Raw genomic sequence first — 230,686 nt, 5'->3', positions numbered from 1 at the left:
GGCGACCGTGCTCTTCCTGTTGATCGTCATCGTATCCGTTCTCCAGTTCCAGTTGCTACGCATCCGGAGGAATTCATGAGCCTGACCAAAAGACTTGAGAACGTCGTCCTGACCCTGCTGACATTTTCGGCAGCACTGGTATGGATTTTCCCGCTTTACTGGGGGTTCGTGACGTCGTTGCGCTCGGACGAGAATGTTGCGGGCAACACGTCGCTACTGCCTGATGAGTTCCAGCTTGGTGCCTATGTGAATGCCATCTTCAATACGCGGCTGTTGACCTGGTACGTGAATTCCATTGGCACTGCCGCGATCGTCACGGTCTCTGTGCTCATCATTTCGATGTTATGCGCCTATGCGCTATCGCAGATCCGCTTTCCGGGACGGCGACTGCTCTATGGCATCGTGCTCGCGAGTTTCATGGTGCCCGCGCAGACGCTTGTCGTGACACAGTTCATCCTGATGAAGAACCTCAACCTCATCAATACCTGGGCGGGCATCATCCTGCCGCAGCTGATCACGCCAATCGTCATCATCGTCTACAAGCAGTTCTTCGACAGCGTGCCCAAGGAGATGCGGGAGGCGGTGGTTCTGGATGGTGGCGGCGAATACACGATCCTGTTCAAGGTGTTTCTGCCGCTGAACTGGGGCATTACGACCGCCATGGCGATCGTGACCTTCATTACGGTGTGGAATGCCTTCTTCTGGCCTTTCCTCGTCATCACGTCCGAAAACATGATGACGATCCCCGTCGGCATCACGCAGGTCAACGACACCTTCGGCATCGTTTATGCACGCCTGATGGCGATTGCCATGCTGGCGGCGCTGCCGGTCATCGTCGCCTACATCATCTTCCAGCGACGCGTGACGGAAGCCATCATGATTTCGTCCGGCGTGAAAGGGTGAGGGCGGCGAAAGATGCCGGCGCCAGTCAGATGACGTGGGCGTTGTGCAGGGCAGTCAGCACCTCGTTCTTGAGGGTGGCGAGTTGCGGCGACCTTCTGTCGCGCGGGCGCGGCTCGTCCACTTCTATCCGCTGCTGGATACGGCCGTCATGGGCACCCATCATGTAAATGCGGTCACCGAGATAAAGCGCCTCGTCAATATCGTGGGTGACGAGCAGGAAGGAAATGCCGCGCTGTTCGACGAGTTTCAGAACTAGGTCCTGCAATCTCATCCGCGTGAAAGCATCGACCGCGCTGAAGGGTTCGTCGAGCAGCAAGATGCGCGGCCGGGTATAGAGCGCTCTTGCTATGGCGACACGCTGCGCCATGCCGCCTGAAAGGGCTTTCGGTAACGCGCTGCCATGGCCGCTCAAGCCCACATCGTTGATCAGTCCTTCTACCCGCTCGACATCATATTTCTTGCCGGCCGCATAACCGATGTTTTCGGCAACTGTCAGCCACGGCATCAGGCGGGGTTCCTGAAAGACAAAGGCGATGGGCGGTGAGTCCGATGCCTGAACTTCCTTTGCCTGCTGAACCTTCACAGCGCCTGAGAAATGCCGATCGAGGCCGGCGGCGATGCGCAGCAAGGTGCTTTTCCCACACCCACTTGGTCCGAGAAGAACCGCCGCTTCACCATCGCCGAGCGTCAGGTGAATATCCTGAAGGACAACCGTGTCTCCGAAGGCTTTTTCGCGAACATCGACATTGAGCAAACTCATCGCAGGCGCCCTCCTTGCTGAAGGGGATAAGTGTCGCGCCATCTGAGGCAACGTTCCTCGACTATCTTGAAGAGGCTGTCGGAAATCTTGCCGAGGACGGCAAGGCAGATAATCGCTATCATCACCAGATCGGGTCGGGAGAGTTCGCGCCCATCGGAAAGCATGTAGCCGATGCCCTCGGAGGCCGCCAGAAGTTCCGCTGCGACAACGCTCAGCCAGGCCAGCGACAGGCCGTAACGCAAGCCCGTGAACAGATGCGGCAAGGAGGCGGGAATGAAAATCCGCCAAACCAGCACTGGCAGCGGCTGGCGATACATCTCGCCCACTTCCACCAACTTGCGGTCGACATTCCTGATGCCGGAGAAGAGGTTGAGATAAACAGGGAAAAACGCGCTTTTGGCGATCAGTACGATTTTCGAGGTTTCGCCAATGCCGAACCAGATCATCAGCAGCGGCACCCAGGCGAGGCTCGGAACCGCGCGTAGCGCCTGAAACGTCGGTTCAATATAACGCTCGGCGGCAACGACCAGCCCGACCAGCGAACCGACGACGATTGCAAGAAGGGAGCCAATGACGAAGCCGACGAAGACACGTGCGGTACTGGCTGCGACATTCGTCCACAAAGGACCCTCGGCGAGCCTTAGAAACGTGTCGTAAAGCTCGGAGGGCGGCGGCAGCACATAGGGGCTTACCCAGCCCACGCGCACAAAGAATTCCAGCAGCAACAATGAGCCGACCGGCACGATCGCGCCGCGCAGGTCGAACCGTCCCAGGAAATTCCCCACTATTTGCACGAACGGCAGTCGGGCAGGGAGTTGTTTCGTAGTCTGCTTCACGCGCTGAAATTCGCGCGGATGAGAATTCATGCTCCCAGCGCCTTTTTCGCCGGTGCCGGATCGATCAGCGACGAAAGGACGCTGTCGACATTGACGCCAGGACGCAGCACATCGTCGCCAAGCAACGGGGTCACGATACGGATCGAGTTCAGCAGTTCCTCGCCCGGAACTGGATCCTTCCAGTCGCGCTTTTCGATCGTCAGCTTGGTGATCTGGGGATCGTTTCCGGTGACCTTCGTGACGAAATCGATGAATTCGCCGTTGTTTTCACGGATCCATCTTTGTGTCTCGACCCAGACACCGAGGAGGCGTTCGACCGCTTTCGGGTATTTCGCCAGAAACTCCTCGGAAACGCTGAAGACGCTGCCGTCGCGCCAGCTACGCTCATCGAAAATCGCCCTGTCACCGGCAAGTTCTGCCTGGGATGTGTGTGGATCGATGCCGACCCATGCATCAACCTGTCCCTGCTGAAGCGCGTTGAATCCTTCCGGATGCTGCAGGTTCACGACCTTGAGGTCATCGATCGAAAGCTTGTTTTGGGCAAGGGCGCGCAGGAGGGTGAAATAGGGCGCGGTACCCTTGGTGACCGCAATGGTTTTGCCCTTGAGATCGGCGACGGTCTTGACCGGCGAATCCGGGCGAACCTGTATGATGGAAGAACCACCCCAGCTTGCCACATAGATCACCTTCAGCGGCACACCATTGGCGCGGGCCAGAAACGCGGAAAGTGCTGCCGAACCGGCAAAATCCGTCGAGCCGACCTTCAGGAATTCGAGCGAATTGTTGCTTCCGCGGGATTGTACCCAGGTGATCTTGGTGCCGACATCCTTGAACGCTTCCTCAAGCCAGCCCTTGTTCTTTATCAGCAGCGTGTGTGAGGAGTAAAATCCCCAATCCAGCTTCAGCTCAGCAGGAAACTCCTGTGAGCTCTGGGCCTGCGCGCTGCCCGTGGCAAAGGGTGCTGCGAGAGCCCCGGCAATGCTGAGTTTCAGGATCTGGCGGCGAGAATGTTTAGCCTTCATAATAGTGTACCTAATTTATGTAATTTGTGTATTTAAAGGGTATGGGCAGGCGTTTATGACGTCAATCCAGCCTTCTGGAACCTCATCCCAAACTTCAGGGCGGGCGTGGAAAATCTCCCTACCGCTGGCCGGATCGGCGCGACGGCGCGTTATTCAGGGAAAAAACGATTGGCCGGACGTTGCAAACCGAGATGATCGCGCAATGTCGGTCCCTCATAGTCCTTTCGGAACAGGCCGCGCCTTTGCAGTTCGGGCACAAGCAGGGTCGTGAAATCGTCAAGTCCGGCAGGCAGGAACGGGAAGGTGACGTTGAAGCCATCCGACCCCTCTTCGTATAGCCATTGTTCCATCTCGTCGGCGATGGTTTTTGCCGTGCCGACAAATGCGAGACCCCCATAGCCACCCAGCCGCTGCGCCAGCTGGCGCACCGTCAGCCCCTCGCTCCTTGCAAGTTCGATCACCCTCTCGCGGCTGGATTTGCTTGCATTGGTTTCGGGAATGTCAGGCAAGGGGCCATCGGGATCGAAACTCGAAGCATCGTGGCCGAGCGCAATCGAAAGCGAGGCTATCGCGCTTTCATAATGGACGAGGCTGTCGAGCCTGGCGCGTTTGGCCTTGGCTTCTTCCACGCTATCGCCGACCAGAACGAAAGCGCCCGGCAGGATGACAATGCCGTCGCGGGAACGGCCTGCCGCAACGGTTCTGTCCTTGACGTCCCTGTAGAACGCTTTTCCCGCCGCAAGCGTGGGTGTTGCCGCAAAAACGACCTCGGCAGTTTCGGCTGCAAGCTGGCGCCCCGGCTCTGAAGCCCCGGCCTGAACGATGACGGGCCAGCCCTGCACCGGACGCGCTATATTGAGCGGACCGCGCACGGAAAATTCCGGTCCCTTGTGATTAAGCACATGCATTTTTTCAGGGTCGAAGAACAACCCGCTATCGACATCCCGGAGAAAGGCATCATCGGAAAAGGAATCCCACAGCCCGGTAACGACGTCGTAAAATTCCCGCGCTCTTCCATAACGCTCCGTGTGGTCAGGCTGTTCGTCCCGGCCGAAATTAAGCGCCGCATCCGGATTTGCTGTGGTGACGATGTTCCAGCCGGCGCGACCATTGCTGAGGTGATCGAGTGAGGCGAAACGCCGCGCTACGTGGTAGGGCTCATCGAATGTTGTGGAGGCGGTGGCAACCAGCCCGATGCGGGAGGTGACGGCGGCGAGCGCCGAAAGCAGGGTGAAGGGTTCGAAAGACGTGACGGTATGGCTGCGGCGCAGTGCTTCCGTCGGCATGTTAAGCACCGCCAGATGATCGGCCATGAAAAATGCATCGAATTTCGCGGCTTCAAGCTGTTGCGCAAATCGCGCCAGATGGCCGAAATTGAAGTTCGCGTCCGGGAAGGATCCGGGATAACGCCACGCACCCGTGTGAAGACTGACGGGCCGCATGAAGGCGCCGAGATGCAGTTTGCGATCGTTTGCCATTGGGCTTCACTCTTTCGTTGAAGTTTTGACCCGAGCGTTTTCTCTGTCGGCCGCCAAGGATCGAAGACCGGCTCGGTCCTCATCGCGACGATAGCCTTGCTGGCGGCTCGGTGCGGCAAAGACTATTGCGATTATGATTTCCAAACAGAAAGATTTTTCCTGAAATCATTCATTTCGCAAGATCGCTTTGCCTGCAACGGGTTTGCCTCATCGTGTTGACGTAATATCCGGCAAGCAATGTGCTTCACGTTGTGATCGCCAAGCAAATTTCGACGTATTTCGCGCAATGATTCAAATGAGAAAATGTCGTAAATTCAAAATATTGGTCTATATAGCTAATGTATTGGATGATTTCGAAATCGTAGTTCGAGATCGAAAACGTCGTTTGGAGATCCGGCGTGGTTGGGACACCCCCAAACCGCGCCGGACTGATCCGTGCTCAAACGTCCGCCATCAAACTGCCAGCAGCTTTTCGTTGCCGATGCGGGTTGTCTCGATGGCACCCTCCGTTTCGATGCGCTTGCCGGTGGCCGGATCGAAAAAGTGGAGGTGGGCCGGGGGCAGTTCGAAGTGGATGCGCTGGCCGGGTTTGACCAACAGATCTTCGCCTATGGCTGCGGAGAAAGTTTCGCCGGCGATTTCCGCATGTACGATGCGGCCCGAGCCCAGCTCTTCTACAAAGTCCACGGTTGCGGGCACGCCCGCACCCTCGATGCTGACCAGGCATTGTTCAGGGCGAATGCCGACTGTCACGTCGCGCCCGCGCAGCTCCAGCGCGGTCTCGGGGAAGAGTTTCACCGGCTGGCCGCCCAGCATGACGGATGGAGATTCGACCTCCACCCGCGTGTTGAACAGGTTCATCGCCGGTGAGCCGATGAAGGAGGCTACGAAGGTGCTGGCGGGGCGGTGATAGATATCGAGCGGATGACCGACCTGCTCCACATTGCCCTTGTTCATCACCACCAGCCGGTCGGCCAGCGTCATGGCTTCCACCTGATCATGGGTGACGAAGACGGAGGTGGCCGATAGGCGCTGGTGCAGTTTGCGGATTTCGGCGCGCATCGTCACACGCAGCTTTGCATCGAGGTTGGACAGCGGTTCATCGAACAGGAATACCTGCGGTTCGCGGATGATTGCGCGGGCCATGGCCACGCGCTGGCGCTGGCCACCGGAAAGGGCGGCGGGCTTGCGTTCGAGATAGTCGGAAAGGCCAACGATCTTGGCCGTTTCCTCGATGCGGCGAAGACGTTCAGCCTTGGGAACGCCTGCGACCTTCAGCGCATAACCGATATTGCCTGATACCGTCATATGCGGATAAAGTGCGTAGTTCTGGAACACCATGGCGCAACCGCGCTCGCGCGGCTCCAGCGTGTTGACGACGCGCCCGCCAATGGCGATTTCACCTGACGTGATATCCTCCAGCCCAGCGATCATTCGCAGAAGTGTGGACTTGCCGCAGCCCGAGGGGCCGAGGATGACGACGAATTCGCCGGTTTCGAAAGTGAGATCCACGCCGTGCAGGGTCGGGGTCTTGCCATAGGATTTGCGGACCTGCCGAATATCGATCTGAGCCATGATATTAAGAACCTTGTTGTTGAGAGCCACGCGTCGCGTCGTCACTTGTCGGATGACACTAGACCGCGCACGAACCAGCGTTGCAGGAACGCCACGACGAGAAGCGGCGGCATGATGATGATGAGGGAACCGGCAAGCGTGACGTTCCAGTCCGGCGTGCCGTCCTCCGAAGGCAAAAGGGCACGCAACGACATCATCACCGTCTTGTAGGAGGGGTCGGTGACCATCAGCAGCGGCCACAGATACTGGTTCCACGAGGAGACGAAGAGAATGGTGGTTAGGGCCAGCATGTTGGTGCGCGAGAGCGGCAGCAGCACGTCGAAAAAGAAACGCACGGGGCCGGAGCCATCCATGCGCGCCGCCTCCGCAAGTTCATCAGGTAGGGTCATGAAAAACTGCCGGTAGAGAAAGGTGCCGGTGGCCGTGGCGACAAGCGGCAGCGACAGGCCCGCATAGGAATTGAGCAGGTTCCATTCGATGTTGACTTCGACACCGCTCACCAGCGCTATAAGGTAACGGAACGGCTGGAACACATCCGCTGCCACGGCATAGGTCGGAACGGCGCGAATTTCGAGCGGCAGCATCAGCGTGATGAAGACGGACCAGAAAAACAGGTGTTTCAGCGGCGAGCGGAAAAACACGATGGCGAAGGCGGTCAGAGCGGAAAGGGCTACCTTGCCCGCTGTGACGAGCGAGGCCATCACCAGGCTGTTGAACATGGCGTTGCCCAGATTGGCGCGGTTCCAGGCGGTGCTGAGATTTTTGAAAAGCTCGCCCTGCGGCATGAAGCTGAAGGGCGTGTGGTTCACCTGCTGCACCGTCTGGCTGGCGCCTGCCAATACCACGATGAAGGGGCCGATAAGAAGCAGAAGTCCCGCGACCATGACCACGTAGGTAAAGGCGTCGGCATAGGGCGTGCGCTGTATCATCTCTCAGGCCTCACTTGTAATGGACGCGCCGCTCGATGAAGCGGAACTGGATGAAGGTGAAGACCATGATGAGGCCGATGAGGACGATGGTTTGTGCCGAGGCGCCGGAATAGTTCAGCCCTTCGAAGGCCTCGGTGACGATGCGGTAAACCATCACATCGGTGGCGCGATTGGGGCCGCCCGCCGTCAGCGAATGCACGATGCCGAACGTGTCCTGGCCGACGAAACCCTCGGTCATCATCGTCACCATCAGGAAGAACAGCGTGGGTGCGAGCAACGGCACCTGAATGTCTATGGCGCGGCGGATCGGGCCGGAGCCATCCATCGCCGCAGCTTCCGTCAGCGAACGGGGCACGGATTGCAGGCCGGCAAACAGGAAGATGAAGGTGTAGCCCGCCCATTTCCAGATAAAGATGGCGATGACGAGCGCCAGTGCATGTTCGCCGTATTTCGCCGGGTTCCAGATATCTGGCCAGGCGGCGTTGAGTGAAGCGGCCAACCCGCGTTCCGGCGACAGGATGAAGCGGAAGGCCATGCCTGCGGCGGGACCTGCGATGGCGAAGGGCAGGATATACAGAACCCGGAAAAATCCGGAGCCGGGAAGCTGGCGGTCGACGGAGAGCGCCAGGGTGAGGCCGATGAGGATGGCGACGAAGGGGCCGACGGTCGCGAAGATCAGGCTGACGGTAACGGAATGCCAGTAGAATGGATCAGAGAAGACTTCCTGGAAATTGGCGAAACCAACGAATTCTGCCGCGCCGCCGAAGGGCGGCTGGAGGGTGAAGGCCCAGTTGATCACCGCCGCCACGGGCCAGTAGAAGAACAGGAGGATCAGTGCCAGCTGCGGCAATGCGAACAGCAGCGGCAACCATGTGCTTTTGAAAACGGCGCGCTTTTCCATGAAATATCCGAAACAGAAAATGGCATTAAGGGTTTGCCCGCGCGGAGACGGGCAAACCCAGGCGAAAAGGACCGCTTAGTTCAGCTTGGCGCCGGCATAGGTCTTTTCGAAGCGGCGCAGGCCGGCATTCGAGCGCTCGACAGCCTTGTCGAGTTCGGTCTGAATATCGGCGTTCTGCATGAAGATGGCTTCGAGCGAGGTCGAGACTTCCTTGCGGATCTGCGTGAAGCCGCCGAGGCGGATGCCGCGGGTATATTCGGAAGGCGGCGTAAACGTGAGGCTTTCGATTGCCTTTTCACGGCCCTTGTAGGGCGCCTTGTCGTAGAAGCCGTTGGCCTTCATGGCGTCGAAGCCGGTCTTGGTGACCGGGATGTAGCCGGTAACGGTCGACCACCACTCAACCATATCAGGCTGCGCGATGAAGTTTAGGAATGCGGCCGCACCCTTGTATTCAGCTTCCGGACGACCAGCCATGACCCAGAGCGAAGCGCCGCCAACCAGCGAGTTGTGGCGCTCGGTGCCCTTCCAGATCGGCAGCATGGCGACGTCCCACTTCACGCCCTCAGGCATGGTCTTGCCGACGGTGCCATGGCCGGCAATCGAGGACATGAACATCTGGCAGGTCTGCGAGGTGAAAGCGGGCAGGATATCCATGCCGAGCTGCTTGGTCTTGACGACGAACAGCTTCTCGTCCTGCATCTTCTTGAAGAATTTGACCTGATCAACGAACTTCGTCTTGTTGATCGTCAGTTCGGCGTCGAGGCCCTGATAACCGTTGCCCTTGGTGGCGATTGGCTGGTTGTGGATGGCAGAGAACTGTTCCATCAGCATCCAGGTGTCGAAATTAAAGGCCAGCGGGCATTCGAAACCGGCCGTCTTGAGCTTCCGGGCGGCTTCTTCAACCTGTTCCCATGTGTCGGGCTTGAAGGTGATGCCGGCATTTTCGAAAGCGGTGACATTGTAATAGAAGACCGCAGTGGAGGAGTTGTAGGGGAAGGAGTTCAGCTCGCCGTCAGCCGTTGCATAATAATTGGCAATGCCGGGGAAATAGTTGTTCCAGTCGATCTTGTAGCCGTTGTCGGCCATCAGCTTCTTGGCGGGAACGAAAGCCTTGGACAACATCATGTCCAGCGTGCCGGCATCGTAGATCTGGGTAATGGCGGGCTGCTTCTTGGCGCGGTAGGCGGCAATGGTGTTCTGCAGCGTGGCGTCGTAGTCGTTCTGCGACGTGCAGACGATTTCGAATTCAGCCTGGGAGTCGTTGAACTTCTTGCAGGTTTCCTGAACGCGGTCGCCGAGATCGCCGGAAAGGCCGTGCCAGAATTCGAATTTGGTCTTTTCTGCGTGGGCAGCCGTGGCGCCGAAGGCGGCGGCAATGGCAACGCCTGCCACGAAAGAGGTCAGAGCGGAAGATTTCATAAGTTGAGCCCCGTTGATGGAGTAATGGCATGACCGGCGAGGACGTCACGTCCCCAACACGAAGCCACGGGCTCTGCTAGCAGCCGTCTTTGACGGATCGCTTACACTTTGTTGAACGTTTTGTGATGAGTGAAGGTACAGGCACGCATAGGCGTCCAGGGAAAATCAGATAAACGGGTTTTATCTGATTTTCCGTTGTTTTTCAGTTCTTTACTTGAAATGTCTTTCTTCGCTACTTGTCGCTGAATGATCTGTTAGCATCAACCCCGACGTGCCGCCTCGATGGTGGCGACGTCGATTTTCTTCATATCCATCATTGCCGCGAAGGCACGTTTGGCCTCGGCGCCACCGGCGGACATTGCTTCCATCAGCACCCGCGGGGTGATCTGCCAGGAGATGCCCCATTGGTCCTTGCACCAGCCGCAGGCACTTTCTTCTCCGCCGTTACCGACGATGGCATTCCAGTATCGGTCCGTCTCTTCCTGATCTTCAGTCGAAATCTGGAACGAGAAAGCCTCGGTGTGCTTGAATGTCGGGCCACCGTTGAGGCCGATACAGGAGACGCCTGCCACCGTGAATTCCACCATCAGCACGTCCCCCTCCTTGCCGGAGGGGTAATCGCCCGGCGCCCGATAGACGGAATTGACGGTGCTGTCGGGAAAGGTCTCGGCATAAAATCTGGCTGCGGCCTCGGCATCCCTATCGTACCAGATGCAGATCATGTTCTTCTTCACGGCGTGTTCCTCCCAAAAGAAAGCCCCATTCGGTAAACAATGTCGCCATGCGCCGATCGTTCCGAAAGGAGGCGGGAAGGTGCAATTATGCAAAGGAATAAAGGTTGTGCGTCATGACGGTGCCGGCGCGATGATCAAACACGACGCGCATGGATATTTAAATCCAGCGCCTCACCCTTCGGCGATAGGCATCATATGCCGGGCCCAGCCGCGCCCGTTCTGAAGAATAAATATGAAACAATGTCTCTTTGTAACGTGAAGCGCGTGCTTGACCTAATATGCAGATTTTTGCGGCAGGAAGACGCGTATTGCCCAAATTTCGCCCGTACCATCAACTCGCGTGATCAACGTCAAGATTATCCTTAAATATTATTTAATAATGCAATCATATTGTTGGCGAACGATTTTCAGTAGAAACTGTCCAGCTGCCATCGGAGGATCGCGCGTGAGTTTTCTTGATCGTGGTGCCAATGCTTTCGCGGTTCTTGCCGCGCTCTCCAAATCTCAAGCCATCATCGAATTTGATATGGCCGGAAAGATTCTCGCCGCCAACGAGAATTTCTGTCGTGCGCTCGGTTACGAGCTGGCGGAAATAGTCGGCAGACATCACAGCTTGTTCGTTGAACCTGAAGTCGTGTCATCGCAGGACTACAAGGCCTTCTGGTCAAAGCTTTCGGCCGGCCAGTTCGATCAGCGGCAGTACAAGCGCATTGGCAAGGGTGGCAGGGAAGTCTGGATCGAGGCCTCCTATAATCCGGTGTATCGTCGCGGCAAGCCGGTCAAAGTGGTCAAGATCGCCACTGATATTACCGAGCGCAAGCTGAAGGCGGCGGAAGATGCGGGCAAGATCGACGCCCTGTCGCGGGCGCAGGCCATCATCGAGTTCTCTCCGAACGGCGAGGTCCTGACGGCCAACGAGAATTTTCTGGCGGCGCTCGGCTATTCGCTCGCCGAGGTGCAGGGAAGGCATCATTCGATGTTCTGCGAACCCGCCTACACACAGTCCCCGCAATATGCGCAATTCTGGAAAAGGCTTGCCGGCGGCGATCTGGTGGCGGATGAATTCATGCGGCTTGGCAAGGGCGGTCGCAAGGTTTTCATTCAGGCCTCCTATAATCCGATCTTCGATTTGTCCGGCAAGGTGTTCAAAGTCGTCAAATTTGCCACCGACGTGACCGGACGTGTTGAAAATGTCGAAAAGCTCGCGCAGTCCCTGACCAATCTGGCTGACGGTGATCTTTCGCAGAGCATCGACAAACCCTTTATCCCCTCGCTTGAAAGATTGCGGTCCGACTTCAACGCAGCCTCGATAAAGCTCAAGAAGGCCATGACGCTGGTCTCTGAAAATGCCGGCGCCATTTCTTCGGGGTCGAATGAAATAAGGTCCGCGGCCGACGATCTCGCCAGACGTACGGAACAGCAGGCCGCCTCTATCGAGGAGACGGCTGCAGCCCTCGAGGAAATCACCACCACCGTCAATGATTCAAGCCGCCGTGCGGAAGAGGCTGGAAAAATCGTCGGCCGTGCCCGCGACCACGCCGAACATTCAGGTCAGGTTGTGCGCGATGCGATCAGTGCCATGGACCAGATCGAAAAATCGTCGCGTGAGATTTCGAATATTATCGGCGTTATCGACGAGATTGCCTTTCAGACCAATCTGCTTGCGCTGAATGCAGGCGTGGAAGCTGCCCGCGCAGGCGAAGCAGGCAAGGGTTTTGCCGTGGTCGCGCAGGAAGTTCGCGAACTTGCGCAACGCTCGGCGACTGCCGCAAAGGAAATCAAGAGCCTGATCAACGCGTCTGGCACGCAGGTTGAAAACGGCGTTGGCCTTGTTACCAAAGCGGGCTCTGCCTTGCAGGAAATCGCGGAACAGGTGCGCGACATCAACACCAATGTCGTAGCGATCGTCGATGCCGCGCGCGAACAGTCGACCGCGCTCGCCGAGATAAATCAGGCAGTCAACACCGTTGACCAGGGAACGCAGCAGAATGCCGCGATGGTTGAGGAGCAGACGGCTGCCAGCCACAGCCTTGCACGGGAAGCGGCAGCGTTGTTTGAGCTTCTAGGGCAATTCCGGTTCGATGACGCATCGCACTCGACATCGTCGTCGCGGAGCGGCTTCGAGCAGCAGGCTACCTTTGCCACTCCGCGTCGCCCGGCATCCCGCCCGCTTGCGGTGCGCGGTTCCGCTGCAGTCGCCGTCGAACATGAGGATTGGCAGGACTTCTAAGCACACAAGATGGCCTTGCCGACGCGGAAATGCGACCTTTATTCTGGACGCATGGAAGCCTCGGCAAGGCCCAAACCGAAGCTTCCATTGAAGAAGAGCCCTAGGTCTGGGCATATCTTGCAGAATGCCTGATAATCGGCGTATCGGGCGTGGGATTTGCGGGGAGTTTTGCTTGGCGGTGATATCGACACGCTGCGTGAGTCTTGCTCTGTGGTTGCTGGCGCTTGCCAGTGGCACGACCGGGGCCGAGGAGAAGGTCGATGGCAAAGTCTCCTGCGCCTACACCCATGATGTCGCGCCGGAATTGTGCATCCGTGTCGAAAGCTACAATAACGACCTGTGTCACGCCATCGAGGTTCTGGCCGGGCGCCACGCCGTTCCGCCGGATTATTTCGCCCGGCTCATCTGGCGGGAAAGCCTGTTCCGGGCCAATGCGGTCAGCCCGAAGGGCGCGGAAGGCATAGCACAGTTCATGCCTGGAACCGCAAAGCTGCGTGGTCTCAAAGACAGCTTCAACATAATCGCCGCACTCGAGGCCTCTTCCCGGTATCTGTCCGAGTTGAATAAGCAGTTTGGCAATTTCGGTCTCGCCGCCGCAGCTTATAATGCGGGCGAGGCGGGATTGCGGAATTTTATCGCGACCGGTCGGCTGCCGACGGAAACCCGGGATTATGTGTTTGCGATAACGGGATATCCGGTTGAGAAATGGAAGGACAACCCGCCGGAAAAGGCGGCCCCGGCATTGGATGAGACCCGCTCTTTCATCGATGCCTGTCTGCGTCTGGCCGATACGCGAACGATGAACGATCCTGTCCTCATCTCGTCGGCCGACTGGGCGCCCTGGGGCGTGCAGCTTGCCGCGCATTATAATCCGGCGGTGGCGAACCGGCTTTTTACCCGCGCCATTGGCCAACTATCCGGGCCGCTTAATGCCGAGCGGGCTTTGATCGTGCGGCAGCGAGGCGGCAATTTCGGTTCGCGCCCGCGTTATGCCGCCCGCATCGGCCGCGATACACGCGCCCAGGCCAACGAGCTTTGCGGCGAAATCCGCCAGGCCGGCATTCCCTGCACCGTGTTCCGCAACAGATGAGAACACCTGTATGACCCTGTCGATCATAACAAGTTGATCAGCATCTGGGTCGCACCTCCTTTCAGAGCAAAATTATCGAGCCTAGATTGCAACGCTGACGACGGAACGTGTCGGCTGATGGTATTCTGTGAGGGAAGAAAACTGAAAATGAGATGGCTTGAAGCGGGATGTCTGGTCGGCGTGCTGGCCGCCATTTCTGGGTGCGCCACGACCGGGCAGACGGACGCATCGCAAACGGTGGCGAGCCTCGTGGGCCAGCCCCTGGATGCGGCTATCGCCAGACTCGGCCGTCCTAACAAGGTGATCATCGAAAAGGGCGCGACGGAATCCTATTGGCTGAAGGTGGACGTTGAGACCTATGCCGGCCTCTCCAACAAGCGGGAAATCCGCACCTTGAACGGGCAGGTGCGGATATCGGAAACGGAAGGCATGAAGATCAAGGAGCATCGCCGCGACTGCATCATCAAGATCACCGCGGATCCCGCTTCCACCATCAAGACCAGCGAAATCATCGGCAATCCGGCCAATTGCGAGAACATTATCAATCGCCCAAACACCTGAGGCGGTCGCATTCGAGACTGTTGCATCGCTTCGAACGACCGAACCACCGTAAGAGGTGGATTGTGGGCGATCTCCTAATATGCGACCATCCGTGCCGGAGGATGCGTGCATGGTATCGACGCTGTCGCATATACGAGAGATCGAACGTGTCGGCATGGGCGCGGTCAGCCCCCGTGATACGCCGGTCATCCAGTCCTGGCTGCGCTGCCTCAATGACTACAAGCTCGACCCAACGATTGCGCAGGAAGCCTATATCGTGCCCGAGCTGAAGCTTCGGGAGCATCGCGAGCAGGCCGAGGAGCTCATCCGTATCGGCCGCTCCGGTCTCGAAGCCCTGTTCAACCAGATTGCCGAGCAGAATTACGTCCTGCTGCTGTCGGATGCGCGCGGCGTTACCGTCGATTTCATGGGCGACCCGACCTTCGACAACCAGTTGCGGAGGGCGGGGCTTTACCTTGGCTCGGAATGGTCGGAAAACCGGGCCGGCACCTGCGCTGTTGGCGCCTGCCTCGTTTCCGGCGAGCCGGTGATCATCCATCAGGATGACCATTTCGATACCAGCCATATCGGGCTGACCTGCACTGCGGCGCCCGTCTTCGATACGCTCGGCGATCTCACCGCCGTGCTCGACATTTCCCAGCTGCGCTCGCCGACGGCCAAGGCCAGCCAGCAACTGGCGCTGCATCTCGTTGCCTCCACCGCGCGGCGCATCGAGCTTGCCAATCTCATGACCCGCACCCGCAATGACTGGGTGTTGCGTCTTGCACGTTCACCTGAGTTTCTTGACGTCGATCCCGATGCGGCGATCGCCCTTGATGGCAGCGGACGTATCACCGGCATGACCCATGGTGGCTTCGGGGCGCTGGCGCGCTCCATGAACATGCACGGCCTTGCCACCCGCGATTTTCTCGGCCAGCCGATTTCCTCGGTCTTCGATATCGATGTGGACGACCTGCCGCGCTTTATGCGCGGGCGGCCGAATGGCGAGCGGCTTTTGCGCGCCCGCAACGGTCTGGTGCTTTTTGCCAGCGCGATCGCGCCCGCCGTCAGCATTCGCGCTCCTGTCACGCCAGAGCCACGCTTGCCGCGAGCGCTGAGGGACATGAGCAACGGCGATCCCGCGATGGAAAAGGTGCAGGCGCGGGCAGCAAAGCTTGCCGCCCGCGATATTCCCATCCTCATTCAGGGTGAGACGGGCAGCGGCAAGGAATATCTGGCACGGGCGATCCATGACAGCTGCAACAGCGACGGCAATTTCGTCGCCGTCAATTGTGCGGCGATCCCGGAGCATCTGATCGAATCCGAATTGTTCGGTTACACACCCGGTGCCTTCACCGGCGCCAGCCAGAAGGGCAAGCGCGGTCTCATCGAGGAGGCAAGTGGCGGCACTTTGTTCCTGGATGAGATTGGCGACATGCCGCTTTCTCTTCAAAGCCGCCTGCTGCGCGTGCTTTCGGAAAACGAGGTGCAGCCGGTTGGCGCATTGAAAGCCAAGCCGGTGCGTCTGAGAGTACTGTCCGCATCGCACCGCGATCTTGCCGAGCTGGTGAAGGAAGGCCGTTTCCGGCAGGACCTCTATTATCGCCTGAACGCCGCAACGGTGACGCTGCCGGCGCTGCGGGAGCGCGAGGATCTCGGCTGGCTGATCGATCAGTTTCTCCGCCGCATCGAGAAGGAAAACGGCGAGACCTACAGGATCGATAAGGCGGCACGGGCAATTCTGCTTGACCATGACTGGCCAGGCAATCTGCGCGAACTCTTCAATGCACTGCGGGTTGCAGCCGCGCTTTCCGATGGCGGCAAGATCGATCCGGGTTGCCTGCCTGAACACCTCTTTGCCGAAGTCGCGACCGATGATGCTTTGCGCGATGACGACGATCTGCGCCGGGCGCTGAAGGACTGCGGCAACAACGTCTCGGCGCTGGCGCGAAGCCTCGGCGTCAACCGCTCCACCATTCACCGCCGTCTCAAACGCCTGAATTGACTGCGGCCGAACCGGTGCGACCATTGCAACACCTGTTGCACGGAACCTGTTGCATTCTGCCGGCGAGCCTCAGAGCTGAATTTGTAACCAATTGAAAATACGTCAAGATATGGCGCAAGCCAATCTGGCATGCCGCTTGCTGATCCTTCTGTGCAAGAACTACAGGAGGAAATGCAATGAAAGCACTGCGCTTTCACGCCGCCAAGGACCTACGCATCGAGGATGTGGATATGCCGCCCGAGCCCGGTCCGGGTGAGGTGCTCGTCGAAAACAAGTTCTGCGGCATCTGCGGCACGGACCTGCACGAATATGCCTATGGCCCGATCTTCGTGCCGAAGGAGCCGCATCCTTTCACCGGCGCGCACGGGCCGCAAATTCTCGGTCATGAATTCGGCGGTGTCGTCAAGGCCGTAGGCGAGGGCGTTAGCCATGTAAAGCCCGGCGACCGGGTATCGATCCAGCCGCTCATCATGCCGCGCCATGGCGACTATTATGCTGATCGCGGTCTTTATCACCTGAGTAAAAATCTCGCTCTCGCCGGTCTGTCCTGGCATTCCGGCGGCATGGCGCAGGCCGCTCTTCTCAACGACTATAACGTACAGCCGATACCCGATGCGCTTTCCGATCAGGAAGCGGCCCTCATCGAGCCGACGGCAGTCGCGGTTTATGCCTGCGACCGTGGCGGTGTCACGGCCGGCAGCAGCGTGCTTGTGACCGGTGCCGGGCCGATCGGCATTCTCGTCGCCATGGCGGCCAGGGCGGCCGGTGCCTCGCAGATATTTCTTTCCGATCTCAACGACACGCGTCTGGCGCTGGCGCGGGCGGCGCTTGGCGAGGTGCGCACGATCAATCCCAAGACGGAAAAGGTGGGCGATGTCATCCGTGCCGAGACCGAAGGCAATGTTGGCTGCGATGTTGCCATCGAATGCGTCGGCAATGAATATGCGCTGAAGAACTGCGCCGATGCCGTGCGCAAGCAGGGCGTTGTGGTGCAGACCGGCCTCCACCCCGGCGAAAACCCGCTGAACTGGTTCGACGTGACTTTCAAGGACATCGATATCCGCGGCTCCTGGGCCTATCCGACTCACTACTGGCCGCGTGTTGCCCGGCTGATTGCCAGCGGCCAGATCCCGGCGAGCCGGATCGTTACCAAAAACGTTTCACTCAGCGAGGCGGTCACGGAAGGGTTCGACCAGCTGCTCGACCCGGCCGGCAAGCATCTGAAGATCCTGATCGACCTGTCGCGATAGGCCGATTTGAAGTGCGGGGCGGTTGAGGAGCCGTCCCGTTTCCACATTGAGCAGGAGGAGGAATACATGCTCGACAAGACCCCCACCACCCGCCTTCAGGCGCTTCTCGATACGTTCGGGGCAGCACTCGAAGCTGGCCGCATCGATGATGCCGTTAATCTGTTTGCCGAGGATTGCTACTGGCGCGACCTCGTTGCCTTTACCTGGAACATCAAGACCGTTGAAGGTCGCGATCAGGTGCGCGACATGCTGCAGGCGCAGCTTTCGACGGCCAGACCCACAAACTGGCGCATCGCTACCGGCGAGGAGGCAACGGAGGCGGATGGTGTGCTTGAAAGCTGGATCACCTTCGAGACGGCGACAGGGCGCGGCTACGGCCTCGTGCGCTTCAGGAACGGGCAGATATGGACGCTGCTGACGGCGCTTTCCGAACTGAAGGGCCATGAGGAAAAATCGGGCTTCACCCGCCCGCTCGGCGCAAGGCACGGCCAGAACCTTGGTGCCAAAACCTGGATGGAGGAGCGCGAGGAGGAAGCGCGCACGCTCGGTTATGACAAGCAGCCCTATACCGTCATCATCGGCGGTGGGCAGGGCGGCATCGCGCTCGGTGCCCGGTTGCGCCAGCTCGGCGTGCCGACGATCATACTCGAAAAGAACGAGCGGCCGGGTGATAGCTGGCGCAAGCGCTACAAGTCGCTCTGCCTGCATGACCCGGTCTGGTACGACCATCTGCCTTACATCGATTTTCCGAAGAACTGGCCGGTCTTTGCTCCCAAGGACAAGATCGGCGACTGGCTCGAATTCTACACGAAGGTGATGGAACTGAACTACTGGACCCGCTCCACTGCCAAATCCGCCAAGTGGGACGAGGCGGCGAAGGAATGGTCGATCGTCGTCGATCGCGATGGCGAGGAAGTCGTGCTCCGGCCAAAGCAACTGGTCTTTGCCACCGGCATGTCGGGCAAGGCCAATATTCCGGATTTCAAGGGGCGCGAGCGCTTCAACGGCGATCAGCACCATTCCTCGCAGCATCCGGGGCCGGATGGGTACAAGGGCAAGAAGGTCGCAGTGATCGGTTCCAACAATTCGGCCCATGATATCTGCGCCGCACTCCACGAAGCGGGTGTCGATGTGACCATGATCCAGCGCTCGACGACCCATATCGTCAAATCCGATACGCTGATGGATATAGGGCTCGGTGCGCTCTATTCCGAACAGGCGTTGGCGAATGGGGTGACGACGGCGAAGGCCGATCTCATCTTCGCGTCGCTGCCCTACCGGATCATGCATGAGTTCCAGATCCCGCTTTACGACAAGATGCGGGAGCGCGACGCCGATTTTTACGCCGCACTGGAAAAAGCCGGGTTCCAGCTAGACTGGGGTGCGGATGGCTCGGGCCTCTTCATGAAGTACCTGCGGCGCGGCTCCGGTTATTATATTGATATCGGCGCCTCGCAGCTGATCATCGATGGCAAGGTGAAGCTTGCCGCCGGTCAGGTGGACGAGATCACCGAAAATTCGATCAAGCTCGCTGACGGCAAGGAGATCCCTGCTGACGTCATTGTCTATGCGACGGGATATGGTTCGATGAATGGCTGGGTCGCTGATCTCATCGATCAGGAAACGGCAGACAGGGTCGGCAAGGTCTGGGGTCTCGGTTCGGATACGCCGAAAGACCCGGGGCCGTGGGAAGGCGAGCAGCGCAACATGTGGAAGCCGACGCAGCAGGAGGCGCTTTGGTTCCACGGCGGCAACCTGCACCAGTCGCGGCATTATTCGCAATATCTCGCGTTGCAGTTGAAAGCGCGCATGGAGGGGCTTCCTACACCTGTCTATGCATTGCAACCGGTTCACCACACACGCTGACCACGGGTATTTCGATCGATAACGGTAATGCAGAAAGGGGGCGGAACATTCCGCCCCCTTTCTGAATCCGATGCAGGCAATGCCCCCGGTTTCTGTGGATCACGGCAACCGCTGTTGTTAGTGTGAGCCTCTGCGCATATGTTGGAAAACTCAATATCGATTTCCGGCCAAAGCGGACAGAAGAACAATGACCTCCCAGTTGGATTTTTTCGCTTCCGCGACGGCGCGGCTTCCTCAGGCTGAGCGCGGGCGAAAAGCGGGTGGTCGTGAAACGACGCTGAAATCGGTTCCTGATGATGAGGCCTTGGTCGGATATCTCGAATCCACAGGCAATTACCGCGTCCTGCGCAAGTTGCAGCCGCGCGCGATATGCGAGCAGCCGCGACCGGGGTTTCCACGTCAGGGCGTGATCCTCGACACCGAGACCACGGGCCTCAACCACCGAACTGACGAGATCATCGAAATCGGCGTCATTACCTTCACATTCGACGATCAGGGCACGATCGGCGATGTCACCGGGGTCTATGGCGGTCTGCGACAGCCGGGCACTTCCATTCCGGAAGAAATCACGCGCCTGACGGGTATCACCGATGAAATGGTTGCCGGACAGACGATAGACATCGACCGGCTGACCTCCCTGGTTGAAGGTGCTGATCTGATCATTGCCCACAATGCCGGCTTCGATCGTCCGTTTTGCGAGGCCTTCTCGCCGATCTTCCGCAATAAGGCCTGGGCCTGCTCCGTCTCTGAGGTTGACTGGAGTGGTCGGGGTTTTGAGGGCAGCAAGCTCGCCTACCTCATCGGGCAATCCGGCTATTTCCATGACGGCCACCGAGCAGTCGACGATTGTTTCGCTCTGCTGGAGGTGCTGGAACAGGTACGCGCCGCCCAAAGCGGGACGCCCTTCATGGAACTCCATGAAGCCAGCCAGCACTCCCGGGTTCGCATTTACGCGGAGAACAGCCCGTTCGACATGAAGGATCATCTGAAAAAGCGGGGCTATCGCTGGTCTGATGGTTCCGATGGCCGGCCGAAATCCTGGTGGGTGGAACTGGCGGAGGAAAAGCTCGAAGAAGAGCTGCATTTCCTCCGAACCGAAATTTACCGCTGGGACGCCGATCCCACGGTCAAGTATCTGACGGCATTCGACCGGTTCAAAGCCGGCTAGAAAGAAACCGCGACGGCCATACCGTCAAGTTTGCACAGCTCTGCGTTTTTTTTGATGTTTGTCGATTTTCTTGCTCAAAATTTGAGCGAGTAGGCGCGAGCTTTTTCGCGGCATTTTGATTTTAAAACAATATCTGTTCTGGCACGGGCCTTGCTTTCAGTCTTGTATGCAAGATTTACATACCAAGCAGGACCGTCAGATAAACATCGAAGAAGCCATCGTTTCCGGCATTCTTTCGGCGCGCATCCGGCCGGGCACGCGGCTCAGCGAAAATCAGCTGGCTGGACTCTTCTCCGTTTCACGTACGCGGGTACGGGAGGCGATGATGCGGCTGGAAACACGTGGCATCGTCCATGTCAGCGCGCGGCGAGGGTGGTTCGTCGTCGAGCCCTCCGCCGAGGAGGCGATGACCATCTATGAGGCGCGGCGGATTATCGAATCCGGATTGCTTCGCAGCATGCGGATGCTGTCGGAGGAGGGGCGCAAGGTCCTCGTCGCACATCTTGAGGAAGAGAAAGTCGCAATAGCCGCAGGTGACCGCCAGCGCCTTACCTGCCTCATGGGCGATTTTCATATCCGCATCGCCGAGCTTTGCGGCAATGCCGTGCTCATCGAGCTGCTACGCGATCTGACCGCCCGGACAATTCTGATCTCCATGCTCTACCAGTCGGAGTTTCATGCCCTCCAGTCCCATGAGGGGCATTGCCGTATCTTCGACGCGATGGCTGCGGGCGATTTCGTGAGAGCGGCGGAGCTTTCCATCGAGCATCTGGACGAGGTGGAAACCGGCCTCGACCTCACTCGACGCCCCGATCCTCTCGCCGGCCTTCGCCGGTCGCTCGCCCTACCGGAAATGAATGGCGGCGATCCGGATAAAATTCACATGCAACACAATCAACACAAGGAGAATGACATATGATCTTCAGACGGACCCTCATCGCTGCCGCCGCCATGGCTGCCGCCTTTGGTCTTTCCGCGCCCGCCAAGGCGGATGCCCTTGCCGACATCACCGCACGCGGCACGCTGCGTGTGGCCGTACCGCAGGATTTCCCGCCCTTCGGCAGCGTTGCTGCTGATATGACCCCGCAGGGCTATGACATCGACATGGCCAAGATGATCGCCGACAAGCTGGGCGTGAAGGTGGAACTCGTCCCGGTCACCAGTGCCAACCGTGTTCCCTATCTCCAGACCAACAAGGTCGATCTCGTTATCTCCAGCCTCGGCAAGAATGCAGATCGTGAAAAAGTTATTGATTTCTCTGATGCTTACGCGCCTTTCTTCAACGGCGTTTTCGGCCCGGCCGACGTCGCGATCTCCAAGGCCGAAGACCTTAAGGGCAAGACCATCGCCGTCACGCGCGGTGCCGTCGAGGATCTGGAACTGACGAAGGTCGCGCCTTCGGACGCCACCATCAAGCGTTACGAGGACAATAACGGCACCATCTCTGCCTTCCTTTCGGGCCAGGTGGAAGTTGTCGCGACAGGCAACGTGGTTGCAGCCGCCATCCTCGCCAAGAACCCCCCGAAGCGTCCGGAATTGAAGTTCCTCATCAAGAACTCTCCCTGCTACATCGGCCTCAACAAGAACGAGCCGGCCTTACTGGAAAAGGTCAACGCCACCGTAGCTGCAGCCAAGGCCGACGGCTCGCTGAATGCGATCGCCACCAAGTGGCTTGGCCAGGATCTGCCGAAAGACCTTTGATCATCGTTTGCCATGGTCATCCCGGATCCGCCGGGATGACGCCTTTCTCCACCGGCGCAAGGGGACTGTTTCTTGAGCTATCAATTTGATTTCCTGTGGCTTGGCGAATATTGGCCACAAATTGCCAAAGGCATCGCCATTACCAGCCAACTCACGCTGGTCGGCGGCGTGGTCGGCGTTTCACTTGGCATCGCCTGCGCCTGGGCCCGGGCGCTCGGACCTTCATGGTTGAAGCCCATCGTCGGCACCTATGTGGAGCTCATCCGCAATACGCCTTTTCTGATCCAGTTGTTTTTCATCTTCTTTGGCCTGCCTTCACTTGGTTTCAAGCTTACAGAGCTGACCGCGGCAAATCTGGCGATGATCGTCAATCTGGGCGCCTATAGTTGCGAGATCATCCGCGCCGGTATTCAGGCGACGCCGAAGGGCCAGTTCGAGGCGGGCGCGAGCCTTGCCATGACGCGCTTCGAAACGTTTCGCCATGTGGTGCTCACACCCTCGCTGCAACGCATCTGGCCGGCGCTTTCTTCGCAAGTGGTGATCGTCATGCTCGGCTCGGCCGTCGTTTCGCAGATTGCGGTGGAAGACCTGACCTTTGCGGCGAACTTCATCCAGTCGCGCACGTTCCGCGCCTTCGAAGCCTACATCCTGTCAACTGTCATCTACCTGCTGCTCGCCATCCTGTTGCGGCAGGGCATGCTGGCGCTCGGCAGCTTTCTTTTCCCGAGGAGGGCGGCACGATGACTGAATTCACCTTTTGGGACATTCTGCGCAACCTGCTGCTCTCCACCCGCTGGACGCTGTTGCTATCGCTCGTTTCCTTCATCGGCGGGGGTATGGTGGGCATCGTGCTTTTGTGGTTGCGCATCAGTCCGCGCCGGGCTTTGAACCGTGCTGCCCGCATCTATATCGAAGTCTTTCAGGGCACCCCGCTGCTTATGCAGCTTTTCATCGCTTTTTTCGGCCTAGGTCTCCTCGGGGTTGATGTTCCGGCCTGGCTTGCGGCTGGCGTGGCGCTTATCCTCTGGACCGCTGCCTTCCTTGCGGAAATCTGGCGCGGCTGCGTTGAGGCGATTGCGAAGGGCCAGTGGGAGGCGTCCGCCAGCCTTGCCATGGGCCGCCTGCAACAGATGCGTTACGTCATCCTGCCGCAGGCGCTGAAGATTGCCATTCCGCCAACGGTCGGTTTTTCCGTGCAGGTCGTCAAGGGCACAGCACTCACCTCCATCATCGGTTTCGTTGAACTGTCCAAGGCCGGCACGATCGTCACCAATGCCACCTTCCAGCCCTTCACCGTCTATGGGCTGGTTGCTCTCATCTATTTCGCCCTCTGCTGGCCGCTGTCGAAATCCAGCCAGTTCCTAGAAAGGAAGCTCAATGTCGCTCATCGAAATCACTGAAGTCCACAAGAGCTTTGGCGACAATGAGGTGCTGAAGGGCATAAATCTGGATGTCGAACCCGGCGAGGTGATCGCCATCATCGGCAAAAGCGGCTCTGGAAAATCGACGCTGCTTCGCTGCATCAACGGACTGGAGACGATCAGCGCCGGCTCGATCCAGGTGGCAGGTGCGCAGTTGCTGGACGATGAGCTGCATCTGAAGGCATTGCGGCTGAAGGTCGGCATGATCTTCCAGCAATTCAACCTCTTTCCGCATCTGACGGCCGGCGGCAATGTCATGCTTTCGCAGATGGTGGTGAAAAAGGTCACCAAGCCGGAGGCCGAGGTGACGGCGCGCAGGATGCTGGAGCGTGTCGGGCTGGCGCACAAGTTCGATGCCTATCCGGATGAACTGTCCGGCGGCCAGCAGCAGCGCGTGGCGATTGCCCGCGCCCTTGCCATGCAGCCTATCGCCCTTCTCTGTGACGAGATTACCTCGGCGCTCGACCCTGAACTCGTGTCTGAGGTGCTGGCCGTCGTGCGCGAACTGGCAAAGGAAGGCATGACGCTGCTGATGGTGACGCATGAAATGAAGTTTGCCCGCGACGTCTGCTCGCGCGTTGTTTTTATGCATCAGGGCCGCGTGCACGAGATCGGCCCGCCGGAAGATGTTTTTGCCAATCCCCAGACGCCGGAACTCAAGCAGTTCCTTGGCATGATCTAAGCACAGTACCGACGCACGCGACCGGAGCGGTGCGTGCGTCGGCAGTAGCCTTTGTGTTGTGTTTGCCGGGAAAATGTCCGCTATTCCAGTGGTGTCAGCCAGTTCGTTCCGATGGCGCTCTTTTCCCGATTTCATGTTCCCCTGTCGGTCGCTCGGATCGCATACAATTTCCGCATCAAATCGAAAACAATCGATGGAAATTTGAGCAGACCGATGGCGGGACTGGTGGACACATCGAAATTCCCGTTTTATATCAATGGCAAAGCCGATTGGCACGGCTCCTGCATGACAAAGACGTCGCAGGAGAGTGTTCATGAGCAAAGCCGCAGCAATCGACATCGCTTCCGTTTCCAAGATTTATGGCAACACCACCGCGGTGCATGCCATAAGCCTCAAGATACCGGCAGGAAGTTACTGCTGCCTGCTTGGTCCTTCGGGCTGCGGCAAGACCTCGACACTGCGAATGATCGCCGGCCACGAAAGCATTTCAAGCGGCGATGTCAGGCTTGGTAATGTGGTCGTCACCGATCTGCCGCCCGCCAAACGCGGCACGGCAATGATGTTCCAGTCCTATGCGCTGTTTCCGCATCTTGATCTCGTCGACAACGTTGCCTTCAGCCTCAAAATGAAGGGGGTGGACAAGGAAGCGCGCCGCGCCAAGGCGCTGGAGATGCTGCGGCTGATGCAGCTCGAACCCTATGCCACCCGGCGCCCGGCCCAGCTTTCCGGCGGGCAGCAGCAGCGTGTGGCGTTGGCTCGCGCGCTTATCACCGACCCCGAGGCGTTGCTGCTAGATGAGCCGCTTTCAGCACTCGATCCTTTCCTCAAGATCCGTATGCGGGCCGAGCTGAAGAAGCTGCAAACCGCGCTCGGCATCACCTTTGTTCACGTCACACACAGTCAGGAAGAGGCAATGGCGCTGGCCGACGTCATCGTCGTCATGAATGATGGCCGCATCGAGCAGGCAGCGACGCCGCGCGAGCTGTTTGAGCGCCCGGCCACCGCTTTCGTCGCCCGCTTCATGGGCGATCACAATGTCATTTCCGGCCGGTTCAAGGAAAAGAACGGCGATCTCGTCACGCTGGAGGTTGCGGGCGGCGGCGCCTTCACGGCAGGCGGCGTTGCCCCGGATGACGGCGCGGTCGATATCGCCGTTCGTACCGACCGTGTGCGCGTCGGCGAGGCGGATCGACCCGGTTTCGGTTTTACCGGCATCGTCTCGAATGTCGAGTATCGCGGTGCAAGCGTGAAGATCGCCGTGACCGGCGCGGGCATTGAGGATTTCAACGCCATCCTCAGCGACGTCGCCTTCTTCGAAAAGCCGGTAAAGACCGGCGACGCCATACCGCTTTCATGGAATGCGGCCGATGCCATCGTGCTCGGCCGGGTAGAGAAGTGACCCCAAAAATAACCAGAGGAGAACTTTGAAATGACCGACAACTCCAACAGCAACAAGGGCCTGTCCCGCCGTGGCCTTCTAAAGGCAGGTGCCGCCGCAACAGGCGCGGCCATCGGCTCCGGCCTTGTCACCGGTTTCCCGACCATATGGGCGCAGAACCCGATCACGATCCGCCAGTTCGGCACGGGTGTTTCGAACCTCAATGCGATTGCCGAAAAGTGCAAGGCTGATCTCGGTATCACACTGGAGATGACGGCGACGGATTCGGATGCGGCCGCGCAGCGCGCCGTGACCCAGCCGAACTCCTACGATATCGCCGATATCGAATACTGGATCCTGAAGAAGGTCTACCCGGCGGGTGTCATTCAGCCGATGGAAATCAAGAAGCTGAAATATTACGACAAGATCGTTCCGCTGTTTAAAAACGGCAAGCTGACGCCCGATAGCGTCGTGGCCCAGGGTACCGCCCCGCACACGGTCGGTTTCGTCGAAAAGCCCGGCGACAAGAAGTTTGCGAAAAGCGAAACCGATTATTTCACCATGGTTCCGACCATCTACAATGCCGATACGCTCGGCATTCGCCCCGATCTCGTCGGCCGCGATATCACCAGCTGGGCCGATATCATGGACCCCAAGTTCAAGGGCAAGGCCTCTATCCTCAACATCCCCTCCATCGGCATCATGGATGCGGCGATGATCATGGAAGCCATGGGCAACATCAAATATGCCGACAAGGGCAACATGACGAAGGAGGAGATCGACAAGACCATCGACTTCCTCATCAAGGCCAAGAAGGACGGCCAGTTCCGCGCTTTCTGGAAGAGCTTCGATGAAAGCGTCAACCTCATGGCGTCGGGTGAAGTCGTGATCCAGTCCATGTGGTCGCCCGCCGTCGCCGCCGTTCGCTCCAAGGGCATCGCCTGCAAATACCAGCCGCTCAAGGAAGGCTATCGCTCATGGGGCGGCGGCCTTGGCCTTGCCAAGCACCTCTCCGGTGCCAAGCTGGATGCGGCCTATGAGTATATCAACTGGTACACCTCCGGCTGGGTCGGCGCCTACCTCAACCGTCAGGGCTATTACTCCGCCGCCATGGATACGGCCAAGGAACATATGTCGGCCGACGAGTGGGGTTACTGGGTCGAAGGCAAGCCCGCGCAGGGCGATATCATCGCGCCTGATGGCAAGGTCATGGAAAAGGCCGGAGCAGTGCGCGACGGCGGTTCGTTCCAGGAGCGAATGGGCAAGGTCGCCTGCTGGAACTCCGTCATGGACGAGGACCGCTACATGGTTCGTCGCTGGAACGAGTTCATCGCGGCTTGATCTTCTCACCTTTCGCAGACATGAGGCCGCGCCGACGCGGCCTCTCTTTCACAGGCAGCCAGCAGGAGAAAAGCCTTGGTGACAGTCAGATCCATCGGCGTGAGCGAAAAAAAGGACAAGCCGTCCCGCAGCTTCGCCCTGCCGCAGAAGCTTGTGTCCTATATTCAGGCCACACCGCTTTTCCTGATCCTCGGCTTTTTCCTGCTTTTACCGATCGTCATGATCGCCGTCGTCAGTTTCTGGGATTATGATTTTGCCCAGATGTATCCGGGTTTCGTGACCTTCAACTATACCGAGACGCTTGGTTCCTGGGTCACGTGGCAAACATATATCAACACGCTGAAATTCGCCGCCATCGTCTGGGCGATCACGCTGTTCTGCGGTTTCTGGGTCGCTTATTTCCTCGCTTTTCATATCCGCACTACCACCATGCAGATGGTTCTGTTCCTCGTCTGCACCGTGCCTTTCCTGACGTCGAACATCATCCGCATGATTTCCTGGATTCCCGTTCTCGGGCGCAACGGGCTGGTCAACAGCGCGCTGGTCAGCGCCGGCATCGTACCTGCGCCAATCGAATGGCTGCTCTATTCGGATTTTGCCGTGGTGCTGGCCATGGTGCATCTTTATACGCTTTTCATGGTCACACCCATCTTCAACACGCTGATGCGCATCGACAAATCGCTGATCGAAGCGGCGCGCGATGCCGGGGCGACTGGCTGGCAGACCCTCTGGAACGTTATCATTCCGCTTGCCAAACCCGGCATGGCGATCGGCAGCATCTTTGTCGTGACGCTTGTCATGGCCGATTTCTCCACGGTTCAGGTGATGTCCGGTGGGCAGAGCGCGTCGGTGGCACTGATGATGAAGAACCAGATGTCGCTGCTGCAATATCCCGCGGCGGCCGCAAATGCCGTCATCCTGCTCATCCTCGTTCTTCTGATGGTCGCGGGCATCCTGCGCATCGTCGATATCCGCAAGGAGCTGTGACCCATGCATTCGGAAAAACGCGGCCGTGAATTCTATGTCCTCGCCTTCTTTTTTCTGCTCTTCGTGCTGTTCCTCTACGGCCCGCTGTCGGCGATCCTCATCCTTGCCTTTCAGGGGCCGAATGGCGGACTGACCTTTCCACTCAACGGCGTTTCGCTGCACTGGTTCGGAAATCTTTTCGAACAGCAGGCGGTCGGCGATTTTGGCGGCTCGTTCCGCCGTTCCTTCGGGCTTGGCGTCATGGTCATGGTCGTCACGGTGCTCGTCTCGCTTCTGGCGGGTCTCGCTTTCCGGCGCAAATTCATCGGCGCGACGCCGCTATTCTATCTTTCCGTCGCAAGCCTCGTGGTGCCATCGATCATCATATCACTCGGTATCGGCGTTCTTTTCCAACAGCTTGGGCTGGAACCTTCATGGTATACATCAGCATTTGGCGCGCACCTGACCTGGACGCTGCCATTCGGCGTGCTCATCATGCTGGCGGTTTTCAACCGTTTTTCTCCATCCTATGAAGAAGCCGCCCGCGATCTCGGGGCATCCGCCTGGCAGACGTTTGCCCATGTGGTGCTGCCGATGATTGCACCGAGCCTGATCGGCGTCGGCCTGTTCGGCTTTACGCTTTCCTATGACGAATTTGCCCGTACGCTGATGACGTCAGGCACCTACAACACCCTGCCGCTGGAAATCTACGGCATGACCACCAACGTCACGACGCCGGTGCTTTACGCGCTCGGAGCCGTCACGACCCTTTTCTCCTTCCTGGTTATTGCGGCCACGCTTGGCCTGATCGTCACTCTGAACCGTCGCCATTCGCGTTGATGAAAAAACAGAACATGCGCATCCTCGTCATTAATCCGAATACGACGCAATCCATGACAGCGACGATCGCCGACGCGGCGACGCGGGCGGCCAGCTGCGATACGGAAATCCTGGCAGTGACCTCTTCCATGGGGCCTGTCTCCATCGAAGGATATTACGATGAGGTTTTCGCGGTACCCGGCCTGCTGCTCGAGCTTGCCAAGGCGCCGACGCTTGGTGCCAGGGCAGCCGTCATCGCCTGTTTCGACGACACCGGGCTCGATGCGGCCCGCGCGCTCGCCGACATACCCGTAATTGGGATTTGCGAAGCGGCGGTTTCAGCCACGGCATTCATCGCGCAGAGGTTTACGATCGTTACGACGATGGAGCGTTCGCGGCTGCCGCTCGAACATCTCGTTCACCGTTATGGCATGTCTGCCCGCTGCAATGTGCGTGCCGCCGATATTCCCGTCCTGTCGCTGGAAGATCCGGCATCAAATGCCAGGGAGAGGCTGCGGGAGGAGATTTCACTGGCCCTGCGTCAAGATCGCGCCGAAGCGATCGTGCTTGGCTGCGCCGGTATGGCGGATCTGACCGCCGAGCTGCGCAGCGAATTCGGCGTGCCTGTTATCGATGGCGTCGCTGCGGCGGTGAAACAGGCGGAATCGCTGGTATCGATGGGGCTTTCGACCGCCAAGCGCGGCGCCTATGCCACGCCACTCGCCAAGCCCTATCGCGGATTGCTTGAAGCGTTCGGGCCGGACAGGCTTGCCGGGGTATCTGTGGATAGTTGAAACAGCCGTTCCAATGTGTTCGGACGGTGCCGCGGTCTGCCGTAAAGTGCACGCGAATATTTCCCAGAAATCGGCGACGGATTTTGCGCGGGTCTGCGTTAAAGTGGCAAGGTGCGGGACATCCTCACTGAAGCCGCCGTCATTCCGCATGGATTTCGCCCGTGTCCGACAGGACAGTACGGAGACAAACCCCGATACATGGTAAGCGATCCGGATGCAGATTTGGTGACGGATGTCGCTGCGGGAGATGTCCGCGCGATGCAGGCTCTGGTGACGGCCAAACTGCCGAGGATCATGGCGCTTGCCACGCGTATGCTGGGTGATCCGGCAGAGGCGGAAGACATCGCGCAGGAGACCTTCCTGCGCATATGGAAACATGCAGGCACGTGGCGGCAGGGGCGTGCGAAATTCGACACATGGATCCACCGGGTGGCGCTGAACCTCTGTTACGACCGGTTGCGAAAGCGCCGGGAAATATCGGTTGCTGAGCCGCCCGAACAGATTGACGGCAGTGTGCTGCCCGATGCCGCCCTGCCATATGATGGTGACGAGAGCGGTGCCGTGGCGCGCGCCTTGCAGGCCATACCCGCGCGACAAAGGGAGGCGATCGTTCTGGTCTATTATCAGGAGATGTCGAACCGCGAGGCGGCTGATGTCATGCATGTCAGTGTGGACGCACTGGAAAGCCTTCTGGCGCGTGGCCGCCGGGCACTCCATGCGATTTTGAATGAGGGCGACCAATGAACGGGGCGAAGAAGACGCTCATGGATAACAAGGTTTTTTCCGATCTTGTGGCGGCCTATGGTGCCGATCCACAACGCTGGCCGGAAGACCGGCGGCCGGAGGCCATGGCTTATGCGGAGACGGCAGACGGCAGGCGCCTGATTGCGCAGGCGGCGCCTCTCGATTTTACGCTGTCGGCATATCGTCTTCGCGACCCTTCGGCCATGCTCAACGCGAAGATCATGGCGCAGGCAAAGGCGCAGACCACCAGACGCAGATGGATCGTCCGGTACGGGCTGGGTGCGGGCATGATCGGCATCAGCCTTGCGGGTGCGCTGACGGGAGCGGTTGCCGTCATCAACCTCACGCCACCGCCCGCCCTGACATTGGGCGATACGTTGACCGCGTTCGGAAACCTGCAAACCGAAAACGAAATGACCGAGGAGACGAAATGAGCGATCAGAATTTCCGCTGGATAGTCGTTGTCCTTCTCGTCGCGAATACATTTTTTGTCTGCGCGCTTGCCGGTGCAGGGTTCGTTTATCTGCGGAACGACCCGGCCGCTGCCGCTGCCCGCATGCCGCTTGCGGGCGAACAATTGCCAAAGACCGAAAGGGAGGCCTTCCGGCGCAGCCTTAGCGATGCACGCAGGACCATGCGGGAAACCTCCGCCGAGGCGCGCCAGGCGCGTATCGAGGCGGCGTCCCTGATGGGGGCAGAAACGCTTGACCCGGAGGCATTGTCCGCAGCGCTCGAGCGTGCCCGCAAGGCGGAATATGAGGTCCGCGCCGCAACCGAGATGCAGGCCGTGGAGTTCGCCCGCACATTGTCGCTAGAGGCGCGGCGCCGGCTGGCGGAAGGCTTGCTCGCCCGTGAGGCGCCGAAACCGGCCACGAAATAATCACATTTCAACAGCGACGGATTTTGGCCCTGGCGCCCGTTGAATGGTCGATAACGAAACGGAGTTCGTATCGGCCATGTCAAATTCCAGGGAATTGGATGCAGCACTCTGTCTGTGGCGTTTCGGCCTCGGCGCGCGTGAAGGCGATATCCAGGCGATCAAAGACGACCCGCGCGATCTGTTGCGGCTGGAAATTACCGAACGCGCCACACCAATTCCTGTCGGCGCACAGCTTCATTCCAGCGCCGATCTTCTGATATCGCTGATGGCGTATAACAAGGAGATCAAGGCCGAGCGTGAAAAACCTGCTGTCCTTGCCGTCGCGGCCACCACCGGCGCCGCGGGTGCGACCGCAGGAGCCATGAGCCCACCATCGCCGGCAATGGCAACTGCCGCAAACGCTATGGACAATGCGGGCATGGTGCCGCCTGCCAGTGCTTCACAGGACAAGAAGCCGGACGCAACGGCCACCAAGCGCCCCTATTTTCCCCAGCAGATACTGCTTGCGGAGGCGGACGCCCGCTTCAACGGCACGATACGCCAGCCGCCGATCGGTTTTGGCGAGCGGTTGGCAATGTTCTGGGCCAATCACTTCGCGGTTGCCACCGGCAAGGGCGGTGATGTGCACATTCTCGCCGGCGCTTTCGAGCGTGAGGCGATCCGTCCGCATGTCTTTGGCAATTTCGAGGATATGCTGGTCGCAGTCGAGACCCATCCCGCCATGCTGTATTTTCTCGACAATCAGCAATCGATCGGACCGAATTCGCAGGCCAACAGGAATGGCAAGCGCGGACTCAACGAAAACCTCGCGCGCGAAATCATGGAACTGCATACGCTCGGGGTGGATGGCGGCTATAGTCAGGCCGACGTTACAGCACTTGCCCGCATCATCACCGGCTGGAGCGTCTATCGCGACGAGAAGCGTCCGGGCCCGCTTGGCCGATTTTCCTTTAACGCCAACAACCATGAACCCGGCGACCATGCCGTGATGGGCATCACCTATGGTGAAGCGGGGGTAGAGCAGGGGCGGCGGGCGCTGCGAGATCTCGCGCATCATCCAGCGACGGCCAGCCATCTCGCTTACAAGCTGGTACGGCATTTCGTTAGCGACCATCCACCACCGGAACTGGTGGCGAAACTTGCTGCCGCCTACACCAAGAGCCACGGCGATCTTTCCGCCACCTATATGGCGCTTATCGAGGCTGAACAGTCTTGGAGCCCGGCGCTGACCAAGCTCAGACCCCCGTTAGATTTCGTGACGACCGTCATCAGGGCGAGTGGAATAGTGCCAAAACCCGAGCAGGTAATTTCAGTGCTCAACGCATTGGGTCAGCCGCTGTGGAACCCCTCCGGCCCGAACGGTTTTGCCGATGTCACCGATAGCTGGGGTTCTTCCGAGGGGCTGGCGACGCGTATCGATGCCGCCAGTCTGTTCGCCCATCAGGTTGCGGGTTCAACCGATCCGCGCGACTTCGTCGCAGACCGGCTGGGGCCGCTTTTGTCCGAGGAGACGAAAAAGGCCGTGCAGCGGGCTGAGAGCAAACCGCAGGGACTGACGATTGCTTTCCTTTCCCCCGAATTCCAGAGGCGTTGACCATGCTGTGTGAACATCTTTCCCCAACCCGCCGCGCTCTTCTTGGCACAGGCGGCGCTCTTTTTGCCTGGGCCTTCATGCCGCGTTTTGCTTTTGCTGCCGGCGGGCGCGACCCACGTTTCGTCACCATCATCCTGCGCGGCGCGCTCGACGGGCTGACCGCCGTGCCGCCCGTCGGCGACCCCGACTATGAGGCGCTAAGGCAACAGATCGCCATGCGCACTGAAGGCGACAATCCAGCCCTCGCGCTGGATGGTTTCTTTGCGCTCCATCCATCCCTTCGCAATTTCCAGCGGCTGTACCGGAAGGGCGAGGCAGCGGTGGTCCACGCCAGCGCAACCGGTTATCGTGACCGTTCGCATTTTGATGGCCAGGATGTGCTGGAATCTGGTTTTCCGACCCCCGGCCATGTCGAGACGGGTTGGCTGAACCGTCTGCTCGAACAGCTGCCGGCGGGTGAAACCATCAATCCAGCTGCGGCCGGGCAGCGGGTGAGCGGCCTTGCCATTGGCGCCAGCGCTCCGCTTGTCATTCGCGGCAAGGCACCGATATTGGGATGGGCGCCATCCGTTCTCAAGCCCGCCGATGGCGATCTCGCCCCGCGCCTTGCCGATCTCTACGGCCAGACGGACCCGATGCTGGCGGCATTGCTTGCCGAGGGCATCGAAACCGGCAGGATCGCCTCCGGCGTCGATATCAAGGCGCGAGGTGGTCCGGGTGATCCTGTTGGCATGGAGCAGATGGCGCGGGGTGCAGCACGGCTGATTGCGCACCCGGAAGGGCCGCGCGTTGCGGCGCTGGCCTTCGAGGGTTGGGACACCCATGCCCATGAGGTCGAGCGTCTTTCAAAATTGTTGAGCGGGCTGGACAATGCGCTTGCCGCCTTCGAGCAGGAGCTGGGGCCGGTCTGGAAGGATACGGCCATATTGGTCGCGACGGAATTTGGCCGTACCGCCCGTATCAACGGTACGGAAGGAACTGACCACGGAACGGCAACAACGGCCTTTCTCGCCGGCGGCAGCATCCGTGGCGGGCGTGTCATCGCCGATTGGCCCGGCCTCAAGCTCGCGCAGTTGCGGGATGGGCGGGACCTTGCGCCCACGACGGATATTCGCGCGATCATCAAGGGCCTCGCGGTCGATCATCTCGGCGCAAGCGCTGTCATGCTCGACAAGGCGGTCTTTCCCGGTTCGGAGGCCATCCGGCCCATGAAGGGACTGATCGTCTGAGGCTCGAAAAGGCGTGAAAACAAATATATGGAGCGCGTCCAACGACCCCGGCCATTCCGGATGCGCTCCCGCCTCTTCATATCCCTGTCATAATAGTGTCTGATATCGATATCGTTTTTGATACGGACATTGTGTAGACGAACAGCCGTTGCACGCTCAGGGAGCTTTTTCGTGAAGTCGTCAACGCAAACCATCCGCACTGAAGCGGCCACCCCTCGAAGCGGCACGCCCGGCGAAGTTTTTACGGCGTTCCTGAAGCTCGGGGTCACCTCCTTCGGCGGTCCCATCGCCCATCTCGGCTATTTTCGCGATGAGCTGGTTGTGCGGCGCAAATGGATCGACGAGGCGGGTTATGCCGATCTCGTGGCGCTCTGCCAGTTCTTGCCGGGGCCGGCCTCCAGCCAGGTCGGTTTTGCACTTGGGTTGCTGCGGGCAGGGCCGCTCGGTGCGCTGGCGGCCTGGACGGCCTTCACCCTGCCGTCCGCCATTCTTCTCTTGCTATTCGCCATGGTTGCGGCGTCCATAGAAGGACCTGTCGGCAACGGCCTGTTGCATGGCCTCAAGATCGTTGCGGTCGCCGTGGTGGCGCAGGCTGTCTGGGGCATGGCAAAGAGCCTTGCCCCAGATAGACAGCGTGCCAGCATCGCGCTCGTCGGCATCATCTGCGTCGTGTTTGTCGCGGGGGCTTTTGGCCAGATTCTGGCGCTTGCCGTGGGCGCCATTGCGGGGCTTGTCTTCTGTCGCACTGATACCGTGCAGGAGGCTACTCATCTCGCATTCCGGGTGCCGAAAAGTGTCGGATACATTGCGCTTGCCACTTTCGCGCTCCTGCTGGCCTTCCTGCCGGTCTTCGTGGCGATGGCCGGCTCGCAAGGCCTCTCATTGTTCGATGCGTTCTATCGTGCCGGCGCCCTTGTCTTTGGTGGCGGCCATGTGGTGCTGCCGTTGCTCCAATCGGCAGTGGTTTCCACGGGCTGGGTGACGGAAGATGCGTTTATCGCCGGTTACGGTGCAACCCAGGCCGTTCCCGGCCCGCTGTTCACCTTCGCGGCCTACCTCGGCGCTGTGGTGGGGCCGCACCCGAACGGTATTGCGGGAGCAGGCATTGCGCTTGTCGCGATTTTTTTGCCGGGCATGCTACTGCTCGTCGGTGCGCTGCCCTTCTGGGAGGGCTTTCGCAAGCACCTTCTGGCGCAGGCTGCCATGCGCGGCGCAAATGCCGCCGTCGTTGGCATTCTCGGGGCCGCGCTTTATGATCCGGTGTGGACAAGCGCCATATTCATGCCGAAGGATTTTGCGCTTGCGCTGACGGGTTTCATCCTGTTGACGGTGTGGAAGACGCCGCCATGGATCGTGGTGGTCATCTGCGCGATTGGTGGCGTTCTGCTCGCCCTGTCATAGGCCGTCTTGCGCAGGACCGATATTGGTAAACATCCAGTCCGAGAAGGCCTGCATGGCTGGTGTCGGCGGCTTTGATTGCAGCCTCGTCAGCCAGTAGCTGCCAAGCGATATGGTGACGGGGAAGGGCTGCACGATAGCCCCGGATGCCAGATGCCGCGAGAACATCGATGGCGGGGCGAGCGCCACGCCGAGCCCTTGCAATGCGGCCTCCATCATGCCGAGCGAGGTATCGAAAACGATGCCGGCATTCACATGCGCCACCGGTGTTACGCCAGCCGCTGCAAACCACGTGGCCCATTCGTCAGACCTGTAGCTGCGCAACAGCGTGGCGTCCGCGAGATCAGCGGGGGATTTCAGTGTCTCCGCCAGTTTCGGCGTACAGAGAGGCGAAAGGGGCGCCTCGAAAAGCCGGAATGCATCCGTGCCATGCCAGGAGCCCTGGCCGAATCGAATGGCGAAATCGAGGCCTTCGGCGGCCATGTCCACGCGGTTGTTGTTGGTGGAAACGCGCACGTCGATGAACGGGTGCCGCTTTTGAAATTCCCTCAGCCGCGGCAGCAGCCAGCCCACGGCAAAGGTTCCCACGACGCCCAGAAACAGCAGTTCGCGCACCTGACCGGCTTCGATCCTGTCGAGCGTGATCGCCATCTGGTCGAAAGAGCTGGTGACCGTCGGTAGCAGGGCTTCGCCTTCCGCGGTGATTTTCAGGCCTCTTGGAAGCCGTTGAAAAAGGGAAACCCCCAGTCGTTTTTCGAGGCCCTTCACCTGTTGGCTCACAGCCGCCTGCGTCACGCAGAGTTCTATGGCCGCGCGGGTGAAACTGAGGTGCCGCGCTGATGCCTCAAATGCCCTCAAGCCGTTCAGTGGAAGAAATTGCCGAACCATTCAAGACCTAGATTTTGTTATGCCTCGTCCGAGATATCATGATTTGTTCGTGCAATGTAGGGCGGTTAAACGTCTTTCGCTGGGGACGGCGCAGGCGCCGAAAATCCACTTGAGGTTTTGGAGAACGCGAAAGATGAAACTTAATCGCAGACATATTGCATTGGCCACATTGATCTCGACGAGCCTGTTCACGCAGACTTTTGCCGCTGATGATGCCAGGCTGAAAGCGATAACAGATGCAGCGATCAAGCCGGTGATGGAGAAGAACGGTATTCCGGGTCTGGCCGTTGGTATCAGTGTCGATGGCGAAAATCACGTCTTCACCTACGGTGTCATGTCCAAAACTACGGGCCAGCCGGTTACCCCGCATACGCTTTTCGAGCTGGGTTCCATCAGCAAGACATTCACGGTCACGCTCAGTACCTATGCGGAGACGCAGGGCAAACTGTCACTATCAGGCAAGGTCGAAGACTATCTTCCCTCCATGAAGGGCAAGCCGTTTGGCGATGTCACGCTGATGCATCTTGGCACTCACACCGCCGGCGGCTTTCCGTTGCAGGTGCCGGACAATGTCAAGACGGAGCCGCAGCTTTTGGCCTATCTCAAGGCCTGGATGCCTGCATACAAGGCGGGAACGCACAGAACCTACGCCAATCCCAGCATCGGAATGCTCGGATACGTCACCGCAAAGGCAATTGGCCAAAGCTATGACAGCGCTATGCAGGACGTACTGTTTCCGGCGCTTGGATTGAAGAGCACCTTCACCGTGGTGCCCAAGGCAAAGATGGCCGATTATGCGCAGGGTTATAAGAGAACCGGCGAACCGGCCCGCATGACGCCAGCCATTCTCTCATCGGAGGCTTACGGGGTCAGATCGACGGCGACCGACATGATCCGTTTCGTCAATGCGAATATGGGGCTGGAAAAGCTGGACGGAAAACTCCAGCAGGCGATCGCCAACACTCATACGGGATATTTCAGCGTCGGCGCGATGACGCAGGATATGATTTGGGAGCAATATGCCCACCCGGCCGCGCTGAAAACACTGATCGAAACGAACTCCGGCGCCTTGCTCAAGACGGTGCCGGTATCGGAAATTTCGCCGCCGATGAAGCCGCGTGGCGATGTCTTCATCAACAAGACCGGCTCCACCAACGGTTTCGGCGCCTATGTGGCGTTCATACCGGAGCAAAAACTCGGTATCGTCATTCTGGCCAATAAAAACTATCCCAATGAGGATCGTGTTGCCGTGGCTTACGAGATTTTGAACGGACTCAAAAGCTCCGAATGATGTCAATGCTGGCGTAAACGCGTACAGGACAAGGGTGGCATTTCGGTCGTAATTCATTTGCTCGCCGGCATTGTCATCCTTGCCTTGAAAGCATGCATTTATGTCCCTGAAAATCGGCGTATGCCCATATTTTGAGCGCTTGTAATCAAGGCTCAAAAATGGGCTTGACGTCTGCCGAAATTTCTCACCAAATGAACCAATGTTCGATTGGTTCACGCAAATGGTGCGGCTTGGCGACAAACCCTAACGACAATTCAAACTACGCTCTGGCAAAGCTGCGCGAGTACATTCAGACAAAGAATCTCGCGAATGACGGCCGTCTGCCGACGGAGCGGGCATTTGCCGAGACCTTCAATGTCGGCCGCCGGTCAATCCGCCGTGCTCTGGAGGTTTTGGAGGCCGAGGGTCTTATCTGGCGTCGCCAGGGGGCCGGAACCTTTGTGGGTGAAAAGCCGGACGATTGGTCCACCCAGGTGACCGAAATGGTCGCCAGCACCGATATCATGGAAATCATGGAAGTCCGCCTGCGCATCGAACCGCAACTGGCGCAGCTTGCAGCCATGCGCGCCAAGCCCGCCGAGTTGGAGCGCATGCGCGCGCTCGTCAAGAAGACCGGCGAAAGCACGGATGCCGATGCCAAGGAATTGTGGGACGGCTCGCTCCACCGCCAGATAGCCCAGAGTGCTGGCAACAAGCTGTTCCTGTCGATCTTCGATGTCGTGAACCGTATTCGCCAGGACGATGCCTGGCAGTCGATACGCGAACTCGCCCGGCGCAGTGGCACGAATGGCAAGGCGTCTTTCGAACAGCATGTCGCCATCGTCGATGCCATTGCCGATCGCGATCCGGCGCGTGCCGGAGAGGCGATGCGCCAGCACCTTCTCATGCATCAGGAACGATTGATCCGCGCCACTTCGCTCGGGTTTCAGGAGGAGAGCGCTGCGGAAGACCGTGCGGCGAAGAGCATCAACGAAGCCGACAATCCGCTTACCCCGGCCTCATAGGCCGCGGACGTAAACCCGCCGGTCCTTCGGGGCCGGCCAATGATAAAAGTCAAAGAAAACCAGACCAGAGGATCGAACATGAAGAAAATCTACACACTGACTGCGGCGCTATTGGCAAGCGCGTTTCTGACCGCACCAGCCATGGCTTCCGAATTGCGCATCGGCCTCAACGATGACGCGGACGTGCTTGATCCCGCGCAATCGCGCACCTTCGTCGGCCGTATCGTCTACACCTCCATGTGCGACAAGCTGGTGGATATCTCGCAGGACATGAAGATCGTTCCCCAGCTTGCCACCGAATGGGCCTGGTCCGAGGGTGGCAAGGTGCTGACGATGAAAATTCGCGACGGCGTGAAGTTCCACGACGGCGAGACGCTGGATGCGGCCGCCGTCGTTGCCACCATCGAGCGCAACATGACCCTTCCGGAATCCCGCCGTAAGAGCGAGTTGTCCTCGGTTGAAAAGGTTGAGGCCACCGGGCCGCTGGAAGTCAAGTTCACGTTGAAGACGCCCGATGTCACGCTGCTTGCCCAGCTTTCAGATCGCGCGGGCATGATCGTCGCGCCGAAGGCCGCCAAGGAACTGGGCGCGAATTTCGGCTCCAAGCCGGTTTGCGCCGGACCGTTCAAATTCGTCGAGCGCATCCAGCAGGACCGTATCGTCCTCGAAAAATTCGCGGATTATTGGGACAAGGACAAGATCAAGGTCGACAAGATCGTCTACCTGCCAATTCCCGATACCACTGTGAAGCTTGCAAACCTCCGCTCTGGCGATCTCGACATTGCCGAACGTATCTCGGCGTCCGATGCGGAATCCGTCAAGAATGACCCCAAATTGACATATGCGGACGTGATCGGTCCGGGCTACATGGCCATGTATGTCAACATCAACAACGGCGCGCGCGCTGACAATCCGCTCGGCAAGGACAAGCGCCTGCGTCAGGCCTTCTCTTACGCGATTGACCGCGAAGCGATCGGCCAGATCGTGTTTGAGGGTACGTCCAAGGCCGGCAATCAGTCATTCCCGCCGACAAGCCCATGGTTCAACCAGAACCTGCCGGTGCCGCCACGCGATATCGACAAGGCCAAGCAGCTGATGAAGGAGGCTGGCTACGAGAAGCTCGATATCGAACTTCAGCACGCCAACAACACCACGCAGACGCAGATGATGCAGGTGATCCAGTCCATGGTGGCGGAGGCTGGCTTCAACGTTACGCTGAAGGCCACCGAATTTGCGACGCTTCTTTCCGAACAGACCGCCGGCAACTATCAGCTCAGCCGTTCCGACTGGTCTGGTCGTATCGATCCCGATGGCAATCTTCACCAGTTCGTCACCTGCAAGGGCGGCATCAACGATGTGAAATATTGTAATCCTGAAGTCGACAAGCTGCTGAACGAAGCACGCGCCTCGACTGAAGATGCGGTCCGCAAGGAGAAATACGATGCGGCAAGCGTCATCCTAAACGACGACATGCCGATCATCTATCTCGGCCATCAGCCCTATGCCTATGCCATCTCCAAGAAGGTCAAGGGCTGGGAGCCTTCGCCTGATGGCATGATCCGCCTTCTCGGCGTCAGCAAGGACTAAGCGCTTCAAATCCGCCGCACGGCTTGCCGTGCGGCCCTCCAGAACGTGCACGAACGGGGGCAATGCCATGCCTGTCTATATCGGCAAGCGACTGCTGGTCGCGATCCCGACGCTTTTGATCATCTCCATCTTCGTCTTCTCGCTGCAGAAACTGTTGCCGGGTGATCCGGTTCTCGCCATGGCGGGTGAGGAGCGTGATCCGGCGACGATTGAATTCCTGCGGGAGAAGTATCGCCTGAACGACCCGGTACCGCTCCAGTACATCAACTGGCTGGGCGGCGTGGTGACCGGCGATTTCGGTATTTCGCTGAGGACCAACCAGCCGGTGCTGGAACTGATCGGCCAGAAGCTGCCGGTCACCATTCAGCTGGCTGTGATGGCGATGTTCTTTGCGATGGTCATCGGTATTCCGATCGGCATTCTGGCCGCCGTCAAGAAAAACACATGGATCGACTACACCGCCAATATCGTGGCGCTTTCCGGCCTGTCGATCCCGAATTTCTGGCTCGGTATCATGCTGATCCTGCTGGTTTCAGTGAAGCTCGGCTGGCTGCCGGCATCCGGATATGAATCGATATTCGTCGACCCCGTTCGCTCCATCGAGACGATGATCATGCCCGCCTTCGTGCTCGGCAATGCGCTTGCGGCAACGTTGATGCGCCACACGCGTTCGGCAATGGTTGCGGTTTTGAGTTCAGACTATATCCGCACCGCCCGGGCCAAGGGGCTTTCGCCGCGCGAGATCATCCTGTCTCACAGTTTTCGCAACGCGCTTCTGCCCGTCATCACGCTGTTGGCACTGCTTTTCGGTGAGTTGCTGGCCGGTGCGGTTCTGACGGAGCAGATATTCACCATTCCCGGCTTCGGCAAGATGACCGTCGATGCGGTCTTCACCCGCGATTACGCCGTCGTCCAGGGCATCGTGCTCTGCACCGCGGTCGGCTTCATCCTCATGAACCTGCTGGCGGACATTGCCTATGTCCTGCTTAACCCTCGCCTCAGGGCGACGATCTGAGGCCTGATATCATGACCGCTCTCGATCAAAACCTGTCCGTACCGGTGCCGCGGCAGGAAAGCCGCGCCTGGAAGAAAATGAAGCGCAACAAATCGGCGCTCGCCGGTCTGATTATCGTGCTTTTCTTCACGGTACTTGCCGTTGCAGCACCGATCCTGCCGATTGCTGACCCTATTGCGACCAGCTGGTCGGCCATCCGCAAGGCGCCGTCCGCCGCCCACTGGCTTGGCACCGACGATCTTGGCCGTGATATCCTTTCGCGCATGATTTATGGCGCGCGCGCCTCGCTGATGGCGGGTGTTGTCTCCGTCATGATTGCGGTGGTCATCGGCGTGCCCTTCGGGTTGATCGCCGGTTATTTCGGTGGCTGGGTGGATATGGTCATCTCGCGCATCACCGAAGCGCTGCTGGCTATGCCGTTCCTCATCATGGCTATTGCCCTTGCGGCCTTCCTTGGCCCGAGCCTTACCAATGCGATGATCGCCATCGGGCTTTCCGCCATGCCGATTTTCGTTCGGTTGACCCGTGGTCAGGTGCTGGCGGTCAAGATGGAAGATTATGTCGAGGGGGCAAGGTCGATTGGCCTCAACCACTTCGACATCATGACACGATACATCCTGCCAAATGTCTTTGCTCCCATCATCGTGCAGGCAACCTTGACGGTTGCGACGGCCATCATTGCGGAAGCGAGCCTTTCCTTCCTCGGCCTTGGCCAGCAGGCACCGGCGCCGTCGTGGGGTTCCATGCTGAACACCGCTAAGAACTTTCTGAGCCAAGCGCCGTGGATGACGATGTGGCCCGGGATTGCAATTTTCCTCGTCGTCATAGGCTTCAATCTCCTGGGCGATGGCCTGCGTGATGCGCTCGATCCGCGCGAAGCATGATTTCTCATAAGGAACTGACTGAATGACCGAATTTACCACACGCCCCGAGATCCTTGGCACATTCGGCGTCGTCACCTCGACGCACTGGATCGCATCGGCCGTGGGCATGGCAATCCTCGAAAAGGGAGGTAACGCCTTCGACGCAGCGGTTGCCGCCGGCTTCGTGCTGCAGATCGTCGAACCGCATCTCTGTGGCCCCGGCGGCGACATGCCTGCCGTCTTTTATTCAAAGAAGAAGGACAAGGTCGAAGTCATCTGCGCGCAGGGGCCTGCTCCGAGTGGCGCTACCATCGAGCACTATACCTCGGAGGGGCTTAAGCTGATCCCCGGCGATGGTCTGCTTGCAACCGTCATTCCCGGAGCCTTCGATGGCTGGATGTTGATGCTGCGCGACTACGGCACGATGAGCGTGCGCGAGGTGCTGGAACCAGCCATCTATTATGCCGAATACGGACATCCGACTCTGCCGCGCGTTTCCGCCACCATCAAGGGGCTGGCGGAATTCTTCGAGAAGGAATGGCCGACATCCTACGAGACCTGGCTGCCGGGTGGTGCCGCACCCGAGCCGCACGCCCTTTTCAGGAATCCTGTACTTGCGGAAACCTACAAGCGGATCGTCACTGAATCCGAAGCGCGTTCGGGTCGCGAAAACCAGATTGAAGCCGCACGCGACGCTTTCTATCGGGGTTTCGTAGCGGAAGCCATCGACACTTACGTCAAGACCGCTGAAGTCATGGATGCAAGCGGCACCAAGCACAAGGGCGTGCTGACGGCGCAGGATATGGCGGACTGGAGCGCGACCATCGAAGCGCCGCAGACGCTTGATTATCATGACTGGACGATTGCAAAGACGCCTGCCTGGGGGCAGGGACCGGTTTTGTTGCAGTCGCTCGCCCTGTTGAAAGGCTTCGATCTTGCGGCCATGGACCCGTCCGGCCCCGATTTCATCCACACCATCGTTGAGGCCATGAAGCTCGCCTTTGCCGACCGTGAGGTCTATTACGGCGATCCTGATTTCGGCCAGATTCCGACGGAATATCTTCTCTCTGAAGGCTACAATGCCGGGCGTCGTAAACTGATCGGCACAGAGGCATCGCTCGATCTGCGTCCCGGCATCGTGCCGGGTTACGAGAAGCAGGTGGACGCCACCATGGCCATGCTCGCCGAAATGAGCGGCAAGGGCACCGTCTACGAGCCCACCATGTCGCATCTTACCGAAAAACGCGGCGATACCGTGCATATCGATGTCATAGACCGCTGGGGCAACATGGTCTCAACCACGCCCTCCGGCGGCTGGCTGCAATCATCGCCAATCGTTCCGGGATTGGGCTTTGCGCTTAATTCCCGCGCCCAGATGTTCTGGTTGAAGGAAGGCCTGCCGACCTCGCTCGCACCTGGAAAACGCCCGCGCACCACGTTGACACCCTCGCTCGCGCTGCATCAGGGACGCCCTTCCATGGTGTTCGGTACTCCGGGCGGCGATCAGCAGGATCAGTGGCAGCTGCCCTTCTTCCTGCGTTATGCGCATCACGGCAAGAACCTGCAGGCGGCCATCGACATGCCGCTGTTCCATACCTCGCATTTTCCGGGCTCGTTTTATCCGCGCACCAGTTCGCCGGGCGAGATCATGGTGGAAAGCACCGTGGGTGATATGACGCTGCAGGAGCTTCGCCGCCGCGGACACAAGGTCACCGTTGCCGATGCGTGGTCGGTGGGGCGCCTGACTGCCGCAAAGCGGGATGCCGATGGCCTGCTGCGGGCCGCCGCAACCCCGCGACTGATGCAGGCCTATGCTGTGGGACGATGACATCATGAATACGACACCTGTTCTCTCCGTTAGAAACCTGACCACTTCTTTTCTCGTCGATGATGCTTGGAAGAGCGTCGTCCGTAACGTCTCCTTCGATGTCGCTCCGGGCGAAACCGTCGCGATTGTCGGTGAGTCCGGTTCGGGAAAGTCCGTCACCTCGCTGTCCATCATGCGCCTGCTTAGCCCCGCTTTCAGCCGGATTGAGGGTGAAGTTTTCTTGAACGGGCGCAATCTTCTGGCGCTTTCCGAGAAGGAAATGCGGGGCGTGCGGGGCAACGACGTCTCGATGATATTTCAAGAGCCTATGACGTCGCTCAATCCCATCTTCACGATCGGCCGCCAGATTTCCGAGGTCCTCATCCGGCACAAGGGCTTTTCGAAGCAGCAGGCAAGGGCGGAGACTGTCCGGCTTCTCGAAAAGGTTCGTATTCCCAACGCGGCCGGTCGCTTTGACGAGTATCCGCATCAGTTTTCCGGTGGCATGCGCCAGCGCGTGATGATCGCAATGGCGCTCGCTTCCCGGCCGAAACTGCTGATCGCCGATGAACCGACGACCGCGCTCGACGTCACCATTCAGGGCCAGATTCTCGATCTGATCAAACTGCTTCAGGAAGAGGAGGGCATGTCGGTCCTCTTCATTACTCATGATATGGGCGTCGTGGCGGAGATCGCCGACCGCACCATTGTGATGTTCCGGGGCGATGAGGTCGAGACCGGACCAACCGGGGATATATTCCAGCGCGGCAAGCATCCCTATACGCGGGCGTTGCTTTCGGCGGTGCCGAAGCTCGGCTCGATGCGCGACCGGCAGTGGCCGACGCGCTTTCCGGTGCTCGACATGAAAACCGGCCTGTCGACCGAGCCGGTAGAAGTGGCCGAAACGGTTGCGAGCGGACAGACACCTGTCCTGTCGGTCAAGAACCTCGTGACGCGGTTTCCCATCCGCTCCGGCCTTTTGGCCCGGCAGACGGGTGCGGTTCACGCGGTCGAAAACGTCTCCTTCGATCTGTTTCAGGGGGAGACGCTTGCACTGGTCGGCGAGTCCGGTTGCGGAAAGTCGACGACCGGCCGCTCGATCATGCGTCTTGTCGAACCGACGGCCGGCGAGGTTTCGCTCGATGGTTACGATGTGATGCGGCTCGATACCGTCGGCCTGCGCAATATGCGTAAGTCCGTACAGATGATCTTTCAGGATCCGTTCTCGTCGCTCAATCCGCGCATGACGGTGGGTACGGCGATTTCCGAACCCTTCATCAAGCACAAACTGGGCACCACGAAGCAGGCGAAGGAAAAGACTGCCGATCTCCTCGAAAAGGTTGGTCTAACCGCCGACATGGCGAGCCGCTATCCTCACGAATTTTCCGGCGGCCAGCGCCAGCGCATCGCGATTGCCCGTGCGCTTGCCCTCGATCCGAAGGTCATTGTTGCCGACGAAAGCGTGTCGGCTCTCGATGTTTCGATCAAGGCGCAGGTCTGCAACCTGCTCCTCGACCTGCAACAGAGCCTCAATCTCGCCTTCCTCTTCATCTCCCACGATATGGCGGTGGTGGAGCGTGTCAGCCATCGCGTCGCGGTGATGTATCTCGGTGAGATTGTGGAGATCGGTCCGCGCGCTGCTGTTTTCGACAATCCGCAACATGCCTACACGAAGAAACTCATGGCGGCAGTGCCGGTACCCGATCCGGCGCGACGCGGAATAAAGCGCGGCATATCCAACGATGAACTGAAAAGCCCGATACGGCCGATGGGATTTCAAACGCCGACGCGAAACTATAAAACCGTTTCCCCGGGCCATCTGGTTCAGGTTGTTTAAGGCAATTCTGGCATTCCGGGTTGAAAAACCGTGAAGTTTCGCACCGCTATCCGCTATTCTGAGCGGAATATTTTTTACAGCCTTGCTCAACGCGCGTCGTCAAAAGTGGTTCCCATATGAATCGAAAATAAAACGTTCGATTCAATGCGCCGCATATTCTAGTTTGCGCGCGAATGAGGTGCATGCCGGGAATTTACAACTGTGATTAGTTTTTCGCCTTTTGCTCAGCGAAGCCTGTTTATGCTCGCTGTGGGTGTTGCAATATTGACCGGAATGGTCGCCACTTCGCTGTGGCTGGTGCAGGTGAACAACCGGTACTCGCAAGAAACAGCCGAGTTGCGCCGTGTGCGGGCTGCCATTCTCGATATCCTGACGTCGATGCAGGACATTGAAACGGGGCAGAGGGGTTATCTGCTGACCAACAACATCGAGTATCTGAGCCCATATCAGGAGGCCTTGAGCCTGTTGCCGCAGAGGCAGTCCAGACTTCTCGAAGTGCTGAAGGACCAGAAGCAATACGAGCAGGATCTGACGGATCTCGGTAATGCCGTCGCCAACAAGCTGGCTGAAACCCAGGAAACCATCGATCTGCAAAAGGCAGGACGCATCACCGAGGCAGTCGAAGTCGTCCGTGAGAATGACGGCAAACGGTTCATGAACGAAATCAGGGCGATCTTGTCGAAGCTGCAATCGCAGACCGACGATCGGCTCCGCATCATCGTCGGAGACCAACTTGGCGCCGCCAATACATTGCAATGGGTAACGCTCGGCGGCACGCTGGCGATCCTGCTTGTTGTCGGCGGTTCAATCTTTCTGGTTTTCACATATATCCGTGCGTTGAACCGGTCTCGGGAAGATGTTGACGAGTTAAATCGCCATCTGGAGGAGCGGGTTGAGGAAAGAACCCGTGATCTTCGCAGCGCCAATCAGGAAATTCAGCGCTTCGCCTATATCGTCACGCATGATTTGCGTGCGCCGCTCGTCAATATCATGGGGTTCCTCTCCGAATTCGATACGTCCCTGAAGCCGGTCACCGCATATGTGCTCGCAGACGGCAAAATGCCTTCCGACGACGTGGTTCGGGATGCCAGACTGGCTGTCGAGGAAGATCTTCCCGAGGCGATCAGTTTCATCCGCTCTTCGACACGCAAGATGGACCAGCTGATCAATGCGATCTTGAAGATATCGCGCGATGGTCAGCGAAAGCTGCAGCCGGAAAAAGTCGACATAGAGACATTACTGTCATCGCTCTCCGAGACGGTTCGTCACCAGATCAATGCCAATGGCGGCGAGATCAGTGTCGAGACATCAAAGCTGACAGTCGTGACGGATCGTATCTCTATCGACCAAATCCTTGGCAATCTTTTCGACAATGCGGTGAAATACCAGATGCCGGGACGACCGCTGCGATTGACTGCCCGTGCTTATCCGTCCGGGCGGGGTGCCATCAGCATCGAAGTCAGCGACAACGGGCGCGGCATTGGCGAGCATGATCTGGAGCGGGTGTTCGAACTCTTTCGCCGCGCCGGTGATCAGGATCAGCCGGGGGAAGGCATCGGCCTTGCCCATGTTCGGTCGCTAATAAGAAGTTTAGGAGGAGACATTAAGGTGAGTTCCGAACTTGGCAAAGGCAGTACATTTACATTGCTGTTGCCGAGCGATCTCAGAAAAGTGACGAAAGAAGGCGAAAAATGAAGGCAACCGGTCAAGAGGTAACGATCATTATGATCGAGGATGACGAAGGTCATGCTCGGCTGATCGAGAAGAACGTACGTCGCGCAGGTGTGAATAACGAGATCATGCCCTTTACGCTCGGTGCAAAGGCACTCGACTACATCCTCGGTGAAAACCGCGATGGCGTTGTCAGCAAAGATCGATATCTTCTCGTTTTGCTCGATCTTAACCTCCCTGATATGTCGGGTATCCGAATTCTCGAGGAGATCAAGAGTAACGAATATACGCGCCGTTTGCCGGTGGTCGTTTTGACGACGACGGATGACGAAACCGAGATTCAGAAATGTTATGACCTTGGTGCAAATGTCTATATAACCAAGCCGGTCGACTACGAAGGCTTTGCGAGTGCGATAAAGAACCTCGGCCTGTTCTTCTCCGTAATTCAAGTACCTTGAAGGCATGATGGCATTGCGCGTTTTGTATGTTGATGATGATCCGGCTCTGGCGCGGCTTTCCAGCCGGATCCTCGGTCGTCACGGAATGGAGGTGGTCCATGCCGCATCCGTGGCGTCCGGGCTCAAGATGTTTCAAGACGAGCAGTTCGATATCGTCGTTCTGGACCATTACTTCCAGACATCGACGGGAATGGAGTTCCTTGCCGCGATTCAGTCCTTGCCGGGGCGGGTTCCCGTTCTTTATGTAACGGGATCGAACGAAGCCCAGATCGCGATCGACGCCCTCAAGGCGGGTGCCGCCGACTACGTCATAAAGAATGTCGGTGACGACTTTTTCCCGCTGTTGCTTACGGCTATCGATCAGTCGCTGGAAAACCATCGTCTGCGTCAGACGAAGGAGGAATCCGACCGGTTGCTGGTGAAGGCCAAGGAACATGCGGAAATGATGGTGAAGGAGATGAACCATCGGGTCGCCAACAGCCTCTCGCTGGTATCCGCCATGATTCGCCTGCAGATAAACACCATCAAGTCTGAGGAAGCCGAAGTCGCCTTGCTGGAAACCCAAAGCAGGATTTCGGCGATCGCCGGCGTTCACCGCAGCCTTTACAATACCGACAATATAGGTCTGGTATCGCTCAATTCGTACCTGACGTCGATCATCGATGGGTTGTTTCAGGCGGTTCCCGGATCTTCGTCCATTACCGTCGAAACATCGCTTTGTGACATCAGCCTCAAGGCAGACCATGCCGTAGCTCTGGGTGTCATCATCACCGAGCTGCTGACCAACGCGCTGAAATACGCTTATCCAGATCAATCCGGCACGGTTCGCGTCGGACTTTCGGAAGAAAATCGGCAATTTGTTCTCGTTGTCGAAGACGATGGTGTCGGTTCAAAGCCCGACGCATCTCCGCGTGGTACTGGCCTCGGAACAAAGCTGATTATGGCAATGGCTCAGAACATTGGTGCTCGTGTCGAGCAAACGCATACGCACCCGGAACAGGCCAAGGGAACGCGTTACACGATGACTTGGAGCGAGACGTAAACGCCGATAGCTTCGGTTTTTAAATATAATTCTAATTTAGTGATTTAATATAACTGGCGCCGCGCTTGGGCAGCTGGAACGTAAGCTTGCCTGGGAGTTGACAGGCATGCAACAGCTCAAGGCCCGGCGTCTGTATATACCGGGATGGTTAGGAAGCCGTCTGATGCGAATTGGCTTCAGGCACCTGTTCTGACGATGCCGTCAAAACCATCATCGTGCACGGGCACGCTTGGCAAGAAGAGCGGATGTCGCAGAAATGCGATCAGACTGTTCCTTTGCAAGACGTGCTTCCCGCAGCCGCAAGGTCTTGGCGTCGCGGGATTGCGTGATCGAATCAAGCTCGTCGAGCGCTTTGTCCTTTGCGAAGAACGGCGTCTGGATGTTGCTGAAGGCAACCTCGGCCTTCTGGCGCGAGATACTGTATTTTTCTGTCATGGGTGTTCCGGTGGTAAGGCTCGGCATGCGAGCGGAAAACAAAAGGCCAGGCAATTTGCCTGGCCTTGATTGGTTCGGGGTGCTTCCGGCAGTGCCAGTACATCCGTGGTCAAAGGGAAGCAAAACCCGTTAGGCAGCCTGCAGATTGCAGGCCGACATTTTGCCGGACTTGTTGTCGCGTTCCAGGTCGAAGCCGATCTTCTGGCCTTCGACGAGTTCGCGCATACCAGCCCGCTCAACGGCGGAGATATGAACGAAGGCATCTGTGCCGCCGTTGTCAGGCTGAATGAAGCCGAAGCCTTTAGTGGAATTAAACCATTTAACTGTGCCAGTGGTCATGATGAACCCTTTCATAGCGATAGAGGACCCACAGCACTAAAAAGCGCTGCGAACATTGATAGCGATTTTGAAAGGAAAGGTTCGTTCAGAACGCGGTGCCAATCGCGCAACAAGCAAAGCTAAGCAAGCAAATTCGATGGTTCGTTATAGCGTGCTTGCACGGTTGCGTCAACTATTAGTTTTTCTAATTTTTGCGTCTCGACAAAAAGTTGTGCTTGGCCATCCCTTTTACTCGCTCTGCATTGTTTTTAGCGGGAAGGTCTTCACGCAGTATCGTCGTGCAGGCGGATCCCGCACAGACGTTTTGCCAGACTCTTTTATTGGGGCTCATGCCGCAGTTCAAGGTCTCCCGCTTCTGACACGAGACGTAGGCCGATATCGATCCTGTTTCCCAACCGTGACATTGATCGCTCCTGAACAGGAAAGCTGACAGATACGGTATCGAGACAATGGTATGTTGTAGGCCCCCGCAAATAGCTGCAAGGGCCATGCGACATCAGATGAGGTCGCGTTTGTAGCGCTCATCCCACTTCCGGGTTTTGACGAGGCTGCCATTTTCGAGTGCCGAAAGTTCTCCTGTCAGGTAGAAATTTTCTCTGTCGGAGCGCATCTCGGTGCGGCTCTCGATCTTGATGCGCCACCTATCCCGGCCAATTTCATATGTCTGGGTGAGGACGTATTTCGCGGAGAGGGGATCTCCGTCGCGAATGGTCAATTCACGCCGCAGACTATGGCTGAGTTCGGTGTCGATGTCGTCAAACCGCAACACGCCCTCGCCGAACAAGCCGCCCACGCCTTCCGTGACATAGGTGTTGATACCCGTCTCATGGTCCTGTTCGGTCCAGCGGCGGACCGTGCCGGGATCGACCTGCGTCATGGGTGTCGATGGGCCGTGGGCAGGGGCCTCGAAACGCACAGGCTTGTCGTCACCGGTGGCACGCACGGGCAGGTCAAGCGCGCTTTCTGCAACGGAAACGCTGATCGTCGCATCGTAAGGCGATGTCCATACCATCGGCCAGTAGGCCGTGGCGATGGCGAGTTGCAGCCGGTGCCCTTTGGCAAAACGATAACCGCAATCATTGAGCTTGATTGCGACATCGTAAAATTTGCCGGGTTCCAATGCTTCCGGATTTTCGTGGCTATCGCGGTGGGTCAGGTTGAAAACCTGATAACTGACACGTGTGACACGGCCATCCGGCAGGACGTCGTTGAGGCGCAGTGAAATCTGCGCGACAGGGCAATCTGCGGCAATACGCAGACGCGCTACCGGCGCACCGAGAATATCGAAATCCTCTTCCATCAAGGCGGTTTCGAAAACGAGCGCGCCACCGTTGTCGAGCCGCTGATCGGTTGGATGTTCGCCGGGGCATCCGGTCGCCATCCATTCCCCGCCCGCCTTGCCGTGGCTTTGCGGCGAACGAATGCTGAGAATTGCCGGTTCGCTTGCCGTATCGCGCAGTTCCTTCGCTGCACCGGGGTAAAGTGAGCGGGTTGCAATTTCAGGCGAAGGCCATGTTGCTTCGCCCACCCAGCGGCCTTGCGTCGTCGTGCGCGTACCGGTCGGTTCGATCGTGTCGCTGACGAAGGCGCGCAGCATCGGCTCGTCCATGACGCCGGTTTCCTTGCCTTTCAGCCAATGGTCCCACCAGCGCGTTGCTTCCTGCAGGAAGCCAATTGCGGGACCGGGAACACCATCTTGGGGGTAGATATGGCCCCACGGACCGATGATGCCGCGACGCGGGACCTGAAGGTTCTCCAGAAGCCGCGGGACGGCATTGGTATAGCTGTCTGCCCATGCGCCGATGGCAAGGACCGGGCATTGAATGGCGCTCCAGTCTTCGCAGACCGAGCCGTGTTTCCAGTAATCGTCGTAACGTTGGTGTTCCAGCCAGAGTGCGGGAAAGAAGGGGAGCTTCTCCAGGCGCTCGATCCAGCTGTCGCGCCACGTGTCACCGACGATCTCCGGATCGAGCGGACGGCTCTGATAAGCAAGCATGATGGTGCCCCACCACAGATTGTCGTTCAGCAGCAGGCCGCCCATGTAGTGAATGTCGTCGGTATAACGGTTGTCGGTCGAATAAGCGGTGATGACGGCTTTCAGTGCCGGCGGACGGCGGGCGGCCACCTGCAGGCCGTTGAAGCCGCCCCAGCTCTTGCCCATCATGCCGACATTGCCGCTGCACCACGGCTGGCGGGAAATCCAGTCGATCACCTCGAGTGCATCGTCCTGTTCCTGCTTCAGATATTCGTCTGCCATGTGGCCATCGGATTCGCCGGTGCCGCGCATGTCCACGCGAATTGCGGCATATCCCTGGCTGGCAAAATAGCCGTGCATCGGCTCGTCGCGCCCGCGGGTTCCGTCTCGCTTGCGATAGGGAATATACTCGAGAATGGCGGGAACCGGCGATTGTTCCGCGCCCTCCGGCAGCCAAAGGCGAGCACCAAGGCGTACGCCATCGCTCATGGGAATCCAGATATGTTCTTCAACACGTATTGTCATTTGGGGTATTCCAGTCGGGTCATTTGAAGCGGGCATCGCTTTGCCGGGAGACAACAATGAAAGAATGCGAGGCGACACCCATCAAAGAGTGAACCGCCCCGCAGATCATGCGGCGGGGAGGCCACGTTTTGCCAGCACGCCATCCAGCCAGTCGCGCCGCAGTTCGGGGACCGAGGTGATGAGCTGTTCGGTATAGGGTTGGTTAGGAGGTGCAAAAACCTCCTTGGTCGTGCCGGTTTCGACAATGCGGCCATGCTGCATCACCATCGTCCTGTTGGCGAGCCGGCGAACGACGCCGAGGTCATGGGTGATGAACAGATAGGAGACGCCCAGTTCATCCTGCAACGAGCGCAACAGTCTGAGAATTTCTTCCGCCACGAGAGGATCAAGTGCCGATGTCACCTCGTCGCAGATGATAAGATCGGGTCTTGCGGCAAGTGCGCGTGCGATACACACGCGCTGCTTCTGCCCCCCGGAAAGCGCTTTTGGCAGGCGCTCTGCAAACTCCCGGGGCAGACCGATCAGGTCCAGCAACCGGTTCACCTCGGAGGCGCGCTCATCTTCATTCATTCCGAAATAGAACGACATGGGACGGCCGATGATCTCGCCGACGGTGTGGCGTGGATTGAGCGCCACATCCGGAAGCTGGTAAACGAGCTGGATACGGCGAAGATCTTCGCGCGAACGCCTGGAGTACTTGTCCGCAAGCCGGTGTCCAGCAAGCGAAACGACACCGGAAGATTGCGGCGGCAACCCGGCGATAACCCTGGCCAAAGTGGATTTTCCCGAACCGGATTCACCCACGACTGCCAGTGTTTCGCCCTTTCGGATTTCGCAGTGAACGTTGTCCAGCACCTTCTTGCGACCGTAGTAGGCGGTGACGTCACGCGCTTCGAGCAGGATTTCACCACCCCTGTTCTGGACGGATTCGCCGGACATGCTGGCTTGGCGTTCGGAAACAAGACGGAGCGTATAGTCTTCCTGCGGGTGCTCGAGGATATCCTCGGCAGAACCTGCTTCTACCTTTTTGCCATGGCGCAAGACCATGATGCTGTCAGCAATTTGCGCGACGACAGCAAGGTCATGCGTGATGTAGAGGGCGGCGGTATTGTAGCGCTGGATGAGGCTGCGGAGCAGGGCCAGAACCTCTATCTGCGTGGTGACATCGAGTGCCGTTGTGGGTTCGTCCAGCACGAGTATGTCAGGGCGGCATGACATCGCCATGGCCACCATCGCGCGCTGTAACTGCCCACCGGAGACCTGATGCGGGTAACGGTCGCCGAAATGCTGATAATCGGGAAGTTGCAGCGCTTGCAGCAGTTCCAGCATCCAGGCTTCGGCTTCCCGCCGGTTCATGACGCCGTGGTAAAGCGGCCCCTCGATAATCTGTTCGCCAATCTTCATGGCAGGGTTGAACGCCGCAGCTGCACTTTGCGCCACATAGGCGATGCGCGCACCGCGCGCCGCCTCACGACCGGCGCGATCCACCGTCATCAGCGAAACGCCATTCACGACGATTTCTCCACCAACGATTCGGCAACCGTTTCGGCCATATCCCATGGCGGCAAGCCCGATGGTGGATTTACCGGCGCCGGATTCACCGATCAGCCCTTTGACCTCACCGCGCTTGAGATCCAGATCGATACCATCAACCAGAATTGCTCCATTCGGTGCGGCAACTTTCAGGCCGCGAATTTTCAGGACCTCATTGTTACTCATCGGTCTGCTCCCTGAATTGCGCTGCGGCCAGCCAGCAGCCAGTCCACGACGAGATTGACGCCGATGGTGAGAACGGCGATGGCAGCGGCCGGATAAAGCGGTGCGTAGAGGCCGTAAAGAATGGCCTGCTGGTTGTCCTTCACCATGCCGCCCCAGTCTGCGAAAGGCGGCTGAACGCCAAGCCCGAGAAAGGACAGACCGGCCACGAACAGAAAGGTGAAGCAGAAACGCAGGCCGAATTCCGCAATGAGCGGCGGCAGGGCATTGGGCAGTATCTCCCTGAACACTAGCCAGATCAGGCCTTCTCCGCGCAGGCGCGCGGTCTCGGCATATTCCAGCACATTCACGCCCTGGGCGACAATGCGCGCCAGACGGAAGACGCGGGTGGAATCCAGAAGCGCAATGGTCACTATCAGCACGGGGATGGACGAGCCTAGCGCCTGCAGCACGACAAGAGCCGAGATCAGCACTGGAATACACATGACAGTGTCGACGATGCGCGAAAGAACCATATCGAGCCAGCCGCCAAAGATGGCCGCGATGAAACCAAGCGTGATGCCGATTGTGAAGGAGAGCAGGGACGCCGCCAGCGAAACGCCGATGGAGATTTGCGCACCGGCCAAAAGGCGCGACAGCATATCGCGTCCGTTCTGATCAAGGCCAAACCAGTGCATTGCCGAAGGCGGATCGAAAGGCGAACCGACGATCTCCTCCTGCCCGAAAGGCGCGATATGCGGACCGGCTGCGAACAGGACGATGTTGACCGAAATGATGAAAAGACCGACCCATGCGGTTGGGGTGATGGTGCGGAGCATTTTCATCGCGGATGCCTCAGGCGCGGGTTAAGCGCAATTGCCGACACATCGGCAATGATGTTTAGAATGACGTAGGTTGCGCCGAAAACGAGGGCTGCTGCCTGTACCAGTGGAAGGTCCCGCTTCGAAACGGCATCGACCATGAAACGGCCAAGGCCGTTATAGTTGAACACGGCCTCTACCAGCACCACACCGGTGATGAGATAGGCGATGTTGAACGATACGACGTTGACGATCGGGGCCGCGGCGTTGGGAAGCGCGTGGCGAAGAACCACGCGTTTGGTCCGCAATCCCTTGAGATAGGCTGTTTCGACATAGGCCTGATCCATCACCGCAAGAACGGCGGTGCGGGTCATGCGCAGCATCTGCGCCACAGTAACCAGAACCAGCGTCAGAGCAGGAAGCGTGGTGGCTTTCAGCCAATCCGCAAAGCCCATACCCGGATAAGTGTCGGCAAGGCTCGGCAAAAGATTGTACTGCACGGACACGAAAAGGATCAGCAACAGGCCCAGAAAATATTCCGGAAGGGAGACAAAGCCCAGCGCAACGATGTTGACAGCCCGATCGAACAGGCTGCCGCGCCAGATGGCACTGAACAGACCCAGAAGTACGGCAACCGGAACGGACACGACGGCGGCATACAGCGCCAGCGCCATGGTGTTCCAGAACCGCGGCCATAGGAGAGCTGCGACAGGCTGGTGGTTTGCCAGCGAATTTCCAAGGTCGCCGGTTACGAAACCGCCGAGCCAGGAAAGATAACGTTGCAGAAGGGGCTGCTCCAGACCGAGATCGGCGCGCAGCACGGCGAGAGATTCAGGCGTCGCATTCTGTCCGAGTATTGCCGACGCCACATCTCCGGGAAGAAGCTGAGTGCCGGCGAAAATAAGCGCCGACACCAGCAGAAGCGTCAAAATACCCAAAGCAATGCGCTTCAGGATAAGCTTAGTCATTATGCGTCCAACCAGACCTTTTCAGCGAGACGGGCACCCATGAAGTTGAACATCGGATGCGTGGTCACGCCCTTCAGTTTCTTGGATGTCGCATCCAGATAATCTCCGAACATCGGGATCATGGCGCCGCCCTCATTGGAGATGAGCGCCTGAAGCTCGGCATAGATTTCCTTGCGCTTCGCATCATCGAGAAGTGCACGCGCCTCGATGAGTTTCCTGTCGAAGTTTTCGTTCTTCCAGTGCGTATCATTTTGCGCCGAGGTGGACTGGTAAGCGATGGTCAGCATCTGGTCTGCTGTCGGGCGTCCGCCCCAGTATGACATGCAGAATGGAGCTTTCATCCAGACGTTGTCCCAGTAGCCATCGGCGGGTTCGCGCTTGATAGAAACATCGATGCCGCCCTTGGCCGCACTCGTGCGGAAAATCGCCGCTGCATCCACAGCGCCGGAGAAGGCGGCGTCGGAAGCGGAAATCTCTACCTTGAGCGTATCGAGGCCAGCCTGCTTCAGATAAAACTTCGCCTTCTCGGGGTCGTAGGGACGCTGCGCCAGATCCGCGGCATAAAAGCGGTCAGAACTCGGGATCGGATGATCGTTCCCGATGCGGCCGTAGCCACGCAGCGCGGTTTTCAAAAGCTGCTCGCGGTCGATGGCGTGCTTGATGGCAAGGCGGATATTGTTGTCCTTGTATGGCGCCTGCGTGCAATCCATCAGGAACGTGAAGTGCTGGCCGCCAGCCGATTGGACGATGTTGAGGTTGGGGTTACGGCGCAGCAGGTCTACTGTCTTGAAGTCGAGTTGGTTGATCGCATGGACCTGACCCGACATCATGGCATTGGTGCGTGCGGCGATATCGTTGATGACGATGACTTCCACGGCGTCAACGTGAGCGGCATTCGGCTTCCAGTAATTCGGATTACGGGTAAAGCGCGAACGAACGCCCGGATCGTAGCTTTCGAACACGAATGGCCCGGTGCCGACAGGTTTGCTGAAATCCGTCCAGCCTTCAGGCACAACGAGGAAATGGTAGTCGGACAGGATGTAAGGAAGGTCGGCATTGCCGCTTTCGAGGACGATCTTGACCTCGGTGTCGGAGAGCTTGTCGACGCTCTTGAGCGCAGACGCGACCGAGCGTGCCGCAGAGGTGGTTTCGCCACGGTGCAGGTTGATGGAGTAGATGACGTCTTCCACCGTCAGGGTCTTGCCGTTGTGGAAGGTGACACCCTGACGCAGCTTGAAGACCCACTCCACGGCGCCGGGCTGCGCTTCCCAGCTTTCGAACAATTCAGGCACAGCGTGATTGCTGGCATCGATCTCGACAAGGCCGTTCATGATCATGAAGGCCTGATTGACCGGCACCCAGTCTTTCAGGATGCGGGGATCGAGGTTATCCGTGGTGCTGCCGCCGCCGATACCCAATTTCAAAACGCCACCCTTCTTCGGTGTGTCCGCGCCTTGCGCACTGGCGTCTGTGATGAAACCGGCAGAAAGCGCCGCGAGGCTGGCCGCGCCGGCAAGAAAATGCCGCCGGTCGAGCGAGAAGGAAAAGGGGGAGGATGTCATGTTTGGGTTCCCTGTTTTTTATCGGGGCCGGACGAGGCGCGGCTGGCAGTGGCGTATCGTACTCGACGGTTCGGCACTAGATACCGATGCGCGCAGGGGGGTATGATTTTTGCGCATGGGGTCATGAAATCTGAGCGCATCCGGTTATCTGCGAAGCGGAGTAAAGGGATGCGCCGGAGCGGGTCCGGTGTAGCAGGCGCTCGCCGGGCGGGCGTGTTTATGGAGTGGTTACAAATGGGGCTAGCGGATCTTGTCGGCCTTGCAGGAGCGTTTTTTTATCTCTTCGCCTATGCCCTGTTGCAGCTACGACTTCTGACGATAGAAGACTGGCGCTACACTCTCTTAAATGTTCTGGGTGGCGTGTTTCTGATCTACTCGCTGATATGGAATTTCAACCTCGGCTCGCTGATTTCACAGGTCGCCTGGCTGCTGTTCACCATCATCGGCTACGCGCGGTTTCTCCTGGACCGGCGCCGCAAGACACCTCCTGCGCAGGCATGACGGCTTTCAACGCGCGGTTTTATGGTTGTCTGCAATCAGCCAATCGGAAACCTCGCGCACAATTTTACGCTGGTGGCGATCTGCCGGTCGCATCAGGTAAAATTTGCCTTCCGAGCGCATGGCATGGGAATGCACAGGAACGAGCGCTCCGCTATCCAGTTGGTCGCGGATGAGCCAGGTCCACCCAAGCGTTGCACCAAGCCCCTGCGATGCCGCCGCGACGCAGAGGCCATAGTCTCCGAGTTTCCACTGGATTGCATCCTGTGGCGGCAACAGGTGTGACGAGCGCCACCAGTCGCTCCAATCCTGCCATTCCCGCATCGAATCTTCGATGGAGATCAAAACCGGTGCCCTCTGCTCCATAAGATTGGTCATGCCGCGGGCAGAAACGGGGACGACCTCCTCCTGGCCGAGTTCCGATAGCCAGACGCCAATCGGTCTTTCCTTGCGATAGAAAATAGCCAGGTCGAATTCATCCAGACGCAGATGTGCCACATCGTCAGTTACCCGCACCCGCAATTCGATGCCGGGAATATCGCGTTTCAGTTTCTGCAGGCGAGGCATGAACCATTGATCCGCAATCCCGCGAGAGCAGGCGATGGTGATTTGGCTGGCGCCGGTCCACGAGCGGACGCCGTCCGTGACACTTGCGATATCGAGGATCAGCCGCGATATATCGATCGAGTAGTTTTCGCCGATGGTCGTCAGTCGCACGCCTGTCGGCACGCGCTCGAAAAGCTTGGAGCCAATGAACGCTTCCAGCTTGCCAATCTGCCGGCTGACGGCGCTCTGCGTCAGGCCCAGCTCGTTGCCCGCGCGGGAGAAGCTGCCCAAACGGGACGCTGCCTCAAAAACAACAAGCGCCTCCAGCGGCGGCAATCTAAAAGACGGTTGCATTCAGGTTCCCAAAAACAGAGTTTGCGATCCGATACACCGCCGCCGCAAACTCTTCAATTTTTTTGGGATTCCATGCTGCGCTCAGGCTTTGCCACTAGCGCCTGTCTGTTAGCCTAGACTAGGGCTGACGGTCCGGCATTATCAGCCAGAACAACTGCACGAGGTCGCGCCAGGTTCGAGCCAGATCCTCGGCCGTCGATGTCAGCTCCCTGTAAATATAGATGCCCGCAAGCGCGAGAAAGGTTGCAAGCGTTAGAACGGCCAACAGCACCCAAGGCCAGATGAGGCGTTTGCTCTTTGGCTTTGGTTCGGGCTTTGTGTCCAGATTGGGGTTCAATCACCGTCTCCTCATTCGCTTGAGGACTATGACGAAAACCGCGGGACTGCAACCGGAGGGGATACATCGAGCCCCTTCAAACCACTGGCACATAAAAGAATAACAGGTCTGCATTGACTGGGGCGGGGCAGTGAGCCGCGCCGCTTTGACGCCGCTTAACCCTTTCGCAGTGATCGAAACGCGAAGCCGGCATCTGCCACAATTGTGGAGTTTTTGCCACGAAAACATCAAGATTCATTCAGCCACAGTTCACCGGCAAGGGCGCTAAATCCCTCCATCCCGGAAGGAGGGAGATGAAATGCGTAAGATGATTTTAAGCGCTGGAATAATTCTCGGTGCCCTGTTCGGCAGTGGCGCGAACGCTATGCCTGTCGGTCAACCGGCCGCACCCCTGGCATCCAACGTTCAAAGTGTGGACTATGCTTGCGGACGCGGCTTTCATCTATCGCCGCGCGGATATTGCCGGCCCAATGGACCGCCGAGATATGAGCGCGGCTGGGACAGACGTGATCGCTGGGAAGCCCGCAGGGAGTGGCGTGAACGTCAGGCCCGCAGAGAATGGCGCGAGCGCAGAGATTGGCGCGAACATCGCGAATGGCGAGACCGTCGCGACTATCGATGGTAATGAAAACAGGCCCTCTCCGAACCGGGAGGGCCTTTTCCGTCTGGGTGCGTCTTGAGTTTTTAGCGACGATCTTCAACGCATAGATTGATCGGTTTGCGCCAATTGCCGTCATCAGTCATTTGGGCCGAACTCTTCCCAAATGATCCAAGGTTTTGACGCGTTTGCCGGGGGTGCCACAGAACTGGTCGGTGGAAGTTCGACCTTTACTATCTTCCATCATAATGGGTGCAATGAACCAAGAATGTTCGGCCATCCCATAGCCCGTTATTCTAGTTTCCCGGTGCTGCGGCTGATCCTGCAAGAATGCCGCCATCGATGTTCAGTTCGGCCCCAGTCATATAAGTTGCCTCGTCAGATGCGAGCAGGACTGCGAGCGCGGCTACCTCCTCGGCCCTGCCAAAGCGTTGCATGGGCGTTTCTTTGACCAGCGCGGCTTCACGATCTTTGCGATCCGGGCCATTTCCCAACATCGGCTCCCACATCGGTGTCATCACGGCCGCAGGGTGAATTGAGTTGCACCGGATGTTCAGGCCCTGACCGGCGCAGTATAGGGCCACGCTCTTGGTGTGGTTGCGGACGGCGGCCTTGGATGAGGCGTAGGCCGCTGCCATTGGAATTCCGACAAGCCCTGAGCGTGAGGAAATGTTGATAATCGACCCCGCACCATTTGCTCGCATGGCGCGGATTGCATAACGGCAGCCCAGAAAAGTGCCATCCAGGTTGACCGCATGGACCTTGTGCCAATCAGCAAGTTGGGTATTTTCTGGATCATGGGCTGGCGGGGCCCCTTCGAACGGTCCTTCAAAGCCTGTTATTCCCGCATTGTTGACGACGACGTCCATCTTGGGAAATTGACTGGCAATTTTCGCCCAGTCTGCCTCGCATGCGACGTCGAGACGGACAAACCTCCCGCCGATTGAGCCTGCGGTCAACAAGCCGCCATCCACGTCTATATCGGTAACGATGACCTGTGCCCCCTCGTCAGCAAACGCTTGGGCGATAGCCGCACCAATTCCGCGTACCGCGCCGGTCACGAGTGCGGTCTTTCCAGAAAGTCTGGACATGAATGTTCCTTTGATGCAAATGCTGAGCTAGCCAACGCGTCGTTTTAAAAAGACTGCGCTGTCATCGACGTAAGTCCGGATTATCGGCGATCTTTGTCCATGGTCATAAACTCCTCATCAGCATCCTTTATTTACCCACCACTGTCTTATTGGTCAAGAAATGCACCGTATTAGTCCGCCGATGGCTTCAATGGACGAACTCCACCGGCGCGCATAAGCCCGCTGGCATCTGTCATGCGCAGATACTCCAGTCAGGTTTCGACAAACAGCTTTTCGATCGCAAAATCGATGAAGGCGCGCAGCCGCGGCGCCATGAAGCGGGCTGATGGCCAGACAATTGAAAACTGGCCTGGTGCGGCGAGATGTTCGTTCAGGACCGTCTCGAGCAGGCCATCCCTGATGGCGTCCGTCGCCAGAAATTCAGGCATGTAAGCGAGCCCCATCCCGTCAATCGCCGCCGCCCTTATCGCCTCCATATTACCGCAGGTGAGGGCGATACGCATGCTCGACAGGGGGTTGTCGCCGTTTTCCAGCAGCCATTCCTGAAACCTGCCGGAGGTCGGAAAGCGGAAGCGCAATGCTTCATGTTCTGGCAATTGGCTGGGGTGCCGGGGCGTGCCCATTCGTTGAAAATAGTCCGGCGACGCGCATAAAATGAAGCGGAATGGACCAAGACGCCGCGCTATCAGGCTGGAATCATCAAGCTCGCCACTGCGGATTGCAGCATCGAAGCCGCCCTCGATCAGATCGACGCGCCTGTCGTTAAAGTCGAGTTCCAGATCGATATCGGGATAACGCCGGCGAAATTCAGGCACGATCGGCAGCAGAAAGCGGTATCCGATTGTCGGAAGCGTCACGCGCAGACTGCCGCGGGGCAGGGCCAGATTGTCCGTTACTGCTTCATGTGCGTCGCGCAGATCGGTCAGGATGGACCGATACCGCTCAAACAGGATTGCCCCTTCATTGGTCAGGGAGACCTGCCGGGTGGTGCGATTGAACAGCCGTACGCCCAGAGATGCCTCCAGTCGGGCAACGCTTTTTCCGACAGCAGAAGCTGACAGCCCCAGGCTCTTCCCGGCCTTGGCAAAATTCAGCCTTTCGGCAACCCGGACGAAGGCATCGATCTCGCTCAACTTATCCATTGTCACTGATTAGAGAATTTTAATCCGCAATGAAAGGCCCGTGAGGCCGATTGTCGAATTCATGTCGTCTGATGAGGATGGATGCCGATACGCGACCTTGGTGTCGCGATGCCATTTCACGATTGGAGTTCGCATGAACGACGCCCCTCATAGATCCTCAGCCAGCCGGAATTCGGTATTGGTGGCGGTGTGTCTTGCCGCCTTGACCCTTCCTTTGAACTTCTCTGCCGGTGCGGTTGCCACACCGGCTATCGGGCAGGACCTCGGGGGATCGCCTGCATCCCTCACCTGGATCACCAATGCCTTCATGCTGGCTTTCGGAAGTCTTCTGATGGCGGCAGGCGCGCTGGCAGATCGATATGGCAGAAGGCGGGTGTTCTTGATCGGCCTTGCGCTGTTTACCGGCTTCTCCTTTGCGCTTGGATTTGCGCCTTCGGTGTGGATCATCGATCTGCTACGTGCCGGTCAAGGCGTGGGCGCCGCCGCGGCCCTGGCCGGAGGTACGGCCGCACTTGCGCAGGAATTCGACGGCCACGCTAGGACGCGTGCCTTTGGGTTGCTTGGAACGACCTTCGGCGTCGGTCTTGCATCTGGTCCGCTGCTGACGGGATTGATGATCGAAACGGTCGGATGGCGGGCAATATTCCTTGCCGGCGGCCTGATCGGCCTCCTTGCCCTGATCCTCGGCCCGCCACGGATGCGTGAAACGAGGGATCCCAATGCGGCGGAACTCGACTGGCTGGGCGCTGCAAGCTTTACCCTCACACTCACCCTCTTCACCGTTGCGATGATCGAACTGCCTGTTCTCGGGTCTAACGGTCTCATCGCTTTCAGCACAGGATTTGCGTTTTCGCTTGCAGCCTTCGTCTTGATCGAAATGCGGGCGGCGCGACCGATGCTGGACTTATCGCTGTTCCGTTATCCGCGGTTCGTGGGGGTGCAGCTATTGCCAATCGCCACCTGCGCCTGTTTCGTTGTTCTTCTTGTTATCATTCCGTTGCGCCTCATCGGTATCGAGCAACAAGGAGCAATCGGGGCGGGGTTCATCATGTTGGGACTGTCGGCTCCGATGCTGGTGGTGCCTATAGTCGCGACGATGTTGGCGCGTCATGTTTCCCCGGGCATGCTCTGCGGCATCGGCCTGCTGATCGCCGCCTCTGGCCTCGTCTGGCTTGCCGGCTTCACCGCAGAGGATGGAGCCATGATCGTTCTGCCCATGCTCGTCATCGGGGTGGGCGCCGGCCTGCCATGGGGCCTGATGGATGGCTTGTCCGTTGGCGTCGTGCCGGTGGAGCGTGCGGGAATGGCGACCGGCATATTCAGTACCGTGCGGGTCGCCGGTGAGGGCATCGCGCTTGCAGTCGTCAGCGCCGCCCTGTCGGCATTGACCTCGGCATCCCTCGGACGGCTGGCGCCTTTGTCTACGCCCCTCTTGAATCAGACAGGTCAGCGTCTGGCAGTGGGCGACCTGGCGGGTGCAGCGGCAATATCGTCCCACATCGGGGACGACCTGTTGCGGGATGCCTATCAGACTGCGTTTTCGACACTTTGCTGGTGGCTTGCCGCGGTGACGACGCTATGCGCCATCGCAGTCCTTTTCCTGCTGCCCAATAGTGCTGCGGTCGCCGACAAGGTGACGGCTCCGTAGATTATCGGGAACGAACACGGTGTTCCCGATTGGGCGTGGATGAGGGGAGGCCAGTGATGCGGCCGAAGAACATTTGCGGGCATATCCTTTGATATGCTCCGCCGGCCCGCCTTCCGGGCGATCTCCTACTCATGTGCCGTTGTTCAATGAACTAGACTACGGGAGCAGGCAAGATCGCCTCTTTCACAGCCAGCTCTGCCATGGCGAGGGCGGCATCGCGGGTTTTGGCGGCGGCAATAAACCGGCCATTGTGGCAGAAACTCGCGCCTTCAATGCCACAAACGGCTTCCAGATCGCCATTTGTAAGGCCCGCCCATGCCGCAGGCAGGTCTGCCCGCAGTTCAAAGCCTACATCTGCGCGACGGATACCGGTGAGACACCAGTCCTTGTCACGCGGGTGAACGACAAACAGCAGATTGTCTGCGCCCGCCTTCACAATGGCGGGCCGAAACGGCATGCCCATCGGCAATTCCAGAATATGACCTTCACCGGCATCGACGATAGCCTGCATTACAAGCGCCTCGGCGCGCAGTTTCGCAGCGCTTTTGGCTATTTTCGCCTCGACGAAGCTGCGGGCAATGACGAGCGCCGCGTGGAAACTGCGATCATCTGCTTCGGGGTCGGTCTCGTCAAAAACAGGTTTCAGAGTTTCCAGCAGGACAGGTAGCGTCAGCGCAACCAGCGGCCCGGCGACGGAGGGGCTGACCGCACCATTGTCGACCAGATCGACCGGCAGCACAAAGCTACCATCGAAAGAGGTATGGACGGTTTCGACATGTTCATAGGGGATGCCGAAGGCGGCAAGATAGTCCCGGCCGAAATGCTTCCAGATCAGTCCGAATGAACTATATGGCTGACCGTCATCCCTCAGCGGCGCGCCGCGCTGATGGTGATCGAATATCCTGCTTGTCGCGTCATAGGCGCCGCCGACATCGTAGATGATGCGGTCCACGCCGGGGGTGATCCATTCCGGCGCCCGGCTGCGGACGATGCGGGCCTGCGGGAAAAGTCGGGTCAGGATGACGCTGGACAGCAGTTCGTCGGCATGGAAGCCACCGGAATGGGTGACGAGAAAATCCGGGATCATGTCAGGATAAGCCTTGTTGCTTGCGGGAGGTCCGCCTGGAATTGAGGCACCTGATACCCTTTGCCCGACGCCATCTCAACCCGTCATTCGCCGCTTCTGTATCATATTGCCGGTGTGGGACTGGCTCCACTCGTAGCGGAAGGTAACGCCGCTCCCCTTATCGCCTTCTTGCACTACGTTTGTTTCCGTGTTTCGTATGTACTGGAAAACCCATACGTATTGCAGTCGGGGAGGAGCGGCATTTGCCTCTTCGTCAGGCGGCATCCAGAGAGAGGGTCAGGTCGGCGACCAGATCGTCGGGATGTTCGATGCCGATTGACAGCCGGATCGTGGAATCAAGCACACCAATGCGCTGGCGGATATCGGCCGGAACACCCGAATGCGTCATCGTTGCAGGATGGGAGGCGAGAGATTCCGTACCGCCAAGGCTGACCGCGAGTTTGAATATCGTGAGAGCGTTGAGGAATTTGAAAGACGCTGCCTGCCCGCCCGCAATGTCAAACGAGAAGGTCGATCCCGCACCGGTGCATTGATCTGCAAACACCTTGCCAACCGGGGACGCCGGATCGTGAAACGGCAGATAATGGATTTTCTCGACCTTGGGATGCGCCTTCAGGAACTCGGCCACCACCTTGGCATTGCTGTTTGCCCGCTCCATGCGGATTTGTAGCGTCTCAAGCGAGCGCCCGAGCATCCAGCACGAATGCGGGTCGAGCTGGGTGCCGATCGCTCCGCGTAATGCCTTCACCTGCTTCATGACATCCTTGCGACCGAGCGCTGCTCCGGCAATGAGGTCGGAGTGCCCGCCAACGTATTTTGTCAGTGAATAGAGCGAGATATCGGCACCGTGCTCGATAGGCCGCTGGAACACCGGACCGAGGAGTGTGTTGTCGCACGCGATGATTGGCCTGTGCCCCTGCTTCTGGCCGATCACGTCTGCAACGCGGCTGATCATGGGGATATCGACAATACTGTTTGTCGGGTTGGCGGGGGTCTCGATGAGGATGACGGACACCCTGCCTTTCGCCATCGCAGCCTCTGCGGCGGATATCACCGAGGCCTCGCTGACACCATCGGCGAAACCCACCGCCGAAACGCCGAAATTGTGGAAGGTCTTTGCCAGCAGCGTCTCAGTGCCGCCGTACAAAGGCTGGGAATGGAGTACGGTGTCGCCAGGCCGGACGAAGGCGAAAAGCGTCGTCGAAATGGCGGACATGCCGGACGAGAAGAGCGCACAACTCTCGGTGCGTTCGTAAACGGCAAGGCGGTCCTCGACGATCTCGCTATTGGGATGGTTGAAACGCGAATAGACGAGGCCTGCACCTCTGCCTGCGGGCGGCTCCTTGCGGCCGGAGACATAGTCGAAGAAGTCGCGACCGTCTTCCGCCGACTTGAAGACGAAGGTTGAGGTCAGAAACACAGGCGGCTTCACCGCTCCTTCCGACAATTCCGGATCGTAGCCGTAATTGAGCATCTGGGTTTCAGGATGGAGAGCGTGGTTGCCGATATGGGTTTTAGACGGATGCGGTGCGGTCATTTGCGGAAGGTCCTCCTCAACAGACGTTGAACTGTCCGCAGCTTACATCCAATCAAGCCAAAATACCTTGCATTCTGAAGCGTGGATATGTCTGATGAAGCAATATATTGCGGAGAATTGTGCTTTATGTCGCAAAAAATTGCAGATCCAATCGACCGGCGGATAGTCAAGGAGCTGTCTGCCGACGCAAGGATCACCAACAACGAACTTGCCGAGCGAGTCGGCTTGTCGGCATCTGCATGTCTGCGGAGGCTGCGACGGCTGGAAGAGACGGGGGTGATCAAAGGTTATTCCGCGATCGTCGATCCGGCAATCGAGGGATGGACGATGACCGCGCTTGCATCCATCCGCCTCAGTCGCCAGCACGATGACGAAATCCAGATGTTCGAGGCGGCCGTTCTGGACTGGGACGAGGTTCTGGAATGTCACCTCGTCACGGGTTCGAGGGACTACATGCTCAAGGTCATGTGCGGTGGGCTCGAGGACTACGAGCGCTTCATCAAGGAGAAGATCGCGAAGCTGAAATGCGTCGACACCATCGAGACCAGCTTTGTCATGAACACCATCAAGGCGCGGCGCATCTAAGCTTTGCTTGAGGCTTCGCGCCCGGTGTGTTCAAGCTCCGAGAACCGGAGCTTGAACCGTTTGGGGGTGCGATCGAACGACTTACTCGGCCGTCGCCTGGATATCGACCTTGTCGAGAAGAAGCATCGGGTTTTCAGACGCTGCAACCAGATCAAAAAGACCAAGGCCATTTGGTCCAGTGGAGCGGGCGGTAACCGTAAGAGTACCTGGGTTGTTGATGAAGCGAAGCAACGCGTCCACCGCACTCTTGAGTTTGGGCTGTTCAGCTGCGATCTGCTGCAAGCCCGCGCTTGCCACGAGTGTCAGAACACCGCGCACTTGATCCTCGGTCATGTCGTTTTGCAGAGCATACAGCTTGATAGCCTTGGCCATCATACCTTCGTCCTTGATCGTCAGCTTTACCTCGCGACCCGCGAGCCCCAGGAGGGCGGCCTGAGTACGATTGGTGTCGAAGGAGAAGAACTCCTCCGTGAACCCGCTCGCCAGACCGGAAAAATTGACGCTGCCAATATCCTTGCCGCGCATGGAGATTTCCCGGATCACCAGGTTCTTGTTCGGTTCATCCCAGCCGGCGGCAAGGGCATAAGACAGGGCGAGTGCCTCGAAACCCAGTTTGCGGGCTTCGACAAAAACTTCCTCGGTCGAATCTTCCGGGATCGGAAGAGAAAGGTCATCCTGCCTGATCACGATATCCGTGGGTATGCCGTTGAAGGGCTTTGTCAGACCCATCTCGAAATTCCTGAGCGTGAACTTGATGCGCTCAGGCACGCCCTCCGTCTTTTCACCAGTCTCGTCGTCTGTCTGTTCCGGGGCGGCAACATCAACGTTGATACCTCCGACGCGGACGGTGCCCAGTTCCGGTATCAGGTGATTAAACGGGAAAGTCTCGATCTGCTTGTCGTCAAGCCCGACGATTTTGGAGAGACTCTCGATTGTGGAACTCCAGTCGAAGCCCTTGAGGCTTGCCTCGGCGACTTCGATCGTGTCGACGCCATTTCCGATCGACATGCCATTCAGGCCGAAGTCGAGCTTACGGCTGTCCATCTGCATATCGATACGATCAATGCCGACCTTGACCCTTTTGCCGGCAGCCCCTTCGCTTTCATCAGGCGCGTCGGCCTTGAACCCGAGCAACTGCATGTTGCTCTTGCCAATCATATCGAGAATGGACAGGGCCTTGGCGAAAATTGCCTGGCGTTCCAGAGGTGAAAGCTCGTCGGTATTTTTGGTCGCCGAAAGCGCGTTCATCGTTTCCAGAAGCGGCTCGGCCGGCATGCGGGCGCTGAAGCCGTCGCTGCGTATTTCATCGTAGGTGAAATGACCGTCTCCGTCCGAGAACGAGATTTTGCTGACGGAGAGCGGGCCATAGAGAGGCTTTGCGTCCTTATCTTCGGGACCCGCTTTTTCCGTATAGAGCCTTGCGAGGTAAGCGGCATCGAAGTCCTGTCCGGCTACGGCGCCGGTCGATACGACCAAGTGCTTCTTTTTCATCGCGCCAGTGCTGTCCGGTAGATCCATCTGGATGTCGTAGCTGGCATTGTCGATGGAATATCGGGCGACCCGGCCTTTGGCGATGTCCGAAAAGGCTACGCTCTTGTAAACAGTCTTCTGCTCGGTGGTGGCGATGGACTGCGTGAATGTCATCTCAGGCGTGGAAATACGCTCTGCTGCAAAGCGCTCTATGCGCTTAGGCAGAGAGTTGGCATTTCCGTCTTCGGATACTTCAGCCGCATCCGGTTTTGTGAACGCGGCATTCTCGACACGCGCATGCGCCATCGAGATCTTGCCGGTTGGCACATCAACATTAATGTCGTTCAGCTCCAGTGCGCCATCCAGGAAAGGAAATTTTGGACGTCCATCGATAGCTGCAATCCGGATGTTCTTGCCATCGGCAAGCGGCAAGGCCAGTTCGCGAATATGAATCTGCCCGAGGAAATCAACCTCAACGGAACGGGCAGTTGCGCCAGTGCGAGCAACGAGTTCGCTGACCTTTGCTTCGTAGAAGGCCTTACCCCCGATGACGCCTGCAGCAGCAACAGCAATAATCGCAACCGCCGCCCATAAAGCTTTGGTCCGGCCCTTACCGGTTTGGGTATTTACCTGTTCCACGAAATTGGTCCTCTCCGACGCGATTTGAAACTGCACGCCTTTTAAGCACGCGAAAGTTGCTCCGCAAGTGGGCGTTAGCGGGACAGTTGGAGAACTTGTCCCGAAACGCAAAACGCCGGGTCCGTTCCTGACCAAACATCAAACGGGACAGCCTGGCATTTTGCAGATCATAAAGGTCAAGAATGCTGGGCAGCGCCAAAGCGGTACCGGTTCGACCGTCTCAGCTACCGCCACTCACTGGACAATATAGTAGACATAGTCCACCATATTGTTTCCGACGTATGAAGCGTCGGCCAAAGCGAACAAAGTTACAAAAAAACAAGGGGAACTTATGTCGCATCCAACCACGTCAGCCGACGTGGTGCTGTCCGTTCGCAATCTCACGGTGGATCTTCCGCCGGGAATGGAGCGCACCCACGCGGTCAAGAATATCTCTTTCGACCTCCACGCAGGTGAAATCCTGTGCATTATCGGTGAATCCGGGTCCGGCAAATCCGTCACTGCCAGCACGATCATGGGGCTGTTGTCGCCCGTGATAAAAGTCAGCTCCGGCGAAATCCATTTCAAGGGAATGGACATACTTGCGGCCAGGGAAGATAAAATTCGGCCGCTGCGTGGTCAGGCGGTCTCAATCATTTTCCAGGATCCGCTCTCCGCGCTCAATCCGCTGATGACAATCGGGGATCAGATTGCCGAAGTGCTTGAAGCGCATGGCTATGGAACGCCTGAAACCCGCAAGACCAAGGTTCTGGATCTACTTGAAGAAGTCGGTCTTCCCGACCCGCCTCTGATGCGGCTGCAATATCCATTCCGTCTGTCTGGCGGACAACGCCAGCGGGTCATGATCGCCATGGCTCTGGCACTCGATCCGGATGTCCTGATTGCCGATGAGCCAACAACCGCTCTCGACGTTACCACCCAGGCGCAGATCCTTGAGCTCATCCGTAAGATACAGAAGCGCAAGAACATGAGCGTCATGTTCATCACCCATGATTTCGGCGTCGTTGCCGAAATTGCCGATCGCGTCGTGGTGATGGAGAAGGGATATCTTGTGGAGCAGGGAAGGGCGGACCAGGTTCTGGTCAATCCCGTCCACCCCTATACCCAGCGACTTGTCGCTGCGGTTCCGCGGATGCGGAGCACTGAGCGTTCAGTCAGCGAAGAAGCCCCCGTCGTTCTCAAGGTCGAAAATCTTGAGAAGGAGTATCGCAGCTCCGGCTCGTTTTTCCGCAAGGCCCGTATCGTCAAGGCGGTCAATGGTGTCAGCTTCAAGCTTCACAAGGGCCAGACCCTTGGTATCGTTGGCGAAAGCGGGTCGGGCAAGTCCTCGCTCGGGCGTGTCCTGCTGAAATTGCTGGAGGCGGATGGCGGTTCAATATGCTTCGATGGCCGTGACATAGCAGCGATGGACGAAACGACGTTTCGATCGTTGCGACCCTATATCCAGATGATTTTTCAGGATCCTTTCGCGTCGCTTAATCCCCGCCATACGATCGGCAGGATCTTGACGGTCGGCCCCGTTGCCCACGGAATGGCTGTGCATGAGGCGAGAATAAAGGCTCTCGGAATTCTGAAGCTCGTGGGGCTGGATGAACAGGCCTATGACCGTTACCCGCACGAATTCTCCGGCGGCCAACGCCAGCGCATCGGCATTGCCCGTGCACTGATGTTTGATCCGGTCGTCCTTGTGGCCGACGAAGCCGTGTCTGCTCTCGACGTTTCCATACAGGCGCAGGTTCTGGAGCTTCTGGCGCGGGTGCAGGCTGAAATGAAGGTGGCGATGATCTTCATCACCCATGACTTGAGAGTCGCGAGCCAGATTTGCGACGATGTGCTTGTCATGCACAAGGGAACGGTTGTCGAACAGGGGCCGCCGACAAAAATCTTCCGGTCGCCGGCCCATCCCTATACCCGGAAACTCGTTGCTGCGATCCCCGGTGCGGACTGGGAACCTGCGGCAACTGCCGTCGGCACATAACATCGAAGTCTGACGAGCCAGGCACCTCGTCAGACTTTGCATCGCGCGACATCAAAGACCGATTGCACCGCCGGATTATCATGGATCCGGCGGCGCGAGAGGTTTTCCTTTTAAAGGTCTGATTTAAATAATAAAAATATGATTTCAGGAATAAAAAGTAGTTGCGTTTGTCTACTAATTATCCTTTCATTCAGTCACGAAACTGACATACGACATGGCCGAAAACCTGCACTGCGGCACGCCGGGAAAGCGTGTGCGCCAATGTCGATCTTTGACCATTCGAACGGAAACTTCATGTCCAAACCAACTGAAAACCCGCCGACATCGCCAACTGATATCAATCTCGACGTGCTTGAAGACACGCTGAGCTTTTACATCCGCACGATCAACCTTGCCGTATCGCGCGATCTCGATGCCCGGCTGGACGGGCTGGATGTGGCGAAGGGAACTGGAAAGATCACGACCCTGCTGCTCGTCGATGACTACCCGGGTATCCGTCCTTCAGTGATAGCTCATCTGACGATGCGGGACCGGTCTGCAATGGGCAGGATCATCGACCAGATGGTGTCGCACGATCTGATACGCCGGGAAGTGTCGCAGGAAGACAGCCGCGCCCAGGAGCTTTACATCACCGAAGCCGGAGCGGCGCTTGCAACGAAAATCCGGGAGATCGTTCCGCAGCAATCGCGCGATTTCTTCAGCTTCATCCCGGAAGACGAGCAGAAGCAGGTTATCGACATTTTGCGTCGCGCCTACCGCCATATTGTGAGGCTAGCATGATGGAACGAACGACAAAACGCGTTGCTCTCATATCCGGTGCAAGTCGGGGTATAGGCGACCATATCGCTGCTACTCTTCTTGGCGAAGGCTGGTCGGTATCGCTTGGTATGCGCAGCCCGTCGCTGCCGCAATGGGCTGTGGGTCACGAGGGACAGGTCCATCTTGCCCATTACGACGCAAATGATGCGAGTGCGGAGAAGCGCTGGGCCGATGAAGCGTATCAGCATTTCGGTCGTATCGATGCTGTCGTGGCCAATGCCGGCATCATGATACCGAAGACAGTGATCGAAGCAGACGACGAAGACATCGACGCCATGCTTGCGGTCAACGTCAAGGCACCGAGAAGGCTGGTTAAGGCCGCCTGGGAGGCGTTGAGCGAGAGCGGTCGTGGCCGGGTCATCATCCTCGCTTCCCTCTCCGGCAAGCGGGTGAAGTCCGCATCTGCCGGTAGCTATTCTCTCTCCAAATTTGCGGCGGTCGCGCTTGCGCATGCCATCCGACAGGCGGGCTTCGAAAGCGGCGTGCGCGCGACAGCCGTATGCCCCGGTTTTGTTGCGACCGATATGGCGACCGCCTTATCCGAACGGCCGGCGGATCAAATGACCCAGCCCGCCGATCTTGCCCGCATCATTGCCATGCTGCTGTCCTTACCGAATGAGGCTTCCGTCGCCGAATTCGCCATCAATTGCCAGCTTGAGGAGTTTTTCTGACATGCCCGGTCCTTATGTCGTTCCCGTCCATGGCGATGCGGAATTGCCGAAAGAAGTCGATGTCGTCGTCATTGGCGGCGGCATTATCGGCACCTCCACCGCGCTTGAACTCGTCGATCAGGGGCTGCGTGTTGCGCTTTGCGAAAAGGGCGGTATCGGCCACGAGCAGTCGAGCCGCAACTGGGGCTGGGTGCGCATTTCCCGCCGCGACCCACGCGAGGTGCCCTTGATGGCAGAATCGCTGCGCATCTGGGCGGATCTCAATCGTCGTACAGGGCGGGAAACTGGTTTCAAGCGTTCCGGCATTGTCTTTACATGCGCAAACGAAAAGGAATTTTCCGAGCACGAACGCTGGAACCGCAATCTGGAAGGCTACCAGATTGAAAGCCGCATGCTGAGTGCAAAGGAATTCAAGGCGAAATATCCTCATTCCAACATGGATGTCGCCGGTGCGCTCTATACTGCCGGTGATTGCCGGGCCGAGCCGCAGCGCGCCGCCCCGGCCATCGCCGAAGCTGCCCGCGACCGCGGCGCCTTCATCCTGACCGAATGCGCCGTGCGCGGTCTGCAGCTTTCCGGCGGCAAGGTGTCTGGTGTCGTGACAGAGCGCGGTGAAATTGCCTGCAAGGCGGCGGTCATGGCGGGTGGCGCGTGGTCCAGCCTGTTTCTCGGCAACAACGGTCTCGATCTGCCGCAGCTCAAGGTCATGAATTCCGTGCTGCGCACAAAGCCGCTGGAAGGCGGCCCGGAAGAGGCAATCTGGTCGAACGGTTTTGCGATCCGCAAGCGTCTCGACGGCGGATATACGATCGCTAACGGCTTCCAGAACATCGTCGACATCGTGCCCGCATCTTTCCGTTATGCACTGAAATTCCTGCCGGCTCTGCGGCATGAGTGGCGCTCGCTCGACCTGCGCCTGACTGGCCGCTTTTACGATGAATGGCGCATTCCGCGCCGCTGGGCGCTCGATGAGGCTTCACCCTTCGAATATAACCGCGTGCTTGATCCCGTTCCGGCCATGGACATGACGGACGGCGCCTTTGCCAAGCTGAAGAAGGCCTTCCCCGTTTTCGAAAAGGCCGAAATTTCGCAGCGCTGGGCGGGCATGATCGATGTGACGCCCGACGCTATTCCGGTCATCGACAATATCGACGCCATTCCGGGCTTTCATGTTGCAACCGGCTTTTCCGGCCATGGTTTCGGCATCGGCCCGGCGGCGGGAAAACTCATGGCTGATATCGTCACAGGCCGCAATCCGATTGTCGATCGTCGCGATTTCCGTTTCAGCCGCTTCAGCGACGGCTCGAAGATCGAGCTGGTCAGCGGCTTTTGAAATGAGAAGCCCGGCGGTCAGGTGCCGCCGATCCTTTTGACGCATGAGGCAGGCAACTGCTGATGGGAGTAGTACCGCCCAAAGAGGCGGAAGCAAAAATAATCGTCGTGTTCAACCATCGGATCAAGGGGAACTAAAAAATGTCCGACCAGAACAAGCCGCTTATCAATACCACCCGCCGCCAGGCACTCGGCCTTTTGGCGCTCGGCGCATCCGGCGTCGTCCTTTCCGGTCTTCCGGGTTTTTCCCGCGCCATGGCGCAGGACAAGGCCGCCAAAGGCCAGCTCACGGTCGGCTTCTCGCAGGAGCCTACCGTGTTCAATCCACATATGCCGCATATTGAAGTAGATGAAGGCATCCATTTCAGCATCTTCGACCCGTTGTTTTATGTCGACGAGAAAGGTGCCTTCGTGGCAGCTCTCGCCGCCGAAGTGCCGACGGTCGAAAACGGCGGCATTTCCGCCGATGGTCTCAACTGGAAGGTCGAGCTGCGTGACGACATCAAATGGCACGACGGCAAGCCGTTCACCGCTGAAGACGTGAAGTTCACGCTTGAACTTCTGGTCGATCCCAACTTCCGTTCATGGCGCAAGACCGGGCACGAATTCGTAAGGGATTTGACCGTGGTTTCGCCGACGGAAATTACCTGGAAGATGGAAAAGCCATTCGCGCCCTATCCCTCGATCCTTGCTTCCACATTTATTACGCCGAAGCACCTCCTAGGTGCGGAAGCTGACCGCAATACCGCCGCCTATAACAACGCGCCGGTCGGAACGGGCGCATTCAAATGGAAGGAGCGGGTTGCGGGTGACTACATTCTGCTCGACGCCAATACCGAGTATTTTGGTGATGGCCCGCATATAGAGCGTCTGGTCTACAAATACGTACCCGACCTGAATGTGATGTACACCCAGTTCAAGACCGGCGACATAGACGTGGTGGGCCTGCAATGGATCACACCCGACCATTATGACGAGGCCAAGGATCTCGCCGGCAAGGTGGTCAACGTCGTGCCCGGCTCGACGATTGAATCCCTCTCGTTCAACATGGAACGTCCACAGTTCAAGGAGCCGGCGGTAAGAGAGGCGCTTTATGCGGCGATCGACAAACAATCGATCATCGAGGCACTTTATTACGGTTTGCCCACACCCACCGAAAGCTACGTTCCGCAGCAGTCTTTCTATTACAATCCAGATCTTCCCAAGCATGAATATTCCATCGAGAAAGCTAAAAAGCTGCTCGACGATGCGGGCTGGGTGCCCGGGGCGGACGGCATACGCGCCAAGGATGGCGTGAAGCTCGCCTTCACCTGCTCCACGACAGCGGGCAATCACATCCGCGAACAGGTTCAGCAATACATGCAGCAATCCTTCAAGGATATCGGCGTGGAGATGACCATTTCGAACCTGCCGCCAGCTGTCATGTGGGGTGACTACTGGATGCTGTCGAAGTTCGATTCGGTTATCGTCGGGCTCGACTTCCTGACCGGCCCGGATCCCGATACCTCCGACTTCTTCCGCTCGACGTCGAGTGCTGCAAAAGGCGGCTCGGGCCAGAATACCTGGCAGTTCGTCAACAAGGACGTCGATGATCTTCTGGCCAAGGGCGGCAGTCTCTTCGTGCCGGAGGAACGCAAGGCCGTCTACCTGAAGATTCAGGAGATCATGCGCAAGGAACTACCGCTGTTGCCACTGTTCCAGTACGCAACAGTGCGTGGTCACAAGCAGGGCGTCGAAAACGTGAAGCCAAACGTCAATAACCGTATCGATACCTGGAACGTTGCGACCTGGCGTCTGGCGTAAAGCCTACCGCAGACAGGGCTTTATGCCCGATCCATGTGAAGTGCCGGCTTTGAAGCAGCCGGCACTCTTACGGCTATTCGTGGATGGTTGCTAGCCAGTTCCACGATGCGACCTGGAGTCTCATCATGCTGACCTTTCTTCTCCATCGAATATGGCAGAGCCTCGTACTTCTGCTGCTTGTCTCGATCATCGGTTTTGCCATCCTCAACCTCGCGCCTGGCGGGCCATTGTCACAATTTGCCCTGACGCCCGGCATGACGCGGGAGGCGCTTGATCGCATCGCCCACCAGATGGGTCTCGATCGACCCTTGCCGGTGCAATATCTCGAATGGGCCTGGCGCCTGCTGCAAGGCGATTGGGGGAAATCCTATCGCGACCAACGTCCGGTTCTCGATATCATCTCCGGGCATTTGTTTGCGACCCTGCTGTTGATGGTCTCATCAACCGTCGTATCCATCCTTGTCGGCACCTGGATCGGTATCAAGGGCGCGACCAAACGTTACACGCTGTTCGATTACACCGCCACGGTCGGGGCCATGGTCGCGCTGTCAATTCCCACCTTCTGGTTCGGGCTGGTGGCCATCTATGTTTTCGCGCTCAGGCTGAAATGGCTACCGGCGGGCAACATGTATACGATCGGCGATCAGTCTTTTTATGACTATGCAATTCACCTGATCATGCCGAGCCTGGTACTTGCTCTCGTCAACATCGCCGTCTGGAGCCGCTACATGCGGACTGCGACGCTTGACGTCATCAATCAGGATTTCGTCCGTACCGCCCGCGCCAAGGGGCTGACCCCGCGCCGGGTTCTGATGAAACACGTCGTCGGCAATGCACTTCTGCCAATGATTACCCTTGCCGGTCTCCAGCTCCCGACGATTCTCGGCGGCGCGCTTGTCACGGAGACGGTCTTTACCTGGCCCGGCATGGGCCGCCTGTTCCTCGATAGCCTTGGTTATCACGACTACCCCGTCGTGATGGGGCTTCTGATGTTTTCCGCAATCCTCGTACTCATCGGAAGCCTGCTCGCTGACCTCATGGTTGCTCTCGTCGATCCCCGCATCCGGCTCGGATAGAGCCGGATCGACGAAACGCCGCACTCAATCGAAGGAAAGACCATGTCCGCTGCAACCCTCCATCCCTCGCAGGCCGCACCGCGGTTTCACTGGTGGCAGAACCGCACGCTGCGCCGTTTCGCCCGCCACAAGCTTGCTGTGCTCGGCCTCATCATGATCACCGTCATGATTTTCGCCTGCGTGGTCGGGCCCTATCTCTTGCCTTACGATGAATTGTTCATCGATCTGCGCGCCCGTTTTGCCCCGCCGATGACCGGTTACCATATTTTCGGCACCGATCCGCTCGGACGCGACATAGCCGCGCGCCTTTTCAATGCCGGCCGCATTTCACTGCTGGTCGGGTTTTTCGCCATGGTGCTGTCGACACTGATCGGCACCATCATCGGTGTCGTTGCCGGTTATTATGGCGGGCGCATCGGCGCGATACTGATGCGTTTCGTCGATGCCTTTCTGTCTTTCCCGAGTATTTTCCTGCTTCTCGCTCTGGCTGCTTTCGTCAAGCCGAGCCCGTTCATGATCACGGTTATCATTGCCGTCACGAGCTGGATGGAAATTGCCCGTCTGGTTGAAGCGGAAGTGCGGTCTCTGCGCGAACGCGACTTCGTCATGGCAGCCCGTATGCTGGGCCTGCCCAATGGCTGGATCATGTTCCGGGAACTGCTGCCGAATGCAGTCGGCCCCATCATCGTTGCCGCGACCCTGACGGTCGCGCGTGCCATCCTTCTGGAGGCCTATATCAGCTTTCTCGGTTATGGCATTCAGCCGCCGCTGCCGAGCTGGGGCAATATGCTGAACGGAGCCCAGCAATATCTCGACAAGGCGCCCTGGCTCGCCATCGTGCCGGGCGTCGCCATCACGCTTGCCGTCACCAGCTTCAATTTCATCGGTGATGGGCTTCGTGATGCGCTCGATGCGCGCAGCGACCTGAACTGAAGGTTTCGGTAGATGGTTTCGTTCTCACCCTTTGACGTGACACTGTGGTATGCGACCGCAGCTTCAGCACCGCATACGGAGCCTCTTTCGGGTCGCGTGCAGGCCGATGTCTGCATCGTCGGCGCGGGTTATACCGGTCTGACGACCGCATTGGAGCTGGCGAAAACCGGCATCAATGTCGTGCTTCTGGAGCGGCAGGAAATCGGCTTCGGCGGTTCGGGCCGCAATGCCGGACATTGCACCCCGACCTTTATCCATTATAGCCTGCCAGAGCTGCGCAGGATGCTGGGCGAGCCCTGGGCGGAACGGCTGATCGAACGGCAGACGCGGGCGAATGACCGCGTATCGAGCATGATCCGCGACTATCAGATCGACTGCGAATGGGTACAGAACGGTTATGTGATGGGCGCACCGCATAAGGGCGCCATGGATGAGATCAGGCGCAAGGTCGAGACCTATAATGCTGTGGGCGCGAAAACCCGGCTGCTCGACCGTGACGAGGTGGAAGCGGTCACCGGCAGTCCGCGTTTCGACGGCGGCTGGCTGCACGAAGAGGCAGGTCACCTCAATCCGCTCGGTTACGCCCGCGGTCTCGGCCGTGCTGTCATCCAGGAGCGCGGAAAGATATTTACCGGCTCGGCGGTGACCGGTTGCGAACGCGACATAACCGGAGGCTGGAAGGTCAAGACCGATCGCGGAGAAGTGGTCGCGTCGAAAGTGATCTTTACCACTGGCGCTTATACGGTTGGTGGTTGGCCCAAGCTGGATCGAACCTTCAAGATTCAACGCGTGTTCGTTGCTGCCACGCAAATTTTGTCCGAAGAAACACGCCGGACCGTCCTGCCGCAGAACACGACCATTCATGATGGTCGCGGCGATATCTACGTCTACAAATACAATGCCGAAGGCCGGATCGTCGCATCGATGTTTCCCATGGGACGCCGCGGCCGCGACATGGCCTATACGAGACAGGTCATGAGCGAACGGCTCAAATGGCTGCATCCAAAGCTCCGGGAAGAGATCCGCTGGGAGTATTTCTGGTTCGGCGAACTCGATATGCAATATCGCACCGTACCGCGGTTTTATGGTCTCGCGCCGGGCGTTGTGGCTTTGACCGGTCTTTCGGGCCGTGGTGTGCCGACCGGCTCGATGCTCGGTTCCATTCTTTCGGAATGGGCGCTTGGTAAGCCGGAGAACGAGCTTGCCCTGAAGCTGGAACCACTGAAGGCAGCTCCCTTCTTTATGGGTTTCGCACCCGCAATGGCGCTGCGTTACTACCGGCTGCGCGACAACATATCCACGAAACTAGCTGGGGCGGAACTGCCGCCCCATGCCTGAACCGGCGCGGCCACAAGGTCCGCGCCAACATTGACAAAGCAAGGAGAAATCCCGTGACAATGCCGATTTTCAATATTTCCGATGACGTGGATCTTGTTCCGGCCATGCCCGCCGAAGGCCGTGAAGGCGGTTCGTATCGTCGCCAGATATGGCAAGACCAGATCGAAAATGGCACAATCGTCGCAGTCTGGAAGGCCGAGCCCGGCATCTACAATTATCCGGGTCGTGACCTCGAGGAAACTTTTGTCGTCGTTGAGGGTGAGGCTATGTATTCGCAGGCCGAAGCCGACCCAGTGAAGATCGGTCCCGGATCGATTATCAGCATCGCCAAGGGCGTGCCAAGCCGCCTCGAAATCCTGTCGCCGTTCCGCAAGCTCGCAACTGTCATCCCGAAGCCGTGAGGTTTGGGGGAGGGGTGCCTGCAGACTTAAGGCGGGCTGTGTCCTGTATTCGCGGCACGAGGATTTAGGTCTCGCCGATCTGTCGTTCGTCACAGCGATCCGGTGCAACGCTGATGGCCCGACAATCAAAGATTTAAAGAAACAGGGCTCCGAGGAGACGCAGAGCCCTGTTTGCGTTCAATGGTTTGGGAAGCAGCTGGTGCAAAACAGGCCACTCATTTGAAACATCCTTGTGACCGTCATCCCTTTTCCCAGCCCCAGCCGGTGCGAAAAAGCGGTGCCAGGGCCAGGGCGTTGATCCCTTGCTTATGGGGGCGTGCATCGGACATACTTGCACTCGAACCACAAAGGACCAAGGGCAAGACGAGCCAGCGACGTTAGTGCCGGCTCGCGGAGCCATGCGGGAAGATTTTACCTCATGAATACGCGATTTCTCGAAACTTTCCTCTGGGCTGCACGACTGAACAGCTTTTCGGCGGCCGCGGAACGGTTGAATACCACCCAGGCGTCGGTGTCCAACCGAATTGCCGCCCTCGAAAGGGAGCTTGGCGTCGTGCTTTTCACGCGCGATGTGCGCTGCGTCAACTTGACACCTGCTGGTCGTCTGGCGCTGCAGCATGCCGAAAAGATCGTCAATCTGACCGGTGAGTTCCGACAGATCGTGAGTAGCCGGGAGGCGCTGAGAGGCACCGTGCGCATCGGTGCTGCCGACACGATCGTCTATGCCTGGTTGCCGCTGCTCATTCGCCGCATGAACGAACGTTACCCCGGCGTCAGCCTGGATCTGACCATCGACACCAGCCTGAAACTATCCCAGCGCATTCAAAACGGTGAGGTGGATGTCGGTTTCATCATGGGGCCGATCATGGCTGCAAATATCTACAATTCACCGCTCTGTACGTTCGAGTCCTGTTGGGTTGGCGCGGTTGAATTGCCGCTGCCAGAAACGGGCGTCACACTCGAAGATATCGCGCATTTTCCGTTACTTACCTTCTCGACAGGCTCGCAGCCACATCAGGCGTTGCGCGCGTTGCTCGATTCTCACGGGTTGTCCGACAGCCGCATCTATAATTCCAATTCGCTGTCGATCATGACCCGCCTTGTGGCCGCGGCCGTTGGGGTGGGCGCTTTGCCGCGTGTGCTGGTGGACGGCATCATCAAATCCGGTGAGGCGCGTATTCTCGACATTAGTCCGTCAGTACCGCCCCTCACATTTCACACCGTTTATCAGGAGCGTGGCGACAACGCGATTGCCCGGGCCATTGCCGATATGGCGACGGAAATCGTCAGTGAAACCACCACGCAATGGATGACGGCTGCCGCCTAAATTTTGCGCTGCAGCGCAAAATGATTAATCTATAAGCTTACCTTATGGGTTTCGATAGAGTTTTTCCGTTTGTAATGAAAACAGTTCCCGTTCTTAATTCTCCTCGCAACATGAGAGGAGAGCAACGTGAAAGTCTCACTTGTTCAAATGAATACCCAGAATGACAAGGCAGAAAACCTTAAGGTTGCTGCCGATCTTATTGAGAAGGCAGTCAAGGCGGACAATCCTGACCTTGTTGTTCTTCCGGAATACTTTGCATTTCTTGGAGATAATCCCCAGGAGATGCATGAGAGCGGGGAGGAATTCCCTGACGGCGAGATTTACACGCTGCTCTCGGGGCTGGCCAAGAAGCACGCGATCACGCTGCATGCCGGCTCCATCGTCGAGAAGGAAGGCAATCGCTTTTACAATTCGACGCTCGTTTTCGGGCCGGATGGCAAACAGATCGCGCGTTACCGCAAGATGCACCTGTTCGACGTCGATACGCCAAACGGCATCAGCTACCGCGAATCCGACTCCGTTGCCCGTGGCGAAGAAGTCGTGACCTACAAGGTTGGCGACAAGACGGTCGGTTGTGGCATCTGCTACGATATTCGCTTCCCTGAACTGTTTCGCGCCCTGCGGGACAAAGGTGCAGACGTCATCGTTCTGCCAGCGGCCTTCACCCTGATGACAGGCAAGGACCATTGGGAAGTTCTGGCGCGCGCCCGTGCCGTCGAAACCCAGACCTACTTTCTGGCCGTCGGCCAGATCGGCACCCATGCGGGTGGCAAGAAGGCATGCTGGGGGCATTCCATGGTCATCGATCCGTGGGGCCACATCGTCGCCCAATGCTCCGACAGCGTTGGAACGGCCGGTGCCGTCCTTGACTTCGACTATTCGGCCAAGGTGCGCGCCAACGTACCGGTGGCGAACCACCACGTTCTCTGATCGGAGAAAGACTCAATGTTTATCGCTAACCCCATGCCCGAACAGATCGGTGCCGACATCATCGAGCTTCTTGAGAAGGTCGAAGTCGCAACGATCGGTCACGTGCTTCACTCCGGCTTCGTCGATCCTGAAATCCGCGCCGTCCTTCCGGGCAAACGTGTGGCAGGCACTGCCGTCACGCTGCGCATCCCCAATGCGGATTCGACCATGCTCCACTATCTGTCGCAGTTCGTGCGTCCCGGGGATATCGTCCTCATCGACCGCTGCGGCGATACCCGTCACGCCTGCTGGGGCGGTGTTATCACCAACACCATGAAGATGGCCGGCGTTAAGGCCGGTGTCGTTGATGGCCCGGCGACCGACTTCTCGGAGTTCGCCAAGGTCGACATGCCGATGTGGTGCCGTGGTCCTTCGCCCATCACCACCAAGATCCTCGGCCTCGAAGGCGCGATCAACGTTCCGATCAGCGTCGGCGGCCAGGTGATCAATCCGGGTGATGCAATCCTGTGCGATGAAAGCGGTGTTGTCGCTCTTCATCCAAGCCAGGCTCGAGCCATGGCTGAACGCGCCATCGGCATGCAGGAAGCCGAACTCGTGCTTCTGCAGCGCCTGCGCAACGGTGAGAAATTGCCGGACATTTCTGGCGCCAACAAGCTCGTTCAGGCCAAGCTGAGCGCCTGACATCGTCTTATGGGTGGCGGATCAGTCCGCCACTCCAAATAACAATAGAGGAGAACAGGACAATGAAGAAAACAATACTTCTGAGTGGGATTCTCATGCTCGGCGCGGCCGCTCTTCCGGCGCACGCCCAGCAGACCGTGACTTTCCTCGGCTATAGCGGCCTTTTCCAGGAGCGTTACACCAAGGCCGTCATCGAACCTTTCATGGCGGCTAACCCTGATATCAAGATCGAATATTTCCCGCAGCAGGGCTCTGCTGCAATGCTCGGCTCGCTGCGCGCCCAGAAGGCTGCGCCGCAGTCCGATATCGCTCTGATGGATGTCTCTGTCGCCAAAACAGGTACGGACGAAGGTCTGTTTGACAAGATCGACGAAAGCGTAACCAAGAATGTCGCCGACCTCTATCCTAATGCCCGCTTCGAAGGCGTGGCCGGGGTTGGCGTAACGTTCGACAATCTCGTGCTCATCTACAATACCGATGCCATCAAGACGGCTCCCGACAGCTGGAACGCTCTGAAGGATAGCGCCCTCAAGGGCAAAGTCGCCATGCTGAGCGCCCCGGATATCGTCGGTATCGGTACCACCATCATCATGGACCATATGAATGGCGGCACTGATTTCATCAAGAACATCGATGCCGGCATCAATGCGATGGCTGAAGTTGCTCCGAATGTGCAGACCTGGGAGCCGAAGCCGGAAGTCTATCCGAACGTTGTCAACGGCCAGGTTTCGCTGGGCGTGGGCTGGAACGCCCGTAGCCAGGTGAATGCTGACGGTTCCAAAGGCAAGATGAAGGTGGTTCTTCCGAAGGAAGGGACGATCCTCCAGATCAACACGCTCAACCTCGTCAAGGGTGGTCCGTCGTCCGAGGCTGCGCGCAAGTTCGTTGATTATGCGCTGAGCCCGGAAGCCCAGGCTGCCTTTACCGCCGCCATGTATTATGCGCCGACCAATTCCAAGTCCTCTGTCTCTGCAGATGTGAGTGAGCGCACGGTCGTCAAGGCGATGGACAAGGTCATCCCGGTGGATTGGATTGGCCTCTCGAAGGTCCGCGACCAGATTACGCAGGACTGGCGCCGCAAGGTCATTCCCCTCAGCCGTTGAGACTTCTGCGCCGGGCGCAAAAAAATGAAAGGACTTCCGCGGCTCCCATGGCAGTCGCGGAAGCAGCATACCAAAACACTCGGATCATCTCCTCTGTCGGCGCTAGGGCGGAAGAGGTGGGAGCTGACGCGGACATGCATTCCGAGCGGCCCACAAGGCCTGCACCAGGGAAGGCACCGCGAAACGGCGCAGCGAATTTTCGCCGCGCTTGCGTAGATCAAGGGCCAAGGCATTTCCGATTCCCTGCGGGTCGGAGATGTTCTGGAGAAAGGCAAGAAGCCAGAATGGGAACTTCAGATACCATGCAGCCAGGATTCCTCTCGATTCGTTCACTGACCAAGCGCTACGAGACAATCGTCGCCGTGGATAATCTCAATCTCGAGATTCCCAAGGGCGAACTGGTTGCCTTCCTTGGTCCTTCCGGCTGCGGCAAGTCGACGTCGTTGCGCATGATTGCAGGCCTCTCTCCTGTCTCCTCGGGGTCTATCCTGATCGACGGCAAGGACGTGACGAAACTTGCGCCTTATAAGCGTGACATTGGCCTCGTTTTCCAGAGCTACGCGCTCTTCCCCCACATGACGGTCCTCAAGAATGTCATGTTCGGTCTTGAAATGCGCAAAGTGCCTGCTGCCGAGGCGGAACGCCGTGCCCGTGAGGCCATTGCCATGGTGCGTCTGGAAGGGCGCGAGGACCGTCGCCCTGCCCAGCTTTCCGGAGGCCAGCAGCAGCGCGTCGCACTGGCGCGCGCCCTCGTCATCCAGCCGTCCATTCTCTTGTTTGACGAACCTCTTTCCAATCTCGACGCAAAGCTGCGCGACGAGATGCGCGCCGAGATTCGCCGTATCCAGAAACAGCTTGGCATCACTTCCATCTTCGTCACGCATGATCAGGTTGAGGCGCTCAGCATGTGCGACAAGGTCGCTGTGCTCAATGGCGGGCACCTGGAACAGCTTGGCACGCCGCACGATCTCTATGAGCGCCCAGCCACGGCATTCGTCGCCTCCTTCGTCGGTCGCACCAACAGGCTGGTTGGCAACGCCGCCGGTGACCGCATCACGGTTGGCGATGCGGTGCTGCGGGCGCCCGGCGCGCACAGCGGTAAGATCGACCTGATGGTACGGCCGCATCGCATGGCCATGACCGTCGCTGGCGACGCCGTCCCCGATTTCGACGGAGCGCCCGTCAATCGCATCGCCGGCGAAGTCCGCGATGTCTATTATGCCGGCGACATTCTCCACTACGAGATCGCTGCTGGCGGGCAGACCCTGTCCGTGGAGCGCGCGACCTCCGGCGGTGAAACGCCGGTCGCAGCAGGCAGCGCGGTCAGTCTCGTCTGGCGCGTGGAGGATACTCTGGTCTTCGGAGCAAACCGATGACGGCGGCGGTCATGATCACGGCTCCCGGTGGCCGTACCTCTTCCATCGTGTTTCTCGCAACCCTTCTTCTTGGACCCATCATTGCGGTTAACGGTCTGGCCTTTGTGTTGCCCGTCTTCAACCTGCTGCTGCTTTCCTTCCGCGAAAGCCTCGGCGGCGGCGGTCTCGGGGAAGCCCATACGCTCGACAACTGGTCGTCGACACTGACCGACGGTTTTTATATCGAGCTGATTGGTCAGAGCATTCTGACCAGCCTTATGATCACCGTTCTCACGCTGCTCGCCTCCTATCCCATCGCCCTCTACCTTCACCGGGCGCAGGGTCGCTGGAAAACGCTTTTGCTGGTGCTGGTCATTTCGCCGCTGCTCACCTCGGCGGTGGTGCGCACTTATGGCTGGATCGCAATCCTGGCGGATGACGGCCTCATCAACAACATCCTCTTCGCAATGGGTGCGCAAGGCGGGGTGCGTCTGCTGTTCAACAAGATCGGCGTCGTCATCGGGCTTACCGAAATCCTGATGCCCTATATGATCCTGGCGCTCCTCGCTGGCTTCGGCAGGCTTGATCCTCGCGTCGAGGAAGCTGCTGAAACGCTCGGCGCATCGCCTTGGAAAGTGTTCTGGCGGATCATCGTGCCGCTCACCATGCCCGGCGTGGCCCTGGGTTGCCTGCTCTCCTTCGTGCTGGCCGTCAGTTCGTTCATCACTCCCAAGCTACTCGGCGGTGGCCGCGTCTTCCTTCTGGCAACGGAAATCTATGATCAGGCCATCGTGACGCTCAACTGGCCACTCGCCGCTACGCTTTCGATGATCATCCTCGTGATTTTCGGTGCCGCCCTGGTGCTCTATTCCCGGCTTCTGCGGGCCATTCTGTAAAGGAGATCGAAGATGGAAGAACGTCCCGCTCCGCTGGCGCTGAAAATTGTCGCCTTCATCATGTTCCTTTTCCTCCTTGCGCCTGTGGTGCTCGTCGTGCCGATCTCGTTTTCGTCCGACAGCTACATGACCTTCCCGCCCTCCGGCTGGAGCCTGCGCTGGTATGTGGATCTCATGCACAATTCCAAGATGATCGGCGCCCTGGGCACCAGCACGCTCCTTGCGGTCATCGTTACCGTGCTTTCCATGCTGATTGCGCTGCCCGCCTCCTATGCCATCGTGCGGATGCGGGTGATTGGCGCGGATACATTGCTCGCCTTCTTCACCGCGCCGCTTCTTCTGCCGACCATCGTTCTTGGCCTTGCGATCCTGATCGTCTTTGCCGGTGCGGGCCTGCTCGGTACATTCACGGGTCTGGTGATCGCGCATCTGATCATCGTGTTGCCCTATGCGCTGCGTGTACTCACCACGTCGCTTGCGGGCCTGCCGCTGATCTACGAGGAGGCCGCCTCCACGCTCGGGGCGTCACCTCTTACCGTCTTTCGCCGCGTCACCATGCCGATGATTGCGCCTGGCATCGTTGCAACGGCAGCGCTTTCCTTTCTCGTCTCGTTCGATGAAGCCGTGATTTCGCTGTTCCTCACCGGTCCGCGCATCACGACGCTTCCCGTTGCCATGTATCAGCATGTCGAAACCCAGGCTGATCCGCTTGTTGCCGCCATCTCCGTTCTTCTGATCGTGCTCACGCTTGCCGTCGTCCTGATCGTGGACCGCACGGTGGGCCTCACGAAGACTTTCGTGAAGTAAGGGGCCGGAAAAATGGCTTATCGACAGATCGCAGCCGGCACGGCCTATCGTTTCGACGATCTGAAAACCCTGATGGCAAAGGCGACGCCGGAAAGGTCCGGTGACCAATTGGCCGGGATCGCGGCGGAAGGGCCGGTGGAGAGACTGGCGGCGCAGATGGCGCTGGCCGATCTGCCGCTTTCCACCTTTGTTGCACAGGAATTGATCGCCTCGGACGAGGACGAGATTTCGGCCCTGATCGCGCGCCAGCACGACGCACTGGCCTTCGCGCCGGTGTCTTCTCTGACGGTTGGCGAATTTCGCGAGTGGCTGCTCAATTCCAAGGTCGGGCACGCGGAACTTGAGGCGGTAAGTTGGGGTTTGACACCGGAAATGGTGGCGGCAGTCTCCAAGATCATGCGTCTGCAGGATCTCGTGACGGTATCGGCCAAACGGGAAGTCGTGACCCGTTTTCGCAACACGATTGGTCTTTCCGGCCGCCTGTCCACCCGCAACCAGCCAAATCACCCGACTGACAGTTCCCGTGGCATCGCCATCTCGGCCATTGACGGGTTGCTGCTGGGGAGCGGCGATGCGGTGATCGGTGTTAACCCGGCCACCAGCGCTGTGACGGACTATATCCGCGTCGTGCAGTTGCTTGACGATCTGCGGCAATGGCTGGACATCCCAACCCAGACCTGCTGCCTTGGCCATGTGACGACGGCTATCAGGGCGATGGAGCGCGCTGCACCCGTCGATCTGGTTTTCCAGTCGATTGCGGGTTCCCAGAAGGCCAATGCGGGCTTCGGCATTGATCTTGCCGTTCTGCGAGAGGCTCATGAGGCTGGTCAGTCGCTGAAGCGCGGAACTATCGGCAGCGACCTCATGTATTTCGAGACGGGGCAGGGGGCTGCCCTGTCGGCCGATGCGCATTTTGGTGTCGATCAGCAAACGATGGAGGCGCGTGCCTATGCCGTGGCGCGCGAATTCTCGCCGCTTCTGGTGAATACCGTCGTCGGCTTCATCGGTCCGGAATATCTCTATAATGGCAAGCAGATCATTCGCGCCGGGCTTGAAGATCATTTCTGCGGAAAGCTGCTTGGCCTGCCGATGGGTGTCGACGTCTGCTACACCAACCACGCCGATGCCGACCAGGAAGACATGGACGTGCTGCTGACCATGCTGTGCGCCGCTGATGTGAACTTCGTCATTACCGTGCCAGGCTCGGACGACGTCATGCTGAACTACCAGACGCTTTCCCATCACGATTCAATCTATGCCCGCGAAACGCTGAAGCGTCGGCCTGCGCCGGAGTTTGAGGAGTGGCTGGTGAATATGGGCGTGACGGATGCCGCCGGCCATATGATCGAGAACCCTGCGCTGATGAACCGCGGGCTTCGCGAACTTGATTTTCTTGGAAGGGACGCCGCCTGATGCGTGACCGCCGGCCCTCCCTCATCTCCAGCCCGCCGGAACGTCTCAAGGCCCTGCGTGTGGCAACCGATGCACGCGTGGCGCTCGGCCGCACGGGTGCAAGCCCGCCCACGCGCGCGGTACAGACATTTCTGTTGGATCATGCGCAGGCGCGCCAGGCCGTGTGGCGTCCGCTGGACATTGAAAAAATGGAGCGTGACTTGCGCGCTTCGGGTGCGGATGTCGTGCATGTTGCAAGCCGCGCGCAGGACCGTGCGGATTACCTGCGCCGACCCGATCTCGGCCGTGCTCTTTCAGACGAAGGCCGTCTGGCGCTCGACGGGCAGGCCAAGGGAGCCGATGTCGCATTGGTAATCGCCGACGGGCTTTCCGCAACGGCTGTGGAGATGAATGCAGTGCCGGTGGCAACGGCGTTGCTTAATTCACTCGCAAGCAACGGATTGACGGTTGCGCCGATCACACTTGCCACGCAGGCACGGGTTGCGCTGGCGGATGATGTGGGAGCCGTCCTCGGCGCAAAGGTGGCGGTGATCCTGATTGGCGAGCGGCCGGGCCTTTCGGCAGCCGACAGTCTTGGCGCCTATGTCACCTTCGGGCCGGAGACCGGGCTGCCGGACTCCCGACGCAACTGCATTTCCAATATTCGTGATGGTGGCGTGCCGCCCGTCGAAGCGGCGGGGAAGATCATGACCCTGATCAGCGCCATGTGCCAGCAGGAGACAAGTGGCGTGACGCTGGTTGAATTCGAAAAGCCGCTGACGGCTTTGTCCGACTAGAAACAAAGCAGATCTCATTCATAGCCACGATCCGGCAAGGTGCATCGGCTCGATCCGTTGCGCCTGTTGATTTCGCTTTCGAACCACGAAAATAAAGGCAAGCCCATGGTCCAGAGCCTCTCCACAGCATTCGACGTCGCCGTCATCGGTGCCGGGGTGGTCGGTTGCGCGGTTGCCCGTCGTTTCGCACTGGCTGGTGCGAAGGTCGTGATCGTCGAGAAGGGGTCCGATATTCTTTCCGGGGCATCCAAGGCTAACAGCGCTATCCTCCACACCGGCTTCGATGCGCCCGAAGGCGGTCTGGAACTGGAATTGGTGAAGGCGGGTCGGGCAGAATATCTGTCCATCCACAGGCAGATGGGCCTTAGCCTCGTTGAAACCGGCGCGTTGGTTTGTGCGTGGAATCCCGACGAGGCGCAAAGCCTGGAGGCGATCGCCGAGCAGGGGCGACGCAACGGCATTTCCGAGCTCGGTCTGCTCACGGCCCGGCAGGCCCGGGAATCCATGCCCGGCTTGTCCGACCGTCTTGTCGCAGCACTCGAAGTTCCGGGTGAATATGTCATCGATCCCTGGTCCGCGCCGCTAGGCTATCTTACGCAAGCGGTGGCGCTTGGCGCGCAGCTGGTGCGCAACGCTGAAGTCCTGTCCGGTGCGTTTGATGGCGCGTGGCGGATAGAGACGACGGCGGGTCCGATTCTTGCGGCGAGCGTTGTCAATGCGGCCGGATTGTTCGGCGATATCGTCGATGCGCGGCTGGGGCTTGTCCCAGACTTCACCATCAAGCCTCGCAAGGGACAATTCGTCGTTCTCGACAAGGCCGCCCGCCGGCACGTGCCGCGCATCGTCCTGCCCGTTCCCACCGAAATCACCAAGGGCATCGTTGTGTGTCCAACTGCCTTCGGCAACGTTCTCATCGGCCCGACGGCGGAAGAACAGGATGACCGCGAGCGTGCGACGGTAGAAACGGCGGCGCTGGAAGCGCTGCTGACGCGCGGCAGGGAGATCGTTCCGGCACTCGCCTCCATTCCCGTAACCGCTATCTATGCCGGCTTGCGCCCGGCCTCCGAGAAGAAACATTACCGGATTTCCGCACGGCCGGACCGGCGCGCGATCACGCTTGGCGGCGTGCGATCCACCGGTCTCAGTGCGGCACTTGGTCTGGCGCAGCACGCTCTGGCGCTTCACGAAAGTTTCGGCACGCGCTTCATGCCCCCGCCCGCAGTGCCTCATGTGACGATGCCGAACCTGAGCGAAACCTGCGAGCGGGACTGGCAGCGCGCTGATCATGGCGAAATCGTCTGCCATTGCGAGCTTGTCACCCGCCGTGAGATCGAGGCGACATTTTCCAGCCCGGTGCCGCCGGGTGATTTCGGAGGTCTGCGGCGGCGCACCCGCGCCGGCATGGGGCGCTGTCAGGGATTTTACTGCAACGCCCGGCTGGCCGCGATGACGGGCGACCGTCTGGCTGTACCGCTTGCGGTCCGTCCGGGAGACGATCGATGAGCTCCCGGAAGCCTTTTCAGCAGATGCAAGAAAACGTTCCGGATGCAGATGTAATCGTGGTCGGCGGCGGCCCGGCGGGCCTGGCGGCAGCGCTGGAGCTGAAAGCACGCGGCGTCGCGCGTGTGACGATCCTCGAGCGTGAGCCAGCGCTTGGCGGCGCACCCCGTCATTGCACACATTCGCCTTTCGGCATGCGCGAATTCGGACGCGTTTATTTCGGCCCGGCCTATGCGCGACGTCTGCAGCGGCAGGCGCAGGATGCGGGCGTCGATGTCCGCACCGGTCATGCCGTGGTGGAACTCGGACAGGACGGTACGCTGCTGGTTACGTCTGCGCGCGGCGTGGAAACGTTGAAGGCCCGGCGCATTGTGCTGGCGACCGGCGCGCGGGAAAAACCACGCTCAGCGCGGCTCCTGCCGGGCGACCGGCCGGTGGGAGTGATCACCACCGGCACGCTGCAATCCTATGTCGCCTTTCACGGCATCATGCCCTTTCGCCGGCCGCTTATCCTTGGTTCGGAACTGGTTTCCTTTTCCGCGCTTCTCACATGCCTAACGCATGGCGCGCGGCCGGTGGCGATGATCGAGCCTGAGCCGGAACCGCTGGCGCGGTCGCTTTTCCGGTGGTTTCCGCGATTGGTCGGAGTGCCCTTTTATTGCCGCGCAACACTTGTGGACATTCGTGGGAGCGGTCGTGTCGAGGAGGCCGACATCCGGCTGGCAGATGGCCGTATCCTCACCGTCAAGTGCGATGGTGTTCTCCTCACCGGGCGGTTCACGCCGGAGGCAACGCTTCTGAACGCATCCCCTGTTGATGTGGCGGCAGGCAGCGATGGCCCTACGATCGATCAGGACGGCCGGATGGCCAACCCGATGTTCTTCGCCACGGGGAACGTATTGCGGGCCGTGGAAACGGGTGGCTGGTCGTTTCGCGAAGGCCGCCGCGTGGGTGCTGCCGTTGCCGACGATCTCACCCGCGAACTCTGCAACGCAAAGGCAGTGCGTATCGCTTTCGCCGACCCGCTCAAACTCGCGGTACCCACCATGGTGCGATCGGGGGGACTTGACCGGCCGGCTTTTCTCGATTTTCAGCTGCGCTTCATCAGACGTGTTCGAGGCAGGCTTTCGCTTCATCTTGATGGAACGGAAGTGTGGAGCAAGTCCGGCAGGTGGCTGCCGGAACGCCGTGTGCTTGTGCCCATTCCCCGCGCCGCCGTTGAGGCGACCCAGATTGCCTTTCACTTTCAGGAGACGAATTGATGCGCATAGCGGCGATCGATCAGGGAACGACGTCGACCCGATGCCTTGTGATAAGCGACGATGGCACGGCGCAACTCGTCTCAAGCCTGCGTCATGCACAGTTCTATCCAAACCCCGGCCATGTGGAGCATGATCCGGAAGAGCTGTTGCGCAACATCCGCGCGGTACTGGCCGATGCCGGGCCGGTAGATGCGATCGCGATCGCCAACCAGGGCGAGAGTTGCCTGGCGTGGGATGCCAAGAGTGGGGAAGCGCTTTCGCCGGTCATCGTCTGGCAGGATGCCCGCACCGCCGAAGCCCTGGCCGCGTTGCCCCAATCGGCTGCGGAACGATCGAAAGAGATTTGCGGATTGCCGCTCGATCCCTATTTTTCGGCGAGCAAACTGTCGTGGTTGCTAAGGCACAATCCGGCGGTGGCACGGGCGAGAGCCGAAGGGCGGTTGCGCCTGGGCACCACCGACGCATTCTTTCTGGATCGGCTTACAAGCTGTTTCCGCACCGACCTTGCAACGGCCTCGCGGACGGGACTGCTTGATCTGGCAACGGGTGCCTGGAGCCCGGAACTCTGCGCTCTTCATGGGGTGCCGCTGGATTGCCTGCCCACAATCGGTCCTGTTAATGGCGGCTTCGGTTCCATCGAGGGAACGCCCATTCGCGTTTCCATCGTCGATCAGCAGGCGGCGCTTTATGGGCACGGTTGCCGCAAACCGGGCGATTGTAAGATAACCTTCGGCACGGGCGCCTTTCTGTTGGCCATCGCTGGTCACGAACGCCCGTTGTCGGGGGAGCTTCTGCCCACCATTGGCTGGCAAAAGCAAGGCGGCGCGGCCATTTTCGCCATAGAAGGCGGGGTTTATGACGCCGGTGCCGCGCTGGAATGGGCGCGAAAGATCGGCCTTTATGTTGACAATACTGAACTTGACGGTTTTGAGGGTTCATCGGCCGTTCGTCGTGGGCTGGTGTTCGTGCCTGCATTTTCGGGCCTTGCCGCGCCATATTGGGATAGACAGGCCGTACCGCTTTTCATCGGCATGGACCACGCAACGGCGCGGAGTGACATGGTGCGCGCCCTGCTTGAGGGCATTGCGTTGCTGACGGTTCGGTTGATCGAAGCCGCGCAGACTTTCGTTCCCATCGGCGATACGATTTCGATAGATGGCGGCCTGTCGAACAGTCGCTATTTCGCCCGTTTCCTGGCCGCTGCCAGTGGTCGGACCATCTGCGTTCCGGCCATGCGCGAGTTGACGGCGCTTGGTCTCGCGGAACTGTGCGATATCGATGTCACCGCCATGCGAAAAGATGCCGAGATATTCAATCCCGACGGATCGGTCGAAGAAGCGGATCACGCTCGCTTTGCACGCGCCATACGCAATGCGAGGGGCTGGTCGGGCGGTTGATATCCACTTGGAATAGCCGGTTCATCGGCAATATCGGTGTGATCCACAACGGCCGCCCGCTCTAGCGGCGGCTCGGTGGCTGAGCGTGTTGGTCCTGCAACCCAAAACCTCCAACGCGCGGCGCGGCTTAAATTACCAAATCTTTAGTTGTGTACCAGTTCGCCAATACCTAGCTTTATGGCGAGGCTGCATCCGTTGTGGATATGAGCAAGGAACCGGTAAGCCCGTTTCCTGTTGTTATCCAGGAACAGAGCCTTGGTTCAAGGTCGAGATACCCCGTCATGACTGTTCAGGACTGCAATTCGCGCCACTTTCGTCTGCCTCATCAGCGTAACCGAGACATTTCATGATGCGCACCGGACTGGATTTTGCACCGGGCGCGCCTGGCATAGAAGCGCGCTGGACGTCGAGCGCCAAAAACGGGGTCGGCACTGCGCTGTCGGAAGCATCGCCTATCTGGTTCACGCTCAGCCACGGCATTCTGAACGAGGTCTATTATCCGAGGATAGACAGTGCCTGCACCCGCGATCTCGGTTTTGTTGTCACTGGGCCTGAGGGTTACTTTTCGGAGGAAAAACGCGACTGCGTATCCGTCACCCGCCCTTTTAAAAGCGGAATTCCGGCATTTCACATTACCAATACGGCGACGGATGGCTCGTTCAGAATCGAGAAACAGGTGATCAGCGATCCCGCGCGGGCCAGTGTTCTTCAGCAGCTTTCGTTCATTCCCCTGAAGGGACAAATTTCGGATTATCGCGTGACTGCGCTGCTGGCACCTCATCTCGTCAATGCAGGCAATCTTAACTCGGCTTGGATTGGCGACTATGAGGGACATCAGGTCCTCTTCGCGACCGGCCGTTCACGATATCTTGCGCTTGTCTGCGATCTGCCCTGGCGGGCAGTCAGCGCCGGTTTCGTGGGTGTTTCCGATGGTTGGCAGCAGTTGCATCGGCACGGACGCATCGTTGAAGAGTACCAGCGAGCCGATGACGGAAATGTCTCGCTGGCAGGTGAGATCGACTTCAGTGATGTCAATGGCGCGGCAACATTGGCGCTCGGCTTTGGCGAGACGGAATATGAAGCGGCTGCGGCGGCCGTTTATAGTCTGAAGCATGGCTTTGAACGGGCGCACGAGGCCTACGTTGCCAACTGGCGCAACTGGCAAGACCGGCTGGAAACGCTCGACCGCGATACGCATCACGGCATCAATTCCTATCGGGTGTCGACAGCAGTGCTCGCCGCACATCGTGCCGCCGACCGACCGGGCGCTGTTGTTGCAAGCCTGTCGATCCCTTGGGGAGCATCGAAGAGCGATGACGATCTCGGTGGTTATCACCTGGTCTGGCCGCGCGATCTGGTGGAAGCGGCCGGCGGATTTCTGGCGGCCGGCGATCACCACGAGGCGCTGGCGATCCTCAATTATCTTCGTCAGGTACAGCAGCCATCGGGCCGCTGGCCGCAAAACCTCTGGCTGGATGGCAAACCCTATTGGCCAGGCGTCCAGATGGATGAATGCGCCTTTCCGATCCTGCTGGCGGATATGCTGCATCGACATGGTCACCTGGATCATGCCACGCGGGCGGATTTTATGCCGATGATCCACCGCGCCGCGGCCTATATTCTGGCAAACGGCCCGACGACCGGTGAGGACAGGTGGGAAGAGGATGCCGGCTACAGTCCCTTCACCCTTGCCGTCGAGATCGCTGCGCTGCTTGCCGCTGCCGACCTTATCGATATGGACGGTGATGCTGCCGAAGCCGTGCATCTACGGGAAACGGCTGATTGCTGGAACGAGCAGATCGAACAATGGACCTTTGCCGGTGACGAGACATTCTGCGCCGCGCTTGGCATTTCCGGCCACTATGTTCGCATCGCTTCGCCTGACGCGACCGACGTAGCTCGACCATTCGGCGATACGCCCATCCGCAACCAGACGCCGGACCGTTCCACGCTGCCGACCAGCGACGTCATCAGTCCCGATGCGCTTGCCCTTGTTCGCTTCGGCCTGCGCGCGCCTGACGATCCGCATATTCTCGCGACGATCAAAGCAATCGACCATTGCCTGCGTGCCGATCTGCCGCAGGGGCCTGTATGGTATAGATATACGGGCGATGGATATGGTGAGCACGCCGATGGAGCAGCATTCGACGGCACCGGGCAGGGGCGGCCATGGCCGCTTTTAACCGGCGAACGCGCCCATTACGAGCTTGCTGCGGGAAGGCGGGAGGTGGCCGAAGCGCTGCTGGTAACGCTGGAGAAATCGGCCGGTGGGAACGGCCTTTTCCCCGAGCAGCTCTGGGACCAGCCTGACATCCCCGAATACGAGCTTTTCTACGGCCAGCCCTCAGGAAGTGCGATGCCGCTGGTCTGGGCGCATGCTGAACATATCAAACTTCTGCGGTCGCTTGCCGATGGTTCCGTTTTCGACGTGCCGCCGCAGGGTGTGGAGCGCTACATCCTCAACAAGACGCCGTCGCACCTTCGGATCTGGTGTTTCAATAACAAGATTGCCGGGATGCCGGCCGGCAAGATGTTGCGGCTCGAACTGACGGATGATGCTGTCGTGCACTGGAGTGCGGATGGTTGGGTGACGACCAGCGACACCAGAACGAGTGCTTCCGGCCTTGGCACATATTTCGTCGACTTGCCCGTTCAGGATATGGCGGCGGGCGACGCAATCGTTTTTACTTTCTTTTGGCCAAACACAGGGAATTGGGAAAACCAGGATTTCACCGTTCGCCTCGGCGAATGAAGTACATATCGCGCATTGGACAAATGGAGTGTCAGCATGCAGATCGGAATGGTTGGGCTTGGACGAATGGGCGCAAACATGGTGCGCCGTCTTCTGAAACAGGGTCATGATTGCGTGGTCTTCGACGTCAATCTCGACAATGTCGCAGCATTGGTGAAGGAAGGCGCAGTTGGCGCGACCTCGCCAGACGACCTGGTTGCGAAGCTGTCACCGCCACGCGCCGTCTGGCTAATGCTGCCGGCGGCAATAACGCCGAAAATTGCTCGTGACTTTGCCGCCAGATTGCAGGCGGGCGATGCCATCATCGATGGCGGCAACTCCTTCTACCGGGATGCCATCGATTTGGCGGCGGAATTTGCGCCCCGTAGCATCGACTTCATCGACACCGGTACATCCGGTGGCGTCTGGGGTCTGGAGCGCGGCTATTCTCTGATGATCGGTGGCCCGTTGGGTGCTGTGCAGCGGCTCGATCCGATTTTTGCTTCGCTCGCTCCCGGTGCGGGCCAAGGCATCGCGGCCGATCCCGTCACCGGCACGGCGCCAATGGGATATTTGCATTGCGGACCGTCAGGCGCTGGGCATTTCGTCAAGATGGTTCACAATGGCATCGAATACGGTGTCATGGCCGCCTATGCTGAAGGCCTGAATATCTTGAAGGCCGCGAATGCCGGCACGCAGCACCGGGAGGCCGATGCGGAAACTGCGCCGCTCGCCCACCCGCAATATTACCAGTTCGACATCGATCTTCCTGCCGTGACGGAGGTCTGGCGACATGGGTCTGTCATCGGCTCGTGGTTGCTCGATCTGACGGCGGAGGCGCTGAAGCAGGACCCTCATCTCGACCAGTATGGCGGGCGGGTGTCAGATTCAGGCGAAGGGCGCTGGACCCTTCAGGCGGCCGTCGAAACGGGTGTTCCTGCGCCTGTTTTGGCTTCCGCCCTGTTCGAGCGCTTCTCCTCACGCGGTGAGGCGGAGTTTGCCGGCAAGGTACTCTCGGCCATGCGCAATGCCTTTGGTGGCCATCTGGAAAAAGCAAAATGAGGGCGCCGGCCATGGATAAGCAGCGATCGGACGTGCTCGTAGTGTTCGGTGCCACCGGCGACCTTGCCTACAAAATGATCTTTCCTTCCCTTTTCGCCATGGTGAAACGCGGCGCGCTTCAAACACCAGTCATCGGTGTCGCCTTCGATGACTGGTCGCGCGATCAGTTGATCGCAAGGGCGCGCGACGCGGTTACCAGCCACGTCGACAAGATCGATGAAGCCGTCTTCGAAAAATTCGCTTCTCAACTGCATTACGTGTCCGGCGACTACCGAAACGAGGCGACATTCGAAAAGCTGCGCGCCGCACTCGGTGACCACGGTCATCCGCTTTATTACCTCGCCATTCCGCCGTCACTGTTTGAAACCGTCGTGACCGGGCTTGATAAGGCCGGGATAGCCGCCTCGGCACGATTGATGGTGGAAAAACCGTTCGGCCGCGATCTTGCCACGGCAGAGGCGCTGAACCAGTCGCTGCACGCGGTTTTCGAAGAGGACGCCATTTTTCGCATCGACCATTTTCTCGGCAAGGAGGCGATTCAGAACCTTCTTTATTTCCGGTTCGCGAATGCTTTTCTTGAACCGGTCTGGAACCGCGACCATGTTGAAAGCGTGCAGATCACCATGGCCGAGGATTTCGGCATCAAGGGACGCGGAAAGTTTTATGACGAGGTTGGATGCATCCGGGATGTGATCCAGAACCATCTCATCAACGTGCTGTTGCTACTGGCCATGGAGCCACCGGCAACAAGCGCTTCGGACGATCTTGTCGATGAGAAAGTGCAGATCCTCAAAGCCATGCCACCGCTCAGCCGCGAGGATGTGGTGCGTGGCCAGTTCGACGGTTACCTTGACGAACCCGGCGTTGCGTCCGGCTCGAGCCGCGAGACCTTTGCCGCCGTGCGGTTTCGCGTGGCCACATGGCGCTGGAACGGCGTGCCTTTCTTCATCCGCGCCGGAAAGAACCTGCCTGCCCATGCAACCGAAGTTGTGGTGCGTTTCAAGCGGCCGCCGATAGCGCTATTCGGCGATGTTGAGACGGCGGCCGCAAATTATGTGCGCTTTCGGCTCGGGCCAGATATCGCCATCGGCATTGGCGCGCGCCGCAAGGCTGCCGGGGACGGTATGCTCGGCGAGGCGGTGGAACTGGGTGCTGTCGATGACGGCATCGGCGACATGGCGCCTTATGAACGGCTGATCGGCGATGCGATGGCAGGCGAACGCCAGCTTTTCACCCGTCAGGATGCGGCAGAACTCGCATGGAGAATCGTTGAGCCCATTCTCGACGACCCGGCCGTGCCGCCACGCTATGCCGTAGGAAGCTGGGGTCCGGTCGAGATGGAGAGTTTCGCGCCGCCCGGCGGTTGGGTCGATCCGGAGTGACGCCCATGCCGGCAAATACCACGGACGGTAGTTCAATGACACAGGATCGGATCGTACTAGCGATCGATATCGGCGGCAGCCACGTCAAGATTCGCTCAAGTGCCGGTGGCGACGAGCGCAAGGTCGAAAGCGGCAAGGCGATGACTGGGCCAGAAATGGTCATCGCCGTAACCGCCATGGCGAAAGACATGACCTATGACGTCATCGCCATGGGATATCCCGGTCCGGTCGTCCACAACAAACCGCTTCGCGAACCGGTCAATCTGGGTACAGGCTGGGTTGGTTATGATTACGCCGGCGCTTTCCGCTGCCCCGTTCGTATCGTTAACGATGCGCTGATGCAGGCAATCGGCTCCTATCAGGGCGGGCGCATGTTGTTTCTCGGTCTCGGAACAGGCCTGGGAGCTGCGATGATTGTCGAAAACGTGGCCCAGCCCATGGAGATCGCTCATCTTCCCTATCGGAAGGGCAAAACGTACGAGCACTATCTCCGAGAGGCGTATCGCGAAGAGAAGGGCAATGCCAAATGGCAAAAGCGCGTCACTGATGTCGTAAAGCGTCTGACTGCCGCCCTTGAACCGGATGAGGTGGTCATCGGCGGCGGTAATGTCGAAAAACTCGATACCCTGCCGCCCGGATGCCGCCGCGGAGACAATGCGCTTGCTTTCGAGGGCGGATTCCAGCTGTGGAAGAACCCGAACCTCATCGTCTAGCCGGTCAAATATGCTAGGTCGGCTGCTGCGTCGATAACCACGCAATCGGCGCGGCGGAGCCTCTACCTAATCGGTTGGAGGCTTCTCGGCCGACACCCACTTGTTCCGGCCTGTCTGCTTGGCGCTCAAAAGCGCAGCGTCCGCCCGTTCCAGGACGCTGCTCACGGTTCCGGCACCCGGTGACGTTGCGATACCAATGGATATGGTGATCGAGTCAAGGAGACGGCCCCGGTAGGTGAAAGGTGCGCGCTTGACCGCGTGCCGGAGTTTCTCCGCAACCTTGATGGCATCTTCAATGCCCCCAGCCGGCATGAGCACGGTGAATTCCTCGCCGCCGAAACGGAATAGTTCACCCAGATCGCCGACAGCTTCCGACAGTACCTGGGCGACATATTGCATCACCGCATCTCCGGCATCATGGCCAAACCGGTCATTGAAGCGCTTGAAATGGTCGATGTCGAGCATCAGACACGCAAGAGAATTGGCTGGCTTTTCAATATGCCTGTTCAGCGTCTCATCAAGCGATCGACGGTTCAAAAGACCAGTCAGGGCGTCTTGCCGTGCCATGCCAACCAGCCGCTGCCGAAGCTGGAGGTTTGCAACGGCAAGGCCTATATTTTCGGCGAGGAGTTCGAGATATAGCCGCTCTAACTCCAGCGTCTCGCTACTCTGCGGAATTTCAAGATACAATAAGCCGACGGTGTCTCCCAATGCGGTGAGTGGTATGCAAAGGCCGGTTCCGAAACTGCCATGTAGGTGACGGCAGACAACATCGTCTCCGCCCGGGTTGCTGGCGTGGGGACGTCCGCGACGGAGAGCCCAGCAATCGTCTATCGAAAATTCCGGGGCGGAAAACGAAGGATCGGACCATTGTCCGGTCGATTGGAGAACCGAACTGTTTTCCTTGAGAACAAGCAGGCGGCCGGCAATGGCCGGGAAAATCTGCGGCATGAATTTCGAAACGACGTCGGACAATTCTTCCTGATTCTGGCAGGCCTGAATCCGATGCATCATCTGCAGGATCAGGTCCTTGATGCGTTGATTCCTGCGGTGCTCCGCGTCAAGCCGTTCCCGTTCCAGCCCGTTGCTGCGGAAGATCCTGATAGCCTGGTTCATTTCACCGATTTCGTCACGCCGGCCTTCGTCGGGCAGGTCGATACTGTAATCCTGCCGAGCAAGGCGCGTGACGATGTTGCTCATTTTGATAAGCGGCAAGGCAACGCGTCTGCTGAGGACAAAATAGAGTACGGCCACAAACATGAGGGCGGTGAGCGCAAGCATCACCTTCGCGATCGATCCGTAGAAATCGCTTCGGTCTTTAGCCTGGTCAACAATTGCCTGCGAGCGGGCCGCAATGGCTTCTCTCAGCGTCGCGACGGTTGTCAGCAGGTCCGTATGCAGTCGATAGTGCTCATCGCCGAACAGGACCTGCTGTGCATCGTTCTGGCGGCCGGATCGATAGAAACCGATTGCATCGCGCTCCATCTTGTCCAGTGCGTCGGCGCTCTTTCGTATGTCCTGAAATGAGCCTGCCTCTTGCGGCGAAACACCAAGAGCTGCGAGTTTGTCCAGGCTGTTTTCAAGGTGCTTTTCCTGATCTTCGTCGACGTAGAATTTTGCGAGATGCTGCTCGTCGCCCCGCATGACGTAAAGACGCGCCTCCTCGGTGCGCTCGTCCGCAATGATCGCCAGTTCTTCGGCGAGATCGGTCAGTTCGAGATGATTCTGGATTGCCACCCGCTCTTGAGAAGCGCTTCTGGCCGATAGAATGAATGTGGTCGCCGATACTGTCGTGAGCACGAGGGTGACAGCATAAGCCAGGTTCGTGATGGTACTGAGTCGCATGATGGCGCCGTATGCTTGCCGCACGGCATGAAAACCGGGTGCGGCGGGGTCCAATTTCAGAGTCTGCTTATGTTAGGCCATCTCGTCAAACGGGAAGTCAACACGCGGTTAACCGTCAATATGATCTGTCGCACCGCGCGCTAAGTCAGGCACCCCATGGCGATGCACCTGGACCGTCTCCACCAACGGTCAGAATATCCGCTAGCGCGATTCCGGTATGTCGGCAGCGGGCCAGAAAGCCGTGTATTTAGAGCCTTTTGAAAAGCGCCGCGCAGTAACGGAATTATATTTCACGACGCATCACAAAGTCGTGAAACCTTTCGACGCATTGTTCGTTTAGCGCCCATGATCGATGATGACGCAGGACCGAAGCCGGTCGTTGGTGCCGACGAGACTGGCACCCCAACCGCATCCGAAAACGATGCCCATGAAAACGATGATCCGCTCCCGCCAGAGGAGATGGAACCCACTTTGGGCTTGACGCCGGAGGAGGCCGAGGAGGCTCGCAGGAAATATCTGCTGAAGCGTTTCTGGATCAGCGCGCGAGGTTTCTGGAGCCGTCGCGGCGATCGGCTGGCCTGGCTGTTTTCGCTCGGGCTTCTGGCTATGATCGGCATAAATGTCGGCTTCCAGTATGGCATCAACGTCTGGAATCGCGGGATTTTTGACGCGATTGAAAAACGCGACGCGTCGACGGTCTATTTTCTTGGATCCGTCTTTCCGCTGCTCGTCCTGGGAAGTGTCTTTATCGTAACCTCGCAGGTGTATGTCAGGATGCGCATTCAGCGGCGCTGGCGTTCCTGGCTGACAAAGGCGCTCGTTGGGAGATGGATTGCGAATGGCCGCTATTATCAGCTCAATTTGATCGATGGTGACCATCAAAACCCCGAGGCAAGGCTCTCGGAGGATATGCGTATTGCCACCGAGGCGCCGGTGGATTTTGTTTCAGGTGTCATCGCTGCATTCGTGTCTGCCTCTACCTTTATCGTTGTCTTGTGGACGATTGGTGGGGCTCTCACGGTCTCCATCGCGGGCGTCTGGATCACGATCCCCGGCTTTCTCGTGATTGCGGCCGTTATCTATGCAATCATCACATCCAGTTCCATCGCCTTCATTGCCCGGAACTTCGTCAAGGTTTCCGAAGTCAAGAACCAGGTTGAAGCGGAGTTTCGCTACACGCTTACGCGCGTCAGGGAGAATGGTGAGAGCATCGCCCTGCTTGGCGGCGAAGACGAGGAGCGCAGCGATCTGGACAAGCGCTTCGGCAATGTCCGGCGGCAGTGGCGTCTCATGGCGCAGCAATACATGCGCACCACGGTCGTATCGAATGGATCGATGTTGATTGCCCCCGTCGTACCGGTTCTGTTGTGCGCGCCGAAGTTTCTCGATGGAAGCATGTCTCTTGGCGAGGTAATGCAGGCTGCTTCCGCTTTCACCATTGTCCAATCCGCATTTGGCTGGCTGGTCGACAACTATCCCCGTCTGGCCGACTGGAATGCCTGCGCGCGACGTGTTGCCTCCCTGATGATGTCGCTCGATGGCCTGGAGCGCGCCGAAAAGAGCGATACGCTCGGTCGGATCGTGCGAGGCGAAACGGAAGGCGAGACAATACTCAGCCTCAAGGATGTGTCCGTTTCTCTCGGTGACGGAACGGCCGTCGTCAAGGAGACGGATGTCGAGATCGGCGCGGGTGAGAGAGTGCTTGTCGCGGGGGAATCGGGCTCGGGCAAAAGCACACTGGTTCGGGCCATTTCCGGTCTCTGGCCATGGGGTGGAGGCAGCGTCAATTTTCGCGCCGGCAGCCGATTGTTCATGCTGCCGCAGCGGCCGTATATTCCGGCCGGAACGCTACGTCGGGCGGTCTGCTATCCGCAACCGGCCGAGAGCTGGACGCCGGAAGAGATCGGGGCCGCTCTCGACAAGGTCGGTCTGGGTCAACTCAAGGACAAGATTGAAGACGAGGCGCCGTGGGACCAGACGTTATCAGGTGGCGAAAAACAACGGCTGACCTTCGCACGCCTGTTGCTGAACGCCCCCGACATCATCGTTATGGACGAGGCGACGGCGGCTCTGGACGAGAAAAGTCAGGACAAGATGATGCAGACGGTAATTGATGAGTTACCCGATGCGACGATCGTAAGCGTAGCGCATCGTGCCGAACTGGAAGCGTTTCATAGCCGGAAGATCACATTGGAACGGCGGGAGGGGGGCGCAAAGCTTGTCAGCGATATCGATCTCATTCCTCACAAGGCGAGAGGCTCCATGCTTCGGAGAATAGTCAAGCGGAGGTGATGGCACCGACACTTGTGCTGACCTGCTTGAATGCCGGGGTAGGAGAGTTGGTGGCCGCCTCATTGTCGTTGGGGAGAATTCACCGACCACCTTGGCGAGAACGAACACAAATGAGGGCTTGCCGCGGATCGAAGTGCAAATCGGAACTTCCGCTGTCACGGCACCCCGGAACAATCGTGCATTTTGTTTGTTAGTTGGCATCCCTAAAATGGCAACAAGGGGCAGCGTGTTATGAATAAATTCTTCACTCGCTTCGCAAGCGCTATAGCTTCATTTTCCGGCTCTCCAACGGCGTTCATGGTGGCTCTCGGAACCGTGCTCGTCTGGGGGATAAGCGGACCGCTGTTTGGGTTTTCGGAGGTCTGGCAACTGGTCATCAATACGGGTACGACCATTGTCACCTTCCTGATGATTTTCCTCGTGCAGAATTCACAGAACCGGGATTCCGCGGCGATGGAAGCAAAACTGGACGAGCTGCTGCGGGCGGTGGAGCAGGCGCGCGGTGACTTCATTGGGATCGAGCACCTCACGGAAGAGGAAATCGAAAAGATTCGTGCACGTCTCGAAAGGGAAAGCGGACCGGATAGCGATAAGCCGGCACCCCATCATGCCATGACCCGCTTGCTTTCCCGACGTTAGTGGCATTTACCTTTGGCACGCGCGTGTCAGGCGCGCTCTATGCGCAGAGAGAATTCGCCTCGGGTCAAAAGTGGCTCGAAGCCGTCATCGAAACGTCCGAGGCGGATCAGCCCTTTCGAGTATCGGTAGCTGTCGTAGTAGAAGACCAGATTACCCCATGGCGCGTAATAAGCGATGTCGCCGGGACGTGCGTTATCGAACGGCTTATCCGTCACCTGCGTCAACTTTCGAGGCAGATATGCGATTTTCTCGTTGGTCGAATAGTCTTCGATCGTGAGATCGAGCGGCAGCATTTTCATGAGCTCGCGTGCCGACGGGTTGTCAAACAAGGTCGCGGTCATGCTGTGACCACCAAAGGCCATTCGGAAACTCATCAAGGATACCTCCGTTTTTGTTGCCTGACCGAACAATGCGGACGGGAAAGCTGTGGCCGCGGTAGCCAGCCCAAGAAATAGACGCCGGTCGATCATTGGAATGCTCTCATGCCGAACTGCTTTACGAGGGTATTCTCGATGATTTGAATGCCAGCGCTGACGCTGCCAGGAGCAAACCTGCGCTTGCCAGGAAAGTCATGCGGTAGCCGGATGCGTCGTAAAGAAATCCGCCCACTATCGCACCGGCTGATATCGCAAGCTGGATGACCGCAACCATGAGACCACCTCCGGCTTCCGCGTCCTGCGGCAGTGAGCGGGCGAGCCACGCCCACCAACCCACTGGCGCTGCAGTGGCGATCATTCCCCAGACCGCAAGCGCTATCGCCACGACAGGGAGACTGTTGCCGAAGGCAGCAAGTATCATGGCCGTCACCGCCATCAGAGCCGGGATGACGATCAGAACGCGATACAGGCGGTTGGCGAGAAAGTAACCGATAAGGCTGGTGCCAACGATGCCGGCAACGCCGATGCCCAGAAGAATGGAGGTGAGTATCGAGATATCTACTCGTGTCACAGTTTCGAGAAACGGGCGGACATAGGTGAACAGTGTGAACTGGCCCATGAAGAAGACCGAGACCGATGCCATGCCGATAGCGATCAAAGGACGGTTCAGTAACCTGAATGCATTCTTTGACGTTTTCCCGGGGAGAGGTTTCATGGAAGGGAGGCTTGCCAGCTGCCACAGGAATGCGATCGCCGCGACGGGGACGACAGTGAAGAAGGCACCTCGCCAACCGATGATCGATCCGAGAAACGCGCCGAGCGGAGGAGCAACGACAGTTGCCAGCGCGTTACCGCTGTTAAAGATTGCAAGCGCTCGGGGAACGAGATGCTCCGGTACAAGACGCATGGCGGTCGCCACCGATATGGACCAGAACCCACCGATCACTATCCCGATGAGCGCGCGCCCGACCATGAATATTTCATAGTTCGGTGCGATCGCCACGGTCACGCCAGAAAGGGCCATAAGTGCCGTCAGGGCAAGCAGCAGCAGCTTACGGTCCCACTCTCCCGCGAGATACGAGACAAAGAGGCTCGTGACGACGGCGAAAGCGCCGGAGATCGCGATCGAATGTCCGGCCGATCCTTCGCTGATGCGCAGTTCATCCGCGATCGGCGTCAGCAGGCTGAGAGGCATGAATTCAGACGCGATCAGGGCGAAAACGCAGAGCGTCATCGCCAACACACCGCCCCAATTTGCGGATCGGGATCTGGCTTCCCCTGTGGAAATTGTAGTTTCTATGGACATGGTACGGCAGCTTTTCTTGACTATTTCTTCAACGGTCTTCCGCCCCTGATGGGAGGCAGCGAGGTGAACATAAGTCATGAAGCATCTTGCAATTAGCCGCCTGTCACGGGATGCGTTCATGAACGATGCTCATCAAAGGGTCTTGTTTAGCCGCGCCCGGCCTGCTTGCGCATTATCCACGTCGATGCAAGGGCTCGGTTCATTCATGAATATCGCTCATGACGGCATGCCTTCGCCGCGGTCTAATCTCGCGACAATCTCCGATCTATCTTTTGAGCGACGCTGCTGCATCACCCCTCAAAGCAGCCCACCGGCCGCTCGTCACGGCAACGACAATGGAGAGTGAAGTGAGCAATCAGAACGAAAACGCTTCTACGGGAGAGGGCCTGGACATGGGCCGCCGTGGCCTTCTCAAGATTACGGGCGTCGGCATCGCCGCGATTGGCGCGGCGTCAGTGATGGCGGTTTCGAAGGCAGAGGCGCAAACATTGAAGATGACGCAGGACTGGGACAAGGTTTTTCCGAAGAGCGAGAAGGTCGATCACCAGAAGGTCTCGTTCAAAAACCGTTATGGCATCACCCTGGCGGCCGACCTCTACATGCCCAAAACCCGCAACAGCGTCGGAAACCCCGCAATCGTGGTGAGCGGACCGTTTGGCGCGGTCAAGGAACAATCGTCCGGCCTTTACGCACAGACGATGGCCGAACGCGGTTTCGTCACTCTGGCATTCGATCCTTCCTATACAGGTGAGAGCGGCGGCGAACCGCGCAATATCGCGTCTCCCGACATCAACACCGAGGATTTCAGCGCGGCTGTGGACTACATCGGCCTGCGTCCCGAAGTCGATCGCGAACGGATCGGCGTCATCGGTGTCTGCGGCTGGGGTGGCATGGCGCTCAATGCCGTGGCCTCGGACAAGCGTGTGAAGGCCGTGGTTGCCAGCACCATGTACGATATGACCCGCGTCATGTCCAAGGGCTACAACGACAGCGTCACGCTGGAGCAGCGCACGGCGACCCTGGAACAGTTGAGCCGCCAGCGGTGGGTCGATGCGGAAAAGGGTACACCTGCCTATCAGGCGGCCTACAACGCGGAAGTCGGACCCGACGCGCCGCAGTTCATGGTCGATTATCACGACTACTACTCGACACCACGCGGTTATCATAAGCGGGCGGTCAACTCCCGTAACGCCTGGTCGCAGACAACGCCAATTTCGTTCATGAACATGCCGATCCTGAGCTACATCGCGGAAATTTCGCCGCGTCCGGTTCTATTCATTCATGGCGAGAAGGCCCATTCTCTCTATTTCGCAGAGACCGCGTATGCGGCGGCGGCCGAACCGAAGGAACTCCATGTCATTCCCGGCGCAAGCCACACGGACCTCTACGACAAGATGGATGTGATCCCCTTCACCAAGCTCGCCAGCTTCTTTGAGCAGCACCTGTCGGCTTGATACGTTCGGCAGTGACGTAACAGCTCAGGAGCCCGCCCAAAGCGGGCTCTTTTTCTGTTAGTGCGGCATGAGCATTATGCCATAATCAACAGGTCTGGATGCAGGAGGCTCATGAATGGCACGCGATACCGTCAACGATCTTGCAGCTTTCATTGCTGTTGCCCGAGAACAGAGCTTTACCCGGGCGGCGGCGAAGCTGGGCGTATCGCAGTCAGCATTGAGCCACACACTTCGCCAGCTTGAAGCCAGGTTAGGCGTGCGTCTCCTGATGCGGACGACCAGAGCGGTTTCGCCGACGGAGGCGGGCGAGCGGCTGCTAAACGGGATCGGTCCACATTTCGATGAGATCGAAGCGCATGTCGATGCGTTGAACGAACTGAGGGAAAAGCCGGCGGGAACGATCCGTATCGTCGCCGCCGAGTACGCGATCACCTATGTCCTCTGGCCCAAACTCAGAAAATTTTTGCCTCAATATCCCGACATCAAGGTCGAGCTGATCCTCGACAACGGACTGACCGACATCGTGACGGAGCGTTATGATGCGGGGGTGCGTATGGGTGAACATCTCGCGAAAGACATGATCTCCGCAAGGATCGGTCCCGACTTTTGTCTCGCTGTCGTCGGGTCGCCCGCCTACTTCAAGAACCGACCACACCCGAGGCATCCCAAGGACCTGGTCGGCCATGATTGCATCAACTTCCGGCTGCCGAGTGCCGGCGGCCTTTATGTATGGGAGTTCGAGGACAAGGGCCGCGAGATCAAGATCAAGGTCGATGGCCAGCTCGCCTTCAACAACAGTTTCAATTCGCTGGAAGCCGCGCTTGACGGCTTCGGGCTTGCCTACATCCCGGAGGAAATGATCCTTCCTTATGTCGCAGACGGCCGGCTGGTTCGCGTGTTGCAGAAATATTCCCCGCCTTGGGACGGATATTACCTCTATTACCCCAGCCGTCGCCAGGCATCACCGGCGTTCGTCAGGGTTTTGGAGGCCCTGCGATATCGGGTTTGACGGGCGTTGGCGGTCCACTTGTGGATGTCCGCAACCCGGAACGATCCATGTCCGACTTTCGTCTTCTCTGCGCTCGCTGCGGCTGACAAGTCCTTATCCTAGATCAGCAGATAGCTGGCCTCAGAAATGCGTTGAACAATGGCTTGCCCCGCAAGGACGATAATGTCGCCCTCCATCGGTTGATGAGGCCGCAGCAAGTGTTTGTCGATCGTCAGAAGGAAATGCGATGAATGCAGTTCGTCTGGGGAAATGGAAATGTAAGACCAGCGATGCCAGGCAAATGGCATGGTGGCGAGGCCCATTCCCAGCAATCCCTTGAGGCGCATCGACCATGTTGACGAGGACTTGGCGTGGCGCGCAGCATCGGTTGCAACGGCACCGTCGACAATATGCTGTTGGTTCCAGGCCGTCTGGCCATGGTTGATCTTCCATGCCTCGGGGTCATCGTTTGCCAGATCGATCCTCGATTTTACCGGCTCGGCGATCAGCGCGACGTTCGGACTGAGCAAGCGTGGAACAAAAGAAAACGGCAGGCTGCGGATTTCGCGCAGGGGCGCGTTGACGCGGATAAGCTGCGCCAGACACCGCCAGTCGAAGCCCTGATGTGACGTATGGTGCGCGGGCACCCGGTCCAGCCGGTATAAGCCTGCCCAAAAAGTCTCTTTCAGATTGCCGGATTGCCGGTTGTAGCCCATGAGGGCCGAACCCCAGTTCTTGATCCATACGGCTGGCCCGACTTCGACGGGTACCGTAACCAGGAAAATGCGGGGACGAACGATCGCGCAGACGTGCTCGATGACACGGACGGTGCGGTTGAGATGGATATGTTCAAGCGTTTCCAGCGCGATGACGATGTCGGCCTCGATCGTTTCGTAAAGGCTCTCGTCGGTGGCGTCGCCGACGATGAAACGGCAGTTTTCGTAGTTGCTGTAGCGATTGCGCGCGGCCTCGATGAAGATTGGATCGTAGTCGATACCGACGTAATCAACGTCGAATTTTTCCAGAATATGTCCGACCGCGGTTCCGGGGCCGCAGCCGATATCCAGTATTCTGACCTTCCGATTGCCGACGTCCTTCTGCACTGTTTCGAGGACCTCAAGCAGCTTTCGATAGCGGCCTGCATGCAGAAAGCGCGTCAGCCAGTTGAAGTTCTGCATTTTTTCGTAAGTCGTCGCGAACGTACCCATCCAATCCGCCTCCATGAACCGTAGATGATGTCGTCTCGCGCTCCCTGTTATCGTAAAGATCGTGCGCGACCCGGCGTTGTATTTTTGAAGTCTGGCACGGCCTGCGTGACCTGCAACTCGACCAAAAGGCTTAAGTCGGAAGCGGGGATACCCACCCTGCCTCCTCTTAAAGGCAGATGTCGACGTGGTGGACAGTGAATCAGCCAGTTCTGACCGGCCGTCCTCTCCCTTTTGGTATGCTGCCGATGCGCAGGGCCTCGTTATACCTTTCAAGGAGGCGCCATCCGGGGCCGGAACCGCTGGGAGATGTGGTGGATGGTAGACAAGAGAGCCTTGATTATCGGCGTAACCGGGCAGGACGGCGCTTATCTCAGTGAATTGCTGCTTGCCAAGGGATATATCGTGCACGGCCTGAAAAGGCGGTCTTCCTCATTCAACACCGGCCGGATCGATCATCTTTATCAAGATCCTTTCGAGGAAAACCTCCGCTTTCGTCTGCACTTCGGTGACCTGACGGACGCCACGAACCTGTGCCGGGTCATTCAGGAGGTCCAGCCCGACGAGATCTACAATCTCGGCGCCCAAAGCCATGTCCAGGTCAGCTTCGAGACGCCGGAATATACGGCAAATGCGGATGCGCTTGGCACGCTGAGGCTGCTGGAAGCCATGCGCATTCTGAACCTCGGCGACCGTTGCCGGTTTTATCAGGCGTCCACATCGGAGCTGTTCGGGGGGATGGGCACTGTTGCTCAGCACGAAGGTACGCCGTTCTATCCGAGAAGCCCCTATGCTGCGGCAAAACTCTACGCATACTGGATGACGGTCAATTACCGGGAAAGTTACGGCTTTCACGCATCCAACGGCATTCTCTTCAACCATGAGAGCCCCATTCGCGGGGAGACATTCGTCACGCGGAAAATCACGCGCGGCGTTGCCGCCATCGAACGCGGTCTCATGAGCAAGCTGCGTCTTGGTAATCTCGACGCAAAGAGGGACTGGGGGCATGCGCGCGATTATGTTGAAGGCATGTGGCGCATCGTGCAGCAGGAAATACCCGAGGACTATGTGCTCGCAACCGGCGAGGCACATACGGTGCGGGAATTCGTTGAGCTTGCTTTCGGCGTGGTCGGCAAGACCATCGAGTGGAACGGCGATGGCAGTGACGAAGTGGGATACGACGCCAAAACCGGCAATACGATCATCGAAATCGATCCCAGATATTTTCGTCCCGCGGAAGTGGATTTTCTTCTCGGCGACCCCAGCAAGGCGCGCAGGAAACTCAACTGGAGCCACACGACTTCCTTTTGCGACCTCGTTCAGGAAATGGTCGAAGCGGATCTTCGCCTCGTGATGTTGGAAGAGGGAAGAAATGAATTCGTCGCATAAATCGCAAGAAATCCCGTTCAGCTTGAATGGCAAGCGCGTCTGGGTTGCCGGCCATACCGGAATGGTCGGCTCGGCACTCGTGCGACGTCTCCAGCGCGAAAATTGCGAAATTCTCAAAGTCTCTCGCAGCGAGCTTGATTTGACCCGACAGCACGAGACGGAGCAATGGATGGCGGCGGCAAGACCTGAGGTCATTTTTGTCGCTGCCGCCAAGGTTGGAGGCATCGCAGCAAATGCGGCCTATCCGGCGGACTTTCTTTACACCAATACGCTAATTTCGATGAATATCATGAAATCGGCTGCCGATACCGGTGTTGAAAAGCTTCTCTGGATGGGATCTAGCTGCATCTACCCGAAATTCGCAGCGCAGCCGATCACGGAAAATTCCCTTTTGACAGGCCCTTTGGAGCCAACAAACGAGGCCTACGCGATTGCGAAGATCGCGGCGCTCAAGCTTTCTCAATTCTACTCCAGTCAGTACGGCCTGAATTGCGTCTCCGTCATGCCGACCAATATTTACGGGCTGAACGACAATTTCGATCCGCAAAGCTCACACGTCATTCCTGCGATGATCAGGAGAATGCATGAAGCGAAAATCAGCGGCCAGAACAAGATTGTACTATGGGGTACGGGCAGTCCTCTGCGTGAGTTTCTCCATGTGGACGATCTGGCTGATGCCTGTTGCTTCCTCATGAAATCATCGGCGCATTTTCCGCTGATCAACATCGGCTCGGGGCGGGAGATATCCATCCGCAATCTCGCCCACCTGATTGCAGGCATCGTCGGCTACGATGGGCAGATCGTTTTTGACACCAGCAAACCGGATGGAGCCCCCAGAAAGCTGCTCGATTGCTCGCGGCTCAACGCGCTTGGCTGGAACTCGACGGTCGAACTCAGATACGGAATTCAGGATTTGTATGAGTGGTGGCGACAACCGAAGCCGCTGCAATCGGATATGTTACGACAAGCGGCAAGATGAGATCGCCAAATGCCCTGATATTATCGATTTTGCTTGCCGCCCTTGTGTTCGCATTTTCGGGTCTCTCGTCTGCCGGGCAGCCTGCGGTGCGGGGAGGGCAAGAGCAAGCCAGCCAACCTGATCCACGGCAGTTCGGTTTCCCGATACCTGTTCCAGAACCACGATTGCCGGATGATGCGGATGCCTTCAATCCACCTTGGACAGAGGTAGGCGGCAAGGGGCCGGCAATCTCAGAAATTTCGAGAACGGCGGGCCCTGGCGAGGTTGTCTCGATGACCGGTGTCGATCTCGATGGACGAACGGGTTTCGAAGTCTTTTCGCAAAACCCCGGTGTCGCGGAGGGCGTGGTGACCCCGTTGGCGCCGCTGACGGCTGACGCGACGGCGGCGACGCTGCTGCTGCCAGCCACGCTTCCCTCATGGTCCACCTACCTGATCAGGCCCCAGGGTAGCACTGTTCAAGGGCGCAGCTTCGCAATCAATCGCACGGAAAGCTGGTGGATCGGGCCCGATGCCGCAGCGCCGGGAGCCATCGTCTCGGTCTATGGACGCAACCTTTCGCGGTCCAACGGGACCAGCCAATCCTATCTCTATATCAAGCCGGTCGCTGTTGCCGGCTGGTATGTTCCGGCAATCTCCGTCAACCCCTTCAAGGTCGATTTCGAGGTGCCGGCTCTGCCACCGGGCAACTATGAAGTTTGGGTCCACAATACGCATGGCGGCCGCTTCGGCTGGAGCGGTCCGCTGACACTTGAGGTCCTGTCGCAATCGCCATGGGCGGCGCAGGATAAAAAGCGCATCGATGCCAGGCAGTTCGGTGCAACGGGCGATGGCATGACCGACGACACCGCAGCCATCTTGCGCGCGCTCGACGCCGCGGCCGCAACGGCGCCATCGGTTTTGTATTTCCCCGCCGGGATTTATCTCGTGACAAAGCCTTTGATTGCGCCCGCCAATGTGGCGTGGTTCGGGGAAGGGGTGAACAAAACGGAGATCAGGCTGAACCACGGGATTGATCAGAGCATGGTTGTAGTTAATGGCGACGACACCCGGTTCGGAAACCTGACCCTCAATGCCAACCGCAACATTGCGGGTAAACCTCTTCTTGCTTTGCGCAACGCCAAAAACACACGGCTGGATTCCGTACGTATCGACGCCTGGGGCGTGCCGGCGTTCGATGCCCAGGACACCGTAGGTCTTTTTGTGCATGCGTCCGAGTTGATCGAGAACGGATCCTTTTACGGCGCGAGCCGGCAAGTGTTTTTCTCCAATAATCGGTTCCGGATGACGGGTTACGGCGAATCCGTCGTCGCGCTATGGGGTGGGCGCGATTTCGCCATGACGGGCAACGAGCTGACAAATGCGGATGAAAGCCGCGACGACGGTCATGGCATCGGACGTTTTTTTGTTGGCCAGGCGCATTTCGGGAGCATTCGAAACCTCTATTTTGAGAAAAACATCTCGCGAAACGCCGCGCCCCACGACTGCACCAAGGTCGATTGCAACAAGGGCGAACAGATCTGCTTCGAGATCGTCGGGAGCAAGCTTAAAAACGATTTCGTCCGCGCTTCCTCGAACTCGGTTACTTTCAAGTCACTGTCGGATCTGGGGGATGCCACGCCGGGCGGCTTCGATCTCGTCATCGTTGGCGGGCGAGGGGCCGGGCAACACCGTCACATCGCGTCGACGGACGGTTCTGTTGTTCTGCTCGAGCAACCCTGGAATGTCGTGCCGGATCGAACGAGCCGTTTTGCTCTGGCAGCGACCGCATCGAGAGCCGTGATATACGATAATGTGTTCGATGGCAGGGCAAGCTATGCGGAGCATGATTCCGATTCCACCGGCGTTCTTCTCTACGGCAACGTCTATGACGTGGTGGTCGACAGCAACCGCATCTCTCAGATGCGACACGGCATGATGACGGTTGCGCTGGACTCGACGCGGGGACTTAGCCCGTATTTCCTGCAATATTCCAACAACAGTGTGACACGCAGCAACAGCGGCCTCTATGTCGGTACGACATTCGCGGATTCCGGGGTTGCCGGCATCTGGGGCGGTCTGGGGAATATCTATCGCAGGAACAGGTTCACGGATATCGCCTATATCGGCGTCGAATATGAAACCTGGAACCATCCCGGCGCCGACTATAATGGGACGGTCTTTGATGGAAATACCTTCGCCAACGTCCGTTACGGCTTCGTAGATGCCTACAAACTCATGTGGACGCACGACGGCAGCTTCAAGGCCGGACCGGCCGAACGCTCAAGGCGGATCAACACGGTGCTCTACGACAATCATTTTACCCGAGGAACGCCAGGGCCTGTTCAAAGTGCGGGTTTCGTGACGATGCATCCGCAGGACAGCTGGGTAAATGTCGGCTCTACATGGAGCGGTTTTGCAACGGGAAACGTTGGGCCAGCGGCCAGCACCGTTCAATCGCCCGTCAATGCTGCGGGGCCACCACCTCATTGAACGGCGCTCTTTTCCCCGGAGAATCCCGGCAAACTACCCCTAATGACGTATCTGCGGTGAATTGACGGGCCGCTGGAAAGTGGCGACTATGGCTCAATAAATCGGGGGCATGGGCACCTTGCGGCATTGAGAGCCGTGCCCATTCTTTTTCATTTCGGCGAGGGGACCCGACGGATCGTTCGTTACTCGGTGAGTGGCGAGCGATCTGTGGTTCCAGTGACCTCTTGCCCATTTCAATTCGAACCCGTTGACGTGGCAATTTTTTGCCGGCGCTCTCACCGTTTGTGCAGAACGAAAATTGGCTCGCCCGGTTGAACGAGCGAGCCCTCCCAGTTGCCAGGTAACCCCAGTTACCGGGGTCCCGCCAAAGTTTCAGGGGGCGGCGGGCAACCTTTAGAAAACGCTTTTATCGCTTCGGTTCAATCTGACTATAAGCGGTAGGGCTACCGGATTTTCACGCTTTGGCTAACGGCAAAACGATTAAAGCCTTAGAGTTTTCAAAAAGTCAGTTGGCTGGCCTGTTGTCCGCCGCCAATTTCAGCCAGGCCCGGACGTCGGTCGCCGTGATCCAGATCTGGCCGTCGAATGCAAACATCCCCTTCTCGATTTTGGATGCCGCTATCGTTGCAAAAACCTCGACGAATTGCGCCAGACGTTGCGCATCGCATTGCGGTGGCGACTGAATGTCGTTCAGGGCTTCTTGCGTCACATGGATGGGCTGCAGTCCTTTTTCGCCGTTCATGATGATGACGGCACTCTGCCTGACCATATGATAACCCACCGGAACGATTGCCGATTCCATCTCCGTCTCCCCGGCACATGTGCCGATTGTTTCTCTTCTCTGGAGGACGTGGAGGCCTGCCGATTGGAACGTGGCAGGCTCTTTTGATTATCTCCCTTGAAGATCGTTGGAGGAGACTATCCGGGATAGCAGATTGCGGGCTCGTGCCATAGCTCTCCAAAAGCGGTAGCTGCTGTGGGAGGCGGCTCAAGGAAGGGCAGCTCGCCTCCAGACCACGTCGCTGGACGTGTTTAACGCATTTTCCGGGCGTGAAACCGCTATGCACTTTATTGGAAATGATTCAGTTGACGCTTCCCGTGACGACCGCTGCCGAAACCGGATCTTTGCCGGATACCGACAGGCGAACGCGGACGACGTCGCCCGCGCGGACCTGCGTATGCTCATCGGCAGCCATTTCGCGATACGTGCCGGCCACCTGACGCACGATGGCGAACTTGGTTTCGATCATGTCCTCAAGGCTGGAAACCCGCCGCGCGGTCGAGCCGATCTCGGCCATGGACTGAAGGCTGAAGGCCAGTTTTTTCTTCAAGCGCATGATGTCCAGCGAGGTTTCCCGCAACTCGGTCGCCGCGTCATTATGTCTTTTGCTCTTCAGCTCCAGAATACGCCGCTCCACTTCGCTCTTGTTTTGTTTGGCGCGCGCCAGAAACGATGTCGATTCGAGCACCTGCTGGTTCATGGACAGCAACTCGCGCTTGCGTTCTCTAAGGGCGGATTCAGACGCGGCACCGCGCGTGACAAGTTCCTTCGAGGCGTTGACGTCCATGTCGAGCAAATCGAGTTGCTGGCTGCGCATGACGTTGCTTTTCTCAAGCGTATCGATTTCCTGAATGAAGTTCTGTCGCTGGACTTCGAGATTGGTCTTTTCGTCCTGCTGCGCCGACAGGCGAAGGCGAAACAGACCTGTTTCAGAGGCGACGATCTTCTCCAGCGCGCCGCGATCGCGGACAAGCCCGATGTCGTCGCCCTTATATTCGAATTCGGTGTCGTTCAGTTCCGCTTCCAGCCGCACACGCCGAATGTCCTGCGACAAGAGCTGCATCGACATGTCTTCGTACTCCTGCTGGGCGGCGATCAGCTGCATGCCCGAGGTATCCCTCTGTGTATTGGGTTCCCGCAATCCCCCGCCAAGTGCGAAGAGTTCAAGCACGATCATGCCGGGACGGAATTCATATTTCCCCGGCTTCTGGACGTCGCCGACAACGAAGATCGGCGCATATTCCTTGATCGCGACGGCGACCGAGCGGTTTGCCACATGGGTTGCGAGATCACGGCTGATCCGCGCGCCGATTTCGTTCACCGTCTGATCGACCACGTTGACGTTGCCAAGCAGCGGATAACCGATCGTGCCATCTGCACTGACGGGGAAAAGACCGGTCAGGCCCGCATCGCCATAGACGGAGATCGTTAGGACGTCGCCGGTGACGACCTTGTAGTTGGTGCCATCGGCAACAGCTGGTAGCGGGCAAACCGCCAGAGACAGCAAGGTCGCACCTGCGATCGTCGGGGAAAGACCTCTGGACCTTTTAACGAAGCGCATTTTTCACCTCTCAGTATGGACGACAGCCGGCGGGCGCAGATTGGTCACCCGCTTCCGCAGCTTGAAAATTGTGTTCCAGTCGCGGAAAATCCTCGGCCAGACCGGCGGCTGACGCTTTCTCGGGCGTCGTATGCCGTTGAGGATGATGCCCGTGATCGGCCGGCCCGCGACCCTGAGCTTGAGGACGGCGTTTTTCATGCCCGTGCCATCGGCGACCTCCTGCCGAACGACGAAGGAGACGGCGTCCGAAAGAGTGGCGATCCGCAGCAAGTCGAGGTCATAGGCAATGGATGGCGCGTCGATCAATACCAGTTCGTATCGCTGTCTCGCCTCGGCAAACAGTGCGGCGAAGCGCTTGCTTCCAAGCACAAGATTGGGCGGCAGGTCGCTTTTCTCGGCGATGATGATATCGACGCCCGAGGCTTGGTCGCACTGGATGATGTCATCCAGCGATACCTCACGGTTGACGGCCTGGGCAACATGCGAGGCCGATCCCACATCGAATTCCGACCCGAGAGCCGGATTTCGCAGATTGGCATCGATCAGCAGCAGCTTCACGCCGCTCATCGCAAGCGATCTGGCAAGGTTGGCAATCACGAAGGTCTTGCCTTCGCCATCGGCCGAAGAGGTGAAGGCGATCACCTTGGCCTTGCTCTCCGCCAATTGTATGTGGGTCTGAAGGTCGGCAAACGCGCTGTAGAAATCCGCCGCGCCGCTGCTAAATTTGCCCGGCTTGTTCTGGAACTCCCCGAAGGAAATGCGCGGGATGCGCCCGATGACGTTAAGTCCGGTTTTCTGCTGAAGGGACGCGATGGAGCCAACGGACCGGTCGGTGAAATTCAGGACAAAAGCCGCCGCCAAACCGGTGCTGCACCCGAGCAGAAGCGCAATCAGGCCCCACAGACCCTCGTCGGGACTGGTCGGTTTGCGCGACGGCATGGCGCTCGATATGATCCGCGCCTCCGCAGTCGCGATGCCGTCCTGTTCGATAGTCTGCTTGTAGCGGGCCAGATATGTCTCGTAGATCGAGCGGTTTGCTGCCGCTTCCCGGTCAAGTTGCCCGGATTGAACCATTGCCATATCGGTCGTGGAAATCGCCCGTTGCACATCGTTGAGGCTTGCTTCCACCTCTTGTCGCTGTTTTTCGTTGACCTCGATCTCGTTGCGCAAGGCAGCGATGATCTGCGAGATTTCTGCATCGATCTGCTTGTTGAGTGAACTGAGCTGGGAGGATAGTTGCGGCCGCTCCGGGCTCATGACGGCGCCGCTTTCATCGATCTGCGCGATGGCGCGGATGACCCTTGCCTGCTCGGCCCTCAGAAGCTGGATCGTCGGCGAGGACAGAACTTCGGTGATCCCGAGCCCATCGCCGCTTTTCTGAAGTGCGAGCGCTGTCGCCAGCCGCGCCCTTGATCCCGCCAGCTTGGCCTGGAGCGTTGTCAGCTCGACATTCAGGCTTGAAAGACGCTGCGATTGCAGGGGAAGACCGCCCGTGTCGATCAATCCGGATTTTTCGCGAAATTGCGACGCCTGGCGTTCGGACTCCTCGAGTTCCGTCCGAAGGCTGACGAGCCGTTCCCCGAGCCAGGCGCTGACGCGCCGGGTTGCCGTCGTCTGGAGGTCGATCTGGTAGTCGATATAGGCTGCTCCGAAAGCATTGGCGACTTTCGCGGCCAGTGCCGGATCGGCGGCATAATAGGAGATGTAAATCGTATACGACCGGCCATCGTTCATCACGCGAACATTGGTCATGAGGGTGTCGATCATTTTCGATGTCTCGGCGTCGTTGCCGAGAACGGTCGCGTCGGTATTCGCGCGGTCAACCTTTGTTTGCCGCCCTTCGAGCATCCGATCTTTCTGCAGGATGACGAGAACCCGTTCGGCCATGGACCTAGAGCCGATGATATCGAGTTCCGTTCGAAGCACCGGGCTTTCCTGCGGCAGCGGCGAGACCACGGATTCGGTCGGGAGCGCCTGAAGCTTGCGGACATCGAGTGCAAGGGTTGCCTCTGCCTTGTACTTTATCGGACTTCGCGCATAGCCGATTGCCGCGATTATGAAACTGGCGAGAAAGCAGATGAAGACGGCTCTGCGCCGCTCCCGCAGGATGGCTATGAAGCGGGAAATACCTTCCTGCTCACCCGGAGATGAGGACGACTGGATCATGACGGTTCCTGCTAGGTAAGCGGCGCGTTCGGTAGAGGTTGGTGAATGGTGCGTGCTCAGCGCCCGTAAGCCATGTCACCGATCTTGCAGGCAACTTCCGTGCGGTTTGTTGCTCCAAGCTTCTTCATGATATTGCGGATATGCACCTTGATGGTGCTTTCACAAAGGTTCAGCTCCAGAGCGATATCCTTGTTCGCCTTTCCGCACCGCAAGGCCTCCGCAATAGCCGATTGACGGCTTGTAAATTTTGTCGGAGGAACGGATGCGTGTGCAGTCATGCCGAACAGGCTTTTCATGTTCATGACGCTGCTGGCCGGTATGAAACGGCCGCCCGCGATTGCAAGACTGATCGCCTGGACGCAGACGTCGATGCTGACGGAACTCGATATGTACCCGCGCACGCCAAGAGCGATCGTATCCAGAATGGCATTGATATCCTGATCGTCAGAGAGCACCACGACGGCGGCCGGAGACACGGCAGCCACAATCTCTGCAAGATCGCGGTTTGTCTCTGCGGACGGACCGGGCCAGGCACTGACCAGAACTGCCGCAGGCATGCCGATTTCCGCGCGTGCCTGTCGCCATTCGCCAAGATCGGAGAAGGTCAGAATGCGCCTGTCGGCATATTGATAGTTGAGACTGTGGGCAAGGCATTCCCGCTCCAGCATGCGGCGGTCTATGATGCCGATATAGCCGGCCGCACTTGATGCGGCCTGCGGGTGCGATGCGCCTTCCGACGGGTTTTCGGAGATGTGATTGTGGATCATGACGAAGATGCCCCCTGTATTGTTTTTGGTTTCTTGTGAACTTCTGCAAACGTCTAGATTTAATATCGCCAACTAGCTTTGGGTCTGCTTCAGGCGAACGTCAGCTTCCTGACGGTAAAGGCTTCCGCAAAACGTGTCGGCGCCCGGCATTCCATTCCCCGCAGCCGCGCCAGGCCGCGAAAGGTATCGGCGTCGAACCAGTCCTTGGATCTCTGTGTGCCAAAGTGCTGCAAGAGAAGCTCGACCTTCATGTTCATCGCGTCTTCGCTCAACGGCACGTAGGCGTTTCGCCTGCTGAAATCGCCGTCCCATTTCGGGATTTCGTATTCCATGATCAGGTGATTTCTGAAGATGTTAGATGTGAGCCTGTTGATTTCGCGGTGATCCTGATGCGCGTCCTCGCGGCTATGCGTGAATATGACGTCGGGACTGACTTTGTCGCGCAATGTCAGCAGCCATGACTTGATCTCGCGGCTCTGCGAGGGAAAGTAGCTGTCCTGAAACGATGCCAGTTCAATTGAGTAGGATGCTGCTTTTTCAAGAAAAGCTTCGGCGGAACTGCGTGCCTCCAGGGCGCGCTCGTTACCGGCACTGAGGACGCACCAATAGACATCGAGCAACACGCCCTTTGAAAGCAGGCTGAGTACCGTGCCTCCGACGCCGATCTCAATGTCGTCGGAGTGAGCTCCGAGACAAAGGATCGACAGACGATCACCGGCGGAAGCGAGGGACATGTTTTTCATGGCAGCAGCTTCGTGTTTGACGACTTGCGTGCCATCGACGCATCGTCTCCAATCCATGGCATGTCACCACGCTCTACCATTGCCTCCAACGTCTGCCAGTCGCGCAGCGTATCCATTGACCGCCAGAAACCCTCATGTTTGTAGGCCATCAATTTATCTTCAGAAATCAACCTCGAGAACGGTTCCAACACGAGTTCCTCGCCCTCGCGCATGTAGTCGAAAATTTCTGGTCGCATCAGGAAGTAGCCGCCGTTTATCCACATGTCGGATGTTTCCGACGACCGAAATTCACGGACCCTTCCGCTCTCGTCGATTTCCGCCAGGTGGTAAGTGAGGGGCGGTCTGACAGCCAGAAAACAGGCGAGCTTGTCGCTCTTTTCGAATTGGGCAATCATGTCGTCGAGATCGACGTCGGTCAGGCCGTCGCTATAATTGGCAAGGAACATCTTCTCGCCCTTGAGATGATGACGTACGGCCCAGAGGCGCTCGCCTATATTGCGCCATATCCCCGTATCGATCAGGGATACGCGCCAGTCCCTAGGTAGCTCCTCGAGCAATTCCACGCGTCCGGGGCTCGATATGACGCAATCGGCATAGCTTTCCGGCCGGCTGTTCAGAAAGAATTCTTTTATGACGTGCGCCTTGTAGCCGAGGCAGAGGATGAAGTCCTCATGCCCAAAACGGGCGTAATATTGCATGACGTGCCGCATGATCGGTTGAGACCCGAGCGGGATCAGCGGTTTCGGGACGCTTTCGGAATATTCCCTGATGCGAGTACCCCTGCCGCCACAGAACAAGACGACCTTCATTGTACCAACTCCTTCGGATCAATGATGGAAATGTCGGGAATTGGAACGACGAATTTCCCGCCCCAGTTTCTGATGTCGTTCATTTGTGCAACGATCTCATTCTTCAGGTTCCAGGGGAGAATGAGAACGTAATCCGGCTTCATGCGCTGGATTTCGCTTACGGGCCGGATCGGAATATGCATTCCCGGCGTGAGGCGACCATGTTTGTAAGGATTGCGATCGACTGCAAAATCGATGAAATCGGTGCCGATACCGCAATAATTTAGCAGCGTGTTGCCCTTTCCCGGTGCGCCATAGGCGCAGATCGATTTGCGCATCTCCTTAAGGCGGATGAGGAAAGACAGGAGGTTTCGCTTGGTTTGGCGCACGGCTTCGGAGAAGGCCGTATAGGTCTCTATTCTGTCGAGACCGGCATTCAGCTCCCGTTCCAGGAGGCTATCCACGCGGGATTCACGCGGGAACTTGCTGTCTTCGTGCGAGAAAAAGACCCGCAGCGAACCGCCATGTGTGGGAATCTCTTCGACATCGAAAACCTTTAGCCCATGACGGTGGGCCATTTTTTCTATGGTCAGCAATGAGAAGTAGGAAAAGTGCTCGTGATAGATGGTGTCGAACTGGTTTTCTGCGATTAGCTTTTCGATATGCGGGAACTCAAGGGTGATGACGCCGTCAGGCTTGAGCAGCACTTTCATACCGGCGACGAAATCGTTGATATCAGGCACCTGGGCAAGGACATTGTTGCCGATGATGAGATCGGCTTTTTGGCCTCTGGCCGCCATATCGGTTGCTAGAGCCTCATTGAAAAATTCAGTCAGTGTCGGAATACCTTTGCCGATCGCCACCTTTGCGACGTTGACCGCCGGTTCAATTCCGAGCATCGGGATGTTGCTGGTCAGGAAATGTTGCAGCAGGTAACCGTCGTTGCTGGCAAGTTCGACAACGAAACTGGATTCGCCAAGCGCGAAGCGCTCGATGACCATGTCGCAGTACCGCTTTGCGTGAGCGACCCAACTGTCCGAGAACGAGGAGAAATACGCGTACTCCGTGAAAATATTCTCGGGCGCTACATATTCCTGAAGCTGGACGAGGAAGCATTCGTCGCAAACGAATGCGTGGAGTGGATAAAACGGCTCGACGTCGTTGGCTGCGTCAGCTGCGACGAAGCTTTCGCAGGGTGGAGACATCCCAAGATCGACGAAGGTATGCACCAATGGCGAGCTGCAAAGACGGCAAAGCCCGACGTGATGCGTCGAGCTCAGTCTTGCAGAAAAAACTGCCTCATTATTCATCTGACGCCCCCTGATTTTATCGCATTGTCTTCGAGTGAATTTCAGAAAATTCTTTTATTAACTGGAAAAAATACTATGGATCGGGGTGGGTGACGATACTGCATTCGGCTCGAAAACGTCATCCATAAGCCGTAGGGTTATATTGGAATCCGCTAAAATTCGCTTCCGGCGGCTGGTTTCCGCAACCGAAAGGGTGACTTATTTGCCAGCCCGCCTTCAAGGTATGGTGCTGCCTATGGATGTATTCCGGAGCCGCTGAAATGGCGGAGAATTCTTCTTGAATACGGGATTGCATCAGGAGCGCCGAATGCTGTTTGAGAAGACGAAAATCGAGGGGCTCTGGGTCGTCAATACGGTGCCTGTGCGGGACAGTCGCGGCTCTTTTGCCAGGACGTTCTGCAAACGCGAATTTGAGAGCAACGCGCTGGTATCGGACTTCAGTCAGCACAGCCTTTCTCTATCGAAGCTGAAACACACGGTACGAGGGCTGCATTTCCAGCGACCGCCGCATCAGGAGACAAAGCTGGTTTCCTGCGTCAAAGGATCGATCTGGGATGTCGCCGTCGATCTGCGCCGCGGCTCGCCCACCTATCTGCAATGGGTTGGCACGGTGTTGTCGGCCCACAATGGCGCGCAGTTCTACATTCCCGAGGGTTTTGCACACGGCTTCCAGTCGCTCAGCGACGACGTTGCTGTGTCCTATTTGATTTCGGTGCCCTATGCCGAGGCAAGTGCGGCAGGGATCCGGTATGACGAGCCCGCGATAGGTGTAGAATGGCCTGCGCCGCCCTCGGTCATATCGGAAAAGGACCTCGGTTGGCCCGCTTTGCAATGAAGGTCTAGCGCGTCAGGAAACCGAGGTTCGAGACAAGGCCCGCCTCGAGCAGCCTGCCAGCAGCGCTCGCAATCTCGACAAACGGCATTTTTGACCTTTCGGCGATATCCAGTAGCGAGTTGGTTCCATCGGCGAGGTTGAGTATCCATAGATAGGCCATGGTGCGGTCGTCATTCGTCTTATGGCCGCCTATCGCAGGAAAAAGCCCATATTTTCCGAGCTGTGGCTCACCCTTGGGCCGAAGGTTTAACGGCGTCCAGTTGTCTTCGAGAGCATCGATCATGTGCATGATCATCCAAAAGGATGAGTCGAGATGTTCGGACCGGATGAAGTCGAGATTGTCGGCCGAGGTGTGATATTCGGGAAAGGTTCCGAAAGCGCTTCTTTGCAGCAGTCCGACCGGCAGGTTGAAGCCCAGCGAACAGAATTGGCGCTCGTCATAGCCGTAGGGAATGAAGTCGGCGATTGCCAGATGTTTACGATCTTCTCCGCAGCGGGTGCAGGCGGCGATCCGGTCGATCAGTGCATCTCCCCTGCGGCTGCGCTTGTAGTTCGGCCCGCCCCCGTCACCAATGCACGAAACCACAAGACCATGCGCAATGTTCGATATCCCATCTTCGTTCTGCGCAAGCCATGACAGGGAGCCGATCGTTCCGGGTGCGAAGACGAACCTGTAGCTGTAATATGTGGACCTGCTTTTCAGGCCTGCAGCAAGACACGTCAGCAATGCCAGGCCGGAACAATTGTCGTTTGCGAGCGACGGGTGACAGATATGCGCGAAGAGAAGCACCTCTTCGGTGCTTTGTCCGATATGCAGATATTCGCCGTAATACAGATTGCCTGAGGTTTTTTCGGTGTCGATGACGACCTCATAATCGCCTTCATCGAGCTTGAGGAATTCGCGATGCGCCATGCAGAAGCCCCAGGCATCGGTGTAATAGGCGGTTTTGTACGGAATGAGATCGGGCTGAGCCGGCAAGGTGTAGATATGCGATTGCAGTTCGGCCAGCGGCATCACGCGGCGTTGAGGGATGCTGTAGTTCATCAGATGCAGGTTGCAGATCTGGAAGTCGATCACCTTGCGTCCCGCCGCGTTTTTGACATAGGCGTCGCGAACGACCCATTCCTGCGGCACCGTCCAGTCGAAAACCCGTGTTCCGCTCGGCACGGCGCGTTCCTCGATATCGATGTAGTCCTTGAGGATAGCGATGGTGTCGCGCACGCCTTTGCCGGTGATGCTGCGACAGATCGGAAACAGGCGGGTCGCCAGATCATGGATCGTCTGGCCGATATCATCCTCTCGCCACGCCACGCCGGTCAGCCTGGCACCAAGCTCCATCTTGCCCATCCGCGCCTCCCGTTCAAACCGATGCGGCAATATCGGCGCCGTGGCGCGGCGCAACGACGGGGCGGCGCAGGTTGATGTCGATATCCTTGTCGCCGATCAGCTTCTGGAGCTGGCCGATCCGCTGATAGTACGGTCCCTCGAATTCAGCCATAGTCAGGCCGGCGCTCTTATAGGCGTGGTAAAGTTGCTCGGCACCTGCGGCGGCCGTCCATGTCGGCTTGAAGGCCGGAAGCGCACGGGCGATCTTGCCGAAATCGACGCGGTAGGAGCGGGTATCGGGGCTGGCGTCGCTGGCATATTGCAGCCGGCATCCGGGCACCGTCAGGGCGACGATTTCGGCGATCTCCCGGATCTGGTAGTTGTGTGCATCCTGTCCGACGTTGAACGCCTGATTGTGCACGACATCGGTCGGCGCTTCGAGCGCGGCCAGAAAGGCGCGCGAAATATCCTCGATGTGAACGATTGGACGCCATGGCGATCCGTCGGATTTCAGCAGGATCAGTCCCTCCGTCACCGCCCAGGCGGTCAGGTTGTTGAGGACGATATCGAAACGCAGCATGGGCGAAAGGCCATAGGCCGTCGCCGGGCGCATATAGACCGGTGTGAAGCCGGGGCTCGCAAGGCTTGCAATGTCACGTTCCGCCAATACCTTTGATGTGCCATAGGCCGATACCGGTTTCAGCTCTGCTGTCTCGTTGACCAGTCCATCGCCAGCTGCGCCATAATTGCTGCACGAGGAGGCGAAGAGGAAACGCTTGACCCCGGCCTGCTTTGCGGCTCGCGCTGCCCGAACGCTGCCGCGGTAATTGATCTCATAGGTAATTTCCGGATTGAGATTGCTCAGCGGATCGTTGGACAGCGCTGCAAGATGAATGACAGCGTCGAAACCTTCCATATCCGAAGGCTGGATATCGCGGATGTCCTTGCATACGCCGGGGACCTGCGGCAAAGGTCCGCCTGGAACATAAGCGCAGCGATGGTAGAATTCAGTGTCATAGCCGTGTACTTCGTGACCCGCCTTGCGCAGGATGGGTACCATGACGGAGCCGATATATCCGCGATGCCCGGTGACCAGAACGTGCATGAAATTCCCCCTCAAAATCTATTTTCGATTGCAACGAGCGTATCTTTTCAGGCGAGATCGATGCACCGCGCAAAGCGGCTGTATCGATAATGCGAACGGTCTAGTTGCCCCGGCCGGTTAAGGCTTTCGGATGCTTTCCGATAATTCGGGCATGTCGGCCATGACCAACCCATGGCTGGCGTGATGCTGCGCGTTGCCGTTGAAACGCCGGAAGACAACCTCGGATGGGCGTCCCGTCAGGAATTTGTCGACTCCGTATTCCAGCGCTTTACGGTAGACGACGAGCGCTCCATCGATGGCGTCAAGCGTTTTGGCTATATCCTCGTCCTCATGCGTGTAGCTTACAACGAGAGAAGGTGCGAGAAGGCCGCGACGGATGGTTTCCTGCAGAAACAGCGAGCGAAAAGCCTGAGACGGCTTTCCGGTCTGGTCCAGCGTGAAGTAGCTGAGGCAGGCGGAGTGGCCCTGAATGCCGAAGTAGGAATCCAGTCCGTGCGCAATTGCGATCTGGCTGATGGCGGCGCGCAGCGAATTTCCCTGTCGGACCAGATTTGGGACCACGGGTTCCTGCGTGTAAACTTTCATGGTCGCGATGGCCGCCGCCATCGCATGCGTTTCCGCGCCATGCGTCGTCGAAAGCAGGAAGACACGCGGGGCATCGGTTTGATCGATACCGCCTCGTTCCATGAATTCACGCTTGCCGGCCAGTGCGGAAATCGAAAAGCCGTTGCCCAGCGCCTTGCCGAAACAGGACAGGTCGGGGACGATATCGTATGTCTTCTGCGCACCGCCCGCATCCCAGCGGAAGCCGGTGATCATTTCGTCGAGAATGAAAAGCGCGCCGTTTTCGTGGCAAAGATCCTGCAGTTTGTGAAGAAACTGGTCCCGAGGCGGATCACCGCGCGACGGCTCCAGAATAAAGGCGGCGATACGACCTGGAAAGCGGTCAAACAGACTGCGCGCACTCGCCAGATCATTGTAGCTGAAGCCAAGGACCAGATCCTGGATCGCCTGAGGAATGCCCGCATTCATCTCCGTTGTTCCGATGAACCAGTCGTCGGTGGAGAAAAAGGGGTGGTCGCTGCAGCGCGCGATCAGGTCACGGCCGGTAACAGCCCGTGCAAGTCGTATCGCGGCGGATGTCGCGTCGGAGCCGTTCTTGCAGAATTTGACCATTTCGGCCGTCTGGATCGTATCGAGAAAGGTCGAGGCGCAATCCACCTCGATCTTTGAGGGGCGCGTGAAGTTGCAGCCGCGGTAAAGTTCCGCACGCGCGGCCTCTACGACGTCAGCATACGCATGGCCAAGGCCGACAGCCCGATTGCCCATGCCGTACTCGATATATTCATTTCCATCGACATCCCAGACATGACAGCCATATCCCCTTTCAATAAAGCCGGGAGACAGGACAGGGTACTGGTCGTCACCCTTTGCATAGGTATGTGCACCGCCCGGTATGATGTTGCGGGAGCGCTGGCGCAGTCGATCCGAGTTTTCGAAATTTTCGACGAAAGTTTGCATGGCGAAATCCCGGGTCCATATGTCCAATGACCAGAGATTACCGTATCCGGCTCGGTGGCCGTTACCCCGTCTTTATGTTGGGAATGCTAGCCGAAAGGCTTAGAGGAGATGTACAGCCTTCCCGTCATAATCGCTCCGATGCGTCCGCATCATGCGGGGCCCGACACCCGCAGGCAATTATGGTTCTGCAATAGGTCTACTGCACGACACTCGATTTTTAGTTTTTGAAGAGATCGGATATTTTGAAGATCACTTCCGTTCTGTTCTTGGCGTCAACTTTCTTCATGATATTGCGAATATGTACCTTTACGGTGCTTTCACGAAGGTTGAGCTCATAGGCGATGATCTTGTTTGGCTTACCTTGCGTCAAAGCGTTGATGACGTCGACCTCACGTTGGGTGAACATCGCGGTGCGCTGTCGTTCCTTGTCTTCCGCAACCACGAGCAACTGCCTGAGATCGCTCAGATTTTCAGCTGATACGAAAGCGCCGCCCGCCAATGCAAGTGAGATGGCACCCACACACACCGCCAGTCCTATCGACGAAGAGATATATCCCCGAACGCCCGCGTCAAATGCCCTCATGACTTGGCGCAGATCGCGGTTCTCAGCGAGAATGACGACCGGCAGATAAGGGAAATCGGCAATGAATTCCCGCAACTCATGAAGGGATACGTCATCGCCAAAATCGCTGCGACCGACGTTGACCAGGATGCCGCTATGCTGGCCGTTTGGAGCGTGTCTCCAGTCATCGAGTGATGAAAACAACTCAACTTCCATATCAAGGCCGTATGCGATCAGGCTCTGAGCCAGACACTCACGGTCGAGCGCGCGGTCGTCGATGATAGCCAGCTTTCTGACCGAAGTTTCCATAGGTTTCGAATGCGCAACCACATGGAAATTTGATGAGAACTGGCTATGTCCATTGTTGGGAACTGATGTCAGCATGTTATGTCCTATCCGCGCTAAAGAGTGCTTTGCGGATCTGTCTGGCTTGGCAGAGACGCAACCGAAGAGTTTCTTTCTAAGATTCGGCACAACGGACGTTTGAAGTAATTCAACCCGGAACGCCGTCATCAATCAGAACTTCGGAAGCTACTCTGTTGCGGTCTGGATTTTTCGGAATTTAAAAAATCGGCCAGAAAGCAATAGACGTGGCACTACCCGAATTTCGACTCCGGCATCCTACAATGGAGTATCGCAACTGGAAAAGGTTCGGAAATTACTCACTTTTGATTGAGATTTCGACGTGGCGTTCAATCTGGCATGATGTGGGTAGACAACCAGACACGCCAGAACGGTTGAAATATAATTCTTTCAGGGCATCATCATGTTTTGCGCGACACCACTAACTATAATGGATGAATTATAATCGCGGCCGGATTGATTTATCATCCTCCATTCGTGCGTTTGTTCGCGATGTCAGCAACTTATACGTGTTAATCGCATTTTGAAATTGCACCTCACGACAATCGGACGCGCTGCGCCCCGCATGTGACGGGGCATGGTGACTATGTATCCCTGATCTCAAGGCCTTGATGGCTGCTTTCAAGACTTGTTGACCCACAACGCCTGACGCTTCGCAAGGGTCGATCTCTATTTGGAATGCGCGTCAATTTTAACGAGAGTGAATATGGCGGAACGCGGCGAGGATAGTAACAAGGTTCCTTCTACTTTCGAGGTAGATACCGGTTCGATGTCCGGATCACAGGAAGGACGTCCTGTTAGGATGTTCCCGATTGTCGGCGTCGGTGCTTCATCGGGTGGACTGAATGCGTTCAGAGCCCTGCTCAAAGCGTTGCCTGAAAAAACCGGCTGTGCGTTTCTTCTCGTTCAGCATCTTGACCGGTCGCATGAAAGCATGCTCGCAGAACTTCTGGCGAGCGAAACGACTATGGTTGTAACGGAGGCTGTCAACCTTGCCTTGATAGAGCCCGAGCACGTCTATGTCATTCCACCAAAATTCCTGATGTCGGTTGACGGAGGAAGGATATATCTGTCGCCCAGGCGGGAACTGCATGAGGCACCTCTGCCGTTTGATTTTCTCCTGGGTTCTATGGCCAAGGAATTCGGGCCGTGGGCGATAGCAGCTGTCCTGTCTGGCACGGGGTCAGATGGCTCATCCGGCGTCCAGCAGATCAGGGATTTCAAGGGACTTGTTCTGGTCCAGGAGCCTCAAGAGGCACAATTTGGCGGCATGCCCGAAAGTGTTATTTCGCTGGGCATTGGCGCTACGGTTTTACCGGTCGAAGAGATGCCTGCGGCCATCGCCAAACATATTGCGCTGCTGTCGCGGCTTCGAGCGGATCACTCGATGGAGCGCCGAATGCCCCAACTGGACCGGATCATCGAGATATTGAAGGTTTCCACAGCGAATGATTTTTCGGCTTATAAACATGGAACGATGCAGCGCCGGGTCGAAAAACGCATGGCGGTTCTCGGTATCGAGATTGAGAAGATAGACCGGTATCTTGAGATTCTCGAAAGCAGCGAAGACGAGCGGCAAAATCTCGTCAGAGATCTCCTGATCAACGTCACCAGCTTCTTCCGCGACGGGAAGGTGTTCGACTTTCTACGCGATACCATTATTCCGGATATTCTCCACGCAAACGCGGCTCACGGAGCAGTGCGGGTCTGGGTCGCTGGATGCAGCACGGGGGAAGAAGCATATTCTCTGGCTATTTTCTTCCTTGAGCTCATTCAGTCCATGGGCCTTCGTCTCCAGTTTCAGATGTTTGCCTCGGACGCCGATGGCGAGGCGGTCGCAATTGCCAGAGACGGACATTATTCACATGAGGCGACCAAATCGCTGCCGCCCGACTTGCTGGAAAAATATTTCGTGAGGGATGACAACGGATACACCGTGACGGCGCAACTGCGTGGGGCGGTGGTATTCACCGTGCAGAATGTCCTCAGCGACCCACCATTCTCACGGATCGATCTGATTTCATGCCGCAACTTGTTGATTTACCTCGAGGCGGACGCCCAAGCGAAGGTCTTGTCGCTTTTCAGGTTCGCCCTGCGGGAGAACGGTATTTTACTGGTCGGAAAATCCGAAACCGTTGGCGGAATGGATGACCGTTTCAAGCTGATTTCGGAATCCGAAAGGGTATATCGGCGTATCGGGCCGCCGGTTTTCGGTGATCTTAATTTCGGTGCGGTTGCGGGCGGAAATGTCAGAATTCCCTCTTCGCAAGGAAAGGCGAATTCAGCGTCGAGGCACAGTGCGCTTGCCGAGGCGGTTTCCCAGGTTCTGCTGGGTAGCTACGTGCCCGCCGCAATCCTCGTCAATCGGAAGTATGAGTATCTCTACTCCATCGGCCCGACAGCAAGGTTCCTGCGGATCGCTTCAGGCCCGGCATCGCATGACCTGTTCGCCATCACACCGACGGCGCTCCATAATAAGATCAGGTCTGCGATCCAGCATGCGAGCCGGGATCAAAAGCCGTTCGTAGCCAAGAATGCAAAACTCGACAGCAACGGCGCACACATCGAGTTCAACATTCATGTCGACCCGCTCTTCAGTCAGGGTGAAGAGCTGTTCCTCATATGTTTTGTGGAGGATGTTGCGCAGGCCAACGGTGTCGTCCGATCGCAGAAATCATCGACGACAGATGCGTCGCCCATTACCGAGCTTGAATTCGAACTGGAGGAGACACGGGCGGAATTGCAGGGCGCCATACGCAATCTGGAAATTGCCAGCGAAGAACAGAAGCAGATCACCGCCGAAGCACTGTCTCTGAATGAGGAGTATCAGTCGACGAATGAGGAACTCTTTACTTCGAAAGAGGAACTGCAATCCCTCAATGAAGAGCTGACAGCCCTCAACAATCAATTGCAAGAAGCACTGGAGCGTCAGCGGGCAGTTTCCAACGATCTGCAAAATGTCCTGTACAGCACCGATGTCCCGACGCTCTTTCTGGATGCCAGTCTTCGTATACGGTTTTTCACACCAGCCACCCGGTCAGTATTCAAGATTATATCGTCCGATGTCGGCCGTCCCCTCTCGGACCTTAGCGGCTTTGACGGCGACATTACGCTTCAAGTCGATGCAACGGCGACGCTGCTCCGAGGCAACACAATCGACCGAGAGATAGGAGGACCCGATGGTCGCTGGTATGTCCGCCGCGTCAAACCCTATCGCGGCGCGAGCGAGGCAATCGACGGAGTGGTCATCACCTTCATCGATGTAAGTGCCCAGAAACAGGTTGCCGAAAGCAGGGAAGCTGCCAAGAAATCCGCCGAGCGGGCGACCGAGGCCAAGTCGCAATTCCTGTCTGCGGCAAGCCACGATCTGCGTCAGCCGCTGCAAACCTTGAAGCTGTTGCACGGGCTTTTGGAAAGGAACGTGGATGAAGGGCAAGCACGCACTTTCGTCCAGAGGATGGGGGAGACGCTGTCCTCGATGCTGGGTATACTCAACTCTGTTCTTGACATCAACCAGATCGAAGCGGGGATGGTGGAACCGCAGATCGTGAGCTTTGCGATTGGCGATCTTCTGGGAAGGCTCTTCAAGGAATTTTATTATCCCGCTCGGGCGGCGGGGCTGCAACTCCGTGTCGTACCGTCCAGCCTTGCCGTTCGCACCGATCCCCGCCTGTTCGAGCAGATCGTTCGCAACCTTCTATCCAATGCACTGAAATACACGCCGAGCGGCAAAATCCTAGTCGGCTGTCGCCGGGTCGATGCAAAGGTTCGGTTCGAAGTGTGGGACACCGGTATAGGCATTCCCGAAAACCATATCGAGGAAGTCTTCCAGGAATACCATCAACTCGACGCATCTGCTGGCGCGGAAGACCGGGGTTTGGGGCTGGGATTGTCAATCGTCAAGCGGCTGAGCGAACTTCTGGGACTGAAGATAGCGGTGCGGTCGCGATTGCATGAAGGTTCCGCATTCATGATCGAGATCGATCGGGCGCCGGCAGGGGAGCCGCTTGCGCCATTGCGTGCGCCAGCCGATGACAATTCGCGTCAAGCGATCGCCCTGTCGTCCGCGTCGATTTTGATCATCGAAGACGAAAACGGAATGCGCGATCTGCTCAAGATCGGTCTGGAGCAAACTGGATACGTGGTCGCTGCGACCTCAACTGCTGCCGAAGCGATCGCGATTGTTAGAGGGCTGAAGTTCATGCCCGACGTTGTTCTCGCAGACTACAATCTTCCTACAGGCGGGAATGGCATAGCTGCGATTGAAGATATTCGACAAGCACTCCGCCAAAATGTTCCGGCACTCATTCTCACTGGCGATATTTCAAGCAAGGCCCTGAGGGATTTTGCTCAGCACGAAATTCCTTATCTGCACAAGCCGGCGAAACTCAAGGACGTCATGCAGATGGTGGAGACACTGGTCGTTCGCCAAAACGGTGAGAGAGCAGGTCACATAAGCGAACCTGAATATATGGAGCCGATGACGGGCAGGCTCATCGAAGTCATCGACGACCAGCAGGACATAAGGGACAATTTGCGCGCTCTGTTCGAAGGAGAAGGCTGGGCGGTCGCAACCTATGTTTCGGCAGAAGAGTATCTTGCAAACTACAAGCCCGACAGATCAGGTTGTCTGCTTGTCGATGCGTATCTCCCCGGCATGGTCGGCATGGAGTTGTTACGTTTGCTGAAAGAAAGACATCATCGGTTTCCGGTGATTGTGATCACGGGTCGCAGCGATGTCCGTATGGCAATCAATTCGATGCGATATGGAGCGGCCGATTTCATCGAGAAGCCTTTTTCTTACCAAGAAATATATCGGAGCGTGCAGTCGGCCCTCGAGCGATCGCGTGATGCGAACGAGCGCGAAGAGCGGCGTGAAACAGCTCGAGCCACGCTGGCGACGCTTACTCGCAAGCAACGTCAGATCCTTGATAGAATTGTTCAGGGGCAGGCCAACAAGATCATTGCAGCCGATTTGAAGCTTAGTCAGCGCACTGTCGAGAATCATCGCGCCTCAATCATGCGCCGAACGAAATCCACTTCGTTGCCGGCGCTCTTGCGGCTTGTCCTGAACGCTGAAGAATAGGCCTACCATCGGACCGCTATCTTCGGGCCATCGCGGCGCGAATGCGGTGCAATGCATCGGGCCGGCGCAGAAGATAGCTTAGCGGCGGCAGAAACGCGGAAGCGGGTCTGAGCCGGAAAGCCTGTGCGAGAAGCGCACCCGCGCCGGGCCGACGCCGGGTAAAATTGGAAATCGCGCACCAATAGGCGCGGTCGCTCAGGCTGGCGCGACCGCGTCGCAGCAGGGTTTGTGCATCGGCAAGCAAAGCGCCTTCATTGCCGAAGAAGCTCTCAAGCGCTGCTTCGATTTCGGTATTCCACGCCAGCACATTATCAAGGATGGCCGACTGGTTGGCACCGTGGATGCGGGTGAAATTCTGCACGGCGTCAAGTTCGACGATGTCGCCCAGAACCGCAAGCCGCATCCACATCTCGACATCGTCGGTGTGGCGCAGTGCGGGCCGGTAGTGACCGGCATGTTGCTGGATGTGCGTTCTGGTGACGGCGAGGGGGCCCGGCACCGGGCTGCGTCCCGTCGCGCAAATGCCGACGATGAAGTCCACCCCGGCATGAAGGCGCATGCCATCGGCATCGTCGCCAAGGCCGGATGCGATTTCGGCGTCGTCACGGAAGAAGGCGGTGCGGCCGAAGGCCATGTGCGCGCCGGGGTGATCGTCGAGCGCCTTAATTGCGCGCGCCAGGGCACCGGGAGACAGGACATCGTCGGCGCAGATGATGGCGAAATAATCCGCTCGCGCCCAATCGATGCCTGCGTTGAACGATGCGTGCCCGCCGAGGTTTTTTGGGCGCAGGCTCGTTTCAATGCGCGGATCGGATGCCGCGAGCGACCGGGAGATCGCAACGCTGTCGTCCGTGGAGGCATTGTCGATGATGAGGATACGCATGTCCGGGATATTCTGGGCAAGGACGCTTCGCACGCAGCCCTCGAGAAAACGACCGTAATTGTAGTTGGGAATGGCGATATCGATGGTGCTCATGGCTCGACCGTTGCGGAAACGGCAGCGTCGGGAATGGACGCTGGTGCCGGAGGTTTGCCGATCCGGCGCAGACCGCCCACGACAGCATCGAGCGTCGATCTGAGTTCGCCAAGCAGCGGGTGGCGCAGAATAATCAGGCAGGCGGCCCAGCCTGTTGCCGACAGAAGGACGGCACCACCGGCCTGGGCGAGGGAGTAATCGAAATGGAAACCCATAGAGGCGGCGATGGCGAGCGGCCCCGCGATGGCGGCAAGGGTCACGGCGGCACTCGGCCCGATGGCGGCGAACAGTTCGGGTATTTTGAAGTGGGCGTGGCGTCTGACCAGATAGAAGGCGATGAGCATCTGGAAGGGCAATGTGACGAACTGGCTGAGCGCCACGACGGTCAGGCCGAAGAAGCTCGCGGAGCAGAGCACAATTGCCGAGACGCTGCGGCAGACGAAATTGCCGAGGAACGCTTCGCGGTTGGCGTTGAGAGCGATCAGCAGCGGCGTTGTCAGCACCATCGGAAACCAGAAGATCGACGCAAGTGCGAGAATCCGGGTGATCGGCACGGCGGCAAGCCACTGGTCTCCGAGCGCAAGTCGCACGATGGGATCGGCGAGAATGGCGACCATGATCAGCGACGGCCAATAAAGCACGGTGATGTAACTGAGGGCACGCAAGTAGGACCTGCGCACGTCTCCCCCCTCGCGAACTTCGGCGGCGAGTGCGGGGAAGGCGAAGGAAAAGATTGCCGAGAGAAAAATGCGGTCGGGAATGGAGCAGACGGTATTGGCGCGATTATAGATCGCGACCGCAGTCGGCGTCATGGCAAAGCCGAGCACCAGTTGCGGCAGGGACTCGTATAATTTGTCGACGATGGTGGCAGCACCCCTGTAGCGGCCGAATTCGGCCATGCGGCGCCAAGACTTTAGAGAAAGGCGTGCGGTACGCTGGGCCGGATCGGCATAGGCGGCAAGGGCGCTTGCAACGCTGTTGCCGACGAGCAGGCCGAGCGCGAAACTGACAAAGCCCCATCCATTGCTGGCAGCGAAGATCGTCACGCCAGCCATAACGATGAGGCCGGTGGTTCGGACGCGTGCGATGGTGCCGAAGGCAAGCTGGCGACGCAGCATGGAAAACGCCGGCATGCCCAGGCTCTCGGCGATGACGGCGAAAATTGCGAGGACAAGATAGTGCTGGAGACCGGGCTGGTGGTAGAAAAGCGCCAGATACGGTCCGCACAGATAGAGAATGATCCCGAGAATGCCGCTGGCCAGCAGCAGCAGTGTGAGCGACGTGTTGATGTCATCGCGCTCAACGACATCGAGCTGAATGAGGAAATCGGAAGAGACGAATTCGCGGAAGGCGAAGATCACCGATGTCACCCCGTAGCCGATCACGGCAAAGCCAACGTCCGCAGGCGAAAGCAGCCGCGACATTATCGCGATCAGAGCCAGATTGATCGCGATTCCGAGGTGTTGTTCCAGCATGGCCATGAAAAAGGCGCGGCGGACTTTGTGCATCGAAGGGCTCCGACAGCATCGCCGACAATCGACGGTAGCATCAAATCTAGAGGAGGGGCGTAAACCCTGGGAATCTGACCGTTGGGATGGTAGCCGGATCCGTAGGTGTAGGTCGTTTGTAGAATGTTTCGTGAAGGGCATGCGATAACGTGCGGTCTACTCCTATCGAATGTTAGAGCGCCCCGGTGTTAAGCCGAAAGGATTAGGCTGCGGGACTGCTTGTGCCTAAGGCGTAACGCCCTGTGGCGTTGCGACGACATCACGGGAGAGAAGTTCGCGGCCAAGCAGCGCCTCCTGCTCGGAGAGCTGGCGCTTGAAGAGTTCGTTGGCGTGGGCAATCCGCTGCCTCACCGCGTCCGCTCCAGCCAGTATCTCCTTCACCAGTTCGATGACATCGTTGACTTCGAACGTGTCGATGTGCCGGGCAAATTTCTCCTGATCGAAATCGTTCATCAAGTCATCGAACTTGCGGGCGTAACCTATTGATATTGTCGGATTTCCGAGTTTTAAGGAGCAGACCACGCCGTGATATCTCGACACCACGGCAAGATCGATTGCTGCCATCTGCTGCATGATGTCGCGCAGCGTTGCGGCCGAGCTGATCTCGATTTGCGACATCTCATTCTCGGAGAGCATATCCGTCAGCAGATACATGAGATTGGCGCAGGCGACCCGATCCGTGACGTCCCCCATCAAAAGGGTGATGCGATGACCTTCACCGATCAACCAGCTGACCAGCTGCGAGAGCTTGCTGATATAGGTCTGGTAAATCCTGGAGGCCTCGGGGTCGTTGTGACGCCAGCCGCGATAATCCATGACGCCGACGCCTATTCGCATCACGCCGTCGGCGGCGCTCTCCCGGTGGGGCACCGTAACAGGAAGATCAAAGGCGATATCGGGGTAACGGTGGTCCCGCGACACGTCGACGCCGATCATTTTCATGTAGTTGAGCGAGAAATCGTCCCGGTAGGATCGATACGACGCCATCTGTGCGGCGGAGCGCAAGAACCAGCGGCTGAGGCGGCTTTTCATCGGTCCGGCGCCGATGCTGACGAAGGCGATCCGCGTGTTGCGAAGGCGTGCAACGAGGCACCAGCAAAACACCACAAAGGGCCAGCCGAACAATTTTTCCTGAAAATCATCGAGGATGCCGGTCCCCGGTATGATCATCAGGTCGTCCTTGTCGAAATAAAACAGCGAACTGAAAAATAACATGACCCTTCGGGGCAGATTGCCGAGCAGCCGGTCCAGTTGCCTCATCCATGCATTGGTCAGGGGCGGCCCGCCAACGCCGATCGAACGAATATTGAATTTCGCGTTTACGACGGTCGGATTGGCGCAGATACACAACAGATCGGCATCGGGCCTCATCCTGCGCAGATATAGGAGCATGGCTTCCAGCGATCCGTCATTGCCCGAATTGCCCGAGCCAAATTGTCCAAGGAGAGTGATCCTCATGTATTTTCCAATCGCCGCACGGCGCCGACACGCTCGATATGGCATTGATATCCGCTAAGCGGGCACGACCCCACACCGACCTTAGGGGTGCGACTTACGCCAAACGACTAGGCTGACTGAGGCAAACCTTTCAAAGGAAGATACAGCTAAGCCTAAGATGCAACTGCCCGTCGTCCCCTGGCATTTTAGTATGTCGCGTTAGCCGCCACTCGAACCATCCGCCGTCTATCAGTTGCGGTGTGGTTGTGGGTGCAAGAGCGAGAGTGTCTCATGAAGCTTGCCTATTTTGTCCTTCCCCACATCGGCGGCACCTATTCCGTCTTCAAACATCTGCGCAAGGGCCTCGCCGTCTATGGCATCGACGTGCGATGGCTGGGCGTGTGCAAGGAAACATACGGGCTGCCTCTCGATCTGCAGGGCGAAAAGGAATTCGGTCAAATCCTGCGCATGCCGGTCAATCTCAGCGACCGCGAATGCGCAGTGCAAATGGCGGCCGCCATCGCCGACGGCGGCTTCGACGGTGTGATCGTCAACGTTCTCGGCGATCAGTTGCAGACCAATATTGCCCGCTACCTGCCGGAAGACATCCTGCGTATTCTCGTCGTCCATAATATCTCGCCCGGAACATATGCCGCTGCCCGCTCGGTGCGGGACTACGCCCATTTGACGATTGGCGTATCGGAGCGGTGTCGGTCCGATCTGGTTGCGCGCAACGGCTTTTCCAAGGATCGCACCTACGCAATCCCGAATGCGGTGGATAGCGATGCGTTTCGCAGCCAGGCGGTCCGGCGCGTCAACCGGAGGCCGGAGCTCAAGGTTCTTTTCGTCGGGCGGATTGAAGATGCATCGAAAGGCGTGATGTGGCTGCGGGAAATACTGGACGCCTCGCCCGAGGCGGTGCGCCTGACGGTCGTCGGCGATGGGCCGGACATGGAAAAACTGAAGCGCCGACTGGCCGGCCACGCCGGTCGCGTCAGTTACACAGGCTCCGTGCAGCTTTCCGACATACCGGTCATCATGGCCAGTCACGATGTTCTCATCATGCCGTCCCGCTTCGAGGGGCTTGGCATGACGATGATCGAGGCCATGGCCGGCGGTTGCGTCCCTGTCGTGTCTCATATTCGCGGCGTGACGGACACGATTGTCGAGACTGGCCGAAACGGCTTCCTGTTTCCGATTGGCAATTATACCGCAGCGGCCAACGCCATCCAACGCCTGCATGCCGACCGCGATCTTCTCGAGCGGATGTCGATTGCAGGAAAGGATATGGTGCTGAACCGCTTCAGCATCGAACGGATGGCCGCGCGCTATTATGAGGTCATCGCCGCGACGCTCAACAACCGTCCGGGCCTGTCAGCGGTGCTGAGGATGGAGGACTGGTCCATTCCCGCCGGGCTGAGGCCGGGCTTTCGAACCTATTTGCCATTGCCATTGAAAAACTGGCTTCGCGTCGTTCGTGAACGGCTCTGAAGCGATGATCGGCAAGGGCGGGCGACCTGGCTATCTGTCCGGCATCTTCCTTCTCTGGTTATGCATGTTTTCGACCTGTATCGCACAGGATACCGCCTTTCCGCTGCGGATATCGCAGGACAGTCGCCACCTCGAGGACAGCAAGGGTCTGCCATTCCTGATCGTCGGGGACAGTGTGTGGTCGCTGATTGGCGATGCCTCTCTCCCAGATGCGGAATTTTATCTGGAAACCCGAAAACGGCAGGGCTTCAACGCCGTGCTGGTATCGTTGATCGAGCATCAATTCTCCCGCAAGGCGCCGGCAAACTTCTACGACGAGAAACCTTTTGCCGGCGATGCCTTTGGTCGGCCGAACGATGCCTATTTCGACAGGGCGGAAGCAATCATCAAGGCAGCCGCCAGTCGCAATCTGCTGGTGCTTCTCTGCCCCGCCTATAGTGGCGCACGCGGTGGTCCCGAAGGATGGTATCAGGACATGGTTGCGGCCGGGCCGGAGAAGCTGCGGGCCTATGGACGTTATGTCGGACAACGTTTTGCGAAATACCCGAACATCGTCTGGGTGCAGGGCGGCGATTACGATCCGCCCAATCGTAATTTGGTCACGGCGGTCGCAATGGGGATCGCGGACACCGATCCCAGGGCATTGCAGACCGTGCATGGCAATCCCGATACCTTGACGAACGATTTCTGGCGGGATGCATCCTGGCTCGCTATCGATACGGTTTATACTTACGGCAATGTCGCAGCGACGGTGCTGGATCGATATCGATCCGGACCGCAACGGCCGTTTTTCCTCATCGAAGGCGTCTATGAGGGCGAGCACGATGTCAAGGAGCGTCAGGTGCGTCTCAATGCCTATGGCGCGCTGCTTTCGGGCGCGAGCGGTCAGTTTTTCGGCAACAATCCGGTCTGGCATTTTTCCGCCGCCGGGCTTTATGAGGCGAAGGACAGCTGGCAGGCTTCGCTGAACAGCCGGGGCGCTCAAAGCATCACACATCTGGCCGCGCTTTTCAGGCAACTGGAATGGTGGAAACTCGTGCCCGATCTGGGGTCCATGCTGAAAACCGATGCGGGGGCATTCGCGGCGCGTGACAAGGATGGCGCTTTCGCGTTGATCTATCTCGACACGCCTTCGGTTACAATCGATCTCGACCGTCTGGCGGCCGGTGAAAAAACCCTTCGCTGGTACGATCCCTCGAATGGACTTTACCTCGAGCCGGTCGAGCATCTCGGCCGCGGCGGCCTTCGCAACCTGACCGTACCGGCATCGGCGAATGCTTCAAGCTTTCAGGATTGGATCGCCGTTCTCTCCGCACAGGAATGATTGCTGCTGAGACATGACTCGGGACAAGCGTCGTTCATGCGTCGCCGCCCGCCGTCAAGGTCCCGGCCCTAGCTCTTTCGATGGTCGATCCGGTTCGGGAGTAAGCGGGGTAGACGTGAATACCGACACCCTCTCCCTTTGGTGGATTTCACATGCCTTTTGCCCGCATACCCCTCATGGCCGCTGTTTTTTAGGATCGTCGGGAGGCGAGTATCGCTGCAAATGCGCCGCCAGGGTTCACTGCTAGGGGTCAGACATGTCGGGGATACTTTTCAACACCATCGCCACTTTCGTTCTGTGCGTATCCTTCATTGTCGTTCTCAGGCGCCTGACCATAGCGTTCCAGCTGGTGGATCGTCCCGATTCAATCCGCAAGCGCCACACCGGCGCGGTTCCGCTCTGCGGCGGCATTTCAATCTTTGCGGCTTTTGCCGTTTCCGCCTTCGTTGGCGGGTGGAGCGGGGTGCTCGGCATCAACTTCTGGCTTGGGCTGGCGGTGATCCTGCTGATGGGCGTCGTTGATGACCGCCGGCCGTTGCCCGCAGCGGGACGCCTTGTCATGCAGCTGGCCATGGCGATTGCGCTGGTGGGCGGCGCCGATATCGGCTCTCTTTCGGTGGGTGTGCTGTTCACGTCGCATTCGGAGTTGTTCCTGCCGCTGTTTTTCTTCATCGGCGTTCTCTTCGTGACCGGGCTCGTAAATTCCTGGAACATGCTCGATGGCGTGGACGGGCTTGCCGGCGGCACGGCTGGCGTTGCGTTGATCTGGTTGATGATCGTGGCGGTCTTCGCGAATGTCGGTGATATCATCCCGCCGCTTGAGGCGCTTTCGGTATGCCTCTGCGCCTTTCTGGTCTTCAACATGCGCGGTCCATGGCGGGCACGGGCGAGCATCTTCCTCGGCGATGCCGGCAGCACCGCGCTCGGCGCGACGATTGCCTATGTCATCGTCCTGCTTGCAACCACAAGCGTTTCGGTATCCTTTCCGGCACTGCTGTGGATCGTCATCCTGCCGATCACCGATACGCTTAGCTTGATTGTCCGGCGCATCATGCACGGTCGCAGTCCCATGTCGGCGGATCGCTGGCACTTCCATCATCTGCTGCTGGACTATGGTTTCACGCCGGCTGCGGCAACCAACACGCTAATCGTCATTTCCTTCCTGTGCGGAGGCATTGGTTTTGCCGGGATAAAAGCGGGTATCCCGGCGGAGGTGATGGCCGCCGGCCTTCTCGTGCCGATTGCCCTCCACACCGCCTTCGTCCTTGCCGCAACGGGTTATGTCTCGAAAACGCTGCTTCACAGGGGCAATTTCGATCTCTATCGCGAGGTCGTTCGCCTGCCTGTGGTTGCCAACGCAGTGTCGGAGCCAAGAGCAATACAATCGCCGAACGAAGAGTGATTGCATCATGAAGCCGCCGTGGCCCGGACCGCGCATTCCCCCCAAGCCCTTTGCGAATGGACGGCCCCGGCGTTCGCGCGTTTATCGCGGCGTGAAAACCAGCTGGCTGTTGAAACGGAAGTCGATTGTCCTCGGTGTCATCATCTTGGGTGCAATCGGGCTTTACGCACTCGCGCTCGTTTCAGCGGGATCGCTTCTCGTCGTGGAAGATCCGCCGGCGCAAGCCGATGTCATCGTCGTGCTCGGCGGTGACGGTCCGCCTCGCGCTCTTCAGGCCGCAAAACTATGGCACGAGGGAAAGGCGCCGCTGGTTCTGGTGACCGGCTACGGGGACTGCGACTTCATTCGCGACATGCTGGTGCGGTCAGGAGTGGATGTCGCTGCCATCTCGACGGAATGTCTTTCGCTCAGCACCTGGGAAAACGCGACATTCGCACAGCCGATACTGACGGAAATGGGAGCAAAACGCGCCATTCTGGTCACCAGCTGGTTTCACTCACGGCGTGCGGTCAAGCGCTTCCGGTTTGTCATGCCGCAAATCCAGTGGATTTCCCTTCCGGCGCAAAGAACCGTGTCGCTGTGGCGACTTGCCTTCGACGCTGACGGGGTGCAGGTGTTCAAGGAGTACGCCAAGGCGCTGTTTTACGACATCAGAAGCAGTTTCGTGCGGGATATGCCGCCGGTTCAGGCGGGGCTTGCTTCATCATGAACACGCTTCTGGTCTTTTGCCTCTTCGCTGGTGTCGTCCTGCTCCTCTTCTGGGGAATGATGCGCCGGGAGCGAATTTACGAGTTCCCGTTTCTGACCGGCGTCATCACGTTCAGCTTTATCTTGCCGCAGGTTCCTGGCCTCTCGTCTGAAAACTTCCTGCCGGAAGGCGCGTTCACCCGAGCCGCAGTGTTCATGATGCTGTGCCTTTTCATGTGCTGGTGGGGATGGAAAAGAACGGCAAAACCCTTTGCATTCTTCCGTATCGATTTCGATGAAACACGTCTGCTGATCGTCGCGGCCGTTCTGTCGCTTGCCGGTGCCTATTTCTATTTCAAGCTTAGCCGTCTGCCGGGAGAGTTGACCATTGCGGTGCAGATGACCGGTGTTCCGGTCATGTACATCTTCTTCTCACGGCTGTTGAGCTATGGGCTGGCCATTGCCGTGCTTTGCCTTGCGCGGCGGTTTTCCTGGCTGGCGCTCATCGTGCTTGCGTTCGACCTCGTCTTTTACCTGGATCGCATCGTGATCACCGGAAAGCGCGCCGAAGCGGTGGAACTCATCATGATGTTTGCGCTGGCATGGTGGTTTTACAAGGAGTGGGCGATACCGCGCATCTTCGTCATCCTTGCCCTTTTCCTCGGCACATTGTCGATGAACAGCATGGGCGATTACCGCGCCATTACCAAGGCCAACGATGCACCCGTCTGGGATGATATCAAGAAGATCGATTTCATCGGCAATCTTGAAAAAGTGTTCCGCGACGGCGGCGACGAGATGCGCAATGCGATCATGCGGATCGACAACACCGCAAACACACTGCAATTCGACTATGGCAAGTTCCATTGGAACCGGCTGGTGTTCAACTTCGTGCCCGCACAACTCGTCGGCGTGGAGGTCAAGCAATCCTTTATGCTGCCGGTGCCGGTGCAATCGCGCGACTACAATCCCGTCCTCGGCACGACGGAGACCGGAATGGCGGATGCGTTCGGGTCCTTCTGGTATCTGGGAGCGTTCAAATTTTTCCTGCTCGCCTATCTGGTGCGCCGGATCTGGGTGACCGCGAATACGGGCGAGTTTTCGGCGCAATTCACCTATCTGCTGTCGATCATACCGTCTATGCACGCCATATCGCACCAGACCGACTGGGTTCTCATGGTCTGGGTGCATATGCTGATGTTTGCAGCACCGGCGCTGGCATTTGCGGTCATACCCGCGCGCGTGCAGCAGCGGCGATACGAGATACCATCTTTGAAGTCTCAAGTGGGAGGGTAGGCGATGCGCTCACGATACGACGATCCTGGCTTTCAGCATGCAACGACACCCCTGCCGCGTTTCGGAGGTCCGACCTTTGCACTGCATTTCCGGCTGAAACGGTTGATCTGGATGATCGTCTGGCGGCTTCTTGCCGGCTGGACGCCGCCGCCGATGCGCCGCTGGCGCAATTTTCTGCTGCGCAGTTTCGGCGCGCGCCTGCATGACACCGCAATGGTGCATTCCAAGGCAATCGTGTGGTGGCCCGGCCACCTCGTCATGGAGCGTCATGCATCTCTCGGACCCGGCGTGATCTGCTACAATGTCGACACCATCACCATCGGCCCATATGCCTCCGTCTCGCAGCGCGCCCATCTGTGCACCGGGTCGCATGACGTTCAGGACAGCGCGTTTCCCCTCGTAACGCGGCCGGTGGTGATCGAGGAAGATGCATGGGTGGCTGCGGAAGCCTTCGTCGGTCCCGGTGTCGTCATCGGCCGGGGGGCAGTGCTCGGGGCACGCGCCGTCACGGCCAAGTCTCTGGAGCCGTGGACGATCTATGTCGGCAATCCGGCGAGGCCCGTCCGCTCCCGTCGTCAGGAAGCGGCGGCTTCCTGCGCACTCAGCCGATAACCCTCGAGCGTCGCATTGGCGATGGCGGGCCAAGTGAATCGCTCCAGCACAAGCCGGCGACCGTTTTCGCCCATCGTCCTCGCCCTGGCCGGATTGCTCAAAATGTTTGCCAGTGCCTTGGCAACCTCGGCCGCGTCCACCGAGACGATCAGCCCGGCATCAACGACACCAACTTCGGGAAAATGACACTGGTCGGTGATCACCACGGGCGTGCCGCAGGCAAGCGCTTCGGTGATCGCCATGCTGAAACCCTCCTGTCGGCTTGGCAGGCAGAAACAGTCGGCATCGACCATGGCTTCGAGCTTCGCTTCGCCGTAGATCGCTCCGACCATAAAGACGCGGTGCCGGATGTTAAGTTTTTTCACCAGGTGCATAAAGTGGCCCTCTGCTCCACCAGGCGGGCCTGCGACGACGAGATCAACGTCGACGTAGGTGTCACATATAGCCGAAAAGGCCGAGGCAAGGATGTCGATACCCTTTTTGATGTGCAGGCGTGACAGGAATAGAATGTAACGCCGGCCGTGCGCCAGAGCGATTTTGTGCTTGAAATTTCCTCGGGCTGGGAGGGGATCGAATTCCTCGGCAAAAACCCCGTTCGGTATGATCAGATTTCGCGCCTGAAAATTCAGCGTCTCGACGGCTGCCACCTCATCGACGTTCAAAAGATGCAGGAAGGCGGCCTCGTTCAGCATCTTGCGATAGCAGAGCATGAGGGCGATCTTCTTTTTCCACGAGCGCTGCCCAAGGCTCCAGTGATCCAGCATGCCGGCCGGGCAAACGCAGTAAGGCACGCCAGCGGCGCGGGCGAGCTTGGAAGCGTAGAGCAAAAAAGGCTCCCATACCCCGTGAATATGCATGAAGGATGCATCTTTCAGCACGTCGTTCAGCACCCGCCGGCCTTTAAAGCAGAACAGCGTCTCCAGCCTGCCGGGGGGCGGCAGGAGATGCCAGCGGATATTCTCGAAATGCGGTATGCTGCTGCCGATTTCCTTGACCTGCGCCTCGATGGCGGCGTCGCCATAGCTGACGATATTCACATCCAGACCCAGTTCGGTCTGTGCGGCGGCAAGGCGCATGGCAACGGCCTGCAAGCCGCCATGTTTGGGATCAATCGAAGCGATGACGTGGATGATCTTCATATCTCGTAGTTCCCCAGGTACCGCGCATCGTCCGTCATGCAAAGAGTTGGCGAGCGCGACAGATGCGGGCCGGACAGGGCCGCAAGAAGCCGCTTGCCATAGGATTCCACGGTATGTTCGGCCGCGCGCGACAGGGCGTTGGCGGACATGCTCTGCCGCAGTTCGGGATTGTCGGCGAGCGCGCGCACCGCAGTCGCTATAGCCTCGGGATCGCAGACGGGAACGATGAAACCTTCGACGCCATCGCGAACGACGCTGCCGGTGTTTTCGGTCGTTATGACGGGCAGGCCCGCTGCCAGCGCTTCATAGACGGCGGTCGCGGAACCCTCGCAGAGCGACGGCAGCAGGAAGACATCCGCCCACCGAAATTCCTCGGCGATCTGCGAGCGCGGCACGATCCCCCGCAGCTCGACCCATTGCGAAATCTGCTGCTTGACGTCTTCGCCTAAGCGAACGCGGCCCGCCATGCGGAAACGGGCTGAACCTTCCATTAGTCGGGCGGCTTCCACGACATAGGGCGAGCCCTTGCGCAGCCCGACTTCGCCCACGGTCAAAACCCTGATCGGCCCCGGCATGCGTGCCGGTCTGTCGATGGCAGCCGCCGCATTGACCCCATAGGGAACGACGACACACCGGTCTTCCGGCCCACCGCAGGCGACGACGTTCTTGCGGACGAATTCCGACGGGCAGACGATGACATCGGCAAGGCGCCACTCGGCTTTTTCCCGGTCGGCGAAGAGACGCGCATGCGGGTTGTCCTGCACGGGACCTGCCCATGCGGGAAACCGCTTCATTTCCTGATTGAGAAGCATTTCGACGACATCGCGTGGCGCGATCATTTGCTCGACTGCGGTCCAGAGGCCCTGCTGTTTTGCCGCCCGCATCTGTTCGAGTGCGTCGCCACTGAAGGCGTAGAGCCCAGCTGCGCCATGGAAGCCGCGCCGGGCCACCATTTCGGAGAAAACCGATCCGGCCCAGATCGCGTGAGAGGTTTCCTCCACAACGTCTCTCGTTCGCATGTGGCGCAGCACGGAACAGAGGCCAAAGCTGGAAAACACCGTCGTCAGCGCTGTCGGCACGCCTTTGGGCAGCCGGCCGGCCAGCCGTTTGACAGGTGCGGGATAAAGGGTCGCCGGAAACGAATTGACGATCCGGGGCCAACCTTTCGTGGCGCATATATCAGTGTAAAAATGCGCAAGGCGGCCAGCGGATGCAAATATTCTCGGTACGGCATAATGCATGCGGGCGCCGAGCTGACTGACGACGACTTTGTCTTTCATGACGAGATACCTTGAGCGATAGGTGGCCTGGAAGGCTCGACAGTCTGCAGCCCGGCGATCAGCACTGCCCAGGCATCTGCCGCCTTTTCTCGGGAATAGTCGGCACACAGCAGCCGCCGTGCCGCATCCCCCATTGCTGTCGTGGCATCTAGGTCGTCGCAGAGCTTTTCGATGGTGCCGGAGAGCTTTTCGGTCTCTCCGATTTCGACGTTGCAGCCGCATCCCTTGGCTCTGAGAACGCGCGGCACCTCTCCATCAGGGTCGCCGACGAAGATCGTCGGCCTCCCGGCCGCGAGGATTCCATAGAATTTGCTTGGAATGATGCAGTGTTCCAGTTCCGGCAGCAGCGAGACCAGATGCACATCTGCAACGCTCAGGCTTTCAGCAAGTTTCTCCACGGGCTGCAGCGGCTTGAAGATGACGTTCTGAAGACCGAGATCCTGAACGACAGTCTTCACAGCCGCGTGCTGGTGTCCGCCACCAATGAGAAGGAACCGGATATCCTGCCGATGCTCGAGGCGTTTCGCCGCTGCCAGCATAGTGCCGAACTCATGCGCTCGCCCGAAGTTTCCTGAATAGCCGACGACAAACACACCCTGCAGTCCCCACGCCTTCCGCAGGCTGTTATCCTTGGGCAAGACAGGATAGATTTCCTCCCCATCCGACCAGTGATGCAGGACGCTGACGCGATCCTTTGCAAGGCCTTGAGTGAAGAGGAATTCCGCCATCTTGTCGGTAGGGCAGACAACCATGCCGGGGGATCGCAGAGACCAGTTGCGCACCTGAGTCAGCCATGGCGCAAGCCACCGTGCACGTTTCCTGAAAAATCCAAGCTCGATTGCGGTCTCGGGAAAAAGATCCATGATCCAGTTCACCATGAGTGCGCCCTTGAAGCGGATCGCGATGCTGCTCATGACGGAGAGGAGCGGAGGATCGGTGCAGACAACGACGGTGTCCGTTGCCCGAACGTTGCGCAGAAGCCAGGCGAATGCCAGCACCTGAAAAAGAAGATAATCAACGCTACGGCGCATGAGGCTGTGCCGGCCGAAGCGGCCGCTTGCGAGCCGTCGGATCTGTACACCCCGAACCGTTTCGGTTGCGGGCAACACGCTTCCGGGATGATTGTGTATTTCGCGACTTGCAACGACAGTCACATTCATTCCGCGCTGCGCCATTGAAAAGGCGAGCGATGATATCATACGGCTTGTTGCCGACTGGTCGGGGAAACCGTACCTGTTCAGGAAGATCGTCCTCACGCTTTTTTCTCCCACGAAATGTCCGGTCTGAAGGAGCATTCTTGGCGAGGTGAAAACAGGCGGCAAGCTGGTCGTAAGGACTAGTGGGCTCACGATACGGAGTGGCCAATACTCCGAAGTTGGCCCTGCACTATCCTTTTGGTAGCTGAAACGCAGATGACGCCCTTATGGGTTAGCGACTCCATAAAAGTGCCCGAGCCAATAAATGGCAGGGCGGTCGAAGGGGATCGGACACGGGCCGTGAGAAACACCTGGAGTCTACTTAGGTCAGCTTGTTGAAGAAGTAGCCAATTTTCTAGTGCCAATCGAAAGCAGTGTCCTGATCACACCGCTGCAACCGTCATTGACTTACTTTCGTTCAGCCGACGTGGGCTCTGCAACGATCAGGGACACTCGCTGTCGCGGACATAGCGTGCCTTGAGCCAGCCGTGGATCGTCCGGTCACCGTCGTAGTGGGTGACTGGACACCAACGGCTACCCCACGCAACGGACGACGGCTCGCATTGGCCGTCGAGATGCAGGATTCCATGGCGTTGCGGCTGGAGGGTATCAACGATCCGGGCAGACGCCGATGGCCAACTCCGAAGGTTCAAAACGTCGTCCAAGGCGACATTTACGACCGCTAGGCATCCCCGGCCAGTGGTAGCTGCCGCTGAGCCAGCCAACAACAGGAGCGCAACGGAAAATAGGCAAAGTCTCAATGCAGTGTCGCTCATGACAGTCCTCTCGACTGCATCTCTAAAGCCACATCAAGCAAACAGGCGGTCTGCTTTCAATCACTCACCATCGGGCGTCATTGCCATAACATCGATGAAGCGTCCTTTGCCGTCAAATCGGCATTGGAACTTCTTGATGCCTTCGTTACCCTTGTCCACCGTACCGTCGATAGTCGTTCCCGATCCGGTCTTTTTGGGTTTCGCGGTTTTGATGTAACTGGGCTTGGTGCCGTACATTCCCGACACCTCGCCCCGACAATACGCCGGACGGTTGCCCGGCGTAATAACTGTACCGGTGCCCATTGGCATCGCAGATGGCTTATTCACGGGCGCGGTGGCCGAGCTACTCCTCACTGTGCAGATACCATTTCCACCGCCCTTCTTCTCATAGGAAATTGAAGGGGTGCCGTCAGGATTGATGCTGATGGACAGCGTTACGCCGCCTTGTGTCGCTTCATAGAAGTTTTCATTGACGACTTTGAGTTTTGTTTCCTTGCCATTCAAGTAAACGGGACCACCGGCATCGGCGTGGACATCTATATTGCCCGGACAGGTCGCATTCAGGAAGGGCACCGCCGCAATAGCTTGCCCTGCCGTGAAGATTGCAGAAATCGCCAAAACTATGCGAAAGCCTATCATCATTGTGGTTCTCCCAACGAGCCAGGTTGAGGGTGGCACGATGGCGTTTGAAGTCAAGTTGCGCATGAGTATTTATCTGCCCCAACGCGCGAAGCTGCCATACTTCACATAGCCAGTTATAGCCTAAGGCAGACAGAAGCCCTCAGGTATACATCACCCTCGGTAATTCCACGGCAGGAGTGCACCAATCTGCCTCTGAGGATGACCATTGACGATGGCAGTCAGCGTCGCGGTCAGATAGCCCTCGGCATGTTTGTTGGTGAGCACCGATCCCTCGGCATCGAGCACGGCCTGACTCATGAACTTCTCCGAGGGGATCAGTTCGATGGGTTTGCGCCTTCTTTTTCAGCATTCCGGAATGCGTGCGGTGCGGCCGATATTGCCATTGCCGATCTCCTTAAAGGTCCTGATAGGTGGGTCGCCGGGCGACCCTCGCACGGCAGAGTTTCACAAATACTGCTCATGGGTGCAGTTGCTGTTTACCTCCACTTGCTGCGAGTTGGGCAGACCGCTCGGTTCAGGACGGAAACGGTTTATCTATGATCTTGATACCACCCGGAGCGCATTCGATAGCTTCTTGACCGCAGCCTCGATCTCGGCCGGCGTATAGGCGGCAAACCCCATGAGGAAACCGCTGCTGGCTTCGCCGGAGGCGTGCAACGCCGACAATCCGAGAAGTTCGACACCGACGCGTCGCGCCGCATCGATGGCGGCGCGCTCGGACATATTGGCGATCAGCAGGCAGGGCATTTGCAGCCCGCCGATCGGTACGTGCGGTTCGACAAAATCCGACAGGTGCTTTTTGACCAGCCCTGCAAGTACGTCGAGTCGATTGGCGTATATACCGCGCATGGTGCGAACATATGCGCCGAAGTGCCCCCCTTCAATGAACCGCGCCAGTGTCAGTTGCGCCATGGGGGCCGTGTGGCCGTCCAGAAGCGTGCGTGCCACGGTCATAGGCTTCACCAGTTGCGGCGGCAACACGAGATAGCCGATCCGCAAGCCCGGAAAGAGCGATTTGGTGAACGTGCCGATATAGATAGTGCGGTCGTGCGGATCTAGGCCTTGCACGCAGGCCGTCGGTTTGCCGGCATAATGAAACTCGCTGTCGTAGTCGTCTTCGATGATCCATGCCTGATGCCGGGCGGCCCATTCGATCAGGGCGAGCCGACGATCCAGTGACAGCGTCGCGCCGGTGGGGAACTGATGCGAAGGCGTCAGGAAGATGGCTCTGGCCTTGCGCGGTTCGGCCATTATCTTTTCTACAACGAGGCCCTGTCGATCAACCCTGATGGGAACGCACTCCAATCCCGCTGCATCGAAAGCTTTGCGCGCGCCATAGTAAGCCGGGTCTTCGATGAATATCCTATCACCAGGATCAAGCAGCATATTGGCGCAGAGCGACATCGCCTGCTGCGAACTGGTTAGCACCAGTATGCGGTCGGCGGTGGCGCGAGCTCCGCGCTCAAGGTTCACGTAGTCGGCGATAGCGCGGCGCAGCGGTTCGGTACCCTGCGGATCGCCGTGATGCAGAGCCTGCGTGCCAACCTCTTTGCGTACCTGTCGTTCCAGTCTCTCCCAGAGCGGGAGCGGAAAGGTGCGAATTTCCGGCACACCGTGCGCAAAGGGGCGCGGGATCAGCATCTCGCGGACCCCGCCGCCTCGGAACATGCCGTTGCCGCGCTTGCTAAGGTTCGGGGCTTGGCTGCGCGCGAGCGCGTCCCGCTGGGAAACACGATGGCCGGGTGTGAACTCCGTGATTTCGGCCACAAAACTGCCGCTACCGACCCGGCGATCGATGAAGCCCTCGGCGTGAAGCTGCGCGTAAGCCGCTTCGATCGTGTCGCGTGACACCCCCAGCGATTTTGCGAGCGCACGCGAAGCTGGCAGCGGTCTGCCTGGCCCAAGCGCACCATTGATGATCAGCTGCCGGATGGCCCGCTGAATCCGTGCGTAAAGCGGCATCGCGGCATTGGCGGGATGGGAAAGCAATGCCTTCACGGATTCGAGTTGGGAGTGCTTGAACAATTGGTCTGAGCCTCTCTGGAATAATGGAAGGGCAAGTCAGGCCATTGGAAGGCTAGTTGTCAAGGCAATTCATTGCCTTCGCGGTCCCAAACCCTTCAGGAGTTTCGTTACGACCATGCTCTCCAGTTCATCAGCTATCCGTCTCAACGATCTAACCCATCCCATCGTGGCAGGGTTGATCTCCGTTATCGTCAACTATGGCGGCACCTTCATTCTTGTCTTTCAGGCCGCAAAGGTTGCGGACCTTAGCGCGGAATTGGTGGCATCCTGGGTATGGTCGGTTTCAATAGGCGTCGGGCTGACGGGACTATTCCTTAGCTGGAGATTTCGCGAACCGATAATCACCGCTTGGTCCACGCCAGCGGCGGCGTTTCTTGTCACCGCATTGGCAACAACGCCCTATGCGGAGGCGGTGGGCGCTTACATGATCTCGGCCGCCGCCTTCGTCGGGCTCGGGCTATCGGGCTATTTCGAGAAGGTGATCCGGCTGATTCCGCCGGGCATCGCCTCTGGCCTGCTTGCAGGCATTTTGCTGCAATTCGGTATCGGTGCATTTGGCGGTGCAAGCGTTGATCCGCTTTTGGTTGGACTGCTGATAGTTGCCTATGTCGTGTTGAAGCGCTTCTCCGCCCGCTATGCCGTGGTCGGCCTCCTCGCTCTTGGGATGGTCTTCCTGCTGACGCAGGACCGGGTCGATCTTTCAGGATTGAAACTGGAGTTCGCTGCGCCCGTCTTCACTATGCCGGCCTTTTCGCTGAATGCGCTTCTGTCCGTCGCCTTGCCCCTGTTCCTTATTACGCTAACCGGCCAATACATGCCGGGAATGCTGGTGTTGCGGAATGACGGCTTCAAGACGAGTGCTAATCCTATTGTCACCGTGACGGGCCTCTGCTCCCTCCTCATGGCGCCGTTCGGCTCCCATGCCTTCAACATAGCGGCCATCACGGCGGCAATTGCCACCGGCAGGGAAGCGCATGAAGACCCACGCAAACGCTGGATTGCGGGTATCGCGGCGGGCAGCTTCTACGTGCTGGTCGGGGTGTTCGGCGTCACGCTTGCCGCCGTCTTCATGGCCTTTCCGGCGACATTCATCACGACGCTCGCCGGTCTGGCGCTGCTCGGCACCATTGGCGGCAGCCTCGCCGGAGCAATGGCCGATCCGACATCGCGTGAAGCGGCGCTCATCACCTTCCTGGCGTCCGCCGCTAATATTACGCTGCTTGGGATCGGCGGCGCATTCTGGGGTCTGGTGATCGGTCTCGGCGCCTACCTGGTCCTGAATGGGCGGCTGACGCGCCGTTACCGCGCCGATTTGACCGTGAGCGAGGCAACGGCGAAGTGACGGCCCAAGTTACCTCGATGACCACATCAGTCATCTCCATCCGAAGTTGGGTAGCGCATGGGCATGTCGGCAACAGCGCCGCGGTCCTATCCGCTCACGACCCATAGAAATATTGGCGTAGCTTGATGAGTTTGGTCGTGTCTTACACGAGCCACATTTAATACGGGCGCGAAAGCCAAATTCGTTCGGTTCTCCTCTTGATTTTGACAACACGAAAAACCAAATCGTCAGCCGCCAGTCGCTGATGACAGGACTGGCCGTGCTGGAAGCGCCGCTTTTGGCGCTTTGGTACCCATGTTGCTTCAAGGAGGATATGGTTATGGCAACATCTTACGACTATGCACCGTTGTACCGATCGAGCATCGGATTCGACCGGGTCTTCAATCTTCTCGAAAACGCCCAGCGCACCCGCTCGATCAGTGACTGGCCGCCCTATGATATTATCAGGACGAGTGAAGACAGCTATCAGATTTCTATTGCGGTGGCTGGCTTTACACGGGACGAGATCGACGTCACTTTCCAGTCCAATCTCCTGACCGTGACAGGCAAGAGACAGGAGACACCCACGGAGGGCTACCTGCACCGCGGCATTGCGGCCCGTCCGTTCGAGCATCGGTTCGAACTCGCCGATCATGTTAGAGTGAGCGGCGCCGAACTGAAAAACGGTCTCCTTTCGATCGATCTCGTCCGCGAAATCCCGGAGGCCCTGAAGCCCAGGAAAATCGACATCCAGACCGATGCGGTTCTGGTGCCGACAGTTGCCCCGGGGCAGATCGAAGCACAGAAGGCGGCTTGATTTACATTGTTGGATGAACAGGGGCGCCGTCGCGATGGCGCCCACCAATATCCGGGATGGGAAGGAGAAAGCAATGAAACCCGATATGTTCAGACAGCCTGTTTTCATTCTTGTCGGTCTCGGCTTTCCAGCGGAGGTTCGAAACGTGCTGGAGGCCTACCGACATCTTTCCGAGTGGCCCGCAACAAACCGAGATAGCGCACATTCCATTGCTCTTAAGGCATGCGCTGCCGCGTTGCGCGGCGAGATTGAAGCGGAGACCGCCCGCGGTTTGTTTGTAGCCTTTGCCGAAAGACACGATCTGCTTGCACCGGAAGATGGTGTCATCGCCGCGTCTCGTCTTTCGCGCGACAGAGATCCGCATGTGAATTGAGATAGACGCGGTTATAAATGTGTAGCGGCAAGTTGTCCGCTATGCGGGGGCGGTATCGTGCACGGGCTCTAGAACGCCGAGCGAGCTGATTTGCCGCCCCTGCGAAAGCGATTAGCGCGAAGACTGTCACGGTCTGGGTAAGGAGGACAGGTGTGCCTCGAGGTTGACGAGGGTGTATCTCGTCACCAGCGTGGCACACGTCTTTCATAGGCTGGGTCGAAGAGCTTCATATAGGCTGTATCATCGCGTTCTTTCATCGAGGTCTGTTCGTAAAGTGCCGCAAGTTCGGTGAGTTTTTGCCGATCGAGCGTCACGCCAAGTCCCGGGCCATTGGGAACATCGAGGCGACCGCCACGGAACGTGAACGGCGTGCCCTCGATCACGTCGACACCGGTCCATGGGTAATGCGTGTCGCAATCGAAGCTCAGGTTCGGCGTTGCGGCGGCAGCATGGACCATTGCCGCCAGAGTGATGCCGAGATGCGAGTTGGAATGCATGGAGACGCCAAGACCCAACGTCTCGCAAATCTTTCCGAGATGGGTCGAGGCGCGCAGTCCACCCCAATAATGGTGATCGGACAGCACAATCTGCACCGCATTTTTGCGGAAGGCCGCGGCGATCTGGTCGAATTCGAGGACGATCATGTTCGTGGCGAGCGGGATCGACGTAGCGGCTGCGACTTGTGCCATCTGGTCCATACCGATGACCGGATCCTCGAGATATTCAAGGATATTCTCAAGCTTGCGTGCGATGTAGATGGCTGTGTCCACAGTCCAGCCGCCATTGGGGTCGATCCGCAGCGGATGATTGGGAAAAGCTTCCCGAAGCTTCAGCATGGTCTCGATCTCGAGATCCGGATGCAGCACGCCACCCTTGAGCTTCAGCGACTGGAAACCGTATGTGTCGACCATCCTGCGGGCTTCGCCAACCATCTGATCAGGCGTAAGAACCTCTCCCCATTCATCCGGGGCTTCACCTATATGGGCTGCGAATTTGAAGAACAGGTAGGCGCTAAACGGAACGCTGGTACGAATGGCGCCACCAAGCAGATCCGAGACCGGCCGCCCGAGAAGCTTGCCCTGAATGTCGAGGCAGGGGACTTCAAAGGCTGAGGCAACCACGTCCGTCAACTTGTGATCGGCCACCGCCGATTTGGCATTGATGCCGCCACTGCCGGGCAATGCGGTGATGACGCGAGATTTCAGCTCGTGAAGATGAAACGGGTCGAGCCCGATAAGGGCAGGGGCCGCCCGTCGCAACCCATCCAGCGCCTTGATACTTCCGTAACTTTCACCAAGGCCGACCGTGCCGTCGTCACATATGACCTCGATGACGGTGCGTAACGCATGCGGCTGATGCACGCCTTTACAGTTCAGTAGCGGTCTGTCGGGAATGGCGACCGGTGTGAGGTGAATTTCGGCTATGCGCATTAAAAAGCTCCTTGTCGCCACCAGCCGCGCGCAGCCTTTAGCGCATCGTCCAGCGGGGACAGTTCGGGATGCCAGTGGCGTTCCCATTCCAGACTGAGAGGGATATGTCGTTCATCCGACTGTAAAAGCGAAAGCAGTTCCGCCATGGGGAAATCGCCATGGCCGGGCAATACGTAGCGTCGTCGGCCATCGCTGTCCGTGGTGCTGTCCTTGACGTGCAGATGGACGACATTTTGTGCGATGTGTTGCCAAAGGATTTTGAGATCGCTGCCTTTTGCCCAGGTGTGGTGAGTGTCCCACAAGAGCTTCGATGCTGGCACGCACGCGATGAAGGCGAGAAGCTGCTCGAAGTCCGCCAGCGCGTCGTGTGTTTCGATCATGAGGTCGACATTCAGACCGCGTGATAGTCGCAGCGACTGCCAGTTGTCCAACAGGCCCGCTGCATGTGTCATCTCATCCTGTCCCAACTGTTTGCCACCGTCGAAGATGCGCAGATAGGAAATGTTTGCTGCTTCCGCCCAGTCTATAAAGGGCTCGATGGCGGAAAGATCGGTGCTGCCGAACAGCCGAATGGATGTGTTTAGGGCGGCAACCTCGAGATCACTTCCGGCCAGAAAGGCTGCAAATCTGGAAGGAGTAGCAAATTCGGCAGTGAGTGCCGGGATGAGGTCGACCGTACCGGAGAGCGTGCGCAACTCCACATGCACGATGCCATGCCTCTGTGCCAGATCGGCCGCTTCGTGCAGGCTAAGTTCGGAGCAGCCGAGCGTTGAAAAACAATAATCGAAAGCGCTCATGCCATACGCTCCATATCCTGTTTATGGACCGGGTGAAGCGCGGCTTGCCCCGCGACGAAACGTTCGATCTCGGTAATGGCGAGATCGGAAAGCGCCCGCAATTCATTTCCCAGCGCCCCGGCAATGTGGGGGGTGAGCACGACATTGGGCAAATCGTAGAATGGGCTATCCGTCGGCAAGGGTTCCGGCTCCGGTGTATCGATTAGGATACGCAGCCGCCCGGAAAGTGCCTCGGCCAGCAATGCGTCGTGGTCGACCAGCCAGCCCCGTGCGGTGTTGATGAAGATCGCATGATCCGCCAGCAGCGCCAGTTCGCGGGCACCAATCATGTGGCGGGTTTCAGGCAGGATCGGCGCGTGCAGGGAGACCACATCGGACCAGGCGAGAAGCTCGTCGAGCTCCATTTTCGTAGCACCAAGTGCGGCCGCGTCTTCCACCGAAAGAAAAGGGTCGTAGGCGGCGATCTCGAATTTTCCGCGCGTCAGCATCTCCATGACAAGCCGACCAATCCGTGACGCGCCGACGATGCCGACTTTGCGGGAATGATTGCCGAGATAGGGCAAGCTCATGCCACGTCTGCTGCCAAAGCCGCCGGTGCCGCGCTCTACCCGATGCTCGTCTCTCAGACGAAACACATCCTTGCCGCACATGATGATTGCCGCATAGGTAAACTCGGCAACCGGCACGGCCATGGCCGATGCGGCCGTGGTTATAAGAATATCGGATGTTCCCCAGAATTCGGCGGGGGCAACAGCGCGCACCGAGGACGCGGCATAAGCGACCATCCTGAGCTTTGGCGCACGGGCGAGGCGCTCGCGTGTCAGGGATGGCGTGCCCCAGGCGGCGAGGAGAATGTCCGCCTCGGCCAACGCTTCTGCACCCGCTTCCGTGTCGAAATCCGTGTAGGGGAAACCCGGTATGATGTCGGTTACGGCATTCATGCGTGCCCATTCGCGCGAACCAAAGAAACCTTCGGGAAGCTCGTTCCTCATGGCGATCAACAGCCGTGGTTTGTCTTGAGATGGTCTCATTGGCGTACCGGACTTGAAACAGGTCGAACCTCGATGCGGTTGACGTCGATTTCGATCGGTTGAGAACCGGGCCGCAGGATCACATCGAGAAAAACTTCGGGAGGGGCTTCACCAGGCCTGAGTTTCAGGGGAGGAGTTCTGAGCGCCCCTGTCCATTGGGTGGCAGGGAAAGGAAAAAATGTGCCGTCTTCGGCACGGAAAGGCGCAAGTGCTACCGCCTCCTGTCCTTCGGCTGCAGCATCTTTCAGACGCAGCGATATTCCGAGTACGTCGCTATGCGCCGGCACATCAACATCGCATATTACCTCCACCCATAAGCCTGTGCCCGGATGGACAACCCGCCCGCCGAGACGGTGGCTTTGTTCACCTGTTTCCGTGACTGTCAGGGCTGAAAAATCAGCTGCCAGATTGCCTGCTGGATTGTTCACCGGGTCAAAACGATCGTCTGTCGCCAGGATACGGGCCGGCGCGCGCGGCATGATCGCCTCCAGATAGGTGGCAAGCAGCTTTCCTACGGCAAAAGCGCCTGTCACCGCAAAATGGGTGCCGTCGTCGGCATAGCCGGGATGAGGCTCGCCGAATTCACTTTCGGGATCGACCCATGCCGAGTTCCAGTCGAAGACATGGCAATTGGCATTATCTGCGGCAAATTCGATGCTCTGCCGGTTGATCCAGTGCGCTTTTGCCCGCTCTGCACCGCCAGCCGGCCATTTCCCGGTGCCACGGGCGAGGATCGGGAGCAGGATGACGGTTTTGCCTGCGTCGAGCAGAGCCGAAACGATCCGCGCCCGTGTATCGGCAATCGTCTGGCGTGTCTCCACCATCATGTCGTTGGTGCCGGCATCGACGATGACCAGATCGAAATCCGATTTCAGCAGTCGCGGTAGCCGCCGTTCGATCTCGATTGCCTTCTGGCCGGAAACTCCGAAATTGAGGCCGGAAAAGAACCGGCTGACACCCGGTCGATTGCTCGGTTCCCAGCCTGTTGGTGCTGATGGATCATGGTGGACAGGGCAGCAAAGTCTGCCATGCGACAATACCTCGGCCCAGCTCATCCAGCCGCGGGCCGATGTGGCAAGCGAGGACGCGTCGCCAATATGGTTCTGCTGGACGAGCGAAGTGCCGAGAACGGCAATCCGGCTCGCCCTTGGTAACGATACGGACATGGTTTTTACCGGATATCAGGAGAACAGGACGCCGCCATTGATGTCGTAGCAGGCGCCGGTGATATAAGCAGCATCGTCGGACGCAAGAAACGCCACCAGACCGGCAACGTCTTCGCTTGAGCCTTCGCGCTTCAGCGATGTGGCGCCTGCCACCTTTTCACGCACTTCGGGTTTGGTGAAGGTGTCGTGGAAGGTGGTGGAGATCATGCCGGGGCAGACGGCGTTGACGCGAATATTCGGGCCAACTTCCTTGGCAAGTCCTCGGGTAAAGGTCATCACTGCACCCTTGGAAGTGGCATAGGCGAGCGCCCCCGGCCCGCCGCCGTCACGGCCCGCCTGCGACGAGAAGGTGACTATCGCGCCGCCCTTTGCCATTTTGGGCAGTGCGGCCTTGGCTGTCAGGAACAGCGACGTCAGGTTGACGTCGAGGACCTGATGCCAGAAGGCTTCGTCCATGTCAGCGATTGTCTTGCGGGCGATAAGCCCACCCGCAACATGGACAAGGCCATGGATCTCGCCGAATTTGTCTGCGGCAGCAGAAATGGCAGCCTCTACTTCGCTTGCGTTTGTCAGGTCTGCCTTGATCGCCAGAGCCGAACGGCCAAGCTTTTCGATTTCGGCAACAGCCGTGGCCGCACCTTCAGCGGCTCCATTGTAGGTGAGGACGACATTGGCGCCTTCCTGCGCAAAACGAATGGCGCATGCCCGGCCGATATCCCGGCCGGCGCCGGCTACAACAACGGTCATGTTGGTAAAACGCTGCATTTGAAGAACCTCGTATGGTTAGAATTGCTTGGGAAGGGAGAGCTTGAAACGCTCGTCATCGACGTCGCTAAAATAGATGTCGGTCGAAAAACCCTGATCGTCTATGAAGCTGAAGATGCGCTTTGGCTCCTTTAAACTGTAAGGCACCAGAAGGGTGACCAGCCGATGCCGAGTTGCTGCCGGAACCGTGGCGCAGACGTGATGGTGGATATCGAGACCCTCGAACTCCTTGGGATCAATATCGGGAAAACCTTCGACGGCCGCGATCTGCGGTGTGCCGGCTGACGAGAAGACAAACTGGCCGTAAAAGCCCGCCTTTTGGCCATTGTAGCGAAAGCTCGACTTGCCGGTCTGCGGTGCCCCTGTGGTATGGCAAAGCCATTGCAGTTCCTGGGGCTCGGAGCACTCCACCTCATCGACAATCACGAAATAGCTGTCGTTGACGAAGTGCATTTCGCGCTGCGCTTTCATAACAAGCGGGTTCGCGACCTGATAGGCAGACGTCGCATCTCCGATGATCCGGACATGTCCGGGATTTTCCTCAACCGATACGATACGGCCGGCGGCGCGGCGCGCGAGCGCCTTGTCCTTTTCCGCATATTGTCCCTTGCCGCCGATCAGGACGGCGTTCTTCGACCGTGTCTGACGGCGCCAGTTCAGATGCATCTGCGAGTTGAACGCCACGTAATAGCCGGACTGGATCGCCAGATCCTCGCCGTAGGCATAGAGGACAAAGGCATTCTGGTCGCCATGGCTGTGGCTTAGCGAACCGTAGGGACTTGATTTGAAGACGAATTGCAGATGCCGTTCCGGGTCTTCCATATGTTGCTGGATGGTCGCCCAACCGATATCATCGAAAACAGCGAGTGCCGGCAAGTCTGCAGGCGAGACTGCTTCCACCTGCTGATAGTCGTGACGATAGACGAGATCGTCGAAGTTCAGGTCCCACCAGCCGTAATTGTAGAAGGCCATTTCTGTGCCCGTCGCATCGGCCTTGATGTGATCGAAATACCATTGGTAATGGCCGTTGCCGGTAACGCCGGCAAATTGCCGAACATTGTAACCCAGTTTCAGGCCGGGAAGATCGCCAAGCGTGGAGTCGTCGCCAAAATTGGCGCGGCGGGTTCCCGGCGCCTTGGTATAAAGCGGGAAACGCCCGGTGTTCTGGAAAAATGGCCGTTGATAGAGGTCGTAGCCGATATAGGAGCGGATCAGATTGGCGGCCTCGATGAGGTAGGCCATACCGGTCATCCAGTAATGCGGCCCTTCCGCCCAGCCACCGTCAGTTCCAGCCCAGGGAGAATAGAGGGTGGCAAGGAATTCAACGGTATAATCGAGCCATTCGCCCGCCTCGTCGCTTTCGTCCTGAAGCGCGATACAGGCCGGCGTCAGTACTGCCGAAAGCGAACGTACGGCATGGCTGTCATAGGGAAACACGTGGATGCGGGCATGCGCAATGACATGGTCGGCGACCTCCCGCGTCCGTTCAAGAAGAACCGAGCGTACGGTCTCGCGCTCGTCTTCGCTCAGATAGTCGTATAGCCAGTCATAGCCCCAGGCGAGTGCCACGACGATACGGAACCCCGCCTCGTCATTATAGGCCCGGGAGGTCGCGCCTTTCGGATCCCAGCCAGCGACGGCCAGCAGCCACTTGCGCGACGCATCGAGTAGATCGTCGCGTCCGAGCACCCGACCGGCAATGGCCAGGTGCCGGATCGCATAGATCACTTCCTGGCAGTCGATATACATCTGTCGCCAGAGTCCTGCGACGCGCATATTGTTGGGATAAGGCTGAGGTTCCGGCATGACCGGCCGCTCAAGCCAGGGTTTTACCGATTTCTCGTAGAACTCGGACCAGCTGCAATGATTGGGGTCCTTTGCCACCGCCTCCGAGAAGCAGCGCAACTGTTCCGGATTGAGCCAGAGCCGTGGATGGCTGGCATGCGCGGCTGCATGACGGGCCTGCCTGCTTGGTAGCGGCGTTTTCGGCAGCGAAGCGTCGATCTCGAAGCTGCGCACGGTACTCCAGTTGGAATCCGGCGTCGCGGACGTCGGGCCCCACAACGCATAACACCAGTGATAGCGGCCTTCCGGAAGGGCTTCGTCCGGCGTGAAGAAATTCCACGCGAGATCTTCAAAGACGAGCGTCTTTTTGTCTGCAAAACCGGGATCGGACGAAATCCGCAATACGTAGCGCGCACCGTCGTCGATGTCGGGCAGCCATGAAAAGCGCGGAGGGTTCTCCGTCGGCGGTACTTCTTCGCTCGGCTCGTAGCCAATGGTCAATGAACCCGGCCGGGGTTCATCGAGAAGTGTCTGTCGGGAGATTGCCGGGGCAGAGGGACACATTGCGCTCTAACTCCTATGAAAACAGGAAGGAAAGGATGGCGGCGACAAAGCCGCCATCACGGTCGAAGGTTTATTGCGCGGCCTTGTACTGGCGGTCATAGGCCGATTGCATCATCTTGATGACCTCGTCGTAACCGAGTGCCGTGAGGCGCTTCTTGTAGGCATCCCAGCCGGCATCGACGTCCTGGGCACCCAGTATCCAGGTCTGCTGCATCTCGGTCATGTAGGTGAGGATGCTTGGCCAGTAGCGGTCGAATGTCGCCTTTTCCTCTGCGTTCAGGGAAACGCCCATGAACTCATCCTTGAGGCAGTTGCACTTGTCGTACATATCGATGCCTTCAAGCGCGATCTTGTTTGTCCACTGGCGCTCATATTCGTAGTCCATCCAGTATCCGCGCGGGATCGCCGCACCGACCGCCCACAACTGGGCATTCACCGGGTCCTTGTTGTCGAGGATTTCCTTCTTGAATTGCGGCTTGCCATCGACCATCTCGTAGGTCAGGCCTTCGACGCCGAAATTCGACAGGATGCGCCCCTGTTGAGAGAACCAGAAATCGAAATACTTGATTGTTTCGACCGGGTGTTCGTTGGTCGCCGAAATAGCCCAGCCGACGGGCTGGACACGCAGCCGACGGGAATCCTCAAACCGTTGGCCCGAGACCGTCTTTGGCGGCAGCATCGGCTTTAGCGCGAAACCGTTGATCTTTGGCGACAGGGCGTCGTTGTAGGTCGAGGTACTGGCGAACCAGTCATGCGTCATGCCGCCGAGATTGTTGCCCAGCAGATATTCACGCGAGCGAGCACCGCGGGTGAAAATCTCCTTGTCGATCAGGCCTTCCTTGTACCATTTGGCCACGTTGGAAATCCCGGTCTTGTAGTTTTCCTCCGCCCAGGGATGACGAATTTGTCCGTCATAAACGGCAAAGTCGCCATAACGCTCGGATCCGGACACGCGCGCATCCCACAGATTGATAAGGCGGACCGCATCGATTTCCTCACGGGCAAAGTAGGGAACTTCATCCTTGAGACCGTTGCCGTTCGGGTCCTTGTCACGGAAGGCTTTCAGAACTTCGTAGACCTCTTCCGGTGTTTCCGGCTGCTTCAGCCCAAGCTTGTCGAGCCAATCCTGGCGGATGAACCAACCGCGCGAGAACTTGCCATCAGGGACGTAAGGGATGAAATAGAGCTTGCCGTCCGGTCCGGAGATGGCGTTGCGGATTTCCTTGTGGCTGTCGAAGAATGCCTTGAGGTTGGGGGCGTTTTCCTCGATCAGGTCATCGAGTGGAATGAATGCGCCCTCCAACCCGTAGCGAATGAAGTCTTCCTTCAGCCCGCCCGTGGCGTCGCCGCCGACGATGTCGGGAAGGTTGCCCGAGGCGATCAGAAGGTTGAATGCATCGCGGCTGCTGGTGGTCGCCAGCGACGCCACGTTGCGGACATGAATGTTGGTGATCTCGGCGGCCTTTTGCTCCACCGGCCATTTTTCCGAGTAGACGTATTTGTCCCGGAAGTGGAAGTGGATCGTAAGCTCCAGCGGATCCTTGGAAATTTTCCCTGAATCCTGCGCCGATGCCGGCAAGGCCAGGGTTGCGGCTGTCATCAACGCCAGTAGGGGCGTGCCTTTTCGTAGTGCTCTCACAGGTTCTCCTCCCTTGTGCTGCTACTCTTTGACTCCGCCCAGCAGAATTCCTTTGGTGAAATACTTCTGCGCGTAGGGGTAAATGATGAGGACGGGAATGATGGAAGCGATCATGATCGCGGATGTTACCGTCTCGAACGAATAGTGGGCGGTGAGCAGGCTCGATGCGAATTCGTCATTCGAGTTAAGATCGACGATCACGCGCTTCAGATAGACCTGAAGCGGGATCTTCTCCTCGCCGCGCAGCAAGACCATCGCCCAGAAGTAACCGTTCCACCGCGAAACGATGCAGAACAGCGCAACGGTGACGATTGCGGGCTTGGAAAGCGGAATGAACACCTTCCACAGCAGCTGCAACTCGCTTGCACCGTCCATTTTGGCGGCTTCTTCGAAGGACTTTGGCACCGCTTCGAAGAAGTTGCGCAGCAGAATGACGTTGAAGGCGTTTGCCGCAAATCCGAGGATGATGCCGAAGCGGCTGTCGAGAAGTCCAAGATCACGCATGTTCAGAAAGAAAGGGATCATGCCGGCGTTGAACCACAGCGTAAAAGCGATGGCGATGTTGAAGAAAGTGCGGCCGCGCAGGCGTTTGCGCGAAAGGGCGTAGGCTCCGGGGATCATGATCAGCAGGCTCATCAGCGTGCCGCCGAAGGTGTAGATGAACGTGTTGCCATAGGCGACCCAGAACATCCTGTCGGACAATACCCTGTCGTAAGCGGCAAGGGTCACATCAACCGGCCATAGCGTGACACGGCCAGCCGTGACGGCGGCCCCCGAAGATAGCGAGACCGAAAGCACATAGATGAAGGGATAAAGCGTCGACAGAACGAACAGACCCAGAAGAATGGCATTTGCCCAGCCAAAAATCCTGTCGCCGCGGGAATAAAGATTGAAGTTTGCCATCTTTCAGCTCCTCACCAAAGCGATGTCGACGAGACTTTTCGGCTGATGCGATTTGCCGAATAGACGAGGACGAAAGCGATAACCGCATTGAACAGTCCGGCGGCCGTCGCGAGATCGTATTGGGTACCCTGCAAGCCGGTGCGGTAAATGAAGGTGGAAACGACATCTGCCGTCTCATAGGTGGATGGCCGATAGAGCAGAATGATATATTCGAACCCGACCTCGACCAGATTGCCGATGCGGATGATCAGCATGATCACGATTGTCGGCAGGATGCAGGGCAGGGTGATCCGCCACATCATTTGCCAGCGCGATGCCCCGTCCACACGGGCAGATTCATAAAGCGTCGGGCTCACGCCAGCGATGGCGGCGAGATAGACGATGGATTCGAAGCCCGCTTCCTTCCAGACCGACGAGCCGATATAAATCGGACGAAACCATTCCGGCTGGGTCAGGAAGTATATCGGCTCGAATCCAAGGCCTTTCAGCAGAAGATTGACGATGCCTATCGACGGCGACAGGAAGTTGATGACGATGCCGGCCACGATCACCACCGAAATGAAATGCGGTAGGTAAACGATCGTCTGGGCCCAGCTTCGGGCAACTCTGTTTTGAACCTCGTTGAACATCAAGGCCAGGATGATCGGTACCGGAAACGCGAAGATCAGGCCGAGAGCGCTGATCTTTAGGGTGTTCCAGAAGGCGCGGATGAACATGTCATTGTGAAAGAGCTCCGCGAAGTTTTCAAAACCGACCCATGGGCTCTTTGCAATGCCGCGAAAAATCGAGAAGTCCTGAAACGCGATGACCAGCCCGTACATGGGCTTATAGAGAAAGACGGCGAACCAGATAATCATCGGAGCGAGAAGTAGGTAGAGCTGCCAGTCGCGGCGAACATCTTCCTGGAGATCGTGAAGGCGTTCCTGAAAACCCTTTTTCATGGTCGCGCCCCGCTTGGGGTTTTCAGCGACCTTCCGGTTGCCGCATCGAAGACATGGATGCGTGTGATATCGATGCCAAGTCGGGTGACGCCGTTGAGAGTATGATCGCCGTAAAGTGTTTCCGCCTTGGCGATAAATGGCTGGCCATCAGCCCTGCCGTGGAGCAGAGCCTCCGCGCCCAAGGGCTCCACGAGGTCGATGCTGCAATTGAGGTTTTCACGACTGTCTTCGGTCTCTACCGACATGATTTCGGGTCGCAGGCCGAGTTTGACCTGCTGCCCTTCCGTCGCATTTTTCGCAAATGCTTCCGGGACGCTGAAGCGTTGTCCGGCACTACCCGTGATTTTGACCTTTACGGTGCCATCCTGCTTTTCAATCGTCCCGTCCAGAAGGTTCATGGGCGGTGAGCCGATAAAACTTGCGACGAACGTGTTGGCCGGTTCGAGGAAAACCTCCATCGGCGAACCGACCTGCTCGATATGGCCGCCATTCATGATGACGATGCGGTCCGCAAGTGTCATTGCCTCGACCTGATCGTGCGTCACGTAGATGCTGGTGGCGTTCATCCGCTTGTGCAGCAGTTTAATCTCGGCCCGCATGTGGGTGCGCAGCTTTGCGTCGAGGTTCGAGAGAGGTTCGTCGAACAGGAAGATTTTCGGCCTGCGCACGATGGCACGACCCATGGCGACGCGTTGGCGCTGGCCACCGGAAAGATCCGCCGGCTTGCGGCCCAGATATTCGGTGAGCCCGAGGATCTGTGCAGCTTCTGCCACCGCCTTGTCGATAACCGCTCGCTTTTCGCCCCTGACTCGCAGGCCAAAAGCGATGTTATCGGCCACGCTCAGATGCGGATAAAGCGCGTAGTTCTGAAAAACCATCGCGACATCGCGGTCTTTGGGCGCGATCTTGTTGACCACTCGGCCGTCCATTGAAACGGTGCCGTCCGAAATGTCTTCCAGCCCGGCGAGCATGCGCAGCGTGGTGGACTTTCCGCATCCCGAAGGACCTACGAGGACAACGAATTCCTGCGGCTGTATGGAAAGATTGATACCGTGGACGACTTCAAGGGCACCATAGCGCTTGACGACGTCGTTGATTTGAACTGCGGACATGAAAGGCCCCTCCTCAAAAGCCTTGAATGTTCAGTCAGGCGTCTTCTGCCCCCGTGAAGCGCGCTTCCTCGTGACGCGCGTGTTGACCTGCTCGATGAAGGTCCAGATCTTCGGGTTCTTGGAGAGTTCTGCGATTTTGGTTTCGAGTGATCCGAGGTGGCGCTGTACGGCCTCTCTTGCGGCTTCGACATCGCCGGATTCGATTGAGTTCACGATTGCTTCGTGCTCTTCGATAACCTTCTCGGTGCGACGGACTGCAAAAACGCGCTTCAGGTGCCGCATTCGGTCCATTTCGCCTTTCGCCTGATTTACCACGCTCCAGGCTCCAGGAAGGCGAGCTGCCGAAAAGATCGTGCGGTGGAATTCCTCGTCGAGCAGGAAAAAGTTGGTGAATTCCTCATCCGCGGCAGCAGTGCGCTGCTGCGACAGACAGGTTTTCAGCCGTGCGATGTCTTCCAGCGAATGCCGCTTGGTTGCTTCGATCACAGCGCCTTCTTCCAGCTTGAATCGGATGAAACAGGCCTCCATGTACCGCTGAACGTCGATCGGCGAGATGTAGGTGCCACCTTGCGGCACGACAGTCACGAAACCTTCTTCGGAAAGGCGAATGATCGCCTCGCGGACGGGCGTTTTGCTGACATGCAGCAGTGTCGCGATCTCCTTTTCCGACAGCGCCCGCCCTGGGAGCAGCTTCACCTCGACAATCAGTTTGCGAAGTAAGGCATGGATCCTGTTGGTCATGTTTCCGTCAGCCGGCAGGTCTTGCGGGGTGACGAGTTCGGATAGCGGTAACGATGGGAATTCAAGGGTAACAGACATATCAAATGCCTAACTGATATATTAGAATGGAAAGTGACATATCTTTTGATTTTCCGCGAGTCAAGCCCTGGGCAGTCTCGAGTTGGCGGTTAAATAATCGGTTCCGACCTCAATGTGTCCGGCAGTGGCCGGTGTTGTCTCGGCAATCTGGCGATTTATGCTTGCCGCTCGTCTCACGGCAAAAAATCACTATATGAAAAAACATCGCCGTGGCGGTCGTAATGTGAGATCGCGATTGACGATTTGCTGTAAAATCTGGCACGCATAGAAAATCAGCAGTGCTCATCTGTAATCCATGTCGAGACATCTTTTCCCGGAACTGTGCCGTTCCCGGATTACTTCCGTGTGCCTTGAGGAGAACGAATTTGGGAAAATTTTCACCTTTTGACCAAACCTTGTGGTTTGCAACCGCAGCGCCCGCGCCGAAAACCGCGAGGCTTGAAGGCCGTGTCGATGTGGACGTCTGTGTCGTGGGCGCGGGATATACCGGACTGACGACGGCGCTGGAGCTGGCGCGCAGGGGCGTCAAGGTTGCTTTGGTCGAAGCGCAAGAGGCAGGTTTTGGCGGTTCGGGACGCAATGCCGGCCACTGCACCCCGACCTTCAGCTATTACAGCCTGCCGTCGCTCGGGAAAATTCTGGGCGAGCCCTGGGCGGAGCGCCTTATTCACCGCCAGACGCGGGCCAATGATCGCGTCGTCGAGATGATCTCGACCTACGGAATCGACTGCGAATGGGTCCAAAATGGTTATGTTATGGGCGCATTGCGTCCCGGCGCCATGTCCACGCTGCAGATGAAGTCTGATGCATATGCCGGCGCTGGCGCGCGCTGCCGGGTTATTGGAAGGGACGAGGTCGAAGCGTTGACAGGCAGCCCTCGTTTTTATGGCGCCTGGTATCACGAGGAGGGCGGTCATTTGAACCCGCTTTCATACGCACGTGGCCTTGCGCGCGCCGTTATCGCAGAGGGCGGGCAGGTGTTTACCGCGTCCCCGGTCGAGGATGTCCAGCCAGAGGCCGGGAAATGGTCCGTGCGAACGCCCCGGGGCACTGTGCTGGCTGAAAAGGTGATCTTCGCGACCGGCGCCTACACCGTCGGTGGCTGGAAAAACCTCGATAAAAGCTTCCGCATCAAGAAAGTGTTTCTCGCGGCCACCCAGCCGCTCGATCCGGAAACGCGCGCAAAAGTCCTGCCCCACAATACGACCATGCATGATGGGCGCGGCGATATCTATGTCTACAAATACAACCGTGAAGGTCGCATTGTTGCCTCCATGTTCCCCATGGGCCAGCGTGGCGCCGACCCTGACTATACCCGGCAGGTTCTCACAGACCGGCTGAAATTCCTTCATCCGCAGATCAGCGAGGAAATCCGTTGGGAATATTTCTGGTTCGGCGAACTGGACATGCAGATGCGCACTGTCCCGAGGCTTTATGATCTGGCGCCCGGCATCGTTGCCTGTACGGGACTTTCTGGCCGCGGCGTGCCAACCGGCTCCATGCTTGGCGGTGTCTTGTCAGAATGGGCGCTGGGCGTGCCGGACAAGGATCTCTCCCTGAAAATCGAACCGCTGCACAGGGCGCCGTTGCTGATGTCCTTCGCGCCCGGTCTGCGCCTTCGTTATTTTCGCATGCAGGAAAACCGTGCAACCAGCAAAGAAGGCGCCACCCTTCTCCCCCATGCCTGAGAAAGGAAAACCTATATGACCGACAGGAAAACCGTCCTCATTTCCGGAGGCAATCGCGGTATCGGTGCCGCCACCGGCAGGGCCTTTATGGAGGCCGGCTGGAAGGTCTCGCTTGGAATGCGCACGCCGCTACTGCCTGAATGGGCAGATCCAGCGTTAGTCCACGTGCAGGCCTATGACGCGCTCGCCCCGCAATCGCCTGTCGACTGGGCGGCTGCCGTTCTGGCACGGTTCGGGCGCATCGATGCTGTTGTTGCCAACGCCGGCGTCATGGTGCGCAAGACCGTGGTGGAAGCGACTGACGAGGAGTTCGCCTCATTGATGGACGTCAACGTCAATGGCCCGCGGCGCCTTGTGCAGGCCTGCTGGGATCCGCTAATCGCGTCCGGAGCAGGTCGCGTGGCGATTGTCGCCTCGCTATCGGGGAAAAGGGTCAAATCGGCAGTGTCTGGCGCCTACTCGGTCTCGAAATTCGCAGCCCTTGGCCTGTCGCATGCAATCCGTCATGCCGGTTTCGACAAGGGTGTGAGGGCGACCGCCATATGTCCGGGTTTCGTTGCGACTGATATGGGGCTGCCTCTGGCAGGCGCGACGCCGTCGGACACCCTGACCCAACCTGAAGATATTGCCAGCTCCATCCTGCATGTCGTCAGTTTGCCGAACCGCGCGAGTGTTTCGGAATTCTGGGTCAACTGCCTGCTCGATGACAGCTATTGATCGACGATCGCCGAGATTTCGTCCTTTAGCAGCATCGCATATTGCTCTAGTGTGCCGGGCTCCAGCTTGGCACTTAAAAGTGTGAAGCCAAGGGAAGCGTTTGGCGTTGTACCATCCGAAAAAATCGGCACGGAAACGCCGGCAATCCCGGGGATAAGCTCGCCGACGTCGATTGCATAACCGCGTTCGCGTGTTTCAGCGATCAGTCGGCGCACTTTGTCGGCGGTGAGATCGCGGTAGGCGGCATAGCGCTCGATATTGGCGCGGATGATGAATTCCTGTTCGTCCTCTTCGAGGAAGGCGAGCATGGCAATTGAGCCCGGACCGACGCCAAGCGGGACCGAACCACCGATCGAGCCGGTCAGTGTCGGCACCACGCATTCTCCGTCGCGTCTGTCGAGGCAAACGGAATCGTGGTTAAGCCGGGCCATCAGGTGGATGGTATCGCCGGTTCGGCGCCGAATGCGGGTCAACGCCATTTCGCAGCGGCTGATGATGCCAGGTCCACGTGCGGCGCGCGCACCGTAAATCGCCATACGCGCGCCCAGCCGGTAACAGCGCTTCCTGTCGTCACGGGCGAGGAGCTTGTGGCCGACCAGCGTGTTGAGGATGCGGTGGCAAGTAGCCGTGTTGAGTCCGGATCTGTTCGTCAGTTCCTTGAGCGTGACGCCTTGTACGCCGCCGTCTGCAACAAGATCGAGAAGAGCTACCGCTCGATCCAGAAGCTGCGCGCCACCAGAGGAGGATTGGGTGGATTTGGCCATACTGTCTCACATTATGAAAATAAAATCTCAATAACTTGTATAATGAGAAAACTGCGTATTCAATGACCAAAATTGAGCAGATTAAATAAGTGAATATTTTGTAGGCAGCTTGATTTTGAAGACGACCTGCGGGTTTCGAGAACGCCAGACCCGCTTGAACAAACAGGGGAACAAAATGAAGAAAAAAGCAGCAAACATTCTCGCAACTACCGCCCTGGCGGCCTTGGGCATGCTGGCGGCCAGTGCCGCGCTCGCCGGTACGCTTGATGACGTCAAGGCCCGCGACAAGCTGATCGTCGGCGTCAAGAACGATTATCCACCTTATGGGTATCTCAACGACAAGGGTGAGATCATCGGCTTCGAAGTCGAACTGGCGAAATACGTCGCCAAGGAACTTCTGGGGTCTTCAGACAAGATCGAATTTGTACCGGTCGTTGCCGCCAATCGTATCGAGTTCCTGACCGCTGGTCGTATCGATGCGATTTTCGCGACGCTTGGCGTCACGCCGGAGCGCGACAAGGTCATCGATTTCACCACCGCTTACGTATCGTCGCCAGGCCCGGCCGTCATGATGGCCAAAGAAGCGACCACCAGCAAATGGGAGGAACTGAAGGGTAAGCCGGTCTGCGGCATTCAGGGATCCTATTATAACAAGAAGATGACCGAGGAATTCGGAATCCAGCTTGTTGCCTTCAAGACCCAACCGGAGGCCATGCGCGCTTTGCGCGACAATCGTTGCGTGGGTTTTGTCTTCGACCAGATGACCCTTGACCTCAAGGTTCAGGAAGCGGACTGGAAAGGCTACAAGGTCGCCGTCCCCACCTATGAGTATCTGCCGATGGCAGGTGGTATCCGCGAAGGCGACAAGGCGTTCCAGGAGGCCGTGGACAAGGCCATCACCAAGGCGGAAGCCGAAGGCAAGATGATCGCCTGGGAAACCGAGTTCAATATTCCCCACGCCGATTACATTGCCGAGCGCGCCAAGGCTGCCAAAGCAAAACTGAACTGATAGGGTCTGGAGCAGCTATTGTTCGGTCTTGATTATTCCTGGCTTACGGATCCAGCCTATCAGCAATGGCTGCTCACCGGGGTCCTCAACACACTCAAGCTTGCGGCATTGTCATCCAGTGCCGCGATCATCATCGGCCTTCTCGGTGCGCTTGCGCTGACTTTGCGGATTTTCTGGCTGGATGCCATCATCGAGCTGTTCGTGGAGGTGTTCCGCAACACGCCGCCACTGCTGCAGATGCTTTTTGCCTATTTCACGCTGTCGACGCTGGGGCTGAAAGTTACCGATCCCTCCACCGGTCTGCAGATGCCGCTTCTGAGTGCATTCGCCTGCGCCTCGATTTCGCTCAGCCTGTTCGGCGGAGCGCTGGCCATCGAGGCTTTCAGGTCCGGCATCGAAACCATGCCGCGGTCGATCATAGAAGCGGCCCGGTCGCTCGGATACAGCCGGTGGTCGCGTTTCTGGAAAGTTGAGGCGCCGATTGCTGTGCGCATCAGCCTGCCGGCGATTACCAACATTCTCACCAACCTGTTCAAAACAACCTCTCAGGCTTCGGTCATTACGGTGCCGGAACTGATGTATTACGCCGGCCAGATCTACAACGACACGTTTCGCACACTCGAGGTCATGATCCTCGTGCTCGTCATCTATGTGGGGCTCGTATCCATCCTGACATTTGCAATGTCCAGGCTCGAAGCCTGGATGGCTTTCCCCGGTTATGGAAAGGGACACTGACCATGGTCTCCACCATGACTTACGAAAACAAGAAACGTGCCGTCCTGCTTTTCATCGCGCTTGCGGTGGCAATCTGGATTGCGATCGATGCACTCGCCGGCGGCGCGCAACACTGGAACCGCGTCGCCGTGCGCCTGCCACTGCTCCTGACAGGCTCCGGCTCCGGCTGGCCGATAAGTGGCGGCTTCATCCTCAACATCCTGCTGTCGATTGCCTCCATGGCGGTGGCGACTACCCTTGGCACCGTGATGGGTCTTGCGACGCTCGCAAAATCGCCCTTCATTCGCCTGCCGGCATTTTTCATCATGAATTTCCTGCGAAACTCGCCCTGGCTCGTCCTGCTTTTCGCGATGCTTTACATTCTGCCTTTCGAGATGAAGATCTTCGGCTTCGTCGTTCCTTTCCCGCCTTTCGTAAAGGCGGTCATCGGGCTGGCGTTACCGACGGCGGCAAACTTCTCCGAAGTCATTCGCGGGGCGGTGCAGTCGATCCATAGCGGTCAATGGGAGGCGTCCCGTTCGCTCGGTTACACCCAGCTGCAGATCTATCGTTACGTCATCCTTCCCCAGGCCTTGCGCCGGATGATACCTGGCTGGATGAACCTCTATGCCCTGCTGATGATTGCAACGGCGCTTGCCACGGTCACGGGTATTCAGGACGTTTTGACCATCCTCAACACCTCACTGGCGATGGAGAGCGAACGGGCGCTCGTCTATTTTTATCTGACCATCCTCTTCCTGTTTTTTGCCTATTGCTACCCGATCGCGATCTTCGCGCGGCGCCTGGAGCATGCGGTTAAAGGAGACAATCTATGAACCGCTCCAACGCCCTGATCGAGATCGATGGCATCCGAAAATCTTTCGGCACGTTCGAGGTCCTGAAAGGAATTTCCCTCAGCGTCGGCAAGGGGGAGGCTGTCTGCATCATCGGACCGTCCGGTTCCGGAAAGTCGACCATTTTGCGCTGCATCAACGGCCTGATTCCGGTCAATGAGGGTTTTATCCGGGTGGGAAATCACAAGGTGCACGAGATGCGCACCGAGAAGGCAATGCGGCCATTGCGCCACCAGGTGGCAATGGTGTTCCAGCAGTACAATCTCTTTCCGCATCGCACCGCCCTGGAAAACATCATGATGGCGCCGATCCAAGTGCTCGGCCATGACAAGGCAGAGGTCGCGGATCGCGCCCGGAAGCTTCTCGCCAAGGTGCGCCTGTCGGAAAAGGCCGACAGCTATCCTGGCCAGCTTTCCGGCGGCCAGCAGCAACGCGTGGCTATTGCCCGCGCGCTTGCCATGCAGCCGGAAGTCATTCTTTTCGATGAGGTGACTGCCGCCCTGGACCCGGAAACGGTCAAGGAGGTTCTTCTTACGATCCGCGAGCTTGTTGAGGAAGGGCTGACCTGTGTCCTCGTCACCCACGAAATGAAATTCGCGCGTGAGGTTTCACACCGCGTCTGCTTCACCGACCGGGGGTTGATTGTTGAAAGTGCCCCACCCGTCGAGCTGTTCGACCATCCAAAAGATCCGCGCACACGCGAATTTCTTGGCCAGGTTCTGTGATTGCCCAAAACTCCTGAAAGGCGGGCCTTAGTGGCCCGGTATGCAATGCGTAAGTTTGACGATATCTACGCCGCCGATTTCAAGGAAGCTCCCTATTGGTGGGAGGAGGCGGAGCCGGAGACCAATCTCGATCCCGTTCCCGAGTATGCCGACGTCGTGGTGGTCGGCTCCGGCTATGCCGGTCTTACTGCCGCAACCCACCTTGCGCGTGCCGGACGCTCCGTTGTCGTGCTGGACAGTGACCGGCTCGGTTCCGGCTGCTCGACGAGGTCCGGCGGAATGGTGTCCAGCGGACAGAAGCTCGTCGTTGGAGGCGCGATCAAGGGAATTGACCCGGAGTTGATCAACCGGCTTATCGGCGAAAGTAACGAAAGCTTCGAATATCTGAAAATGTTAATCGACACGGAGAAGCTCGATGCCGGGCTGAAGCTGACTGGTCGCTTCTTTGGCGCCCACACCGCCACAGACTACGTGACGCTGAAGCGCCACGGTGCTCTGCTTGCCGAAAAGACCGGAGTGAAGGTCAGCTTCCTTGATCGAGATCAGCAGCGTGCGGCCATCGGTTCGGATTATTATCACGGGGGTATGCTGATAGATGACTATGGCGGCCTGCATCCGGGACTTTACCACAAGGCGCTGCGCGGGCGGGCCAAGGCTGCCGGTGTGGTGCTGCGTTCCCACGCCCGTGCCGGCGTCGTTGAGGACGGGCCAAACCGCGACAAGATTGTGCCAACAGCGCGTGGGACGATCCGCACGAAGGATGTGATCGTCGCGACCAATGGCTATACGGCGGATGATGCGACGCCGGAACTGGCGCGCCGGCTCGTGCCCGTAAAGAGCTATCAGATCGCTACCGAGCCGTTGCCGGCCGATCTGATGGCCGAGCTTATCCCGCAGGGCCGCATGATTTCGGACACCCGCCGGGATCTCATCTTCAGCCGGCCATCGACGGACGGGACACGGCTGCTGTTCGGTTCGCGTCCGGGTGTGTTCGAAATGTCGGAAAGGCGCGCCGCAAAGCACATCTATGCCAGGATGCTCGCTGTTTGGCCCCAGCTCGCTGGCGTCAAGATCACCCATTCCTGGGTCGGAAGTGTCGCCATGACGGTTGACAAGCTCGCTCATATCGGTGAGCGCGATGGTGCGAATTTTGCGGTGGGATGCAATGGCAACGGTGTCGCGCTGATGACCTATCTCGGTTATCAGACGGCGCGAAAGATCCTGGGCGAGCAAAACGCCAAATCGGCGTTCGACCGGCAAAAATTCACCGCCGTTCCTTTCTATTCCGGCAAGCCATGGTTCCTGCCTGCCTTTACCGGATGGTATCGTCTGCGCGATTTCCTCGACCGGCCGGGGCGTTGAGATGGATGAAGGGCAAGAGGAAATGCGCCTGGAAGAAGATGCGCTCGGAACACGGCTGATGCCGGCCGCCTTGGCCTATGGCATCCAGACGGCGCGCGCGGTCGAGAATTTCTCGATTTCCGGCCGGACGATCGCCGATATCGAAGGCTTCATCCCGGCGATTATTGCCATAAAGCAGGCTGCCGCACGGGCCAATTGCAGGGCCGGCGACCTTGATCCGCAGATCGCCGGGGCAATCGAAATGGCTGCGAGCGAACACGCCGTAATGCCAGGCAGGCAGGATTTTCCTGTCGATATCTATCATGGCGGCGGCGGCACTGCGGCCAATATGAATGTCAACGAGGTCCTGGCCAACAGGGCAAGTGAAATTCTGACCGGCAGGAAGGGACAGGATCCCGTTCATGCCAATACCCATGTCAACATGGCGCAATCCACTAACGATGTCATTCCCTCGGCAATGAAAATGGCGGTCGGGGGTGAACTGGCTGGCCTCCGCGCAGGTCTGGGCTCTCTCGTCGATGCTCTTCGGGTCAAGGAGAATGCCTTTCGCGACGTGGTCAAGCTTGGCCGAACCTGCTTGCAGGATGCGCTGCCTGTCACTTTCGGTCAGCAGTTTTCAGGTTATTCAGCCGCCTTTGAGCGACAGATGGCGGGGATGTCTGGTCTGGAAGACGTTTGTCTGCGGCTGCCGCTTGGCGCCACTGCCGTCGGCACTGCCTTTGGCGCCTCGCAAGCCTATCGCCGCTTCGTCTTCGAGGAATTGCAGGCACTGACCGGCAAATCTTATCAGCCGGAGGAGAATTTTTTTGATGCGCTGCAAAATGCCGACGATTGGGTGAGGATTTCAGCCGCATTGAAAGCAATAGCCCTGACCCTGTCGAAATTTGCGGCCGATCTGCGCCTGATGTCATCAGGACCGCGGGCGGGGCTTGCCGAGGTCACCCTTCCGGCGGTGCAGCCGGGTTCGTCGATCATGCCGGGCAAAGTCAATCCGGTTATGCCTGAAATGATGATGCAGGTCTCCTTCCGTGTGATCGGTAATGATGCCACAGTCACCCGCGCCGCCGAGGGTGAACTTGACCTCAATGTATGGGAATCGATCATTCTAGAAGCCATCAGCGAAAGCATTCGTTTGATGCGACGCGCGATCCCGCTTTTTGTCTCCCATTGTATCTCGGGGATAAACGTCAATACGGAGCGCGGCCTCAAAGATGCATCCGGATCGCTTGCCCTGTCGACAGCACTCGTGGCGATTTACGGCTATCCGGCGGCATCTGCCGTCGCCAAGCATGCGGCCACCAACGGCCTGTCCGTCCAGGAGGCTTCCGTGGCTTGTGGACTGATGACGCGAGCGGAGGCCGACCTGCTTTTTTCCGATGTTGCAGCATTCGCAGACCCAGACCGGACCGAGCAACGGATCGCCAGCTTCCGCAACCGCACGTCCACCCTCAACAGGCGCTAAAAAATGTCCAGAATAATTCCTGATGCCGTCTTGCCGTCGAAGACCCTGCCTGCGCACGTGGATGTCGTAGTTATCGGTGGCGGCATCATCGGCGTATCGACAGCGTTGTCGCTGGTCGAACGTGGCATCAGCGTTGCCGTCTGTGAAAAGGGGCTGATCGCTGGTGAGCAATCGTCTAGGAACTGGGGTTGGGTGCGCCAGATGGGGCGTGATCCGGCCGAGTTGCCGCTTTCCATGGAAAGCTTGAGGCTCTGGAGAGGCATGAACGAGCGGGTCGGCGCCGAAACCGGGTTGCGCCAGTGCGGCATTGCCTATCTGTGCGAGACGGACGCTGACGTCGCCTTTTACGAGGAGTGGCTCCAACATGCCGCCGCAGTGGGTCTCGACTCGCGCATTGTGCGCGGTGAGGCAATGCACGCGCTGGTGCCGGGCATGGGCAGGCAGTTCAAGGCCGTGATGCACACTCCGAGCGATTGCAAGGCCGAACCGTTCATGGCGGTTCCCGCCATGGCACGCGGTGCTGCCGCAAAGGGTGCCCATATCCTCACGGGCTGTGCGGTCCGGTCAATCGAACGCTCCGCCGGGAAGGTAAGCAGTGTGGTGACGGAACATGGCGAAATCCGCTGCTCTTCCGTCGTGCTGGCGGGTGGCGCCTGGTCCAGGCTTTTTGCAGGCAATATGGGACTTGATATTCCGATCCTCAAAATCCTCGGCAGCGTCGCGCGTCTGTCGGCTGTTGATGGCATGACGGATATGCCGGTGGGCGGTAACGATTTCGCCTTCCGTCGCCGTCATGATGGCGGCTTCACGGTAGCGCAGCGCAACGCGGATATCGCGCCCGTCACTCCGGATAGCTTCCGTCTGTTTGCCGACTACCTGCCGTCGCTCGTTAAAAACTGGCGGGCATTACGCTTGCGGACAGGCGGGCAGTTCCTGCGGGAAATGGCGATGCCCCACCAATGGAAAAGTGACGCTGTGACGCCGTTCGAGCAGATCCGCATTCTCGATCCCGTTCCGTCATCGAAGCTCATTTCCCAAGGTATCCACAAGTTGTCCAAGTCCTTCCCGGCATTTGCAAATGCCCGCATCACGGCTACCTGGGGCGGCCTCATGGATGTCACGCCGGATGCCGTTCCGGTGATCTCTGCTGCCAGTGCCATTCCCGGCCTTTATCTGGCCGTCGGATTTTCCGGCCATGGATTCGGTATCGGCCCCGGTGCCGGAGCGCTGACGGCTGATCTGGTGGCAGGCTCCAAGCCATGCGTCGATCCAGCACCTTTCCGTCTGGAGCGTTTCGGGCGACTGCACCGCTCGCTGGAGAATTTGCGGTAAGATTCTTAAAGATCAAGAGATGGCGCCCGGTGCGCGGTCCCGCTTCTGCGAGACGTGCTACAGGCGGGCTGATACTTGCCGCGCCGGTCATCCCGCAGACATCTTACTGCTCGGAAAACTTCCAGGTTTCCCGTCAGGTCGTCCAGGCTGATATGGAAGCGCAGGGCCAGATCAGGCCCACTCCTCATTCCACACCTGAACCATGTGGCCGGGTGTAACTTCGCGATATTCGCGGTTTGGCGGCGTGAAGGTTTTCGGCCGGATTGGGCTGCGCAACTCTGTATCAGCGAATTTGCGCCGCATATGCCTGCGTGAGGGATCTGGTAGCGGCACGGCCGATAGCAAGCGCCGGGTATAGGGATGTTGCGGATTGGAGAAAACAGCTTCGCGCGGTCCGGTCTCAACGATTTCGCCGAGATACATTACAGCTATGCGATGGCTCATGCGCTCGACAACTGCCATGTCGTGGGAAATGAACAGCAGGCCGAGTTTCAGTCGTTCCTGAAGGTCCAGTAACAAGTTTACCACCTGAGCCTTGACTGAAACGTCGAGTGCCGAAACCGCCTCATCGGCAATGATGAGTTCGGGTTGGAGCGCCAGCGCTCTTGCAATGCAAATGCGCTGGCGTTGCCCGCCGGAAAACTCATGCGGATAACGGGTCGCCATCGCCCCAGCCAGACCGACTTCGCCAAGCAGATCACGCGCAAGCTTTCGGGCATTGCGGGGCGTTTCCAACCCATGGATCAAAAGAGGCTCCGCGATGGCGTTTTCAACCGTTAGGCGGGGATTGAGGCTGGCGAATGGGTCCTGAAAAATCATCTGAACTTGACGGGACAGGTCCGATCTGGTGAAGGAGCCAACATCCGCGCCGTGGATATGGATTGAACCGGAATGCGGCCGGTTAAGCCCGGCCAGCAAGCGGCCAGTGGTCGATTTTCCGCAGCCCGATTCACCTACCAGCGCAAGTGTTTCACCCCGCGAGAGCGAAAAGCTGACATTTTCGACCGCATGCACGCGCGAGTGCACCATCCGGGTGAAGGCGGATCGCATCTCGAACCGCGCCGACAGGTTCCTGACATCGAGAAGCTTGCCACTCGCCGCGTCGATGGTATCGGGCCGCTTCTTCTGTGGCAGTGCCTGTCCTGTTTCCATGTCGATAATCGGGAAAGGACTGGGGCCATCTTCGCCGGCCGAACCGAGTTGCGGCACCGCGGAAAGCAGGGCGCGCGTATAGGGCTTTTGCGGGCTGGCAAAGACTTCTGATGTCGTGCCGGTCTCAATCTGGTCGCCACGATACATCACCAGCGTACGGTCGGCGATTTCAGCGACGACACCCATGTCATGGGTGATGAAAAGCACAGCGGTGCCTTCCTCTTCCTGCAGGGTTTTGATGAGGTCGAGGATCTGCGCCTGAATGGTGACGTCGAGCGCCGTGGTCGGTTCGTCGGCAATCAGAAGGGCGGGGCGACAGGCAAGTGCTATCGCAATCATCACGCGCTGGCGCATGCCTCCTGAAAACTGGTGCGGGTAATCGTCGATACGTTTGGCAGAGGAGGGAATCCGCACTTTCTCCATCAGTTTCAAAGTTTCCGTCCGTGCCACGCTTTTCGAAATACCGTTATGGGCAATCAGGGCTTCCGCGATCTGTTCCCCGACGGTCAGTACCGGATTGAGGCTCGTCATCGGTTCCTGGAAGATCATCGCCACCCGGTTGCCACGGATTTCACGCATGCGAGCAGGGGAAGCGCCGATCAGTTCTTCGTCGTCGAGCTTGATCGAGCCTTCGATGCGGCTCGTCTTTTCCGGCAGAAGCTGCATCACGGACAGTGCCGTAACACTCTTGCCGGAACCGCTTTCTCCAACGATCGCAAGTGTTTCACCAGCACGGATGTCTAGGTTCAGCTCGCGAACCACCGGGTTGAACGTGCCGTCGCGCAGGAATGAGACCTTGAGATTGCGGATGGAGAGGACAGGATGAGGCGTGGTTTCGGTCATTGTCACTTTTTCCTGTTTCATACGCCGCTCTTGCCGCCGCCCGCAAGGACGGCTCCTGCCGCCGAACGCGGATCGAGCCAGTCGCGCAGCAGATCGCAGACCCCGTTGAGCACGAGGATCATCACAACCAGCGCCAGACAGGGCCAGACAAGCAGCATGGGCTGATGAGCGATAGCCGCCCGGCCGGTTCCGATCATCAGCCCGAGTGAGGGCGAGGGAGGGACGACGCCGAGACCAAGGAAGGACAGGCCCGATTCAAGCACAACCGCCGCCGCCGTGACGAAGCTGGCCTGAACCAGAAGAGGTCCCATGATGTTGGGCAAAATGGTTTTCAACATGATGCGGATGTTACTGGCACCCATGGCCTGTACCGCCTCGACATAATCCTGCGAGCGAACGGTAAGCACGCTGGCATAGGCGATGCGGGTGAAGCCGGGAACGAACACTGCGGCAAGCACGGGGATCAGTGTCATCGGGCCTGGCCCATAAAGGGTTACGGCGAGCATGGCGAGGAGAAGCGGGGGGAAACAGAGCACGACATCCATGGCCCTGAGCGTCAGGATTTCCGGAAAACCTCGCATGTAACCACCGATAATGCCGAATGCGGTACCGATGACGCCCGAAAGGATGGAGGTCGAGAGGGCGATAAACAGCGAGATACGGATGCCGAAGACCAGCCGGGAGAGAATGTCGCGGCCCATTTCATCCTGCCCGAGCGGGAAAGCTGAAGATGGCCCGGCGAACCGCTGACCCATGGTCATCTTCAGGGGATCTGACAGGGGCAGTACTGGAGCAAGCAGGCATATCAGTGCGATGAGCGCGAGCAGCAGCGGCCAGACGAGACGAAGCGAGCGCGTCATTTGCGAATCCTCGGATCGGTGACACCGTAGACAATATCGACGATGAGGTTGAGCGTGATGAACAGGGCCGAAATGACCAGGATGACCGCAGTAACTGTGGGGTAGTCACGGGAATTGACGGCGCTGACCAGCATGCCGGACAAGCCTGGCCAGTTGAAGACATATTCCACCAGTACCGTGCCGCCGAACAGGCCGCCAAGATTGAGCGCGAAGACCGTGATGACCGGCATCAGCGCGTTGCGCAGCACGTGGCGGGCAATGATGCGCCGTTGCGGCAGACCCTTGGCGCGCGCGGTTCGGACATAATCCAGCGGCAGAACATCGAGCACTGAGGCACGCGCGATGCGCACGACGATCGCCGCAAGACCGAGCGCGATGGCGAAGGCGGGCATCGCCAGCAGGATCAGATGCTTGCCTGGGTCGTCTGAAATATTGACGTATCCACCGGCTGGCACCAGCTTCCACATCTGGGCAAAGACCAGAATTATCAATGTACCGGCGACGAAAACGGGAATGCCCTGGGTAAAACCGGCAAGAAAATTAGAGACGCGATCGAAACTACCGCCCTGTCGCAAGGCTGCGGCAACGCCGACCGGTACGCCGATGATCAAACTGAGGATCGCGGCGGCTGCGATCAGCTCAAGTGTACGCGGCAGGCGTTTGGCAATTTCGGGTGCGACCGGTGAACCGTCGATCATCGAGTTGCCGAGATCAAAGCGAATGAGGCCGGACATCCGATCGACATATTGCGTCAGTATCGGCCGGTCGAGGCCCAGATCGTTGCGCAACTGCGCAACCGAAGCCGCGTCGGGCGTCGAACCTTCTCCTGAAAGCAGCAGTTCAGCCGGATCGCCTGGCACCATATAAATGGAAAGAAAGACGAGGCTGGTAACGACCCAGAGCAGTGCCAGAGAAATGGCAATTCGCTGCAGGAACCAGAACATGAAGACCCTCCGGCAGTCAGCCATGCAACGTCAGCCTGAAAATACTTGCCTTTCAGGCCTCTTCCGCACGGAAGATGAGAAACGGATGCCCGGACGGGCGAGTGCCGACCGGGCTAATTCCAGATGTTACGACAGCGAAAGCTCGTCGAAAAGGCGACCGGAGAAGGGAGAAATCTGGTCCGGAAGCATATGGAAATTGTTGACGCGCTTCAGGTGGGCAAAGCCGGTGGCGCGGTAGGAAAGACCGCAAAAAGGCGTGTATTCGATGACGAGCTTGTCGACTTCGGCATATATCGCCTTGCGCTTTTCCAGGTCGAACTCCGCACGGCCCTTGGCGAGCAACTCGGTCAGGCCTGGAACCTCGAAATTGCGTGAGCGGAAGAAGGTCGGCGACAGCGTCGGGTCAATAAGGGCGCTTGTCGCATCCGGATCGAAGGTGTCGAGGCCGAGACCCTGAATGGCGAAATCGCCCTGGCCACGGTTACCCATGGTAACGCGGGTGGACCAGTCGGGCATCGTCAGTGTCACGTTGATGCCGACTTCGGCCAGATGGCCCTGGACGATGACGGCGGTATCGCGGTGCATGCCGTACTGCGCGGTCGAGAGCAAATTGACGGTCACACCTTCTGCACCGGCCTCCTTAATCAGCGCCTTGGCACGGTCGGGGTCGTAGCTCTGCCCCTTGGCAAGTTCGGCGTTGTAGAACGGCGTCGCGGACGAGCGCGGCACGCCTTCGAGAACCGCGCCGCGCCCAAAGAACACGCCCTTGACGATCTCTTCGCGGCGAATGGCGAGGGAAACGGCGCGCCGCAGGCGCTGGTCCTTGAATGCACCAGCTCCGTTGAACGACAGGAACATGAATGCGCCTGTGGCAGCTGTCTCAAGCGCAACACTGGCGTCGTTGTCGAGCTGGTCCATTGCGCTCCACGGAACGTAATCGATCACATCGACATCGCCCGCAGTGATCGCTGCAACACGTAGGTTTTCGTCGGCGTAGGCTGTGACGCGAACCTTCTTGAAATGCGGCAAGCCGTCCTTGAAATAATGCGGGGAGGCTTCGAAATCGAGGCCTACGCCCTTTTCTGCATTGGCCAGCGTGAACGGGCCCGCGCCTATGCCATGGTCCTGTTTGTCGGTCGAACCCTTGGCGATGATCTGCAGGAAGGGGTTGGCGAAGAGCGCCGGCAGCGCCGCGTTCGGTGATTTCGTCAGGAGCTTGAAGGTGCGGTCATCGACAATCTCGACCTTTTCGACTTCGAGCATCGCATCACGGGTATAGGCACCGGAGCCCTCCGCCTTGATCTTCTCGATATTCCATTCGATGTCGGCCGAGGTGACGGGCTGGCCGTCGGAGAATTTAACATCCTTCAGCTTGATCACCCAGGCGCGGTCGCCTTCTTGGTCGAAGCTTTCGGCCAATTCACCCACAAGTTTGCCTTCTGGCGTGTAGGCCATGAGGAAACGGTTGATCAGCGAAGAAACGAGTTGGCCGGCATAGCCGACATTCACCCACGGTTTCAGATGAGCGGGATAGGTGGAAAGGCCGATGCGCAATGTGTCGGAAGGGGCCTGCGCAAAGGTTCTGGACGCTCCGATGGCAAATGCGGCACCTGAAGCGGCGGTCAATTTCAGAAGGGTACGGCGATCGAGTATCATGGTTAGTTCCCCATTATGTGTTGATACATGCTTGCCAGCCGGCGTGGACGATTTCGGCGCGCCACCTTTCCGGAAAAGTGTCGGTCCCGGTGGGCGTGATCTGGTCCCGTCGATATCGAAAACAATAAAGAGAGCCTTTTCCGGGTGTCAAGCGAAATTCCATTAATTAGTTCATTGGGAAATCTTTGTGTCAAATAACGGAATAAGAACCCAAATTTTTTAACGTCCGGCGTAATTTTGTCTTATAATCTAATTATAGGAATACCAGAAATATTCTGGTCGTAATAATGGAATTGAGATTGACAAGGGAATGAAGCCGATCATAGGGTCTGAACAACTGGCCCGGATTGCCCGGCAGCCGTTTCTCCGGGGCCGAAGGCTTGGCTTTCGCAGCGGGCGGCGCATGCAATCAAGGCAGTGTCGCACGACCTCCAGATGAGGCGTTGCCTTATGACATCCAGAAGAAGGAGCGAGCCATGGCATGGCGGATTGGCGTGGATTCCGGTGGTACTTTTACCGATGTTTGTCTGTTTGAGGATGAGACGGGCGAGGTGGTGATCTGGAAGGTTTCATCGACACCGGATGACCCTTCGCGCGGGATCACGCAGGGGGTGGCCGGTGGCATCGAGCGCGTAGGCATCAAGGCCGAGGACGTGTCTTATGTCGGTCACGGTACAACGGTTGCCACAAACGCGCTCATTCAGGGTCGTGGCGCAAAAACAGGGCTTCTGACGACCGGTGGTTTCCGCGATCTGCTGGAAATCGGCCGTCAGAAACGCCCGGACCTCTATGATCTCCAGGCAGATAAGCCTGAACTTCTGGTCGAGCGTCACCTGCGCTTCGGTATTGAAGAGCGTGTTTTGGCCACTGGCACTGTTGAAACACCACTGGACGAGACCGCATTGCGCGAAGCGGTGCGGGCTCTGAAGGCCGATGGCGTAAAGGCGGTCGCAGTCAATTTTCTGTATTCTTTCATGCACGCCGAGCATGAGAAGATCGCGGCCCGCATTCTGGAAGATGAGTTTCCTGAAGCCTTCCATTCGCTGTCACACCGTATCGCGCCGGAATTCCGTGAGTTCGAGCGATTGTCGACCACGGTCGTCAATGCCTATCTCGGCCCCGTCATGCAGGGTTATGTGAAATCGCTGTCCGGCAAGCTCACCGATCTCGGCATCACGGTTGCGCCGCAGCTCACCCAGTCGAATGGCGGCGTTATCGGCTTTGATACTGCTGCCGAAATGCCGGTACGCACGGTTCTGTCCGGTCCCTCGACCGGTGTTGTCGCTGCCCAGGCGGTTGGTCGCATGACCGGCATCGACAACCTCATCACGTTTGACATGGGCGGTACCAGCTCTGACGTTGCACTGCTTGCTGATGGTCAGTGCCGAGTGGTGAACGAGTCGGTGGTCCACGGTTATCCGATCAAGGCTCCGATGCTCGATATACACACGGTCGGGGCCGGTGGTGGCTCGATCGCCTATATCGATTCCGGCAATCACCTGAAAGTCGGTCCGCGTTCTGCAGGCGCCAATCCTGGTCCGGCCTGCTACGGCCTTGGCAATGACGAGCCGACGGTCACTGACGCCAATGTCGTACTTCAGACACAGAACCCGGAATATCTGCTCAACGGCCGAATGAAGATTGACCGTTCGCTGTCGGTAAAGGCCGTCGAGCGGCTTGCGGAAAAGCTCAATATGGGCGTTCTGGAAACCGCGAACGGCATTCTCGACATCGTGACGGCCAACATGGCCAAGGCCATTCGCGTGATTTCGGTCCAGCGTGGCCATGATCCGCGTGACTACGCGCTGGTCGCCTTCGGCGGAGCGGGTCCGGTGCATGCCGTGCGTCTGGCCCGTGAGTTGGGCATGAAGCGCATCGTCGTGCCGAAGACCCCGGGCGTCTTATGCGCTCTTGGCCTCTTGATGACGGATCTGAGAACGGACTTCTCGGCAACTGTCCTGCATCGTCTCGACCAGGTGGCGTCGGGAACGATCTCCACGCTGTATGATGGCATTTCTGCTCAAGCCAATGCCTGGTTCGAGCGTGAGAAAATCGCACCAGCCGCCCGCGTTGTCACCCGCACCGTCGATTGCCGCTACGCCGGCCAGAATTACGAGATCGCAGTCGCCTTGCCGGAAGGCCCGATCACCGAGGAAACCTTCCGCCTCGTCAAGGAGCGTTTCGAGCAGGCGCATCGCCAGCTCTATGGCTTCATCGCCGAAGGTGAGCCGGTGCAGCTTGTTACCTATCGTTTGGTCGCAAGCGGCGTCGTCGAAAAAGCAGCGTTCAAGGCCCGCGAGATGGAGGGCGAGGATTCCTCTGCTGCGATCTCCGGCAAGCGTGATGTCTGGATGGCCGAAGCCGGCGGTTTTACTGCGGCGACGCTCTATAACCGCGATCTTCTGAAACCCGGTAACGTCGTCGCCGGTCCTGCCATTATCGACCAGATGGATTCGACCACGGTTCTGCCGCCTGGATATGTCGCTACGGTCGATGCCTATCTCAACCTCATCGTGGAGGGAAAATGATGACGAATGCAGCCATCGCACAGAACCCTGCTGCAGCACTCAATCCGATAACTGTCGAGGTCATCGGCAGCGCATTTGCCTCCACCGTCGAGGAAATGGGAGAGGCGCTCGTTCGTGCCAGCTATTCCACCAATATCAAGGAACGCCGCGATTGCTCGACGGCACTGTTCGACGCCAGGGGGGCAATGCTTTGCCAGGCCGAACATATCCCGATGCATCTCGGCTCGTTTATCGGCTTTATTCCCTATATTCTGGAGCATGTCGGCGCGGATAGTCTTGCTCCTGGCGACGTGTTTATCGGCAACGACGCCTATGAGGGTGGCGGCACTCATCTGCCGGATATCGTTCTGGCGGAGCCGATTTTCCAGGACGGCAAGTTGATCGCCTGGGCGATCAATACAGCGCACCATTCCGACTTCGCAGATCGCGGCCATGCCCACATATATCAGGAAGGCCTGCGCATTCCCCCGGTTCGCCTCTATCGAAAGGGCATTCTTCAGGAAGACATCCAGAAGCTGTTTCTCCTGAACTGCCAGGTGCCGCATGAGCGAATGTCGGACCTGCGCGCCCAGATGGCAGCGAACCGCCTTGGCGTGACGCGCCTCAAGGAACTCTGCGACAAGTATTCCACCGGAACGGTTCTCGCTGCTGGTCGCGAACTGATGGACTATGCCGAACGCAAGATGCGCGCCGGCATCGCTTCCATTCCGGATGGCACCTACAGCTTTTCGGATATGTTCGATGCGGAATCGCTGCGGGACGAGCTCGAATTTTCGGTGACAATTACCGTCAAGGGTGACGAGATGCATCTTGACTTCGTCAGCCCGCCGCAGGTTCGCGCCGGTCTGAACGTGGTCTATACCGCGCTCCTTTCCACAGTCTATTATGCGGTGAAGACAGTTGTTGATCCAACCGTCCTGCCAAATGCCGGTCTGGCCCGGCCGATCCATGTGACGGCGAAAAAGGGTACATTGCTCAATTGCGCTCACCCGGCCGCAGTCGATGGCCGCATTGCCGCATGCCAGCGTGTGGTCGATCTCATCCATGGCGCACTCGCGAAGGTGGTTCCGCACCGCGTGACCGCTGCCTGCAACGGATCTGTCGCGGTTGCGAGCTTCTCTGGTACACGCGCGGACGGCAGCCTCTGGGTCTATCTCGAAACTATCGGCGGCGGCTTCGGGGCGCGGCATAACAAGGATGGCCTGGACGGCGTGCATGTCCACATGACAAATACGTCCAACCTGCCACTGGAATCGCTTGAAACCGAATATCCGCTAACGCTGGTTGCCTATGAATTGGTCGACGGTTCCGGTGGTGGCGGACAGTTCAGGGGTGGCATGGGTCTTCGCCGCGTGTATCGCGCAGAAGCAGATTGCCGGGTCTCCGTCGGTGGCTCCCGCTTCGTCTCGCGCCCCTGGGGTCTGGATGGTGGCCTTGCAGGTGGTCTTGGCTCCTTTACCATTCTCGGTGCGCCCGAGCGGCTGGTGAATGGTGCCGGCGACATCTTCAAGGGTGATATTCTCGAGATCGTAACCCCCGGTGCCGGTGGATATGGCGAGCCCTCCATGCGCGACCCGGCATCCATTGCAGCCGACGTCCGTGACGGACGCATTTCCTCCGAAGCGGCCAGATCCGTTTACGGGCTCTGATTTCCCAAGCTGGCCCGGTTTCCCTCCATAGGGAGCCGGGTCTTTTTTGGGCGAGCGGCTTGAGGTCCCAATTTTTTAACCCGCTTGACTACCCATGCCATATTGCCTAATCCAGTTCCAATTATCGGATTTTAATGAATGATATATTCACCGAAACCCAGGGGACAGCATGGCAAAGCAATCGTCCAGCAATGTCGAACGCGGTGCGGAAATTCTTCTGGCGCTAGGCAATGCGGGTGTCGGCGGCATGAGCCTTGCTGAAATCGCAGATGGGATCGGTGACGCTAAATCGGCGGTGCATCGGGCTCTGACGGGACTGTCTCATTACGGTTTTGTTGAGCAGAGCGGTCGGCGCGGCAACTACAGGCTGGGGAGCGCGATTTATGCGCTGGCGCAGCGCGTGCCAGGTATTGGTGATCTGGTCGATCTTTTCCGTCCGGCGCTTATTTCCATCACCGCCGGCACAAACATATCAAGTTTTCTCATGGCGCGGTCGGGTTTCGAATCTGTTTGCCTCGATTTCCAGCTCAGCGCAGCGCCGGTCCAACCCTTGCTTTCGGGCGTGGGCGGGCGTCTGCCGCTTGGTATCGGCCATGCCGGGGTTTGCATGATGGCGCGGCTGGACAGGGAATCCCGCGAACGCATCCTCGAAATCAACGCCCCGCATTACGAACAATGGCAGATCGAAACGGATACCATCCGCGCCGAGATCGAGATGTTCCTTGAAAAAGGCTATGTGATCGGTACGCGCAAGGCGGCGGGGTACGAGGTCTGGACGCTTTCCTTTGCGCCCGCGCCCGGTGACAATCGTTATGGCGAAACCGGGGTTTCACTGCTTGCGCTGGCCAACAGCGTTTCGGATGACGAGGCACAGCGCTGCGTCGCGCTGATGTCTGAAGCACTGCCCTACAAGTGGTCCGGCCTTAACGCGTAACGCCGGATCATTTCCTGGATATGGGCAAGGCGCGCGCTGCGCGCCGGTTCAGCAAGAACGTCCCGCCCGAAGGTAAAGCGGATGGTGTGTGCCGTGGAGACCGTGGCCCAGCACAGATTCGAGATTGACAGCCATAACTCGACAGGGTCCAACCGAGGGCGAAACACGCCAGCTGTGGCGCCACGCTCCAGAATGCCTGCCACCATCCGGGAAATATTTCCGGCATATACCGTTTCGGGCTCCGATTCGCGGATGTTCTCGCCACCGTGCAGGTTCTCGATGCCGACAAGCGTCAGGAAGCCCTGATTGTTCCGGTAGTAGTCAAAGGTGAACTCCACAAGCCGGTCGAGCGCAGCAACCGGATCCGAAGGCATCGCCAGCGATTCCTCTGCATCGCGCATCGCCCGGTAAGCGTCTTCCAGCACATGCCGGAACAACACTTCCTTGCGGGAAAAATGCCGATAGACAAGTGCCTTGTTAACGCCAGCCGAATAGGCGATAGCCTCGATATTTGCACCTTCCAGACCGTGCGCAACGAATTCGCCTGCCGCAGCCACAAGAATGGCCTTGCGGGTGCGCGAGGTGCGCGCCGCGTGTGATCCTGGCGGCTTTTCCTTCACCTTTGTTGCCTGCGGCCTGTCGTTCATTCATGTCGTCCTTCCGTGGCCGGTGAATATCATCTTTGCCTCGTCTTGTCCTCTCTTCGGCAAGGAACGAATTTTGCAGCGTTATCGCCAACAGCTCTTTACAGCTCCCGTTGCTTCTGTTTTTGTAACGCCAACGTTACTGTTACACAAGAGGCAGTTATGACCCCGCATATACGTGTCGCATCCGACGTCGGCGGAACTTTCACCGACAGCATTGCCTATGACGAGACGACGAGAACCATCACCGTCTCGAAGGTATCGACCACGCCGGTCAACCGTGCGCTCGGCACACTTGAAGGCCTGCGAAAGGCCCTGGGCCTGCAGGGCGCGAGCGGTGCGGATGTTGCGTATGTGGGACATGGCATGACAACGGCAACCAATGCCGTGATCCAGCGCAATGGCGCAAAGACGGCATTTCTCACCAATCACGGCTTTCGCGATCTCCTTGAAATCGGCCGCCAGAACCGTCCGACGCTGTTCGATCTGACCAGGGTGAAGCCTGAACCGTTGGTGCCGCGCGAACTTTGTTTTACGGCGCGGGGCCGTATTCTGCCGACAGGTAAAGAGTTGCAGCCGCTCGACGAGGCCGATGTGCGCGCGGCTGGTGAAGCGATGAAGGCGGCTGGCGTCGAGGCCGTCGCCATCCTTTTTCTCCACTCTTACGCCAATCCCTCCCATGAGTTGCGGGCGCGCGATATTCTGGCTGAAGTCCTCCCACATGTGGCAATTTCCGCTTCGGTCGAGGTGAATGCTGAATTCCGCGAATACGAGCGCGGCTCGACGGCGGTGCTCAATGCCTATCTTCGTCCGGTCATGGACCGTTATCTGTCTTCGCTCTCCGGTATGTTGCAGGATGAGAAGGAAGGGCTGGGCCTTGGTCGCGACCGTCCGGTTATGGTGATGGATGCGGCCGGTGGACTGATGAGCCTCGAAGGAGCGCGCCTCAAGCCCGTCCATACCGTTCTATCCGGCCCCGCCGGTGGTGTAGTCGCCAGCGCGCATGTGGCTATGCTGGCAGGTATTCCCGATATCATCACCATGGATATTGGTGGAACGTCCACGGATATCAGTCTCATCCGGGCTGGACGGCCGGAAATCACCCGTTCGGCCAGTCTCGAAACCGTGCCGATTCGCCTGCCGGTTATCGATATCAATGCTATCGGTGCGGGCGGTGGTTCCATTGCCTGGATTGATGACGGTGGGGCGTTGCGTGCGGGGCCGATGAGCGCCGAGGCGGTGCCGGGCCCCGTTTGCTATCGTCGCGGTGGAACGTTGCCGACAGTTACCGATGCCAATCTTTTGCTGGGGCGGTTCTCGCCGCAATCGCGTCTGGGCGGTTCGATGACACTTGATCTGGATGGGGCCCATAAAGCCATCAACGATGTCATTGCACAACCACTTGGTCTTGATGTCTATGAGGCGGCGGCAGGAATATTGCGCGTAGCCCATGCCAACATTGTTCGGGGCATCCGCGTTGTGTCCGTGGAACGTGGTTATGATCCACGTGATTTCGCGCTTGTGCCATTCGGCGGTGCGGGACCGATGCATGGCAGCCCCGTAGCCCGCGAACTCAAGATGCCGCGTGTAATGGTGCCGCCGACCCCTGGCATTCTGTGTGCGCTGGGACAGCTGATTTCAGACCTGCGCCACGATTTCGTCGAAACACACGTCGTCCCCTATGCCGCCAATGGCGAAGCTGAAGCGGCTTTGCGCATCAAGCGCCTGACTGACCGCGCCGACGGCCATCTCGATCATGATGGCGTCGAGCCGGACCGGCGCGACGTGGAAATACGCATCGACATGCGCTATCAGGGCCAGTCGTTTGAACTGTCAGTGACGGTGAATCCCGGCGAACCCTGTTGGTGGGCCGACCTTCCTCACCGGTTTCATGCCGCGCACCGGGCCCGCTTCGGTCATGCTGACGAAAATGCCGCAATCGAGATCGCCGGCTTCGGCGTCACAGGTATCGGCCGCATCAAAACGCCGGTGCTTCCCGAACTCGACGACGGAGGCCCTGTGCCCGACGACGATGCCCTGACCGGCGAACGCCCGGTCTATTACGAGCCTGGCGATACCGGCGCGCGTGGCGCCTTCTATAAGGCGGCGGTCTACGCCCGGGAAAAGCTCAAGGCTGGCAACATGATATTCGGCCCCGCCATTATCGAGGAAGTTTCTTCGACCACCGTTCTTTATCCTGCCGACCGTCTCACGGTTCACAAATCAGGCAGTCTGATCGTTGAGGTAGCAGAATGACCATGTTTGATCCGATCCGTCTCGAAGTTCTGCGAAATGCCCTGGAAGCAACCGCGCAGGAAATGGGCGTCGTGCTGAAATGCACTGCCTTTTCGCCCAACATTAAAGAACGCATGGACGCATCCTGCGCAATCTTCAACGCGAATGCGGAGCTGGTCGCGCAGGCCGAGCACGTACCGGTGCATCTTGGTTCCATGCTGAGGGCCGTTGCGCCGACACTTGCACAGTTGCCACCGCTCAAGGAAGGCGATGTCGTCATCGTCAACGACCCTTTCGTTGCCGGCGCGCATCTGCCCGACATCACGTTGATAGCTCCGGTTTTCGCCGCAGGTGAACTCGTTGCGCACGTGGCAAGCCGCGCGCACCATTCGGATGTCGGAGGCATGGAGCCCGGTTCGATGCCCGGCAGCTCAACAGAGATCTTCCAGGAGGGCCTGATCATTCCGCCAGTCCTGCTTTACGACGGAGGTGCGGAACAGGCCGGTATCATGCGCATGGTGCTTGCCAATGTGCGCACGCCGGAAGAGAGGCGCGGTGATCTCAATGCCCAGTTGGCGGCTCTCAGGATCGGGGAGACCCGCCTGCAGGAAATGGTGGGGCGTTTCGGTGTCGATGGGCTGAAACAGGGCCTGTCGGCCATTCTTGACTATTCCGAGCGGCGCATGCTGAAGCGCCTCGCTGAGTTGCCGCCCGGCCGCTACGAGGCCGAGGACTGGCTGGATGACGATGGATCAAACCCGGAAAAAGTCCTGATCAAGGTTGCAGTCGATGTTGCGCCCGACCGTCTGGTATTCGATTTTGCAGGAACCGCGCCGCAGCGGCGTGGTAATGTCAATGCGGTCAAGCCGATGACGCATTCGGCGGTGTTCTACGCCATCAAGATACTGACCGACGCAACGCTTCCGCCAAATGCCGGCGTGTTGCGTCCAGTCGAAATTCACATTCCGCAGGGCTGTTTCCTCGATGCCCAGCCGCCGGCCGCCGTCTGCGCGGGCAATACTGAAACCACGCAACGCGTGGCAGACACGGTACTGCGCGCCTTTGCGCTTATCGCGCCCGATCGCATCGCCGCCGCCAGTCAGGGGACGATGAACCTGATCGGCATTGGTGGACGTGATCCCCGAAGCGGAAGGCCCTATACCTATATCGAGACGATTGGCGGGGGGCAGGGCGGCCGTCCCTATGGTGCAGGCATGCATGGCGTGCACGCAAATATGTCGAACACGCTCAACACCCCGATCGAGGCGCTTGAAATCAGCTATCCGCTGCGTATCGAACGTTACGAGCTGCGCCAGGGATCGGGCGGGACGGGGCACCATGCCGGCGGCGAAGGCCTGATACGCGCCATTACAGCGGTGGATCACGAGGCGCGTGTTTCACTTCAATCCGACCGTCGGATCACTGGTCCTTACGGTCTGCATGGCGGTGACGCCGGCGCGACGGGACAAAACTCGGTCATCGATGCGGCCGGCGTTGCGACACCCCTAGCCGGCAAAGGCTCGGTAACGCTTTCGTCTGGAGAAACGGTCGTCGTGGAAACGCCCGGCGGCGGCGGCTGGGGGAGGGTTCCGGTTTAGATCGAATAGAGACGCTACAGTCTCCCGCATACCTTGGACATCTGCGATCTTCTGCGGCACGCCATTGCCCCGAAACGACAATTTCAAGTCGGTTCAGCCACCAGCTGAGGAACGAAGGGGGGGGCGCAAACGCGACTACTACCTTTTTACCTGCAATCCGCTGCCGCTATCTTGCCGGCACGCGGCCGGTGCCAGTCGCCTCTATTGATGGAGGTTCGGGGTCGGGTACGACTGATAATGTGTGTTTGAGGCATTTAAGTGCGAAACAGGATCGGGAGTGGCGTACACCCTCGATCTTGTAGAGCTTCCGGCGCAGAAACTGCTCGTAGCCTGCGGTTCCTGCCACCGCCACCTTGATGAGATAATCATATTCGCCTGTCGTCAGATAGGCTTCCAGCACCTCCGGAAGAGCGGCCATCGCCTCTCCGAAGCGTTCCAGAACCTCGTCGTCGTGGCGCTCCAGCATCACCTCGATGATAACAGTTTCGCTCAGTCCAAGCTTGGCCTGATCGAGAATGGCGGTATAGCCGCGAATGACCCCTTCGTCTTCCAGCCGCTTGACACGCTGCCAGCAGGGACTGGGCGACAACCCCACCTTTTCCGAAAGCTCCGCATTGCTCAACCTGCCGTTCTCCAGCAGGGTGCGCAATATCTTGCGGTCAATTCTGTCCAGCGGTTTCGTCATCCCCGGTCTCCACACAATACGTTGCAAAAATCTGCCGTCACTGCGGCAGACTGCGAAAGAAATGTTTTCCGACGGGCGGTTTGGCGCTGGCATTCGAAAGCACCTTCCGTTGATTTTTAAGTACCGTACTGCAAGGTACAGGCAGCAGGGAGGAGCAGGCGTGGCACCCGTAGAACAGCATCATTTTCCAAGGCCAAGAACGTTGATCCATCCCGGCATTTCCTCGCCGGTGCGCATCAACAGCCTGCACTCGCCATCCGCGCGCCACGTGCGGCTGTTCATTGCGGCGGGCCGCAGTCTTTACGATGGAATCGTGCAGCCGCTTTTTGAAAACGGCATTGAGAATGCCTCGCTCACCATTCTTGGCGGCTATTTCGACATATTGTCCTATTGCGTCGCCCCGCCCGACCCTTCCGGCAAGGCGGTCATTGCCTATACGAAACCGATCGACGCCGGTGCAGCCTGGCTTGTGTTCGGCAATGCTACGCTCGGGCGCAGCATGAAGGGCGAGCCAATTGTTCATTGTCATGCCGCCATGCGCACCGCGGCAGGTGTGGTCAAGGGCGGCCATCTGCTGACTGAATCCTGTATTGTTGGCGAGAGCGGCGTTTCCGCCCTGGTGACCTCACTAGACAGTTTCGTGCTGCAGCAGTCCTTCGACCCTGAAACCAACATTCCCCTTCTTCAACCCAGGAACCGTACGGAGCGCGCCGATGAACACGCATAACACTGTCGAAATCGGATCCATGGGGCGTGTGGCCTATGCCCGCATCGCACCCAATGAAGACCTTGTTCTCGGTGTCGAAAAACTGTGCCTTGCCGAAGGTTTCAGAAATGCCTTTGTGCGCGGCGCGCTGGGCAGTCTGGTCGATGCCTGTCTCGGCACCCGCAGCGGCGCGTTCTTGCAAATACGCGGTCCCGCCGTGGAAATCGTCTCCATTGCCGGCGAAGTGCGTGCCCAGCCCGACGGCTCGCTGCGCGCCTCGCTGACCGGTGTCGTCGCCGATACCGAAGGCTCGGTTTATGGCGGTCCCTTTATCGCCGGAGCTAACCCGGTTTGCATGACTTTTGAAGTGACGCTGGAAGAGTGGTTGCCTGCGGAAAAGCCGCAGGCGGCGTGAGTTGTCGTCAGGCGGGCCGGTGAGTTGCTCAGCGCAACTCATGCGGCGCGCCCCTGTCTTTCGGTCAGAAGTAGCTCGAAAGTAACGCAGACCGGGTTCTTGCCGCGCACCAGCCGCCCGCCGCTGATATGTGTGGTGAGGTCCACCATCGCAATATCCAGCATTGCTTGTCGGTCTCCCGACGCGGCCGTGCCGATACGGCCGTTTCTTATGAGGATTTCGCTCGCGTAGGCAGTGAGGATTGTTCCGTCTTCATAATCCGCACCGACCAGGCTGCCAATTCCATTGACTTCGGCTTCTCGCAGACCAAACTGGGTAGAGACCTCTTCGAGTGCCGTGCATATATCGGTATTGGGGCGCACTGTGCATAAAAGTGCCCGAAGACCCGAACCCTTCTGGCGGCGCTGCTGCGCGATGGGTGTAAAAAGGGGGAAATTGCTTTCCTCATCCTTTTGCACATCAAGGATCGCTCCATCTAGCGCCAGAGCTTCAAGCGTTGTTTCTACAGCAAATTCGGTCTCAAAAGGCAGCAGATGCCCCATGGAGACAACGCCGTCGGCACTCTTCCATGAACCATGGCAATGCAGAAACGGCGCGCTATCACGCCGGCCCATATGCAGGCCGGCATCGATGATTGTGCCACCCGGCATGGAAAAGGTTTCGCTGTACCAAGCGGCATGTGCGTCATCCGGTGCGGCTGCCGGCATGACATAATGCAGCCGTTTCATCGGTACGTTCTTCAGTCTGACGTAACCACCTTCGAACCCCAACTCCGCAAAGGCATCGGCAATCGCTTCATTGGCGCTTACGCCGGGCCGGACCGTCAGAGTAACAGGATAGGCATGGCAGCCGACGGCGCGAAAGCGTTCAGGCGTTATCGGTCCGGGATGGACGATGTGGCGGGGAAGCTCTTGCGTGCCTGTCTCCGTCATACCGCAAGCCCCGCGGTAATGAAGCCCCCATCCACGGCGAGTACCTGTCCGTTGATGTAGCTTGCGTCATCCGACACGAGGAAAGCCACGGCAGAGGCGATCTCGTCCGTCCTGCCATAGCGATGCATCGGAACGCGGCTATGCCATTGGTCGCGAACATTTTCAGTATGAACCGCCTGGGTGAGGGGGGTATCGACCGGACCGGGCGCAATCGCGTTGACACGAATGCCCGATTGCCCCAGCTCGTTTGCCATTACCATCGTCAAAAGATTGACGCCGCCTTTCGAAGCGCCATAGGCGCTGCGGCCACGATTTCCACACATGCCGGAAACAGAGCTGATATTCACGATCGAGCCGGCAATATCGCGCTCCAGCCAGTAACGTGCGGCAGTGCGCGCTACCGCGAAGCTGCCGACGAGATTGACATCAACGATACGGCGAAATTCTTCGACGCTTGTGTCGACGGACAGCTTGTCGATACCGATGCCGGCGCTGTTGACGACGGCGACCAGATCAACCGCATGATCGGAATCTCCCGCGGTCAGGGCGGCGAAAGCCATCTCTATCGATGCCTCGTCCGCAACGTTGCAGACGATGCCGCGCGAGAGATCGATACCGAGCTTTTCGCAGGCTATATCCAGCGCCTCGCGCTTGAGATCCAGCAACCATGGCTGCCAGCCGCGCGCCATCAGGAGCTGCGCAGTGGAGAAACCGATGCCGGATGCACCGCCGGTGATCGCGACGGCCCCTTTTGTCCCTGTTTTCTCTTGTGTCATACCGTCTCCTCCCGATTGAATGTCACGCCTGTCAGCCTGTCCGCTTTTCTTCGAAAGCCGGCATCTGACCGCGTTTCTCCAGTTCCTCGCGGATCATTTTCTTGGTGATCTTGCCGTAGGCGGATTTCGGCATGGCATCCCAGAACACCACTGATTTCGGCAGTTTGTAGCGGGCCATCTTGCCTTCCAGATAGGCCTTCAGATCGATGGCGGCGATATCCGCGCCCTCGCGGGCCACGCACACGGCCACACCGACCTCGCCCCACACCGCGTCCGGCACACCCAGAACCGCAGTCTCGCTGATGTCAGGATGCATGAGGATTTTTTCCTCGATTTCACGCGGATAGATGTTCGAGCCGCCGGAAATATACATGTCGGAGGCGCGCCCGGTGATGTAGAGGAAGCCGTTCTCATCGCGATGACCAAGGTCGCCCGTGCGGAACCAGCCATTGCGGAAGGCTTTGGCATTTGCCTCGGGATTATCGTAGTAGCCGGCGAAAACGGCGGGACCGATTACACAAATTTCGCCGGTTTCGCCTGCGCCAACTTCCTCGCCCGCATCGTTCTGGATCTGCACTTCCATGCCGGTGCGGTCGAAGCCGCAGGTGCCGATACGCGTTTCCGGACCGTCCTCGGCGTTATGAAAAGAAGGCGGCAGCACGGTGATGTTACCGGTGACTTCACCCAAGCCGAAATATTGCACCAGCACCGGGCCGAGCTTTGCAAGCGCCCGTTTCTGGTCCGCGCGATACATCGGCGCGCCGGCATAGATGACATAGCGCAGTGAGGAGTGATCGAAACTATCCACAGAGGGGTCTTCGACAAGCATTTTAAGAATGGTCGGTACAGTGAAGGCGTTGGTGATATGCCATTTTTCGATCAGCGCCCAGACGGCGGGCACATCGAGCTTTTCCGCCGCCGGCAGCACGGTTTTCGCGCCATGCGCCACCTGCACCAGCTGGTGAATGCCCGCACCGTGTGAAAGCGGGGCAACGACGATGGAGGCGTCGTCCGGTCCGGTGCCGGGCATCAGATCGCAGAGATGGTTGGTGATGACGAACGCCATCTGGCCATGGGTAAGCACTGCAGCCTTGGGCCGGCCGGTGGTGCCCGAGGTGAAGAAGAACCAACACGGGTCATCCCGATCCACTGCCTGGCTTTTGACTTTGCGCCCCATATGACGGGCCACGATGGCATCGTAATCCTCACCGAACTCAGCCGTACCGATGGCGATGCTGAAATCGATCGTGCTTGCCTCATGGCTGGCTTTTGCATGATCGGGAAAAGCACTGGCACAAATCATGCCGCGTGCGCCGCTGGCCTTCGCCAGATAGGCAACTTCATCGGGCGATTGACGGTAATTGGTCGGCACCCACACCGCGCCCACGCGGAAGCATGCGAACATGGATTCGAACATCTGATTGTTGTTGGAGGACTGCACCAGAATGCGATCCCCCTTTCTGACGCCGAATTCAGTCTCCAGCGCATGGGCCATTGCGTCGACGCGGGCTTCCATTTGAGCCCAGCTCCAAGTCTTTTCACCCCAGACGAAACCGATATGGTCCGGGTTGCGGCGTGCCGCCTGCGTCAGGAAATGCGAGAGGTTCATCACCCGCGTGGTGGAGGGCGCAACCCCGCCCGCGGGATGCTGCACGGCACTTTGCATCGTCATTTCACACGCTCCATGATCGAGACGTAATTGGCAACCGCCGTGCCCCCCATGTTGAACACGCCAGCCAGGGAGGCATTGGGAATTTGCATGTCGCCTGCCTCGCCCATCAATTGCATCGCCGCCATGACATGCATGGAAACGCCGGTCGCTCCGACGGGATGACCTTTCGATTTCAATCCACCCGATGGGTTGATTGGCAGGCGTCCGGTCTTCAGCGCCGTTCCATCCTGGACAACGCGATATCCTTCACCGGGCTTCGCAAGCCCCATGGCCTCATATTCGATAAGTTCGGCAATGGTGAAGCAGTCGTGCGTTTCAACGAAAGAGAGGTCGTCGAGCGTTGCGCCGGCAAGTTCCAGCGAGCCGGCCCAGGCGCGGCGCGCGCCTTCGAAGGCCAACGGATCGCGACGGCTCAATGCCATGATGTCGTTGACATGCTTGCGGCCCCGGAAACCGATGGCGCGGTTGAGTGTGGCTGCCGTTTCCTCGTCGGCCAAAATGATTGCGGCAGCGCCATCAGAAATCAGCGAGCAGTCGGTGCGGCGCAGCGGGCCGGCGACGTAGGGGTTCTTGTCCGAAACCGTATTGCAAAAATCGAAGCCGAAATCCTTGCGCATATGGGCATAGGGATTGACCGCGCCATTGGCGTGGTTCTTTGCGGCAATCATCGCCAGCTCTTCGGAGCGGTCGCCGTAGCGCTGGAAATATGCCTGTGCGATGCGGCCGAACTGGCCGGCAAACCCGCCGGGAATATTGGCCTCCTCTGCACGGTAACAGGCGGAGAGCAGGATTTCGCCTACCTCTGCGGTCGGCAGCGCCGTCATTTTTTCGGCGCCGACAACGAGTGCGATGCGGCCGCGCCCGGCTTCGATGAAGTCCATGGCGCTATAGAGGGCGGCCGATCCTGTTGAGCAGGCATTTTCGAAACGCACTGCCGGCGTATAGGCGAGGCGCTCATCGCTCATCGCTACCAGGGCGCCCTGAAAATCCTGTTTCGAGAAGCCATTGTTCATCACGCCGACGAAAATGCCGTCGATATCGCTGACATCGACGCCCGCATGGTCTATGGCCGGCGCCACGACCGAAGCCATCAGTTGCTCGGTATTTTCAAGGGCCGACTTGCCGAAAGGCGAATGCGCCCAGCCGACGATCTGCGCTTTGCTCATTTGCTCGTTCTCCTCGTTTGCCGTTTCGTGTCGCCTTCACCGCGCGTGCGGGCGCGGCTGGCCATCATTTCTGCGATGCGTGTCTCGATTCGGGTTACTTCCTCGCGCAGCAGCGCTGCGAGTTCCGGCTGGCGCTCCGGCCGCATGCGGCTGTCCACAGCGGCAATGCTCAACGCTCCCGCTAACGCGCCATCAGGCGCGCGGATGGCAACGCCAATACCCCAGGAATTAGAAAGGATCAGGCCGGGGTTTAGCGAATAGCCATTGGCTCTCGTCAACTCGACATCACGGCGCAGGCCCTCAAGCGTGATGCCGGGATAATTAGCGGCAATAAGCCCGCTATTGGCCGCAATGATACTTTCCACCTCGGCGTCCGGCAGCGCTGCCAGCATGGCGAGCGAACCCGCACCAATACCCAAGGGGTGTTCGAAACCGGCCTGAAGCGCATGGGTGCGCACCGGCCAGGTGCCTTCTTCGCGGTAAAGGCACAGGGCAAATGTATCACGGCGCACGGAAAGGAAGCTCGAATCTTCCGAGCGACGGGAAATGCGCGTCAGGCCGTCCTGCGCCATTTGAAGAAGGCCAAACCGGCGCGATGACAGGCTCCCCAGCACATAGGTTTCTTCGCCGAGGTAATAACGCCGCGTTTCCTCATCCTGCTCCACAAGGCCGGCGCGGATCAGAGCCAGCAGCAGGCGGCGGGCCGTCGGCTTGTTCAGTCCGCTTTCTGTCACGATGACCGAAAGCGCCACGCCGCGTTCCGCGTGCCTCCCGACCATTGAGAGCAGCGCCAGAGCCCGGTCCACCGCGCGCGCGCCCGTCAGATCTTTTTCTACCGGGATTGTTGTTGTTGCCATCTCAGGAAAACGCCCCCACCGCACAGCTTTGCCCGCCATCGACCGGCAAACAGACGCCGGTGATGAACTTAGCCTCATCAGATGCGAGAAAAACGGCGGCGCGGGCAATATCGAAGGCATCGCCCATGCGACCCACCGGGACAGCCGCATTGCGCGCCGCCACCATTTCCTCGACAGACGCATATTGATTGCTGATCTGCTTGTAGATCAGTGGGGTGTCGATCATTCCCGGAAGAATGCAATTGGCGCGAATGCCCTGCCGGGCATATTGCATGGCCAGCGCCACAGTCGCCTGATTTACAGCTGCCTTCATGGCGTAATAGGCAAAATAGGGATAGCCGGTCCAGCGAATGGAGGCGAGCGACGAGATATTGACAATCGCCCCGCCGCCCTGCGCCAACATCACCGGCAACACAGCCTTGGAGGTGCGATAAACGGAGCCGATATTGAGATCGACCGAGGCGCGAAAGCTTTCCTCATCCAGCTCAACCGGCCCGCCCATATGGGTCACGCCGACATTATTGTGCAGAATATCGATGCCACCAAAGGCCTCGCAGGTGCGGGCAACGGTGGCCGATACGGACTGTAGTTCAGTGACATCGGCGGCAACCGCAATCGCCTCCAAGCCTTCACGGCGAATGATCTCAGCCGTCTCTTCGGCTGCGTCAGCGGAGAGATCGACACAGGCTACGCGCGCGCCTTCGCGGGCAAATTGCACGGCCGCAGCCTTGCCGTTGCCAAAACCCGGCCCCGATGATCCTGCGCCAAACACAAGCGCGCGTTTTCCCGTCAGGCGACCTGTCAAAGCAGTCTCCATTCCAATCGTCAGACATAGTCGGGTTGGCCCCGCTACGGGCGGGGCCAGCTATTCAACGGGCCGGTCAGGTCAGGCTTGCACCAACGGCCTTTTCAAGAATGGCCCAGGCTTCATCGCCGTATTTGCCTTTCCACTCGGAATAGAAGCCTGCCTCTTTCAGCGCGGCGCGGAAGAGTGTCGCATCCGTGTCGTTGAAGGTCATGCCCTTGGAAATCAGATCTTCCTTGACCGAGGCATTTAGCTTCGCCACGTCGGCGCGTTCATCCTTGCCGGACTGGTTGAGGTTTTTGGCGACGATGGCGCGCAGGTCATCCGGCAAACGCTCCCAGGCGCGCTTGTTGGCCAGGAACCAGAACCCGTCCCACATGTGATTGGTGACCGAGCAGAATTTCTGCACTTCGAACAGCTTTGCGGTGGAAATGATCGCCAGCGGATTTTCCTGGCCATCGACCACACCGGTCTGCAGTGCAGTATAGACCTCGGCGAAATTGATCGAGGCAGGGGCGGATTTGAACGCCTTGAACATAGAGGTCCAGAGCGGGCTCACTGGCACGCGGATCTTGAAGCTTTCGAGATCGGCAGGCGTGGCGATGGGCTTGGAAGCGCTGGTGATCTGGCGGAAGCCGTTATCCCAGATGGTGTCCATGGCAACGAGATTCTGCTTGGCAATTTCGCCACGGACATATTTACCGAGATCGCCATCCATGGCCGCCCATACGGACTCGTAGTTCGGGAAGGCGAAACCGATGCCGCTGATGGATGCGTTCGGTACCAGCGTCGACAGGATCAGCGGCGAAAGCGTGAAGAATTCAACGCCTCCAGAGCGCACCTGGCTCAAAACGTCTGTGTCGGCACCCAACTGGCTGCTGGGGAAGATGCTGATATTGACCTGCCCATCGGTCTCCTTGGCGATACGCTCGGCGGCCTCCTTGGCGCGAATGTTCATCGGGTGCGCCGCAGGCAGATTATTGGCATATTTATAATTGTATTGGGCAGCGCGGGCGCGCGACACGAAGGCGGTGGCCAGTACGGCGGAACCGGCGCCGGCGAGTATGGTACGTCTGTTGATATTCATTGCTTTCTCCTCCCAAAATAAAGCAGTTATCATTCATCGGCGTGGCGGGCGTACCCGGTACGGTCTCAGAGCAGAATGGTCGAAAATCCGGGGATTGCTGCAATCAGCAGCAGGCCGATGATCATGGCTGCGAGATAGGGCCAGATGGCACCCATGGCTTCGTCTGGCGACACGTTGCCGATCTTGCAGGCGATGTAAAAGCCGATGCCGATGGGCGGCGCCATCAGGCCGATATTCATGGCGACCACCACGACCATCGAATAATGGATGTCATTGATGCCAAGCGTGCGGGCGATCGGGAACATGATCGGCGCGAGCAGAACGATTGCTGGCAGTCCTTCCAGGACGCAGCCCAGGATCATGAAAATCAGGATCGACACGACCATGTAGGTCATCCAGCCGCCCGGAAGATCGGTAATCATCGCGGTCAGCTGGAAAGCAAAGCCGCTCTGCGTCAGCGCCCAGGCCATGGCCGATGCACAGCCGAGGATCAGCAGGATCGCCCCTGAAAGGGCTGCCGTCTCGACCAGCATCGAATAAAGCTTCCTGAGGCTGATGCCGCCATAAAGCACTGCGCCGACGATCATGGCGTAGAGCACGGCAATAGTGGAGACTTCGGTTGCCGTGGCGACACCGCCGCCGACCAGGCTGCGGATAAGGAAGGGCAGAACGAGCGCCGGTGCGGCAATCAGGGCTGCCTTGCCGACCTGCGGCCATGGCGTTCGCTTTGCGCCTTCCATGTTTTCATCCCGCGCCTTCCAGCGGGCCAGAACGGCCAGCACCAGAAGCAGTACCATTGCAATCATGAAACCGGAGGTGAAGAGGCCGGCAATAGACACACCTGCCGCGGAACCCAGAACGATCAGCACGATTGAGGGCGGAACCGTATCGGCCATGGCGGCGCCGGTGGCCAGAAGCGCGATCATTTCCTTGGGTTTGTGGCCACGGCGCTTCATTTCCGGAAATAGCGCCGGTGCGACGGTTGCCATATCAGAAACCTTGGAGCCGGAAATGCCGGAGACAAGAAACAGAGAACCGAGCAGAACATAGGACATGCCCGCGCGAATGTGGCCAAACATCGAGGAGAGAAGCTCGACAATCGCCTTACCCATGCCGGTTGCATCGAGCACGCAGCCCAGCAGCACGAAGACTGGCACTGACAACAGAATGATGCCGGACATGCCCTCATCCATGCGCCCGATCATCACAATGGTCGGAACCCAGGTGGTGAAGGTCAGATAGGCGAGGGTTCCAAGGCCGAAGCAGAAGGCAATCGGAACACCCAGCACCAGAAATACCGCAACGAACAGGCCGAGGAAGATCGCCAGATTAAAATTGCCGAGGGATTCCAGCATCGGCGATGCCAGATAGAGCAGGCCGGAGGCAACCCCGACCGTTACAAGGGCCGCAATGATATCGCGCAGATTTTCTCGTCGGAAGAGATTGTTGAGCACCAAAAGCAGCATAAGACAGGCGCCGACCGGCAGCGCCGCAGCGCGAAACGACATCGGAATATTCAGCGCCGCTGACGTGACCACCCACTCCTCGATGGCGTATTCCATGGCGGGCTTGATGATTGCCGCAAGAAATGTCGCCACCAGCACCAGTGCCAGGGAATTGATATAGCCCAGAACACGTTGGGGAAACATGTTAAGAAACAGCGTGAGGCGCAGGTGTTCACTGCGATCGATGGCGATTGCCGCGCCCAGCATGGCAAACCACAGAAAGCACAAGGACGCCGTTTCATCGATCCAGACAATCGGCAGATGCAGGGCATAACGTGACGTCACGCCCAGCAGAAGCAGGCCGATCATCACCGCCAGCAGCACCGCCGCCACGGCCTCGATGGGGCGCATGAACCAGGAGCCTGTTACCTGTCCGGTGTGCAACAGTTCGCCATCGAGTACAAATACGTCGTCATTCGCGTTTGCGGTCATGGTCATCGGGGCCTCCTCTCCCACAGAACAACCTTCGCAATGAACATGTCTGCAAAACAGGATGTCCGTGCCACGACCGCGACATCAGGATAGCTGTTGTTGCCAGACAGGCCAGACCCCTCCAAAGGTCTGAATGTATCGGGATATTGCCTCCACAATATGGACCGTTACAAAATCATGTATTCGGGATACACAGGAAAATTCATGAAATCAACAGTAAATATACGGATTTATGCAGTTAATTTGCGCATCTATAAGGTCCATATAGTGGATCATACTTGATTGGAGCCCTCATTCCTCATGATCGCCTTGCAGCGCGGCACCTCGTTCAAAGGCCAGTCAATGCAAATCGTGCCTACCGATTAGAGCAGGTCGCCAGACATCCGGGACGCCCGCGTCGCGTTACAGAGAGCCGGAAAACATGTCTGCCTGGCCTTAACTGGCGGGGGTGGGAAGAGCTGCGACGTGACGACCGCTGGGCGCAAAAGGAAAAAGTGACGGTGGTGCGCCTGAGCCCTCCCTAAACGGCAATACAGGCGTCGATTATCTATCGAAACCTTCCCTTGCGGTGGTTTCTTGACCTAACGTTATGCGGCAAGAAAATATGTTCTTCGCGACGTCACCGCTTGGAATTCTTCCTGGCAAGCGCGGGGCGAAGCATCGCCCAGCCTTTCCTCGAAGACTGCGGCGGATGCTGAGCGGATTGATCTGATGCGGCAGGTAAGCGGTTGCTGGGTCCGGGGGCGCCCCGCCATGCTGCGCTCAGACCAGAGCCAGAATGCGGGCCGGACCACCCGTTCCGCCTCGATGTGCAGGCGCACCGACGACGATTGTCGCGCCCTTTACTGGCAAAGCCTCAAGGTTGTTGAGGCCTTCGATGCCGTAGCGCCCTGCCGGGAGCCAGGAATTGTGAACTGCGAAATCGGCGGAGTTGCCAGGATCAAGCGAGAGCGTGTCGACACCGATTGCGACCGTATCGTGCTTGAGCAGAAGGTCGGTTGCCGACTTGCCGAAACCGGGGAAGGCAAATTTTCCGGCGTCGTCATTGCGGAAGGAGGGGCTCTTTACTCTGGTTGCCCAGCCGGAGCGCAGAGCGACGATCGAACCTGCCGGGATGTCGCCATTTGCGGATATCCAGCGCTCGATGTCTTCGGCCTCGATCGTGGAATTGGCATCCTCTTTTGCGCGGTCTGTGATGTCTATGATGACCAGCGGCGCGACAAGTTTCTGCGGTTCCAACTGATCGACACTCGCCCCGTCGGCGCTGAAGTGGAAAGGTGCGTCAATATGCGTTCCGGTATGTTCGTAGATCGTGAGTTTGTGGAGCTGATAACCGTCCTTGGCTATCTGAGCTGCCCACTCGTATTCTATGCCCGGCTTGCCATCGAATGTAGGGAATGTGGAATCATATGTATGTGTGAGATCGATAACCTGTCTGGGTGTTTGCGCAAGCACCGGGGCCGCGAGGCTGCCAGCCGTCATCGCCGTTACACCGACCACGGCGCCCTTGAACAGCAAGCGTCGCGACAGCATGTTCTTTTTCACGTTCTCGATCACGCAATGGTTGCACATACCTTAGTCCCTCCAGTGAAAATCCCTGATCGCAACCGTAGCGCAACGATGGAGTGACGCAAGACATGACCTTCCCTGATTTTTGACCCGTGTTCAGATGGCGTCTTCGGCAGCCCTGCGTCCATAGGCAGTACCCGCTTGCCCACCGGCAGGCCGGTCTCCGATATCGTGAAAGGGTGGTGGACAGATTGTCCGCTTGCCGCAGGGCGTTGCGCAACGCGACTGCGTTACCAAGAGGGATGGCAGGAAGAAGTGTTGGCGAAAACGGCCGCGGCGGGGCGCCGAGCCGTTTCCTTGAGGTCAGATCGATGAAACCGCGCCCAGAAGTCCCGCAAGCGGCGAGGGCTCGTCGGATGTTGCGTCATATACGCATGGCACTGCAAATATCGCCGCAAACACGATGGCGATGGCAAGCGCGCGGGCGGAAACCATCGGCTTAAGCGAGAATGAGCGTAACATCGATGTTCCCCCTGGTTGCCTTCGAATAGGGGCAGATCTGGTGGGCATCGTCTATTATCGTCTGCGCGATGGGACGATCGATACCGGGCAGGCTGACAGTCAGGCGAGCCTGCAGAAAGAATTCGCCACCCGTCGTGCCGAGGTCAACCTCCGCATCGACAGTGGTGTCGGCGGGAAGCCGGAGCTGGTGTTTTGCCGCCGCCTTTGTCATCGCGCCGATGAAACATGCCGACCAGCCTGCCGCAAAAAGCTGCTCGGGATTCGTGCCCGGCTTTCCGCTGCCCGGAGGGGAAAGCTTGATGCCAAGCGCGCCATCGTCGCTTTGCGCAGATCCGTCGCGCCCACCGATCGTGTGGGTCTTGCCGGTATAAAGAACAGTCTCGATCTTGGTCACGGGAGGTTCCTTTCATTTTGCCGCTGTTGCGGCGTTTCGTGATAGGAGCTTTGTGACGGATCGGCGTATCCGGCATGTTTCCGGAAACTGCAAAACTGTATCGAAAAGTATCGTTGTTACTGGTCTTCAGTCGCCAACTTTTCGATATTTTGGTGGGAGTTCTGCGGTGGCCAGGTCGGCGGCCCGTTTGGGGTCCTGCTATGGATTGGCGGCTTGCCGTTTTACCATGGTTTTTTCGCGCATTTTTCAGGTGCTTTGTGCAGATAAGGAATGCGTGAGAAAATGACCGATTGTAAGCGTGTATGAGCTAAGTACAACGTCACCAGGCTCGAAATGCGGCGTTCGGTGAAGCCATGACAAAACCTGCATCAAAAGCACTTTGGCGGCCCTCTGCGGCAGAAATTGCTTAAAGTATGGTGTTCGAGGATGGGATGTGTTGGCCTCCACGCGGAACGAACACGCATGATGACCAAACCACGGGGCGCCAAATCAGCAATACTAGATAGCCATCTCGATGGCCATTTCAATTTGAGTTACTGTGGATCCAGAGAAAGGAGCACTCAATGGTAACACTGCGACTATCCGTCCGCAGTTCCAAAGCGCGCGACCTCGCCCATAAGCTAGCCCGCCGAGAAAATCGCACGATTGCCGATATCGTCGAGCGCGCGCTCGAAACCTATGAGGCTCGTGAGGCAGGACGTGAACCCGCTGCGAAATTCTATAGTCGTCTTTCATCGCAGCCGGGTACGGATATCGATTTCGACGGTATCATCGATGAAAACAGACGCGCTCATAAAGGCGTCGAGCTTTGATTTTTCTCGACACGAATTTGATGTCGGAGACTTTGAGGAAAGCTGCCGATTCTGCGGTCATAGCATGGCTGGTTCGTCACGACGCCGAATCGGCATTGCCGACGGTTGCAGTTGCTGAGAGGCGCAGACCATCTGGCGAAGTGCTTACTTCAACAAGGGCCTAAGCCGTCGTTGTACCGGAGCCAGTGCTGATCAAATGATAAGGGATACTTATCGTTGATCTGCGTTCCTCTCAGGCAAAAGCCACCTCGGCTGCAAGCCCGCCGCCTTGCCTGTTATAGAGGCGCACCGAGCCGCCGATTGTTCCGGCGAGCTGCTGCGCGATCGCAAGTCCGAGTCCTGTTCCGCCGGTGTCGCGGTTTCTCGAGGTTTCAATCCGGAAAAAGGGCTGCATGGCATTTTGCAGCATCTCGTCGGGGATGCCCGGCCCACGATCGAGCACCGTGATGACCACGGTGCCTTCAGTGCGCCGGTCGACCTTGATTTCCGCGCTGCCCCCGAATTTGAGTGCGTTATCTATCAAGTTCGTTAGGATTCTTCGCAGGGCATGTGGCTTTGTCGATACTGTGCCGCGCACCATACCGTCAACCGTGACTGCTTTTCCGGTATCCTGATAGTCGTAGGCTAGGCTATCGATGAAAGAGGCCAGATCGATACGTGAGGATTTCTCGCCATTGCCATGAGCGCTGCGTGCATAAGCGATACCATCCTGTACTAGACGTTCGATTTCACGCAGGTCACTGACCAGCTTTTCCTTTTCCGGCGTATCGTCTGCCATGTCGGCCCGCAACCGCATCCGGGTGATGGGCGTCTGCAGGTCGTGCGAAATCGCCGCAAGAATCTGGACCCGCTCCTCGAGATATTGGGCGACGCGATCGCGCATCGCGTTGAAGGCGCGGGCGGCGTGGACAACTTCGCTTGGGCCGCTCTCACTCATCGGCAACCCCTTTTCCCCCGGATCCAACGCTTCGGCTGCCGCAGCCAGCGCGCTGAGCGGTCTGGTCGTCTGTCGCACTGCAAACCAGGTGCACAGAACAAGAAGCGCCATCTGCGCGGCGAAGACATAAGGCAGCCACTCCGCCAGCGGCATCACGCCGCGCGGTGTCACCTCAATTGTCAGGGGTGAGCCGTCCGATAGCGTCAGATGCGCCTGAAGCCGCTTGCCGTCGCCGGGAATGGACTCGACCTTGACGGGGAAACGGTGTCCTGCGGCCTCCTCGATCCTCTGCGCAATTTCAGCGCCGCGGCCAGACATGTCGGAAACACCTGGAACACCCGGGCCGAGGACGAGTTGATAATTGCTGCGGCTCAGGCGATGGACCCATTGCGCCCGCTCTTCCGCAGGCAGGCGGTCGATTATGGCGATCGATACAGCCAGATCCTGCTCAAGAGTGCCGAGCATGACCGCCTTTGCCGACATATATCGTTCCGCAAAGAGGATGCTGAACGACAGACCGTAGGCAATGGCGAGGCCCGCAAACAGGATGATGAAAAGTCTGGACCGCAACGAGCGCGGCCACCAGCCGGCGAGCAGGCGTGGGCCGTTCATACCCTCGGCTCCGAAATCTCCACGGGCACCGCAAAGACATAGCCTTCCGCCCGCACCGTCTTGATATAGACGGGTTCGCGCGCGTCATCCCCCAGCCGTTGGCGCACGCGGCTCACGAGAAGATCGATCGACCGATCGAAAAGTTCGGCATCGCGGCCCTGAGTGAGATTTAACAGCTGGTCCCGGTTGAGGACGCGCTGGGGATGATCGATGAAGACCCTGAGGAGCCGGTATTCAGCGCCGCTCAAGGCCACGGTCGTGCCCTCCCTGTCGAGCAGGTGACGGCCCACCGTGTCGAGGCGCCACTCACCAAAGGTCAGGAGCTGCCCGGCCTCGCTGATCTGCAGATTGGGAGGCAGCATCCGCGTGCGGCGCAGGATGGCTTTGATCCGCGCAAGAAGTTCGCGGGCAGCGAAGGGCTTCGACAGATAGTCGTCGGCGCCCATTTCGAGCCCGATAATGCGATCCATCTCGTCATCCCGGGCGGTCAGCATCAGCACCGGCGTGGCTTTGTGTTTCCCCGCCCGCAACTCGCGGCATAGAACTAGCCCGTCATCGCCAGGCATCATCACGTCGAGCACGATGAGATCGACGGTATTGCCGTCGAGAAAACTTCTCATCTGCCGTCCATCGGCCGCCACGCTCGTACGCAGGCCGTTCTTCTTCAGGTAGCTGGAGACCAGCTCCCGGATTTCCCTGTCGTCGTCCACGACGAGAATATGGTCGATATGGTCCATTGGATGCCTTCGTCGTCCGGACGGTTCGAGTGGCCCGCTACCGCGCGCCCCGCTGTCACATGCAGTAAGATAACGGTTCGCGGGCTTCGGCAAGTTTAAAGCTTTGCGACGTCCAGAACAGCCCTGGCAAAAGCCTCTGGCGCTTCCTGCGGAAGGTTGTGGCCTATGCCACCGCTGATGTTGCGGTGCTGGTATTTGCCGGAAAACTTTGATGCATAGGCGGAAGGGTCCGGATGCGGAGCACCGTTGGCGTCGCCTTCCAATGTTATCGTCGGCGCGGTGATGACGGGAAGTTTTGCAAGCTGGCGCTCGTAATTATCGTACTTGGCTTCCCCGTCTGCCAGTGCCAACCGCCAGCGGTAGTTATGGATGGTGATGGCCACATGGTCGGGATTGTCGAATGCGGGGGCCGAACGATTGAAGGTCTCGTTACTGAATTTCCAGGTCGGAGATGCCGTCTGCCAGATCAGGCGCACGAAGTCGCGGGTGTTCGCTGCGTAGCCCGCACGGCCGCGTTCCGTCGCGAAATAGAACTGATACCACCACGAAAGTTCCGCCTTGGGCGGAAGTGGCTTTCTATTGATTTCCTGACTGCCGATGAGATAGCCGCTGACCGATACGAGCCCGGTGCAACGCTCGGGCCAGAGTGCGGCCATGATGTCGGCGGTGCGAGCGCCCCAGTCATAACCTGCCACGACGGCCTGTTTGACGCCGAGTGCGTCGAGAAAGGCAATCATGTCGACCGCAAGCGCCGCCTGCTGTCCGTTGCGTGCCGTGTCGTCCGAGAGAAAACGGGTCGTGCCATATCCGCGCAGATAGGGGATGAGTACCCGATATCCAGCCGATGCAAGGATGGGTGCGACATCAACATAGCTGTAGATGTCATAAGGCCATCCGTGCAACAGCAGCACGACTGGGCCGTCTGCGGGGCCGGCTTCTGCGTAACCGACGCTAAGTACACCCGCTTCAACCTGCTTAAGGGCGCCAAAGGAGGTCGCTCCGTCGCGTCCGGTTGACGGCTGAGGCGCAGGCGCTTCGCCCTTGGCATGAGCAAGGCCTGTGGCCCCGAATTCGACGGCGGCAACCGTCATTGCGGCAATGCCGAAGAAGCGGCGGCGTTGGAAATTGATCTCGGAAGTCATTTGCTATCTCTCCTGTCCGTGTTGGATGCCGGACAGGTAACGGGGTGCGTGTATCCTCGATGTGTCCCAAGGGAGGCGAATGTGAATGGTTTTGTAGCAGGGCGCATTCCGGATACAGACTGATACATTTGGCTTGCCCTTCCAACGCAAACAGCCGCCCCGGTGTCTAGGGCGGCTGCATTTCATCTTACCGAGGTGCGCTTACTTTGAGGATTGCCGGGCGGCCTGTTCGATGACGTCTGCAACCTTATCGGGCTGGGAGGCGAAGACCGCATGGCTTGCCGCAATCTCGGTCACCGCGCTGCCAGCGCGCTTGGCCATGTCGCACTCGAGATCGGGGTTGATCGACCTATCCTGCGTTGCGACGATCGACCAGCTTTTTTTGGTTTCCCAGGCGGGTTCGCCGGCCTTGGCGGCAAAGGCGGCCTTGGCGGCGAAGACCTGACTTCTTGCCATGAAGGTTGCGTCCTCATGCGGCAGATCGCCGGCGAAATCTTGTCCAAAGACGGCCGGATCGAGATAAAGGAACGCGCCATCCTTCGTCGGCTTGATGCCGTTGCCGGCCGGCGGTTTGGAGCCGGCGAGGTCGAGAAGGCTCTCTCCCTTCTTCGGCTGGAAGGCGGCGACATAGACCAGCCCGGCCACATCCGGCCGGTTACCGGCTTCCGAAATCACCATGCCGCCGTAGCTGTGCCCGACGAGCAGGCTCGGGCCCTGCTGGAGATCGAGGACACGGTTGGCGGCCGCCACATCATCGGCAAGCGAGGTGATGGGCTCCTGCACGATCGTGACGTTAAAACCGCGGCTTTGAAGGATCTCTGTCGCCCGGCGCCAGGCCGAACCATCGGCCAGCGCGCCATGGACTATGACGATATTCTTCACCTCCGCCGCCTGTGCGGCAAAAGCGATCAGTGCAGTTGCTATGGCAATCGCGAATTTTGGCATGAGACGACGGTGCATCATGTTTTTCCTTTGGTTTAATGTGAAATGGAAGGAAAATGCGGGTTCAGCCGAACGTGAAGGCATAGGCCTGCACGCCGGGGTCGAGGAAGCGGATGGCAAAGGTTCTCACTTCGACGGTGCCGGACTGGCGAACGAGCTGGTAAAGACGGGTTGAGTTGACGACGCCATTGCCCTGGGCGTCCGTATCGGCGCCGTGATCCGCACCCGGCGGATGCCCGTCGATGGTGACCTGGAAACGAACCGGTTTTCCGGCGCTTGCCGGCCCAAGGACCAGATGCAGGTCACGGGCGCTGAAGCGGTAGGTTATGCCGCCATCAGTCGCACCAAGTGTCGCCGCTTCCGCGCCAACCGTCCAGGTACCGGAAAGTCCCCATTCGTTGAGGGAAGGCGTCGTGACGGAGTAGTCGCGCGGCGTTTCCGCGCGCACCGCCTCGTTAGATGCGAAATTCTCAGCCTGCCGGTAGCCGATATAGGTTTCGCCGGAGCGCATGTGCCCGATATCCGCACCGGCTTCAGCCCCTGTCGCCTCCGGGCTCACCGGTGCGCTGGAGGAAGCGCTACTGCCGGCTTCGCGCAGCAGGTCCTGGATCGCCTCTTCTGTCTGCCGATAATCGCCTTCGCCGAAATGGTGGTAGCGAATCTGGCCTTTGGCATCGATCAGGTAATGCGCTGGCCAGTAGCTGTTATCAAAGGCGCGCCAGATCTTGTAATCATTGTCGATTGCCACCGGGTAATCGATCTTGAAGCCGGCGACGGCCTGCCTGACATTGTCGATCTTCTTTTCAAAGGCGAATTCGGGGGCGTGGACACCGATGACGACGAGGCCCTGATCGCGGTATTTGTCTGCCCACGCCCGCACATAGGGAATGGTGCGGATGCAGTTGATGCAGGAATAGGTCCAGAAGTCGACGAGGACGACCTTGCCGCGCAATTGTTCGCGCGTGAGCGGTGGGGAATTTAGCCACTCGACGGCGCCGTCGAGGGATGGAGCCTTGCCCTCAACCGGCAGCTCTGACCGGGCCGGGGCAGCGCTGGCGCTGGCGCCTGCGGTCGCCGCTTCAGGCGCTTTGGCGGTGTGGAGCCGATCGAGCACCTGCTGTTCGAAGGATGCCGTACTCGCATAGGAAATCTGCGACAGGAAACCCGTATCAAGCCCGAGTGCGATGACCGTGACGCCGGCAAGCACCGCCGCGCCAAGCGCCTGGCGAATCCGCTCGCTGAAACCCAGAGACCGCTTCATACCCGCAAATACCCGGCCGCCGACGAGGATGGCAACGGCAAGGGATGTCGCTGCCCCGGCGGCATAGGTGGCAAGCAGCAGGCTCGTTTCCAGATTGGCCCCCTTCAGGGCCGCCCCCGTCAGGACAAGCCCGAGGATTGGTCCCGCGCAGGGTGCCCATAAAAGGCCCGTGGCGATGCCGAGTATCAGGGAGCCCGCAATCGTCGGTACTGACCCGGGCTTGCCGGCGGCATTGGCGAGCCGGTTACCGAGTTCAACGACCGGGCGGGTGATGATGCTGGCCGCGCGGGGCGAAATCAGGCCGACACCGAAGACCGCAAGCAGCGCAAGAGCCGCGAGCCGGCCATATTCATTGGCGCTGATCGCCCAGTTCCCGCCAACAGCGGCAAGCGTGGCGACGGCGCAAAAGGTTGCCGCCATTCCCGTAAGCAGTGGCAGCGTGCTGCGCAGGAACGGTTGCCCCGCCCGCGCAAAAACGAAGGGAAGGATGGGCAGGATACAGGGGCTGAGAATTGTCAGCGCCCCTCCGAGATAGGCAATGACCAGAAACGTCATCATCGTGTCCTTTCAGGCAGGAGTTCGGGGCTCCGGGCGGCGAAGGCGACCCGGCGATGGCGCCAATCTCTCGGCCTCACGTATCCCTGATGTGTCCGGGCTTCGGTGAATTTGTAATCGAGTGTAGAGGCCGCCTTTCCGCGAACAGTCGCGAAGGCGAAATCGCCTGAGCCCCGGCATCGGTTACGGTGCATATCGCGTGAAGACGAAATCATGGTCCTTGACGTTGCCCTCGTGGCAGGAGAGGCACGTCTCATGCTGGGCGGCATCCACCGGCTTGCCGTTGACAAACCGCCCGAAGCCCCAGCCGTGGCTGGCGGCATATTTCCTGGAGTCCTTCACCATCACCTGCACTGTGGTCGCCGCGCCCGGAACCGTGGCCGGCGGAAACTCCGTGGATTGCTGCCGCTTATAAGCGAGCTTCACCAGTATCGAGCCGTCGGGAAAGGGCAGGGTTCCGCTCTTGTAGGCGTCGACGGCGACATCGTTTGCCAGAACAGCGCGAAGCTCGTCCAGCGGCGGCGCTTCCTGCGCGGGCGCGATGAACTTCCAGTCACGATATCCTTCAGGAAGCGTGACACCATAGATGGGAGAGGCAAGTTCCGGCGGCGTGTCCGCTGAGCGCGAATAAACGGTTCCAAAACCTGCTGCCGCACCCGATAGGGCGACGGCGAATAAAATCTGCCTCTTCATGGGAACTCCTGCCTGATCCGAAATAGATCAGGCAATGATCTTCCCCGCAGGTATCCGGCATGTTTCCTGAAACCAGCATTTATGTATCAGATCGTAGCGCTGCGCAGTGCCCCCGAAGGCATGTCACGCTTAAAGGCCGGCGAGCACGCTCACGTCATCGTCTTTTGGAGCTTCCATCGCGACCCTTATTGCTTTCTGGATCTCGTCCTCTATTGCCTTCCTTTCGTCGGGCGGCATGGCGGCAAGGTCGCCTTCGGACAATCCCCGCGCCTCCAGATATTGGGCCCGGATTTTCTCACCAAGGCTCATATTTGCCCAGCGGCTAAGCTCGGCCTCATCGGAGCCTGTTCCGCCGCCCTCAAGCGGGGTCTCTTCTATTCCGCCCTCTTGCCCCCGGAGTGACCAGAGTGCGTTGGCAAGATTGGAGGAGAGCGAAGGCGCGGCGCCCCCTCCGATCAACGATGCCGACCGTTCGGGTGTGGGATCGGGCACGGCCTGGGAAACGTCCTGTGGCCGCGGGCGTATGTAAAGCGAGGCGGTGGAGCCAATTCGATCGATTGCAGACATGGTATATCTCCTTCGGTCGCAATCTGGTTCGGGTGGCTTGTGTCTGGCTGGTCATGCTGCTTGCCTGCGTTCGGCGACCTCTCTTTGCCGACCACGAGCACATTTCTTTCGTCACCTCGCCGGTGGAATTGCGCAAAATCATTCCGAAGCAACGAGAAGTCGTGAAACTTTTTGGAGCGCGGCGAGTTTGGTGAAGGAGCAATCAGCTCGCATGTCTCACTGCATATAATCGCCGCTACGCGGAGGATTGATCGTCCATTCGGAGGAGATCGCATGAATTCCATCATCTATCTAGTCGGCCTCGTCGTCGTCGTCCTGTTCATCCTCTCATTGTTGGGGCTACGCTGATGGTTGATCCAACGGGTATCGAAACGAATCCAAACCGCAGCTACGTGGATTGGCCAGCGATTTTCGCCGGTGCCGTCATTTCCTCGGGCGCCATGGCTATTCTCACCGCGTTCGCGGGCGGCCTGGGCCTGAGTTCAATCTCGGCGGACAATGGCGGCGAGGTCAGCACAGTCTGGCTCATCATAACCGCGCTCTTCGTCATCATTTCCATGGTCGGCTCCTATATGCTGGGTGGCTATATTGCCGGCCGCATGCGTCGGCCTGCCGGCGCTGCCGACAGGAACGAATTGACCGTCCGCGATGGTGTGAATGGCCTGGTCGTATGGGGTCTCGGCACGGTCGTCTCGGCGTTTCTCGCGCTCGGCGTGCTGTCCGGTGGCGCCAAAGCTGTCGGCAGCGTGGCGCAGACCGCTGTTGAGGCAACGGGTTCCGCAGTCGGTGGCGCCGTTCAGGGTGCTGGCCAACTTGCGGGCGGCATCATTTCCGGCGCTGGCAGCGCAGCAGGTGGTCTGGCACAAGGAGCCGGTCAGGCTGCAGCGCCCAGCATCGAGCAAATGCTTCCGCAGGGCCTGAAAGCCAATCCAATCGACTATTTCACGGATAGTCTTTTGAGAACCGATGCGCCCGCTGCCCCTCTGACGGGTGACCAGAGCGCCGGCGACTATCAGCGCCAGATCAGCGGCATCCTCGGCAATCTTCTTGCAACCGGTGAGATATCTGATGCCGACAAGACATGGCTCGCCAATCAGGTCGCTGCCCGCACTAACATCAGCCAGACGGATGCGCAAACGCGCGTAAACCAGACGGTTGAACGCGTGCAGGCCGTCAGGGCGGAAGCGCAGAAGAAGGTTGATGAAGCACAGAAGCAGGTCGAAACCCTGAAGGCTGAGGCGCAGAAGGCGTTGGACGATGCCAAGGCCAAAGCTGCGGATGCTGCAGAAAAAGCGCGCGTCGCAGGCATTCTGACCGCGTTCCTGCTGGCCGCTTCCGCACTCGTTTCTGCTGCCGCTGCTTATATTGGTGCAGTACACGGTGGCCGCCACAGAGACGAAGGCCGTATCTGGGGTGGTCTTTCCTACCGCAAGTAACCAGAGCGACGGCAAGAAAAATCGGCTTTTCACAAATGTCCTGCCCGGACCAAATTCCGGGCAGGACTTTCGTTTTAGGTATCTGCCGTCACGGACAGGGTCAATCGCGACGCTGCAGCAAGGCAAGTGCGACCGTGGATGCCGCAAGGACAGCGGTCAGCGCCAGCGGCGCAGTGGCACCGTAGGAATCCACGATATAGCCGCCGACAACCGCCCCGATACTGATAGCCACCTGGAAAGAAACAACCATCAGGCTGCCTGCCGCTTCCAGAGCATCGGGTGCGCCGCGGGAAAGGTTGGTCGGCAGCACCACGGGCGCCATGCCAAAGGCAAGACCCCAAAGCGCGACGAGCGCGAATGCGGCACCGCTATGAACACCCCATAGGACGAGGGCGATTGTTGCAAATGCCATCAGGGCGGCGGTAACGATGAGCGCGAGGCGGATGCTGGTGTCTGCCATGCGGCCTCCCAGCACATTGCCGATCACGGAAGCGACGCCAAAGCCGAGCAGGGCGAGAGCAATCGGCGTGGTCTCAAGCAGCGTCACCTGTTCGAGAAACGGACGCACATAGACCGAACCGGCAAAATGCCCCGTCATCAGCAACAGGATGGCAAGCATCCCCAGTTGAACGCTGCGCCGCCGCGTCAGCCGGAAAACATCGGAAAGACTGTTGCTTGTACTTGCCGGCAGCGAGGGCAGGCTGAATATTTGTAGCAGCATGGCAATGACGGCAAGCCCCGCCGTCATCGACATGGCAATGCGCCATCCCACCCAGTCGCTGATCAAGGCGCCCATGGAGGGAGCCGCAATTGTGGCGAGTGAAACCCCGAGTGTGACGATAGCCATGCCGCGCCCGGTCGAATTCGCGCCAACGAGCCGCGCCACGACAGCAACCGAAAGTGCCCAGAAGCCGCTGAGCGCAATACCCAGTCCGGCCCGGCCCACCAGCAATAGCCAGAAATCGGCAGCCACTGATGCGAGAATGTTGGAGCCGATCGCCAGCGCGCTAAGGCCGACAAGCACGGTCTTGCGGTTCAGTTTGCCGATGAGAACATTGCTCAGCAAAGCCGTCACAGCGCCTACGGAAGCGGTCGCCGTAACAACCTGTCCCGCCGTACCCTCCGTAATACCGAGATCGCGCGCCATGGGCGTCAACAATCCCGCTGGCAGAAACTCGGCCGATACCAGCGCAAAGCTGGTGGCCGCCATCGAAAGAACCGCAAACCAGGTTGCGGTGGTCCATGCGGGTTCCTCTGCGGCCTCCAGGCCAATCGTTGACCCATCAAATTCTGATGTCGTGTCCGTCATGGTGTCTCTCCTTGAGTCGGGAGAGTTTTAGACGAATTTTTTCGGATGATATGTATCTAAAAATCCGAAATTCATAACTATTCGTCCGAAATTTGTGCGTTGCACAAAGTTGGGTGTGCTCGCGCGCAGTCGAGTGCTTCAGAAAACAACCGTTCATGCGAACGATCGCGACAGCATCCAAGATATTGTCAACAAGACCGGAAGAGCGATCGTGCCGGTGGGTTTTCACGAAAGCCCGCATCCCCAGTTTTTAAAATGGCATCGCGAGAATTCGTTTAAGCACTAGAGGGAGTGGTAGATCGTAAAGGGGAATGCCTATGTCACACTCGCAGGCTCAAGATCTGATCAGACTTACGCCGCTGGATTGAATGTCTACGGTCGAAGCAGATAATGCTTCTTCTTGTTGACCTTGTTGCCGCGCGGTCCGCTCATTACTGGCGTCCGGTCGGCATTTTCAGCGTGTAAACATCGCCACCGTGCTAGCCGATCGGCATCAAGCTCGCCGCGTGCGACAGCGCCTTGAACGGCGCATCCTGGTTCATGAGCATGGGTACAGTCGCGAAACCGGCACAACGGCGTCAGCTCGGTAATCTCGGCAAATAGCGTATCTATTCCGTTGGTAACGTCGCTGACATAGAGCTTCCTTATACCTGGCGTGTCTATGACCCAGCCGCCGCCTGAAACCGCATGCAGGGATCGCGACGTCGTGGTGTGCCGACCCTGCGCATCATATTCACGAATAGTGCCGGTTTTCTGCTTCGTGTCAGATCCGGTCAGCGTATTTACAAGCGTTGACTTTCCAACGCCGGAGGACCCTACCAGCGCGATGGTCTGACCTTTACCCAACCATGGCCTCAACAAGGCGACAGCATCGGCCGAGCGTCCATTAAGCGCTATGACTGGCAGGTTGCGTTGCAGTGCCTCCGCCTGTGATTGAAACCGGCCGACGTCTTCCGCAGTATCAGCTTTGGTCAGCACGATGACCGGTTCGCTTCCGGCTTGATCCGCCATTATCAGATAACGTTCGAGACGTGCGGAATCGAAATCTGCATTGCACGATGTAACTACAAGTAGGGTGTCAACATTGGCGGCAATAAGTTGCATGCCACGTCCGCCTTCCGGCCTTCGCTGGAACAGGCTTTTTCGGTCGAGACGTTTGACAAACATGCCCGTCAGCGGGTCGGCAAGTATCCAGTCTCCGACTGCGAAGTCGGCCGTATTGCTATTGCCCGGGAGCTCCAGGCGAACGGGCCCTGTCATATCGATTGCCTCGATGCGCGAGCGGTGGACAGACGATATACGCCTGGACGCGAGGCCAGCGTCGCCGTCTTTGAGTTGATCCGCAAAAAATGCAGACCAGCCGAGCTGCTCCAGTGTCGAAGGAAGCGGGACAGTCATCAGCCGTGTTCTCGCCTACTGGTGCGGCTCGCGTTTCGGCAAGAACTTAGCGTGAGCAATAGCCTCGCCGGAATAGGGAAAATCGTCTCCGAGTTGACGATTGCCGTCGAATACCTTGAAGATCGGACCGTCGACTTCAACGATTTTGTAGCCATTTACGTACTCGAATTTCGGCGTCTTCCAGCCCATCAGAAGTCCTTCAGTTGGTTATCATCTCTGGTCTCGAGATGGCGCCGGTCAACGTTAGCGGTTTTCCGTGGCATTTGCGCTAATTTTCTATTTGGCTGCGTATCACTCAATCGGAAGCGCTGGCTGACGGTTGGCTTGCCAAAGTAAGGGGCGATGCGCAGTCGTCGAACTTTCTCACCGGACTTGTCTTCGATGCACTCGCGGGAAAGGATTAATGATCCGACACTGCTGCCGGTGACCCGCGGTCGCAAGTCGCTCGCGGCATCTTGTCTCCCAGTCTTCCACTACGGCAATCGCTCAATTTGCGACATTCCCGCACTCTGGAAGCCGGTGTTGATAAGCCTTGCCGCGCGTCTGTCCGGTTAAAAAGAAGCAGATGCCCTAATCGAAGGCGAGGGCGTGATAATCCACGATGCCGTTGCAGGCAAGCCGCATTTCGAGTGCGGTGCATTCGATCACTCTGCCACCTCTCCGCGGGTGTCAGGCCCAATGAGGTGACCCATGCTGTCTCATAGCGCCGAAAAATAGGGCCGGCAATTCATCGCAGGGAAGCGACGTGTGGCCTTACCGTGCCGTGCGCGAAGGATCGCCGTAGATGTGTCTGCTAGGAGTGGTAGAAGAATCACCACAGGTATACGTTTTGCACGCTTAAACCCCGCATCAAGCCAAGTATTTCGCGCACTTCCTCACCCGTGAAGGACTAGAGTAAGGCGAAGGCCTGAGGAAATCGCTTTCCTCGGCGCGCGTGGACCTGAATCCCCACCAAGTCGATGCGGCGATGTTCGCCGCTGTCGAAGGGCGTCATGCTCGCCGACGAAGTAGGCCGAGCACTCCATCGCGGAGACAGGCTCCAGTCGTAGCTCTTCTGTCGGCGATCGACACGATCGAACGAAGAAGTTGCAATCGTGCTTACGCTTTCAAGCGCGGACAGAGAAAAGTCGATCTATGACCCAACTGCTCGTGCGCTCGGAAACCTCGTCGAGAGCGTCGTCTTGAATCAGGACATCGAGGTCTCGAATGAGCTCTAAGGTGCGGCTGAAGTCTCTAAATTAGTAGATTTTCTCACCACGTCCTTCGATTTGGGCGTCTCAGTGCCTTCATCAGTTTGCGATTGCCGTCTCCGACGGTTTTGAATTTCAAGGGCACACACTTTCTAGGAAGATACTGTCAAGCGCATGCATACAACGACACCCACAGCCAGTAGCTGTCTCCAGAAGCGAACGCAATTTCATCTCGCAAACATCGATTTGACTTTGACATCTTCAAAGAAATGCAAATACTACTTTGAGGTGCGGGGTTCGTGCGAATAGTGCAGCTCCGAGGAGACGTCACGGTTGCTTGGGGCGGCGCCAGCGATAATGCTGGAATGCGCGAAGTGCGAGGCTGGGGATTTGATGGCGAGGGGACAATCTGCGTGGCCGATGCTCACGGTCGCGAAAGCAGCTGCGCGCGCGCTTCTAAAAAATCTACCAGATCATTGTGACATCGACACCGTTTGCATTGATTTGAACCCTTTCGAGCACAAGGAAGTCGTGATCTTCAGGAATAGGCTCGCTGCATTGTCGCTACATGACCGCAACTATTGGCGCGGCACGCTCTATACGCTGATGATGTCGCCTGCGGATCGCCGGGCACAGGCTGCCTATTTCACGCCGCCGTATCTGGCGAACGCCGTCATCGACATGGCATTAGACCATGGATTTGATATCCGAAAGCATGACGTCTTGGATCCTGCCGCCGGAGGAGCCGCGTTTCTCTCTCTGATTGCGGACAGAATGCACCGTGCAGGAGTTGCGAAGAAAGATATCGTCAATCGTTTGAACGGCATCGAGATCGACAAACGCCTTGCGCGAATGTCGGAATTTCTGATTGCCGAACAGGTCGAAGGCTTCCGGAGTCGCCCGATTGTCAAGGTTGGAGATAGCATCCACGCAAGGACGGACGGATCATACGATCTTGTGATTGCCAACCCTCCTTACGGTCGCATGAGGCCAGACGAATTGGCGGAAGAGACTTGGGGTAAGGTCGCCTACGGCAACCACATCAACAAGTACGCCGTCTTTACCGAGCTTTGCCTGCGCGTGGTGAAGACAGGCGGTCTAGTCGCACTCGTCATTCCATCCAGCTTCCGAGGCGGGCCGCTGTATGACCGCATGAGGTCTTATGTTGCAAGCCAAGGCCAGATCCTGGCGCTGGGGACGGTAACAAACAGGGACGATGTCTTCGCCGACGTTGCTCAAGATGTCAGCGTCTTGCTGGTTAGAAGGGGCGCTCCGCACAGAACCAAGCATCGGGTTAAGTTTCCTGCAATAACGGGAGCGGGCGTCTCATATCCAGTCCCGTCTGGCCCGCTTCCCAAGGACATATCATCGCCCTGGTTGGCAGGAACCGACGCGCGGAGGGACCGAGGCGGCGCGACCCTGTCGGACTATGGCGTCTCGGCGAAGGCAGGGTACTTCGTATGGAACCGCGAATGGGACAGAATTTGCGATCCCGCCGATGAGCAGGCGTACCCTTTGTTCTGGGCGAAGAACGTCAGGGCAAAGACCCTCTGCCGTCCTTTGAACCGCAACGGTGACGGGGTTGACTTCGTTCGTGTCCCTTCCGGCAGCACGGCGATCATCGACGGGCCTGCCGCCATCGTGCAGCGCGTCACGAATAGCAGCCAACCCCGCCGCATCGTCGCCGCAACAGTCGACCGGGATGCGATCGCCCCGTGGAAGGGCTTTGTCTCGGAAAACCATACCATCGTCCTTTCCGCGTCCGACGCCGCGGATCTCGACCTTCTCGTGTCGCTCCTCAATACCAAGGCCGTGGATGAACGCTATCGCGCAGTTTCGGGAACCGCCACTGTCTCCGTGACGCTGCTGCGTGCGCTCGATCTCCCATCTCCACAAGCATTCCGAACTGCATTGCTAGAGACGGACGACATAGAGGAGGCCGCAGTCATTGCCTACCGAAATGCCGGCGTTCAATCATTTTCGGAGGCGTCGTAATGAGAGGCAGCTTCCGAGGGGCCCCCAATACATCGCTGTCCGACCGCCTGCGCCAGCGTGAAGAGAACGCGAAGCATCGAAGCGCTCTGCTTGCCGCTCGTTCAACCGAGAAGGGGCCGAAGCGCTTCCAGGGCGAAGATCTGGCCAATGAAAACTCCAGGATTGCCGCCATTGCCGATGCGCGTCTTGCCGCGCTTGCCAACGTTCCGCTTCTGCCGATCGGCGAAGACCCTCAGCCCCTTTCCGACGTCTACAATGAGATCCTCAGAGCAGCGATCGAGGCGTCGGAGAAGGGCGAGCCGACCGTCCTGATGACCTGGCCGGAGCGAGACGTCTGCCTATCGGCTATCGCGTCGCTGCTTACCCTTGCTGACATCGCCGTGGCTCCGGAAACCACGATCGACAGGTACGGCGTAAAGGTGAAGTCATTTGAACGGCCCAAGGGCTTCAAGGCTCTGATCTACCCATACGCGAGAACCACTCACGAGCAGGCCCGCGATATCCAGGTCGACCGGAAATACCTCCATCGCATCCATCTCGACCATCTGCACAGACACAGTGTCGAAAATGACGATGCCCGATCCCTCAAGGATTATCATCAGATACTAAGCCGCGTTTCGACCCTTTCCGGAAAGGGCAGGGATGGTACCATACGCCCGGAGTTCGAGCACCCGACTCTGGACGAAATCCTGCCCCACGGCGGTTGCGACGGGATCGTCCACTCCAACGGCTCGCTTCTCTGGCGGACAGCATCGAGAACCGATCTCAAGGAACACAATACCGTCAGCAAGCACGCGAATGATGGAAATCAAGCCGAGTACTTCCTCTATGGCCTCAAACGAGGAGAGGAACACGCAATGCGAAAGGTCCGCGGCGGCCTGAACCTGATCCTCTTCGACCTCACTCGGACTGGAAGAGGCAGGCTTGGCGAGGATTGGGTCGATCGAGCCACCCGCATCTACAGGCTGATGCGGAAAGTATTTCCTCGCGTAGGTTTCGTCGCCATCACCGAGGATCCTTGGACCTTCGACAAGGCACGGTTCGAGATCTTCAGTGAGATGGTCGAGCTGCGTGGTCGCAGACCCCAGCCTGCGAAATCAAGGACGATCACGGCGCTATCCTCGCTGGCTTTAAAATCCCGCGAGGGAAAGATCGCCTGGTCCGGGGTAGAAACTGTCCAAGTCAAGGGCTTCAACGGCCCCGGCCGAAGGATCATAGATGACTTGCGGGCGGTGCGTCATCGGGTGAAGCGGGGAGGCGATCCCGCCGGGCTTGCCGCGATCAACGAGATCATCGCGAAGCTGCGTCGGACCTCGTGCCTTCCCGGCTCCTTTTCAGCCTTCAACCAGTACCTTTTCAACGAGCATGGCCAGGCAGCCGCTGCGGACGTGATCGAAAATTACCGCGTTGCACCGCAAGTGCAGATGCTTCAGCAGCCTTCCCAGCGAGCATTCGTCGTCGGCGGGTCCGAGCTCGTTGACTCGCTGCAGGAGACCTCGACGGTGATGACGGCGTTCAATCGGACAACACCGATGTCGACGATGCTGGAGCGCGCCGTCGGCAGGGTCATTAACTCGTCGTCCAAGACACTCTTCATGTTCCGAAAGCAGACCCTTGCCGAGTTCGCAGAGGACTACCTTTGCCGGGTCATCCCGGATTTGCGCGCCAAGCTCGACAACGAGATGATCGTCTTCTCCGGCCCCGGAGGCCTCACGGACATCGCTGGCCTCGCTCCGTCCGAGCGAAACAGGTTCAAGAGGATCTTCGTCGTATCTCCACCTCGCGACGGAGTTCTCAGTTTCTTCGCGCGGAGATGGCTGCCCGTCGAGGTCATCGTTGTTGCCGACGGAGACACTCTCAAATATTCGGCGCGCGACGCATCCCGATTGGCAGAGCAGATCCGGGAGCCGGAGATCGCGTCCAGACTTCGACTGTTCGCCGACAATGCCGAGAAGGATGTGGCTGGTCTGGGCATGGCCCCGATCAAGCTCTCCGAGACGCCGGAGCTGCCAGAGGAAGTACATTTTCCGTCAGAGTCGGTCATCAACCTCGTGGGGCCGTACAGCAAATCCGACGGCGAACTGATCGAGCTCACGATGGAGGGCGGTCAGACGATCATCGCTCGCCCCGGTTCGGCACTCGTGCGCCTGGACACCTCGCGGTCGATCCACACCTTCAGAAAAATTGACGCCAGGGATGCCCACGAGCGTGACAACATATGCGTCATCAGCTCCAGCTTCGTTGACCGAGCACGCCTCCTTTTGAGCATCCAGGCGAATGCATCCGAGGCTATCCGCGACTACCACGAGGAGGTGGCGGACCGCTTTGCAAAGCTGCGCGGCTTTCATGAGAGCGACAAGATCCGAACCCTCATAGACAAGATGGGCGATCCCAATCTTCAGATCGCAACGGTTCGTCGATGGGTTCACCTCGAGAAGCAGCTGCAGGCCCGACTGGAGGATGTGGTCACCCAAGCCCCACGACAGCCCGAGACCTTCAGCAAGTTCACGGCCGCCCTGGGGATTCCCACCAATCTTGCAAACCGCTTCTGGCACTGGGGCGTCCGCGCCCAGCGCAGCTTCAGAATGAAGGCCGGAATGGAGTTCCACGACGCCTATCTCAACATCTTGACTGATCCAGACGCCTCCCTCGCTTTCGCCAGGGATACCAAGCGCGCCGACGAAATCGCCCGGCTGATACGCCTCGCGGAAGAATACGTCTCGCCAGTCAGAGCCACCCGGAGATTCAAGCCATGATGACGGCCAAGACGCCCGCCGAACTCTCTGGTATCGATGTCGAGCTCAAGGAAGCTGTATGCGACGCGCTGGTCAACATGATCACCCGAAGGGCAAGCGGTACCGACGAGGCGGGTCGGATCGTCTATGGAAAGAGTCCACGCAGAAGCGCTTTCTCAGGCCAGCTTCTGCCCAGAATGTCGCGTGAAAACGAGGATGAAACGTCCGATATCAAGATCGCTGCGATCGGCATGGACTTCAACATCGACGCAGAGAGTTCGACCGATCTCACCGTGACCCCACGGTTTTCCGTCTACGTACGCGTCCTTCCCACCTGGGAGGAAATCTCCACAGAGCGGTTCGGTATCGCAATCGATTTCAAGCTGAGAAAGGACAAGAAGCAGGAGATCGACCACGAGATCCGCGAACGTCGCCAGGAGCTCTATGCCCAGCAGAAACTGGATCGCTCGGACTGGAACGAGCTGTCGCAGGAGGAGAGGGAGGCACTTCACTCGCGCAGACGGGAGATCCGCGACAGCCTTCGCAATAGTGTATACGGCAAGCATGGAATCATCCTGGACAAGGCGAGCCTCGACAGCTTCGGAAGCTCCGAGAGTAGTCAGACGGAAGAGACGGATGAGGCTGCTCCCCTAGATGGGACCGAAGATCCGGATGCAGCTCCATCCCCGGCCATTGGCAGGCTCGTAACTGGCGGCGCGCAGATCCCGACGGCCCTGCTGTCGCCCGCGGCCATCCCGCCGAAATGGAAGCGGATCGACCTGAAGCTGCCTAGTTTCACCTGGTCGGCGGCACTTTCCGGAAGCGCCCTGAAGGAACAGTTCGAGCAGTTCTCGAATACCATGATCACTGAGGTGCTGGCGCAGCTTGCAGAATGGCTCCGTGGAGAGGGCGCGAAAATCGCTTGGCGGGACCAGACCGTCTCGCCAGCCAACGCCGCCAGCGAAGCCGATTGGAACAACTTCATCGCCGAGCTGTTGAAGGCGCCCGCCGATCCGAAAATACTCCCCGACCTTAGGGCAGTAGCCCTCCGTGCCGAACGACAGCGAGACTTCGTGGATCCCTCTCGCGCATCGATCCGTGTCATACTCGACAACGGCTGCACAGAGCTTTCCAAAGTCGAGGCCCGTTACAAGTGCAATGCCATCTTCGGGACGATCGTCTCCCTGAACGTGGTCCGAGGCGATCACAGGCCAGTTCAGCTCGACCGCGTAGAGCCATCATATAGATTCCGCGATTTCATGACCTACCCGGCAATAGGCTTGAACTGCGGCGTAGAGAGCCAAGAGATCGAGGACGGACGCCTTGAGCTCTCGACCACGTGGTCGCCGCGTTTCAATCAGCCTCGTATAGTTCCGCGTCGGATTGACCGTGTCGAATACCGGTTCCGACCGCTGGCCGACGGTTATGACGTCTCCAATCTGCTCGTTCTCGTCGACGAATATCGCAAGTGGATCGATGAAGAGGAACGGGATCTCGCACCGGAAATCGCACGAGGGCTTTCGTACGAGGACGCGGCACGAGAACGGGAACGCTTTGCAACCGACCTCGCCGGGCAGCGACTGGAGGCGCGCCATATCGAGCAGGGCGTACGGCTGCTGATCTCCGCCCGCGAGGCTGCGCTCGCCGCTAGGCAAGCGATGGGAGCGGAGGCGGACAGGCTTCGGCGGAAAGCGGCGCCGTGGCAAGCGTGGCTGATGATGAATGAGTCCTTTGCGCGACGCGATCGCAAGGACCCCGAAAGAGGTTGGCGCCTATTTCAGCTTGCCTTCATACTGGCCCACATTCCGACCTTCGCATCCCGAATGGAGGAATACGCGGAAGCCTTCGACGTCGAACGCGATGAACTGGCCGCAAGCCTACTTTACTTCCCCACGGGCGGCGGCAAGTCCGAGGCGTTCTACGGCGCACTGGTGTTTGCCATCTTCCTCGACAGACTTCGGGGCAAGGACCGCGGCATAACCGCGATGATCCGCTATCCGCTTCGACTCCTTACTCTTCAGCAGGCGCAACGCCTCCTGCGGCTCATCGTGTGGAGCGAAGTCGTTCGCAAGGAAAAGAACGTCGGAAACTGGCCGATAGAGATCGGCTTCTGGGTCGGATCGTCGAACACGCCAAACCGCTTCAGCCAAATGAAGGCGGCTTTGCCGGATCTGGCCGAATACCCGGACGACCAGGAAATCGGCTACGGCCGGAGCATGGAGGCCAAGCGGTACCAGGAAGTCCAGGCTTCCTACAACAAGATCCCTACCTGCCCATGTTGCGATCAACCGACCGGGCTGCGGAAGTTCAAGGCGTCCGGCGGAAAGGCCGAGTTCGCCGCTATCATCTGCTTCAATGCGAAATGCGAGTGGAACAAGGCCCATCGGGGCTTAAGTCCGCTTCCATTTCTTCTTACCGATGACACCATATACCAGCGCGCTCCCGCGATTGTTCTCGGCACCGTCGACAAGCTCGCAATGCTTGGCCAGAGTACATCGACCATTACAGAAATCCTTGGCATGTTCGGGCTTGCCCGGTGGATTGGTTCGGACGGGCATCTGTCCAGCCCCTCCGATAGGGAGTCGCTGCAGAAGGGCCCAGCGGCCGTTGGTTCCCGTGGCGTCGCTCCCGCCTACGAGCACGGTAGCAAGGTGTTCGTCGACCCGTTCCCATCGCTGATAATCCAGGACGAAGCACACCTTCTCGAAGAAAGCCTGGGCACGTTCAGCGGTCTGTTCGAGACCCTGCTCGACAACACCTTCACGACAATCGACCAGATGGCCGGAGAGAAATTGGCTGTAAGTCGATACAGGGATGTTTCCAACAAGCTCGTTCCGCGTCTTCCGAAGATCGTGGCGGCAACCGCCACCATCAGCGATCCCGACCGGCAGCTCAGGACACTCTACCAGCGAAAGCCACTGCGGTACCCGTACCCCGGTCCTGACATCTATCGCTCATTCTTCGCCGAGCCAGATCGCGCCCCGCCGATAAATGGCGAACGCGTGGCTCAATCTAGGGAACTGCCGAGCCACCTCGCCCCGGAGGCGACGGCGCCGTGGATGCGTCTCTATGTCTCCCTGATGACGAATGACGCTACCCATACCGTGACTACGGTCGGAGTCCTAAGCTCGTTCCACACCGTCATCTCCCATCTCTGGAGAGATCTGCTCGATCCCGCCCGCACTCAGGCCGCCATCAGCGAACTCGCCGCATCGGTATCGCCGGGAATTCTAGGCGTCTGGAGACGTGCCGCAATCGAGCGCGCTACGACCGAAGGACGCGAAGACGAGATCATGGCTCTCGTGGACCTCCATCGCATTGCGCTCGCCTATGTGACCAACAAGAAGGGCGGCGACCAGATCATCGACGCTCTTCACTCGGCCGTGGCACAGAAGCACGCGGTTGCGGGAATTCCTCAGACCAAGTTCCGCAGCAGACTGATCTCCGGCGGCATCGACATGCAGGAAATCCAGAGCGTGATGAAGGACGCCGAGACGTCATTCGCTCACACTGGATATCCAGAGATCGGCGAGACGCTCAGGAACATCGTCGCCACCTCGGCTATCAGTCATGGAGTCGATGTGGACAGGTTCAACAGTATGTTCTTTGCGGGGCTGCCTTCAGACATTGCAGAATACATCCAGGCCTCAAGCCGCGTCGGCCGAACTCACGTTGGGTTCGTCATGCTGCTTCCCACCCCGCAAAGCCGCCGTGACCGGTATGTGATCGAAACCCACGACATCTTCCACCGCTTCCTGGAGCGAATGATCGCCCCGCCTGCCGTGGAGCGGTGGTCGGACGCTGCGATCGACCGGGTCCGTGCCTCATACCTCCAGACTTGGGCGATGCTCGGTGACGCCAGCAACTTTCTCAACTTGCCGGATAGTCGGAAGTTGGAATTCGTCACCCGGGACTCGACCACAATACTGAGCCGACTGGCCGCGAAGGATACACTTGGCTTCGCCAACGACATCGGCTCATTCATGCTCGCCTCGATGGGGTTCGCAGGAAAAGGCCCCGATGCGCTCGGCGAGCCCGTTGCAGGGGAATATTACCGAAGCCGCACCGCCGCCGCGTCCCAGAACCTCAGCAGAGCGATTAGGGATTTGAACTACGAGGCCAAGTTGCGGCGCTACTGGGAAGAGCAGGATTCGACGCTCAGGAAGCCGATGACCTCCCTTCGCGACGTGGACGAGGCAGGCCTGATCGTAGCCGCGGACTTCGACCGCAACGCCTCAGGAAACACGCGCATAATGGATGCCGCCGCGATCGCCGCCGTCATGAGGGCAATCCGACGGCAGCGCGGGGATGCCGCGGAAACCGATGGCGAGATCGAAAGACTGGAGGGTTGAGATGAGCGGTGGAGCGAAGACGCTGGACATGGAGCGCGGCCGGAAGCGCTATCCATCTGCCGAAGAGACCGAAGCGGCAAAGAAGGCGGCGCCGCCAGTCATGCAGCGCTCGCGGGCGCAAATCGCTACTTCCTATGCTCCCGGTGTCCTGATGACATGGGAAGGGGGGCGGGGTATCTGCAAGTCGGTCCCGATCAAGATGCCGTTTTCGCAGCGGCTGCCCAGAAACGTGAGCGACACCATCTTCGAGGGTGTCCGCGAATTCGCGGAAAGCTGGAAGGAGAGAGCGAAGGAAGGGTGCCCAGATGCGCCTGACGAATTCATTCTCGACGACGCCTTCTACGACCTCGCCACCAAGGAAGTTAGGGTCAAACAAACCGACTTCGTTCTAAACCAGCCGAACGTCGTGGGTTACGTGCCCTATCCGCTATTGTTTCAGTGCGGGGATTGTGGGACCGTCCGGGAATACAAGAGCGTCGCGGAACTGGCCAACAGGAAACTACCTGCTCGCTGCAAGGATCACGAATCCCGCTGGACGCAAGTCGACGTGGTATACGCACACTGGTACGGCACAATCGAGCCGCTGAGTCCCTACAACTATACCTTCGACGATCGCACGGGCACGACTCGGCAGATTACGCACTGCACCTGCGGATGGCAGCACTTTACTCTGAGAAACAACGCTCCTGTGTTTTCGGAATGGAAGTACGTCTGCGAAGGATGCGGGACGCCGCGCGATCTCAAAAAGGCCGAACGGCATGTCCTCCAGAAGCTCAAAACCGACAGTTTACAGCCTGGCGGCAAGTCCTTCGAGTGGATCGAAATCGATATGCTGCCGGTATCGTATCGAGCAAGCAGCGCCTTCTATCCGCAGCGCGCCAGCTTTATCGAACTTCGGGAGACCAAGGTCGTCGAGCTGATGAGGACGACACATACGGAAGAGCTTCTGCAAAAGCTCGCCGAGATTCATTCCATACCGTATCAGGAGCCGTCCGATGCGGAGATCGAGTCCATCCTGGAGAAAGATGGCAAGCAGAACGATTGGGAAGAGTATACGTCTCTTCGAAAGATGTTCCAGAAGCGGGCCGAAGGAGCACCCGATCGCGCCGATCTCGGCAACGCGATGCGAAAGCTCCGCGAAGGTTGGTTCGACGCAGGTTTGCTCGAGAGAGGAAGACTGCAGAGCGAGCCAATCGAGTTCGCTGTCGGGATGCGCAAGGATTGGGCTCGGAAGTTCGATCCTATCAGATTGACGATTGAACACGCAGCCTTCGTAGAGGAACACATCCAGGACGGGCAGGCCGGGGTGCGGAAGACGGCCGTTGATGTCCTCAATCCCGATATCACACTCATGGAGGAGGCTGGCGTAGCAGACGAGCTGAAGCGCTATCAGGCCGATATCAAGGACCTATTCGGAAAGACCGGTATCAGCCAGATGTATCTGCTCCGGAGCCTGCCGATCTGCGAGTACAGTTTCGGTTACACCCGCGTTTCGGCGACGCCAGTGTACCAGCGTGAGTCTAACAACCGCAAAGTCCCGATGCCCGTTCGCCTGGTAGCGTTCGATACGATGCGGGATGGTGACAGGCCGATTTACGTCACCCAGCAGAAAAACGAGGCGCTCTATATCAAGCTTGACGAGCAGCGCGTCCTGAAATGGCTCCAGAAAAACAATGTGGAAGGTCTCCCCGCCTCCGGATCGGACCTCGCAAGAGCGTATCTAGAATCCTACCAGGATTTCGGCCAGTTCCTCGACAGGTACAAGAACAAGGAACGACAGGGCAGATCGCGCGAGCTCGCGCCGTTCGTCTACATGCTCCTCCACTCCCTGTCCCACCAGCTTATCCACTCGCTGGCGGATGCATCCGGCCTCGACCGAGATGGCATCGGCGAGTACATTTTCCCCGCCGATCTCGCATTCACGATCTACCGGAAGGGAATGACCCCGGATCTGGCCAACATCTCGGCCATGTGGCGAAACCACGCCATGGATTTCCTGCGCCGCTCGATCAATCCACGAATGCTTCGATGCGGCTCAGGCAGTCTCTGTGACAGCCGCGGCGGCGCCTGCCCAGCCTGTATAATGGTGAGCGAGGTTTCATGCAGCGCGTCGAACCTGTTGCTTTCCAGATCAGTCCTGAAAGGCGGCCCGGCGCCTGAATGGGAGGCTCCTGGCTCTGCTGACATCGTCGGCTACTTCGGTTCGGAGCTCGATACGTGACCGACACTTCCATGGCGCCACAGGGCAGGGCTCGCCTGGTTGTGACGATGCCCCCATTTCCCAGTCGTATCGAGAGCATTCTTGCGGCCTCGCCCGCAGCTAAGATGCTTGCCTTCACGGACACTAGCGACGCCTTCCGTCATCTAGCGATGAAGGCTCAGCGACGCCTGGTGATCATGTCACCGTACATTGATGCGGCCGGGTGCGCCTGGGTGCTCGATATGTTCAGCTATACGACCGCTTCAGAGAGAATCCTCGTACTTCAGTCGCAAGCCGAACTTCATAAGCCCGGAGTGGATGAGAACGCGCTGCGCGACCTCTCCACCAGTATCCGGTTCTATGGTGGTGGCGACACGGATGAGACCTTCCATTCCAAAATAGTGCTCGCGGATGGCAGCGACGCATATGTTGGATCGGCAAACTTCCTCTGGCGCTCGAAGAAGGCAAATCTCGAATGTGGCTTGCTAGTCGACGGTCCAGTGGTTTCCTCCATTGCCATCTTAGTTGACGCGGTTCTTGGAACCTTTGAATTGGTGGGCAACCGAGCGGAGTAGCGACTGGCGACCGCTCGATCCCACTCGCCGCCACGCGGAAAGACGTGAAATCACGATTGTCTGCTGCCGCCCTCTGGAGGACGGCGTGGCCGCGACGCAGTGGTCGGCCTATCGTCATTTATCATCGCGAAATGACGTGCCAAAGTTCTGTAATTGTCACTTGGCCGCAAAGGTGAGATTCTTCAGTTAGATAAGAAAAGTCCTGCACGGATATCGGGGGTCGCTGGTTCGTATCCTTTCACATCAGGATTTTTGTCAATTGTTCATTCGAGTGGCATCGAATTTCTCCTTCGTAGGCGGATCCACGGTCTGAGCCCATAGCAATTACCGGCCCGGT

192 protein-coding genes and 4 pseudogenes (1 of these 196 cut by a window edge) are annotated in these 230,686 nt (G+C 58.4%); 109 read left to right on the top strand and 87 right to left on the bottom strand.

Annotated elements, in window-relative coordinates; translation table 11 throughout:
- Together ACQZ45_RS20320 and ACQZ45_RS20315 are read left to right on the top strand one after the other, a co-directional pair.
- Positions 1 to 79 carry the final stretch of a carbohydrate ABC transporter permease gene (locus tag ACQZ45_RS20320; RefSeq protein WP_162724358.1) on the top strand. The gene continues 806 nt to the left of window position 1, outside the view, so 79 of the gene's 885 nt are visible here — the last part of the coding sequence; its start codon lies beyond the left edge, outside the window; it ends in the stop codon at positions 77 to 79.
- Positions 76 to 903 carry a carbohydrate ABC transporter permease gene (locus ACQZ45_RS20315; protein WP_112959750.1) on the top strand — a complete coding sequence of 276 codons (828 nt, stop codon included), beginning with the start codon at positions 76 to 78 and terminating at the stop codon, positions 901 to 903. Before ACQZ45_RS20320 ends, ACQZ45_RS20315 begins: the two co-directional genes overlap by 4 nt.
- A 25-nt stretch (positions 904 to 928) precedes the next feature.
- Here the strand turns inward: ACQZ45_RS20315 and ACQZ45_RS20310 are convergent, their stop codons facing one another.
- From ACQZ45_RS20310 to ACQZ45_RS20270, 9 genes are all read right to left on the bottom strand, one after another.
- Entirely contained in the window at positions 929 to 1,663 is a 735-nt protein-coding gene (locus ACQZ45_RS20310) for an ABC transporter ATP-binding protein (RefSeq protein ID WP_112959749.1), read from the bottom strand.
- A complete protein-coding gene (locus ACQZ45_RS20305) occupies positions 1,660 to 2,529 on the bottom strand; it encodes an ABC transporter permease (protein ID WP_112959748.1) in 870 nt (289 codons plus the stop codon). The genes ACQZ45_RS20310 and ACQZ45_RS20305 overlap by 4 nt, the downstream gene beginning before the upstream one ends.
- Positions 2,526 to 3,521 carry an aliphatic sulfonate ABC transporter substrate-binding protein gene (locus tag ACQZ45_RS20300; RefSeq protein WP_112959747.1) on the bottom strand — a complete coding sequence of 332 codons (996 nt, stop codon included), beginning with the start codon at positions 3,519 to 3,521 and terminating at the stop codon, positions 2,526 to 2,528. The genes ACQZ45_RS20305 and ACQZ45_RS20300 overlap by 4 nt, the downstream gene beginning before the upstream one ends.
- Before the next feature lie 149 nt (positions 3,522 to 3,670).
- Positions 3,671 to 4,999 carry an LLM class flavin-dependent oxidoreductase gene (locus tag ACQZ45_RS20295; protein WP_112959746.1) on the bottom strand — a complete coding sequence of 443 codons (1,329 nt, stop codon included), beginning with the start codon at positions 4,997 to 4,999 and terminating at the stop codon, positions 3,671 to 3,673.
- Between the two features lie 453 nt (positions 5,000 to 5,452).
- The gene (locus tag ACQZ45_RS20290; protein WP_025595982.1) at positions 5,453 to 6,574 is read right to left on the bottom strand and encodes a sn-glycerol-3-phosphate import ATP-binding protein UgpC; all 1,122 of its coding nucleotides are present in this window, start codon (positions 6,572 to 6,574) and stop codon (positions 5,453 to 5,455) included.
- Between the two features lie 41 nt (positions 6,575 to 6,615).
- Positions 6,616 to 7,503, bottom strand: a complete 888-nt coding sequence (locus ACQZ45_RS20285) for an ABC transporter permease subunit (RefSeq protein ID WP_003517820.1) — start codon at positions 7,501 to 7,503, stop codon at positions 6,616 to 6,618.
- Positions 7,504 to 7,513: 10 nt separating this feature from the next.
- Entirely contained in the window at positions 7,514 to 8,404 is an 891-nt protein-coding gene (locus ACQZ45_RS20280; RefSeq protein WP_003517818.1) for a carbohydrate ABC transporter permease, read from the bottom strand.
- 75 nt (positions 8,405 to 8,479) lie between these two features.
- Positions 8,480 to 9,823, bottom strand: coding sequence for an extracellular solute-binding protein (locus tag ACQZ45_RS20275; protein WP_112959745.1), 1,344 nt, complete (start codon positions 9,821 to 9,823; stop codon positions 8,480 to 8,482).
- Between the two features lie 260 nt (positions 9,824 to 10,083).
- Positions 10,084 to 10,557 (bottom strand): VOC family protein, encoded by a 474-nt coding sequence (locus ACQZ45_RS20270; RefSeq protein ID WP_112959744.1) that lies wholly within the window; start codon positions 10,555 to 10,557, stop codon positions 10,084 to 10,086.
- Between the two features lie 445 nt (positions 10,558 to 11,002).
- Here ACQZ45_RS20270 and ACQZ45_RS20265 point away from each other — a divergent pair, with 445 nt between their 5' ends.
- From ACQZ45_RS20265 to chrA, 23 genes are all read left to right on the top strand, one after another.
- Positions 11,003 to 12,787 (top strand): methyl-accepting chemotaxis protein, encoded by a 1,785-nt coding sequence (locus ACQZ45_RS20265; RefSeq protein ID WP_448742509.1) that lies wholly within the window; start codon positions 11,003 to 11,005, stop codon positions 12,785 to 12,787.
- A 196-nt stretch (positions 12,788 to 12,983) separates the two neighbouring features.
- A complete protein-coding gene (locus ACQZ45_RS20260; protein WP_112959772.1) occupies positions 12,984 to 13,877 on the top strand; it encodes a transglycosylase SLT domain-containing protein in 894 nt (297 codons plus the stop codon).
- Positions 13,878 to 14,024: 147 nt separating this feature from the next.
- Positions 14,025 to 14,438 (top strand): hypothetical protein, encoded by a 414-nt coding sequence (locus ACQZ45_RS20255; protein ID WP_112200858.1) that lies wholly within the window; start codon positions 14,025 to 14,027, stop codon positions 14,436 to 14,438.
- A gap of 109 nt (positions 14,439 to 14,547) precedes the next feature.
- The gene (locus ACQZ45_RS20250) at positions 14,548 to 16,422 is read left to right on the top strand and encodes a sigma-54-dependent Fis family transcriptional regulator (protein WP_003517806.1); all 1,875 of its coding nucleotides are present in this window, start codon (positions 14,548 to 14,550) and stop codon (positions 16,420 to 16,422) included.
- A gap of 176 nt (positions 16,423 to 16,598) precedes the next feature.
- Positions 16,599 to 17,672, top strand: coding sequence for a 2,3-butanediol dehydrogenase (locus tag ACQZ45_RS20245; protein WP_035199305.1), 1,074 nt, complete (start codon positions 16,599 to 16,601; stop codon positions 17,670 to 17,672).
- A gap of 66 nt (positions 17,673 to 17,738) precedes the next feature.
- A complete protein-coding gene (locus ACQZ45_RS20240; protein WP_003517801.1) occupies positions 17,739 to 19,538 on the top strand; it encodes an NAD(P)/FAD-dependent oxidoreductase in 1,800 nt (599 codons plus the stop codon).
- Between the two features lie 187 nt (positions 19,539 to 19,725).
- Positions 19,726 to 20,706 (top strand): 3'-5' exonuclease, encoded by a 981-nt coding sequence (locus ACQZ45_RS20235; protein WP_448742508.1) that lies wholly within the window; start codon positions 19,726 to 19,728, stop codon positions 20,704 to 20,706.
- Between the two features lie 166 nt (positions 20,707 to 20,872).
- Entirely contained in the window at positions 20,873 to 21,625 is a 753-nt protein-coding gene (locus ACQZ45_RS20230; protein WP_003517798.1) for a GntR family transcriptional regulator, read from the top strand.
- Complete coding sequence (locus ACQZ45_RS20225; protein WP_060642688.1) at positions 21,622 to 22,407, top strand: transporter substrate-binding domain-containing protein; 786 nt, start codon at positions 21,622 to 21,624, stop codon at positions 22,405 to 22,407. Before ACQZ45_RS20230 ends, ACQZ45_RS20225 begins: the two co-directional genes overlap by 4 nt.
- 72 nt (positions 22,408 to 22,479) lie before the next feature.
- Complete coding sequence (locus ACQZ45_RS20220; RefSeq protein WP_003517793.1) at positions 22,480 to 23,151, top strand: amino acid ABC transporter permease; 672 nt, start codon at positions 22,480 to 22,482, stop codon at positions 23,149 to 23,151.
- Positions 23,148 to 23,807, top strand: coding sequence for an amino acid ABC transporter permease (locus tag ACQZ45_RS20215; RefSeq protein ID WP_019566432.1), 660 nt, complete (start codon positions 23,148 to 23,150; stop codon positions 23,805 to 23,807). Before ACQZ45_RS20220 ends, ACQZ45_RS20215 begins: the two co-directional genes overlap by 4 nt.
- Positions 23,785 to 24,510, top strand: coding sequence for an amino acid ABC transporter ATP-binding protein (locus ACQZ45_RS20210; RefSeq protein ID WP_019566431.1), 726 nt, complete (start codon positions 23,785 to 23,787; stop codon positions 24,508 to 24,510). Before ACQZ45_RS20215 ends, ACQZ45_RS20210 begins: the two co-directional genes overlap by 23 nt.
- Positions 24,511 to 24,823: 313 nt before the next feature.
- Positions 24,824 to 25,909 carry an ABC transporter ATP-binding protein gene (locus ACQZ45_RS20205; RefSeq protein ID WP_112959742.1) on the top strand — a complete coding sequence of 362 codons (1,086 nt, stop codon included), beginning with the start codon at positions 24,824 to 24,826 and terminating at the stop codon, positions 25,907 to 25,909.
- A 30-nt stretch (positions 25,910 to 25,939) separates the two neighbouring features.
- Positions 25,940 to 27,229 (top strand): ABC transporter substrate-binding protein, encoded by a 1,290-nt coding sequence (locus ACQZ45_RS20200; protein ID WP_003517786.1) that lies wholly within the window; start codon positions 25,940 to 25,942, stop codon positions 27,227 to 27,229.
- 75 nt (positions 27,230 to 27,304) lie between these two features.
- Positions 27,305 to 28,216, top strand: a complete 912-nt coding sequence (locus ACQZ45_RS20195) for an ABC transporter permease (RefSeq protein ID WP_448742507.1) — start codon at positions 27,305 to 27,307, stop codon at positions 28,214 to 28,216.
- A gap of 3 nt (positions 28,217 to 28,219) precedes the next feature.
- Positions 28,220 to 29,035, top strand: coding sequence for an ABC transporter permease (locus ACQZ45_RS20190; protein ID WP_003517782.1), 816 nt, complete (start codon positions 28,220 to 28,222; stop codon positions 29,033 to 29,035).
- Positions 29,036 to 29,049: 14 nt separating this feature from the next.
- Complete coding sequence (locus ACQZ45_RS20185) at positions 29,050 to 29,808, top strand: aspartate/glutamate racemase family protein (RefSeq protein ID WP_035199300.1); 759 nt, start codon at positions 29,050 to 29,052, stop codon at positions 29,806 to 29,808.
- Positions 29,809 to 30,006: 198 nt separating this feature from the next.
- Positions 30,007 to 30,552, top strand: a complete 546-nt coding sequence (locus ACQZ45_RS20180) for an RNA polymerase sigma factor (RefSeq protein ID WP_035199299.1) — start codon at positions 30,007 to 30,009, stop codon at positions 30,550 to 30,552.
- A gap of 20 nt (positions 30,553 to 30,572) precedes the next feature.
- Positions 30,573 to 30,986, top strand: coding sequence for a hypothetical protein (locus tag ACQZ45_RS20175; protein WP_236735840.1), 414 nt, complete (start codon positions 30,573 to 30,575; stop codon positions 30,984 to 30,986).
- Positions 30,983 to 31,432 carry a periplasmic heavy metal sensor gene (locus ACQZ45_RS20170; RefSeq protein WP_035199298.1) on the top strand — a complete coding sequence of 150 codons (450 nt, stop codon included), beginning with the start codon at positions 30,983 to 30,985 and terminating at the stop codon, positions 31,430 to 31,432. Before ACQZ45_RS20175 ends, ACQZ45_RS20170 begins: the two co-directional genes overlap by 4 nt.
- A 43-nt stretch (positions 31,433 to 31,475) precedes the next feature.
- Entirely contained in the window at positions 31,476 to 33,026 is a 1,551-nt protein-coding gene (locus tag ACQZ45_RS20165) for a DUF1800 domain-containing protein (RefSeq protein ID WP_112959741.1), read from the top strand.
- A gap of 2 nt (positions 33,027 to 33,028) precedes the next feature.
- Positions 33,029 to 34,255, top strand: coding sequence for a DUF1501 domain-containing protein (locus ACQZ45_RS20160; RefSeq protein ID WP_112959740.1), 1,227 nt, complete (start codon positions 33,029 to 33,031; stop codon positions 34,253 to 34,255).
- Positions 34,256 to 34,426: 171 nt separating this feature from the next.
- Positions 34,427 to 35,656: a chromate efflux transporter gene (gene chrA / locus ACQZ45_RS20155; RefSeq protein ID WP_112959739.1), complete on the top strand. Its 1,230-nt coding sequence runs from the start codon at positions 34,427 to 34,429 to the stop codon at positions 35,654 to 35,656.
- On the opposite strand, the gene ACQZ45_RS20150 is transcribed toward chrA, so the two are convergent.
- On the bottom strand, positions 35,651 to 36,541 hold the full coding sequence (locus ACQZ45_RS20150; protein WP_441360342.1) for a LysR substrate-binding domain-containing protein: 891 nt from the start codon (positions 36,539 to 36,541) through the stop codon (positions 35,651 to 35,653). The two genes, chrA and ACQZ45_RS20150, sit on opposite strands and share 6 nt — an antisense overlap.
- A 133-nt stretch (positions 36,542 to 36,674) precedes the next feature.
- Here ACQZ45_RS20150 and ampC point away from each other — a divergent pair, with 133 nt between their 5' ends.
- The 10 genes from ampC (at position 36,675) to ACQZ45_RS20100 (ending at position 49,116) form a co-directional block, all read left to right on the top strand.
- On the top strand, positions 36,675 to 37,832 hold the full coding sequence (gene ampC / locus ACQZ45_RS20145; RefSeq protein ID WP_112959737.1) for a class C beta-lactamase: 1,158 nt from the start codon (positions 36,675 to 36,677) through the stop codon (positions 37,830 to 37,832).
- Between the two features lie 191 nt (positions 37,833 to 38,023).
- On the top strand, positions 38,024 to 38,836 hold the full coding sequence (locus ACQZ45_RS20140; RefSeq protein ID WP_112959736.1) for a FadR/GntR family transcriptional regulator: 813 nt from the start codon (positions 38,024 to 38,026) through the stop codon (positions 38,834 to 38,836).
- A gap of 78 nt (positions 38,837 to 38,914) precedes the next feature.
- Complete coding sequence (locus ACQZ45_RS20135) at positions 38,915 to 40,423, top strand: ABC transporter substrate-binding protein (protein ID WP_112959735.1); 1,509 nt, start codon at positions 38,915 to 38,917, stop codon at positions 40,421 to 40,423.
- A gap of 67 nt (positions 40,424 to 40,490) precedes the next feature.
- Complete coding sequence (locus ACQZ45_RS20130) at positions 40,491 to 41,438, top strand: ABC transporter permease (protein ID WP_003499573.1); 948 nt, start codon at positions 40,491 to 40,493, stop codon at positions 41,436 to 41,438.
- A gap of 11 nt (positions 41,439 to 41,449) precedes the next feature.
- Positions 41,450 to 42,322: an ABC transporter permease gene (locus ACQZ45_RS20125; protein WP_013761355.1), complete on the top strand. Its 873-nt coding sequence runs from the start codon at positions 41,450 to 41,452 to the stop codon at positions 42,320 to 42,322.
- Between the two features lie 22 nt (positions 42,323 to 42,344).
- Positions 42,345 to 44,129: a gamma-glutamyltransferase family protein gene (locus ACQZ45_RS20120; protein ID WP_025596001.1), complete on the top strand. Its 1,785-nt coding sequence runs from the start codon at positions 42,345 to 42,347 to the stop codon at positions 44,127 to 44,129.
- Between the two features lie 4 nt (positions 44,130 to 44,133).
- A complete protein-coding gene (locus ACQZ45_RS20115) occupies positions 44,134 to 45,945 on the top strand; it encodes an ABC transporter ATP-binding protein (protein ID WP_025596002.1) in 1,812 nt (603 codons plus the stop codon).
- 240 nt (positions 45,946 to 46,185) lie between these two features.
- Positions 46,186 to 47,640, top strand: a complete 1,455-nt coding sequence (locus ACQZ45_RS20110) for a sensor histidine kinase (protein WP_025596003.1) — start codon at positions 46,186 to 46,188, stop codon at positions 47,638 to 47,640.
- Positions 47,637 to 48,074 (top strand): response regulator, encoded by a 438-nt coding sequence (locus tag ACQZ45_RS20105; RefSeq protein WP_003517744.1) that lies wholly within the window; start codon positions 47,637 to 47,639, stop codon positions 48,072 to 48,074. Before ACQZ45_RS20110 ends, ACQZ45_RS20105 begins: the two co-directional genes overlap by 4 nt.
- A 4-nt stretch (positions 48,075 to 48,078) precedes the next feature.
- Complete coding sequence (locus tag ACQZ45_RS20100) at positions 48,079 to 49,116, top strand: sensor histidine kinase (protein ID WP_025596004.1); 1,038 nt, start codon at positions 48,079 to 48,081, stop codon at positions 49,114 to 49,116.
- Positions 49,117 to 49,326: 210 nt separating this feature from the next.
- Here the strand turns inward: ACQZ45_RS20100 and ACQZ45_RS20095 are convergent, their stop codons facing one another.
- Positions 49,327 to 49,551, bottom strand: a complete 225-nt coding sequence (locus ACQZ45_RS20095) for a hypothetical protein (RefSeq protein ID WP_003517740.1) — start codon at positions 49,549 to 49,551, stop codon at positions 49,327 to 49,329.
- Positions 49,552 to 49,680: 129 nt separating this feature from the next.
- Positions 49,681 to 49,890 (bottom strand): cold-shock protein, encoded by a 210-nt coding sequence (locus ACQZ45_RS20090; protein WP_003517737.1) that lies wholly within the window; start codon positions 49,888 to 49,890, stop codon positions 49,681 to 49,683.
- A 224-nt stretch (positions 49,891 to 50,114) separates the two neighbouring features.
- Here ACQZ45_RS20090 and ACQZ45_RS20085 point away from each other — a divergent pair.
- Positions 50,115 to 50,320, top strand: a pseudogene (locus tag ACQZ45_RS20085) (type II toxin-antitoxin system VapC family toxin); the annotation flags it as partial.
- 66 nt (positions 50,321 to 50,386) lie between these two features.
- On the opposite strand, the gene ACQZ45_RS20080 reads toward ACQZ45_RS20085, so the two are convergent.
- From ACQZ45_RS20080 to ACQZ45_RS20060, 5 genes are all read right to left on the bottom strand, one after another.
- Positions 50,387 to 52,390, bottom strand: coding sequence for a CocE/NonD family hydrolase (locus ACQZ45_RS20080; protein ID WP_025596005.1), 2,004 nt, complete (start codon positions 52,388 to 52,390; stop codon positions 50,387 to 50,389).
- 105 nt (positions 52,391 to 52,495) lie between these two features.
- Complete coding sequence (locus ACQZ45_RS20075; protein WP_112959733.1) at positions 52,496 to 54,109, bottom strand: ABC transporter ATP-binding protein; 1,614 nt, start codon at positions 54,107 to 54,109, stop codon at positions 52,496 to 52,498.
- Positions 54,106 to 54,930 carry an ABC transporter permease gene (locus ACQZ45_RS20070; RefSeq protein ID WP_019566413.1) on the bottom strand — a complete coding sequence of 275 codons (825 nt, stop codon included), beginning with the start codon at positions 54,928 to 54,930 and terminating at the stop codon, positions 54,106 to 54,108. The genes ACQZ45_RS20075 and ACQZ45_RS20070 overlap by 4 nt, the downstream gene beginning before the upstream one ends.
- A complete protein-coding gene (locus tag ACQZ45_RS20065) occupies positions 54,927 to 55,874 on the bottom strand; it encodes an ABC transporter permease (RefSeq protein ID WP_003517729.1) in 948 nt (315 codons plus the stop codon). Before ACQZ45_RS20065 ends, ACQZ45_RS20070 begins: the two co-directional genes overlap by 4 nt.
- Entirely contained in the window at positions 55,874 to 57,436 is a 1,563-nt protein-coding gene (locus ACQZ45_RS20060) for an ABC transporter substrate-binding protein (RefSeq protein WP_013761343.1), read from the bottom strand. The genes ACQZ45_RS20065 and ACQZ45_RS20060 overlap by 1 nt, the downstream gene beginning before the upstream one ends.
- Positions 57,437 to 57,670: 234 nt before the next feature.
- On the opposite strand from ACQZ45_RS20060, the gene ACQZ45_RS20055 reads away from it, so the two are divergent.
- Complete coding sequence (locus ACQZ45_RS20055) at positions 57,671 to 57,937, top strand: CBU_0592 family membrane protein (RefSeq protein WP_003517727.1); 267 nt, start codon at positions 57,671 to 57,673, stop codon at positions 57,935 to 57,937.
- 6 nt (positions 57,938 to 57,943) lie between these two features.
- Here ACQZ45_RS20055 and ACQZ45_RS20050 read toward each other — a convergent pair whose 3' ends face one another.
- Entirely contained in the window at positions 57,944 to 58,834 is an 891-nt protein-coding gene (locus ACQZ45_RS20050; protein ID WP_013761341.1) for a LysR substrate-binding domain-containing protein, read from the bottom strand.
- A 118-nt stretch (positions 58,835 to 58,952) separates the two neighbouring features.
- A complete protein-coding gene (locus ACQZ45_RS20045; RefSeq protein ID WP_025596007.1) occupies positions 58,953 to 59,171 on the bottom strand; it encodes a hypothetical protein in 219 nt (72 codons plus the stop codon).
- A gap of 298 nt (positions 59,172 to 59,469) precedes the next feature.
- Here ACQZ45_RS20045 and ACQZ45_RS20040 point away from each other — a divergent pair, with 298 nt between their 5' ends.
- Positions 59,470 to 59,796 (top strand): GCG_CRPN prefix-to-repeats domain-containing protein, encoded by a 327-nt coding sequence (locus ACQZ45_RS20040; protein WP_013761339.1) that lies wholly within the window; start codon positions 59,470 to 59,472, stop codon positions 59,794 to 59,796.
- Between the two features lie 269 nt (positions 59,797 to 60,065).
- On the opposite strand, the gene ACQZ45_RS20035 is transcribed toward ACQZ45_RS20040, so the two are convergent.
- Entirely contained in the window at positions 60,066 to 60,860 is a 795-nt protein-coding gene (locus ACQZ45_RS20035; protein ID WP_448742506.1) for an SDR family oxidoreductase, read from the bottom strand.
- A 251-nt stretch (positions 60,861 to 61,111) separates the two neighbouring features.
- The gene (locus tag ACQZ45_RS20030; protein ID WP_112959730.1) at positions 61,112 to 62,002 is read right to left on the bottom strand and encodes a LysR family transcriptional regulator; all 891 of its coding nucleotides are present in this window, start codon (positions 62,000 to 62,002) and stop codon (positions 61,112 to 61,114) included.
- A gap of 133 nt (positions 62,003 to 62,135) precedes the next feature.
- Here ACQZ45_RS20030 and ACQZ45_RS20025 point away from each other — a divergent pair, with 133 nt between their 5' ends.
- On the top strand, positions 62,136 to 63,650 hold the full coding sequence (locus ACQZ45_RS20025) for an MFS transporter (protein ID WP_025596010.1): 1,515 nt from the start codon (positions 62,136 to 62,138) through the stop codon (positions 63,648 to 63,650).
- A 151-nt stretch (positions 63,651 to 63,801) separates the two neighbouring features.
- On the opposite strand, the gene ACQZ45_RS20020 is transcribed toward ACQZ45_RS20025, so the two are convergent.
- Positions 63,802 to 64,737, bottom strand: coding sequence for an MYG1 family protein (locus tag ACQZ45_RS20020; RefSeq protein ID WP_112959729.1), 936 nt, complete (start codon positions 64,735 to 64,737; stop codon positions 63,802 to 63,804).
- 253 nt (positions 64,738 to 64,990) lie between these two features.
- Positions 64,991 to 66,274 (bottom strand): cystathionine gamma-synthase family protein, encoded by a 1,284-nt coding sequence (locus ACQZ45_RS20015; protein WP_025596012.1) that lies wholly within the window; start codon positions 66,272 to 66,274, stop codon positions 64,991 to 64,993.
- 126 nt (positions 66,275 to 66,400) lie between these two features.
- Here ACQZ45_RS20015 and ACQZ45_RS20010 point away from each other — a divergent pair, with 126 nt between their 5' ends.
- On the top strand, positions 66,401 to 66,859 hold the full coding sequence (locus ACQZ45_RS20010; RefSeq protein ID WP_013761333.1) for an Lrp/AsnC family transcriptional regulator: 459 nt from the start codon (positions 66,401 to 66,403) through the stop codon (positions 66,857 to 66,859).
- A gap of 81 nt (positions 66,860 to 66,940) precedes the next feature.
- On the opposite strand, the gene ACQZ45_RS20005 is transcribed toward ACQZ45_RS20010, so the two are convergent.
- Positions 66,941 to 68,968, bottom strand: a complete 2,028-nt coding sequence (locus tag ACQZ45_RS20005) for a hypothetical protein (protein WP_112959728.1) — start codon at positions 68,966 to 68,968, stop codon at positions 66,941 to 66,943.
- Positions 68,969 to 69,299: 331 nt separating this feature from the next.
- Here ACQZ45_RS20005 and ACQZ45_RS20000 point away from each other — a divergent pair, with 331 nt between their 5' ends.
- The 25 genes from ACQZ45_RS20000 to ACQZ45_RS19880 all read left to right on the top strand — a co-directional run bounded on the left by ACQZ45_RS20000 (position 69,300) and on the right by ACQZ45_RS19880 (position 98,654).
- Positions 69,300 to 70,946, top strand: coding sequence for an ABC transporter ATP-binding protein (locus tag ACQZ45_RS20000; protein ID WP_038493662.1), 1,647 nt, complete (start codon positions 69,300 to 69,302; stop codon positions 70,944 to 70,946).
- A gap of 294 nt (positions 70,947 to 71,240) precedes the next feature.
- On the top strand, positions 71,241 to 71,726 hold the full coding sequence (locus ACQZ45_RS19995) for a MarR family winged helix-turn-helix transcriptional regulator (RefSeq protein WP_025596015.1): 486 nt from the start codon (positions 71,241 to 71,243) through the stop codon (positions 71,724 to 71,726).
- Complete coding sequence (locus ACQZ45_RS19990; protein WP_025596016.1) at positions 71,726 to 72,436, top strand: SDR family NAD(P)-dependent oxidoreductase; 711 nt, start codon at positions 71,726 to 71,728, stop codon at positions 72,434 to 72,436. The genes ACQZ45_RS19995 and ACQZ45_RS19990 overlap by 1 nt, the downstream gene beginning before the upstream one ends.
- A gap of 1 nt (position 72,437) precedes the next feature.
- On the top strand, positions 72,438 to 73,769 hold the full coding sequence (locus tag ACQZ45_RS19985; protein WP_035199278.1) for an NAD(P)/FAD-dependent oxidoreductase: 1,332 nt from the start codon (positions 72,438 to 72,440) through the stop codon (positions 73,767 to 73,769).
- A gap of 140 nt (positions 73,770 to 73,909) precedes the next feature.
- A complete protein-coding gene (locus ACQZ45_RS19980; protein WP_112959727.1) occupies positions 73,910 to 75,571 on the top strand; it encodes a peptide ABC transporter substrate-binding protein in 1,662 nt (553 codons plus the stop codon).
- A gap of 125 nt (positions 75,572 to 75,696) precedes the next feature.
- Positions 75,697 to 76,647, top strand: a complete 951-nt coding sequence (locus ACQZ45_RS19975; RefSeq protein WP_013761327.1) for an ABC transporter permease — start codon at positions 75,697 to 75,699, stop codon at positions 76,645 to 76,647.
- A gap of 42 nt (positions 76,648 to 76,689) precedes the next feature.
- Positions 76,690 to 77,580, top strand: a complete 891-nt coding sequence (locus ACQZ45_RS19970; protein WP_003517690.1) for an ABC transporter permease — start codon at positions 76,690 to 76,692, stop codon at positions 77,578 to 77,580.
- 12 nt (positions 77,581 to 77,592) lie between these two features.
- Positions 77,593 to 78,918, top strand: a complete 1,326-nt coding sequence (locus tag ACQZ45_RS19965) for an NAD(P)/FAD-dependent oxidoreductase (RefSeq protein WP_112959726.1) — start codon at positions 77,593 to 77,595, stop codon at positions 78,916 to 78,918.
- A 59-nt stretch (positions 78,919 to 78,977) separates the two neighbouring features.
- On the top strand, positions 78,978 to 79,319 hold the full coding sequence (locus ACQZ45_RS19960) for a cupin domain-containing protein (protein WP_212509374.1): 342 nt from the start codon (positions 78,978 to 78,980) through the stop codon (positions 79,317 to 79,319).
- Positions 79,320 to 79,737: 418 nt separating this feature from the next.
- On the top strand, positions 79,738 to 80,646 hold the full coding sequence (locus tag ACQZ45_RS19955) for a LysR family transcriptional regulator (protein ID WP_003517687.1): 909 nt from the start codon (positions 79,738 to 79,740) through the stop codon (positions 80,644 to 80,646).
- Between the two features lie 147 nt (positions 80,647 to 80,793).
- Entirely contained in the window at positions 80,794 to 81,576 is a 783-nt protein-coding gene (locus ACQZ45_RS19950; protein ID WP_003517686.1) for a carbon-nitrogen hydrolase family protein, read from the top strand.
- 15 nt (positions 81,577 to 81,591) lie between these two features.
- Positions 81,592 to 82,257 carry an RraA family protein gene (locus ACQZ45_RS19945; protein ID WP_003517685.1) on the top strand — a complete coding sequence of 222 codons (666 nt, stop codon included), beginning with the start codon at positions 81,592 to 81,594 and terminating at the stop codon, positions 82,255 to 82,257.
- A gap of 62 nt (positions 82,258 to 82,319) precedes the next feature.
- Positions 82,320 to 83,360: an ABC transporter substrate-binding protein gene (locus ACQZ45_RS19940; protein WP_003517684.1), complete on the top strand. Its 1,041-nt coding sequence runs from the start codon at positions 82,320 to 82,322 to the stop codon at positions 83,358 to 83,360.
- Between the two features lie 302 nt (positions 83,361 to 83,662).
- Complete coding sequence (locus ACQZ45_RS19935; protein WP_019566397.1) at positions 83,663 to 84,736, top strand: ABC transporter ATP-binding protein; 1,074 nt, start codon at positions 83,663 to 83,665, stop codon at positions 84,734 to 84,736.
- Entirely contained in the window at positions 84,733 to 85,611 is an 879-nt protein-coding gene (locus tag ACQZ45_RS19930) for an ABC transporter permease (RefSeq protein ID WP_035199272.1), read from the top strand. Before ACQZ45_RS19935 ends, ACQZ45_RS19930 begins: the two co-directional genes overlap by 4 nt.
- Before the next feature lie 12 nt (positions 85,612 to 85,623).
- The gene (locus ACQZ45_RS19925) at positions 85,624 to 86,418 is read left to right on the top strand and encodes an ABC transporter permease (RefSeq protein ID WP_112176407.1); all 795 of its coding nucleotides are present in this window, start codon (positions 85,624 to 85,626) and stop codon (positions 86,416 to 86,418) included.
- A 12-nt stretch (positions 86,419 to 86,430) separates the two neighbouring features.
- Complete coding sequence (locus tag ACQZ45_RS19920) at positions 86,431 to 87,831, top strand: ethanolamine ammonia-lyase subunit EutB (protein WP_112959725.1); 1,401 nt, start codon at positions 86,431 to 86,433, stop codon at positions 87,829 to 87,831.
- Positions 87,831 to 88,607: an ethanolamine ammonia-lyase subunit EutC gene (eutC, locus tag ACQZ45_RS19915; protein WP_112492988.1), complete on the top strand. Its 777-nt coding sequence runs from the start codon at positions 87,831 to 87,833 to the stop codon at positions 88,605 to 88,607. Before ACQZ45_RS19920 ends, eutC begins: the two co-directional genes overlap by 1 nt.
- Positions 88,608 to 88,712: 105 nt before the next feature.
- The gene (locus tag ACQZ45_RS19910) at positions 88,713 to 90,110 is read left to right on the top strand and encodes an NAD(P)/FAD-dependent oxidoreductase (protein WP_112959770.1); all 1,398 of its coding nucleotides are present in this window, start codon (positions 88,713 to 88,715) and stop codon (positions 90,108 to 90,110) included.
- The gene (locus tag ACQZ45_RS19905) at positions 90,107 to 91,369 is read left to right on the top strand and encodes an FAD-dependent oxidoreductase (RefSeq protein ID WP_065705388.1); all 1,263 of its coding nucleotides are present in this window, start codon (positions 90,107 to 90,109) and stop codon (positions 91,367 to 91,369) included. The genes ACQZ45_RS19910 and ACQZ45_RS19905 overlap by 4 nt, the downstream gene beginning before the upstream one ends.
- Entirely contained in the window at positions 91,369 to 92,766 is a 1,398-nt protein-coding gene (locus ACQZ45_RS19900; RefSeq protein WP_112959723.1) for an FGGY family carbohydrate kinase, read from the top strand. Before ACQZ45_RS19905 ends, ACQZ45_RS19900 begins: the two co-directional genes overlap by 1 nt.
- Before the next feature lie 346 nt (positions 92,767 to 93,112).
- Entirely contained in the window at positions 93,113 to 95,518 is a 2,406-nt protein-coding gene (locus ACQZ45_RS19895; protein ID WP_162686616.1) for a glucan 1,4-alpha-glucosidase, read from the top strand.
- 36 nt (positions 95,519 to 95,554) lie between these two features.
- Positions 95,555 to 96,559 (top strand): phosphogluconate dehydrogenase (NAD(+)-dependent, decarboxylating), encoded by a 1,005-nt coding sequence (gene gnd / locus ACQZ45_RS19890; protein WP_013761314.1) that lies wholly within the window; start codon positions 95,555 to 95,557, stop codon positions 96,557 to 96,559.
- 11 nt (positions 96,560 to 96,570) lie between these two features.
- Positions 96,571 to 97,941 carry a glucose-6-phosphate dehydrogenase gene (gene zwf / locus ACQZ45_RS19885; protein ID WP_320187691.1) on the top strand — a complete coding sequence of 457 codons (1,371 nt, stop codon included), beginning with the start codon at positions 96,571 to 96,573 and terminating at the stop codon, positions 97,939 to 97,941.
- A gap of 35 nt (positions 97,942 to 97,976) precedes the next feature.
- Positions 97,977 to 98,654: an ROK family protein gene (locus ACQZ45_RS19880; RefSeq protein WP_025596028.1), complete on the top strand. Its 678-nt coding sequence runs from the start codon at positions 97,977 to 97,979 to the stop codon at positions 98,652 to 98,654.
- 66 nt (positions 98,655 to 98,720) lie between these two features.
- Here the strand turns inward: ACQZ45_RS19880 and ACQZ45_RS19875 are convergent, their stop codons facing one another.
- The gene (locus ACQZ45_RS19875) at positions 98,721 to 100,499 is read right to left on the bottom strand and encodes a diguanylate cyclase (protein ID WP_448742505.1); all 1,779 of its coding nucleotides are present in this window, start codon (positions 100,497 to 100,499) and stop codon (positions 98,721 to 98,723) included.
- Positions 100,500 to 100,844: 345 nt separating this feature from the next.
- Between ACQZ45_RS19875 and ACQZ45_RS19870 the strand changes: the two genes are divergently transcribed.
- Positions 100,845 to 102,791, top strand: a complete 1,947-nt coding sequence (locus ACQZ45_RS19870) for an ABC transporter ATP-binding protein/permease (RefSeq protein ID WP_065688932.1) — start codon at positions 100,845 to 100,847, stop codon at positions 102,789 to 102,791.
- Between the two features lie 231 nt (positions 102,792 to 103,022).
- The gene (locus ACQZ45_RS19865; RefSeq protein ID WP_025596031.1) at positions 103,023 to 103,430 is read left to right on the top strand and encodes a low affinity iron permease family protein; all 408 of its coding nucleotides are present in this window, start codon (positions 103,023 to 103,025) and stop codon (positions 103,428 to 103,430) included.
- A gap of 26 nt (positions 103,431 to 103,456) precedes the next feature.
- Here the strand turns inward: ACQZ45_RS19865 and ACQZ45_RS19860 are convergent, their stop codons facing one another.
- Complete coding sequence (locus ACQZ45_RS19860; protein ID WP_236736254.1) at positions 103,457 to 103,900, bottom strand: cyclophilin-like fold protein; 444 nt, start codon at positions 103,898 to 103,900, stop codon at positions 103,457 to 103,459.
- Positions 103,901 to 103,925: 25 nt separating this feature from the next.
- Positions 103,926 to 105,041: an MFS transporter gene (locus ACQZ45_RS19855; RefSeq protein ID WP_025596033.1), complete on the bottom strand. Its 1,116-nt coding sequence runs from the start codon at positions 105,039 to 105,041 to the stop codon at positions 103,926 to 103,928.
- A 464-nt stretch (positions 105,042 to 105,505) separates the two neighbouring features.
- Here ACQZ45_RS19855 and ACQZ45_RS19850 point away from each other — a divergent pair, with 464 nt between their 5' ends.
- Positions 105,506 to 106,567, top strand: a complete 1,062-nt coding sequence (locus ACQZ45_RS19850) for an alpha/beta hydrolase (protein ID WP_111789122.1) — start codon at positions 105,506 to 105,508, stop codon at positions 106,565 to 106,567.
- A 115-nt stretch (positions 106,568 to 106,682) separates the two neighbouring features.
- Positions 106,683 to 107,576, top strand: coding sequence for a LysR family transcriptional regulator (locus ACQZ45_RS19845; protein WP_013761305.1), 894 nt, complete (start codon positions 106,683 to 106,685; stop codon positions 107,574 to 107,576).
- Between the two features lie 98 nt (positions 107,577 to 107,674).
- Here ACQZ45_RS19845 and ACQZ45_RS19840 read toward each other — a convergent pair whose 3' ends face one another.
- Positions 107,675 to 108,763 carry a class I SAM-dependent methyltransferase gene (locus ACQZ45_RS19840; RefSeq protein WP_025596035.1) on the bottom strand — a complete coding sequence of 363 codons (1,089 nt, stop codon included), beginning with the start codon at positions 108,761 to 108,763 and terminating at the stop codon, positions 107,675 to 107,677.
- Positions 108,764 to 109,078: 315 nt separating this feature from the next.
- Between ACQZ45_RS19840 and gmd the strand changes: the two genes are divergently transcribed.
- The 3 genes from gmd to ACQZ45_RS19825 all read left to right on the top strand — a co-directional run bounded on the left by gmd (position 109,079) and on the right by ACQZ45_RS19825 (position 113,599).
- Complete coding sequence (gmd, locus tag ACQZ45_RS19835) at positions 109,079 to 110,149, top strand: GDP-mannose 4,6-dehydratase (RefSeq protein WP_025596036.1); 1,071 nt, start codon at positions 109,079 to 109,081, stop codon at positions 110,147 to 110,149.
- A complete protein-coding gene (locus ACQZ45_RS19830; RefSeq protein ID WP_025596037.1) occupies positions 110,133 to 111,128 on the top strand; it encodes a GDP-L-fucose synthase family protein in 996 nt (331 codons plus the stop codon). The genes gmd and ACQZ45_RS19830 overlap by 17 nt, the downstream gene beginning before the upstream one ends.
- Positions 111,129 to 111,400: 272 nt before the next feature.
- Positions 111,401 to 113,599 (top strand): glycosyl hydrolase family 28-related protein, encoded by a 2,199-nt coding sequence (locus ACQZ45_RS19825; RefSeq protein WP_448742504.1) that lies wholly within the window; start codon positions 111,401 to 111,403, stop codon positions 113,597 to 113,599.
- 505 nt (positions 113,600 to 114,104) lie between these two features.
- Here ACQZ45_RS19825 and ACQZ45_RS19820 read toward each other — a convergent pair.
- The 7 genes from ACQZ45_RS19820 to ACQZ45_RS19790 form a co-directional block, all read right to left on the bottom strand.
- A complete protein-coding gene (locus ACQZ45_RS19820) occupies positions 114,105 to 114,401 on the bottom strand; it encodes a hypothetical protein (RefSeq protein WP_013761300.1) in 297 nt (98 codons plus the stop codon).
- Between the two features lie 280 nt (positions 114,402 to 114,681).
- Complete coding sequence (locus tag ACQZ45_RS19815; protein ID WP_025596039.1) at positions 114,682 to 115,941, bottom strand: polysaccharide biosynthesis/export family protein; 1,260 nt, start codon at positions 115,939 to 115,941, stop codon at positions 114,682 to 114,684.
- A 3-nt stretch (positions 115,942 to 115,944) separates the two neighbouring features.
- Complete coding sequence (locus tag ACQZ45_RS19810) at positions 115,945 to 118,107, bottom strand: GumC family protein (protein ID WP_025596040.1); 2,163 nt, start codon at positions 118,105 to 118,107, stop codon at positions 115,945 to 115,947.
- Between the two features lie 56 nt (positions 118,108 to 118,163).
- On the bottom strand, positions 118,164 to 118,874 hold the full coding sequence (locus ACQZ45_RS19805; RefSeq protein WP_013761297.1) for a response regulator transcription factor: 711 nt from the start codon (positions 118,872 to 118,874) through the stop codon (positions 118,164 to 118,166).
- 89 nt (positions 118,875 to 118,963) lie between these two features.
- Positions 118,964 to 119,617: a PIG-L deacetylase family protein gene (locus tag ACQZ45_RS19800; protein WP_025596041.1), complete on the bottom strand. Its 654-nt coding sequence runs from the start codon at positions 119,615 to 119,617 to the stop codon at positions 118,964 to 118,966.
- Positions 119,614 to 120,426 (bottom strand): glucose-1-phosphate cytidylyltransferase, encoded by an 813-nt coding sequence (locus ACQZ45_RS19795; RefSeq protein ID WP_019566371.1) that lies wholly within the window; start codon positions 120,424 to 120,426, stop codon positions 119,614 to 119,616. The genes ACQZ45_RS19800 and ACQZ45_RS19795 overlap by 4 nt, the downstream gene beginning before the upstream one ends.
- Entirely contained in the window at positions 120,423 to 121,715 is a 1,293-nt protein-coding gene (locus ACQZ45_RS19790) for a class I SAM-dependent methyltransferase (protein WP_025596042.1), read from the bottom strand. Before ACQZ45_RS19790 ends, ACQZ45_RS19795 begins: the two co-directional genes overlap by 4 nt.
- Before the next feature lie 307 nt (positions 121,716 to 122,022).
- Between ACQZ45_RS19790 and rfbC the strand changes: the two genes are divergently transcribed.
- On the top strand, positions 122,023 to 122,550 hold the full coding sequence (gene rfbC, locus ACQZ45_RS19785) for a dTDP-4-dehydrorhamnose 3,5-epimerase (protein WP_025596043.1): 528 nt from the start codon (positions 122,023 to 122,025) through the stop codon (positions 122,548 to 122,550).
- 4 nt (positions 122,551 to 122,554) lie between these two features.
- Here rfbC and ACQZ45_RS19780 read toward each other — a convergent pair whose 3' ends face one another.
- From ACQZ45_RS19780 to ACQZ45_RS19765, 4 genes are all read right to left on the bottom strand, one after another.
- Positions 122,555 to 123,898 (bottom strand): DUF4910 domain-containing protein, encoded by a 1,344-nt coding sequence (locus tag ACQZ45_RS19780; RefSeq protein ID WP_035199264.1) that lies wholly within the window; start codon positions 123,896 to 123,898, stop codon positions 122,555 to 122,557.
- Positions 123,899 to 123,911: 13 nt separating this feature from the next.
- The gene (locus tag ACQZ45_RS19775) at positions 123,912 to 124,982 is read right to left on the bottom strand and encodes an NAD-dependent epimerase/dehydratase family protein (protein WP_025596045.1); all 1,071 of its coding nucleotides are present in this window, start codon (positions 124,980 to 124,982) and stop codon (positions 123,912 to 123,914) included.
- 117 nt (positions 124,983 to 125,099) lie between these two features.
- Entirely contained in the window at positions 125,100 to 126,503 is a 1,404-nt protein-coding gene (locus tag ACQZ45_RS19770; protein ID WP_025596046.1) for a glutamate-1-semialdehyde 2,1-aminomutase, read from the bottom strand.
- Between the two features lie 217 nt (positions 126,504 to 126,720).
- Positions 126,721 to 127,449, bottom strand: coding sequence for a LuxR C-terminal-related transcriptional regulator (locus tag ACQZ45_RS19765; protein WP_025596047.1), 729 nt, complete (start codon positions 127,447 to 127,449; stop codon positions 126,721 to 126,723).
- A 685-nt stretch (positions 127,450 to 128,134) separates the two neighbouring features.
- Here ACQZ45_RS19765 and ACQZ45_RS19760 point away from each other — a divergent pair.
- Positions 128,135 to 132,514, top strand: a complete 4,380-nt coding sequence (locus tag ACQZ45_RS19760) for a CheR family methyltransferase (protein ID WP_448742503.1) — start codon at positions 128,135 to 128,137, stop codon at positions 132,512 to 132,514.
- A gap of 16 nt (positions 132,515 to 132,530) precedes the next feature.
- On the opposite strand, the gene ACQZ45_RS19755 is transcribed toward ACQZ45_RS19760, so the two are convergent.
- The 3 genes from ACQZ45_RS19755 to ACQZ45_RS19745 form a co-directional block, all read right to left on the bottom strand.
- Positions 132,531 to 133,490 (bottom strand): glycosyltransferase family 2 protein, encoded by a 960-nt coding sequence (locus ACQZ45_RS19755; RefSeq protein WP_025596049.1) that lies wholly within the window; start codon positions 133,488 to 133,490, stop codon positions 132,531 to 132,533.
- The gene (locus ACQZ45_RS19750) at positions 133,487 to 134,998 is read right to left on the bottom strand and encodes an oligosaccharide flippase family protein (protein WP_025596050.1); all 1,512 of its coding nucleotides are present in this window, start codon (positions 134,996 to 134,998) and stop codon (positions 133,487 to 133,489) included. Before ACQZ45_RS19750 ends, ACQZ45_RS19755 begins: the two co-directional genes overlap by 4 nt.
- A gap of 225 nt (positions 134,999 to 135,223) precedes the next feature.
- A complete protein-coding gene (locus tag ACQZ45_RS19745; RefSeq protein ID WP_035199263.1) occupies positions 135,224 to 136,456 on the bottom strand; it encodes a polysaccharide pyruvyl transferase family protein in 1,233 nt (410 codons plus the stop codon).
- 270 nt (positions 136,457 to 136,726) lie between these two features.
- On the opposite strand from ACQZ45_RS19745, the gene ACQZ45_RS19740 reads away from it, so the two are divergent.
- The 6 genes from ACQZ45_RS19740 (at position 136,727) to ACQZ45_RS19715 (ending at position 143,247) form a co-directional block, all read left to right on the top strand.
- The gene (locus tag ACQZ45_RS19740; protein WP_035199262.1) at positions 136,727 to 137,926 is read left to right on the top strand and encodes a glycosyltransferase family 4 protein; all 1,200 of its coding nucleotides are present in this window, start codon (positions 136,727 to 136,729) and stop codon (positions 137,924 to 137,926) included.
- The gene (locus ACQZ45_RS19735; RefSeq protein ID WP_448742502.1) at positions 137,913 to 139,250 is read left to right on the top strand and encodes an apiosidase-like domain-containing protein; all 1,338 of its coding nucleotides are present in this window, start codon (positions 137,913 to 137,915) and stop codon (positions 139,248 to 139,250) included. The genes ACQZ45_RS19740 and ACQZ45_RS19735 overlap by 14 nt, the downstream gene beginning before the upstream one ends.
- A 256-nt stretch (positions 139,251 to 139,506) precedes the next feature.
- Entirely contained in the window at positions 139,507 to 140,652 is a 1,146-nt protein-coding gene (locus ACQZ45_RS19730) for an MraY family glycosyltransferase (protein ID WP_025596054.1), read from the top strand.
- A 7-nt stretch (positions 140,653 to 140,659) separates the two neighbouring features.
- A complete protein-coding gene (locus ACQZ45_RS19725; RefSeq protein WP_035199258.1) occupies positions 140,660 to 141,361 on the top strand; it encodes a YdcF family protein in 702 nt (233 codons plus the stop codon).
- Positions 141,358 to 142,635 carry a hypothetical protein gene (locus ACQZ45_RS19720; protein ID WP_035199256.1) on the top strand — a complete coding sequence of 426 codons (1,278 nt, stop codon included), beginning with the start codon at positions 141,358 to 141,360 and terminating at the stop codon, positions 142,633 to 142,635. Before ACQZ45_RS19725 ends, ACQZ45_RS19720 begins: the two co-directional genes overlap by 4 nt.
- A gap of 3 nt (positions 142,636 to 142,638) precedes the next feature.
- Complete coding sequence (locus tag ACQZ45_RS19715) at positions 142,639 to 143,247, top strand: LbetaH domain-containing protein (RefSeq protein WP_035199254.1); 609 nt, start codon at positions 142,639 to 142,641, stop codon at positions 143,245 to 143,247.
- On the opposite strand, the gene ACQZ45_RS19710 is transcribed toward ACQZ45_RS19715, so the two are convergent.
- The 3 genes from ACQZ45_RS19710 to ACQZ45_RS19700 are packed head-to-tail and all read right to left on the bottom strand — an operon-like array spanning position 143,211 to position 146,865.
- On the bottom strand, positions 143,211 to 144,386 hold the full coding sequence (locus ACQZ45_RS19710) for a glycosyltransferase (RefSeq protein WP_025596058.1): 1,176 nt from the start codon (positions 144,384 to 144,386) through the stop codon (positions 143,211 to 143,213). The two genes, ACQZ45_RS19715 and ACQZ45_RS19710, sit on opposite strands and share 37 nt — an antisense overlap.
- Positions 144,383 to 145,666 (bottom strand): glycosyltransferase family 4 protein, encoded by a 1,284-nt coding sequence (locus ACQZ45_RS19705; protein ID WP_448742501.1) that lies wholly within the window; start codon positions 145,664 to 145,666, stop codon positions 144,383 to 144,385. The genes ACQZ45_RS19710 and ACQZ45_RS19705 overlap by 4 nt, the downstream gene beginning before the upstream one ends.
- A complete protein-coding gene (locus ACQZ45_RS19700; RefSeq protein ID WP_448742518.1) occupies positions 145,663 to 146,865 on the bottom strand; it encodes a glycosyltransferase family 4 protein in 1,203 nt (400 codons plus the stop codon). The genes ACQZ45_RS19705 and ACQZ45_RS19700 overlap by 4 nt, the downstream gene beginning before the upstream one ends.
- A 485-nt stretch (positions 146,866 to 147,350) precedes the next feature.
- Between ACQZ45_RS19700 and ACQZ45_RS19695 the strand changes: the two genes are divergently transcribed.
- Positions 147,351 to 147,548, top strand: a complete 198-nt coding sequence (locus ACQZ45_RS19695) for a hypothetical protein (protein ID WP_162690548.1) — start codon at positions 147,351 to 147,353, stop codon at positions 147,546 to 147,548.
- A gap of 150 nt (positions 147,549 to 147,698) precedes the next feature.
- On the opposite strand, the gene ACQZ45_RS19690 is transcribed toward ACQZ45_RS19695, so the two are convergent.
- The 3 genes and pseudogenes from ACQZ45_RS19690 to pdxR all read right to left on the bottom strand — a co-directional run bounded on the left by ACQZ45_RS19690 (position 147,699) and on the right by pdxR (position 150,305).
- Positions 147,699 to 148,280 carry a hypothetical protein gene (locus ACQZ45_RS19690; protein WP_065688939.1) on the bottom strand — a complete coding sequence of 194 codons (582 nt, stop codon included), beginning with the start codon at positions 148,278 to 148,280 and terminating at the stop codon, positions 147,699 to 147,701.
- 234 nt (positions 148,281 to 148,514) lie between these two features.
- A pseudogene (locus tag ACQZ45_RS19685) lies at positions 148,515 to 148,619 on the bottom strand (hypothetical protein); the annotation flags it as partial.
- Between the two features lie 195 nt (positions 148,620 to 148,814).
- Positions 148,815 to 150,305 (bottom strand): MocR-like pyridoxine biosynthesis transcription factor PdxR, encoded by a 1,491-nt coding sequence (gene pdxR, locus ACQZ45_RS19680; RefSeq protein ID WP_111789134.1) that lies wholly within the window; start codon positions 150,303 to 150,305, stop codon positions 148,815 to 148,817.
- Between the two features lie 115 nt (positions 150,306 to 150,420).
- Here pdxR and ACQZ45_RS19675 point away from each other — a divergent pair, with 115 nt between their 5' ends.
- The 3 genes from ACQZ45_RS19675 to ACQZ45_RS19665 all read left to right on the top strand — a co-directional run bounded on the left by ACQZ45_RS19675 (position 150,421) and on the right by ACQZ45_RS19665 (position 152,816).
- The gene (locus ACQZ45_RS19675; protein WP_035199248.1) at positions 150,421 to 151,647 is read left to right on the top strand and encodes a benzoate/H(+) symporter BenE family transporter; all 1,227 of its coding nucleotides are present in this window, start codon (positions 150,421 to 150,423) and stop codon (positions 151,645 to 151,647) included.
- A gap of 319 nt (positions 151,648 to 151,966) precedes the next feature.
- Positions 151,967 to 152,443 carry an Hsp20 family protein gene (locus ACQZ45_RS19670; protein ID WP_035200529.1) on the top strand — a complete coding sequence of 159 codons (477 nt, stop codon included), beginning with the start codon at positions 151,967 to 151,969 and terminating at the stop codon, positions 152,441 to 152,443.
- Between the two features lie 73 nt (positions 152,444 to 152,516).
- A complete protein-coding gene (locus tag ACQZ45_RS19665) occupies positions 152,517 to 152,816 on the top strand; it encodes a DUF982 domain-containing protein (protein WP_035199246.1) in 300 nt (99 codons plus the stop codon).
- Positions 152,817 to 152,998: 182 nt separating this feature from the next.
- Here the strand turns inward: ACQZ45_RS19665 and ACQZ45_RS19660 are convergent, their stop codons facing one another.
- The 11 genes from ACQZ45_RS19660 to ACQZ45_RS19610 form a co-directional block, all read right to left on the bottom strand.
- A complete protein-coding gene (locus ACQZ45_RS19660) occupies positions 152,999 to 154,246 on the bottom strand; it encodes a glucarate dehydratase family protein (RefSeq protein ID WP_035199244.1) in 1,248 nt (415 codons plus the stop codon).
- Complete coding sequence (locus tag ACQZ45_RS19655) at positions 154,246 to 155,043, bottom strand: sugar phosphate isomerase/epimerase family protein (RefSeq protein ID WP_065688942.1); 798 nt, start codon at positions 155,041 to 155,043, stop codon at positions 154,246 to 154,248. Before ACQZ45_RS19655 ends, ACQZ45_RS19660 begins: the two co-directional genes overlap by 1 nt.
- Positions 155,040 to 156,074 carry a hydroxyacid dehydrogenase gene (locus tag ACQZ45_RS19650; RefSeq protein WP_065688943.1) on the bottom strand — a complete coding sequence of 345 codons (1,035 nt, stop codon included), beginning with the start codon at positions 156,072 to 156,074 and terminating at the stop codon, positions 155,040 to 155,042. The genes ACQZ45_RS19655 and ACQZ45_RS19650 overlap by 4 nt, the downstream gene beginning before the upstream one ends.
- On the bottom strand, positions 156,071 to 157,240 hold the full coding sequence (locus tag ACQZ45_RS19645; protein ID WP_448742500.1) for an SGNH/GDSL hydrolase family protein: 1,170 nt from the start codon (positions 157,238 to 157,240) through the stop codon (positions 156,071 to 156,073). Before ACQZ45_RS19645 ends, ACQZ45_RS19650 begins: the two co-directional genes overlap by 4 nt.
- 15 nt (positions 157,241 to 157,255) lie before the next feature.
- A complete protein-coding gene (locus ACQZ45_RS19640) occupies positions 157,256 to 158,005 on the bottom strand; it encodes an SDR family NAD(P)-dependent oxidoreductase (protein ID WP_035199236.1) in 750 nt (249 codons plus the stop codon).
- 18 nt (positions 158,006 to 158,023) lie between these two features.
- Entirely contained in the window at positions 158,024 to 160,354 is a 2,331-nt protein-coding gene (locus ACQZ45_RS19635; RefSeq protein ID WP_065688945.1) for an alginate lyase, read from the bottom strand.
- A gap of 70 nt (positions 160,355 to 160,424) precedes the next feature.
- The gene (locus ACQZ45_RS19630; protein WP_448742517.1) at positions 160,425 to 161,954 is read right to left on the bottom strand and encodes an extracellular solute-binding protein; all 1,530 of its coding nucleotides are present in this window, start codon (positions 161,952 to 161,954) and stop codon (positions 160,425 to 160,427) included.
- 60 nt (positions 161,955 to 162,014) lie between these two features.
- Positions 162,015 to 162,896 (bottom strand): carbohydrate ABC transporter permease, encoded by an 882-nt coding sequence (locus ACQZ45_RS19625; RefSeq protein WP_003517572.1) that lies wholly within the window; start codon positions 162,894 to 162,896, stop codon positions 162,015 to 162,017.
- Positions 162,897 to 162,907: 11 nt separating this feature from the next.
- The gene (locus tag ACQZ45_RS19620) at positions 162,908 to 163,837 is read right to left on the bottom strand and encodes an ABC transporter permease (protein ID WP_025596072.1); all 930 of its coding nucleotides are present in this window, start codon (positions 163,835 to 163,837) and stop codon (positions 162,908 to 162,910) included.
- Complete coding sequence (locus tag ACQZ45_RS19615) at positions 163,834 to 164,949, bottom strand: ABC transporter ATP-binding protein (protein ID WP_025596073.1); 1,116 nt, start codon at positions 164,947 to 164,949, stop codon at positions 163,834 to 163,836. Before ACQZ45_RS19615 ends, ACQZ45_RS19620 begins: the two co-directional genes overlap by 4 nt.
- Before the next feature lie 30 nt (positions 164,950 to 164,979).
- Entirely contained in the window at positions 164,980 to 165,768 is a 789-nt protein-coding gene (locus ACQZ45_RS19610; protein WP_003517566.1) for a GntR family transcriptional regulator, read from the bottom strand.
- A 365-nt stretch (positions 165,769 to 166,133) separates the two neighbouring features.
- Here ACQZ45_RS19610 and ACQZ45_RS19605 point away from each other — a divergent pair, with 365 nt between their 5' ends.
- Together ACQZ45_RS19605 and ACQZ45_RS19600 are read left to right on the top strand one after the other, a co-directional pair.
- Positions 166,134 to 167,456: an NAD(P)/FAD-dependent oxidoreductase gene (locus ACQZ45_RS19605; protein WP_111782656.1), complete on the top strand. Its 1,323-nt coding sequence runs from the start codon at positions 166,134 to 166,136 to the stop codon at positions 167,454 to 167,456.
- A gap of 15 nt (positions 167,457 to 167,471) precedes the next feature.
- Positions 167,472 to 168,173, top strand: coding sequence for an SDR family NAD(P)-dependent oxidoreductase (locus ACQZ45_RS19600; protein ID WP_019566339.1), 702 nt, complete (start codon positions 167,472 to 167,474; stop codon positions 168,171 to 168,173).
- Here ACQZ45_RS19600 and ACQZ45_RS19595 read toward each other — a convergent pair.
- Complete coding sequence (locus ACQZ45_RS19595) at positions 168,167 to 168,937, bottom strand: IclR family transcriptional regulator (RefSeq protein WP_019566338.1); 771 nt, start codon at positions 168,935 to 168,937, stop codon at positions 168,167 to 168,169. The genes ACQZ45_RS19600 and ACQZ45_RS19595 overlap by 7 nt on opposite strands.
- A 175-nt stretch (positions 168,938 to 169,112) precedes the next feature.
- On the opposite strand from ACQZ45_RS19595, the gene ACQZ45_RS19590 reads away from it, so the two are divergent.
- From ACQZ45_RS19590 to ACQZ45_RS19560, 7 genes are read left to right on the top strand one after another with little or no spacing between them, the layout of a single operon-like run.
- Positions 169,113 to 169,946: a transporter substrate-binding domain-containing protein gene (locus ACQZ45_RS19590; protein WP_013761261.1), complete on the top strand. Its 834-nt coding sequence runs from the start codon at positions 169,113 to 169,115 to the stop codon at positions 169,944 to 169,946.
- Positions 169,947 to 169,964: 18 nt separating this feature from the next.
- Positions 169,965 to 170,681, top strand: coding sequence for an amino acid ABC transporter permease (locus tag ACQZ45_RS19585; protein ID WP_003517557.1), 717 nt, complete (start codon positions 169,965 to 169,967; stop codon positions 170,679 to 170,681).
- 2 nt (positions 170,682 to 170,683) lie between these two features.
- On the top strand, positions 170,684 to 171,496 hold the full coding sequence (locus ACQZ45_RS19580) for an amino acid ABC transporter permease (RefSeq protein WP_065688948.1): 813 nt from the start codon (positions 170,684 to 170,686) through the stop codon (positions 171,494 to 171,496).
- Positions 171,493 to 172,239 carry an amino acid ABC transporter ATP-binding protein gene (locus ACQZ45_RS19575; protein WP_065688949.1) on the top strand — a complete coding sequence of 249 codons (747 nt, stop codon included), beginning with the start codon at positions 171,493 to 171,495 and terminating at the stop codon, positions 172,237 to 172,239. Before ACQZ45_RS19580 ends, ACQZ45_RS19575 begins: the two co-directional genes overlap by 4 nt.
- Before the next feature lie 45 nt (positions 172,240 to 172,284).
- Positions 172,285 to 173,601 carry an NAD(P)/FAD-dependent oxidoreductase gene (locus ACQZ45_RS19570; protein WP_111782658.1) on the top strand — a complete coding sequence of 439 codons (1,317 nt, stop codon included), beginning with the start codon at positions 172,285 to 172,287 and terminating at the stop codon, positions 173,599 to 173,601.
- Between the two features lies 1 nt (position 173,602).
- Complete coding sequence (locus tag ACQZ45_RS19565; protein ID WP_111782659.1) at positions 173,603 to 175,063, top strand: aspartate ammonia-lyase; 1,461 nt, start codon at positions 173,603 to 173,605, stop codon at positions 175,061 to 175,063.
- Between the two features lie 3 nt (positions 175,064 to 175,066).
- On the top strand, positions 175,067 to 176,395 hold the full coding sequence (locus ACQZ45_RS19560) for an NAD(P)/FAD-dependent oxidoreductase (RefSeq protein WP_448742499.1): 1,329 nt from the start codon (positions 175,067 to 175,069) through the stop codon (positions 176,393 to 176,395).
- A 171-nt stretch (positions 176,396 to 176,566) separates the two neighbouring features.
- On the opposite strand, the gene ACQZ45_RS19555 is transcribed toward ACQZ45_RS19560, so the two are convergent.
- The 4 genes from ACQZ45_RS19555 to ACQZ45_RS19540 all read right to left on the bottom strand — a co-directional run bounded on the left by ACQZ45_RS19555 (position 176,567) and on the right by ACQZ45_RS19540 (position 181,850).
- Entirely contained in the window at positions 176,567 to 178,390 is a 1,824-nt protein-coding gene (locus ACQZ45_RS19555; RefSeq protein WP_111782701.1) for an ABC transporter ATP-binding protein, read from the bottom strand.
- A 17-nt stretch (positions 178,391 to 178,407) separates the two neighbouring features.
- Positions 178,408 to 179,250, bottom strand: coding sequence for an ABC transporter permease (locus ACQZ45_RS19550; protein ID WP_035199211.1), 843 nt, complete (start codon positions 179,248 to 179,250; stop codon positions 178,408 to 178,410).
- Positions 179,247 to 180,194, bottom strand: coding sequence for an ABC transporter permease (locus tag ACQZ45_RS19545; RefSeq protein ID WP_111782661.1), 948 nt, complete (start codon positions 180,192 to 180,194; stop codon positions 179,247 to 179,249). Before ACQZ45_RS19545 ends, ACQZ45_RS19550 begins: the two co-directional genes overlap by 4 nt.
- A gap of 126 nt (positions 180,195 to 180,320) precedes the next feature.
- Positions 180,321 to 181,850, bottom strand: coding sequence for an ABC transporter substrate-binding protein (locus ACQZ45_RS19540; protein ID WP_448742498.1), 1,530 nt, complete (start codon positions 181,848 to 181,850; stop codon positions 180,321 to 180,323).
- Between the two features lie 476 nt (positions 181,851 to 182,326).
- On the opposite strand from ACQZ45_RS19540, the gene ACQZ45_RS19535 reads away from it, so the two are divergent.
- The 3 genes from ACQZ45_RS19535 (at position 182,327) to ACQZ45_RS19525 (ending at position 186,961) form a co-directional block, all read left to right on the top strand.
- Positions 182,327 to 184,378, top strand: a complete 2,052-nt coding sequence (locus ACQZ45_RS19535) for a hydantoinase/oxoprolinase family protein (protein ID WP_448742497.1) — start codon at positions 182,327 to 182,329, stop codon at positions 184,376 to 184,378.
- Positions 184,375 to 186,027, top strand: coding sequence for a hydantoinase B/oxoprolinase family protein (locus tag ACQZ45_RS19530; RefSeq protein WP_236736259.1), 1,653 nt, complete (start codon positions 184,375 to 184,377; stop codon positions 186,025 to 186,027). Before ACQZ45_RS19535 ends, ACQZ45_RS19530 begins: the two co-directional genes overlap by 4 nt.
- Positions 186,028 to 186,196: 169 nt before the next feature.
- A complete protein-coding gene (locus ACQZ45_RS19525; protein WP_013761249.1) occupies positions 186,197 to 186,961 on the top strand; it encodes an IclR family transcriptional regulator in 765 nt (254 codons plus the stop codon).
- Here ACQZ45_RS19525 and ACQZ45_RS19520 read toward each other — a convergent pair.
- Positions 186,934 to 187,608: a TetR/AcrR family transcriptional regulator gene (locus ACQZ45_RS19520; RefSeq protein WP_025596084.1), complete on the bottom strand. Its 675-nt coding sequence runs from the start codon at positions 187,606 to 187,608 to the stop codon at positions 186,934 to 186,936. The two genes, ACQZ45_RS19525 and ACQZ45_RS19520, sit on opposite strands and share 28 nt — an antisense overlap.
- Before the next feature lie 159 nt (positions 187,609 to 187,767).
- On the opposite strand from ACQZ45_RS19520, the gene ACQZ45_RS19515 reads away from it, so the two are divergent.
- Positions 187,768 to 189,861, top strand: coding sequence for a hydantoinase/oxoprolinase family protein (locus ACQZ45_RS19515; RefSeq protein WP_421445000.1), 2,094 nt, complete (start codon positions 187,768 to 187,770; stop codon positions 189,859 to 189,861).
- A gap of 2 nt (positions 189,862 to 189,863) precedes the next feature.
- Positions 189,864 to 191,438 (top strand): hydantoinase B/oxoprolinase family protein, encoded by a 1,575-nt coding sequence (locus ACQZ45_RS19510; RefSeq protein ID WP_247643662.1) that lies wholly within the window; start codon positions 189,864 to 189,866, stop codon positions 191,436 to 191,438.
- A 166-nt stretch (positions 191,439 to 191,604) separates the two neighbouring features.
- On the opposite strand, the gene ACQZ45_RS19505 is transcribed toward ACQZ45_RS19510, so the two are convergent.
- Entirely contained in the window at positions 191,605 to 192,123 is a 519-nt protein-coding gene (locus tag ACQZ45_RS19505) for an Lrp/AsnC family transcriptional regulator (protein WP_025596086.1), read from the bottom strand.
- A 160-nt stretch (positions 192,124 to 192,283) separates the two neighbouring features.
- Here ACQZ45_RS19505 and ACQZ45_RS19500 point away from each other — a divergent pair, with 160 nt between their 5' ends.
- Positions 192,284 to 192,850, top strand: a complete 567-nt coding sequence (locus tag ACQZ45_RS19500; RefSeq protein ID WP_025596087.1) for a PPC domain-containing DNA-binding protein — start codon at positions 192,284 to 192,286, stop codon at positions 192,848 to 192,850.
- Entirely contained in the window at positions 192,837 to 193,244 is a 408-nt protein-coding gene (locus ACQZ45_RS19495) for a PPC domain-containing DNA-binding protein (RefSeq protein WP_003508265.1), read from the top strand. The genes ACQZ45_RS19500 and ACQZ45_RS19495 overlap by 14 nt, the downstream gene beginning before the upstream one ends.
- Before the next feature lie 38 nt (positions 193,245 to 193,282).
- Here the strand turns inward: ACQZ45_RS19495 and ACQZ45_RS19490 are convergent, their stop codons facing one another.
- The 11 genes from ACQZ45_RS19490 to ACQZ45_RS19440 form a co-directional block, all read right to left on the bottom strand.
- A complete protein-coding gene (locus ACQZ45_RS19490) occupies positions 193,283 to 194,176 on the bottom strand; it encodes a PPC domain-containing DNA-binding protein (protein ID WP_112286048.1) in 894 nt (297 codons plus the stop codon).
- Positions 194,173 to 194,952 (bottom strand): SDR family NAD(P)-dependent oxidoreductase, encoded by a 780-nt coding sequence (locus ACQZ45_RS19485; RefSeq protein WP_111800455.1) that lies wholly within the window; start codon positions 194,950 to 194,952, stop codon positions 194,173 to 194,175. The genes ACQZ45_RS19490 and ACQZ45_RS19485 overlap by 4 nt, the downstream gene beginning before the upstream one ends.
- A gap of 31 nt (positions 194,953 to 194,983) precedes the next feature.
- Positions 194,984 to 196,624: an acyl-CoA synthetase gene (locus ACQZ45_RS19480; RefSeq protein ID WP_448742496.1), complete on the bottom strand. Its 1,641-nt coding sequence runs from the start codon at positions 196,622 to 196,624 to the stop codon at positions 194,984 to 194,986.
- Complete coding sequence (locus ACQZ45_RS19475) at positions 196,621 to 197,790, bottom strand: acetyl-CoA acetyltransferase (RefSeq protein WP_065688963.1); 1,170 nt, start codon at positions 197,788 to 197,790, stop codon at positions 196,621 to 196,623. Before ACQZ45_RS19475 ends, ACQZ45_RS19480 begins: the two co-directional genes overlap by 4 nt.
- Positions 197,787 to 198,647 (bottom strand): IclR family transcriptional regulator, encoded by an 861-nt coding sequence (locus ACQZ45_RS19470; protein ID WP_065688964.1) that lies wholly within the window; start codon positions 198,645 to 198,647, stop codon positions 197,787 to 197,789. The genes ACQZ45_RS19475 and ACQZ45_RS19470 overlap by 4 nt, the downstream gene beginning before the upstream one ends.
- A 1-nt stretch (position 198,648) precedes the next feature.
- A complete protein-coding gene (locus ACQZ45_RS19465; protein WP_164876661.1) occupies positions 198,649 to 199,452 on the bottom strand; it encodes an SDR family NAD(P)-dependent oxidoreductase in 804 nt (267 codons plus the stop codon).
- A 76-nt stretch (positions 199,453 to 199,528) separates the two neighbouring features.
- Positions 199,529 to 200,539 carry a TRAP transporter substrate-binding protein gene (locus tag ACQZ45_RS19460; RefSeq protein WP_003517515.1) on the bottom strand — a complete coding sequence of 337 codons (1,011 nt, stop codon included), beginning with the start codon at positions 200,537 to 200,539 and terminating at the stop codon, positions 199,529 to 199,531.
- A gap of 65 nt (positions 200,540 to 200,604) precedes the next feature.
- Positions 200,605 to 202,482 (bottom strand): TRAP transporter large permease subunit, encoded by a 1,878-nt coding sequence (locus ACQZ45_RS19455; RefSeq protein ID WP_448742495.1) that lies wholly within the window; start codon positions 202,480 to 202,482, stop codon positions 200,605 to 200,607.
- A 756-nt stretch (positions 202,483 to 203,238) separates the two neighbouring features.
- On the bottom strand, positions 203,239 to 204,048 hold the full coding sequence (locus tag ACQZ45_RS19450) for a cyclase family protein (protein ID WP_112960285.1): 810 nt from the start codon (positions 204,046 to 204,048) through the stop codon (positions 203,239 to 203,241).
- Positions 204,049 to 204,348: 300 nt separating this feature from the next.
- Complete coding sequence (locus tag ACQZ45_RS19445; protein ID WP_162723857.1) at positions 204,349 to 204,507, bottom strand: hypothetical protein; 159 nt, start codon at positions 204,505 to 204,507, stop codon at positions 204,349 to 204,351.
- Positions 204,485 to 204,901 carry an organic hydroperoxide resistance protein gene (locus tag ACQZ45_RS19440; RefSeq protein WP_112960286.1) on the bottom strand — a complete coding sequence of 139 codons (417 nt, stop codon included), beginning with the start codon at positions 204,899 to 204,901 and terminating at the stop codon, positions 204,485 to 204,487. Before ACQZ45_RS19440 ends, ACQZ45_RS19445 begins: the two co-directional genes overlap by 23 nt.
- 563 nt (positions 204,902 to 205,464) lie before the next feature.
- On the opposite strand from ACQZ45_RS19440, the gene ACQZ45_RS19435 reads away from it, so the two are divergent.
- Together ACQZ45_RS19435 and ACQZ45_RS19430 are read left to right on the top strand one after the other, a co-directional pair.
- On the top strand, positions 205,465 to 205,713 hold the full coding sequence (locus ACQZ45_RS19435; protein WP_448742494.1) for a type II toxin-antitoxin system VapB family antitoxin: 249 nt from the start codon (positions 205,465 to 205,467) through the stop codon (positions 205,711 to 205,713).
- Positions 205,710 to 205,832, top strand: a pseudogene (locus ACQZ45_RS19430) (type II toxin-antitoxin system VapC family toxin); the annotation flags it as partial. The gene ACQZ45_RS19435 and the pseudogene ACQZ45_RS19430, both read left to right, overlap by 4 nt.
- A 113-nt stretch (positions 205,833 to 205,945) precedes the next feature.
- Here the strand turns inward: ACQZ45_RS19430 and ACQZ45_RS19425 are convergent.
- The 7 genes from ACQZ45_RS19425 to ACQZ45_RS19395 all read right to left on the bottom strand — a co-directional run bounded on the left by ACQZ45_RS19425 (position 205,946) and on the right by ACQZ45_RS19395 (position 213,159).
- On the bottom strand, positions 205,946 to 207,262 hold the full coding sequence (locus ACQZ45_RS19425; RefSeq protein WP_448742493.1) for an ATP-binding protein: 1,317 nt from the start codon (positions 207,260 to 207,262) through the stop codon (positions 205,946 to 205,948).
- Positions 207,259 to 207,999 carry a response regulator gene (locus tag ACQZ45_RS19420; protein ID WP_112650479.1) on the bottom strand — a complete coding sequence of 247 codons (741 nt, stop codon included), beginning with the start codon at positions 207,997 to 207,999 and terminating at the stop codon, positions 207,259 to 207,261. The genes ACQZ45_RS19425 and ACQZ45_RS19420 overlap by 4 nt, the downstream gene beginning before the upstream one ends.
- A gap of 95 nt (positions 208,000 to 208,094) precedes the next feature.
- Entirely contained in the window at positions 208,095 to 209,141 is a 1,047-nt protein-coding gene (locus ACQZ45_RS19415; RefSeq protein ID WP_112960289.1) for an alpha/beta fold hydrolase, read from the bottom strand.
- A gap of 201 nt (positions 209,142 to 209,342) precedes the next feature.
- Positions 209,343 to 210,101: an alpha/beta hydrolase gene (locus ACQZ45_RS19410; protein WP_448742516.1), complete on the bottom strand. Its 759-nt coding sequence runs from the start codon at positions 210,099 to 210,101 to the stop codon at positions 209,343 to 209,345.
- A gap of 46 nt (positions 210,102 to 210,147) precedes the next feature.
- Positions 210,148 to 211,902, bottom strand: a complete 1,755-nt coding sequence (locus ACQZ45_RS19405; protein WP_448742492.1) for a cytochrome c biogenesis protein DipZ — start codon at positions 211,900 to 211,902, stop codon at positions 210,148 to 210,150.
- A 180-nt stretch (positions 211,903 to 212,082) separates the two neighbouring features.
- Complete coding sequence (locus ACQZ45_RS19400; RefSeq protein WP_112960292.1) at positions 212,083 to 212,592, bottom strand: cytochrome P460 family protein; 510 nt, start codon at positions 212,590 to 212,592, stop codon at positions 212,083 to 212,085.
- Positions 212,593 to 212,721: 129 nt separating this feature from the next.
- Positions 212,722 to 213,159 carry a hypothetical protein gene (locus tag ACQZ45_RS19395; RefSeq protein WP_025596122.1) on the bottom strand — a complete coding sequence of 146 codons (438 nt, stop codon included), beginning with the start codon at positions 213,157 to 213,159 and terminating at the stop codon, positions 212,722 to 212,724.
- Positions 213,160 to 213,506: 347 nt separating this feature from the next.
- Between ACQZ45_RS19395 and ACQZ45_RS19390 the strand changes: the two genes are divergently transcribed.
- Positions 213,507 to 214,595, top strand: a complete 1,089-nt coding sequence (locus ACQZ45_RS19390) for a hypothetical protein (protein WP_035199154.1) — start codon at positions 213,507 to 213,509, stop codon at positions 214,593 to 214,595.
- 100 nt (positions 214,596 to 214,695) lie between these two features.
- Here the strand turns inward: ACQZ45_RS19390 and ACQZ45_RS19385 are convergent, their stop codons facing one another.
- A complete protein-coding gene (locus tag ACQZ45_RS19385) occupies positions 214,696 to 215,904 on the bottom strand; it encodes an MFS transporter (protein WP_174045577.1) in 1,209 nt (402 codons plus the stop codon).
- Between the two features lie 154 nt (positions 215,905 to 216,058).
- Here ACQZ45_RS19385 and ACQZ45_RS19380 point away from each other — a divergent pair.
- Positions 216,059 to 216,190 (top strand): annotated as a pseudogene (locus tag ACQZ45_RS19380) (HNH endonuclease); the annotation flags it as partial.
- 86 nt (positions 216,191 to 216,276) lie between these two features.
- Here ACQZ45_RS19380 and rsgA read toward each other — a convergent pair.
- Both rsgA and ACQZ45_RS19370 read right to left on the bottom strand, forming a co-directional pair.
- Complete coding sequence (gene rsgA, locus ACQZ45_RS19375; protein WP_448742491.1) at positions 216,277 to 217,302, bottom strand: ribosome small subunit-dependent GTPase A; 1,026 nt, start codon at positions 217,300 to 217,302, stop codon at positions 216,277 to 216,279.
- Positions 217,303 to 217,317: 15 nt separating this feature from the next.
- Positions 217,318 to 217,491 carry a hypothetical protein gene (locus ACQZ45_RS19370; protein ID WP_003519203.1) on the bottom strand — a complete coding sequence of 58 codons (174 nt, stop codon included), beginning with the start codon at positions 217,489 to 217,491 and terminating at the stop codon, positions 217,318 to 217,320.
- A gap of 1,394 nt (positions 217,492 to 218,885) precedes the next feature.
- Here ACQZ45_RS19370 and ACQZ45_RS19365 point away from each other — a divergent pair.
- Genes ACQZ45_RS19365 through ACQZ45_RS19345 form a run of 5 tightly spaced genes read left to right on the top strand, consistent with a single transcriptional unit; the run spans position 218,886 to position 230,349 of the window.
- A complete protein-coding gene (locus ACQZ45_RS19365; protein ID WP_448742490.1) occupies positions 218,886 to 220,487 on the top strand; it encodes an HsdM family class I SAM-dependent methyltransferase in 1,602 nt (533 codons plus the stop codon).
- Entirely contained in the window at positions 220,487 to 223,243 is a 2,757-nt protein-coding gene (locus tag ACQZ45_RS19360; RefSeq protein ID WP_448742489.1) for a hypothetical protein, read from the top strand. The genes ACQZ45_RS19365 and ACQZ45_RS19360 overlap by 1 nt, the downstream gene beginning before the upstream one ends.
- Entirely contained in the window at positions 223,240 to 227,574 is a 4,335-nt protein-coding gene (locus tag ACQZ45_RS19355) for a helicase-related protein (RefSeq protein ID WP_448742488.1), read from the top strand. Before ACQZ45_RS19360 ends, ACQZ45_RS19355 begins: the two co-directional genes overlap by 4 nt.
- 1 nt (position 227,575) lies before the next feature.
- Positions 227,576 to 229,795: a hypothetical protein gene (locus ACQZ45_RS19350; protein WP_448742487.1), complete on the top strand. Its 2,220-nt coding sequence runs from the start codon at positions 227,576 to 227,578 to the stop codon at positions 229,793 to 229,795.
- A complete protein-coding gene (locus tag ACQZ45_RS19345) occupies positions 229,792 to 230,349 on the top strand; it encodes a phospholipase D-like domain-containing protein (RefSeq protein WP_448742486.1) in 558 nt (185 codons plus the stop codon). Before ACQZ45_RS19350 ends, ACQZ45_RS19345 begins: the two co-directional genes overlap by 4 nt.
- Positions 230,350 to 230,686: the final 337 nt, after the last annotated feature.

The sequence above is a fragment of the Agrobacterium sp. 16-2014-1-2a genome (assembly GCF_053522705.1).
The sequence above is the reverse complement of the archived record's forward strand: the minus strand, read 5'-3'. Positions and strand labels throughout refer to the sequence as shown.

Bases quoted from the DNA above. Each gene is read 5' to 3' on its own strand.
- ACQZ45_RS20315 (WP_112959750.1), top strand. From the start codon at position 76: ATGAGCCTGACCAAAAGACTTGAGAACGTCGTCCTGACCCTGCTGACA.
- ACQZ45_RS20310 (WP_112959749.1), bottom strand. From the start codon at position 1,663: ATGAGTTTGCTCAATGTCGATGTTCGCGAAAAAGCCTTCGGAGACACG.
- ACQZ45_RS20305 (WP_112959748.1), bottom strand. From the start codon at position 2,529: ATGAATTCTCATCCGCGCGAATTTCAGCGCGTGAAGCAGACTACGAAA.
- ACQZ45_RS20300 (WP_112959747.1), bottom strand. From the start codon at position 3,521: ATGAAGGCTAAACATTCTCGCCGCCAGATCCTGAAACTCAGCATTGCC.
- ACQZ45_RS20295 (WP_112959746.1), bottom strand. From the start codon at position 4,999: ATGGCAAACGATCGCAAACTGCATCTCGGCGCCTTCATGCGGCCCGTC.
- ACQZ45_RS20290 (WP_025595982.1), bottom strand. From the start codon at position 6,574: ATGGCTCAGATCGATATTCGGCAGGTCCGCAAATCCTATGGCAAGACC.
- ACQZ45_RS20285 (WP_003517820.1), bottom strand. From the start codon at position 7,503: ATGATACAGCGCACGCCCTATGCCGACGCCTTTACCTACGTGGTCATG.
- ACQZ45_RS20280 (WP_003517818.1), bottom strand. From the start codon at position 8,404: ATGGAAAAGCGCGCCGTTTTCAAAAGCACATGGTTGCCGCTGCTGTTC.
- ACQZ45_RS20275 (WP_112959745.1), bottom strand. From the start codon at position 9,823: ATGAAATCTTCCGCTCTGACCTCTTTCGTGGCAGGCGTTGCCATTGCC.
- ACQZ45_RS20255 (WP_112200858.1), top strand. From the start codon at position 14,025: ATGAGATGGCTTGAAGCGGGATGTCTGGTCGGCGTGCTGGCCGCCATT.
- ACQZ45_RS20250 (WP_003517806.1), top strand. From the start codon at position 14,548: ATGGTATCGACGCTGTCGCATATACGAGAGATCGAACGTGTCGGCATG.
- ACQZ45_RS20245 (WP_035199305.1), top strand. From the start codon at position 16,599: ATGAAAGCACTGCGCTTTCACGCCGCCAAGGACCTACGCATCGAGGAT.
- ACQZ45_RS20240 (WP_003517801.1), top strand. From the start codon at position 17,739: ATGCTCGACAAGACCCCCACCACCCGCCTTCAGGCGCTTCTCGATACG.
- ACQZ45_RS20235 (WP_448742508.1), top strand. From the start codon at position 19,726: ATGACCTCCCAGTTGGATTTTTTCGCTTCCGCGACGGCGCGGCTTCCT.
- ACQZ45_RS20230 (WP_003517798.1), top strand. From the start codon at position 20,873: ATGCAAGATTTACATACCAAGCAGGACCGTCAGATAAACATCGAAGAA.
- ACQZ45_RS20225 (WP_060642688.1), top strand. From the start codon at position 21,622: ATGATCTTCAGACGGACCCTCATCGCTGCCGCCGCCATGGCTGCCGCC.
- ACQZ45_RS20215 (WP_019566432.1), top strand. From the start codon at position 23,148: ATGACTGAATTCACCTTTTGGGACATTCTGCGCAACCTGCTGCTCTCC.
- ACQZ45_RS20210 (WP_019566431.1), top strand. From the start codon at position 23,785: ATGTCGCTCATCGAAATCACTGAAGTCCACAAGAGCTTTGGCGACAAT.
- ACQZ45_RS20205 (WP_112959742.1), top strand. From the start codon at position 24,824: ATGAGCAAAGCCGCAGCAATCGACATCGCTTCCGTTTCCAAGATTTAT.
- ACQZ45_RS20200 (WP_003517786.1), top strand. From the start codon at position 25,940: ATGACCGACAACTCCAACAGCAACAAGGGCCTGTCCCGCCGTGGCCTT.
- ACQZ45_RS20190 (WP_003517782.1), top strand. From the start codon at position 28,220: ATGCATTCGGAAAAACGCGGCCGTGAATTCTATGTCCTCGCCTTCTTT.
- ACQZ45_RS20185 (WP_035199300.1), top strand. From the start codon at position 29,050: ATGCGCATCCTCGTCATTAATCCGAATACGACGCAATCCATGACAGCG.
- ACQZ45_RS20180 (WP_035199299.1), top strand. From the start codon at position 30,007: ATGGTAAGCGATCCGGATGCAGATTTGGTGACGGATGTCGCTGCGGGA.
- ACQZ45_RS20175 (WP_236735840.1), top strand. From the start codon at position 30,573: ATGGATAACAAGGTTTTTTCCGATCTTGTGGCGGCCTATGGTGCCGAT.
- ACQZ45_RS20170 (WP_035199298.1), top strand. From the start codon at position 30,983: ATGAGCGATCAGAATTTCCGCTGGATAGTCGTTGTCCTTCTCGTCGCG.
- ACQZ45_RS20165 (WP_112959741.1), top strand. From the start codon at position 31,476: ATGGTCGATAACGAAACGGAGTTCGTATCGGCCATGTCAAATTCCAGG.
- ACQZ45_RS20160 (WP_112959740.1), top strand. From the start codon at position 33,029: ATGCTGTGTGAACATCTTTCCCCAACCCGCCGCGCTCTTCTTGGCACA.
- ACQZ45_RS20150 (WP_441360342.1), bottom strand. From the start codon at position 36,541: ATGGTTCGGCAATTTCTTCCACTGAACGGCTTGAGGGCATTTGAGGCA.
- ampC (WP_112959737.1), top strand. From the start codon at position 36,675: ATGAAACTTAATCGCAGACATATTGCATTGGCCACATTGATCTCGACG.
- ACQZ45_RS20140 (WP_112959736.1), top strand. From the start codon at position 38,024: ATGAACCAATGTTCGATTGGTTCACGCAAATGGTGCGGCTTGGCGACA.
- ACQZ45_RS20135 (WP_112959735.1), top strand. From the start codon at position 38,915: ATGAAGAAAATCTACACACTGACTGCGGCGCTATTGGCAAGCGCGTTT.
- ACQZ45_RS20130 (WP_003499573.1), top strand. From the start codon at position 40,491: ATGCCTGTCTATATCGGCAAGCGACTGCTGGTCGCGATCCCGACGCTT.
- ACQZ45_RS20125 (WP_013761355.1), top strand. From the start codon at position 41,450: ATGACCGCTCTCGATCAAAACCTGTCCGTACCGGTGCCGCGGCAGGAA.
- ACQZ45_RS20120 (WP_025596001.1), top strand. From the start codon at position 42,345: ATGACCGAATTTACCACACGCCCCGAGATCCTTGGCACATTCGGCGTC.
- ACQZ45_RS20115 (WP_025596002.1), top strand. From the start codon at position 44,134: ATGAATACGACACCTGTTCTCTCCGTTAGAAACCTGACCACTTCTTTT.
- ACQZ45_RS20110 (WP_025596003.1), top strand. From the start codon at position 46,186: ATGCTCGCTGTGGGTGTTGCAATATTGACCGGAATGGTCGCCACTTCG.
- ACQZ45_RS20105 (WP_003517744.1), top strand. From the start codon at position 47,637: ATGAAGGCAACCGGTCAAGAGGTAACGATCATTATGATCGAGGATGAC.
- ACQZ45_RS20100 (WP_025596004.1), top strand. From the start codon at position 48,079: ATGATGGCATTGCGCGTTTTGTATGTTGATGATGATCCGGCTCTGGCG.
- ACQZ45_RS20095 (WP_003517740.1), bottom strand. From the start codon at position 49,551: ATGACAGAAAAATACAGTATCTCGCGCCAGAAGGCCGAGGTTGCCTTC.
- ACQZ45_RS20090 (WP_003517737.1), bottom strand. From the start codon at position 49,890: ATGACCACTGGCACAGTTAAATGGTTTAATTCCACTAAAGGCTTCGGC.
- ACQZ45_RS20080 (WP_025596005.1), bottom strand. From the start codon at position 52,390: ATGACAATACGTGTTGAAGAACATATCTGGATTCCCATGAGCGATGGC.
- ACQZ45_RS20075 (WP_112959733.1), bottom strand. From the start codon at position 54,109: ATGAGTAACAATGAGGTCCTGAAAATTCGCGGCCTGAAAGTTGCCGCA.
- ACQZ45_RS20070 (WP_019566413.1), bottom strand. From the start codon at position 54,930: ATGAAAATGCTCCGCACCATCACCCCAACCGCATGGGTCGGTCTTTTC.
- ACQZ45_RS20065 (WP_003517729.1), bottom strand. From the start codon at position 55,874: ATGACTAAGCTTATCCTGAAGCGCATTGCTTTGGGTATTTTGACGCTT.
- ACQZ45_RS20060 (WP_013761343.1), bottom strand. From the start codon at position 57,436: ATGACATCCTCCCCCTTTTCCTTCTCGCTCGACCGGCGGCATTTTCTT.
- ACQZ45_RS20055 (WP_003517727.1), top strand. From the start codon at position 57,671: ATGGGGCTAGCGGATCTTGTCGGCCTTGCAGGAGCGTTTTTTTATCTC.
- ACQZ45_RS20050 (WP_013761341.1), bottom strand. From the start codon at position 58,834: ATGCAACCGTCTTTTAGATTGCCGCCGCTGGAGGCGCTTGTTGTTTTT.
- ACQZ45_RS20040 (WP_013761339.1), top strand. From the start codon at position 59,470: ATGCGTAAGATGATTTTAAGCGCTGGAATAATTCTCGGTGCCCTGTTC.
- ACQZ45_RS20035 (WP_448742506.1), bottom strand. From the start codon at position 60,860: ATGTCCAGACTTTCTGGAAAGACCGCACTCGTGACCGGCGCGGTACGC.
- ACQZ45_RS20030 (WP_112959730.1), bottom strand. From the start codon at position 62,002: ATGGATAAGTTGAGCGAGATCGATGCCTTCGTCCGGGTTGCCGAAAGG.
- ACQZ45_RS20025 (WP_025596010.1), top strand. From the start codon at position 62,136: ATGAACGACGCCCCTCATAGATCCTCAGCCAGCCGGAATTCGGTATTG.
- ACQZ45_RS20020 (WP_112959729.1), bottom strand. From the start codon at position 64,737: ATGATCCCGGATTTTCTCGTCACCCATTCCGGTGGCTTCCATGCCGAC.
- ACQZ45_RS20015 (WP_025596012.1), bottom strand. From the start codon at position 66,274: ATGACCGCACCGCATCCGTCTAAAACCCATATCGGCAACCACGCTCTC.
- ACQZ45_RS20010 (WP_013761333.1), top strand. From the start codon at position 66,401: ATGTCGCAAAAAATTGCAGATCCAATCGACCGGCGGATAGTCAAGGAG.
- ACQZ45_RS20000 (WP_038493662.1), top strand. From the start codon at position 69,300: ATGTCGCATCCAACCACGTCAGCCGACGTGGTGCTGTCCGTTCGCAAT.
- ACQZ45_RS19995 (WP_025596015.1), top strand. From the start codon at position 71,241: ATGTCCAAACCAACTGAAAACCCGCCGACATCGCCAACTGATATCAAT.
- ACQZ45_RS19990 (WP_025596016.1), top strand. From the start codon at position 71,726: ATGGAACGAACGACAAAACGCGTTGCTCTCATATCCGGTGCAAGTCGG.
- ACQZ45_RS19985 (WP_035199278.1), top strand. From the start codon at position 72,438: ATGCCCGGTCCTTATGTCGTTCCCGTCCATGGCGATGCGGAATTGCCG.
- ACQZ45_RS19980 (WP_112959727.1), top strand. From the start codon at position 73,910: ATGTCCGACCAGAACAAGCCGCTTATCAATACCACCCGCCGCCAGGCA.
- ACQZ45_RS19975 (WP_013761327.1), top strand. From the start codon at position 75,697: ATGCTGACCTTTCTTCTCCATCGAATATGGCAGAGCCTCGTACTTCTG.
- ACQZ45_RS19970 (WP_003517690.1), top strand. From the start codon at position 76,690: ATGTCCGCTGCAACCCTCCATCCCTCGCAGGCCGCACCGCGGTTTCAC.
- ACQZ45_RS19965 (WP_112959726.1), top strand. From the start codon at position 77,593: ATGGTTTCGTTCTCACCCTTTGACGTGACACTGTGGTATGCGACCGCA.
- ACQZ45_RS19960 (WP_212509374.1), top strand. From the start codon at position 78,978: ATGCCGATTTTCAATATTTCCGATGACGTGGATCTTGTTCCGGCCATG.
- ACQZ45_RS19955 (WP_003517687.1), top strand. From the start codon at position 79,738: ATGAATACGCGATTTCTCGAAACTTTCCTCTGGGCTGCACGACTGAAC.
- ACQZ45_RS19950 (WP_003517686.1), top strand. From the start codon at position 80,794: ATGAATACCCAGAATGACAAGGCAGAAAACCTTAAGGTTGCTGCCGAT.
- ACQZ45_RS19945 (WP_003517685.1), top strand. From the start codon at position 81,592: ATGTTTATCGCTAACCCCATGCCCGAACAGATCGGTGCCGACATCATC.
- ACQZ45_RS19940 (WP_003517684.1), top strand. From the start codon at position 82,320: ATGAAGAAAACAATACTTCTGAGTGGGATTCTCATGCTCGGCGCGGCC.
- ACQZ45_RS19935 (WP_019566397.1), top strand. From the start codon at position 83,663: ATGCAGCCAGGATTCCTCTCGATTCGTTCACTGACCAAGCGCTACGAG.
- ACQZ45_RS19930 (WP_035199272.1), top strand. From the start codon at position 84,733: ATGACGGCGGCGGTCATGATCACGGCTCCCGGTGGCCGTACCTCTTCC.
- ACQZ45_RS19925 (WP_112176407.1), top strand. From the start codon at position 85,624: ATGGAAGAACGTCCCGCTCCGCTGGCGCTGAAAATTGTCGCCTTCATC.
- ACQZ45_RS19920 (WP_112959725.1), top strand. From the start codon at position 86,431: ATGGCTTATCGACAGATCGCAGCCGGCACGGCCTATCGTTTCGACGAT.
- eutC (WP_112492988.1), top strand. From the start codon at position 87,831: ATGCGTGACCGCCGGCCCTCCCTCATCTCCAGCCCGCCGGAACGTCTC.
- ACQZ45_RS19910 (WP_112959770.1), top strand. From the start codon at position 88,713: ATGGTCCAGAGCCTCTCCACAGCATTCGACGTCGCCGTCATCGGTGCC.
- ACQZ45_RS19905 (WP_065705388.1), top strand. From the start codon at position 90,107: ATGAGCTCCCGGAAGCCTTTTCAGCAGATGCAAGAAAACGTTCCGGAT.
- ACQZ45_RS19900 (WP_112959723.1), top strand. From the start codon at position 91,369: ATGCGCATAGCGGCGATCGATCAGGGAACGACGTCGACCCGATGCCTT.
- ACQZ45_RS19895 (WP_162686616.1), top strand. From the start codon at position 93,113: ATGATGCGCACCGGACTGGATTTTGCACCGGGCGCGCCTGGCATAGAA.
- gnd (WP_013761314.1), top strand. From the start codon at position 95,555: ATGCAGATCGGAATGGTTGGGCTTGGACGAATGGGCGCAAACATGGTG.
- zwf (WP_320187691.1), top strand. From the start codon at position 96,571: ATGGATAAGCAGCGATCGGACGTGCTCGTAGTGTTCGGTGCCACCGGC.
- ACQZ45_RS19880 (WP_025596028.1), top strand. From the start codon at position 97,977: ATGACACAGGATCGGATCGTACTAGCGATCGATATCGGCGGCAGCCAC.
- ACQZ45_RS19875 (WP_448742505.1), bottom strand. From the start codon at position 100,499: ATGCGACTCAGTACCATCACGAACCTGGCTTATGCTGTCACCCTCGTG.
- ACQZ45_RS19870 (WP_065688932.1), top strand. From the start codon at position 100,845: ATGATCGATGATGACGCAGGACCGAAGCCGGTCGTTGGTGCCGACGAG.
- ACQZ45_RS19865 (WP_025596031.1), top strand. From the start codon at position 103,023: ATGAATAAATTCTTCACTCGCTTCGCAAGCGCTATAGCTTCATTTTCC.
- ACQZ45_RS19860 (WP_236736254.1), bottom strand. From the start codon at position 103,900: ATGATCGACCGGCGTCTATTTCTTGGGCTGGCTACCGCGGCCACAGCT.
- ACQZ45_RS19855 (WP_025596033.1), bottom strand. From the start codon at position 105,041: ATGACGCTCTGCGTTTTCGCCCTGATCGCGTCTGAATTCATGCCTCTC.
- ACQZ45_RS19850 (WP_111789122.1), top strand. From the start codon at position 105,506: ATGGGCCGCCGTGGCCTTCTCAAGATTACGGGCGTCGGCATCGCCGCG.
- ACQZ45_RS19845 (WP_013761305.1), top strand. From the start codon at position 106,683: ATGGCACGCGATACCGTCAACGATCTTGCAGCTTTCATTGCTGTTGCC.
- ACQZ45_RS19840 (WP_025596035.1), bottom strand. From the start codon at position 108,763: ATGGGTACGTTCGCGACGACTTACGAAAAAATGCAGAACTTCAACTGG.
- gmd (WP_025596036.1), top strand. From the start codon at position 109,079: ATGGTAGACAAGAGAGCCTTGATTATCGGCGTAACCGGGCAGGACGGC.
- ACQZ45_RS19830 (WP_025596037.1), top strand. From the start codon at position 110,133: ATGAATTCGTCGCATAAATCGCAAGAAATCCCGTTCAGCTTGAATGGC.
- ACQZ45_RS19825 (WP_448742504.1), top strand. From the start codon at position 111,401: ATGACCGGTGTCGATCTCGATGGACGAACGGGTTTCGAAGTCTTTTCG.
- ACQZ45_RS19820 (WP_013761300.1), bottom strand. From the start codon at position 114,401: ATGGAATCGGCAATCGTTCCGGTGGGTTATCATATGGTCAGGCAGAGT.
- ACQZ45_RS19815 (WP_025596039.1), bottom strand. From the start codon at position 115,941: ATGCGCTTCGTTAAAAGGTCCAGAGGTCTTTCCCCGACGATCGCAGGT.
- ACQZ45_RS19810 (WP_025596040.1), bottom strand. From the start codon at position 118,107: ATGATCCAGTCGTCCTCATCTCCGGGTGAGCAGGAAGGTATTTCCCGC.
- ACQZ45_RS19805 (WP_013761297.1), bottom strand. From the start codon at position 118,874: ATGATCCACAATCACATCTCCGAAAACCCGTCGGAAGGCGCATCGCAC.
- ACQZ45_RS19800 (WP_025596041.1), bottom strand. From the start codon at position 119,617: ATGAAAAACATGTCCCTCGCTTCCGCCGGTGATCGTCTGTCGATCCTT.
- ACQZ45_RS19795 (WP_019566371.1), bottom strand. From the start codon at position 120,426: ATGAAGGTCGTCTTGTTCTGTGGCGGCAGGGGTACTCGCATCAGGGAA.
- ACQZ45_RS19790 (WP_025596042.1), bottom strand. From the start codon at position 121,715: ATGAATAATGAGGCAGTTTTTTCTGCAAGACTGAGCTCGACGCATCAC.
- rfbC (WP_025596043.1), top strand. From the start codon at position 122,023: ATGCTGTTTGAGAAGACGAAAATCGAGGGGCTCTGGGTCGTCAATACG.
- ACQZ45_RS19780 (WP_035199264.1), bottom strand. From the start codon at position 123,898: ATGGGCAAGATGGAGCTTGGTGCCAGGCTGACCGGCGTGGCGTGGCGA.
- ACQZ45_RS19775 (WP_025596045.1), bottom strand. From the start codon at position 124,982: ATGCACGTTCTGGTCACCGGGCATCGCGGATATATCGGCTCCGTCATG.
- ACQZ45_RS19770 (WP_025596046.1), bottom strand. From the start codon at position 126,503: ATGCAAACTTTCGTCGAAAATTTCGAAAACTCGGATCGACTGCGCCAG.
- ACQZ45_RS19765 (WP_025596047.1), bottom strand. From the start codon at position 127,449: ATGCTGACATCAGTTCCCAACAATGGACATAGCCAGTTCTCATCAAAT.
- ACQZ45_RS19760 (WP_448742503.1), top strand. From the start codon at position 128,135: ATGGCGGAACGCGGCGAGGATAGTAACAAGGTTCCTTCTACTTTCGAG.
- ACQZ45_RS19755 (WP_025596049.1), bottom strand. From the start codon at position 133,490: ATGAGCACCATCGATATCGCCATTCCCAACTACAATTACGGTCGTTTT.
- ACQZ45_RS19750 (WP_025596050.1), bottom strand. From the start codon at position 134,998: ATGCACAAAGTCCGCCGCGCCTTTTTCATGGCCATGCTGGAACAACAC.
- ACQZ45_RS19745 (WP_035199263.1), bottom strand. From the start codon at position 136,456: ATGAGGATCACTCTCCTTGGACAATTTGGCTCGGGCAATTCGGGCAAT.
- ACQZ45_RS19740 (WP_035199262.1), top strand. From the start codon at position 136,727: ATGAAGCTTGCCTATTTTGTCCTTCCCCACATCGGCGGCACCTATTCC.
- ACQZ45_RS19730 (WP_025596054.1), top strand. From the start codon at position 139,507: ATGTCGGGGATACTTTTCAACACCATCGCCACTTTCGTTCTGTGCGTA.
- ACQZ45_RS19725 (WP_035199258.1), top strand. From the start codon at position 140,660: ATGAAGCCGCCGTGGCCCGGACCGCGCATTCCCCCCAAGCCCTTTGCG.
- ACQZ45_RS19720 (WP_035199256.1), top strand. From the start codon at position 141,358: ATGAACACGCTTCTGGTCTTTTGCCTCTTCGCTGGTGTCGTCCTGCTC.
- ACQZ45_RS19715 (WP_035199254.1), top strand. From the start codon at position 142,639: ATGCGCTCACGATACGACGATCCTGGCTTTCAGCATGCAACGACACCC.
- ACQZ45_RS19710 (WP_025596058.1), bottom strand. From the start codon at position 144,386: ATGAAGATCATCCACGTCATCGCTTCGATTGATCCCAAACATGGCGGC.
- ACQZ45_RS19705 (WP_448742501.1), bottom strand. From the start codon at position 145,666: ATGAAAGACAAAGTCGTCGTCAGTCAGCTCGGCGCCCGCATGCATTAT.
- ACQZ45_RS19700 (WP_448742518.1), bottom strand. From the start codon at position 146,865: ATGATATCATCGCTCGCCTTTTCAATGGCGCAGCGCGGAATGAATGTG.
- ACQZ45_RS19690 (WP_065688939.1), bottom strand. From the start codon at position 148,280: ATGATGATAGGCTTTCGCATAGTTTTGGCGATTTCTGCAATCTTCACG.
- ACQZ45_RS19675 (WP_035199248.1), top strand. From the start codon at position 150,421: ATGCTCTCCAGTTCATCAGCTATCCGTCTCAACGATCTAACCCATCCC.
- ACQZ45_RS19670 (WP_035200529.1), top strand. From the start codon at position 151,967: ATGGCAACATCTTACGACTATGCACCGTTGTACCGATCGAGCATCGGA.
- ACQZ45_RS19665 (WP_035199246.1), top strand. From the start codon at position 152,517: ATGAAACCCGATATGTTCAGACAGCCTGTTTTCATTCTTGTCGGTCTC.
- ACQZ45_RS19660 (WP_035199244.1), bottom strand. From the start codon at position 154,246: ATGCGCATAGCCGAAATTCACCTCACACCGGTCGCCATTCCCGACAGA.
- ACQZ45_RS19655 (WP_065688942.1), bottom strand. From the start codon at position 155,043: ATGAGCGCTTTCGATTATTGTTTTTCAACGCTCGGCTGCTCCGAACTT.
- ACQZ45_RS19650 (WP_065688943.1), bottom strand. From the start codon at position 156,074: ATGAGACCATCTCAAGACAAACCACGGCTGTTGATCGCCATGAGGAAC.
- ACQZ45_RS19645 (WP_448742500.1), bottom strand. From the start codon at position 157,240: ATGTCCGTATCGTTACCAAGGGCGAGCCGGATTGCCGTTCTCGGCACT.
- ACQZ45_RS19640 (WP_035199236.1), bottom strand. From the start codon at position 158,005: ATGCAGCGTTTTACCAACATGACCGTTGTTGTAGCCGGCGCCGGCCGG.
- ACQZ45_RS19635 (WP_065688945.1), bottom strand. From the start codon at position 160,354: ATGTGTCCCTCTGCCCCGGCAATCTCCCGACAGACACTTCTCGATGAA.
- ACQZ45_RS19630 (WP_448742517.1), bottom strand. From the start codon at position 161,954: ATGACAGCCGCAACCCTGGCCTTGCCGGCATCGGCGCAGGATTCAGGG.
- ACQZ45_RS19625 (WP_003517572.1), bottom strand. From the start codon at position 162,896: ATGGCAAACTTCAATCTTTATTCCCGCGGCGACAGGATTTTTGGCTGG.
- ACQZ45_RS19620 (WP_025596072.1), bottom strand. From the start codon at position 163,837: ATGAAAAAGGGTTTTCAGGAACGCCTTCACGATCTCCAGGAAGATGTT.
- ACQZ45_RS19615 (WP_025596073.1), bottom strand. From the start codon at position 164,949: ATGTCCGCAGTTCAAATCAACGACGTCGTCAAGCGCTATGGTGCCCTT.
- ACQZ45_RS19610 (WP_003517566.1), bottom strand. From the start codon at position 165,768: ATGTCTGTTACCCTTGAATTCCCATCGTTACCGCTATCCGAACTCGTC.
- ACQZ45_RS19600 (WP_019566339.1), top strand. From the start codon at position 167,472: ATGACCGACAGGAAAACCGTCCTCATTTCCGGAGGCAATCGCGGTATC.
- ACQZ45_RS19595 (WP_019566338.1), bottom strand. From the start codon at position 168,937: ATGGCCAAATCCACCCAATCCTCCTCTGGTGGCGCGCAGCTTCTGGAT.
- ACQZ45_RS19590 (WP_013761261.1), top strand. From the start codon at position 169,113: ATGAAGAAAAAAGCAGCAAACATTCTCGCAACTACCGCCCTGGCGGCC.
- ACQZ45_RS19580 (WP_065688948.1), top strand. From the start codon at position 170,684: ATGGTCTCCACCATGACTTACGAAAACAAGAAACGTGCCGTCCTGCTT.
- ACQZ45_RS19575 (WP_065688949.1), top strand. From the start codon at position 171,493: ATGAACCGCTCCAACGCCCTGATCGAGATCGATGGCATCCGAAAATCT.
- ACQZ45_RS19570 (WP_111782658.1), top strand. From the start codon at position 172,285: ATGCGTAAGTTTGACGATATCTACGCCGCCGATTTCAAGGAAGCTCCC.
- ACQZ45_RS19565 (WP_111782659.1), top strand. From the start codon at position 173,603: ATGGATGAAGGGCAAGAGGAAATGCGCCTGGAAGAAGATGCGCTCGGA.
- ACQZ45_RS19560 (WP_448742499.1), top strand. From the start codon at position 175,067: ATGTCCAGAATAATTCCTGATGCCGTCTTGCCGTCGAAGACCCTGCCT.
- ACQZ45_RS19555 (WP_111782701.1), bottom strand. From the start codon at position 178,390: ATGACCGAAACCACGCCTCATCCTGTCCTCTCCATCCGCAATCTCAAG.
- ACQZ45_RS19550 (WP_035199211.1), bottom strand. From the start codon at position 179,250: ATGACGCGCTCGCTTCGTCTCGTCTGGCCGCTGCTGCTCGCGCTCATC.
- ACQZ45_RS19545 (WP_111782661.1), bottom strand. From the start codon at position 180,194: ATGTTCTGGTTCCTGCAGCGAATTGCCATTTCTCTGGCACTGCTCTGG.
- ACQZ45_RS19540 (WP_448742498.1), bottom strand. From the start codon at position 181,850: ATGATACTCGATCGCCGTACCCTTCTGAAATTGACCGCCGCTTCAGGT.
- ACQZ45_RS19535 (WP_448742497.1), top strand. From the start codon at position 182,327: ATGGCATGGCGGATTGGCGTGGATTCCGGTGGTACTTTTACCGATGTT.
- ACQZ45_RS19530 (WP_236736259.1), top strand. From the start codon at position 184,375: ATGATGACGAATGCAGCCATCGCACAGAACCCTGCTGCAGCACTCAAT.
- ACQZ45_RS19525 (WP_013761249.1), top strand. From the start codon at position 186,197: ATGGCAAAGCAATCGTCCAGCAATGTCGAACGCGGTGCGGAAATTCTT.
- ACQZ45_RS19520 (WP_025596084.1), bottom strand. From the start codon at position 187,608: ATGAACGACAGGCCGCAGGCAACAAAGGTGAAGGAAAAGCCGCCAGGA.
- ACQZ45_RS19515 (WP_421445000.1), top strand. From the start codon at position 187,768: ATGACCCCGCATATACGTGTCGCATCCGACGTCGGCGGAACTTTCACC.
- ACQZ45_RS19510 (WP_247643662.1), top strand. From the start codon at position 189,864: ATGTTTGATCCGATCCGTCTCGAAGTTCTGCGAAATGCCCTGGAAGCA.
- ACQZ45_RS19505 (WP_025596086.1), bottom strand. From the start codon at position 192,123: ATGACGAAACCGCTGGACAGAATTGACCGCAAGATATTGCGCACCCTG.
- ACQZ45_RS19495 (WP_003508265.1), top strand. From the start codon at position 192,837: ATGAACACGCATAACACTGTCGAAATCGGATCCATGGGGCGTGTGGCC.
- ACQZ45_RS19490 (WP_112286048.1), bottom strand. From the start codon at position 194,176: ATGACGGAGACAGGCACGCAAGAGCTTCCCCGCCACATCGTCCATCCC.
- ACQZ45_RS19485 (WP_111800455.1), bottom strand. From the start codon at position 194,952: ATGACACAAGAGAAAACAGGGACAAAAGGGGCCGTCGCGATCACCGGC.
- ACQZ45_RS19480 (WP_448742496.1), bottom strand. From the start codon at position 196,624: ATGACGATGCAAAGTGCCGTGCAGCATCCCGCGGGCGGGGTTGCGCCC.
- ACQZ45_RS19475 (WP_065688963.1), bottom strand. From the start codon at position 197,790: ATGAGCAAAGCGCAGATCGTCGGCTGGGCGCATTCGCCTTTCGGCAAG.
- ACQZ45_RS19470 (WP_065688964.1), bottom strand. From the start codon at position 198,647: ATGGCAACAACAACAATCCCGGTAGAAAAAGATCTGACGGGCGCGCGC.
- ACQZ45_RS19460 (WP_003517515.1), bottom strand. From the start codon at position 200,539: ATGAATATCAACAGACGTACCATACTCGCCGGCGCCGGTTCCGCCGTA.
- ACQZ45_RS19455 (WP_448742495.1), bottom strand. From the start codon at position 202,482: ATGACCATGACCGCAAACGCGAATGACGACGTATTTGTACTCGATGGC.
- ACQZ45_RS19450 (WP_112960285.1), bottom strand. From the start codon at position 204,048: ATGTGCAACCATTGCGTGATCGAGAACGTGAAAAAGAACATGCTGTCG.
- ACQZ45_RS19445 (WP_162723857.1), bottom strand. From the start codon at position 204,507: ATGTTACGCTCATTCTCGCTTAAGCCGATGGTTTCCGCCCGCGCGCTT.
- ACQZ45_RS19435 (WP_448742494.1), top strand. From the start codon at position 205,465: ATGGTAACACTGCGACTATCCGTCCGCAGTTCCAAAGCGCGCGACCTC.
- ACQZ45_RS19425 (WP_448742493.1), bottom strand. From the start codon at position 207,262: ATGAACGGCCCACGCCTGCTCGCCGGCTGGTGGCCGCGCTCGTTGCGG.
- ACQZ45_RS19420 (WP_112650479.1), bottom strand. From the start codon at position 207,999: ATGGACCATATCGACCATATTCTCGTCGTGGACGACGACAGGGAAATC.
- ACQZ45_RS19415 (WP_112960289.1), bottom strand. From the start codon at position 209,141: ATGACTTCCGAGATCAATTTCCAACGCCGCCGCTTCTTCGGCATTGCC.
- ACQZ45_RS19410 (WP_448742516.1), bottom strand. From the start codon at position 210,101: ATGCACCGTCGTCTCATGCCAAAATTCGCGATTGCCATAGCAACTGCA.
- ACQZ45_RS19405 (WP_448742492.1), bottom strand. From the start codon at position 211,902: ATGATGACGTTTCTGGTCATTGCCTATCTCGGAGGGGCGCTGACAATT.
- ACQZ45_RS19400 (WP_112960292.1), bottom strand. From the start codon at position 212,592: ATGAAGAGGCAGATTTTATTCGCCGTCGCCCTATCGGGTGCGGCAGCA.
- ACQZ45_RS19395 (WP_025596122.1), bottom strand. From the start codon at position 213,159: ATGTCTGCAATCGATCGAATTGGCTCCACCGCCTCGCTTTACATACGC.
- ACQZ45_RS19390 (WP_035199154.1), top strand. From the start codon at position 213,507: ATGGTTGATCCAACGGGTATCGAAACGAATCCAAACCGCAGCTACGTG.
- ACQZ45_RS19385 (WP_174045577.1), bottom strand. From the start codon at position 215,904: ATGACGGACACGACATCAGAATTTGATGGGTCAACGATTGGCCTGGAG.
- rsgA (WP_448742491.1), bottom strand. From the start codon at position 217,302: ATGACTGTCCCGCTTCCTTCGACACTGGAGCAGCTCGGCTGGTCTGCA.
- ACQZ45_RS19370 (WP_003519203.1), bottom strand. From the start codon at position 217,491: ATGGGCTGGAAGACGCCGAAATTCGAGTACGTAAATGGCTACAAAATC.
- ACQZ45_RS19365 (WP_448742490.1), top strand. From the start codon at position 218,886: ATGGCGAGGGGACAATCTGCGTGGCCGATGCTCACGGTCGCGAAAGCA.
- ACQZ45_RS19360 (WP_448742489.1), top strand. From the start codon at position 220,487: ATGAGAGGCAGCTTCCGAGGGGCCCCCAATACATCGCTGTCCGACCGC.
- ACQZ45_RS19355 (WP_448742488.1), top strand. From the start codon at position 223,240: ATGATGACGGCCAAGACGCCCGCCGAACTCTCTGGTATCGATGTCGAG.
- ACQZ45_RS19350 (WP_448742487.1), top strand. From the start codon at position 227,576: ATGAGCGGTGGAGCGAAGACGCTGGACATGGAGCGCGGCCGGAAGCGC.